Origin of the sequence: Psychrobacter sp. JCM 18900 (assembly GCF_904846625.1) — a bacterium.
In the GTDB taxonomy this organism is placed as follows: domain Bacteria; phylum Pseudomonadota; class Gammaproteobacteria; order Pseudomonadales; family Moraxellaceae; genus Psychrobacter.
Genome location: NZ_CAJHBL010000002.1, coordinates 288,358 through 519,043, shown reverse-complemented (window position 1 = coordinate 519,043; position 230,686 = coordinate 288,358). Strand labels below are relative to the sequence as shown.

At 42.9% G+C, this 230,686-nt stretch carries 180 protein-coding genes, 2 tRNA genes and 1 riboswitch (2 of these 183 running past the window's edge); of the genes, 77 read left to right on the top strand and 105 right to left on the bottom strand.

Features of this window, described 5'->3' with window-relative positions:
* Window positions 1–234, bottom strand: partial view of an aminopeptidase N gene (gene pepN, locus JMX96_RS05080; RefSeq protein ID WP_261863489.1) — the 5' end (the start) only. The gene continues 2,367 nt to the left of window position 1, outside the view; 234 of the gene's 2,601 nt are visible here — the first part of the coding sequence; its start codon is at window positions 232–234; its stop codon lies beyond the left edge, outside the window.
* 434 nt (window positions 235–668) lie between these two features.
* Here pepN and JMX96_RS05075 point away from each other — a divergent pair, with 434 nt between their 5' ends.
* From JMX96_RS05075 to JMX96_RS05065, 3 genes are all read left to right on the top strand, one after another.
* A complete protein-coding gene (locus JMX96_RS05075) occupies window positions 669–1,277 on the top strand; it encodes a DUF6231 family protein (protein WP_201567782.1) in 609 nt (202 codons plus the stop codon).
* Between the two features lie 141 nt (window positions 1,278–1,418).
* Window positions 1,419–1,937 (top strand): peptidoglycan-associated lipoprotein Pal, encoded by a 519-nt coding sequence (pal, locus tag JMX96_RS05070; RefSeq protein WP_191113710.1) that lies wholly within the window; start codon window positions 1,419–1,421, stop codon window positions 1,935–1,937.
* Window positions 1,938–2,156: 219 nt separating this feature from the next.
* Window positions 2,157–2,972, top strand: a complete 816-nt coding sequence (locus JMX96_RS05065) for a 4'-phosphopantetheinyl transferase family protein (RefSeq protein WP_201567780.1) — start codon at window positions 2,157–2,159, stop codon at window positions 2,970–2,972.
* Between the two features lie 136 nt (window positions 2,973–3,108).
* On the opposite strand, the gene JMX96_RS05060 is transcribed toward JMX96_RS05065, so the two are convergent.
* Window positions 3,109–3,981: a hypothetical protein gene (locus JMX96_RS05060; RefSeq protein ID WP_201567772.1), complete on the bottom strand. Its 873-nt coding sequence runs from the start codon at window positions 3,979–3,981 to the stop codon at window positions 3,109–3,111.
* Window positions 3,982–4,574: 593 nt separating this feature from the next.
* Here JMX96_RS05060 and JMX96_RS05055 point away from each other — a divergent pair.
* Window positions 4,575–5,333, top strand: a complete 759-nt coding sequence (locus tag JMX96_RS05055; protein WP_201567770.1) for an IclR family transcriptional regulator — start codon at window positions 4,575–4,577, stop codon at window positions 5,331–5,333.
* Between the two features lie 129 nt (window positions 5,334–5,462).
* Here JMX96_RS05055 and mmsB read toward each other — a convergent pair whose 3' ends face one another.
* From mmsB to JMX96_RS05015, 8 genes are all read right to left on the bottom strand, one after another.
* Window positions 5,463–6,383 (bottom strand): 3-hydroxyisobutyrate dehydrogenase, encoded by a 921-nt coding sequence (mmsB, locus tag JMX96_RS05050; protein WP_227676924.1) that lies wholly within the window; start codon window positions 6,381–6,383, stop codon window positions 5,463–5,465.
* A 131-nt stretch (window positions 6,384–6,514) separates the two neighbouring features.
* Window positions 6,515–7,762, bottom strand: coding sequence for an enoyl-CoA hydratase/isomerase family protein (locus JMX96_RS05045; RefSeq protein ID WP_201567760.1), 1,248 nt, complete (start codon window positions 7,760–7,762; stop codon window positions 6,515–6,517).
* Between the two features lie 55 nt (window positions 7,763–7,817).
* A complete protein-coding gene (locus JMX96_RS05040; RefSeq protein WP_201567758.1) occupies window positions 7,818–8,600 on the bottom strand; it encodes an enoyl-CoA hydratase in 783 nt (260 codons plus the stop codon).
* Between the two features lie 32 nt (window positions 8,601–8,632).
* The gene (locus JMX96_RS05035; RefSeq protein WP_201567756.1) at window positions 8,633–9,793 is read right to left on the bottom strand and encodes an acyl-CoA dehydrogenase family protein; all 1,161 of its coding nucleotides are present in this window, start codon (window positions 9,791–9,793) and stop codon (window positions 8,633–8,635) included.
* A 219-nt stretch (window positions 9,794–10,012) separates the two neighbouring features.
* Window positions 10,013–11,497 carry a CoA-acylating methylmalonate-semialdehyde dehydrogenase gene (locus JMX96_RS05030; protein ID WP_201567746.1) on the bottom strand — a complete coding sequence of 495 codons (1,485 nt, stop codon included), beginning with the start codon at window positions 11,495–11,497 and terminating at the stop codon, window positions 10,013–10,015.
* 344 nt (window positions 11,498–11,841) lie between these two features.
* The gene (locus JMX96_RS05025; protein WP_201567743.1) at window positions 11,842–13,863 is read right to left on the bottom strand and encodes a propionate--CoA ligase; all 2,022 of its coding nucleotides are present in this window, start codon (window positions 13,861–13,863) and stop codon (window positions 11,842–11,844) included.
* A 311-nt stretch (window positions 13,864–14,174) separates the two neighbouring features.
* On the bottom strand, window positions 14,175–15,845 hold the full coding sequence (locus tag JMX96_RS05020; protein WP_201567735.1) for a fatty acid--CoA ligase: 1,671 nt from the start codon (window positions 15,843–15,845) through the stop codon (window positions 14,175–14,177).
* 485 nt (window positions 15,846–16,330) lie between these two features.
* Window positions 16,331–17,521, bottom strand: a complete 1,191-nt coding sequence (locus JMX96_RS05015; protein WP_201568044.1) for an MFS transporter — start codon at window positions 17,519–17,521, stop codon at window positions 16,331–16,333.
* Window positions 17,522–18,057: 536 nt separating this feature from the next.
* Between JMX96_RS05015 and JMX96_RS05010 the strand changes: the two genes are divergently transcribed.
* The 3 genes from JMX96_RS05010 to JMX96_RS05000 all read left to right on the top strand — a co-directional run bounded on the left by JMX96_RS05010 (window position 18,058) and on the right by JMX96_RS05000 (window position 20,913).
* Complete coding sequence (locus tag JMX96_RS05010) at window positions 18,058–18,990, top strand: dienelactone hydrolase family protein (protein ID WP_201567733.1); 933 nt, start codon at window positions 18,058–18,060, stop codon at window positions 18,988–18,990.
* 309 nt (window positions 18,991–19,299) lie between these two features.
* Window positions 19,300–20,046: a hypothetical protein gene (locus JMX96_RS05005; protein WP_201567731.1), complete on the top strand. Its 747-nt coding sequence runs from the start codon at window positions 19,300–19,302 to the stop codon at window positions 20,044–20,046.
* Between the two features lie 120 nt (window positions 20,047–20,166).
* A complete protein-coding gene (locus JMX96_RS05000) occupies window positions 20,167–20,913 on the top strand; it encodes a hypothetical protein (protein ID WP_201567729.1) in 747 nt (248 codons plus the stop codon).
* Between the two features lie 125 nt (window positions 20,914–21,038).
* Here JMX96_RS05000 and JMX96_RS04995 read toward each other — a convergent pair whose 3' ends face one another.
* From JMX96_RS04995 to JMX96_RS04985, 3 genes are all read right to left on the bottom strand, one after another.
* A complete protein-coding gene (locus JMX96_RS04995) occupies window positions 21,039–21,554 on the bottom strand; it encodes an Rrf2 family transcriptional regulator (protein WP_201567727.1) in 516 nt (171 codons plus the stop codon).
* 175 nt (window positions 21,555–21,729) lie between these two features.
* A complete protein-coding gene (locus JMX96_RS04990) occupies window positions 21,730–22,167 on the bottom strand; it encodes a DUF3429 domain-containing protein (RefSeq protein WP_201567725.1) in 438 nt (145 codons plus the stop codon).
* Between the two features lie 69 nt (window positions 22,168–22,236).
* On the bottom strand, window positions 22,237–23,631 hold the full coding sequence (locus JMX96_RS04985; protein WP_201567723.1) for a DASH family cryptochrome: 1,395 nt from the start codon (window positions 23,629–23,631) through the stop codon (window positions 22,237–22,239).
* Window positions 23,632–23,844: 213 nt separating this feature from the next.
* On the opposite strand from JMX96_RS04985, the gene JMX96_RS04980 reads away from it, so the two are divergent.
* On the top strand, window positions 23,845–24,093 hold the full coding sequence (locus JMX96_RS04980) for a hypothetical protein (protein WP_057760515.1): 249 nt from the start codon (window positions 23,845–23,847) through the stop codon (window positions 24,091–24,093).
* Window positions 24,094–24,203: 110 nt separating this feature from the next.
* Here the strand turns inward: JMX96_RS04980 and JMX96_RS04975 are convergent, their stop codons facing one another.
* The gene (locus JMX96_RS04975; RefSeq protein ID WP_201567716.1) at window positions 24,204–25,682 is read right to left on the bottom strand and encodes an aldehyde dehydrogenase family protein; all 1,479 of its coding nucleotides are present in this window, start codon (window positions 25,680–25,682) and stop codon (window positions 24,204–24,206) included.
* A gap of 428 nt (window positions 25,683–26,110) precedes the next feature.
* Between JMX96_RS04975 and JMX96_RS04970 the strand changes: the two genes are divergently transcribed.
* The 7 genes from JMX96_RS04970 (at window position 26,111) to JMX96_RS04940 (ending at window position 34,505) form a co-directional block, all read left to right on the top strand.
* Window positions 26,111–26,710 (top strand): TetR/AcrR family transcriptional regulator, encoded by a 600-nt coding sequence (locus tag JMX96_RS04970; protein ID WP_057760518.1) that lies wholly within the window; start codon window positions 26,111–26,113, stop codon window positions 26,708–26,710.
* A gap of 369 nt (window positions 26,711–27,079) precedes the next feature.
* Window positions 27,080–28,291 (top strand): iron-containing alcohol dehydrogenase, encoded by a 1,212-nt coding sequence (locus tag JMX96_RS04965; protein WP_101205076.1) that lies wholly within the window; start codon window positions 27,080–27,082, stop codon window positions 28,289–28,291.
* A 166-nt stretch (window positions 28,292–28,457) separates the two neighbouring features.
* Window positions 28,458–29,507 (top strand): NADP-dependent oxidoreductase, encoded by a 1,050-nt coding sequence (locus JMX96_RS04960; protein WP_201567715.1) that lies wholly within the window; start codon window positions 28,458–28,460, stop codon window positions 29,505–29,507.
* A gap of 239 nt (window positions 29,508–29,746) precedes the next feature.
* Window positions 29,747–30,424 carry a type 1 glutamine amidotransferase domain-containing protein gene (locus JMX96_RS04955; protein ID WP_057760524.1) on the top strand — a complete coding sequence of 226 codons (678 nt, stop codon included), beginning with the start codon at window positions 29,747–29,749 and terminating at the stop codon, window positions 30,422–30,424.
* A 30-nt stretch (window positions 30,425–30,454) separates the two neighbouring features.
* Window positions 30,455–31,084 (top strand): glutathione S-transferase family protein, encoded by a 630-nt coding sequence (locus JMX96_RS04950; RefSeq protein WP_201567713.1) that lies wholly within the window; start codon window positions 30,455–30,457, stop codon window positions 31,082–31,084.
* Between the two features lie 384 nt (window positions 31,085–31,468).
* Window positions 31,469–33,157: an MFS transporter gene (locus JMX96_RS04945; protein ID WP_201567711.1), complete on the top strand. Its 1,689-nt coding sequence runs from the start codon at window positions 31,469–31,471 to the stop codon at window positions 33,155–33,157.
* Window positions 33,158–33,242: 85 nt separating this feature from the next.
* Window positions 33,243–34,505: an HlyD family secretion protein gene (locus JMX96_RS04940; protein ID WP_201567710.1), complete on the top strand. Its 1,263-nt coding sequence runs from the start codon at window positions 33,243–33,245 to the stop codon at window positions 34,503–34,505.
* A gap of 145 nt (window positions 34,506–34,650) precedes the next feature.
* Here JMX96_RS04940 and pdxH read toward each other — a convergent pair whose 3' ends face one another.
* The 5 genes from pdxH to cysS all read right to left on the bottom strand — a co-directional run bounded on the left by pdxH (window position 34,651) and on the right by cysS (window position 42,348).
* The gene (gene pdxH / locus JMX96_RS04935; protein ID WP_201568043.1) at window positions 34,651–35,313 is read right to left on the bottom strand and encodes a pyridoxamine 5'-phosphate oxidase; all 663 of its coding nucleotides are present in this window, start codon (window positions 35,311–35,313) and stop codon (window positions 34,651–34,653) included.
* 105 nt (window positions 35,314–35,418) lie between these two features.
* The gene (gene glmM / locus JMX96_RS04930) at window positions 35,419–36,786 is read right to left on the bottom strand and encodes a phosphoglucosamine mutase (RefSeq protein ID WP_201567709.1); all 1,368 of its coding nucleotides are present in this window, start codon (window positions 36,784–36,786) and stop codon (window positions 35,419–35,421) included.
* Window positions 36,787–36,998: 212 nt separating this feature from the next.
* The gene (guaB, locus tag JMX96_RS04925) at window positions 36,999–38,471 is read right to left on the bottom strand and encodes an IMP dehydrogenase (RefSeq protein WP_057760534.1); all 1,473 of its coding nucleotides are present in this window, start codon (window positions 38,469–38,471) and stop codon (window positions 36,999–37,001) included.
* 277 nt (window positions 38,472–38,748) lie between these two features.
* Entirely contained in the window at window positions 38,749–40,734 is a 1,986-nt protein-coding gene (locus JMX96_RS04920; RefSeq protein ID WP_227676921.1) for a mechanosensitive ion channel family protein, read from the bottom strand.
* A 153-nt stretch (window positions 40,735–40,887) separates the two neighbouring features.
* Entirely contained in the window at window positions 40,888–42,348 is a 1,461-nt protein-coding gene (gene cysS, locus JMX96_RS04915) for a cysteine--tRNA ligase (protein WP_201567707.1), read from the bottom strand.
* 231 nt (window positions 42,349–42,579) lie between these two features.
* Here cysS and JMX96_RS04910 point away from each other — a divergent pair, with 231 nt between their 5' ends.
* Entirely contained in the window at window positions 42,580–43,176 is a 597-nt protein-coding gene (locus JMX96_RS04910) for a cob(I)yrinic acid a,c-diamide adenosyltransferase (RefSeq protein WP_201567705.1), read from the top strand.
* Window positions 43,177–43,315: 139 nt separating this feature from the next.
* Here JMX96_RS04910 and JMX96_RS04905 read toward each other — a convergent pair whose 3' ends face one another.
* The gene (locus JMX96_RS04905) at window positions 43,316–44,254 is read right to left on the bottom strand and encodes a hypothetical protein (RefSeq protein WP_201567697.1); all 939 of its coding nucleotides are present in this window, start codon (window positions 44,252–44,254) and stop codon (window positions 43,316–43,318) included.
* A gap of 330 nt (window positions 44,255–44,584) precedes the next feature.
* Here JMX96_RS04905 and JMX96_RS04900 point away from each other — a divergent pair, with 330 nt between their 5' ends.
* The 7 genes from JMX96_RS04900 (at window position 44,585) to JMX96_RS04870 (ending at window position 53,931) form a co-directional block, all read left to right on the top strand.
* Entirely contained in the window at window positions 44,585–45,313 is a 729-nt protein-coding gene (locus tag JMX96_RS04900; protein ID WP_201567688.1) for a glycerophosphodiester phosphodiesterase, read from the top strand.
* 471 nt (window positions 45,314–45,784) lie between these two features.
* On the top strand, window positions 45,785–46,963 hold the full coding sequence (locus JMX96_RS04895) for an acyl-CoA desaturase (protein ID WP_201568041.1): 1,179 nt from the start codon (window positions 45,785–45,787) through the stop codon (window positions 46,961–46,963).
* Between the two features lie 335 nt (window positions 46,964–47,298).
* Complete coding sequence (locus JMX96_RS04890) at window positions 47,299–48,765, top strand: protein adenylyltransferase SelO (RefSeq protein ID WP_201567686.1); 1,467 nt, start codon at window positions 47,299–47,301, stop codon at window positions 48,763–48,765.
* Window positions 48,766–49,131: 366 nt separating this feature from the next.
* Window positions 49,132–51,450 (top strand): NADP-dependent malic enzyme, encoded by a 2,319-nt coding sequence (locus tag JMX96_RS04885; protein WP_201567684.1) that lies wholly within the window; start codon window positions 49,132–49,134, stop codon window positions 51,448–51,450.
* A gap of 277 nt (window positions 51,451–51,727) precedes the next feature.
* Window positions 51,728–52,909: a tRNA nucleotidyltransferase gene (locus JMX96_RS04880; RefSeq protein WP_201567682.1), complete on the top strand. Its 1,182-nt coding sequence runs from the start codon at window positions 51,728–51,730 to the stop codon at window positions 52,907–52,909.
* A gap of 37 nt (window positions 52,910–52,946) precedes the next feature.
* Window positions 52,947–53,759: a pteridine reductase gene (locus tag JMX96_RS04875; protein WP_201567680.1), complete on the top strand. Its 813-nt coding sequence runs from the start codon at window positions 52,947–52,949 to the stop codon at window positions 53,757–53,759.
* Between the two features lie 95 nt (window positions 53,760–53,854).
* A tRNA-Ile gene (locus JMX96_RS04870) sits at window positions 53,855–53,931 on the top strand.
* A 562-nt stretch (window positions 53,932–54,493) separates the two neighbouring features.
* Here the strand turns inward: JMX96_RS04870 and JMX96_RS04865 are convergent.
* From JMX96_RS04865 to JMX96_RS04840, 6 genes are all read right to left on the bottom strand, one after another.
* Window positions 54,494–55,078, bottom strand: a complete 585-nt coding sequence (locus JMX96_RS04865; RefSeq protein ID WP_201567679.1) for a hypothetical protein — start codon at window positions 55,076–55,078, stop codon at window positions 54,494–54,496.
* 145 nt (window positions 55,079–55,223) lie between these two features.
* Window positions 55,224–55,406 (bottom strand): hypothetical protein, encoded by a 183-nt coding sequence (locus JMX96_RS04860; protein WP_201567678.1) that lies wholly within the window; start codon window positions 55,404–55,406, stop codon window positions 55,224–55,226.
* A 228-nt stretch (window positions 55,407–55,634) separates the two neighbouring features.
* Window positions 55,635–55,907 carry a hypothetical protein gene (locus JMX96_RS04855; protein ID WP_201567677.1) on the bottom strand — a complete coding sequence of 91 codons (273 nt, stop codon included), beginning with the start codon at window positions 55,905–55,907 and terminating at the stop codon, window positions 55,635–55,637.
* A gap of 646 nt (window positions 55,908–56,553) precedes the next feature.
* A complete protein-coding gene (locus JMX96_RS04850) occupies window positions 56,554–58,005 on the bottom strand; it encodes an NAD-dependent succinate-semialdehyde dehydrogenase (RefSeq protein WP_201567676.1) in 1,452 nt (483 codons plus the stop codon).
* Window positions 58,006–58,031: 26 nt separating this feature from the next.
* Window positions 58,032–58,412, bottom strand: coding sequence for a carboxymuconolactone decarboxylase family protein (locus JMX96_RS04845; protein ID WP_102091459.1), 381 nt, complete (start codon window positions 58,410–58,412; stop codon window positions 58,032–58,034).
* Window positions 58,413–58,424: 12 nt separating this feature from the next.
* A complete protein-coding gene (locus tag JMX96_RS04840) occupies window positions 58,425–59,078 on the bottom strand; it encodes a GntR family transcriptional regulator (protein ID WP_201551457.1) in 654 nt (217 codons plus the stop codon).
* A 187-nt stretch (window positions 59,079–59,265) separates the two neighbouring features.
* On the opposite strand from JMX96_RS04840, the gene JMX96_RS04835 reads away from it, so the two are divergent.
* The 9 genes from JMX96_RS04835 (at window position 59,266) to JMX96_RS04795 (ending at window position 69,586) form a co-directional block, all read left to right on the top strand.
* Window positions 59,266–59,868, top strand: a complete 603-nt coding sequence (locus tag JMX96_RS04835) for an amino acid synthesis family protein (protein ID WP_201567675.1) — start codon at window positions 59,266–59,268, stop codon at window positions 59,866–59,868.
* A gap of 13 nt (window positions 59,869–59,881) precedes the next feature.
* The gene (locus JMX96_RS04830; RefSeq protein ID WP_201567673.1) at window positions 59,882–60,718 is read left to right on the top strand and encodes an alpha/beta fold hydrolase; all 837 of its coding nucleotides are present in this window, start codon (window positions 59,882–59,884) and stop codon (window positions 60,716–60,718) included.
* A 35-nt stretch (window positions 60,719–60,753) separates the two neighbouring features.
* On the top strand, window positions 60,754–61,665 hold the full coding sequence (locus tag JMX96_RS04825) for a flavin reductase (RefSeq protein WP_201567671.1): 912 nt from the start codon (window positions 60,754–60,756) through the stop codon (window positions 61,663–61,665).
* 65 nt (window positions 61,666–61,730) lie between these two features.
* Window positions 61,731–62,768, top strand: a complete 1,038-nt coding sequence (locus tag JMX96_RS04820) for an LLM class flavin-dependent oxidoreductase (protein WP_201567669.1) — start codon at window positions 61,731–61,733, stop codon at window positions 62,766–62,768.
* A 61-nt stretch (window positions 62,769–62,829) separates the two neighbouring features.
* Entirely contained in the window at window positions 62,830–64,317 is a 1,488-nt protein-coding gene (locus JMX96_RS04815) for an aldehyde dehydrogenase (protein ID WP_201567667.1), read from the top strand.
* 124 nt (window positions 64,318–64,441) lie between these two features.
* The gene (locus tag JMX96_RS04810) at window positions 64,442–65,863 is read left to right on the top strand and encodes a purine-cytosine permease family protein (RefSeq protein ID WP_201567666.1); all 1,422 of its coding nucleotides are present in this window, start codon (window positions 64,442–64,444) and stop codon (window positions 65,861–65,863) included.
* 51 nt (window positions 65,864–65,914) lie between these two features.
* Window positions 65,915–67,363: a C69 family dipeptidase gene (locus JMX96_RS04805; RefSeq protein ID WP_201567665.1), complete on the top strand. Its 1,449-nt coding sequence runs from the start codon at window positions 65,915–65,917 to the stop codon at window positions 67,361–67,363.
* 38 nt (window positions 67,364–67,401) lie between these two features.
* Window positions 67,402–69,138: a BCCT family transporter gene (locus JMX96_RS04800; RefSeq protein WP_201567664.1), complete on the top strand. Its 1,737-nt coding sequence runs from the start codon at window positions 67,402–67,404 to the stop codon at window positions 69,136–69,138.
* Between the two features lie 301 nt (window positions 69,139–69,439).
* On the top strand, window positions 69,440–69,586 hold the full coding sequence (locus JMX96_RS04795) for a hypothetical protein (protein WP_201567663.1): 147 nt from the start codon (window positions 69,440–69,442) through the stop codon (window positions 69,584–69,586).
* Window positions 69,587–70,026: 440 nt separating this feature from the next.
* Here JMX96_RS04795 and lldD read toward each other — a convergent pair whose 3' ends face one another.
* The 8 genes from lldD to JMX96_RS04755 all read right to left on the bottom strand — a co-directional run bounded on the left by lldD (window position 70,027) and on the right by JMX96_RS04755 (window position 78,067).
* The gene (gene lldD, locus JMX96_RS04790; RefSeq protein ID WP_201567662.1) at window positions 70,027–71,163 is read right to left on the bottom strand and encodes an FMN-dependent L-lactate dehydrogenase LldD; all 1,137 of its coding nucleotides are present in this window, start codon (window positions 71,161–71,163) and stop codon (window positions 70,027–70,029) included.
* A 248-nt stretch (window positions 71,164–71,411) separates the two neighbouring features.
* On the bottom strand, window positions 71,412–72,653 hold the full coding sequence (gene fucP / locus JMX96_RS04785) for an L-fucose:H+ symporter permease (RefSeq protein ID WP_201567661.1): 1,242 nt from the start codon (window positions 72,651–72,653) through the stop codon (window positions 71,412–71,414).
* Window positions 72,654–72,693: 40 nt separating this feature from the next.
* Window positions 72,694–73,029 carry an L-rhamnose mutarotase gene (locus tag JMX96_RS04780; protein WP_201567660.1) on the bottom strand — a complete coding sequence of 112 codons (336 nt, stop codon included), beginning with the start codon at window positions 73,027–73,029 and terminating at the stop codon, window positions 72,694–72,696.
* A gap of 58 nt (window positions 73,030–73,087) precedes the next feature.
* Complete coding sequence (locus JMX96_RS04775) at window positions 73,088–73,864, bottom strand: SDR family oxidoreductase (protein ID WP_201567659.1); 777 nt, start codon at window positions 73,862–73,864, stop codon at window positions 73,088–73,090.
* A 65-nt stretch (window positions 73,865–73,929) separates the two neighbouring features.
* On the bottom strand, window positions 73,930–74,754 hold the full coding sequence (locus JMX96_RS04770) for an amidohydrolase family protein (RefSeq protein WP_201567658.1): 825 nt from the start codon (window positions 74,752–74,754) through the stop codon (window positions 73,930–73,932).
* A gap of 186 nt (window positions 74,755–74,940) precedes the next feature.
* Window positions 74,941–76,227 carry an L-fuconate dehydratase gene (locus JMX96_RS04765; protein ID WP_201567657.1) on the bottom strand — a complete coding sequence of 429 codons (1,287 nt, stop codon included), beginning with the start codon at window positions 76,225–76,227 and terminating at the stop codon, window positions 74,941–74,943.
* 150 nt (window positions 76,228–76,377) lie between these two features.
* A complete protein-coding gene (locus JMX96_RS04760; protein ID WP_201567656.1) occupies window positions 76,378–77,220 on the bottom strand; it encodes a fumarylacetoacetate hydrolase family protein in 843 nt (280 codons plus the stop codon).
* A gap of 94 nt (window positions 77,221–77,314) precedes the next feature.
* Window positions 77,315–78,067 carry an SDR family oxidoreductase gene (locus JMX96_RS04755; RefSeq protein ID WP_201567655.1) on the bottom strand — a complete coding sequence of 251 codons (753 nt, stop codon included), beginning with the start codon at window positions 78,065–78,067 and terminating at the stop codon, window positions 77,315–77,317.
* Window positions 78,068–78,194: 127 nt separating this feature from the next.
* Between JMX96_RS04755 and JMX96_RS04750 the strand changes: the two genes are divergently transcribed.
* On the top strand, window positions 78,195–78,914 hold the full coding sequence (locus tag JMX96_RS04750) for a FadR/GntR family transcriptional regulator (RefSeq protein WP_201567654.1): 720 nt from the start codon (window positions 78,195–78,197) through the stop codon (window positions 78,912–78,914).
* A gap of 1,830 nt (window positions 78,915–80,744) precedes the next feature.
* Here the strand turns inward: JMX96_RS04750 and JMX96_RS04745 are convergent.
* The 14 genes from JMX96_RS04745 to JMX96_RS04680 all read right to left on the bottom strand — a co-directional run bounded on the left by JMX96_RS04745 (window position 80,745) and on the right by JMX96_RS04680 (window position 101,908).
* Window positions 80,745–81,356: a manganese efflux pump MntP family protein gene (locus JMX96_RS04745; RefSeq protein WP_265088978.1), complete on the bottom strand. Its 612-nt coding sequence runs from the start codon at window positions 81,354–81,356 to the stop codon at window positions 80,745–80,747.
* Window positions 81,328–81,495: riboswitch (yybP-ykoY riboswitch) on the bottom strand. It overlaps the preceding gene by 29 nt.
* 191 nt (window positions 81,496–81,686) lie before the next feature.
* Window positions 81,687–84,062, bottom strand: a complete 2,376-nt coding sequence (locus tag JMX96_RS04740) for a TonB-dependent receptor (RefSeq protein WP_201567653.1) — start codon at window positions 84,060–84,062, stop codon at window positions 81,687–81,689.
* 203 nt (window positions 84,063–84,265) lie between these two features.
* Complete coding sequence (locus JMX96_RS04735) at window positions 84,266–84,907, bottom strand: RraA family protein (protein ID WP_201567652.1); 642 nt, start codon at window positions 84,905–84,907, stop codon at window positions 84,266–84,268.
* 28 nt (window positions 84,908–84,935) lie between these two features.
* Window positions 84,936–87,065 (bottom strand): IucA/IucC family protein, encoded by a 2,130-nt coding sequence (locus JMX96_RS04730; protein ID WP_201567651.1) that lies wholly within the window; start codon window positions 87,063–87,065, stop codon window positions 84,936–84,938.
* 4 nt (window positions 87,066–87,069) lie between these two features.
* On the bottom strand, window positions 87,070–89,025 hold the full coding sequence (locus tag JMX96_RS04725; RefSeq protein ID WP_201567650.1) for an IucA/IucC family protein: 1,956 nt from the start codon (window positions 89,023–89,025) through the stop codon (window positions 87,070–87,072).
* A 120-nt stretch (window positions 89,026–89,145) separates the two neighbouring features.
* Window positions 89,146–90,630, bottom strand: a complete 1,485-nt coding sequence (locus tag JMX96_RS04720) for an MFS transporter (RefSeq protein ID WP_201567648.1) — start codon at window positions 90,628–90,630, stop codon at window positions 89,146–89,148.
* On the bottom strand, window positions 90,630–91,232 hold the full coding sequence (locus tag JMX96_RS04715) for a GNAT family N-acetyltransferase (protein ID WP_201567647.1): 603 nt from the start codon (window positions 91,230–91,232) through the stop codon (window positions 90,630–90,632). The genes JMX96_RS04720 and JMX96_RS04715 overlap by 1 nt, the downstream gene beginning before the upstream one ends.
* A gap of 78 nt (window positions 91,233–91,310) precedes the next feature.
* Entirely contained in the window at window positions 91,311–92,705 is a 1,395-nt protein-coding gene (locus JMX96_RS04710) for a lysine N(6)-hydroxylase/L-ornithine N(5)-oxygenase family protein (RefSeq protein WP_201567646.1), read from the bottom strand.
* 106 nt (window positions 92,706–92,811) lie between these two features.
* Window positions 92,812–94,641, bottom strand: coding sequence for an IucA/IucC family protein (locus tag JMX96_RS04705; RefSeq protein ID WP_201567645.1), 1,830 nt, complete (start codon window positions 94,639–94,641; stop codon window positions 92,812–92,814).
* A 1-nt stretch (window position 94,642) separates the two neighbouring features.
* The gene (locus JMX96_RS04700) at window positions 94,643–96,148 is read right to left on the bottom strand and encodes a pyridoxal phosphate-dependent decarboxylase family protein (RefSeq protein WP_201567644.1); all 1,506 of its coding nucleotides are present in this window, start codon (window positions 96,146–96,148) and stop codon (window positions 94,643–94,645) included.
* A 129-nt stretch (window positions 96,149–96,277) separates the two neighbouring features.
* A complete protein-coding gene (locus JMX96_RS04695; RefSeq protein WP_201567643.1) occupies window positions 96,278–97,627 on the bottom strand; it encodes a diaminobutyrate--2-oxoglutarate transaminase family protein in 1,350 nt (449 codons plus the stop codon).
* A gap of 317 nt (window positions 97,628–97,944) precedes the next feature.
* A complete protein-coding gene (fhuB, locus tag JMX96_RS04690; protein WP_201567642.1) occupies window positions 97,945–100,122 on the bottom strand; it encodes a Fe(3+)-hydroxamate ABC transporter permease FhuB in 2,178 nt (725 codons plus the stop codon).
* Entirely contained in the window at window positions 100,119–101,030 is a 912-nt protein-coding gene (locus JMX96_RS04685) for an ABC transporter substrate-binding protein (RefSeq protein WP_227676920.1), read from the bottom strand. Before JMX96_RS04685 ends, fhuB begins: the two co-directional genes overlap by 4 nt.
* Window positions 101,031–101,143: 113 nt before the next feature.
* Window positions 101,144–101,908: an ABC transporter ATP-binding protein gene (locus JMX96_RS04680; RefSeq protein ID WP_101205244.1), complete on the bottom strand. Its 765-nt coding sequence runs from the start codon at window positions 101,906–101,908 to the stop codon at window positions 101,144–101,146.
* A gap of 193 nt (window positions 101,909–102,101) precedes the next feature.
* Between JMX96_RS04680 and JMX96_RS04675 the strand changes: the two genes are divergently transcribed.
* Together JMX96_RS04675 and JMX96_RS04670 are read left to right on the top strand one after the other, a co-directional pair.
* Complete coding sequence (locus JMX96_RS04675; RefSeq protein ID WP_201567640.1) at window positions 102,102–103,397, top strand: siderophore-interacting protein; 1,296 nt, start codon at window positions 102,102–102,104, stop codon at window positions 103,395–103,397.
* A gap of 262 nt (window positions 103,398–103,659) precedes the next feature.
* Window positions 103,660–104,577: a haloalkane dehalogenase gene (locus JMX96_RS04670; RefSeq protein ID WP_201567639.1), complete on the top strand. Its 918-nt coding sequence runs from the start codon at window positions 103,660–103,662 to the stop codon at window positions 104,575–104,577.
* 215 nt (window positions 104,578–104,792) lie between these two features.
* Here the strand turns inward: JMX96_RS04670 and JMX96_RS04665 are convergent, their stop codons facing one another.
* Together JMX96_RS04665 and JMX96_RS04660 are read right to left on the bottom strand one after the other, a co-directional pair.
* Window positions 104,793–105,377 (bottom strand): TetR/AcrR family transcriptional regulator, encoded by a 585-nt coding sequence (locus JMX96_RS04665; protein WP_101205246.1) that lies wholly within the window; start codon window positions 105,375–105,377, stop codon window positions 104,793–104,795.
* A 139-nt stretch (window positions 105,378–105,516) separates the two neighbouring features.
* On the bottom strand, window positions 105,517–106,197 hold the full coding sequence (locus JMX96_RS04660) for a glutathione S-transferase family protein (RefSeq protein ID WP_201567638.1): 681 nt from the start codon (window positions 106,195–106,197) through the stop codon (window positions 105,517–105,519).
* 287 nt (window positions 106,198–106,484) lie between these two features.
* On the opposite strand from JMX96_RS04660, the gene JMX96_RS04655 reads away from it, so the two are divergent.
* From JMX96_RS04655 to JMX96_RS04625, 7 genes are all read left to right on the top strand, one after another.
* Complete coding sequence (locus JMX96_RS04655; protein WP_201567637.1) at window positions 106,485–106,775, top strand: putative quinol monooxygenase; 291 nt, start codon at window positions 106,485–106,487, stop codon at window positions 106,773–106,775.
* Window positions 106,776–107,167: 392 nt separating this feature from the next.
* Window positions 107,168–107,722: a carboxymuconolactone decarboxylase family protein gene (locus JMX96_RS04650; protein ID WP_201567636.1), complete on the top strand. Its 555-nt coding sequence runs from the start codon at window positions 107,168–107,170 to the stop codon at window positions 107,720–107,722.
* Window positions 107,723–107,832: 110 nt separating this feature from the next.
* Window positions 107,833–108,486: a DsbA family protein gene (locus JMX96_RS04645; RefSeq protein ID WP_201567635.1), complete on the top strand. Its 654-nt coding sequence runs from the start codon at window positions 107,833–107,835 to the stop codon at window positions 108,484–108,486.
* Window positions 108,487–108,556: 70 nt separating this feature from the next.
* Window positions 108,557–109,444 (top strand): glutathione-dependent disulfide-bond oxidoreductase, encoded by an 888-nt coding sequence (gene yghU / locus JMX96_RS04640; protein WP_101205251.1) that lies wholly within the window; start codon window positions 108,557–108,559, stop codon window positions 109,442–109,444.
* Window positions 109,445–109,803: 359 nt separating this feature from the next.
* Window positions 109,804–110,346 (top strand): peroxiredoxin-like family protein, encoded by a 543-nt coding sequence (locus tag JMX96_RS04635; RefSeq protein WP_101205252.1) that lies wholly within the window; start codon window positions 109,804–109,806, stop codon window positions 110,344–110,346.
* A gap of 532 nt (window positions 110,347–110,878) precedes the next feature.
* Entirely contained in the window at window positions 110,879–111,871 is a 993-nt protein-coding gene (locus tag JMX96_RS04630; RefSeq protein WP_201567634.1) for an acyltransferase, read from the top strand.
* Between the two features lie 87 nt (window positions 111,872–111,958).
* On the top strand, window positions 111,959–112,693 hold the full coding sequence (locus JMX96_RS04625; RefSeq protein ID WP_201567633.1) for a hypothetical protein: 735 nt from the start codon (window positions 111,959–111,961) through the stop codon (window positions 112,691–112,693).
* 114 nt (window positions 112,694–112,807) lie between these two features.
* On the opposite strand, the gene JMX96_RS04620 is transcribed toward JMX96_RS04625, so the two are convergent.
* The 6 genes from JMX96_RS04620 to JMX96_RS04595 form a co-directional block, all read right to left on the bottom strand.
* A complete protein-coding gene (locus JMX96_RS04620) occupies window positions 112,808–113,977 on the bottom strand; it encodes an HlyD family efflux transporter periplasmic adaptor subunit (RefSeq protein WP_057760587.1) in 1,170 nt (389 codons plus the stop codon).
* A 2-nt stretch (window positions 113,978–113,979) separates the two neighbouring features.
* Window positions 113,980–116,304, bottom strand: coding sequence for a type I secretion system permease/ATPase (locus JMX96_RS04615; RefSeq protein ID WP_201567631.1), 2,325 nt, complete (start codon window positions 116,302–116,304; stop codon window positions 113,980–113,982).
* Between the two features lie 74 nt (window positions 116,305–116,378).
* Window positions 116,379–117,917 (bottom strand): TolC family protein, encoded by a 1,539-nt coding sequence (locus JMX96_RS04610; protein ID WP_227676918.1) that lies wholly within the window; start codon window positions 117,915–117,917, stop codon window positions 116,379–116,381.
* A gap of 361 nt (window positions 117,918–118,278) precedes the next feature.
* The gene (locus tag JMX96_RS04605; protein ID WP_201567629.1) at window positions 118,279–124,302 is read right to left on the bottom strand and encodes a BapA/Bap/LapF family large adhesin; all 6,024 of its coding nucleotides are present in this window, start codon (window positions 124,300–124,302) and stop codon (window positions 118,279–118,281) included.
* 1,103 nt (window positions 124,303–125,405) lie between these two features.
* Window positions 125,406–126,089, bottom strand: coding sequence for a cupin domain-containing protein (locus JMX96_RS04600; RefSeq protein ID WP_201567627.1), 684 nt, complete (start codon window positions 126,087–126,089; stop codon window positions 125,406–125,408).
* A 92-nt stretch (window positions 126,090–126,181) separates the two neighbouring features.
* On the bottom strand, window positions 126,182–127,045 hold the full coding sequence (locus tag JMX96_RS04595; RefSeq protein WP_201567626.1) for a universal stress protein: 864 nt from the start codon (window positions 127,043–127,045) through the stop codon (window positions 126,182–126,184).
* A gap of 406 nt (window positions 127,046–127,451) precedes the next feature.
* On the opposite strand from JMX96_RS04595, the gene JMX96_RS04590 reads away from it, so the two are divergent.
* From JMX96_RS04590 to JMX96_RS04560, 7 genes are all read left to right on the top strand, one after another.
* Window positions 127,452–127,985, top strand: coding sequence for a DUF2058 domain-containing protein (locus JMX96_RS04590; protein WP_201567625.1), 534 nt, complete (start codon window positions 127,452–127,454; stop codon window positions 127,983–127,985).
* A 455-nt stretch (window positions 127,986–128,440) separates the two neighbouring features.
* Entirely contained in the window at window positions 128,441–128,845 is a 405-nt protein-coding gene (locus JMX96_RS04585) for a hypothetical protein (protein ID WP_201567624.1), read from the top strand.
* Window positions 128,846–129,193: 348 nt separating this feature from the next.
* A complete protein-coding gene (locus JMX96_RS04580) occupies window positions 129,194–131,242 on the top strand; it encodes an FAD-dependent oxidoreductase (RefSeq protein WP_265088977.1) in 2,049 nt (682 codons plus the stop codon).
* A gap of 182 nt (window positions 131,243–131,424) precedes the next feature.
* The gene (locus JMX96_RS04575) at window positions 131,425–132,723 is read left to right on the top strand and encodes an ABC transporter substrate-binding protein (protein WP_201567622.1); all 1,299 of its coding nucleotides are present in this window, start codon (window positions 131,425–131,427) and stop codon (window positions 132,721–132,723) included.
* A complete protein-coding gene (locus JMX96_RS04570) occupies window positions 132,720–134,483 on the top strand; it encodes an ABC transporter permease (RefSeq protein WP_201567621.1) in 1,764 nt (587 codons plus the stop codon). The genes JMX96_RS04575 and JMX96_RS04570 overlap by 4 nt, the downstream gene beginning before the upstream one ends.
* Before the next feature lie 125 nt (window positions 134,484–134,608).
* Window positions 134,609–135,241: an ATP-binding cassette domain-containing protein gene (locus JMX96_RS04565; protein WP_201567620.1), complete on the top strand. Its 633-nt coding sequence runs from the start codon at window positions 134,609–134,611 to the stop codon at window positions 135,239–135,241.
* 72 nt (window positions 135,242–135,313) lie between these two features.
* Window positions 135,314–135,940, top strand: coding sequence for a CDP-alcohol phosphatidyltransferase family protein (locus JMX96_RS04560; protein ID WP_201567618.1), 627 nt, complete (start codon window positions 135,314–135,316; stop codon window positions 135,938–135,940).
* A gap of 43 nt (window positions 135,941–135,983) precedes the next feature.
* Here JMX96_RS04560 and JMX96_RS04555 read toward each other — a convergent pair whose 3' ends face one another.
* The 9 genes from JMX96_RS04555 to speB form a co-directional block, all read right to left on the bottom strand.
* Window positions 135,984–136,595, bottom strand: coding sequence for a TetR/AcrR family transcriptional regulator (locus tag JMX96_RS04555; protein WP_201567616.1), 612 nt, complete (start codon window positions 136,593–136,595; stop codon window positions 135,984–135,986).
* 258 nt (window positions 136,596–136,853) lie between these two features.
* Window positions 136,854–138,365, bottom strand: a complete 1,512-nt coding sequence (locus tag JMX96_RS04550; RefSeq protein WP_227676917.1) for an aldehyde dehydrogenase family protein — start codon at window positions 138,363–138,365, stop codon at window positions 136,854–136,856.
* Between the two features lie 155 nt (window positions 138,366–138,520).
* Entirely contained in the window at window positions 138,521–139,927 is a 1,407-nt protein-coding gene (locus JMX96_RS04545; protein WP_201567615.1) for a YjiH family protein, read from the bottom strand.
* Window positions 139,908–141,755: a D-lactate dehydrogenase gene (gene dld, locus JMX96_RS04540; RefSeq protein ID WP_201567613.1), complete on the bottom strand. Its 1,848-nt coding sequence runs from the start codon at window positions 141,753–141,755 to the stop codon at window positions 139,908–139,910. The genes JMX96_RS04545 and dld overlap by 20 nt, the downstream gene beginning before the upstream one ends.
* A 270-nt stretch (window positions 141,756–142,025) precedes the next feature.
* Window positions 142,026–143,747, bottom strand: a complete 1,722-nt coding sequence (locus JMX96_RS04535; RefSeq protein WP_201567611.1) for a 5-guanidino-2-oxopentanoate decarboxylase — start codon at window positions 143,745–143,747, stop codon at window positions 142,026–142,028.
* Between the two features lie 92 nt (window positions 143,748–143,839).
* On the bottom strand, window positions 143,840–144,583 hold the full coding sequence (locus tag JMX96_RS04530) for an MBL fold metallo-hydrolase (protein WP_201567609.1): 744 nt from the start codon (window positions 144,581–144,583) through the stop codon (window positions 143,840–143,842).
* Window positions 144,580–145,353, bottom strand: a complete 774-nt coding sequence (locus tag JMX96_RS04525) for a carbon-nitrogen hydrolase family protein (protein WP_227676948.1) — start codon at window positions 145,351–145,353, stop codon at window positions 144,580–144,582. The genes JMX96_RS04530 and JMX96_RS04525 overlap by 4 nt, the downstream gene beginning before the upstream one ends.
* A 5-nt stretch (window positions 145,354–145,358) precedes the next feature.
* A complete protein-coding gene (locus JMX96_RS04520) occupies window positions 145,359–146,705 on the bottom strand; it encodes a purine-cytosine permease family protein (RefSeq protein WP_201567605.1) in 1,347 nt (448 codons plus the stop codon).
* Between the two features lie 139 nt (window positions 146,706–146,844).
* Complete coding sequence (speB, locus tag JMX96_RS04515) at window positions 146,845–147,813, bottom strand: agmatinase (RefSeq protein WP_057760617.1); 969 nt, start codon at window positions 147,811–147,813, stop codon at window positions 146,845–146,847.
* A 320-nt stretch (window positions 147,814–148,133) separates the two neighbouring features.
* On the opposite strand from speB, the gene JMX96_RS04510 reads away from it, so the two are divergent.
* On the top strand, window positions 148,134–149,054 hold the full coding sequence (locus JMX96_RS04510; RefSeq protein ID WP_201567603.1) for a LysR family transcriptional regulator: 921 nt from the start codon (window positions 148,134–148,136) through the stop codon (window positions 149,052–149,054).
* Window positions 149,055–149,201: 147 nt separating this feature from the next.
* On the opposite strand, the gene JMX96_RS04505 is transcribed toward JMX96_RS04510, so the two are convergent.
* The 3 genes from JMX96_RS04505 to JMX96_RS04495 form a co-directional block, all read right to left on the bottom strand.
* Window positions 149,202–150,992, bottom strand: a complete 1,791-nt coding sequence (locus tag JMX96_RS04505) for a potassium/proton antiporter (protein ID WP_201567601.1) — start codon at window positions 150,990–150,992, stop codon at window positions 149,202–149,204.
* A gap of 451 nt (window positions 150,993–151,443) precedes the next feature.
* Window positions 151,444–151,779, bottom strand: coding sequence for a GlpM family protein (locus tag JMX96_RS04500; protein ID WP_227522928.1), 336 nt, complete (start codon window positions 151,777–151,779; stop codon window positions 151,444–151,446).
* Window positions 151,780–151,969: 190 nt separating this feature from the next.
* Window positions 151,970–153,640: an alpha-keto acid decarboxylase family protein gene (locus JMX96_RS04495; RefSeq protein WP_201567600.1), complete on the bottom strand. Its 1,671-nt coding sequence runs from the start codon at window positions 153,638–153,640 to the stop codon at window positions 151,970–151,972.
* 260 nt (window positions 153,641–153,900) lie between these two features.
* Between JMX96_RS04495 and JMX96_RS04490 the strand changes: the two genes are divergently transcribed.
* A tRNA-Gly gene (locus JMX96_RS04490) sits at window positions 153,901–153,975 on the top strand.
* A 363-nt stretch (window positions 153,976–154,338) separates the two neighbouring features.
* On the opposite strand, the gene JMX96_RS04485 is transcribed toward JMX96_RS04490, so the two are convergent.
* Window positions 154,339–155,271 (bottom strand): LysR family transcriptional regulator, encoded by a 933-nt coding sequence (locus tag JMX96_RS04485; RefSeq protein WP_201567599.1) that lies wholly within the window; start codon window positions 155,269–155,271, stop codon window positions 154,339–154,341.
* Window positions 155,272–155,468: 197 nt separating this feature from the next.
* Here JMX96_RS04485 and JMX96_RS04480 point away from each other — a divergent pair, with 197 nt between their 5' ends.
* The 3 genes from JMX96_RS04480 to JMX96_RS04470 all read left to right on the top strand — a co-directional run bounded on the left by JMX96_RS04480 (window position 155,469) and on the right by JMX96_RS04470 (window position 158,662).
* Window positions 155,469–156,713, top strand: a complete 1,245-nt coding sequence (locus JMX96_RS04480; protein ID WP_201567598.1) for a dicarboxylate/amino acid:cation symporter — start codon at window positions 155,469–155,471, stop codon at window positions 156,711–156,713.
* Between the two features lie 121 nt (window positions 156,714–156,834).
* Window positions 156,835–158,121 carry an aminotransferase class V-fold PLP-dependent enzyme gene (locus JMX96_RS04475; protein ID WP_201567597.1) on the top strand — a complete coding sequence of 429 codons (1,287 nt, stop codon included), beginning with the start codon at window positions 156,835–156,837 and terminating at the stop codon, window positions 158,119–158,121.
* A 229-nt stretch (window positions 158,122–158,350) separates the two neighbouring features.
* Complete coding sequence (locus tag JMX96_RS04470; protein WP_201567596.1) at window positions 158,351–158,662, top strand: DUF1244 domain-containing protein; 312 nt, start codon at window positions 158,351–158,353, stop codon at window positions 158,660–158,662.
* A 75-nt stretch (window positions 158,663–158,737) separates the two neighbouring features.
* Here JMX96_RS04470 and JMX96_RS04465 read toward each other — a convergent pair whose 3' ends face one another.
* The 7 genes from JMX96_RS04465 to JMX96_RS04435 form a co-directional block, all read right to left on the bottom strand.
* Entirely contained in the window at window positions 158,738–159,181 is a 444-nt protein-coding gene (locus JMX96_RS04465; protein WP_201567595.1) for an SRPBCC family protein, read from the bottom strand.
* 81 nt (window positions 159,182–159,262) lie between these two features.
* Window positions 159,263–160,267: a 23S rRNA pseudouridine(2604) synthase RluF gene (rluF, locus tag JMX96_RS04460; protein ID WP_201567593.1), complete on the bottom strand. Its 1,005-nt coding sequence runs from the start codon at window positions 160,265–160,267 to the stop codon at window positions 159,263–159,265.
* Between the two features lie 312 nt (window positions 160,268–160,579).
* Entirely contained in the window at window positions 160,580–161,284 is a 705-nt protein-coding gene (locus JMX96_RS04455; protein WP_201567591.1) for a hypothetical protein, read from the bottom strand.
* Window positions 161,285–161,500: 216 nt separating this feature from the next.
* The gene (locus JMX96_RS04450) at window positions 161,501–162,640 is read right to left on the bottom strand and encodes a CaiB/BaiF CoA transferase family protein (protein ID WP_227676915.1); all 1,140 of its coding nucleotides are present in this window, start codon (window positions 162,638–162,640) and stop codon (window positions 161,501–161,503) included.
* Window positions 162,633–164,822 carry a 3-hydroxyacyl-CoA dehydrogenase NAD-binding domain-containing protein gene (locus JMX96_RS04445; RefSeq protein ID WP_227676914.1) on the bottom strand — a complete coding sequence of 730 codons (2,190 nt, stop codon included), beginning with the start codon at window positions 164,820–164,822 and terminating at the stop codon, window positions 162,633–162,635. Before JMX96_RS04445 ends, JMX96_RS04450 begins: the two co-directional genes overlap by 8 nt.
* A gap of 73 nt (window positions 164,823–164,895) precedes the next feature.
* Complete coding sequence (locus JMX96_RS04440) at window positions 164,896–166,104, bottom strand: acetyl-CoA C-acetyltransferase (protein ID WP_201567589.1); 1,209 nt, start codon at window positions 166,102–166,104, stop codon at window positions 164,896–164,898.
* Window positions 166,105–166,166: 62 nt separating this feature from the next.
* Window positions 166,167–167,318 carry an acyl-CoA dehydrogenase family protein gene (locus JMX96_RS04435; RefSeq protein WP_201567587.1) on the bottom strand — a complete coding sequence of 384 codons (1,152 nt, stop codon included), beginning with the start codon at window positions 167,316–167,318 and terminating at the stop codon, window positions 166,167–166,169.
* A gap of 378 nt (window positions 167,319–167,696) precedes the next feature.
* On the opposite strand from JMX96_RS04435, the gene JMX96_RS04430 reads away from it, so the two are divergent.
* Window positions 167,697–168,335 carry a TetR/AcrR family transcriptional regulator gene (locus JMX96_RS04430; protein WP_201567585.1) on the top strand — a complete coding sequence of 213 codons (639 nt, stop codon included), beginning with the start codon at window positions 167,697–167,699 and terminating at the stop codon, window positions 168,333–168,335.
* Window positions 168,336–168,522: 187 nt separating this feature from the next.
* Here JMX96_RS04430 and JMX96_RS04425 read toward each other — a convergent pair whose 3' ends face one another.
* From JMX96_RS04425 to JMX96_RS04405, 5 genes are all read right to left on the bottom strand, one after another.
* Complete coding sequence (locus tag JMX96_RS04425) at window positions 168,523–169,158, bottom strand: hypothetical protein (protein WP_201567583.1); 636 nt, start codon at window positions 169,156–169,158, stop codon at window positions 168,523–168,525.
* Between the two features lie 396 nt (window positions 169,159–169,554).
* A complete protein-coding gene (locus JMX96_RS04420; protein ID WP_201567581.1) occupies window positions 169,555–170,538 on the bottom strand; it encodes an MDR family oxidoreductase in 984 nt (327 codons plus the stop codon).
* 78 nt (window positions 170,539–170,616) lie between these two features.
* The gene (locus JMX96_RS04415; RefSeq protein WP_201567579.1) at window positions 170,617–171,249 is read right to left on the bottom strand and encodes a TetR/AcrR family transcriptional regulator; all 633 of its coding nucleotides are present in this window, start codon (window positions 171,247–171,249) and stop codon (window positions 170,617–170,619) included.
* Between the two features lie 97 nt (window positions 171,250–171,346).
* Window positions 171,347–171,931, bottom strand: a complete 585-nt coding sequence (locus JMX96_RS04410; RefSeq protein WP_201567577.1) for a YqiA/YcfP family alpha/beta fold hydrolase — start codon at window positions 171,929–171,931, stop codon at window positions 171,347–171,349.
* Between the two features lie 57 nt (window positions 171,932–171,988).
* Window positions 171,989–172,903, bottom strand: a complete 915-nt coding sequence (locus tag JMX96_RS04405; RefSeq protein ID WP_201567575.1) for a hypothetical protein — start codon at window positions 172,901–172,903, stop codon at window positions 171,989–171,991.
* A gap of 736 nt (window positions 172,904–173,639) precedes the next feature.
* On the opposite strand from JMX96_RS04405, the gene JMX96_RS04400 reads away from it, so the two are divergent.
* Window positions 173,640–174,839, top strand: a complete 1,200-nt coding sequence (locus JMX96_RS04400) for a sugar transporter (RefSeq protein WP_201567573.1) — start codon at window positions 173,640–173,642, stop codon at window positions 174,837–174,839.
* Between the two features lie 354 nt (window positions 174,840–175,193).
* Complete coding sequence (locus JMX96_RS04395; protein ID WP_201567571.1) at window positions 175,194–176,471, top strand: MFS transporter; 1,278 nt, start codon at window positions 175,194–175,196, stop codon at window positions 176,469–176,471.
* A 176-nt stretch (window positions 176,472–176,647) separates the two neighbouring features.
* On the opposite strand, the gene arfB is transcribed toward JMX96_RS04395, so the two are convergent.
* From arfB to JMX96_RS04365, 6 genes are all read right to left on the bottom strand, one after another.
* The gene (gene arfB / locus JMX96_RS04390) at window positions 176,648–177,061 is read right to left on the bottom strand and encodes an alternative ribosome rescue aminoacyl-tRNA hydrolase ArfB (RefSeq protein ID WP_201567569.1); all 414 of its coding nucleotides are present in this window, start codon (window positions 177,059–177,061) and stop codon (window positions 176,648–176,650) included.
* A gap of 357 nt (window positions 177,062–177,418) precedes the next feature.
* Window positions 177,419–178,201 (bottom strand): HpcH/HpaI aldolase/citrate lyase family protein, encoded by a 783-nt coding sequence (locus tag JMX96_RS04385; protein ID WP_413786731.1) that lies wholly within the window; start codon window positions 178,199–178,201, stop codon window positions 177,419–177,421.
* 297 nt (window positions 178,202–178,498) lie between these two features.
* Complete coding sequence (locus tag JMX96_RS04380) at window positions 178,499–179,263, bottom strand: SDR family oxidoreductase (protein ID WP_261863196.1); 765 nt, start codon at window positions 179,261–179,263, stop codon at window positions 178,499–178,501.
* A 184-nt stretch (window positions 179,264–179,447) separates the two neighbouring features.
* Complete coding sequence (locus tag JMX96_RS04375) at window positions 179,448–180,230, bottom strand: SDR family NAD(P)-dependent oxidoreductase (RefSeq protein ID WP_201567563.1); 783 nt, start codon at window positions 180,228–180,230, stop codon at window positions 179,448–179,450.
* Between the two features lie 3 nt (window positions 180,231–180,233).
* Window positions 180,234–181,241 (bottom strand): NADP-dependent oxidoreductase, encoded by a 1,008-nt coding sequence (locus JMX96_RS04370; protein ID WP_201567561.1) that lies wholly within the window; start codon window positions 181,239–181,241, stop codon window positions 180,234–180,236.
* A gap of 22 nt (window positions 181,242–181,263) precedes the next feature.
* Window positions 181,264–183,069, bottom strand: coding sequence for an acyl-CoA dehydrogenase (locus tag JMX96_RS04365; RefSeq protein ID WP_201567559.1), 1,806 nt, complete (start codon window positions 183,067–183,069; stop codon window positions 181,264–181,266).
* Between the two features lie 181 nt (window positions 183,070–183,250).
* Between JMX96_RS04365 and JMX96_RS04360 the strand changes: the two genes are divergently transcribed.
* Entirely contained in the window at window positions 183,251–184,273 is a 1,023-nt protein-coding gene (locus JMX96_RS04360) for a GlxA family transcriptional regulator (RefSeq protein ID WP_101205632.1), read from the top strand.
* 19 nt (window positions 184,274–184,292) lie between these two features.
* Here JMX96_RS04360 and JMX96_RS04355 read toward each other — a convergent pair whose 3' ends face one another.
* Entirely contained in the window at window positions 184,293–185,570 is a 1,278-nt protein-coding gene (locus JMX96_RS04355) for an LD-carboxypeptidase (RefSeq protein ID WP_201567557.1), read from the bottom strand.
* A gap of 203 nt (window positions 185,571–185,773) precedes the next feature.
* On the opposite strand from JMX96_RS04355, the gene JMX96_RS04350 reads away from it, so the two are divergent.
* Window positions 185,774–186,253, top strand: coding sequence for a YkvA family protein (locus JMX96_RS04350; RefSeq protein ID WP_201567549.1), 480 nt, complete (start codon window positions 185,774–185,776; stop codon window positions 186,251–186,253).
* Between the two features lie 109 nt (window positions 186,254–186,362).
* On the opposite strand, the gene JMX96_RS04345 is transcribed toward JMX96_RS04350, so the two are convergent.
* Together JMX96_RS04345 and JMX96_RS04340 are read right to left on the bottom strand one after the other, a co-directional pair.
* A complete protein-coding gene (locus JMX96_RS04345; RefSeq protein WP_201567547.1) occupies window positions 186,363–186,668 on the bottom strand; it encodes a hypothetical protein in 306 nt (101 codons plus the stop codon).
* A 116-nt stretch (window positions 186,669–186,784) separates the two neighbouring features.
* Window positions 186,785–187,330 (bottom strand): hypothetical protein, encoded by a 546-nt coding sequence (locus tag JMX96_RS04340; RefSeq protein WP_227676911.1) that lies wholly within the window; start codon window positions 187,328–187,330, stop codon window positions 186,785–186,787.
* A 349-nt stretch (window positions 187,331–187,679) separates the two neighbouring features.
* On the opposite strand from JMX96_RS04340, the gene dnaQ reads away from it, so the two are divergent.
* The 8 genes from dnaQ (at window position 187,680) to JMX96_RS04300 (ending at window position 196,950) form a co-directional block, all read left to right on the top strand.
* Window positions 187,680–189,320 carry a DNA polymerase III subunit epsilon gene (dnaQ, locus tag JMX96_RS04335; protein ID WP_201567545.1) on the top strand — a complete coding sequence of 547 codons (1,641 nt, stop codon included), beginning with the start codon at window positions 187,680–187,682 and terminating at the stop codon, window positions 189,318–189,320.
* 147 nt (window positions 189,321–189,467) lie between these two features.
* Window positions 189,468–191,150, top strand: a complete 1,683-nt coding sequence (locus tag JMX96_RS04330; protein ID WP_201567544.1) for a hypothetical protein — start codon at window positions 189,468–189,470, stop codon at window positions 191,148–191,150.
* 267 nt (window positions 191,151–191,417) lie between these two features.
* Window positions 191,418–192,356 carry an NAD(+) diphosphatase gene (gene nudC, locus JMX96_RS04325; RefSeq protein WP_201567539.1) on the top strand — a complete coding sequence of 313 codons (939 nt, stop codon included), beginning with the start codon at window positions 191,418–191,420 and terminating at the stop codon, window positions 192,354–192,356.
* A gap of 256 nt (window positions 192,357–192,612) precedes the next feature.
* Complete coding sequence (locus JMX96_RS04320; RefSeq protein ID WP_201567538.1) at window positions 192,613–193,458, top strand: RnfABCDGE type electron transport complex subunit B; 846 nt, start codon at window positions 192,613–192,615, stop codon at window positions 193,456–193,458.
* Window positions 193,459–193,578: 120 nt separating this feature from the next.
* On the top strand, window positions 193,579–194,274 hold the full coding sequence (gene nth / locus JMX96_RS04315) for an endonuclease III (RefSeq protein ID WP_057760685.1): 696 nt from the start codon (window positions 193,579–193,581) through the stop codon (window positions 194,272–194,274).
* Between the two features lie 489 nt (window positions 194,275–194,763).
* On the top strand, window positions 194,764–195,930 hold the full coding sequence (gene metK, locus JMX96_RS04310) for a methionine adenosyltransferase (protein ID WP_201567537.1): 1,167 nt from the start codon (window positions 194,764–194,766) through the stop codon (window positions 195,928–195,930).
* 74 nt (window positions 195,931–196,004) lie between these two features.
* A complete protein-coding gene (locus JMX96_RS04305) occupies window positions 196,005–196,361 on the top strand; it encodes a DUF3144 domain-containing protein (RefSeq protein ID WP_102078350.1) in 357 nt (118 codons plus the stop codon).
* A 340-nt stretch (window positions 196,362–196,701) separates the two neighbouring features.
* On the top strand, window positions 196,702–196,950 hold the full coding sequence (locus JMX96_RS04300; RefSeq protein ID WP_201567536.1) for a hypothetical protein: 249 nt from the start codon (window positions 196,702–196,704) through the stop codon (window positions 196,948–196,950).
* 127 nt (window positions 196,951–197,077) lie between these two features.
* On the opposite strand, the gene JMX96_RS04295 is transcribed toward JMX96_RS04300, so the two are convergent.
* From JMX96_RS04295 to JMX96_RS04235, 13 genes are all read right to left on the bottom strand, one after another.
* Window positions 197,078–198,730: a BCCT family transporter gene (locus JMX96_RS04295; protein ID WP_057760694.1), complete on the bottom strand. Its 1,653-nt coding sequence runs from the start codon at window positions 198,728–198,730 to the stop codon at window positions 197,078–197,080.
* Between the two features lie 242 nt (window positions 198,731–198,972).
* A complete protein-coding gene (locus JMX96_RS04290; protein ID WP_191113838.1) occupies window positions 198,973–200,625 on the bottom strand; it encodes a BCCT family transporter in 1,653 nt (550 codons plus the stop codon).
* Window positions 200,626–200,869: 244 nt separating this feature from the next.
* Entirely contained in the window at window positions 200,870–202,513 is a 1,644-nt protein-coding gene (locus JMX96_RS04285) for a BCCT family transporter (RefSeq protein ID WP_191113839.1), read from the bottom strand.
* Window positions 202,514–202,702: 189 nt separating this feature from the next.
* Window positions 202,703–203,959: a PQQ-dependent sugar dehydrogenase gene (locus tag JMX96_RS04280; protein ID WP_370587227.1), complete on the bottom strand. Its 1,257-nt coding sequence runs from the start codon at window positions 203,957–203,959 to the stop codon at window positions 202,703–202,705.
* Between the two features lie 228 nt (window positions 203,960–204,187).
* On the bottom strand, window positions 204,188–206,785 hold the full coding sequence (gene clpB / locus JMX96_RS04275; RefSeq protein ID WP_201567534.1) for an ATP-dependent chaperone ClpB: 2,598 nt from the start codon (window positions 206,783–206,785) through the stop codon (window positions 204,188–204,190).
* 309 nt (window positions 206,786–207,094) lie between these two features.
* Window positions 207,095–207,676, bottom strand: a complete 582-nt coding sequence (locus tag JMX96_RS04270) for a L,D-transpeptidase family protein (protein WP_201567533.1) — start codon at window positions 207,674–207,676, stop codon at window positions 207,095–207,097.
* 111 nt (window positions 207,677–207,787) lie between these two features.
* Window positions 207,788–208,579 (bottom strand): SDR family NAD(P)-dependent oxidoreductase, encoded by a 792-nt coding sequence (locus tag JMX96_RS04265; protein ID WP_201567531.1) that lies wholly within the window; start codon window positions 208,577–208,579, stop codon window positions 207,788–207,790.
* 72 nt (window positions 208,580–208,651) lie between these two features.
* A complete protein-coding gene (locus JMX96_RS04260; protein WP_201567529.1) occupies window positions 208,652–210,373 on the bottom strand; it encodes an AMP-binding protein in 1,722 nt (573 codons plus the stop codon).
* Between the two features lie 309 nt (window positions 210,374–210,682).
* On the bottom strand, window positions 210,683–211,813 hold the full coding sequence (locus tag JMX96_RS04255) for a DNA topoisomerase IB (protein ID WP_201567527.1): 1,131 nt from the start codon (window positions 211,811–211,813) through the stop codon (window positions 210,683–210,685).
* A 210-nt stretch (window positions 211,814–212,023) separates the two neighbouring features.
* A complete protein-coding gene (locus JMX96_RS04250) occupies window positions 212,024–212,308 on the bottom strand; it encodes a pyrimidine/purine nucleoside phosphorylase (RefSeq protein WP_201567525.1) in 285 nt (94 codons plus the stop codon).
* Window positions 212,309–212,352: 44 nt separating this feature from the next.
* Window positions 212,353–213,448, bottom strand: a protein-coding gene (prfB, locus tag JMX96_RS04245; RefSeq protein ID WP_102078362.1) for a peptide chain release factor 2 whose coding sequence is annotated in 2 segments (ribosomal slippage) — window positions 212,353–213,375 and window positions 213,377–213,448 — 1,095 coding nt in all. Because the reading frame shifts where the segments join, the coding sequence is not laid out codon by codon here.
* A gap of 125 nt (window positions 213,449–213,573) precedes the next feature.
* Window positions 213,574–214,275 carry an HAD family hydrolase gene (locus tag JMX96_RS04240; protein ID WP_201567523.1) on the bottom strand — a complete coding sequence of 234 codons (702 nt, stop codon included), beginning with the start codon at window positions 214,273–214,275 and terminating at the stop codon, window positions 213,574–213,576.
* 158 nt (window positions 214,276–214,433) lie between these two features.
* Window positions 214,434–214,970: a gamma carbonic anhydrase family protein gene (locus tag JMX96_RS04235; RefSeq protein ID WP_057760719.1), complete on the bottom strand. Its 537-nt coding sequence runs from the start codon at window positions 214,968–214,970 to the stop codon at window positions 214,434–214,436.
* Between the two features lie 502 nt (window positions 214,971–215,472).
* On the opposite strand from JMX96_RS04235, the gene carA reads away from it, so the two are divergent.
* From carA to JMX96_RS04190, 9 genes are all read left to right on the top strand, one after another.
* Window positions 215,473–216,705 carry a glutamine-hydrolyzing carbamoyl-phosphate synthase small subunit gene (gene carA, locus JMX96_RS04230; protein ID WP_201567521.1) on the top strand — a complete coding sequence of 411 codons (1,233 nt, stop codon included), beginning with the start codon at window positions 215,473–215,475 and terminating at the stop codon, window positions 216,703–216,705.
* The gene (locus tag JMX96_RS04225) at window positions 216,702–217,253 is read left to right on the top strand and encodes a hypothetical protein (protein WP_201567519.1); all 552 of its coding nucleotides are present in this window, start codon (window positions 216,702–216,704) and stop codon (window positions 217,251–217,253) included. Before carA ends, JMX96_RS04225 begins: the two co-directional genes overlap by 4 nt.
* Before the next feature lie 144 nt (window positions 217,254–217,397).
* Window positions 217,398–220,661 (top strand): carbamoyl-phosphate synthase large subunit, encoded by a 3,264-nt coding sequence (carB, locus tag JMX96_RS04220; RefSeq protein ID WP_102091162.1) that lies wholly within the window; start codon window positions 217,398–217,400, stop codon window positions 220,659–220,661.
* 330 nt (window positions 220,662–220,991) lie between these two features.
* On the top strand, window positions 220,992–221,468 hold the full coding sequence (gene greA, locus JMX96_RS04215; protein ID WP_201567517.1) for a transcription elongation factor GreA: 477 nt from the start codon (window positions 220,992–220,994) through the stop codon (window positions 221,466–221,468).
* Between the two features lie 475 nt (window positions 221,469–221,943).
* A complete protein-coding gene (locus tag JMX96_RS04210) occupies window positions 221,944–222,837 on the top strand; it encodes a hypothetical protein (protein WP_227676909.1) in 894 nt (297 codons plus the stop codon).
* A gap of 212 nt (window positions 222,838–223,049) precedes the next feature.
* On the top strand, window positions 223,050–223,625 hold the full coding sequence (locus JMX96_RS04205) for a hypothetical protein (protein ID WP_201567515.1): 576 nt from the start codon (window positions 223,050–223,052) through the stop codon (window positions 223,623–223,625).
* Between the two features lie 141 nt (window positions 223,626–223,766).
* A complete protein-coding gene (locus tag JMX96_RS04200; protein ID WP_057760729.1) occupies window positions 223,767–225,035 on the top strand; it encodes a putative DNA modification/repair radical SAM protein in 1,269 nt (422 codons plus the stop codon).
* Window positions 225,036–225,111: 76 nt separating this feature from the next.
* Window positions 225,112–225,984 carry a TIGR03915 family putative DNA repair protein gene (locus JMX96_RS04195; protein WP_201567513.1) on the top strand — a complete coding sequence of 291 codons (873 nt, stop codon included), beginning with the start codon at window positions 225,112–225,114 and terminating at the stop codon, window positions 225,982–225,984.
* Between the two features lie 150 nt (window positions 225,985–226,134).
* On the top strand, window positions 226,135–227,466 hold the full coding sequence (locus tag JMX96_RS04190; RefSeq protein ID WP_201567512.1) for a glycosyltransferase family 4 protein: 1,332 nt from the start codon (window positions 226,135–226,137) through the stop codon (window positions 227,464–227,466).
* Between the two features lie 122 nt (window positions 227,467–227,588).
* Here JMX96_RS04190 and JMX96_RS04185 read toward each other — a convergent pair whose 3' ends face one another.
* Window positions 227,589–228,341 (bottom strand): cupin domain-containing protein, encoded by a 753-nt coding sequence (locus JMX96_RS04185; RefSeq protein ID WP_201567511.1) that lies wholly within the window; start codon window positions 228,339–228,341, stop codon window positions 227,589–227,591.
* Window positions 228,316–229,056: a gamma-glutamyl-gamma-aminobutyrate hydrolase family protein gene (locus JMX96_RS04180; protein WP_201567510.1), complete on the bottom strand. Its 741-nt coding sequence runs from the start codon at window positions 229,054–229,056 to the stop codon at window positions 228,316–228,318. The genes JMX96_RS04185 and JMX96_RS04180 overlap by 26 nt, the downstream gene beginning before the upstream one ends.
* Window positions 229,057–229,522: 466 nt before the next feature.
* Between JMX96_RS04180 and JMX96_RS04175 the strand changes: the two genes are divergently transcribed.
* On the top strand, window positions 229,523–230,686 hold the 5' portion of the coding sequence (locus tag JMX96_RS04175; RefSeq protein WP_201567509.1) for a glutamine synthetase family protein. The gene runs 180 nt beyond the window's last position; only the first 1,164 of its 1,344 coding nucleotides appear in the window; it begins with the start codon at window positions 229,523–229,525; the stop codon falls past the right edge of the window.

The following is a 230,686-nucleotide window of genomic DNA, read 5'->3' as shown; positions in this document are numbered from 1 at the left end:
ATAATCCTCAGTGGTCAACGGCTTACCATTCATCGTAATCGTTAGCAGCTCTAATGATTCACCAAATAAGACAATATCCCCTGCCGTTTGACGTACCATCTCAAGCGTACTGTCTACCTGCGCATAGTCTTCGAACAGCTTAATATCTAAATGTACTGTCTCGACATCAAAACTTGGTTTCGTATAGTCTTTTAAGTTAATCTTACTTGGCGCATGTGGCGGCACATCTGGCATTTCAGGATTGATGATTTGTGCATCAGTTTCAACAGTAGACATATGGTGTCCTATTATTATCGGTGGTTTGGTTATAAGTTATTTTTACTAGGGGTTAATAATATAATAATGAGTAGTATCATTTCGCTATTTGCAAAAGGCAATAGTGTAAATAAAGGCTTTATCTCTAGGTTAACTAATCAGCTAAGCGCTTAATAAGCTAAGCACATACACAAAACTTTGCAATGATTAAGCTAGTTTTTATTACTAAATTGATTTTCTCATCAAGCTTATAGCTAGATTGACCTAAATCGCCAAATTTCAAGTATGTAGAATAAGATATCGTCGGTTCAATATGATTTAAATATGAAACATACGTTATCAATTGGATAATGTCGTTGAAAATGATTTAATAGTCATACTGATGACCAATCATTTAACTAACGGCTTATTATATGACAAAAAATACGGTGAAACGCGCAGACATTACCCTACCTTTGCTTATAGAGTATGTTGACGCGCTACTACCCTCACTGACGACTCAGACAGAACTATCACCTGAACATAGCAAAGATAATAGTGAAGCATTATGGGTAGCACATAACAATGCGGACTTATTAGCACTACAAGCCCAACTTGACGATACTACATCTACTAATGAGAACACTGAAGCGAGGCTGAACGCACAAAAATTATCAACGTTATCAGATCTTGCTAAACAACACGTACCCGATCGTTATGAGCTTGCTTGCTTTTGGCTACCCACCTTGTCAGAAGAGCTGACTCAACACTATGTGCCGCTACTCATGCGCTATCGTGACCTGTATGCCGCGCACTTGCTTATTGCATTGGACAGCTCGATAGATTTGAAACCTTATGGCTTTACGCCATTTGATATATTGAGTGAGCCATCTCTAAATATTGATGATATTCAATCTATTACCTCATCAACCGTTACTGCGACGCTTTGGCAATTTAATCTATATGACTACAAACAACTGCCAAATTGGCTCAATGCTGACTACTGGGCCAACCCTGAAAACTGGGGCAAGCACCGCTGGTAATACGCTCGATTTTATCTATCGTAATTTACAGTAAAAATACTTACATAAATTAACATTTAGTATATTATAGATAGAGATTGCCTAAGTTTTATCGGAAGCAGTTTAAAAAAACAAATTTAATTAAAATTTTAGGAGCTCGTCATGTCAATCAGTTTTTCTAAGATCGCTGTTCTTGCTGTGCTATCAAGCGCTGTTGCAATAACCACCGGTTGTGCTACCAAGCGTTCTACCTCAGAAGTTGTCGTTGCCCCACTAGGTATTCCAGGTGGACAAGTTGGCTACAATGGTGCGGTTATCGTTGATAACTCAAACGCTGTCATTACAGGCGCTGAGAATATTCAAGCAGTGGTCTACTTTGCCTTTGATAGCAGCGAAATTACTGCTCAATCAGCGAGCGTCCTTAACCAACACGTAAGCCTGCTAAATTCAAACCCAGCAGCGACTGTCGTTATCGCAGGTCACACTGATGAGCGCGGTAGCCGTGAATACAACATGGCACTAGGTGAGCGACGCGCACAAGCTGCTCGTAACTACCTTGCTGCTCAAGGTGTCACTGCAAACAACATCCGTGTCATTAGCTATGGCGAAGAGCGCCCTGCAGCAGCTGGCAACACAGAAGACGCGTATGCACAAAACCGTCGTGCTGAGCTGTCTTACTAAATTGTGATTTAGCGTTATTTATAGCGTTCGATAATTTAATAAAAGCCCAGCAAGAGTATATTGCTGGGCTTTTTGGATTTTTAGTAGGTTAATTAGATATAAACTATTTAAATATAGCAATTGAGATATAACTATCTACATCTCAAATACATTACGTTCAAACTTACACATTCTTATATATTCAATTCTATAATAATCGTTTTTGATGACTAGTAATATATGCCGACTTCCAACCTTACCCAGATACAGTACACTCAACTCGACACCACGACATGGTGTGTGACGGCTCAAGTGAGCGAGTCAGTGAGTCATTTAATCACTGGAAGCTTGTGGAACAAGTCATTATGGTTATCATCATGTAATACGCCATGTAAAGACATCATCAAGTTCAATAGCCTAAATTGGTACTATCAGGTGGCGACAGCAGCACCTAGACACTCAGTACCTGCTCTAGCGCGTAAACAACGTCAGCAGCAGAGGCAAGGCGTCAGGCAACTATTGCAAAAGCTGCTCAAAAAATTAGAAATAGATGACACCTTGGATGAGTCAAGCTTTCCCTATCGGCTCGTCAACAGTCAGCATTATGTATGCTTTAGCCATACAGGAGCTGGTAGCTCAAAGCAAACTACAGAATCGAATCAGACAAATTTTACGCGTTTACACAGTAAAATAGCGGTCGTTATTAGTTGTCAGCGCCCTGCTGGTATCGATATAGAGGCCAATAATATTGCATGGCATGTAGTCAAACGTTTCTATTCAAAGAGCGAGTTGGCTATTTTACAGGAGCTATCTACAGATCAGAGAGAACGCACTGCCAAACTGTTATGGCAAATAAAAGAAAGCTTTATCAAAGTGAACCAATATACATTAGCTCAAGGTTTGGGTATGGATTACTCTCACCTTATTCCTAGCTTGATTGAAAATAATAGAGAGATTAACGCTTCTTCTGTAATCACTGATATTAAGAACATAGATTACCAATCTATTTATCATATTGCCACGTTACAATCACAGCAGACTGTCATCGTTTTTTGAGCAGAGTTTTTTCAGTAAAGTTCAAACCTGATTTTTAGAATACCTTTTAATACTTTATTTTAGGCATAAAAAAACGACCCTAAAAAGGATCGTTTTTTTGTTTTCTACTAATGACAGTATTTAAACTGTGATTAGATTAGAAACGGTAAGTTGCACCAACTTTAACGATTGGCAACCACTCTAACCAGTCTTTATCTTCTAGCTCTTGCTCAGCAGCTTTGGCTACATCACTACCTTTAACAGTAGTAGTACCATTTACCGTAGTTGCTGTTACATCTGCATCTGCATTACTTGAAGTAACGGTAGCATCTGTTTTACCCATATAAGCTGCGCCAATTTCACCAAATAGACCGAAGTTATTTGTGATGTTTGGACGGAAGCCAACAGTCGCATAAGGAGCTAGTTTGTTACGATGCTCCATAGTACCTTGTAGGGTACCAGTTTCACTAGCGTTGTAATCAACGTTGTCGATTCTGAAGTTTGGTCCTTCAGAGTTAGCAGTTACATCAAAATCGTTGTCTGGAACGATGATACCAGCACCAACTGTGAACCAGTTACCAGTAGGACGTAATTGTACACCTAGGTATGGGTTACTAAAGTCAGCATCTACATCATAGTTTACGTCGTCTGCATCGAAATCACCGCCGAAAAGGTCAGCTACATCGCCACCTGCCCAACCAGCTTGCAATTCAGTTTTTTCGTTAAGTGACCAACCGATGTTCGCACCATAACCTAGAGTACCAACTTCAGCGCTAACTGATGCTGGGTTTACTACTTTATTGAAGAAGCCTTTAGTGCCACCAACAACAGCGCCAGTAGTGTTGCTTACTACACCAGCGTTAGCATCGTATGCATAAGAAGCAGGTTCTGCTTGATAAGCTACAGCGACTGGCTCAGCTTCATATGCAACTGCAGCATTGTCATCAACAACGATAACTGGATCAGCAGCTAATGCAGCAGTTGATGCTAGAACAGCAGCAGAGATTGCCGTCAATTTAATCAATTTCATAATTATTCTCCTAAAGTGTGAAATAAACCCGCCCATAAAAAACGATGATTGTGCTTTTGTTAAACCATCATTTTGTTGAGGTGATTAAAACAATTCTGACTTAAAAAGTCACCCCTACTGATGCTGTTTTTATTTGCCATTATGTAAAGATTGCATAGGTACTGTAATAATTGCTACACCAATCTGCAAAAATTCGCCTTTATGTTACATAACGTCCTTAAAGTAACCAAACAGCGTAAACATGAGACTTCGCTTGCTTAATGTTTATGTAAGGGTATTGCAAAACATGTCCACATAATTGTCTAGAACGCACTTTGAATCAATGACAGTTATATGGCTTAACCTTACAGAATAGTGTGCCTTGTGAGTTGACGTATCTATTGTTACTTACATGAGAAAATCTACGCTAACAAATAAAACGATATAAATGATCTCATATAACGCGACTAACGCTTGCCTCAAGCGAATATTATGCTAAATTAGTTGTTATAATAGATTTGTTATAGAACGTCAGTATTGTCACTATTTGTCTTATTTATGAAAACCTTGTGATGCTGCCTGGTCTATTTCTTTACTCCTAATGAGCCATATATATGCCTAAAGTATCGTCGATTACCCGTGTACTAGAAATCATCGAAGCAGTGTCCTATGCTTCAAAACCGCTTTCTCCACTCGAGCTTTCACAAGAGCTAGATATACCTAAACCAACCATTCATAGATTGATTCAAAACTTGGTTGATGATGGTTTTTTGACTGTTGATATTGGTGGCGGCATTATCCCTGGTAAGCGCGTACGTAATTTAAGCGTTGAGCTATGGCAACAACGACTGTTCTTTAACGAGCGACAGATGATTTTGCAAAAACTGGTTGATGAGCTTAAAGAAACTTGCGGTATTGGCATTCCCTATCATATGAATATGATCTATACCAACCGTGCTCAGACGACCTTGCCACTACAGATTTATCTTCCTGTCGGGGCAAAGTCACCTATGTGGTGTACAGCGACTGGCAAACTCTATCTAAGCCAACTATCTACAACTAGCCGTATGAAAATACTACAAGGGTTACCATTAGATAAGTTTACTAAGAATACGATTACTGATATCGATGTATTAAATGCCGAGCTTGATCGCATTGCTGATACTGGTATCGGCATCGACAATGAGGAGTTTATCTCTGAGATGGTCGCAGTCGCTGTACCTATCTTGGATAAAAAGCAACGCTATCTGGCTTCTCTCTATCTGCATGCACCAACCATACGGGTATCACTTGACGATCTGCTAGCTCATGTACCACGCCTACAAAAAGCAGCGCAAGACGTTCAAACGCTCGTCTACGATCTACAAAGCTAATACTATCTATTGCCCATTAAAAAAGGTCTACGCTATGATTTTAGCGTAGACCTTTTTCTTTTTAGCAAATGCATTCTCTTAATTAATGCCACCTACTAGTGATACGAAAAATTCTTAATATTAGTATGTTTAAGACAATAATGAGACATCATGACGTCCGATAATACTAGAAAAGTCTTTATCACCATTCTCTACAGCATGTGATGCGTATAGCTCTGTTGCTTTGGCACCCATTGGCGTGTCTACTTCAGTGTCTTGAGCTGTCTGCATCGCAAGGTTCAGATCTTTTTGCATCAATTTGCTCATAAAGCCGCCTTGATAGCCATTACTAGAAGGCACATTTTCCATGACTTTTGGATAAGGATTATAAACTTCTAGTGTCCAGTTACGCCCTGAGCTCTGTAGCATAATGTCTGATAGTACCTTGGGGTCTAAACCATTCTTGACGCCTAGATTAATTGCTTCTGCCGTTCCTGCCATCAGAATACCTAGCAGCATATTGTTGCAGATTTTTGCGACTTGTCCTGCGCCGTGCTCGCCAGCATGAAAGATATTTTTCCCCATCACAGCAAGTATTGGCTCAGCCTTAGCAAAAGCAGCAGCATCGCCACCGATGATAAAGGTCAAACTACCAGCAACTGCCCCACCTGTACCGCCAGAGACTGGTGCATCCAAGAAGTCTATACCAAGCTTATCTGCCGCCTCTGCTACTGTCCTTGCATCGGCTGCCGCAATCGTACTACTGTCAATCACAAGCGTGCCTTTTGGTAACTCTGCTAACAGACCATTAGAGCCACTATCACCCAAGTACACCGAATGTACATGCTGACCTGCAGGCAACATACTAATCACAACTTGAGCATTACTTGCAGCATCTTTAGGACTTTTTGCGACACTAGCCCCTGCTTGTGCTAGGCGCTGGGTTGCAACCTCAGACAAATCAAAGACAGATAGCGTGTAACCTGCCTTTAATAAGTTCTCTGCCATTGGCGCACCCATATTACCAAGCCCAATAAAGGCAATATTTGGTTTGCTAGGGTCATTATTCATTGTACTTATATCCTTTGTACCCATCTCATCACTCCTTGATGATTTATGATGTAACTATTGCTACATACTATTTAACAGTGTTTATTAGTGAATTTTGCTTATATTCTACTTGATAGAGTGCTTTTAGGCAGTTAGCGGACACTTTGACTAGCTAGTGCGTTATCACCCAACCAACCTTCTAAAGGGTGCTCGTTTTTAGAATAAGGATTTACAAAGTGTTCATCGATATACGCTTGTCCTTCTACACTTAGACAGTCTGCTAATGAACGCGACCATTTAGGATTTCTATCTTTATCAATCAATAGCGCCCGCACGCCTTCTTTAAAATCAGGATTGGCCGCACAATGTACTGCTACATTGGTCTCTAAATACAGGACTTGTTCGATCGATAGGTCAGCGACTTTGTGATACAGCGCATAGGTTAATGCGGCCGTTACTGGGCAACCATGACGATAGGTTGCGACTGCGCGCTGCGTCCAGCTGTCTGCTGCAAAGTCTTTATTGAGCTGCATGAGTGCTTCATCGCTTTGTAGCAACGCATCGATATCAGCCAGACCACCACTATTCATTAGTTGCTGAATAGGTTGCCAATATATTGCAAGCTTACTATCAGGCAGTTCGGCAATAGGTAGTTCAGCAAGTGCACGGCTAACAATACTATGCGCACTATTGTCATGGCACTTATTCGAACGGCTAGCGCTATCTACCGTTTGCCAATCGCTCTGTTTGAGGCGCTGCATGACAGCGTCATAATCATGGCTAGCAACGGCATACTCTGCCAGATTGGCCAATAGCGCATCGCTGCCATTGCACATCGCTCCCGTTAGTCCTAAGAACAACCCCACTTTGGCAGGCATACGTTGTAAAAACCAACTGCCTGAAGCATCAGGGAACAGTCCAATAGTAACCTCAGGCATGGCGAAACGTGTGCGCTCAGTGACCAGACGATGACTGCATCCTGCCATCAGCCCCATTCCGCCGCCCATGATGATACCATCGCCCCAAAGTATCAGTGGTTTCGGATAAAAGTGCATTTGACGATAGAGACAATACTCGTGACTAAAAAACTCAGTAGCATACGGGTTTGGCATTGGTGCACTGGTAGACATGCTGTCATAGAGCTTACGAATATCGCCGCCCGCACAGAACGCTTTATCCCCTGCACCTTTTAATACAAGCGCTACCACTTGCTCGTCCGCTTGCCACTGCTCTAACTGCGCTGAGAGCAATTGACACATATCAACGCTGAGTGCATTAAGTGATTTGGGTGTATTAAGTGTCATTACACCAATCAAATACCCGCAATCTGTCGACTCAGTATTAAATAACACAGGTGCTTCTTGTTTAGTATCGTTCGTCGCTGTCATAGCTGCTGTCATAAAAGTGACCTACAAAATTAAATAATAAAAATGGCTTAAGCGTTTTGACCGCTGTTTATTTGTTTTGCCAATTGGGTTGACGCTTTTCTAAAAAGGCCTGTACCCCTTCACGCTGATCTTTGGTATCAAACAACTTCACGAACGCTTCACGCTCATGGATAAGATTTTGCGCAGGCGGAGTGTCTCTAGCCGCTTGAATGAGTTGCTTGGAATAACTGACAGCAACGGGTGATTGCTTTGCGACTTTTTTTGCTAAGTCTTGAGCGATTTGCAAACCATCACCTTTGGGCGCGACCTCTTCAACCAAACCAATACGCAATGCCGTATCTGCATCAACCCGCTCACCGCACAGTATCATGCGTTTGGCCCAACCTTCCCCTACTAACATAGGCAAATTTTGTGTGCCGCCAGCACATGGCAACAATCCTACGCCTGTCTCTGGCAATGCCATCCGTGCGTGCGCTTCTGCAATACGGATATCACATGCGAGCGCACACTCAAGTCCGCCGCCCATCGCATAGCCATTGATAACTGCAATACTGACACCGCGATAGGCAGACAATGCTTCAAACGCCTCACCAAATGCAATCGCCATGCTGATGGCACGGCCTTTATCGCTGTCTGAGAAATTATTTAAATCTGCACCAGCTGAAAAGAACTTTTCGCCATCTCCATGCACGATTAATGCGTAAACATCATCGTTGGCATTGAGGTCGGTAATGAGCTGCTTAAGTGCATGTAGACTGTCCATCGTCCACGTATGTGCCGGTGGGTTATTCAACGTCAATGTTGCGGTATGGCCATCAATTGAGAGCTGTAGATTTGTATACTCTGTCATAAAACATCCTTGTTTCAGTAGATCCAGATAAATTAGCGCAGTTGACTTAACCCTTCATCTTGCAAGACCTGACGTGAAATAATCACTCGCATGATCTCATTGGTGCCTTCCAAGATTTGATGGACACGCAAGTCTCGCACATGGCGCTCAAGCGGATACTCATTTAGATAACCATAGCCGCCGTGCAACTGCAGAGCTTCATTGGCAACATCGAAACAAAGATCCGTAGATAAACGTTTTGCCATCGCGCAGTAGGTAGACGCTTGCCCATCGTTGTTATCGACTTTATCAGCTGCTAGATACAACATTTGCCGCGCGGCAATGGTCTGAGTCAACATATCAGCAAGTTTAAACTGTACCGATTGTAAGCTAGCAATCGGGCTACCAAATTGACTGCGCTCTTGCACGTAACTGGTTGCGGTCTCTAACGCCGCTTGTGCCGTACCTACCGCACAAATACCGATATTAATACGACCACCATCTAGTCCTTTCATCGCGATACGAAAGCCTTGGCCTTCCTCACCTATCAAGTTCTCTACTGGTACTTTGACATCTTTAAAGCTAATTGTCCGTGTCGGCTGTGCTTTCCAGCCCATTTTATGCTCGTTTTTGCCATATTCGATACCTGTACTATTGGCATCTACGACGAACGCTGACACGCCTTTTGGCCCTGCCGCGCCCGTACGCGCCATCACTACCAATACATCGGTTGAGCCTGCGCCAGAAATAAAGGTTTTTTCACCATTCAGTACATAATGATCGTCTTGCTTTTCCGCTTTGGTACGTAAGGAGGCTGCATCAGACCCTGCATTTGGTTCTGTTAGGCAATAGCTGCCAAGCCACTCACCACTGACCATATTGGGTAGATATTTTTTGCACAAAGTATCGCTGCCATATTCGCCAATCATCCATGCAGCCATGTTATGAATACTCATATACGCTGCTACAGCCGTATCGCCCCATGCAAGCTCTTCGAATACCATTGCTGAGTCAAGTCTTGGTAAGCCCAAGCCGTCATACTCTGGATTAGCATACAGTCCCAAAAAGCCAAGCTCACCAGATTTTTTAATTATATCGACTGGGAAATGCGAGTTGCGATCCCATTCAGCAGCATTTGGTTTGAGCTCTTTTTGCGCAAACTGACGAGCCGTTTGGCGAAAGGCGACTTGGTCATCGGTCAATGAAAAATCCATAGGGTCATCCTTGTTCTTATAGATCAAATAGAGGGCTTAAATCTCAGATAAACATTAATAAAAATACTAATAAAAAGGTTGGTCAGAGATTTTATAAGACATTAGCGCGACATGATAGCGGTATAACGATAATAAAATTGCGTTCAACATTACCGCAAGTCGCATTATCGTCATACCGAAAACACAAAATGTCATACTGATAAAACAATGAGCTGACGATTAAATTGAAATCGTTGTATTAACACCGCGGCTCGCTTCATCATCAAACCAACGCGCAGTCACTGTCTTTGTCTGAGTATAAAACTGGACGGCTTGCTTGCCATAAGGCCCTAGGTCACCAAGCTTACTACCACGTGAGCCTGAGAATGAGAACATTGGTAGGGGCACAGGTATTGGCAAGTTAATACCGATTTGACCTACTTGAATGTCTTGCTGGAATTTATGTGCAGCCGCCCCTGACTGAGTAAATATCGCTGTGCCATTGCCATGTGGGTTGGCATTCAGTAGTTCAATCGCTTCATCTAAGCTATTAGCACGCATGATACATAGTACTGGGCCAAAGATTTCTTGTTGATAAATTTGCATATCACTTGTGACATTATCAAAGATAGTCGGCCCAACGAAGTTACCCTTTTCGAACCCTTCAACGGTAATTCCGCGACCATCCAAAATTAAACTCGCGCCCTCTTCTACTCCAGTTCTAATCAAATGCTCAACACGGGCTTTTGCCGCAGGCGAAATCAGTGGACCCAAGTCTTTGTCATGCTTACCAGCTGAGACGACCAAACTTTCTGCTTTGGCTTTAATCTCATCAATCCACTCGCCAGCTGCGCCTACTAGTACGACGACCGATAGCGCCATACAGCGTTGACCCGCTGCACCAAATGCTGCGCCTGCTAGCTGATTGAGCGTTTGCTCTTTATTAGCATCAGGCAGGATAACGCCATGGTTTTTGGCACCCATCATGCACTGGGCACGCTTACCTGATTGACTGGCACGCTCATAGACGTGTTTGCCTACATGAGTAGAGCCCACAAAAGAGACGGCTTTGATATCTGGATGGTCACAAATTGCATCGACGGTTGCCTTGCCACCATGTACGACGTTTAGCACGCCTTCAGGTACGCCCGCTTCAATCGCTAGCTCTACCAGACGCATAGTCACCATCGGATCCTGTTCAGACGGTTTTAGGATAAATGTATTACCCGTAGCGATCGCCATTGGGAACATCCATAGCGGAATCATCGCTGGGAAGTTAAAGGGTGTGATACCAGCGCAAACGCCAAGTGGCTGCCAAATGCTATAAGTATCGACACCTGAGGCAACGTTTTCTACAAAATCGCCGATTTGCAGATTGGCAATACCAGCGGCATGTTCGACCACTTCTAGGCCACGGAACACATCACCACGCGCATCTGCAATCGTTTTGCCTTGCTCTGCGGTCAAGATTTCTGCCAGCTCATCCATATGATCACGAATCAGAGATTGATACTTTAAAAAGATACGCGCACGCGTGGTAATTGGCGTTTTTCGCCATGTCTCAAACGCTGTCTGTGCGGATGCGACCGCTTGGTTAATCTCATCATTGGTGGTTTGTGGCACTTTGGCGATGACTTCTTGCGTCGCTGGATCAGTAATATCAATCCATTCGTCGGTATTTGATTGTACGAACTGACCATTAATGAGCTGTTGAACGTGATGCATAAGATATCCTTATCTTTTTTGCGAGACTACCGTGTGACGGCACCTAGATATTTATTAGAAAAATAAAAGCGATGAGGGTTTGTCTATAAAACATTGTTAAAAATTGAATTTTAAAATGATTTATTTTGTATCGTTATTGACTATAACAATAAATCATTTTTATGGTCAAGCGCTTTATCAAAATTTTATCTAAGTTTATTTTGATGGCACGTGTTCCTATAAAAATTGTTTAAATAACAAAAACAAAAAAAGCCCATGATGACTCATGAGCTTTTTGAGATTAACCTGACTTTGATACGCGATGAACAACATCACTATTTTTGTATGAGGCTAATTTATACCAATCAATAGTCCTTCATCGCTTGCTTGATCGCATCAATGGCCGAAGGATTGTCAAGTGTTGACATATCTCCTGTTGGCTGGTTTTCCGCTAGCGCACGAATTGATCGACGTAGGATTTTACCCGAGCGAGTCTTTGGCAGTGCTTGCGGGAAGTAGATAGCAGCTGGTCGCGCGATGCCACCCAAAGATTTGACGACAGCGCCTATCACTTGTTGCTCGATACGGAAACGGTTTTCGGTAGTTTCAATTTGCGTCTGATCTTTTAGGACACAGAATGCAATAGGTAGCTCACCTTTTAGCTCGTCTTGAATACCCACTACGGCACACTCTGCCATCTCTGGATGCGTACTGATTGCCTCTTCAATCTCTTGCGTGCCTATACGATGTCCTGCAACGTTTATCACGTCATCGGTACGCCCTAAGATATAAAAATACCCTTCTTCGTCTGTCACTGCATAGTCCGAGGTTGAGTACTGCTGACCATTAAACAGACCAAAGTAGCTGCTGATAAAACGCTCGTCGTTACGCCATACCGTGGTGAGACAACCAGGCGGTAATGGTGCTTTAATTGCAAGCAATCCTTTTTCGCCAGCCTGACAAGGATCGCCCGTTTCCTCGTTGATGACATGTGCCTCATAGCCATACATCGGGTAACCAGGTGACCCCTGCTTGTGCGGCTTATGATTGAATTTTGGCGTATGGCTCAAGATTGGCCAACCAGATTCTGTTTGCCAATAGTGATCTAAAATTGGCACGCCTAGGTGCTGAGTCAACCAACTAGCCGTTGATTCATCAAGCGGTTCACCTGCCAAAAAGAACGATTTCACACTGGAGACATCGTAACGCGTCATCCAGCTTTCGTCTTGTTTTTTGAGCATGCGCACGCCTGTGGGTGCAGTGAACAAAATATTAACTTTGTTAGCTTCAACAATACGCCACCAAATACCAGGGTTTGGCATATGCGGCAAGCCCTCATACATAATACTGGTCATACCCGCCAGTAACGGCGCATAGATCGTATAAGAGTGCCCGACAGCCCAACCAATATCAGATATTGCCCAGAACGTCTCGCCAGCCTTGCCGTCATAGACATAATCTATCGACGTCGTCAACGCGACGGCATGACCACCCGTATCGCGCTGCACCCCTTTTGGTGTGCCAGTAGTACCAGAAGTATAAAGCAAATAGGACGGGGTGTTTGACTCAAGCCAAATTGGATCCACGACTGCATTGGCCTCACAGCTATGGCGACGCTCGGTCGCATAATCAACATCGATCGCTTTGGTTTCAAATGGCAATATGCCGCGATTGACCACCAGTACATGCTCTGGCTTGACAGTCGCTTGCTCGACGCCTTGATTGACTAGATTTTTATAATTGACGACCTTACCACCGCGTAGCCCTGCATCCACTGTGATGACCATTTTGGCCTCGGCATCATCCATACGGATAGCCAAGTTATGGGCGGCAAACCCACCAAATACGACTGAATGGACGGCACCAATACGCGCACACGCCAGCATGGCATAAGCTGCTTCTAATATCATTGGCATATAGATGATGACACGGTCACCCTTGCCAATACCGTGACGCTGTAGCACATCGGCGAAATAATTAACCTCTTTATACAAGTCATTATAAGTCAGGCGGCGCTTGGTATAGTCTGTATAAAACTCAACGTTATTGCCAAGGTCTTTAAACGAATCAACAACTGCTGGAAAGGTTTCTATCAATTCTTGATTAATTTCTGATGACACCCACACAAAAGCATCTTGCTCTGCACGGTCTGCCAGATGACGATCGACACAGTTATAACAAAGATTGGTCTCACCGCCGACAAACCATTTGGCAAAAGGCAGATTACTGTCATCTAGAATTTGCTCAGGCTCTTTATGCCAATAGATACGCTTCGCCTGCTCAGCCCAAAACTGCTCTCGATCCGTAATAGACTCATGATAAATATCAGCGAAGTTTGGCGTGTCTGTCGTTTGGGTAGAAACTGGGGATTGGGAATGGTCGCTCATAGTAGCTGTCCTTAGCATAAACGAGAAATGAGGCAATAGTATTTTATAGTTAAGGCACTCAATAAGTTATAACGGTATTCACCTCGCAACGCACTGTCTACGTGCAACTGGCTGATACCAACTCTAAAATGCTTCAACTATAAAAAACCATGTCTTAGTAAATACTGGTCATCCTTGCCAGAATTAAAAAACCGATACATATCGTATCGGTTTAAAATGTAGCAGAGCCTATCGGAAAGGTCAACTATTAAGCGTGTAATACGCGCTACATTTTGACGAATACAAATATTTGAACATTTAACTAATACTAATTATATCTCAGTTTGATTGGCATACATCTCACGCATGACTTTTTTGTCATGTTTACCAACGGAAGTTTTTGGTAGCTCATCAACGAATTTAAACTGGCTTGGCACACCATACTTAGGAATGATGCCGCGCTCTACCGCTTTTTCTGCAATCGCTTTGATATCATCAGCACTGGTATTTTGAGCATCAGGCTTTAATACCACCAACGCCAACGGACGCTCGCCCCATTGCTTATCACGCACCCCAATCACGGATACGTCGGCTACGGATGGATGCAATGACAAGATCGTCTCAATCTCTAGTGATGAAATCCACTCACCACCTGATTTGATCACATCTTTTAAGCGATCGGTGATTTTGATATAGCCATCAGGACGTATGTACGCGATATCTTGGGTATGCATATAGCCATTTTCCCATAACTCTTTGCCAGCGTCGTCGTTTTTAAGGTAACTTTGGGTCAACCAAGGTGCACGCAATACCAGCTCGCCTGTATTGTCTGGTCCAGTTCCTACTGACTTATTGCCTTCACCCCATACCTGAGCATCAACCATAAGCACTGGTTTACCTGTCATACAACGACGGGCAATGTCTTCTTCCTCTGTCATTTCAGGCTCATCGCGACTAAATCCCGTTAAACTAATAAGCGGCGCTGTCTCCGACATACCATAGCCTGTATAGACCTCAATGCCTTGTGCCATCGCCGTTTTTGCTAGACCTTCTGTCAGTCTTGAACCACCAATAATCATTTTTAGACCATTAAAGCTAGCGTCGCGATCTTGTGCTTCTTTGAGTACCATTTGCAAAATCGTTGGTACACAATGGGTGATACTGACCTTTTCATTGACAATTAAGTCCATCAAGGTATCAGGCGCATAGCGACCTGGATAGACTTGCTTTAGACCGACCATCGTTGCTGTAAACGGAAAACCCCATGCATGCACATGGAACATTGGCGTCATCGGCATATAGACATCACCATAGCTTACGCCTTGCTTATCAGGCAGCATACCCAAGGTTGCCGCTTCTGCTAACGTATGTAGAACTAACTGACGATGGCTAAAGAAAACCCCTTTTGGATCACCTGTCGTGCCTGACGTATAAAAGGTCGTCGCAATAGTGTTTTCATCAAAATCTGGGAAATCAAAGTTGCTATTGGCAGCTTCTAATAGTGCTTCATACTCGCCTGTGACACGGCTTTGATTGCTACCAAAGATGCCTTCAGCAGTGACACCATTGTCATCAAGCCAGATAATATGCTCAATACTTGAGTTCTCGAACTGATAGTCTTTAACCAATGGCGCAAACTCAGAGTTGAGCATGAGCACTTTAGGCTTGGCATGGTTGATGGTATAAAGGATTTTCTCAGGCGATAGACGGATATTGACGGTCTGTAAAACGTACTCTGACATTGGTACGGCAAAATAAGACTCAAGATAGCGATGACTGTCCCAATCCATTACGGCAACCACATCACCTGCATCAAGCTTTAAGTCTGCCAATACATTGGCCAAGCGATTGATACGCTCAAACAACTCTTTATAAGTCAGGCGCTTTTTGTCCGCATACACAATCTCTTGATCTTGCGATACCGTTTTTGCACGGCTTAATAATTGCTTGACCAGTAATGGATAATCGTAGGCAGATGGTGCACTGTGGTAAATGTTTGACATAGAACTGACTTCCTTGTTTGTCGTACTGATAAGGGATAAATAACAATAATAATAACAATCAAGTTAATAGCAGCATAAAATCTACTGCGCTAACCATTTTAATTTTTATAATGATAGGGTCTGTTGAACATTCAAATGTGGTGCTGGCAGTCACTATTTTTTAGACAATATGCAGTGCAATTTTTGACGCCTAGTCATTCTAGGTTAGACAATTTCGCCATATACTGGCAAAAAATAGTACTGCCCTGAAAGGCTGATGCTAAAATCACCCCAAACGTTGTTGCAAGCCTAGCTAAGGTCTCGACATTATCGTCGGCTTGCGCCTCGTTTGGTGCACCTTTAGCAATCAGCAGCCCTAATATTTTAATGTTCAACAGACCCTAGCATCGTTATTGATAGTAAGAAAAAAGTGACGCTGTGTAAAGTGGTCTTACATTAAGTATCATAAGATAGCTAACTAAACATATGCTACATCAGACAGCCAATCACTTTGCCCGTACTGTGGTTTTAATCATCCCAAAACTGGCTATTAATAACGCCAGTACCTGCACAAACAATAACAACCATACGGTAAGAGACCACTGCCCTCGCGCATAAGCTATGCCACCCAGCCATGCCCCTAGCGTACCGCCTGTATAGTAGCCCATATAATATAGACCCGATGCTAATGAGCGGCCTTTTTTCACATTGACCGCGATATAGCTGATAGTCGCTGACTGCGTAATAAATACACCTGACGACATAATAGCCAGTCCTATAATCACCCCCCATAATGGCGTGACCAAAGTTAATAATACTCCGACCATGGATACGACAATAGCCACCCGTACTGTACGCGCTGAGCCAAACCGACGTAGCAATGTCGTAGACAATGGCGTGATAATAACACCAAGCAAATATACCGCAAAAATATTGGCGAGCGCACCAGTACCAAGCTCATAAGGCTTATCTGCCAAATGTAAATTGATAAAAGTGAAACAGCCTACAAGGGAGAACAGCACGCAAGCGCCAAGCAGACAAGCTGTTACCACATAGCGATTGGTGACATGCTCACCCAGCGTCTGGATCGCTGAGCGAAAATTAGGATTGGCCACAAAATGACGAGACGACGGTAGCATCTTGCCAACCCATATTGCCCCCAATAGCGTCATCGCCGTCATCACATAGTAGCCATGACGCCAGCCAATCAGCTCATGCAAATGCCCCAACAAGAACCGACCCATAAAGCCACCAAGCACGCATCCTGACACATAAAAGGACATCAGCTCAGTCATCGCCCGTCCCTCAAACTCCTCACCGATATAGGCAATTGTCACCACCGTAATACCCGGTACAGACAATCCTTGCATGAAGCGCCAAATGCCGACCCATTCAATGCTCGAGCTCTGGGCAATAAGCGCTGTTGGTATCGCTAAAAACAATAAAGCACCAACGATAAAAGACTTGCGCCCGACCGCATCTGAGAGCATGCCTAGAAATGGTGACATAATCGCAATGGCTAACACAGTGGCACCAACGATCATGCCAGCCTGTACTTCGGTCGCAGCAAAGTCCACCATCATGACCGGTAGTACTGCCTGAATAGAATACACTTGCAAAAAAGCAAACATACCTATCAAACCAATTGTGAGCTTCAATATCCACGACGTTGAATGATTGGATGTGACTGGTGGCACAGCTGTTATATCTTGAATCTGATCTTTAGAATTATTCACAGGGGATCTGACTATATTGGTTATACCATGACTGCAAATAATAACCGTCACTGGCGTGGATGATAGAGATAAATAACGGTGATTTATGCTAAATGTATGAGCAAAAGCACCGTTATTAAACGATAAATGCTCATCATAATGACAAGCAAATTATGGTAGCACATTCATCAATATACTCAGGTTTAAAAGTGTTATTAACGCTTGATAGATTCTTTATTCGGGTTCAAGATTATCGTAGAAAAACTTGGCTAGGAATCACATTTCGACTTGAGACGGTGAAGACAGTTTTCGACTCGCAAGGTCAAGATCAACGTTACGTTTATCGCATATACAGGATAGTATGGTTAGATGCTATTGACGCATTTGCTACGCATTTAACTGCTTTAACGATTGATAACAATGACAGTTAACAATCACTACCTACGTCTATCTTTTCTAATCTGGAGACGTGCACGACCACACAACCTTTTAAAATACAATTTACTATGACAAAAAATATGATGCTTCCAAAACTTATGATCGCAATGAGTACATTGGTTTTCTCTACAATGGCTGTAGCAGAAATAACTGTATCCGAAACTAGCGTTAAAAGTCTCAGTCCAGTTGGATCAACACTCGACGCTACAAACTCACTAGCGGCAGTAGACTGTATAAAGGATGATACTATCACTGCTACTGAGCTCACTAAAACACGCGATAACGGTCCGTTTTCTATCAGTACCAAGCACGTGAGTCGCCAATCAGCCAATGGCTTCGCTGGCGGTACCATACATTATCCAACAGATGCTGCTAGCTGTGGTCTGCTAGGTGGCATCGCGGTGGTACCAGGTTACGTGTCTTATGAGTCTTCTATCAAATGGTGGGGACCGCGTTTGGCCTCTTGGGGATTTGTCGTTATTACTATTAATACTAGCTCCATTTACGATCACCCAGATAGCCGTGCTGAGCAATTGAGCGCAGCTCTCGATCATCTCCTCGCTGATGAAACAGTGGGTCATATGATAGATCAAAATCGTTTGGGCGCTATTGGCTGGTCAATGGGCGGCGGCGGTGCGCTACGACTGGCAACTGAGCGCAGTACGGTGCAAGCCATCATTGCACAAACGCCCTATCACGATACGAGCTATGGCGCGATGGATACGCCTGCTCTATTCATCGCTTGTGAAAATGACCGTATCGCCCCGAATAAAAAATATACCAATACTTTCTATCAAAAAGCTGACGGTCCAAAAATGAAGGTCGAGATTAACAACGGCAGTCATTTCTGTGCCAGCCATCGTTTTAACGAGAAACTATTAAGTAAGCCTGCTATTGCATGGATGCAGCGTTATATTAACGGTGACACACGTTTCGATAAATTCTTATGTGGCAATGAAAGCTACAAGGATAATCCTCGTATATCTGCCTATGATTACGAAGACTGTTTATAAGCTATTTTTAACCTAGTTACGAAAGGAAGAACAGCTTTCACTGCTGATGATGACATTTGAATAACAACACTTTTTTATTTTTACACATTTACATTGCTTCTATCTTTTTTCTTACAGACATTACTGTCATAAAAATTAATAATCATATAGTCAATCCTCTATAAATTGGATACGGTGTCAGGCCTGCTTAGTCTACAACTTGTAGTACTTTCACTCGCTTTCCTTGTATCCAAATTATATTGGACCGATTGTAGGGTGCTACAAACAAGTAAAATGATTGAATAAATGAACGATTAAGGAGCAATGTTGATGACTGATGAAATGTATGATTTAGGTGCAGGATTTTGGAGTATTCGAGGATCATTTATCAAAAACGGTATCCTTGATATCGGTGTCCAATGTGCGCTCATAAGACTATCATCAGAGCGATTTATCTTTTTAGATAGCTATACATTAACTGGTGATGTGCGTCAGCAAGTCATGGCATTGACCAATGATGGTCAAAATGTCGAAGCCGTCCTCAATATTCATCCATTTCATACAGTACACTGTGCTCAAATGGCAGAAGACTTTCCGCAAGCGACGTTTTATGGCAGTAGCCGACATCCAGAGCAAGTACCTGAAGTCAATTGGGTAAATGATTTGGTCGAAAGCGATGCCGTTGCTGCGCGTTACCCTGAACTCCAATTCTCTATACCTCAAGGCATCCATTACATCTCACCGGATGAAACGGTTCATGCCAGCTCCTTATTGGTCTATCATCCTGCTAGCCAGAGCATTTATGTCGATGATACCTTTGAGATACCCCCTTCCAAGTTATTGAACGCCGTGCAGCCTAACCTAGGTTTACACCCTACTACCAAAAAAGCGCTCACAGATGAGCCAAATGCAGCTAAGCACTATTGTGATTGGGCAGTAGAGCTGGCACACGAGTGGCGTGATGGTCGTCATTTTTGCGGTGCGCATTCGGGATTGGTGGTATTTGAAGAAGGTCAATTTGAATCAGCACTTATATCGGCGATTGATCTGGCTCGCCCTGAGCTTGAAAAAGCATAAAAGCGTGAACCTTTAGAAAACATACTACTAAAACAACTCGAAAGATGAAGCTTACAGTGAAAAAGTAGCTTCGTTTTATTTACATATTTTATTTCATTTACTAGATGAGGAAAATTATAAATGACTGATCACATTCATGATTTAGGTGCAGGATTTTGGAACATACGCGGAACATTCCGTCTCGGTGGCGTGTTAAATATCGGCACTCAATGCTCGCTGGTCAAGCTACCATCAGGAAAATTTATCTTTTTGGACAGTTACGCCCTAACGGGTGATGTTCGAGATGAGGTTATGGCATTGACCAATAATGGTCAAGATGTCGAAGCGGTGCTGAACGTACATCCGTTTCATACAGTCAGCTGTGCTCAAATGGCCAAAGACTTTCCGCAAGCGACATTTTATGGCAGTAGCCGTCATCATAAAAAAGTACCAGAAATCAACTGGGCAGATGATTTGGTAGAAAGTGACGTAGTCGCTGCACGCTATCCTGAACTTAAGTTTTCAATATCAGAGGGCATTTACTATATATCACCCAATGAGATGATTCATGCAGGTTCTTTATTGGCTTATCATCCTGCCAGCCAAAGCTTGCACGTAGATGATACTTTTATGAGTCCACCAACGAAGCTATTAGAAGCTGTATTGCCTGAGCTAATACTGCATCCTACGACCAAAAAAGCTCTGAAAAACGAGCCCAACGCTGGCGCGCAATACTGCGACTGGGCGACCAATTTGGCTCATGAATGGCGTGACGTTCGCAACTTCTGCGCTGCACATTCTTATCTTGTTCAGTTCAAAGAAGGCGGGTTTGAGAAAGCACTGGTGAAAGCCGTTAAGAAAGCACGTCCAAAACTAGAAAACGCCTAATTTCTCACACTTTAGACATATATTCTTAATAAACATAAAAATGGGTCGCTATTACTGTATTTACTAGTGTAGTGACCCATTTTTGTGAGCTGGTTATAATCATATCGAAACTATTATCGAAGCTGTTACCGAAACAGCAATGTCGCTAACTCATCTTCATTGTTCAGAATATCTGCCAACGTATAACGCTCAAGCACATTGAAAAATGCGGTGAGTGCTTCAAAAAACACGCTTTTAAGCTGACAGGCTGGACTAATCACGCAGCCTAGTGATTTATTCTTTTTTTCCTCAATGAATATCACTGGCAAATCCGTCTGATGAGCGCACTGCTCACTATCATTATGAGACACTGGTACGGCAAAGCACTCTACCAGATTAAAATCAGGCTCTATCTGTTTGATCAATACGCCCAAGTTGATATCCTTAGGCGCACGTGCCAAGCGTATGCCACCGTTTTTGCCACGCACACTTTCTATATAACCAAGCTGACCCAGCTGATGAATAATTTTGGTCAAATGACTTTTAGAAATACCATAGCTGTCAGCGATATCACTAATATTAGCTAGTAGCGACGGATCTGGTCTCACAGCTAAGTAAATTAACGAACGTAGCGCGTAGTCACTATAATTGGTCAGTCGCATGTACTTGCGCTCCTATTTTTATAAATTTTATATATTAAGCTCGACAAAGTAAGTCGCATTTTTGGTAATAACATTTAGAGATAGCATTTACGGAAATCTCTAAAATCAGCGTCCCAAGTATAAAAATAGAGAAATCAGGCTGGCTGTTCTTTAGCCATTATTTAGTTAATTTCACTTACAACTGTAATGCCGCGATGACTAACGATATGACCACTATCGCCGTGACATACTGCCTAACTTTAAAATATGTGTGACTGATAATCTGCGCTTGATGAAGGCTATAATCAATAACCAACAGACTTATAAACCCAATCACTAATAGCCAAATAAAACTGCTGGCTGATAAGATTAAAAACCCAAGCCAAAGGCCAAGCGCAATGACATTGCTATATAATGGAAGCCTAACTGCCCACTTATTGTCTTCAGCTAAATCTAAATGATTACCCCAATGCGCACCTGCCATAAATGAGCCAATCACTAGTCCATAAGCACTCAATACATCGAGTACTGAACCAAGCATAGGCACGGTAACAATGTCTATCATCAGCAAAAATGCACAGGCGACAAACGGAATAGCACCTGCAAAAGTTAAATAAGGACTGGGCTTTTTCATCGTTTAAACCTATCTTATGATTACTCTAATAATAGTTATCACCTGTCGAGTGGGCGTTTGCAACATACATTAATCGCTCTTTTGAGTGTTGCCTTGCCACTGACGAATAAACTCACCGTTTGGATCGTATTGCTGGGTTTGCTTGTCGAGATTAAACTGCCTGCATCCTCTTGGGTCAGCGCCTACGCCTGCCAGATATTGCCAATTGCCCCAATTACTGCCGACATCATAATCAACAAGATGTTGCTCAAAGTAAGCTGCCCCGTAACGCCAATCAAGGCCTAGCTCATGGATAAAGCAACTGGCAACCAGTTGTCGTCCGCGATTCGACATATAACCTGTCGCGTTCAGTTGGTTCATGCATGCGTTGACGATAGGATATGGTGTTGTACCATTTTTCCATTGTGCTAACAGACTCTCAATCAATTGAGTTGAAGGCGCGTGCTGAGCGATGCCCTTAAACCAAAATAACTTTTGCTGGTGGGTCACAGCATACCAGTAGAAATACTCACGCCACAGCAGTTCAAACCATATCCAGTAGGTAGAGTCATTTGCGATAATATCGCGCTCATAGCGACGCAGACGATTTAATACTGTGTTTACAGACAGTGAGCCGTTTGCAAGCCAAGCGGAGAACTTTGTGGAATGCGCCCACTCATCTAGTGCATTTCGGGTTGTTTTATAAGTGCTCGGCGCATCGGAATCAAAATAAGCATCTAAATGCTTGACACCATTTGACTCTCCACCTCTAAAACTGGATGACGGCTGCGATGGCTTATCAAGCTCTGCCTGATTAGACAACTGCGATTCAAAAAAGTACTCGTCCCTACTCTGCATATTGTCAGGCAATGGAGCAAGTGTTTCTGGCATTGGATAAATGACAATATCTTTTTCTGCATGCAGCAAATCATAATCGGTTTCGATTTGTTTACGAAATTGTGTAAAACTTTTGGGTAATCTCTCTAGCGGTAACTCGTCAAACAAAGTCGCTGTTGTATGTATATGCCACTGTATCTCTGGATATTTCGCCTGTAGAAGGTCATATACTTTGTTTTGATTATAATCTGCCGTCTGGCTGACGCAGATATCTGTTACTTGTTGCTGCGCTATTAGATCACTCAACTGAGTAAAGACGTCCAATACTTCTTCGTCTTTCTGTAAATACAGCAATCTATTACCCCGCTGCATCAATGACGCATTTAAATCAGCTAGGCTCTCATGCAAAAACTGCTGACGAGCTTGCCCCATACTGTCGTAATAATAAGCATCGTAATAGTCTTTATCGTCTAATATATCTGTCAAAGATGAAGCATAAACAAATAGCAGCCTTCCATCAGTGGAAATTTCAGATGCTTTCAATAAAGTGGCATTGTCCGCCACTCTTAAGTCATTATGAAATAGCACCAATGTGACATTTCTGTTCGCTGAGTTATTCTCTGAGTTGTTCGCTGCTTGATTTAGCATACCCTATCCTTCTGGCTGTTTAGAGCTTATCTATTATTTTTAATATTTAGTCTTTAATCTTGAAATATCATATACGATGTAAAACATACTTAGCATTCAACTATGATGCGAGCCTAACACTTGTAAGGCAATGCGCTCAGCCCCAGAAACCACTTATAAGCATTGACTCTCATGTGTCTGACTGCTTAAATGGCTTACCTCTAGGAGAACACCATGACTCAAAATAATACTACGACTGAAGAAAATAAATCAGATGAAAAGCGTAAACTTATCAATCGATTTCTGATGAGGTTGACAAAGGAACAGCCTCAAATGTATTACGCGACCACCTCTGAGATATCGCGAAGTATTCATACAATGATAAAAGAACACACCAATCGCCTGTCGGTAGAAGAACAAGCACTGGTAAGACGAATGACGATGGAAGAGATTGAAGGGTTACTTGGTTTTCATGCCAGATAAGAGATTGACCAGCTTCAAATACGTCATTATTAGTAAATTGCCAAATGACATACAAAAAAAGACCGCTATCAAAGCGGTCTTTTTTTTAGCTAGATTTTAATTTAGGACAATTAGAATGGATATTCACGTGGCTCATTTTGCATTGAGATCCAATGTGTTCTAGTAAACTCTTCTAGTACCCACTCACCGTTAAAGCGGCCGATACCTGAGTTTTTCTCACCACCGAATGGCGTATTGCTTTCATCATTGACCGAGATGTCATTGATATGGGTCATGCCAGCTCTGATACCGCGAGCGAAGCGCAGACCTTTTTGCATATCAGCAGTGAACACGGCACTAGACAGACCATACATAGAATCATTGGCGATCGATAGTGCATCGTCTTCATCTTTAGCACGGATGATACCGACCAGTGGTCCAAACACTTCATTACGTGATAGGTCCATTTCGCGAGTGACTTCTGTAAAGATGTGCGGTGGCACGACTTGACCTTCAATCTCGCCACTGAGTATCATTTTTGCGCCTTCTTCCTGCGCTTTAGCGATTTTTTCTTTGAGCGATTTAACTTGTTTTTCGTTGATGATTGGACCAACAGCGGTATCTTGCTTATTAGGATCACCGACGTTCAATGTTTTAACGTGTGCTAAGAAACGCTCTACGAAATCATCATATATCTCGTCTTCTACGATGACTCTGTTAATCGCGATACAGATTTGACCTTGATGTAAGAATTTACCAAAGGCAGCTGCTTTTACCGCTTGCTCGATATCAGCATCTTTTAGTACCACAAATGGACTGTTACCACCTAGCTCAAGCGCCACTTGTTTGATGTATTCGCCACCATTGGCCAGCTCACCGATATGTTTGCCCACTGAGGTCGAACCTGTGAACGACACTAAACTTGGCGCTTTGTGTTCAACGATTGCATCACCTATCTCACTACCTGAACCGACCACGACGTTTAATAGACCTTTTGGCAGACCCGCTTCTTCAAACACTTTTGCAAGTAACAGACCACCTGTCACTGGCGTATCACTAGCAGGCTTGAGTACCACCGCGTTACCAAGTGCTAAGGCAGGCGCGATAGAGCGCTGAGTTAAATGTAGTGGGAAGTTCCATGGGCTAATGACAGCGACAACGCCGATTGGCTCGCGATAAATGAAGTTTTCTTTACCAGGGGTATTCGATGGACGAATCTCACCATGTACACGATTAGGGAATGTCGCTGCTTCAAGGGTAATCGCGCGCGTCGCACCGAACTCGACCATGGCTTTGATACGGGTACTGCCCGACTCTTTGATTAGCCAATCGACGATTTCTTCTTGGCGCTGATCAAGTATGTTTACGACTTTATACAACACTGCAGAACGCTCTGCTGGCGTCTGCTTGGCCCACGCTTCTTGAGCTTGGGTCGCAGCATCATAGGCTTCGTTCAACTGATCCTTGGTCGCTTGCTGGATCTCTACCAGCGTATCACCGTTATATGGGTTGGTATTGGTGTTGGTGCTATCGTCTTTACCGGTTTGCCATTCACCAGCGATGAACTGCAAATGGAAGTCACTGTATGCACTCGTAGTATTGGTTGGCATAATCATCCTTATTTTTAATTTGTTATGTTAAGTATTGGTTTTCAATTATTAAAATAAAACTATGAAGTCGGCGATATCTTAATGAGAAAATATCTGGCAAGTAGTAAGTCTAAAATCGTTACCGAGCGATCAATCAATAGTTATCAATTAAAAAGAGCTCTAATGAAAAATGATCTTTAGCAATAAATACTAACGGTAACGGATAACAACAAAACCTACCTTGCTAGACGACTGGTCTAATGCTACCATAGCTACTAATAAAACAAGACTACTTTGTCAGTGAATATTGTTGATAAAACGTAACATATATAACTATATCCTATTACAATACGCCATCAACGTGACGTTCAAATGAACGCTAGCTGTTTTAACTGACTGTTTAATACATATGCTAATACAAGCGACTACTAAGGGAGACAATCCTGTTTATGTCTAATACAGACGCAACTACCCCAGATACCAAAGCTCATTTACTTGCTACTGGCTACCAATTAATTGCTAAAAAAGGTTTTACCGCTGTTGGTCTAAAGCAAATTTTAGATACAGCAGGTGTGCCAAAGGGCTCCTTCTACCACTACTTTGCTTCTAAAGAAGCCTTTGGTGAAGCCATTATCAATCATTATTTTAGTTTATATAAGACTCGGTTAGATGTCATCGATGCACAAGATGTCAGTGCGCAGCAAAAGCTATATGATTATTTTCAAAACTGGTATGACACGCAGCAGAACGGCTGTGACCATGAGAAGTGCTTGGTGGTTAAGCTCAGCGCAGAGGTAGCTGATATGTCAGAAACCATGCGTAAGGCACTCGATACTGGCTATCAGCAGACGACCATGTGGCTCGCCAAGCAGATCAAAGCTGGCTGGCTCGATGAGTCTGTCCCTCGTCACGATAACATCTCGGCTGAGAGTATGGCCAAGCGTTGGTATTTTGCATGGCTTGGCGCAAGCTTGATTGCAAAGATTAGCCAAACCAATACGCCTTTAGCAGAAATTTGGCAAATGACAACGACCCAAATGGGACGCTAATCGTTAACTGTTCGGATTTCTAGCGACTGCACCTCTAACGTAACCATTAAGGCACATTGAATATTTATAACGCTCATAGATAGTAGCTGTCAGTACTATGCTTGAGTATTCAGTGTGCTTCATTGCCTTCTATTTTCTGAACGAATTTCTTAAAGACATTTGCAGACGGCTTAGACAGTTATACAAGAGTTTTGTAAATATCACTAGACGACTGGTCTAATTGGTGTACAATGCGCACAAATATTAAGAATGAATGTCTATACGAGCGTTGCTTATCATTCATTGATTGATATCAGACAATATCTCATGTCAAAACAATTTAATTGAACCGTTTTTATTAAAAACTTTTTATTACTAATTAGGAATCTTATGAATAACTTCCAATACTACAACCCAGTCCGTATCGTTTTTGGTGAAGGTCAAATCGAACAATTATCAGATCTAGTCCCTACTGATGCGCGTGTACTTATTACTTATGGTGGTGGTTCAGCACAGCGTACTGGTACATTAGATGAAGTAAAAACAGCATTAGCGGCAAGCGGTAACCGTACTGTATTTGAGTTTGGTGGCATCGAAGCTAACCCAGAGTTCACCACACTACTTAAAGCCGCTGATATGGTTAATGAGCACAACATCGACTTCTTATTAGCAGTTGGCGGTGGTTCTGTGATTGACGGTAGTAAATTTGTCGCACTCGTTTCTTCATTGACTGAAGAAGACGGCACTGTCTCACGCGACCAAGCTTGGGATGCCTTAACTGGTTATTGCAAAAACATCGATTCTGCTGTCGACTTGGGCGCAGTATTGACTATCCCAGCAACAGGTTCTGAGATGAACTCAGGCGGCGTGATCAACTATAGTGAACGCCAAGCAAAACTACCGTTTGGTAACCCACTTGCCTTCCCTAAATTCTCAATTCTAGATCCAATCAAAACACTTACCTTGCCTGAGCGTCAGGTTATGAATGGTGTTGCTGATGCATTTGTTCATGTAATGGAACAGTATCTGACTTACCCAGTAAATGCGAAAGTACAAGATGCATTTGCTGAAAGCTTGCTTAAAATTCTTATCGATGAAGGTCTAGTTGTTAAGCAAGATCCAGAAAACCTAGAAACACGTAAGAACATTATGTGGACAGCGACCATGGCATTGAACGGTCTGATCGGTACTGGTGTACCACAAGACTGGACAACTCACATGGTTGGTCATGAGCTAACATCACTACACGCTATCGATCATGCACGTACGCTAACCATCGTATTGCCATCAGTGATGCGTGAGCTAAAAGAAAGCAAAAAAGAAAAACTGCTTCAGTATGCGCGTAACGTATGGAACATTACCGATACTGACCTAGACGACGATGCTATCATCGAAACTGCTATTGTTTACACTGAAAACTTCTTCCGCGAGCTTGGCTTGCCAGTTAGCCTAGAAGACGTTGACTTGACGGAATCAGCGATTGATCCAATTATCAAGCAACTTGAAGTGCATAACATGGTTAAGCTTGGTGAACATGGTACCAACGACTTAGAAGTATCACGTCGTATCTTGCAGCGCGCTGTAACTAGCAAAGCGTCTTAATAAGCGCTTTAGCAAGAACTGTTTAAAGAATTATAAGAAAAATCGCGACAGTAACAATAAGTACATATCGTTATGCTATTTATAGAGTAGCTATTCCATGCTGAGTAGCTACTACATTTACCACCACTATAATAATGACAATTAATAAATATAAAGGAGTCTTACAATGAGCTTCGACAAACAACAGAATCAACAAACAAACCGTCAAATCAAATTAGCGAGCCGTCCTAATGGCGAGCCAACTGCTGACAACTTTGACATGGCGACTAGCGACATTCCTACGCCAAAAGATAACGAGATGCTACTACGCACTGTATATCTATCACTAGATCCATATATGCGTGGGCGTATGAGCGATGCAAAAAGCTATGCAGACCCATTAGAAGTCGGTGACGTCATCATGGGTGGTACCGTTGCTCAAGTGGTCAAGTCAAATATCGATAGCTTCGCGGTAGGCGACTTAGTCGTATCAAACTCAGGCTGGCAGGACTACAGTGTCAGTGATGGCGAAGGCGTCCTCAAACTGGACAAAAACATGTCAAACCCTTCTTATGGTTTAGGCGTGTTAGGTATGCCAGGTTTCACTGGTTACATGGGGCTGACTGATATCGGTAAACCGCAGAAAGGCGAGACTTTAGTTGTGGCAGCAGCAACTGGACCGGTCGGTGCCACTGTCGGCCAAGTGGGCAATCAATATGGTCTGCGCACTGTCGGTGTGGCAGGTGGTAAAGAGAAATGTGACTTTGCGGTCAATGAGCTTGGCTTCGATATCTGTATCGATCACAAAGCTGACGACTTCGCTGAGCAATTAAAAGCAGCGTGTCCAGATGGTATCGACATCTACTATGAAAACGTTGGCGGTAAAGTATTTGATGCGGTAATGCCATTACTTAACGACCACGCACGTATTCCAGTATGTGGTCTGGTATCGCAGTACAACGCAACTGATTTACCGGATGGCAAAGATCGCCTAGGTATGTTGATGGGTCTTATCTTAAGCCAACGCTTAACTGTCAGAGGTTTCATTATCTTTGAAGAGTACGGCGACCACTTCCCCGAGTTCTTGGAAACCATGAGCAAATGGGTAGAGTCAGGCGAAGTGAAAACCAAAGAGCATATTACTGACGGTCTAGATAATGCCCCAGATGCATTTGTCAGTATGTTAAACGGTGATAACTTTGGTAAGACTGTAATCAAAGTATCTGACGTTAAATAGTTACTGGTTAAACATTGACTATTTAAGTAGCTACTGACAGTTAGCAATCGTTGTGAATAACTACTTAACAACATAAATTGCTAATATCACTACTGAAAGTTGCTTACAAAGCAGGAATAATGCTAACAGTCATTATTTGCATTTAGGCTAATTAAGTAAAAACGGCTAATGATGTAACGTAAAACTTATGACTGTTGGCTATATAGTTACTAACACATAAATAATAAACAAGGATAATTATGAACATTTTAATGGTACTAACTTCTCATGACCGTTTAGGCGATACTGGTAAGAAAACTGGCTTTTGGCTAGAAGAATTTGCTGCTCCTTACTACGCATTTCTTGACGCTGGCGTAAATGTAACTCTAGCTTCTCCAGCTGGCGGTCAACCACCACTAGATCCTAGTAGTGACACAGAAGACACGCAAACCAAAGATACCACTCGTTTTAAAGACGATAAAGACGCGCAAGAGCATTTGGCTAATACCAAAAAACTTGCTGATATGAACGCTGAAGATTTCGATTCAGTATTCTACCCAGGTGGCCATGGCCCATTGTGGGATTTGGCAGTAGATAAAAACTCTATCAATCTGATCGAGACTTTTGTTAAGCAAGACAAGCCTGTTGCTTTTGTTTGTCATTCTCCTGCAGCGCTTAAAAACGTTAAAGTCGATGGTGAGTACTTAGTAAAAGGCAAAACAGTGACTGGTTTCACGAACTCTGAAGAAGACGCAGTTGGCCTAACAGACGTAGTACCGTTCCTAGTAGAAGACGCATTGAAAGCCAATGGCGGTAACTACGAAAAAGCGGCTGATTGGGAATCGTTTGTCGTTGAAGATGGTTTACTAATCACAGGTCAAAACCCTGCATCATCAGAAGAAGCTGCTAAGCGTCTAATGGCGAAGCTGAAAGGTTAGTCAAACTCACTACGCAATAAGGTCGATACTATGATTCGCTTACATCATCTCAATCAATCACGCTCATTACGTACGCTATGGCTCTTGGAAGAGCTAGGCGTTCCTTATGAAGTCGTTGGTCATCAGCGCGATGCCAAGACTCATTTAGCACCAGATTCTCTAAAAGCTGTACATCCACTCGGTAAGTCTCCGGTTATCGAAATGGATGGACAAATTTATGCTGAGTCAGGTGCTATCACTGAGCTGTTGATTGAACGGTTTGCGCCAGAGCGTCTGCGCCCTGCTACAGGAAGCTCAGACTATGGTTACTATCTACAGTGGATTGATTTCGCAGAAAGCTCACTCATGTTGCCATTAATGCTTGAGTTATTTACTAACAAAGCAGGCATCAATGACAATGAGTTTTTAAACGGCTATATTGAGACAGAAAAAACCAGACTGTTTAAGTATCTGGATACCTCAGTTGAAGGTAAGTCGTTTATTGTGGGTGATAAGTTGAGCGGTGCTGACTTTATGCTATCATTCGATTTGATTATTCTTGCTAAGCGTCAGAAACTTGACGCCTATCCGCATATCAAACAGTATGCTGAAAAACTGGCTGGTCTTGATAGCTATCAGCGTGCGATGCAGCTAGAAGCAAAATATGATGAATCAATTTAGTATTTGGTATTAATTGATATTATCTATTAACTGACATGTTATATACTGACTGACCAATTTTTCGTTACATAAAGACAGCTCTGTATAGAGCTGTTTTTTATGCGTATAGCATTTTTTACCCGTTTTACGGTTCGTTAAATTGCATGAGACACTGCTATATCTTTATTCAGCAGCGCCAATGAGTTACGCGCTAATGACAAAAGCGTTATAAAGATTATGATAAAATACTCCCTACATTTCTTGGGTTATCTTTCCAGTTTGACCAGCATTTATATCAGTAACTCCGCTGTTTTTAAGCTATGAACATTCATCGTACTGACCTGATTTTGCGTCTGGAATCTGTTCTATGCCATTCTATTTCCTTATACAGATTATGGTACGTCCATGAGTAACGAATATCAATTTAAGCCCCACGAACAACCGATAATGGTGGGCTCTCCTGCCAATCCTGATCATCCTGCACGCCGCAAATTATTTTACTTACTGATCGGAATTTTCGTTGGTCTCACAGCCAGTTTCCAAAACGGTCTGCTTGTCGCAAATCTTACTCAAATTCAAGGTCAACTGGGCTTAACACCAGCCGAAGGTGGTTGGATATCTGTCAGCTACAATATGACCAATGCCTGTATCACCGTTCTGCTATACAAAATTCGCCAGCAGTTTGGTATGTCACTTTTTAGTAAAATCACTCTGTTCTTTTTATTAGCCGCCACGAGTTTACAGTGGCTGATCAGTAGTCATTTATTAGATACACCTAATATAGGAATTGAGCCTTATTACCTAGAAATTGTCGCCAGGGGACTTAGCGGTATGGTCGCAAGTGGCATGACCATCTTAGGGTTATTCTATTGTTTGCAAGGTATGCCAACCGTCAAGCGTACTAGTGGCTTAATATTGGGTTTTGGCTTGGTGCAGTTTGGTATTCCATTATCACGAATCATCTCGCCCTATCTCGCCATCGACGGTCAGCTTGAAAACTTATTTCTATTTCAATTTGGTTTGGCACTGATTTGTTTTGGACTGATTAATATATTGGAACTACCACCAGGCAATACCGAAAAAGTATTTGAAAAACTCGACTTTTTAAGCTTTGCTTTTTTTGCGAGCGGTTTGGCGGCACTGGCTGTAATTTTGGTGCAAGGTAGGATTTTATGGTGGACGACGCCTTGGCTCGTCTATCCCCTAATGATTGCCATTGTTGGAATTGGCGTCGCTTTATGGATTGAAACGCATCGCAAAAACCCGATGCTACAAGTTCGCTGGATGCGTAGTCGCAATATTATTGCCTTTATGATTACCGGCGCAGTCATGCGAATTTTGCTATCTGAGCAAAATGTCGGTGCTGCAGGCCTACTTGCCAATTTGGGTTATGGTAACGATCAGCTGGTTACTTTTTATGCTGTCATAATGGCTGCCAGTGTGCTGGCTTTGGTGATTAGTATTTTTAGTACCAATCCGATGGACTTGCGCCGTCCCGTTATTTTTGCAGTGGCATTGATTGCCTTAGGTTCTTGGATGGACGTTGGGGTCTCTATCAACTCCGCTCCCTATATGTTTTATATTAGCCAGTTTTTGATTGCATTTGCCGCAGTATACTTCATGGGCCCTTTGGTTTTTGAAGGGTTTTTGCGGGCTATTGCTAGTGGCCCTGCTTATATCATTAGTTTTTCGGTTATCTTTGGTATTTCCCAAACGGTTGGTGGATTGGCAGGTGCAGCGGCTATTCAGGCATTTACGACCATTCGTACACAAATGCATTATGCAGATATGGTCAGCTCACTGAATTTGGGTGATCCTACGTTCAGCGCTCAAATTGCTGGTACTCGTAGTGTATTGTCAAACCAAACGACGGACGCAGCGCAAGCGAATGTGGCCGCGATGAGCCAAGTTTTGCAAGGGATTCAACGCCAAGCAACTGTCTCCGCTTATAGCGACCTGTTCTTTTTGATGGCCAGTTTTGCTACTTTCGTTACAGCCATTTTATTAATCAACTATTTTTATAACCGTTACCACAAGCGCAATCCACTTGCTAAAGAGCTTGCCGTTATTGCAAAAATGCGTGAGTCAAAATAACTCAGTTTATTCTATTAATAATGTTTCACCCTGTTCGTTTATAGCCAGTCTATTTTAATATTTATTAAAAGTTTAGGAGCACGTCATGAGCCAAGAAAAACCAAATGAGCTTAATCAAACACCTCAGACGTCCACTGGCGCTCCAACAACAGACACACCTATAACGTCCAACATAGGTAAAGAAGAGTCTGCTACAACTTCTTCGCCATCAGTAACTAAGACAGTAGAAGGTGATGTAGAAAACAGTTCAGACAGCAATGAAACACCAATGCCGCCAAAAGAGCCAATCCCCGATACTACTGGTTGGTCGCCCAAGAAAAAATCCTATCTAAACTTAGGCTTATTAATTTTATTGATTGTCATTGGCGTGGCATTGATTTTGTATGCATGGAAGCTCCCACCATTTACCCCAACGGTACAGCAAACCAATAATGCTTTTGTCAAAGGTCAGACGACTATTATTAGCCCGCAGGTTTCTGGTTATGTCACCAAAGTAGCAGTGCAAGACTTCGCCAATGTAAAAGCGGGTGACTTACTCATAAAGATAGACGATCGAACGTTTCAGCAGCAGCTCGAACAAGCGCAAGCGAATACTGAGGTGGCGGTCACCAACCGCTCTACCAACGATCAAGACACACAAACCAGCCAAGCACAAATCGAAGCACGCAAAGCTGACTTATATAGTGCCAAAATCAACGTACAGAGCGCTCGTGAAGATGTAAACCGCTACCAAGGTTTGGATGCTATTGGTGCGGTATCAAAAGCAGAAGTTGCTCACATCAAGGCGCAATTGGCTCAAGCACAAGCAGGCGTACAGCAAGCAGAAGCCAATTTACAAGCCGCTCAAGAAAACCGTGAAAAGACTAGCGGCAGTCGCTCATCGCTGGACGCAAATATCAAAAATGCTGAAGCAGGCGTCAAGCAAGCGCAAATCAATCTAGACAATACTATCATCACTGCGCCTGAATCTGGCCAGCTAAGCCAAGTCAGTGTCAAAGAAGGTCAATACGTCAGCGCTGGTACGCAGCTTATGTATATCGTGCCAAAAGGCATTTGGATCATTGCAAACTTTAAGGAAACTCAAATAGCCAATATGGCAATCGGCGAGCCTGCGACCATTCATGTCGATGCGCTTGGCGGTGCCAAATTTACGGGGCACGTGAGTAATATCTCGCCAGCAACTGGTAGCGAGTTTAGTGCTGCTGCTGCCAACCCTGCGACAGGTAACTACATAAAAATCGCTCAACGTATTCCTGTACGCATTGACTTAGACCAAAACCAGCCTGAACTTGCACGCTTACGCCCTGGTATGTCAGTCTCAGTGGATGTCGATACCGATATTAAATGAGAGGTTGAATAAAAAAATAAATAGAGAATAATGCCAAACAAGGTAAATAGTATTTAACGTAAAAAAGCCACTTTAGACACCAAAGAAATTGGATTTAGAGTGGCTTTTTTATTTTTCTATAATCTATAGCTTCAAACTATAACAACTATGGTAATAAGCGTTTGGTTGTCCAGCCTGTACTGCCTTCACTGTCGTCGCCGCCACTCTGCATATACACAATTCGGTCATGCATTCGATTGGCGCGACCTTGCCAAAACTCAATACTTTCAATCGTAATCTCATACCCACCCCAAAACTCTGGCGTTGGTACAGTGGTATTGTCAGGGTGCTCTGCTTGAAGCTGTTCAAACGTTTGCTCCATGACTTCACGATTGGCCACTTCACCACTTTGCGGTTGACTGACCCAAGCGCCTACTTGACTATCATGGGGACGCTTTTGAAAGTAAGCAGCCGATTTATCAGCAGCAATTTTAGCGATACTACCGCTGATACGGACTTGTCGCTCGAGTTCATGCCAGAAGAATAACGCTTCAGCGTTAGGGTTCTCTGCAATATCCTGCCCTTTTGCGCTTTCATAATTGGTATAAAAAACAATACCTGTCTCAGTAATTTCGCGTAATAACACAATACGGACGCTAGGCTTATTGTCTGCGCCACATGTTGCCAAACTCATTGCATAAGGCTCTTGCACCTGTTGCGCTAACGCTTCACTCATCCAAGCTTTAAAAAGCTCGAATGGTGACGTTGGTACTGACTGTTGGTCAAGCTCGCCTTTCTCGTATGAGAGGCGTTGGTCGGTAAAGTCCATGCTCATAGCAGTTCCTTATTTGAAAACTATAATGTTGTTGTCTTAAATACCGGTCATTTAGATAACAGTCATTATCTTTAACACCAGTTATTGCTTCAAATACTATTAGCCTAGTACTGATTTTATAAGATCAGCTAAGTCATTAGCCATTACATCGCATTCTATTTCATCATCTGACTCTACCATCACACGAATCATAGGCTCTGTGCCCGACTGACGTATCAACAGACGCCCACGACCCTCTAGCGTTGCCTGTGCTTTGTCAAAAGCAGCAACCAACTCCTCATGTTTGAATGGATCTTGCATTTGAGATAAGCGTACATTGACTAGTTTTTGCGGTAACACTTCAAAACCTTCAACAAGCTCACTCAACGCACGCTCTCTAGCTTGCATCACTGCTAGTACTTGCAAACCAGCAATGATAGCATCCCCTGTACGACTTTTGTCTAAGCATAAAATATGACCAGATGGCTCACCGCCCAATATCCAGCCATTAGCTTCTAAATTCTGCATCACATAGCGATCACCCACTTTTGCACGGGTAAACTGGATATTTGCATCTTTCAGTGCCAACTCTAACCCCATGTTACTCATGAGCGTGCCGACAACACCTTCAGCTTTGGTTTTACCTTGGGTAGCAAGCACATATAAAATACCGTCTCCATCGACTAGCTTACCCGTCTCATCAACCATTACGATACGATCGCCATCACCATCTAGTGCAATACCGACATCTGCTTCATGCTCAAGCACGGCCTTTTGTAAGCTTTCAGGATGGGTAGAACCACATTCAGCATTGATATTGATACCGTCTGGCGTATTATTGATGGCAATCACGTTTGCTCCTAACTCGCGCATCACTCTAGGTGCTACGCTATAGCCCGCGCCATTGGCACAATCCACTACTACCGTCAGATGACTGAGGTCGTATTGATAAGGGAAGCTACCTTTGCAAAATTCAATATAGCGACCTTTCGCATCATCAATACGGTTGTTTTTGCCCAGATGTGCAGGATCAAGAATAGGCATTATGGCAACATCACTACCAACGTCGTTCATAATTGCCGTCAATTTATCATTGATTGCAGTTTGCATCTCATCACTTATCTTTTTGCCGTCGCCTGAGAAAAACTTGATGCCATTATCATAATAAGGATTGTGCGAGGCTGAGATAACCACGCCAGCATCTGCATTAAAGCTACGGGTTAAATGCGCAATCGCTGGGGTTGGCAATGGACCAAGCATATACACATCAACACCTGCTGCATTAAAACCTGCTTGTAATGCTCCCTCTATCACATAGCCTGACAGACGCGTATCTTTACCAATCACCACACTTGGCTTACGCGTAGGATTTTCATTTTTTTCTATGAGAACAAGCCCAGTGACATAGCCTAGTTTTAAGATAAAGTCCGGTGTAATTGGCAATTCACCAAATTTTCCGCGAATTCCATCAGTGCCAAAATAGCTCATTATGTGTTCCTCAAGTCAAAAAAATAAAAGGCCAAGCGTATACGCAGGCAATACTATTGTTGTAATAATCTGTTTCTGTATTTTACAAAAAAAACAGCCAACAATAACATAGCATTGTTGGCTGTTTGTATCTTAAGCTCGCTGCAGCCTTACGTCTCAGCTAACACTAATACGATGTAAATCTACAAAAGTGAAGCGTCTTACGGAACGATCTAGTTTACTCGATAGTTCGGTGCTTCTTTAGTGATTTGCACATCATGCACATGTGACTCTTTCATACCCGCTGAGGTTACTTTGATAAACTGCGGATTGGTACGCATATCTTCAATCGTGGCAGAACCAGTATAACCCATTGATGAACGTAAGCCACCAACCAACTGATTAACGATACCCGCAACTGGTCCTTTATAAGGAACACGGCCTTCGATACCTTCTGGTACTAGCTTCTCTACGCCGTCTTTTGCATCTTGGAAGTAGCGGTCTGAAGAACCGTTTGATCCTGACATCGCACCCAAACTACCCATACCGCGATAAGCTTTATAGTAGCGACCTTGGAACAGCTCAACTTCACCTGGTGCTTCTTCAGTACCAGCCATGAGTGAACCAACCATGATGCACGATGCACCAGCAGCGATTGCTTTTGCCATGTCACCTGAATAACGAATACCACCGTCAGCAATCAATGGAATGCTGTCTTTTAAAGCACTAGCAACATTATCAATGGCTGAGATTTGTGGTACACCGATACCTGCAATAATACGCGTGGTACAGATAGAACCAGGGCCGATACCTACTTTTACTGCATCAGCACCTGCGTCACGTAAAGCAATTGCAGCTTCACCTGTTGCGATGTTGCCACCGATTACTTGTACATGCGGATAGTTTTTCTTGATCCAAGATACTTTATCGATCACGCCTTTTGAGTGACCGTGCGCAGTATCAACGACGATAACGTCGACATCAGCGGCGATTAATGCTTCAACGCGTGCTTGCGTGTCTGCACCTGTACCAACAGCTGCGCCAACACGTAAGCGACCTTGCTCGTCTTTACACGCGTTTGGATTGTTTTCAGCTTTGGCAAAGTCATTAACAGTAATCAAACCACGTAGACGGAAGTTATCGTCAATAACGATGACTTTTTCGATGCGGTGCTCATGCAATAGTCTTTTGATATTCTCGTTGCTTTCACCTTCATGTACAGTTACTAGCTGCTCTTTAGGTGTCATAATCTGACTAACTGGCAACGATAAATTGGTCTCAAAACGCCAATCTCTATGAGTAACAATACCCACAACGTTATCTGTGCCTTTTTCGACCACAGGCACACCTGAGATATTGTTATCTTGCGTCAAACGCAGCAATTCACCAATCGTCATCTCTGGATGTACAGTGATAGGATCAACAACGGTACCCGCTTCAAATTTTTTGACACGGCGTACTTGGGTGGCCTGCTTTTCGATGTCCATGCTCTTATGCAAAATACCCATGCCACCAAGCTGTGCCATAGTGATAGCCATTTCAGACTCAGTCACAGTATCCATCGCCGCAGAGATTAGCGGAAGATTAAGTGTGATGTTTTTGGTCAAACGAGTAGACAGATCAGCAGTTTTTGGCAGAACTTCAGAATAGGCTGGTAATAATAAAACGTCATCAAAGGTTAAGGCTTCATCGACAATTCGCAACATACAGACCCCTAGTGGTGGTTATTTTGATGGGTAGGAGCTCAGGGTTAAGCGTATCAATCATTGCAGCTGCAAGCACAGTGCCGACTCATCGCCAACCACTCAGTTATCCTATAAAAATAACGCCACATTATAACAAATAAGCGCCTCGCTGACACACTATATTTGTCAGATTATTTTACACAAGTGCGTCTTTATCGATGTCAGTCATATCTCAAACCATTAATAGCTCCCTTTTGAAAACAATCCGGCTCGCAAGGCTCATCGCTATTCCCAATTTCTAGTCGTCTTTTGTTAACGTAAAACGCTCTGTAGGTAGATACTTGTTTTGCTGTGCATGCAAATAACCAAGCATTTGCTCCCGTATCTCACAGGCCAGTGTCCATGCCTCTATAGGCCCTACCGATGAAACAGCGCCGCGCAGTTGAATGGTATTCTCAGTCACGTCCACCACGTACATTTCAGGTTCTGTTTTATTATCCCAAAGCTTATTGTCCTTGACCATCGATATAAATGCCTCTCGGATAGCGTCGATATCTGCGCCATAATCAATATACAAAAACACAGGACAGGTCTGATGTACTTCCGTATGCGACCAGTTCTCCACTCGTTCAGTGATTAGCTCACGCATCGGCACGATCAAACGACGCTCATCCCATGTTTTTAACACGGCATACGTATAACGCAGGTCTTCGACCGTACTAAAATTACCATCCACTATCACACTATCACCAATCCGTACTGGCTGCGTCACTGCTACCTGTACACCAGCGATGATATTCCCCAATATTGGCTGTGCCGCAATACCGATAACCACACCTGCAATACCCGCTGAAGTCAGTAATGTCTTGCCAAGGCCTTCCATATTGGCGAATTCACTAAGACCTATCCAGAAACTTCCCAAAATCATCGCGAAAATAAACACACGACGGAATATCGATACATAAGTACGGCGACGACGTTCTTTATCAAAATGCTCTGCAGCTAGATTCTCAATCTGCATGTCTTGATAGCGATTGGCAAAAAAGTTAATGATACGAATGCCTAACCACATGGTACTAAATACCAGTCCAATCCAAATCAATGGACGAGTAGATGAGGCGACTGCATCTAAATAAGGAAAGCCACCAGAAACCAAGGTAAAAACGAGTGAAAAACTAATTGTGAAGGTTAATGGTACTGTCAGTTTGCTAACCAAATCTGCGACGCCGTTGGTACTGCCAACATACATGCTGTATTTTTCTTCATCGATATAATGATTGATGATTTTTGCAGTACCTTTACTCAGTAGCCAACCCATACCCATGGTTAATAAAAAGAACAATATCAGCGCTGAGAATTCCCATAGCGCAATCCCAAAAAACTTTAGCTTTAACCAAGTGGGCAAATAACGCTCAAACTCAGCTGGATGATACTGCTCATAGAGATTATCAATATTGCCTACTGTCTGCGCCGAAAACACCCAAACAGGGGCTTGATCCCCTACCCGCACTCGCTGCAAATAGATAGGGACACGGCGCTCGCGATAATCAACATAGCCAAGCTGAATAGAGCGTCTAGCAATACCCATGACACTGCTATTATTACCAAGCGGTGGTTCAATTAAGCCATCGGGGCGATCTGGCATATCGTCGAATACATAGAGCTCTTTTTCAGACAATAAGAAATCCAGTCGCTTTGTGAGATCAAGCGCACGGCTACGTTGACTTTTTTCATCAATCAAGTTCATGTTTAGCGCGTAAGCGGCCAAATCATACTGCTGCTTCATTAACGCTGATTGAAAAAACTCTAAGGCTGCAAGCGGCGTTTCTAAATTAGGTGGCTCAGATAACGGCGGCAACCCAGCATTTAGCTTATCGAGTATATAGTAGCTCTCACTATATTCTCCGGTCAGTGCCGTATCACCTTGTAGCCTGCCTGCCTGCTCTACTGCGTTACGCTCAGTAGGATCGAAGATCTCTTCAGTAATACCAGAAATACTGACACTTTCATCTTTAAGTGCATTGACTTGCTGTGCGGCATATTCAGTAAAACTATCAGGCTTACTAGGCGTTTGTTTTTCCGGCTCGCTCGTACTCTGTCCATTTTCACTATTTGCTGCATAAACAGGTGAATAGATGACACTTATAGCGACAATCAAAAAGCCCAACAATACTTGCAGCACATGACTTTTAAAACGACTTTTCTCTACATCTACTTGATGATTATCATCTGAGCGCAAAACGGCACAATGATTGTCCATAGGGTTGTGTTTAAGAGTATTCATGTTTTCAAAGCCATCAGTCTACAAAAGGAAAGTATAAAAAATATATCGGTGCTGCTTTAACCTAATTCAGTAAGCAAAAAAAAGCCAGCCTAAAGCTGACTTAATTTATTACGAGATTTGTAGCTATTTACCCTATAAACGGCAAAAATTATTTTAAGCGCGGCGCCATGTCGTGCCAGCACGGCTATCTTCGAGCTCAATACCAGCCTCTTTTAGTTGCTCACGTATCTCATCAGCACGAGCAAAGTTTTTGTTGGCTTTAGACTCTGCACGTTCGATGATTAAATTATCAATAACGGCATCCGTTAGACCATCTTCTGCCTGATCACCAGTCACTGCTTGCAAAAACTGCTGCACTGGCTGCTGTAAAATATTTAATACTTGCGCCAATGCTTTTAGTTGCTGGGCTAATTGCCATGCGGTATCGACGTCTTCCGCTTTGATTGCTTTATTGATATCACGTGCCAATCCGAATAAGACGCTGATAGCCGTCGAGCTATTAAAATCGTCATTCATCGCCTTGATGAAGTCTTGACCAACCGCGCTATTATAAGCTTCAGTCACTAAGTCTTCATTGATTACGATTGTTTGTCCTTTTTGCTGCTCAGCCAATTTTAGTGCATTATACAGTCTGCTTAGGCTATTATGCGCTTCATCTAATGCGCTATCAGAGAAGTTAACTTGGCTGCGGTAATGGCTCGATAATAAGAAAAAACGCACCGTTTCAGGTAAGTACTTCGCCATGACATCGCGAATGGTAAAAAAGTTGCCTAATGATTTAGACATTTTTTCGCCATCGACATTGATAAAACCAACATGCATCCAGTTGCGTGCATACTCACAACCAGTTGCTGCCTCAGACTGCGCGATTTCGTTTTCATGATGCGGGAACTGTAAGTCATGACCACCGCCATGAATATCAAAGGTGCTACCCAAGCACTTAGTCGACATCGCTGAACATTCAATATGCCAGCCTGGACGCCCTTGACCCCATGGCGATGCCCACTGCGGCTCGTCAGGTTTTGCCGCTTTCCATAGTACAAAGTCAAATGGATTGCGTTTATCATTCTCAACTTCGACTCGCGAACCTGCCTGCATATCGTCCAGATTGCGCTTAGATAATTTACCATAACCGTCAAAGCTATCAACAGCATAGTAGACGTCACCGTTGTCGCCTGCATACGCATAGTTGCCAGTGACTAACGTCTCAATCATATTCTGCATATCATCGATATGATCGGTCGCACGTGGCTCAGCATTTGGCATCTCACAACCAAGGGCTGTTGCGTCTTCATGCATCGCTTCAATAAAACGCTGCGTCAATGTACCAATCTCTTCACCGTTTTCAGCGGCACGGGCAATGATTTTATCATCGATATCAGTGATATTACGTACATAGTTCACGTCGTAACCCAAACGTACCAACCAACGAACGGCCATATCAAAACCGACCATCACTCGCGCATGACCAATATGACAATAGTCATAAACGGTCATGCCGCATACATACATACCAACCTGCCCTGATTTAAGTGGTACAAACTGACGTTTTCTGCCAGTCAATGAATCGTAAATGGCAAGTTGGGACATCGCATCTGCAAGTGGTGTGGTCATAGTAAAAAAGCCTTGTAACGTGAATAAAATAGAGAAATGGGAAATCTCAGCCGCCGTGTATGAATAAGCCATACCAACGACTGTAACTATAAATCCAGAAAATAAAAAATTCAGACCAAAAACGTCGTGATATAAAACGTAACCCATTATCTTAGCGAAAACAGGCGTAAAATACTACAATGAGCGTGCAACTAACGCTATTCAATCATAAAAACCGTTAAGGATGTAGAGATGGGCAATCGCTTAAGCAAAATATACACACGTACTGGAGATGACGGCAGCACTGGTATGGCTGATGGCAGCCGCCTTAGTAAAGCGGACGATCTATTTAGCGTCATGGGTGACATCGACGAACTCAATTCGCATGTTGGCTTGGTACGTGCGCAACTAAAGCACAATAAAGGGCAATCTATAGAGAAAGAGTTCTCTGAAGCCTTGGTCATCATTCAGCACTTGTTATTCAATATAGGCGGCGAGCTTGCTATGCCAGAGTATGAAGGGGTTAATGCCACTCATATTGAATGGTTAGAGCAGCAAATAGATATGATGAATGCCACATTGCTACCGCTAAAAGACTTTATTTTGCCGACAGGTTCTATATTGGTCAGTCAGTTACACGTGGCGCGTAGTGTGTGCCGCCGCGCTGAACGTCAAGCTGTGATATTGCAACAGCAGCGTCCACAAGCGATTCGTCGTACTGCTGTCAGCTTTATCAATCGCTTATCCGATTGGCTGTTTGTTGCTGCACGCTTTTGTACAGATCCAGAAAAAATCTCTGAGGTGTTGTGGGACAGTCAAGCCTTGAAAACGTTCACTGACAGTCAATAATACAAACTAAGTATTTAGCAATAAATACTTAAACACTTAAACACTAAAAACCCCGCGACATAATTGTTGCGGGGTTTTTATTATTGAGCGATAGCAATTCAGCTTACTAGAAATCGCTATCTCTTACTACAATGATAAATTAATAAGTCGCGCTGTTGTCTTCAATGATAACCATATCGATGGTTTCATCTTTAGGTACGGCTTTTGGCGTGGCAGGCTTACTAGGCTCAACAGCAGCTGCTTGAGTGTTTGCAGTCGAACTGCTCTGACTTTCAGCAGGCTTATTGATGGTTGGCGGCGGCGTAGGTTCAGTTGGACGAATTGGCTCAACTGGCGTTACAGTTCGTGGCTGACGGATTGGGGCTGTTTGAGTCGTATCGTTGTTCTGCGTTGCACGGCGCTCAGCAGCACGTTGGGCACGTTGCTCATCCATTGCAGTTTTAAATACAGAACCTGCCATTACATCTGCAACAACAGTAATCAAAGCAGGCTGACCCGCAATACGCGTACGCACTTGACCGCCTTGAGTCCCGACGATGTAAGTAAACGCGTCATCAACGAGCATATTGTTATTGATACGGATATTGTCTTGCGCTAAACGCGATTGTAGACTTGGCTGATTATTGGCCGCTTGTACCTGACTGGCTTGATACAAGTCTTCACTGGGTAGCGTCATGCTGACACTGGCTTGACAAGTGGTCATGCCGTTCTCATTGGCTTGTTGCAAGATGGCAGCGTTTTGGACATCAATGACAACGCCATTGGTTTTTTCGCTAACCACACCATTGGCTAAACTGATTTCAGCATCATTTGCATAGTTGGCAGCCAATGACTGTGCTTGTTGATTGAGCGTATTTTTTAGAGCTGACTTAAGGCGATCTTGCACCATAGGATCATCACAGCTGATCGCAGGTGCAACGCTATTTTCAGCGTCGACAGTCTCTTGTTCTGTTAGCTCTGCCTGCTCAGTAGTGTCTTCTTTATCTGAGCGATCACAGCCTGCAAGCGCCAAACCACATACCAATCCAATCCCAGCAACTTTATGCCACTTGCTCAAACTTATATTTGCTACGCTCATACTAACTCTACTCCCAATTTACAGGTTCGTACCGCCACTGACTGACAGTGTTCAACATTCAAATGCAACGCTAGCTGCTACAGATATGAAAACCACATCATTATACGGTGTTTAAATCAAATGGTCATTAGTGTATCCCATGGATATACAAATAGTGCCCCTCACTATGGAAAAAACCTGCGTTTGGTTGCAAAAACATAACAAACATTCGCAGATTTGGACTCTAAAAAGTCATATTTAAAAAAGTACGGATTGCATCGCAGTTTTTGTTAGACGTCATGGATATGACGCTATATGATTGGGCATAAAAATCATCGATAATTGGTGCATATGATAAATTTTAGAGATACGTTGTTATTAGGTCATCGAGGCGCACGCGGTGAGGCGTTAGAAAATACCTTTTCAGGCTTTCAATACTCTCAAGACCTCAAGTCAAGAGGCTTAGCAGGCGTAGAATTTGATATACAACTAAACGCTGACGGTCACTTAATCGTATTCCACGATGACGATCTAGAGCGTATGTGCGGTCGGCAATCACGTATTGACCAGTTAAAACTGACTGAGATTCAATGCCAGTTGCAGTTTGGTCAACCTATTATGACATTGGCAAGCATAGCACCTGCGCTTAGTGGGTTTAACGTTATTGAGCTTGAAATTAAGACGCATAGCCGTACCAACTACGCAGTATTGATTGCAGCGCTTCGGCAGGCATTTATTGATACACCTCTTGCCAGCTTACCAGTTGTATTGACGAGCTTCGATGTCGAGCTACACAACCGTTTGCAACGTCACAAACTATTATCTCATATGCCTCGCGGCTTGCTTATTCGTACGCCAGAAGCGTTGGCAAGCGCAACCAATACCGCATTGCAACTCGGTTGTATTCAACTGGGTATTCATTATCCGCTTTTGACCCAAGCTGTCATCAAGCATAGCCACCGTTACGGATTGCCAGTAAGTGCTTGGACGGTTAATGATATTCCCACCATTGAACAGCTCATAAAATGGGAAACCGATGTCATCATTACGGATTTTCCAAGTCATTTGCTGTTGCCTTAACTGACTTAACTGTACTTTTTTGATATTTAATCACTTTTTCGATAAACGCATTCTTTCCTACATATCTACCCTCATTGTTACACTTCTCCTTCATGTCTGATAAGTCACTCGTATTTTTGACCAATACATTCTATAATCCATACAAGTTATTGTTATTTAGCAATATTTTTATAGTGTATAAGTGTTCACTTTACACGCATTTTAAGGTACTATGGTGGCTTAAATTAATACCGTTAGGGATATTATATGATTGCAAAAAAAGCACTTGGCTTACCGCTTAAAGGCTTACGTTTCGCTATCAAATCTGGTGACACGCTTGTAAAAACCGCCAGCACTCAAGTAACGCGTTTTAAAACTCGTTTTGATGAGAAAAAAGCGCAAATGGCGCTTGATGAGCAGCCTGTTGCCAAACGCAATTATGCTAAAGCTTCTGAGCAAGCGGATCTTTCTGCGCAAGAGCAAAGCATTGATATGCGCGAGTTTGAATTTACCAAAGCACCGATCAACTGGATTCCGGCAACTATTTTGGTGGCGACGCCGATTGCTGCTGCTATCATTACGCCATGGTACTTGTTCACTCATGAAGTGAGCGCACCTGTTTGGGGTGTATTTGGTGCCTTTATGGTATGGACTGGTATCAGTATTACGGCAGGTTACCATCGTCTAATGGCGCATCGTGCTTATAAAGCGCATCCAATTGTCAGAAACTTTTTATTGCTTGGTTCTACCCTAGCGGTACAGGGTTCTGCGTTTGATTGGGTTTCTGGTCACCGTACTCACCATCGTCATGTAGATGATCGTTTGGATGATCCGTATTCAGCACAGCGTGGATTTTGGTTCAGTCATATTGGCTGGATGCTACGTAACTACCCTAGCGGCAAGTTCGACTACAAAAACATTCCTGATTTGACTAAAGATAGAGTCTTACAGATTCAGCATAAATACTACGGTCTATGGGTAGTTGCCATGAACGTTGGTATGGTTGCCGCTATCGGTTGGTTGCTTGGTGATGTTTGGGGTACGTTGGTTATCGCAGGCCTACTACGTTTGGTATTGACGCATCACTTTACGTTCTTTATCAACTCGTTCTGCCATATGTTTGGTACACGTCCTTATACAGATACCAACAGTGCTCGTGATAACTTCTTCTTGGCTATCTTTACGTGGGGTGAGGGTTATCATAACTATCATCACTTCTTCCAATACGACTATCGTAATGGCGTGAAATGGTGGCAATATGACCCAACCAAATGGTTAATCGCTGGTTTATCAAAACTTGGTTTGACTTCTGAGTTGCGTACCGTTGATGATACGACTATCAAGCATGCAGAAGTACAAATGCAGTTTAAGAAAGCTCAGCAGCAAATCGATACAGCAGCAGTAAGCGGCATTGATCTTCCTCATGCGATGAAGAGTTTCCAAGACCGTATTAAGTTTGAATATGATGCCTTTACGCAGACTGTTGAAGAATGGCAAGCACTAAAAGCAAAAACTATCGAGCTTAAGAAGACAGAGTTTGCTGATCGTTTGCATGAAGTTGATGATAAGTTAAAGCATGATTATGCCAAAATCGAACAGAAAATCCTTGAGCATAACAGCAATCTAAAAACCGCTTTCCGCTCTATTGGCGCGAATGAAAAAGCGGCTTAATTAACCTTTGATTTGTTTTATAATTTTGAAGCTTCTCCATCCCCCTATCCGTCCTAGATAGGGGGATTTTTTTGCTTATAATTTATTGCTTATGTCATTTTAGCTACTTCTAATGACCTTATTATCATAATAAATGGTCAAATACTTTGGCTGAACCATTGCTTTCTCTAATCCAAAAACAATAACCATCTCATCCATCATATTCAGTTAATTAAAGACCGATAATTTTGTTTTTTGGTCAGATATTACAAGAGACGGACAGAGTGCAACGATGCCATATGAGAGCTATGCTATAGTGACATTCTCACTTTTATATTTTAATGGAAACGGCCTGTATGCGTTATCAAAACACTTACGTCAACCTAGACACGCGCCTTTATCATGAGCAGCCACCGACGCCACTAGACAATCCTCGTGTCGGTCACTTCAACACTCAAGTTGCTCAGCAGTTAGGCTGGACAAACGACGAGGACCTGATGACCAATTGGGTTGAGATATTGGGCGGTCAATACGTGCCAGCTGACTTTAAACCATTATCGATGGCCTATGCCGGTCACCAATTTGGACAATGGGCTGGGCAATTGGGCGACGGACGCGGCTTGCTAATGGCGCAGGTACTCGATAATGATGGACAGCCACAAGACTTGCATCTTAAAGGTGCTGGTTTGACGCCCTACTCACGCATGGGTGATGGACGCGCAGTATTACGTAGTACTATTCGCGAGTACCTGTGCGGTCATGCATTGACCCAGCTTGGCATCCCTTCGTCTAACGCTTTGGGGTTTGTGGTATCTGATACGAGAGTGCGCCGTGAGCGTATCGAAGCAGGTGCAGCGTTGATGCGTGTGGCAGACAGTCATATTCGTCTCGGTCATGTCGAATGGATTGCCAGCTTTGCCCCTGATGTACTGGGTGAGTTCACCGACTATATGATTGACACTTATTATCCAGAATGCCGCGATAGCGAAACGCCTGTCTTGGCTTTCTTGACCGCAGTGGTCGAGCGTACGGCGCGTATGATTGCTGATTGGCAATTGATTGGCTTTGCTCATGGTGTGATGAACACTGATAACTTATCTATCACAGGCAGTACTTTAGACTTCGGGCCGTTTGGCTTTATGGAGCGCTTTAATCCTGCATGGATTAATAATCACTCAGACCATACGGGTCGCTATGCTTATCAGAATCAGCCTGCTATCGGGCATTGGAACCTAAACGTTTGGCTGCCACACTTTATGCGTCTAGAAGGCGTCACTCGTGAGACGCTTGCTGATTGCTTAGCACCTTATGAAGCAACCTTTATGCAGCACTATCAGCAAGGTCTGTGCCGCAAGCTTGGCCTACCGCATCAAAGAGAAAGCCTCAGTTTGGCCTTTGAATGGTTAACACTATTAGAAGACAATTTGCTCGATTATACCAATAGCTTCCGCGCCCTACTCGGTTTGGTCGCACCAGCAGATCATCCTTATGAGCAAAAGCTGCTGGCTACTATGACCACTGAATTAAGCGCTGATGCGCAGCAAGTATGGCAAGACTGGTCAACACGTTATCTGGCACAGATTGAGCAGCTGCCAATTGAGCAGGTAGTTAACGACATGCAGACAAATAACCCTATCTACGTCCTTCGTAATAGCATGGCGCAGCGAGCAATTACTGCCGCAGAGCAAGGCCAGTTTGAAGAAGTTGACCGGGTATTCCGTTTACTAGCCAACCCTTATAGCGTGCAAGATATTGCTAATGATTTAGATAGCAGTGCGCCCGCGCCTGATACACCGCAGATGCCTATTAGTTGCTCATCTTAGTAGTTGCTTGTCTTAGCACCTTTCAATTCTGTAATATTTTGAAACATTATGAAATTAAGGTTGATATCTAGACGCATTTTTTGGCATTATCAACGAGATAAATAACGAATATCATTTTATTATATTATTCGCATAATTCATTGTTGTTGACTAGGCAGTGAATTGGCAATAATGCTAGAATGAATATTTTAGCTAGTTTGCTTTTTTGACCTGATCTTTGATCGTCGACCATGATTCTAATGGTCGTGAGTCGTTTAACGTCTTTATACTTTTCAATTATTATCATTCAATGATTTTTGGAGGGTTGGACGTTGTTTTTTATCACCATTTAATTTATTCCAATTTATTCCAACCATGGCAATTATTATGAATGACGATACCACTTCGAATACGGATAACCTCAGTACAGAAAAAGAGCAGTTTGAACAAGCTGCCTTACATTACCATGAGTTTCCACGCCCAGGTAAAATTTCGGTAACCCCTACTAAGCAGCTGGCCAACCAACGTGATTTAGCACTCGCCTACTCTCCAGGCGTTGCTGTACCTTGTCTTGAGATCCAAAGAGATCCAAAACTTGCGTCTAAATACACGGCACGTAACAACCTAGTTGGTGTTATCACTAACGGTACTGCTGTATTGGGTCTGGGTAATATCGGTCCATTGGCATCGAAGCCAGTTATGGAAGGTAAAGGCGTTCTATTTAAGAAGTTCGCAGGTATCGACGTTTTTGATATTGAAATTGCTCAGAACGATCCAGATAAGTTCATCGAAGCGGTTGCCTCGCTTGAACCTACCTTTGGTGGTATCAACTTAGAAGATATCAAAGCACCAGAATGTTTCAAAATTGAGCGCGTACTACGTGAGCGCATGAACATTCCTGTGTTCCATGATGACCAACATGGGACGTCAATCATTGTTGCTGCAGCCATGCTAAATGCTTTGTTGATCACTGGCAAAAAAATCGAAGAGATTAAAATTGTCTGTTCAGGCGCAGGCGCAGCAGCCATTTCTTGCCTAGATATTATTTGCGCACTTGGCGTTAATAAGAACAACATTATTGTTTCAGATTCACGCGGTATCATCAGTACTAGCCGTGAAAACCTTGATGAAACCAAACAGCGTTATGCTCGTGATATCACGGCTACTTCTATCGAAGAAGTCATGGACGATGTCGATATGTTCCTAGGCCTATCAATGCCAGGCACACTATCAGAAGATATGGTTCGCCGTATGGCAAAAGACCCTATCGTCTTTGCACTTGCCAACCCAACACCTGAAATCATGCCAGAGTTGGCACATGCGGTACGTCCAGACGTCATCATGGCAACGGGTCGTTCAGACTATCCAAACCAAGTAAACAACGCGCTATGCTTCCCGTATATCTTCCGCGGTGCATTAGATGTTGGTGCAACCACTGTTAACGAAGAGATGAAAGTCGCTTGCGTAAAAGCAATCGCTGCGATGGCACACGTCGAAGCTACTCCAACTACCAGCGCTAGAAACATCGAAAAGATGCAGAGCTTTGGTCGTGACTACTTAATCCCTGGCCCTCTAGAACCAAACTTAATCATTGAGATCGCATCTGCTGTTGCCAAAGCAGCGATGGATTCAGGCGTTGCTACGCTACCGATCGATGATATGCAAGCCTATCGTCAGCGTCTGTCTGAGTTTGTTTATAACTCAGCGTTTGTGATGAAGCCAATCTTTGCTCGTGCTAAAGCTGATCCAAAGCGCATTGTGTACTGTGAAGGTGAAGACAACAACATCTTGCTTGCTGTACAAGTGGTCGTTGATGAGAAATTAGCGCAACCTATCTTGGTTGGTCGTCCGTCAGTTATCGAAGCCAATATTAAAAAACTGGGCCTACGTCTAAAAGCTGGCGAAAATATTACCATCGTCAACGTTGATGATGATCCTCGCTACAAAGACTACTGGCAGGGCTACTACGAGAAGAACAAACGCCGCGGTGTAAGCATTGAGCTTGCTCGTCGTGATGTTCGCCGTAAGACGACTTTGATTGGTTCTTTGCTAGTCGAAAACGGTGCGGCAGATGGTATGGTATGTGGTACATTTGGCCATTACCAATTGCATCTGAAATACGTTGAAAGCGTCATTGGCAAAAAACAAGGTATGAACGACTTCTATGCGATGAATGCAGTACTCATGCAAGATCGTAATATCTTTATTGCTGACACCTATGTCCATGAAGACCCAACGGCTGAACAATTGGCTGAAATGACTGTCTTGGCAACGGATCAATTACGTCGTTTTGGTATCACGCCACGCGTTGCGCTAGTGTCTCATTCTAACTTTGGTGCTTCAGATCGTGCCAGCGCTGTCAAAATGCGTAAGGTTCATGAGCTACTAACCAATATGAACGTCGACTTCGAATTTGAAGGCGAAATGCAAGGTGATGCCGCGCTTAACGAAAATATTCGTCTAAACGATATGCCATCAAGTCCATTGAAAGGTGCCGCGAACCTGCTTATCTTGCCAACACTCGATGCGTCGAATATTGCCTTCAACTTGCTTAAAACAGCAACTGGTAGTGCTTCTATTGGTCCTATCTTGTTAGGTACTAGCAAGCCGGTACACATTTTGACACCATCAGCGACTGCACGTGGTATCGTCAACATGACTGCACTGACAGTGACTGAAGCTCAAGACTTAGAAAGCGAAAAATAGTCATATATCATACACAGTATGAATGCACTATATCGGTTTAATATAATTTGGATACCAGGAAGCCGAGTGAAAGTACTACAAATAGTAGACTGAGCGAGGCTGACACCGGACCCAATTTATAGAGGACTTACTATATTAAGAAGGGCTCTGTCATCCATTGATAGAGCCCTTCTGCTATACTAAAACCAGTCAATGCAACTTATAGAGCATTGGCTGTTTTTTTGATTTATAAAAATTGAACTGATGATATAAAGCTCGATAATAACAAGAGGCTTCTATGCAAATTTACCTCGTAGGCGGTGCTGTACGCGATCGACTGCTCAAGCGTCCTATCAAGGACAAGGACTTTGTCGTCGTCGGCGCTACTGTTGCAGAAATGATTGATGCAGGGTTTCAACAAGTGGGCGCTGACTTTCCCGTGTTTTTGCATCCGACCACTCATGAAGAGTATGCATTGGCACGTACAGAGCGCAAGCAAGGCTCAGGCTACAAAGGTTTTAGCGTACATGCCAGTCCTGATGTTAGTCTAGAGGATGATTTGCGCCGTCGTGACTTAACCATCAACGCGATGGCAATCGAAGTTACCAGCTTAACCGATGATACCCCGATTAATGGACAGGTCATCGACTACTATGGCGGACTACAAGACTTAAAAGACAAGACATTACGTCATGTGTCCAGTGCTTTTAATGAAGACCCATTACGTGTACTTCGAACAGTGCGCTTCTATAGCCGTTACTACGATTTGGGATTTACCATCGCGGATGACACTTTAACTCTGATGCGTCAATTGGTCGATACAGGAGAGCTTGCTCATTTAAGTGCTGAGCGTATCTGGCAAGAGTCGAGCCGTGCGACTATGCAACTATCACCGCAAGTCTATTGGCAAAAACTGTTTGAAATTGGTGCCCTCACAGAGTATTTCGCGCCTTTGCATCATGCTTGGGACAATGCTCATATACGAGAAACGGTGCAGACGGCGCTGTATTTCGCAGGGCAAATGCAGCTTAATTTGTCACAGCGTTGGGCACTGCTAATGAGCAGCCTTAATCCATCTCTATTTACCTCAGAGCCTACAGACGAAAATGTTAACGCAGCAGCTAATCTAAAAGAAATTAATAACATAGGTAATATAGCCAAAGTACCAAAAGCACATACCCAATTTGCCAACTTATTCGTGCAACAAGCAGAGAAAATAAGTGCTATAAATAGTCTTAGTGCTGCTGAAAAAATCGATCTAATCCAAGCCTGCGGTGCGCATAAGGAGCCTGACAAACTATCTCAACTGCTAGTGTGCAGTCATGTGTTACAGCTAGCAACACAGCATCGCCAAATGATGTTAGCACTAAACAGCTTTCACGCCATCGGTATGACTGACATTGCGCCAGACCTTAAAGGCCCCGCTATTGGTGCGGCCTTACGCCAAAGCAGGATTGAACGCTTGCAAGCGCAACAATGATATAGACAAGCACCTTATAGAAAAAAGTAGTATTGCTATGAACCAAGAAGTTAATGCCTACCAAGCAGAAAATATAAGTAGCCAAGCGCCAGTGATGCTTGTCACAGGTAGTGCTAGGCGCATTGGGGCTGCTATTGTTAAAAAAGCTCATAGGCAGGGTTATCGCGTCATCATTCATTGTCACCGTAGTGAACAAGACGCTAATGACTTAGCTGACTATCTGAACGATATCCGTGCCAATAGTGCAAAAGTTATCGTTGCTAATTTAACGATAGTCAACGATGGGGCGGCTTTAGACAGCTTCGTTAAAAATATCGTAGAGGCGTTTGGTCAGCTTGATGTATTGGTGCATAATGCTTCGCGATTTTATCCTAGCCCACTCGGTAGTATCAATCATGCACAGTGGGATGAGTTGCTTTTAACCAATGCCAAGGCCCCTTTATTACTAAGCCAAGCCCTATTACCTTATCTAAAGCAACAACAAGGCTGTATTATCAGTTTGTTGGATATACACGCGCATGATAGACCGTTTAACAACTATACTGTCTACAACATGGCAAAGGCTGCGCATCGAATGATGGTACAGTCGCTAGCGTTAGAGATGGCGCCAGAAGTGCGGGTCAATGGGGTGGCACCTGGGGTCAATATTTTACCTGACCCTACTAGCGACCAAGCTATTGATAACGAGCAACAACAAAGTATCATCGATGCTATCCCTCTGCGGCGTATAGGCCAACCTGATGAGATTGCTCATAGCGTACTGTATCTTGTGCAGGCAAATTATGTCACAGGAGAGATCATCACCGTGGATGGAGGTCGTAGTCTAACCATAGCTGGTGGTCACCTGTAATACAAAAATATGGCTCAATAAAAAATATCTCAATTACTGCCTATCTTTTACTTGAAAAATTAAAAAAATCAGGTATCATTGTGCGTCTAACGTTAGGGCCCATAGCTCAGTTGGTTAGAGCAGAGGACTCATAATCCTTTGGTCGTAGGTTCAAGTCCTACTGGGCCCACCATATATTAAATCAGGCTTGTTCGCAGCGATGCGGCAAGCCTTTTTTTATGGGGTTTTGCGAGATTTACGAATATCTTGGTATGTGGCGAACTATATAGAAAGTTGGTATATAATAAATAACGAAATGATTTACTCTTATCTATAATCATAGATCAAGTAAACTCTACTGCTCAGATGACAATATCAGCGTTTTCTTGGGTATGCTATTACCAACTTCAATAAAACACAGAACCGTGTATTCAACGCAATCTAACACATGAAAGTGCTGCTAAACGCCTTCTGACATGACTCAGCTGAATTTTTAATATTTTGCGGAATACTCAGGTGGCTTTGCGAAAATTGGGGTTTGATATTGCACAGTTAGTGTCTATCGTAGTGATTACGATTAAAACTGATAGCTGTAGCTTTCAGTTGTTAGAGTATATTTAGATTAATTTTACTTACTCAGGTTGAGCCACGTTTACTCCTAAAATCTTCCTTGTTTTCTTCGTACCTATTAAAAAAGGAGCACGAAAACGTAATTTCTTCGTACTCCTTTTTATTTTTAAAACTATAAGATCAATTTATAACCCCAAATAACACATTACCGAACGACTATTACTATCAAACTCACCCCCTCGAGAGATGTCTAGATCATCTCTCGTGGTTTTAAAAATTGGCTTTAGTTCCATAAAGTTACTATTTTTGAAATATAATGATTTGTAGACATAGTCAGACTCTGGCCGATTAAATAGCTCTAAGCGTGATAAATCATACCCACGATAAGTTGCATTGTTGAAATTCACGTAGTAGTGGATGCCCTCATCATCTTGGACTACTGATATGTCTTTGATAACATTAGTCAGTAAAGCAGGTAAATTTTGACGATAATCAGGTTTAACATATGGTGTATAATCGCCATTCTCCTGATAGCGCTTGCCCATAAAACTCTCTTCAAAAGCATTGAAAGCTTGCTGTCTCTTACTCTCTTCAGTACCCGGAGTATAAGCCACCTCATTAAATCCGCAACTATTTTCAAACCATTTAAGCAATCCGACTAGATCTAGTTTTTCAGTAGGTGGTGGCGATGTTTTGTTGACCTTAGATGCATTTAGATTTGGCATTGTCGAGCTAGTCGTCGTCTGCAAATCATCCATAAACGTATTCATATCACTGCAGCCTATTAACACCGTGCTCACTATAAGTGTCAACGTCATAGCCCTGACGGGTATACTAGATATCTTTTTTAATATCATCAGTAGAAATCCTTTTAGCTGTTATTTATAAGTTCTCAAATAGTATGGCGATTAATATTTATTTTAAGCCAATCTTATAATAGCTCCAGGGCTGCTGCTGCAGATCATAACTTTTTATAGCTTTTAGCTTAAAGTCTTTACGATTATATTCAGGGGAATCACTATTAAGCTTAGCATCTAGCTTATCCATAATTGAGTAGTAGTTATTTTGATTAAGACCACCAATGAGCTTGGTACCCATGAACTTCAGGTACTCATTGTTGTAACCTTCTATCTCAAACTCAGTATAGTAATTGTCCTGAGATCTACTGATAACGAGGTTGTCTGCAAGCTCAAGACCGGAAGGACAGTTGAAACAACCGGGTAGAAATTTAATGCTATCTATATTAGCCTGATTGAGTATGTCTATAATTTTCGTAGACTCGGTGTTGTAGGTTACGCCGCTTGACGCGGTCTTAAATCTACACTTTTAGTTGTTCGGTTCGGCTCTAATACTATTAATTCTACCCTGACTATTGACTTCAACGTTTAACATACAGTCATAGGCTTCGCTATTACTATAGCCACCCCAGCTCTGCTTTTTAAGACCGAGCTTATATTGACTACTTAAAGCTTTAACATCTTTACCTAAAGAGCTTGGCGATAAAAATTGATTATATTCTGCAGCTATAGTTGTCGTGCTCATGCTCATACTCATACTTAATCCCAAAGCAGTACTCAAAGCGATAATTTTACGGTTCATCAAATACTCTCCAAATTTAGTTATTTACCAATTTTAGTTTGGTAATATATTATAGTCATTATTAGTTTAATAATGCACCAAATATTGCCATCCATTTATCGGACTCTGCTTTATTTGCAGCAAAAATTTAGCTGCGAGCTCTGAAGGTGTTGACTATATTAAATGGCTGCTTAAACAGGACAATATTGACCCTTATTTAGCTCAAGCATGCCAGCAAGCATTAGAATCGGTATAAATACATTGATGTAGTGGGTTCTATAGTCGAGCTATACTGAAAATTGAGATTGATACTAGAAATAGTTAACACTAAAGTAGATCAAGTTCTTATTAAAACTATAACTTATTAGGTAGTAAATCCTTCAATATTGTGGTTTTTAAAATATCCTCAATATCTGCATATGCCATGGATCAATCTTACTCTGAAAAATCGAAAAAGCTCTACATGCTATTAGTTATATAGTATAGAGAGCTGGGGTATGAGACTTACTTTTCCTAGGTGACGCTATTAATATCGGGGTTTGAAACAGTAAAAAAGGCTGCTAGCACTATGTTATGCATAGTGTTAGCAGCCTTTTTTTATTTAGTATTTTACTTAGATGATCTGCTGAATATCGAGACTTGAATAGTACTTTACTTTAATCTAGTTTTAATTAATATCTAAACAAATATACTTAGTCTCAACATACTCTTCGATACCATACTTTGAGCCCTCACGTCCCAAGCCGGATTCTTTGATACCCCCAAACGGTGCCAACTCTGTCGTCAGCATCCCAGTATTGACTCCGACCATACCCACTTCGAGTGCTTCAGCAATACGCCATACACGCCCGATATCTCGGCTATAGAAATAACCTGCCAAACCATATTCAGTACGATTTGCGAGAGCAACACCCTCTTCATCTGTCTCGAATTTAAAAATTGGCGCAATAGGACCGAAAATTTCTTCATCTGCGACGCGCATATCGTTGTTGACGTCGGTCAAAATAGTTGGCTCAAAAAAATTACTACCAGCCTCAACTCTTTGACCACCACATAATACAGTTGCTCCTTTACTTTTCGCATCAGCAACCAGCGCCTCCGCATTATCTGCTGCAGACTGAGAAATCAAAGGTCCTTGTGTTATTCCTTCTTCTAAACCGTTACCAATTTTTATATCTCGTACTTGCTCTGCTAGTTTTTTGGTAAATTCATCATAAACACCGGCCTGTACAAAAAGACGATTGGCACATACACATGTTTGACCGCTATTACGATACTTGCTCATCATTGCGCCTATCACAGCAGCATCTATATCTGCATCATCAAAAACGATGAAAGGTGCATTACCTCCCAATTCTAATGACATCTTTTTGACAGTATCAGCACACTGTTTCATTAGAATTTTCCCCACCCGCGTGGACCCAGTAAAGCTGATTTTCTTAACTAAAGCGTTTGTCGTCATCTCCTCTCCGATCGCTATCGGATCACCTGTGACTACGCTATATATACCGTCAGGAACACCAGCTTTCTGAGCAAGATAAGCCATTGCTAACGCAGAATAAGGCGTTTCCATTGCAGGCTTGACAATCATCGGGCATCCCGCTGCTAGCGCAGGACCTGCTTTGCGGCTGATCATAGAGTGCGGAAAATTCCATGGGGTAATAGCTGCAGTGACGCCAACAGGTTGTTTAATCACGACTAAACGCTTATCTGGCATGTGCCCAGGGATAAAATCACCGTAGATACGTTTCGCTTCTTCAGCAAACCATTCTAAGTAATCCAGCCCGCTTTGTATTTCACCTTTTGCTTCAGCGATGGGTTTACCCTGTTCATGGGTCATTAAGACAGCCAAGTCTTCCATATTTTCAGCAATCAGCGTGTGCCAACGACGCAAAATACTACTACGTTCCTTACCTGTTTTTTTCGACCAAGTTGATTGAGCAATATCTGCAGCTTCAATGGCGCGTCGAGTCTCGTCACTTCCCATCATTGGTACAGTACCAATCAGCTCTCCCGTTGCAGGATTCAGTACTTCATGGGTTTCTTGATTATCAGCATCACACCACACGCCATCGATAAAGGCTTGTTGTCTAAACAACGCATTATTCTTTAATTGCATTTCTCACTCCAACTGGTTTTTTAGGACTACAACAGTCCGCGTGTGGTCAGCACTTCACGGGCAATTCGAAAGCACTCTACACCTTGTGGTACACCGCAATAAATCGCAATAGCATGTATAGCAGCGCGTATCTCTTCAACAGAACAACCGTTATTAATTGCTCCATTTAGATGCAACTCCCATTCATGCATTTTCCCCAAGGCAGCAATCATGGTTAAATTCATTAATGAACGGGTTTTGGCATCAATCGTCTCATCGCCCCATCCAAATCCCCAGCACCATTCGGTCATGGCTTCTTGAAATGGACGGTTAAAATCGTCAGCAGCTTGTAGGTTTTTCTCGACGTACTCAGCACCCAAAGTGGCTTTGCGTTGAGTAAGCCCCAATTCAAATCGTTGTTTGTCCATTACTACCCCCTCTTACTGTTTATTAAGATGCAACCCCATATGGCAGGCTTCATCAATGTGTTTTCGACAAGCTTCGATTGCCGACTTACTGTCACCTTTGGCAATACTATTAACGATATCTTGCAAGTTATTGGGACCTTTAGCAGCACGCTCTTGTGTAGATAAAGTCATAAAACGCAAACGACCAATACGTCCATTCAATCTCTCCGTTAACTCCCATGCGACCGTCATACCAGCCGTCACGAATAAATGCTCGTAAAATGAATAAGAATGCGCAAGCGCCTCCACCACATCTCCTGCATGTAAGTTTTCTCGAATCTGGACTAAGTGGTTTTGTAACTTATCTACTAGCTCAGGTGTCACTTGCTCAGCACAATAGCGAACTGCTTCGCTCTCTAGCATCGTACGTAAATGGTAAATTTGGCGAATCTCATCACTTTCTAAAACAGCAACTGAAGATCCTCCCGCAGAAAACGTCACTAAGTGCTCACTTTCTAAATGTCTTATACATTCACGTACAACAGTCCGGCTGACACCCAACTGCTCACAGATAGTGCGCTCAACCAAACGCTTACCTGGTTCAAGCTGTCCAATCATGATCGCTAAGCGTAGCTGTTCTAATGTTGTCTCTTTCAACGTTTTTGGTTTTTCCACTTTCTCTAACATACGACCTCTATTTTGTAAGATGTAAATGCAGAGTATAACGACTGTGAAGCAAAAAAACAGTACGCTTTAATATAGTATTACGGCATACCATAATATTTTTTTTCAAAAAAAGCTAGTAATTAATTTAATACCGTATTATGGTATACCAATGTTGTTAAAGATTATTCATCACTGTAGGGGACCAATAATGCTAAAACCAGAAATCAGAAAAATCGTAACTTTTGAGGAAGAAACGTTTATTGAAGGATTCAAGGCCGCTGATACACCGCTTAGAATGTTTGCTGTTGCGGCGGTGATTACTAACCCGTGGGCAGGACGTTATGTCGAAGATCTAAAACCTGAGATTCAAGCCTTCGGTCCTGTATTAGGTAAGCTAATGACCGATAAGATCATCGCTCTAGCTGGCGGTGCAGACAAAATACAAGCGTATGGCAAAGCGGCTGTCGTTGGACTTAATGGTGAAATCGAACACGCCTCAGGCCTGATTCATACGCTGCGTTTTGGCAATTTTTATCGTGAAGCTTTATCTGCCAGTAGTTATTTATCGTTTACTAACATGCGTGGCGGTGCAAACTCCCCCATTATGGTGCCGTTGATGGATAAAGATGATGTCGGTCGACGTTCACATTATCTGACCATTCAATTCGCCATTCCAGATGCCCCTCGTGATGATGAGGTAATCATCGTCTTAGGAGGTGCTACTGGTGGCCGTCCGCATCATCGTATTGGTGATCGTTATCAAGACTTAGAAGATTTGGGCCGCGATCTAGATAATCCAGCAGCCGTATAGGGAGTAGATATTAATGAAGTGGTCACGTAAAACATCCAACGGAATCGCTTATCATTACAGTGTAAATGCCAGTGATAGCGTTAATGAAAAATCCACCCCAATTGTTTTTATCCATGGTGTGGGCTTACGAGCAGAGAGTTGGTACCAACAGCTGTCTGTATTTACTAAACACTATCATTGTTATGCGATTGATATGCCAGGACATGGGGAGAGCGATTTATTATCCAACCCTGTCCTGACGTTGGAAGACTTTTCTGATGTGCTAACAACATTCATTAATAATGTTGTGGGTCAACCAGCCATCATTGTTGGTCACTCATTAGGCGCGATGATGGCGTTACAGACTGCCGTATCGTCTCCCAAAGTAGTACTCGGTATCGCGGCATTGAATGCGATTTATAATCGTCCAGATGAGGCGGCTCAAAATGTACAAGCTAGAGCCGAATCACTCATCAATGATCTCAATCAAAATGTCACTGAGCAACCAATAGCCAGATGGTTCGATGGCAATCCTAAATACCGCTCAGAGGCAGAGCTATGTCAAAAATGGTTAGATAATGGCAGTCGCTTAGGATATGCACGAGCCTATCAGATGTTTGCACATTTACGTGGTATTACAGAAGCGGACTTGCGACCCATTACAGTACCTGCGTTATTTCTAACAGGCGAACTGGATGTTAACTCTAAGCCCGAAATGTCACTGGCAATGGCAAATATATTACCCAATGCTGATGCCGTTATCGTACCCGAAGCCCGTCATATGACTCAAATGACACATTCGAATACGGTTAACGCTGCATTGGCAACATTTTTTACTCAATGTGACTCACACAATATGACGCTTGCTTAATCTAAAAGCACGCCTATTTTTAAAAAGAGGTTCTCATGAAGCAACTTGATCCTAAAACCCTACGCAAAGCCTTTGGTAGCTATATGACTGGCGTTACTGTGATAACTGCGATGTCCAATGAAGGCAAACCTGTTGGCTTCACTGCTAACTCCTTTACATCAGTATCACTGGATCCACCACTTCTACTAGTATGCCCAGCAAAATCGTTATCTAGCTTCGATGTATTCGCTAATTGTGAACATTTTGCTGTCAATATTTTGAGCGAAGATCAACAGAACATCTCGAACATCTTTGCGGGCTCAAAAGACGAGCGCTTTAGTCAAATTGAGTGGCATAAAGATGAATACGGCAATCCAATTATAAAAGGTGCCTTGACACATTTTTCTTGTAAAACAGACCGTAATCTCGACGCTGGTGATCATCACCTCTTGATTGGTGAAGTGCTTGATTTTTCATCTCGTGAAGGATATGGCTTGGGCTACGCGTCTGGAGGTTATTTCAGCTTAGCACTAGAGCGTGAAGCCGCAGAAATCAGTACCCAAGAAAAACATGTCAATGTGGGTGTGATTATAGAGCACAATGGAAAAATCCTACTCAGTCAAAAGGATGGCAAAGCAACCTTGCCTAGTACGACTACCGATGACAATACCAATGCCGTTAGCACGATCCAACAGTTTTTAGCAGACAGTAATATTGACGTTCAGTTGGGCGCTGTCTTCTCTATTTATGAGAATACTAAAACAAATACCAATTACATTTTTTATCGAGCTACCGCTCAATCGGCTGACCCTAAAGGGCTAGGTGAATATATCTCAATCGATAGTATTTCCGAACAGCATTTTATTACACCGGCCATGAGTTCGATGATGACACGCTACGCAACTGAAAATAAAAATGGGTTGTACGGTGTATATGTCGGTCAAGAAGAACACGGCAATGTTCATTAAACTTTATATTTATCGTCAATACTAAGTTAAAAGTCACACTAAAAAATAAACAAAGGAATTGTGTTATGAAGTTTTCTTTATTTTTACATATGGAAAGAATTGATGAATCACAGAGCTATCAACAGCTCCATAACGATTTTATCGAGCTAGCAAAAATGGCTGACCAAGGTGGAATGCATGCCATCTGGACTGGTGAACACCATGGTATGGATTTTACCATTGCTCCTAATCCGTTTTTAAACCTAGTTGATCTGGCTCATCACACTAAAAATGTGCGACTGGGTACAGGTACAGTCATTGCGCCATTTTGGCATCCTATCAAACTTGCTGGTGAAGCAGCAATGACTGATATTCTCACCAAAGGAAGATTGGATCTGGGAATTGCTCGCGGCGCCTATAATTTCGAATACGAACGTTTAATGCCTGGTATGGATGCAATGGAAGCTGGCGGGCGTATGCGTGAGCTGGTTCCTGCTGTACAGCAATTGTGGAAAGGCGACTATACCCATGATGGAAAATATACCCAATTCCCATCGACAACTTCAGCGCCAAAACCTTTACAAAAAGGTGGCGTACCAATGTGGATTGCAGCACGTGACCCTCACAGCCACAACTTTGCGGTAGAAAATGGTTGTAACGTTCAAGTCACTCCACTGTGGCAAGGGATGACAGAGATTCAAAATCTAATGACTGCTTTTAACAATGCCAAAGCTGAACACGGCGAAGGTAAAAACCCGAAAATCATGCTTTTGCAACATGCTTATGTTGGTAGTGATGCGAATGACGTTGCTGAAGCGGCCAAATGTATCAGCCGTTTCTACTGCTATTTTGGCGCGTGGTTCAAAAACGAACGTCCTATTCGTCAAGGACTGCTTGAGCCATTGAGCGAAGAAGAAATGGCAAAAATCGACATGTATGCTCCTGAAAAAATGTTAGAAAACATGCCTATTGGCACATCTGATCAGGTCATCGAAAAACTCAAAGTATATGAAGGATTGGGTTATGACGAGTTTGCATTTTGGATTGACTCTAGTATGACTTTCGAGCAGAAACAGGCATCCTTGCGCCGTTTTATTGATGACGTCATGCCAGCATTTGCATAACCATACTTAGTTTCTAGTAAATGATAAACAGATAACCCAATAAGAAATTTGGAGAACCACCATGGCCAAACCTCATTATCAACTCTATATCAATGGCGAGTGGTGCGAAGGGAGCACCAACCAAGTCCTAGACAGCTATAACCCTGCGACGAATGAAGCATGGGCAACTTTTGCCTGTGCTAGCCCTGCTGACGTCGAACGCGCTGTCGATGGTGCCAAGGCTGCTTTGAGCAACCCTGAATGGGCTAAGATGACTGCCACTCAACGCGGAAAATTACTGTATCAATTAGCAGATCTAATCGAGCAAAACGCCGAAAAACTAGGAAGAATTGAAACGACAGACAGTGGCAAACTGGCTCACGAAACTGTGGCTCAAACTCGTTATGTCAGCGATTATTATCGTTACTTTGCAGGGCTAGCCGACAAAGTAGAAGGCGCTACACTACCAATTGATAAGTCAGATATGCACGTTTTTACTACACGTGAACCTATTGGCGTAGTAGCTGCTGTTGTTCCATGGAATGCGCAAATGTTTTTAACAGCGACTAAGCTAGGACCAGCGCTAGCAGCAGGTTGCACTATCATTTTGAAGGCTTCTGAAATAGCGCCCTGCCCTATGTTTGCTTTTGCAGAGCTCGTGGAAGAAGCAGGCTTCCCTAAAGGTGTCGTATCTGTAATCACAGGTGATGCTGAAAACTGTGCCATTCCACTTACTAGCCATCCCGACGTAGATAAAATTGCATTTACTGGTGGGCCCGATGCAGCAAGACATGTAGTCAGAAACTCTGCCAATAGCTTTGCAGTTACTAGCTTAGAGTTAGGTGGTAAATCGCCAATTATCGTCTTTGATGATGCTGACTTAGAAAGTGCGGCCAACGGTCTAATTGCTGGAAACTTTGGTGCTTCTGGACAGTCTTGTGTGGCGGGTTCTCGCGGGTTTGTTCATCGCTCTATCCTGCCTGAAATTATCAGACGTGTAGAAGAAAAAGCGAAAAATATTGTCATCGGCAATCCTCTTGATACCAGTACTCACGTAGGTCCTTTATGTACTAAAGCTCAAGTCGATCGTATTAAAGATACTCTTCAGAAGGCAGTTTCACAAGGCGCTACCATTCGTTTCGGTGGTCAGCCTCCTACCGACCCTGCTTTAGCTAGCGGCAATTACTTTACTCCTACCTTAGTCGAATGTCCTCATACTGATATCGAAACCCAAAGCGTTGAGATGTTTGGACCTGTAATGTCTTTGGTGGCTTTCGACACTGAAGACGAAGTCATTGCTATGGCAAATGACAGCGTCTATGGCTTAGGCTCTGGTGTATTTACTCAAAACTTAGCGAGAGCTCACCGTGTCTCACAACAGATTCGTTCAGGTATTTGCTGGGTAAACACCTATCGAGCTATCTCTCCTACAGCACCCTTCGGTGGCTACAATCAGTCTGGTTATGGCCGTGAAGCTGGTAGCGAATCTGTACTTCAATATACTCGTACAAAAACGACATGGATCAATATCTCAGCGGAGCCGATGGCCAATCCTTTTATCATGAGGTAATGAATAAATGTCATTAGAGGACTTTGTTTTGAAGAGAATGTTATAGCTATTTGTCTGATCTTTGCTAAAAAAATCTTCCATGATTTTAGATCTACCTTAAATAAGATATGAAAAGGAATTTACAGTGGAAAATACCAATGATACTCAACAAAACAAAGTTCGCGATTATGCGATTGATGAATATGTACCCTTAGACGCAAGATACTATGGTGGCAAGGAGATGATGTCCACATGGATCTGCGCAAACGCGAATCCTACTACTTGGTATATGGGCACCATCATGGGTGCTTTGGGTTTGAGTGGAGTCATTATTGCCTCTTTAATAGGTAATCCGATCGTTTATATTATTCTAGCCTTAGTGGGATTCATGGGCTATAAAATAGCGTCAACTAACATGGGTTTGTGCCGAGTACCTTTTGGCATCAAAGGTAGTAAATTACCGTCCGTTCTTAATGCGTTACAATTCGTTGGTTGGTGTGGTGTAAATACTTATATTGCAGCCACAGCGTTATCTACGATAATCACCTCCTTTACTGGCGGCGATATTTACTCCGCGGGTAATATTATTATCTCTGTTCTTCTAATTCTATTTGTTTCAACTGCTACCGCTGTATACGGGGCTAAATATATCTCCAAAGCGCAAATGATAGCTGTCGTTTGTCTAGTAGTGTTAAGTGTTTGGATATCATACAAAGTCTTTACCTTAGTTTCTTTTGCTGATCTATGGAATTGGTCATTAGCAGACAACCCAAAGAACACTACTTGGTCCTTAACCATGGGTGGTGGTCTAGATATTGTCTTGGCTAATGGCTTTGCATGGGTCATGTGTATCGCTGATTATACTCGCTATACGACTAGCAAAAGAGCAGCTACAGTTTGGCCAATGCTTGGTGCAGCATTTGGTATGCTCTGGTTTCTTATTGTTGGTGCCGCTGGTGCAATCGCCGTTGCCGTTATGAACAATGGTTTGTTTGACCCATACTCTGCAGATTTAGCTTATATTACTGGCACATTGGGCATGGGCATGGTAGCAAACATATTAATTGTCATCTCTACCGTTGCCGTTAATATGATCAATATATATTCGGGTGGCTTTTCAACTGCCAATATTATCGAAAAATTACCAGCCAAAATCTCAATGATTAGCGTGGGTGTGTTAGCTGCTCTCATTGGATTCTCTCCTCTAATACTAGGCTCCTTCCTAGATACTTTCCAAGTCTTTCTCATTTTCCTAGGCGCATTTTTTCCAGCTTGCATCGCTATTATGTTGGTTGATTACTATCTAATGCGTAAGCAAAACTATGACATTACTAAATTCAACGACAAAACTGGACCGTACTGGTACGGCAATGGCATCAATATCATGGCTATTATCTCTTGGTTTATAGGTGCAGGGTCATACTTCGTTGCTCCGAATATCTCTTTTGTCAGTAATACTATAGGTAGTGTGTTCTTTAGTTTCTTAGTGACTTGTATTGTTTATTACCTTCTAGGTAGAGGTGCAGCAAACAAGAGTGCAGCTAGCACTCAGAACGTTTCAGTCTGAATCTGAGATATGAATATTGAGAGATATACAGCATAAAAAGGAGTAATAACCATGTGTTTCTCGGTCATAGCAGGGCGTAATACCACCACAACTGGCTGCGTGATTATGGGTGTAAACAATGATTGGCCAGGTAGTCCAGGTCAAGTCCATCACAAACCTCATAAATCGTATGGCAGTGAAGATACTTTTCTCACCGTAAAGGGTATAGAAATACCACAATTGCCAGAGACATTTGCCTACACATATACAGTTTGTGACTATGAGACAGGTACTCGGCATCTTTCATGGGCTGATGGTATGAACGAAAATCAGGTTGCAGTAGGCATGACAGGTGTCTATAACTTTCACAACAACCAACAAGATACAGACATCTTAGAAGCTGATGATCTATCAATTTTAATTTTAGAAAGAGGTAAAACGGCTAGGCAATCTATTGAAATGATTGGTGAACTAATCGATCAATACGGCTACACCGTATCTTCTATAGAAGGCGGTTCTGGTGCCGTTACCATAGCAGTAGCCGACCCCAATGAAGGATTCTTCTTAGAGGTTGTTCCAGGTGGGCTATGGGTAGCAAGAAAGGTAAATAATGATGAAGTTGAATGCCGCCCTAACTGTTTTGGTACACAAGAGATTGATTTTCTAGACGATGATACATTCATGTATTCATCACATCTGCGCTCATATGCTCTAGCGAGCGACCTATATCATGAAGGCGACACTTTTAATTTTTCCAAAATTTTTGGTCAAGGACCGATTGTTTCGGAGGCCTTCGGTGGTACAGATAAGGATGTAAACAGACTGAGAAGATATAACTGTGTACATAGATTATGTGAGTTAAAACATAATCCTAGTTTATACATTTATAAAGGCAAGCCTAGTAAAAAAATATCTATTTTAAATATGATGGATATTTTGCGCGATACCTTTGAAGGAACTGAATATGACTTATCCAAATACCAAGAAGCAGGGATGGCTCGCAACCCTCTTTGGATGGAGGTAAGCCACAGTATTGGACAGAGTGGGACCGTCTTTTCCATGGTCTTTGAATTTAAAGGCAATAAGCGCTTTTCTGAAGCTGATGAAATGCAAGAAGGGTGTATGTGGATAGCACCTGCAGCTAGTAAGTTAAGTTGCTTCGTCCCTTTTTATATAGTGACAAGTGACATACCTCACCCTTATCAAATAGCAAACACTGGTGATTATGACTTAGATTCAGCTTGGTGGGCATTTCAAGAAGTCGGGCAACTTTGTTACCGAAATTATGACGCTATAGCCAACAAATTAGTAAAGCCTGAGTTCAGCAAGTTGCAACAAACATTTTTCTCTGAACAGTTGGCTTTGAATAATAACTTGGCGACTTTAGATAAAGATAAATGTATTGACGAGTTAGCTAATTTCACTCATGACAGTGCTACAAAAGCCTATAAAGAAGCATTGAGACTAGGAAAATATATAAAGGGTAAGTATCTGAGCAATACCATCGTTGAATGGCTATAAATTAATAATTCATTGCATTTAGTTTTAAGGAAGAAACTATGCCTATTCGTCCCCCATTGACAGAGTTAAATATAAAAACTCATGACAAAGGTTTCTACAAAGGTTTTAACCGTATTGTCACCATAACATCGAAGGTTTTGGTGACATTAGTTGTTATCTGGATTTTAAGCGACATTGATCGTTCCGGTGCGATTCTGGATAATATGAAAAATTGGTCTTATACCAATCTCAATAGCTACTATACGTATTCTATCGCTTTTTATATATTTGTTTGCCTGACCGCTATTTTATGGCCATCGTTTGGACGCACTAAACTTGGCTCCGACCCTAATGGGAAACCTGAATTTTCAAATTTTTCATGGTTTTCCATGATTTTTGGGGCAGGTATTGGTATTGGTGTACTCACCTATAGTGCTGCCGAACCTATTTGGCATTTGGCAAACAATCCCGACACTATTATGTCCAAAGAAATAATCATGTCAGCGTTGAATGCTAATGGTCTCAAGCTACCTCAAGGTGCTGATGTATTCAATTTTTATCAAGACCAAGTGGCGGCCAGTACTTTAACTGCTATCGATGGCGTGGTATTACCCAAAACTGAGTCAGCACTAGACGCAGCCTTTCGCTACTCTTTTCTTCACTGGGGTATCAGTGCTTGGGCAACTTATTGCTTAGTCGGTATTTGTTTGGCGTATTTCAGTTATTCTCGTGGATTACCATTAACCATGCGCTCAGCATTAACACCTTTATTTGGTAGACACTTAGAAGGGTTATTGGGTCATATCATTGATATATCTGCAGTAATTGCCACGATATTTGGTATTGCACAAACGATTGGTATTGGCTTAAGTTCTTTTGCTTCTGGGCTATACAGTATTACTGGTATTACTTGGCTAGTGACCAACACTAATACCCCTGAGCCAACCACCGGAGCATTGTTACTATCGTTATTTGTGGTCATGTGCCTAGCGATGATTTCTGCTTTGTCAGGTGTTGGACGCGGCGTCAAATGGCTAAGTAATATCAATATGGTATTGTCATTTTCCCTTTTAGCTTTTTTCTTGATTTTTGGGGCCTCTATGTTCGCCCTAGAAATGCTGGGCAAAGGTATCTTTACCTACGTCTTGCACTTACCTGCCATGGTACTTACTGTCTGGGATCCCAATACTGAATTGGGTAGCTGGCAAACCAGTTGGTCTATTTTTTACTGGGCATGGTGGATTGCTTTTGCACCATTCGTTGGTATGTTTTTAGCACGTATTTCCAAAAACCGTACCATTCGTGAATTTGGATTGATTGGTATCGTAGCGCCTAGTCTGACACTGTTTGTCTGGTTCTCTTTCATTGGTGGTACTGGCATCGATTTAGAATTAAGTGGTATTGCTGGTGGCAAAATATTTGAGTCAGGGTTAACCGCTCAGCTATTCGAGATTATTGGCTTTATGTTAGAGCCAACGATGGCAAAAATATTATCAGCGATGGTGGTGGTATTGCTATTAACCTATTTGGTTACTTCTGCTGACTCTGCTCTGCTAGTTGTCAATATGCTAAATGCTGGAGGTGAGGTCGAAGTTGAAAATGGCCAAAAACACATCATCGTGTGGGGTCTTGCTCTAGCTTCCGTTATTGCAGCATTGTTATTAGCTGGTGGATTGAGTGCTATTACCTCGGCTATGATTATTGCCGCAATACCCTTTTCACTCATCATTATTTTGATGGCAATTAGCTTATTGAAAGCTCTTATTTTAGATAATATAAGATCAAGAGAAAAATGATTAGTGTGCATGTAAAGCATCACCTGTGTCAGAACTCTTATAATTAGACTGGTATTTCATAAAGGCTCTGTCTTTGTAAGAAATCAAAATCTTGCTGTATCTACGTAACTGATATGCTACCTATCTTATTGCGTAGACAAAAAATCACTCTAGCTTAAATAGCTAGAGTGATTTTTTTGGTTTGAGAAACTACTTTCTAAAGAAGTAAGTTCTATACAAATTGATCTTCTAATACTGTATAAAGCAATTACATATTTATGAGTATTCTTATTTTTCGGGGAAATTACCCTTCCACCGAGATGTGGCACGTGCTCAAGCAAAGAAAATGCATGCTGCCATTGCTGATATTTACTTCACTGAACTAGTGCTTGGTAGTCTGATTACTCTAGCTAACAATCAAGGTTATGTTATCACTGGTTTGGATAACTTATATAATTTAGACAAATAGCACATGTACCCATACATTTAAGTTTTAGTAAATATAAGAGCAAGGCTATCGCAGACTTAGCTACAAGCTCTGAAGGTACTGGTTATATTAAATGGGTGCTTAAACATGACGGTGTTGACCCTTATTTGGCTCAAGCATGCCAGCAAGTGTTAGAGTCGGTGCAAATACACTAATATAGTCAATTTTGTAGTCGACCTATGCTAAAAATTGAGATTGATACTAGAAATAGTTATCGCTAAAGTACATCAAGTTCTTATTAAAACTATAACTTATTAGGTAGTAAGTCCTTCAATATTGCGGTACTTAAAATATCATCAATATCTACAGATACCATAGATCAATTTTACTCTGACAAATCGGAAAATCCCTACATGCTAATATTTATACAGCATGTAGGGCTTAGATATGAGGTTTCATTTTCTTAGACAATGCTTTTAATATCAGGGTTTTACCAGACAGTTTGAATTAATATCAGTAATCTTTTTGGCGCCAGTCAAAGTCATCGCGACGCGCATCTCTTTATCTATCAGATCTAGCAAGTTACTTACCCCTGCACCGCCACCCACCGCTAAAGCATATATAAATGCGCGCCCTAGCATACAAATATCGGCCCCTAAAGCCAACATTCGCACAATATCTAAGCCATTGCGTATACCAGAGTCTGCTAAAATTTTAATCTCTCCTTTCACCGCATCGGCAATAGAAGGCAGTGCCCGCGCACTTGATAAAACACCATCTAACTGTCGCCCACCATGATTAGATACAACTATGCCATCTGCCCCAAAACGTACTGCGTCTTTAGCATCTTCTGGATCCAAAATACCTTTGATGACCATCGGCCCATCCCAGTATTCTCGAATCCAATCTAAATCTTTCCAAGAAATAGAAGGATCAAAATTATTACCCAGCCAGCCTATATAATCTTCTAACCCTGTAGGCTTACCTAAATAAGTAGAAATATTTCCCAGATCATGCGGACGGCCATTTAGTCCTACGTCCCACGCCCATTGGGGATGCGTCATAGACTGTAAGTAACGGCGCATAGCTGCGTTTTTACCACTCATACCAGAGTGTGCATCGCGGTAGCGTGCCCCTGGTACTGGCATATCTACTGTGAAGACCAGTGTCGAACATCCTGCAGCTTTGGCACGCTCTAGGGCATTTTGCATAAAGCCTCGGTCTTTCAATACATAAAGCTGAAACCACATCGGACGGTTGATTTTAGGCGCCACCTCCTCAATCGGACAAACAGAAACCGTCGACATTGTAAACGGAATGCCTTTTTTATCGGCTGCCATAGCGGCCTGTACTTCTCCGCGGCGCGCATACATGCCTGTCAGACCCACGGGTGATAATGCTACTGGCATAGACAGGGTTTCATTAAATAACTGCGTCTCTAAGCTCAGTTGTGACATATCATTCAGTACACGTTGCCTAAGGGCAATCTGTGATAAATCTTCAGTATTACGTTTTAAGGTATGTTCATCATAAGCACCGCCATCTATATAATGAAACAAGAATGGTGGCAGTCGGCGCTTGGCAGCAGCTCTGTAGTCATTTGCAGATGAAATAATCATACGTTTGCCCTTTTGTATTCTATTCAATGTCTAGATAATATTCTTGAAACTCAAATTGTGAGATATATTTTTGCACGAATAGTTTTAATTTAATAAACCATAAAGCCAATGCACACTAAAACTGATATATGGTGCAAATCACTAGTATAAATGACTGATTAGAAGTCGTAATAGACTCACAGCAGCTATAACTTTACACCAGTGATTCTGCAGCAAATATAGAGTGGCTTGTCTATCTATATACAGCCTTAATGAGCTACCGATTCCGCTTTGACTAATGCTGTATTTTTATAGCTGAAGGCATAAGCTAACACTATAATGAAACAAACTAATGGCAAGACATAAGCAATATGAGTCCCAAAATGATCCGCCATTTTACCCATGAAGTATGGCATCACCGCACCACCAACAATCGCCATAATCATAAACGAGCTGCCAATCTTAGTTTTGGATCCTAGATTCTTCACGCCCATTGCAAAAATAGTTGGGAACATGCTCGACATAAAGAAGAAGATGGCAATGGCAGCAATGACAGCAATATAGGCAGCGCCTGAAAGGATCACCGCGCAAAGTACTATGTTAATAATAGCGTAGATCATCAACAGTTTGTTTGCCGCAATCTTAGACATCAATGCCGTGCTCACGAAGCGGCCAATCAAAAACGCTAGCATCGCGATCGATAGGAAGTAAGCACCTTGCTGGCTCGAACTGTCTGGCCACGTTTCTACCATTAGGTTAATAAAAAACGCTCCCACCCCAACTTGGGCGGCTACATAGAAAAACAAGGTGATAACACCGTATTTAAATTCGCTATGAGACCACATTGAGACGTTATCTTTTTGCGCATTAACGGCATCGAGCTTTTCTTCATTTTCAAGTAAATCAGGTAGTTTAGCTTTGGCAAATAAGGCAATCAATACCACGACCACCAACGCGATACCTACATAGGTATAGGTTACCGCTGTAAAATCGCCTGAAGCGGCTGAACCGCCCTCGCTGAAAAAGAATAGCCCACCAATTAATGGACCAAAAAACTGGCCAAGGCCGTTAAATGATTGGGATAAGTTTAAACGCTGTTCTGCGGTTGCCGGATCACCCAGTGCCGAGGCATACGGATTGGCAGCTGTTTCTAGACAGCCTAATCCTAATGCCAATACAAATAAAGCAAATAGAAAAAAACCGAAGGTTAACTGCATGGCTGCCGGTACAAACAGCAAAGCCCCAACGGCATATAAGGACAGGCCTAAAATAATACCAGCTTTATAGCCCATCTTATTGATAAACAAGCCTGCAGGTAAGGCAATGACAAAATAAGCGCCAAAATAGGCGGCCTGAATTAAGCCTGATTGCGCTTTAGTAATGTGTAATGCCTCTTGAAAATGCTTATTTAAAACATCGACTAAACCATATGAAAGCCCCCACATAAAAAACAGTGTAGTGACCAATATAAAACCTAATCGGAATTGTGGTTCCGTTATTTTCGCTTTCATGTATTACATCCTTGTAAAGAGCTACGTCCTTGTTTTTAATTCATGGGTTTAAATCAAATATTTTTGTCATTTCTACCCATTTTTCATCTGCCGCAGAGCTTGGCAATGATTGCTGAAATTGAGACATCAAGGTCTCCCATTCCACATTCTTCGGCTCAGACAGCGCAATCTCATTGGCTACGGCGGGATCATAATCGTCGCGAGTATCCATGATCATAAAAAGCCGACTTTCTATTTGCCAAATTTGCATATCTAGCACACCACGCTGCTTAATATTGGTAGCAATTTCAGGCCAGATGTTTTGGTGAAAGTGCTGATACTGCTTTATTTTTTCCACATCCTTGATGAGATCAAGCGCTAAACAATAGCGTTTCATTTAAGCTCTCCTGCTTAAGATCTTCTAGCGAGATTGGCTTGTTCCCAAGCCTATTTAATTAAGTCAATGCTCGGTCTAAGTGGGTATAACCGCCATCTACGAATAGTAATTGACCGGTGGTATGCGATGACCGTACTGACAATAAAAATACAGTGGTGTCTGCGATTTCTTGATCGGTAGTCATGCGATGGCCAAAAGGAATATTTTTGGTGATTTGATCCAGTTTTTCTTGTGGATTGTCAAAGCTATCAATCCAACGCTGATAAAGCGGCGTCATGACTTCTGCTGGTAGAACGGCATTCACACGCACACCATCATTGCGATACTGCGCCGCCCACTCTCGAGTTAGCGCCAAACGACCCCCGTTAGATGCTGCATAACCACTGGTATGGCCTTGACCAGTTACCGCCACTTTAGAGCCGATATTTACGATGCTGCCTTTACTGTCTTTGAGATGAGCAATGCAGTAATGCGCCATAATAAAGTAGTGAATTAGATTTTTATCTAGCGACTGTTTAAAAGCTTCTACACCATCTTCCAAGCCCACATTGTCATTGACACCAGCGTTGTTCACTAAGCCGTCAAGGCGACCATACTTCTCAACCACGGACGCCACTTCTCGCTTGCACGCCTCTTCATGCTGCAAATCCAGCTTATGAAAGGAGTAAACAGCTTGCTGTTCCTCTAACGCTTCGATAAATGCCGGTTTCAAGTCTGAACGTCCAAAAATAGCCACTACAGCCCCTTCTTGCGCCAATGACAAACTGATAGCGCCGCCAATACCTGCGCCACCACCCGTCACGATAAATACTTTATTCTTTAGTTTTAAATCCATTTAAACGTACTCCTGATTTTTTTGATGTTAATGTCTCGAATTCACCTGAGCTTACTTATATATTTTTACAACTTGTACAGGCGCTGAGCGGTACCACTCTCGACTTGTAGACGCTCTGAGTCACTCCACTGCTGCGACCATTGTTGCCAAAAATCCATCAACTGCGTATAAGAATGCGTGGCATAAGACACTGGCCAGTCTGAACCCCAAACCAAGCGCTCTGGACCAAACAGCTCTAACGCCATATCGAGATGGGCTTGGAAATCTTCTGCCTTACAGTTGGGACCACCTTCAGTGACTAAACCAGAGATTTTTAGATTGACATGTTTTAATGGTACAAGGCGTTGCATCATTTTAATCCAACACTCAAAACCTGCTTTGCTATACATTTGCGGTTTTGCTAGATGATCGACCACTAGTTCATGACGGTCATGCCGCTGGCAAAATTGTACGGCTGCATCGAGATCTTTTTGATGGATTAGGACACCGTATAACAATTCTGCCTGCTGAATTTTTTCAACGCCTGCGTTAAACCCTTTATGATGGGTTATGTACGCACTGGGATTTTTTTCGTCCTGTAGCATATGGCGAAAGCCTTTCATCTTTGGATTGCGCTTAAATACCTCCAACTGCCTATCGGCATCCTGTTCAAAATCAAACCAACCAACGATCCCTTTGATCAACTCATGTTGCTGGGCAAGGTCATTGAGGTAGTCATTTTCTGCTGCGCATGGTCTTGCTTGCACTGCGATAATACCGTCTATATTATCGGTAAGTTGAGGGCATAAATCCTTTGGCAGCATATCCTTTGCAATGGGCGCTAAATCCCCCTTAATCCAAGGAAAATCATCCGGAGAATACTGCCAAAAATGTAAATGACTATCGATCACTTAACGCTCCTTGTTAATGGCTTTTTATACATTTTCTAATCGCGCTTGAGCAACCATAATATAGTCATTCCAAAAAAGCCTAACTATAATTTTTGCCGCAATTCTTCAATGGTGGCTTGTGTATTCAGTCATCTTTTGACATAAATAGCTTTAAGTCCTATTAAAACGGCTAGACCTGTTTTTTACTCACGCCTTTTCCTTGCGGAATAAATACTGTTGAATGGAAGCCGGCTTCATTTCAATTGAGAAACCTGGCATCTGTGGTGGCATATAAGCAGCGTTTTCAATGACACATGGCTCAACGAAATGCTCATGCAAATGATCGACAAATTCTGTGACTCGGTCATCTTTCTTGGCAGAGAACCATAGATAATCAATCATGGATAAATGCTGAACATATTCGCATAAGCCTACGCCACCGGCATGTGGACATACTTTCAAATCATATTTTGCGGCCATTAATAACACGGCCAGCACTTCATTAATACCACCCATACGGCAGGCATCAATCTGCACTACATCGATGGCTTCGCGCATAATGAACTGCTTAAACATAATGCGGTTTTGACACATCTCTCCTGTGGCCACTTCAATAGGAGCAATGGCTTGACGGATAGCACGGTGGGCTTCTACATCATCTGGAGAAGTGGGCTCTTCAATAAACCAGGGCTTGGCAAATGCTAATTCCTGCATCCAGTCAATGGCTTCTTGACGTTCCCAAATTTGATTGGCATCGACCATCAAATGGCGGTCTGGACCCATAATTTCACGAGCAATACTCACGCGGCGGATATCTTCTGCCACATCACGACCGACTTTCAACTTAATGTAATTAAAACCTTCGTCTATCGCTTCCTGACACAGGCGAGCTAGCTTTTCATCGCTATAGCCTAACCAGCCTGCGGAAGTTGTATAACAGGGATAGCCTTCTTGCAGCAGCGTTTGCTCACGCTGATCTTTAGAGGCTTCATTCCCTTTTAGTAGTATCAGCGCCTCTTCCGGGGTAATGCAGTCGGTGATATAACTGAAGTCAATACAATTCACCACTTGTTCAGGGGTCATGTCAGCTACCAGCTTCCATACCGGCTTACCTTCATTTTTCGCCCATAAGTCCCAAATGGCATTAACCACCGCGCCTGTTGCTAAATGCATTGCGCCCTTGTCAGGACCGATCCAACGCAATTGGCTGTCTGATGTCAAATGACGCCACATTAAGGCTGGGTTTTGTTTAATTTCGTCGATATCTAAGCCCACGACCAAATGACGCATCGCTTCGATAGCCGTGCAGCAAATTTCATTGCCACGGCCAATAGTGAAAGTGAGGCCATGACCAGACAGTGCTGCATCGTCTGTTTTTAAAATGACATAAGCGGCAGAATAATCCGGATCAGGATTCATGGCATCCGAGCCGTCTAGGTGTTGTGAGGTGGGGAATCTGATGTCTAAGACTTCTAGGTCTGTAATTTTAAGCATGATAAAAATCCATTTTTAACGTTATTTTTGGCGATTAGCATCGATAATTAGCATCGATAAGTCATATTTTTTGCAAACAGAGCCTCCCTCCTGCATCGATTACCATGCAAGTGAAAGATAGGAGGCTAGATTTAAATTACGGAATGATAGTTATTGGGCAGCAATCACGTTTTGATGCTGCTCGCCCAACCCTTCAATACCGAGACGCATCACTTGTCCCGGCTTAAGATAAACGGGTGGAGTCTGCCCCAGACCTACGCCTGGCGGAGTGCCTGTCGAAATCACATCACCGGCTTGTAGGCACATGAATTGGCTGAGATAGCTAACGATGGTTGGGACATCAAAAATCATAGTATTGGTATTACCGTCTTGATAACGATGACCATCTACTTCTAACCATATTTTTAAATTATGAGGATTTTCTATTTCATCTTTGGTCACTAACCAAGGACCGGTTGGACCAAAAGTATTACACCCTTTGCCTTTATCCCAAGTACCTGTGCCTTCTAGCTGAAAAGCTCGTTCAGAAACATCGTTAATTACACAATAACCCGCTACGTAGTCCATAGCTTGGTCTTTACCGATATAACTACCGTCTTTACCAATTACAATACCAAGCTCAACTTCCCAATCGGTTTTGAGCGAGTTACGCGGAATCTCGATATCATCGTTTGGTCCAACCACTGCGCTAGTCCATTTATTAAATACAACTGGCTCATCTGGTACTTCTGCACCCGTTTCAGCCGCATGATCCGAATAATTCAGGCCGATGCAGATAAATTTACCAATATTATTAACACATGCTCCTATACGTACTTCTGCGTCTACTTTCGGCAGTGAACTTAGATCTAAAGCGCGGATTCTATCCAGCTCAGTTGCTAGTACTGGACCATGAATATCGTTGACCACTGCAGATAGATCACGAATATTTCCATCCTGATCCAGAATACCTGGTTTTTCCTGTCCCTTTACACCGAATCTTAAAAGTTTCATTGCTAACTCCTTGAGAATCTAATATTTATTAAATGGCTGTGATAGCTTATTCTCTCTGCTATCGACTTAATTCGTTATTTCGTCGAATACGCTTTTAATTCGACCAACCACCGTCAATCATATTGATAGTGCCTGTGGTAAATGCAGATTCATCACTAGCCAAGAACAGCGCCAAAGCAGCAATCTCTTCTGCTTTGCCTACCCGGCCCATGGGTTGACGCGCCACAAACTGTTGGTACACTTCGTCCACAGTTTTATTTTGCTCTTTTGCTTGCGCTTCAATACGTTGATGTAAAGATGGGGAGTCGACTGTACCGGGGCAAATGGCATTGCAACGAATGCCTTGCAGAATGTAGTCGGCAGCGATGGATTTGGTCATACCCAAAACAGCCGCTTTGGTTACGCTATAGGAAAAGCGATTGGGTACGCCTTTTATACTCGAGGCTGCAGAAGACATATTGATTATTGAAGCATTGCCTTTTTTGAGCATCGACGGTAGAAACGCGGAAATCATGTAATACATCGAGTCCACATTAATCTTAAAGGCGCGTTCCCACTGTTCTTGGTCGCATTCTAAAATTGAACCCGCAGGTACCCAGCCCGCACAGTTGAATAACACATCCACTTCTTGATATTTTTTTGCGAACTCAAATATTTGCTCTGTATTGGTGACGTCTAGATATTCAATTGTAACGTTGTCAGACTGGGCTTTAAGCTCATTAAGCAGTTCTTGGTTAATATCTGTAGCAATCACATGTGCACCCTCGCGCGCAAATGCTAATGCAGTGGCTTTACCGATACCTTGAGCAGCTGCTGTGATGACACAAGTTTTATTTATTAATCTCATTTTTCTTCCCTGATTTTTACTTTATAATGAACTAATTTTGAAATTGAGCAGACCAATACCTGGTCCAACCAATTTACGATGTTTTCGCTTAATTGGCAAGACCAATTTTTAATTTAAGTTGAAATTTATGCATAAGCCTCGGATTTATCAACATATATTCAATGAGATCCAAAATGATATCAAAGCTGGAATCTATGAGATCGGCTCTAAGCTTCCACCTGAAAGGGACTTAGCACTACAATTAGGTGTTAGCCGTACCTCAGTTCGAGAAGCTATGATTGCTTTAGAAGTCAATGGAATTGTTGAGGTAAAACTAGGAAGTGGTGTATATGTCATCGATGATCATCAAGATGCCGCCAATCCACAAACAGGATTTAACACAACCGTGCATCCGCTATTACTTCCATATTTACAAGAAGATGCAGTGATTACGCCCTTCGAAATATTGGAAGCGCGACTGCTGATTGAGCCTCATTTGGCAGAATTGGCCGCTAAAAACCGCACAGAGGAACAGTTAGAAAGTATTAAGGAAGCCTTCTTGATGAATGTTCGAGACAATTTGGAGCATTCTACTGAGCATATTGGTGACCGTTTATTTCATATCCGTATTGCTGAATCTAGCCAAAATGATGCTTTCGCTTTTTTTCTCAGTTTCTTACTCAGTAAACACTATACGGAATTTTTCAGCCGGCTCCGCAGTCTTTATACTCCCGAAGATATGCCACTACGCTCACAGTTAGAGCATCAAGAAATTATGACTGCCATTCAAAATCAGGATGCTCAATCAGCACACGATGCGATGAAGAAACATCTGCAGAATGTAATACATATATTCGAAGATTCTTAATGAACTGCCACGACAATATCTAAAGTTTTTTATTGGAGTCAGACTGCTTTTCCTGATGGAATTAAATCCTCTCAATACTGCGTTGCAAACTCAAATGGTGCTCCATAGCTAATTAAATTACTTAGACGCTTTTTATTGAACCACTCCACCTATCCAAGCGTGGCTAATTCAATATCTCGAAGCAATAAGCTTCCTAACAGGCTGGCTCGTTAATAAAACATTAAACTTATAAATCTGATAGGACTAATTAGTCGAAAATTGAAGAAACACAATTATAAGCTCTACAAAGCGACAGAATGATTCAATATTTTCCTTAATGAGATCGAAAAAGCAATTAACTTGGTTATTGAGGAGGATATTAAAAACTATCGAATGGATGGTGTGGCTGGCAAGGTGGTTCTGAAGTAATGATCTCTTGCAGCATTAACTTATATCCATATGTTTAAAAGTTATCAGATGTGATTACCTATAATATTACGGATCTATAAGTAGCATTTATAGACATAATGATTATCAACCAGAATATGAAAATACTATAGTGATAATTCATCTAAGCCTGTTTATATAAAATTAACACTACAGATTGCTAATCATAAGATTTGTCAGATGGCTTTGTAAAAATTGGGGTTTGATGAGTTCCATCACGTATCAGCAGGTGAATCGAACCGCTTGGGTGCATACTAGATTGCATTATGACGCAGACTAGCGCACATATTGTGGCGGTGACTGGCTCATAACCGCTAAGCTAGATGAATCATGTTCGTATACAAATGACAATGTTTACCGCTCTTGACTGATATTCAAGACACATGCTGTCTTTAACTAAGTTTAGCGCTATAGAGAAATCACTCTATAGGCTGGCTTGAGATTTGTCAGATGCCAACTACCTAATTAGTGCGGTTATAAGAATATTAATATCATAAATCCATATACGGTATGACTGATTTTTATAGAAGTAAGAAAGGTTGCCAAAACTATATTGTGCATAGTGTTAGCAACTTTTCTTTAATTGGTATTTTGCTTAGATGATGTGCTTAATATTGGGGTTTGAAAATAGAGCTACTGCTATTCGTGAATTGAATATTCAAACCTTTCCTTCGGAAGTTGATAAGTCGATCTGACCCCTGCCAAAATCCGTAAAAATACTTGAGGGACTTTAATTTGAAAGTCCAACTACATGTGGACTTTTTTCATACATTGAACGGAAGATATATCCTTTATTGCTAATCACTTAAAAGTTTTATTTGTAGACCCTTACTTTTCGAAAAACTGCTAACACTATTAATTTTGATACTATTTTGATACTTTGAATTTATTGATAGATATATCTACTTGTTGACAGATATGTTTATATTACAATCTAAACCCTTATATCAACTGACTTACAACCGGAAATTACAGCTATTTATCGCTATATATTGTGTATTGTTGTTGTAAAAACAAGGACTCATAATCCTTTGGTCATAGGTTCAAGTCCTACTGGGCCCACCACATTTAAGTATTAATAAAAAGACCTTCAAGAGATTGAAGGTCTTTTTTATTGTCTACTGTTTTTTTAGTAAATAACAACCATGTGTATAAGCATAGATATAGGCACTTTATTCAAGCCTCTTCGCTGACAACGGATAATTATTAATAGTTTTATAGTGCTGATTTTTTTCAGACCTCTTGCGAGCCGCTACAGCGTAATGTACTAGTTTTAGACCCAAAAAGCCTAACTATTAATATAGATAGGCTTTTCTTAGGTAAACAGGTTTTCTACATCTGAAAGTCAATAATAAATTTATACACGCAATGACCATCTGTTCGTAGTAGGCAGTTTGTATATAATCATTGAAGATGGCTTAATAAAATCCATACACCGATAGCAATTAGCATCACACCACCAAATATTTCAGCTCTATGACCGATTAGGGAGCCCAATACTTTTCCTAACATCACCCCTAGCGTGACCATTACTGTAGTGGCCAAGCCAATAAGACCTGCCGCCAGTAAAATATTAACCTTTACAAATGCTAGGCTCACACCGACAGCCATGGCATCGATGCTGGTACCAAATGCAGTCAAAGCAAGTTTGAAAAAAGAATGTCTCGACGGTGCTTCTGCCGTTTCATCACTTGGCTTCATTCCCTCATACAGCATGTGCAGACCGAGCGCAAAAAGTATGACAAACGCGACCCAGTGGTCCCATGCCTCAATAAAAGACGCATCTATAAAGGATGTGGCAGAGTGACCAATTAACCAACCAATAATAGGCGTGATCGCTTCCATGGTGCCAAAAATAACACCCATTCTGAAAGCTTCGGTAAAACGAGGGTTTTTGAGACTTGCGCCTTTACTGATTGCCACAGAAAAGGCATCCGTAGACATAGAAAGCGTAAGTAATAGAAGTGCGATAGGATTCATGTGATTTTCTCTGGTCGAGTATAGAGTCCACGACATAGCCACACCCCCGACCTGCAGTGTAGATATATCGATGGTCTCGCCAACCGAGAGGTGTTCGCACCATGGCATGTGGCCAAGTATGTTGATACGAACGCTTTCGCAGTACGAAAGCAGGCTACTCCCCAAAGAGAGATTAGATTAGCATTGATACGCTATAAGTCAATCATAAAATGCCAAAAAATAATTTTTGCACCTGATAAAGCGTAAAGTTGGAAACATTAACAAATACTCTTGGAGCAGATGAATGATTTAGATAGTTATGAACATAAGAAAACCCTTTACTCTAAATTTACATAGCCTGAAGGGTTTTTTAATGTATGGCGCTTTTTAGTAATCGACGGTATAGCTTAAGCCATAAGTCGTGCCTGATGCAGGTAAGCGGTTTAAATCACCAAATGTGGTTTGATGATAGACCGTTAGATAGTCTTTATTAAGCAAGTTATAAACGCCATAGTCTACTCGGCCGACTGGCATATTTACTTGCCCTAATACATCAAGGGTCATATAACCAGTGACAGGTAAGGCACTAGAGTCAGGGTCTTGTTGTTGGTCTTTAAAGGCTTTATCATCGCCACCGATTGCCAATGCTTGTAGACGAATATTGCTGCCTTCATCGAAGTTATACTGAGCAAATGCGGTACCTTTTAGCGGTGTTAGACGTACTGCATCGAGCTCCAACCAATCGCCATCTTTGTCATACTGACCACGAGTGTACGCCACACTACCGCCTACTTGCCATTTATCACTAATGTCATGACTAAGTGACCCTTCCACGCCATAAACGCGCTCATCGGTATCGACAACTTCTACGGTATAGCTGTCAGTAAAGCGCACGACTTTGTCTGATTCGTTATAGAATCCACTCAAGCGTGCTGCGGTATCGCCATGTTTGCCTTGCCAGCCAAACTCGTAGTTATTGGTTGTAATCGGTTGCACATTGTCTGAGTTAACCACAAAACCTGCACGCACATCACGCAGCGCACGCTGGATATCCGCTGTGGTGAACCCTTGTGAAAAATTAGCAAAGATTTGGTCATTTGGTGTCAATTGATAACTAGTACCGAGATTAAACAAGGTTTTGTCGTGATCTGTGCTGCCTTTTTCTACGTCGCCTGCTTGATAGTCAATGCCATAAGCTGCACTTGTCCCACTGATAGCAGGGCTATTAAAATACTCTTCAAGCAGCTGCTCATAGATGGGCGTAAAGGTATCAGTCTCAGATTTTAGCTTTTGATAACGCACACCAGCGCTAGTATGCCACTTGTCGGTTAGATCTACATCTGCATTGACAAAAGCGCCCCATTTATCGATGGTGGTATCTGGTCCACCATTGTAGGTAAGCCCATTGGTTTGGGCGGTCAAGCCATTACTAGCAAGAAACGTATTTAGGTCTTGACCGTAGTAAGTTTGCTCGCTGTTTTCGCGTTCGAAATCAGCGCCGTAGCTAAACAGTGTCTTTTTACCCGCGATTTCACTATCTGTTTGCATAGCAGCACGCAAACCCATGACTTCGATATCCGCTTCTGACTGAGTCACAAATACGGCGGCATTTTTAAGCTTTTTCAGCGTGGCTTTGTCAGTAAGGCCATTCGCCTGCCATACTTCAGCTGCTTGGCTTCCTGCACTTTTGGCAGAAGGATAAAAACGGCCTTTTTCGTCACGATAATAACCAGTAACACTCAGATTTGAGCCTGCAATATCATCATTATTATAGTTTAGGTTGACTGATGTCTTAGTCGTATAAGGCTCGTTTTTTACATTCGCGCCATCAATAGCTTTTAGAGAGGGTGTCTCGCCAAATAATACGCCTAAACCCTTACCATAGTCTGGGCCATAGTCGGTGTCCTGCTCATCTTTATAATAAGTCGCTGCGAGATCAAGACGTTGGCTATCCGTTAGCTCTATACCTAAGCTACCATTCACACTTAGTGATTCGGTATCTTGTTGATCCGTTTGGTTGGCGTCTGGGCTGATACGATCGCCATGACTATCAAACTTGCCGCCTTTGCTATCATAGTCGACATCTAAACGCCCATAAACCCGCTCGCCACCATATCCTAAAGTTTGCCCAACGTGATAACCCAATGAATCTGAGTCAAAATCTCGGCTGCTACTGATGCCGACTCTGGTCTGTCTGATCGGGCCATAACCCACGAGAGATTTTGTCACAAGGTTGATAAGACCACCTGCCGCGCCAGCACCATAGATACTGGTAGCACCCGAGAGCACTTCTACCCGCTCAAGCTGCGCAGGATCAATACTGTTTAGCTCGCGTGATAGGCTACGTGAGCTGCTCAACGGCACACCATTCAACAAAAACTGCACAGGGCGGCCATGCATGGTGGTGCCGTAGTTACTAGTTGAGCCGCTACTCGCCCCCAAGCTCGGAACCAGCTGTGCCAATATGTCGCCAGTGGTACGGTCACCCGTGGCTTGCATCTGAATCTCGTTTTCAGTAATCACTTGCGTGACGGCTGGCATCTCACTGATTTTTTGCGCCAGCGCAGTCCCCGTTCTGGCTTGTGCAGTGACGTTTATGGCGTCTAAAGTCACATTGGGCGTCTCAGTTGATGCTGCACTCGACGCCAGCTCTGCTGAAGTATCTTCAGCCACAGATGCCGTATTATCATTGGTTTGTGCATATAACTGCTGGCTAATACAGAGGGTTAGAACGGATAGAGCAACTTGATGATGGCTTTTCATAATTATTTCACTTAGGTTATTTCACTTAGTTGGGTAGTCAAATAGTGGTATGCGTTATATTTAGCTAATAATACTGTGTGTACTAACTTTGTGAATCGCATTCTAAATGATAATCGTTTTTATTTCTAGGTGTATTTACAATAATGTAAGTTTATCTTCTCATGGTATTAGGGTGTATCCTCATCTCAAAATAGCGACACGCCCTAGCTCTCAAACAACTTATCTAGCTGATTATTACGATACGCCTCAAAAAATATCTGAAACTTCACCTCATCTTCTTTGTGCTTTTTTTGGCAATCTGGTAATAGCTGCTGCGCGACATCAACAGGCAGTATAAACACGCCATCATTATCCATCATAGCGATATCGCCTGAACGGATCATCGTTGTCTGCTCACCAAAGCGATAGGCAATATCGGATGCTAGCGTGCCTTGTATGTGATCGCTTTTAAAGGTGGTCACAGCACTGATACCTTGTGCAAATACAGGAAATCCCAATTGTTGAATCTGTAGCGAATCAGTCGCCTGTCCAATAACAATGACCGCAGACAGTTTCTCGTAGATAGCGGCGCAAGTGCGTAGTGCTCCCCAACATGCTTTCACGCCCAATATCTGAGCATCAATACATAACACATCATTTGGCGCTGCTTGAATCAATGCCTGATTGATCACATCCGTGTTGTCCGAGGTTAGTTGCACCGTCAACACTCGGCCGACTATAGTAGCCGTGCATGAATTCAGTGCTTTGATATCTGGTAAATACCCCTTTTCCGTCAGATGACCAATGGTAGAGGTACCTATCTCTTTATAACTGTTTATAAGGTCGCGAATATCAATATCATTCATTATGTTCTCATTATGGTATTTCATAATTTTACCCACTATTCTTGACACGCTTGAATGGATTGATTGTTTTACTTTCTCCGGCGGGCATACTGCCATGAGGATCAGAGCCACGGGCAATCACAGGCAATAGCAATGTCTTATGCGGGTAATGTGAACTGTTCAATAGCTCATTACGAATAACCTGACGCTGATCGTCATCAAAATCGATAGTAACCAAGGATTCCTCGATACTTATCATTGCCTTGTGCCACAGCGTATCTTCATTAATATGATAGTGCTCAACCAATGACTCGATAATCGCTCGGATGTTAACTAATAACCCTAGCGACTGTAGATAGAATATCAGTGCTTGCGGCGTCTCTCGATATAGACGGTTTTTAAAATCTGGTGGGCTTAAATACTCAGGATCTGCTATTTGATGACGTGCCAGCCATGGTAGATGGATACGTACGGAGTCATGGTCACGCAATAATAGACTGGTAAAACGATTGTCTTTTAATACGATAACAATATTTTGCCCGTGCATCTCAGGCGCAAACCCTAGGCGTAGACAGCGCAGCATCGTCCCCAAAAATACATCACAAAGATTCTTAAAGCACGCTATGACAGCAAGTTTTTTATTCTGTAGCGCGCCTTCGATGCTATCTTGAGCACTGTTTTGGCTACTATTCTGGGTAGTACTATGAATACCCTCCTGAACAATCCCGTCAAAAATATGATGGCTAACACCTTGCTTGTAGACCAACATACCCAAGCTTGCCATGGGTAACAGTTGAATCGCATCGTCACACAGATCTGCTGGTAATTGGCGTAGCATCGCGCCTAAATGCGTGGGTTTTTCTTGATAAAAATAGGGATTGATAGCGCTTTTATCATGCAAATGAGACGGAGACATATAGCCCCACCATAGGCGCTCATCCCATAACCGTAGCTGTGCTGATAGTACAGGGTCTAACGTTCTTGCCTGCATCAATATGGCTTGGTTTTTTTCACTATTGATCAGCTTGAGGGCTGGCAAGTAGCGCTTTGAGTTTAGTGCGTATACACCTATAGGCAGCTTAATGCTATTTGGCGTATCAGCATCAATTAACATACTGCGCATGGATGAGCTGGCATAAGTGATAAGCGCTTCAAAAGTCAGGGCGACAACTGTGCCACTGGCAAGATCGTCGGCATACATGTCATCAACCACATGAATCATTTGCCAAGGGTGTACGGGCATCGCAATGTGCGTGTCTGCAATACCTTTGTCATCTAGCTCTCGCATCAAACTCTGCTGCTGCGTAGTATCCAAAAGATAAGACGCTGGATTTTGTATTGTCATGTCTTTAACATGCTCTGCCACCATGACATGGCTTTTGGCGATGGCGACCCATACCAGCTTGATAGGCTGATTAAACTCTGCCATATAACATTGGTATTCTGTTGCCGTAAATCCTAACTTACCTTTTGCCAGTGGATGAAACGGACGATCCATCAGTGATGCCCACTGCTCCGCTGCAATCAAGGTTTGATGCCAATGCGGATACTGACAAACTGCCGTTGTGATATTTGCCAGTGATGACTGTTGCTGCGCTATAAATGAAACCTCTAAGCTCTCTTTTAGCTTTAAGACACCAACGTCAGATAAGCTGGCACTATTCATCATTAATAAAAAGATATCTAACAACTGCTGTGCTGAGCTTACTGGCTCTAGCAGAGCGCTGTTCACATGATGGCTATTATTAAGGATGCTCTTAAGATTGCTGTTAAGACTGGCATTGACGTTATGTATGACAGGCAGACAAGATTTAGACAGTCGCCACGGTGACGCGTAAGCAGGCTCGACCAGTAGTAATAACTGTCTATCTTGGTCAACTTGCATCACCATTAACGTGTTGTCTTGGTCAAAAAAATCTTGATACTGCTGTGGTAGCGACTCTAAAAATTGAGACTCTAAAAATTGATGCGCGTATTGAGCTTGAGTCGTCTGATGGTTTTCTAAATACTCAGCGGTGGTTGTTACCTGAATATAGCGCTTTTCCACCCACTGCTCTAATAGAAAGCACTCTACCAAATGGCTAATCGAAGACCATTGTATGGCCTCGATATCTGGTTCAGGATTTACATTAAGGTGGTTGTTTTGCACAGAATTTTGCACAGGAAATAATGTATGCATCGTCTTACCCCTGACTTTTAAACAATGGGTTGTTGATATATTTAATTGGGAATGCTTTATCTCCGAATAATCGGCGCTTAGCCAATGACTCAATGCGCGTTTGTTCAGCGAATACATCAAACAAGTCAAACCGTATTTGATGCTCTGGATGAGAGGTTTGGTAGTCAGTCACGCAGTCAGCAACCTGTTGCCAAAACGCCACTTCAGCATAGTTATGATGCGTCTGCATAAAAATCGCAATATCTGACAACGCCACAAAAAACAAGCAAGCAACCGTCATATCCCGAATGCCATCGGTATCTTCGGTCTCGATGAATGAGCCTCTATTTAAGGCTGCATGTGCAGGTGGCAAGCTATAAAAATTTGGACGCAAGTGTTGTTGGGTTAAGTGCTCAGGTGAATAGCGAACCCCGTCATGCAAGTCTTTTAACAAGACTTTTATGGGATAGCCGTTTTCATGTACCAAGACGATGTTTTGCGCATGGCACTCTAATGCCACACCATAACCAAACAGGATATGTAATAAAGGGGTGACAGTGACCTTAATTAACTGCGCAATCCATGTTTCTACGCCATATTTATCAAGCCAAGGTGCTATTAAATGCGAGCCATCAGCATTGATATAACTGACACCATTTAGCGGAAATGCGGTTTGACCTTTTGATAGATACTGGTTCACGTTTTCTCGCCAAATAGCAGCTAGCCCGCCATACATATTTGGATGCTGGTAGCCACGTGTGCGTAGCGCCTCATGGTCTAGACTAACGCCAACGGTCTCACCTAAAAACGCAATGGGTAATGCTTGGGCAGTCTTGTCATCTGCAATCAGTTGATTTAACCAAGTGGTGACAACAGCCGCATTCATCACGGTATGCTTTGCTAGTATTCGCGTGCTTGAGGTATTAATCAGATGCATACTCAGCTTTAAGTAAGCTTTATTATTACTAACGTCAGTATCACCATTTACATTGTCATCAGCATTACCAAGCATCGTCAGTGAGCGAATAGACTGCTGAGCGCGGTACTGATGACCTGCACTACCTAAGTAGATAACTTCTTGCGTGGCAAGCAGTGGCTGTAATACTTGAATTAAGGTGTTTTGCCATTGCCAAGGATGCGCAGGTATTAAGCAATAATTATTAGCCGTCTCGTCTACTTCATGACTAGCCGTACCTTCGTTTGGCTCGTTTATGATTGCAAGCACTTCTGTGAGTTTGGCATTAAGTGCATCGAATTCATCAGCACCCACATAATCTTTCACCCATTCATTTATATCGATACCAGTAGTGGTATTGCTCACCAGTAGCTCTTTTTTGACCGCCAACCACACTACGTCGATGTTCTGATCAAATTCCGGCCCATAGTTATAGTTGTCTTGTAAATCAAAACCGATACGAGACTTAAAACACGGGTGATAAGGATGCCCTGCCGTCAAATAGCCTTCGAGTTGCTCATAAGTGAGCGTATCAATAGGCATAGGTATATTAGAAGCCAGTATCTGAGACTGTGTTTCGTTCACTAAGGTATGGCGCAGCTCTTTGATAAAACTGTCTTTGAGTTCTGCACCCTCAATGTTGAGCAAGATATCACTGATTACATGTTCAAGAATGGCGTCTTGGGCAACACCATTAACCACTCGCTGCACATTTAACTCATTTAAGCGGATGATGTCAAAACTATAATGAATATGGCCTTGCGCGGTATAACTGATATCATCACCTGCTTTGATAACAAAATTCAGCAGCGTCTCGTTACTAGCACTGTCATTAGCGTTGTTCGCACTTTTAGATTCAAAATCAATGATATTTTCATATAGTAATGCTTGTAGCAATTGCTTGATCACCCGTTGCTCAGCGCGTGCTATGATTTTAGAATTAACAGGTGCTTGCCACGGTTTAGTTGCATAAGTGACATTTGCACTATTATTATTTTTGGTAGAGTTTGTTAGATGATTGGACATAGATATAAGCTTCCTGTCTGAAAATTGAATCAAGTAAAAGTATGAATTTAGATGCGTGTAAAGCGAATGATAATTATTTACGTTAATAAGTTAAAGTAAACCCCGATACGGGGTGTTTGTTTATGGGGATCGTGGTAATTTGCACGCTGAAGGAATCGTGAATAATAAAATCACCGCGATGACCACCAGTATTTCTTGGATCGCGCTTGCCATGCCGTCACTACTACCTGCTGCTAATAACTGCGCACTTCGACTGCCTATATAAAGGGTCGACAGCGTGATAAATATGGTAGAGATAATTCGGCGACTGATGTTATTAAGTGCAGCTCCCTCAGTGACAGAGTCTTTTGGTAAGCTGCTAAATCCAACGGTCGTGGTTGGTAGGTATGCTAGACCCACTCCGATACCTCGCATACTCATAATCAACATTAATAGCCAAAGCGTGGGCTGATACAAGCACCATGCCAGCATCAAAGTAGATAGCGCACTAATCGCAATTCCTACGATACCAATCCCTCTGGCACCTTGCTTATCTACCATCTTGCCAGCGTAATGGGTGGTGACACTGGCTACAAGCGTCGCGACCATCAGGACAATGCCTGTCCATAAAGCACTCTCGCCCATCACATCTTGTATCAACACGGGTAATAGTAAGAGACACAGCATCAAACCGACTGTTTGAGTAATGCTAATGATATTACTGTGCAAATAGGTTTTATTGTTAAATAAGCGCACGTTTAATAATGGATATTTCTGCCGCCGCTCATATGCCCACCAAGCCATCGCGGACAGTAAAAATCCGACAGACAATAAACCTAAAGTGGCTATCTTTAATAAGCCATCACTGCTTAGTAGCCGGCCAGTGAAGTCTATCTTCAGCGTGCTCAGCCAAACCATCATCGCAAGCAGCCAAATAAGCAAACTGACAAACCCGATGGTATCGAAAGGGCTTTTTTTATCATGTGAGCGTATGTCAGGTATCAATCGCCACACCAACGCCATGACCGCTGCACTGAGTGGCAAGGTAATGGCAAACAGTGTCCACCACGCAAACTGCTCAACCAAGTAAGCACCGACCAAAGGGCCAAACGCCAACGACATCATAATAACAATGCCCCATAGTGCCATTACTCTACCGTGCTGCTGCTGCGGATAGATCTGATATAGCATACCAATAGACAGCGGGATAATCAGACCGCCACTCAGTCCTTGTATGGCTCTGGCAAAGATGACAAAGCTCATGCTAGACGCCAGCATGCCAATGACTGAGCCCAGCATAAATCCAAAAATTGCCGCCAAATAAACATGCTTAAAAGGAAACTTTTTGTTTAAGTAGCCACTCAGCATCAGCCCCACACTCATGGCTAAAACATAAGCATTTAACACCCAGCCGCCCATCACGATATCGACATCAAACACCGACATAAAAACAGGAATGGCTGGGTTAAGCGCACTATTACTAAAGCTGACAACCGTACCGCCGAGCAGTAGTGTCAGTAACACCTGCTGTACTTGTTTGTTGCTCAAGCCATCACTACTACTCTGAGAGGCTTCGTTTATAGGAGAGTCATTTGTAGAGGCTTTATTTATAGGGGCGTTGCTCATTAAGCAACGGCACCATAAAAGCTGAGATAACCTCTAGATTCTAGAAACTCATCGCGATTGCAAAAATACAATGAGGCGGTTTTTTCTGGCATCTCAATCAGACGTTGCACTCTATAAGCGAAGCTATCAGCAATCCATTGATATACCTCAACCTTACTATCCGGCTCGACTACGATTTTTTTGGCCTCAGTATGCTCAAATATAAACTTGCTGATCATCATGCCTGTTGGCTTGAGATAGCCTTTGCCAACCACCGCTGGATCGCCAAGCAAAATATGCCAGCCCATGTCCGTCTCTTTGGCTTTGTAATACTGAGACAACCGGTCACGAGCCGTTTCATAAATCTCTGTATAGCCAATCGGCTTATCATCACAAAGTATAAGGTAGAGACGCTGATGATCGTCGGCTAGCATTTTTTCAAAATGTGTTTTTAGCTGCGGCATCGGGAGATGTAGCTGCCACTGATCGACCACATGCTCAGCATGCATCCATTTATACAGCAATGGCATATCATCTGGGTATTTGACAGGTCTCAACGCAAACGTCTTTTGATAAGCTTCAATGCTAAACGTATCGGGTAGGTTTTGGGTGATAGTCGGCATGACTGACTCCTGATTGTTATACAGTTATATTGTTATGTGATTAATAGGATTTTTATGAAATACAAGTCTTATAAAACATTACGCGCCAAAATTTTGAAACACTTTTAAGGCATCGGTATCGTAAGTCTGTTCACCCGTTAATTGATTGACGATACACCCTGCTCGATAAGCCCCCAACCCCAAGTCTGGTGCGCCAACGCCATGGGTATGCACTTCCTGGTTTTGTACAAAAATTTTGCCATCAGTCGCATTATCTTTTTGATCTGTTAGCACATACTTCAGTGCATAGTCTCTATCAATGACTGGCTGATCAAACGCATCATGCGCGATGGCAGGCAGTATCGTTTTTAAACACGCAGGCAGACCGTAACGATAGCCTGTACCAGCAATCACACAGTCATACTCAGCAGTAAAATCTTGATTCTGTTCACGCTGTCTACCTACCAGTTTTATGGTGTCTGTCGGTTCTGGATCTTCTAGCATTGTTATCAGAGTAGCCTCAACCACTTCACAGTTGGATAGCAACGTCGAATACAAATCTTGATTAGTAATACTGCGCTCATAGAGGCGGTGGTAAATATCGCGTATGGTCTCAAAGCCCATGCCTTTATAGAGCAGGTCTTGCTTGGCAGTAACTTGTGGCTTGGTTGCTGAGTCTAAATGATAAAAGTAATCTGTATAAGCCGGGCTAAAATGCTCTAAACCTAATGGCGAGTACTCCATGGGGAAAAATCCTGCCGAGCGCGTCATCCAATCTAGCTGAAACTTAGGGTCATCATTAGTACTATCATCGCCATCAAACTGCTGATCAAACAGCGTTCGATACACCTCTGCTGAGGACTGCCCAGATCCCAACACCAATATTTTGGTCAGCTTGTTGTCGGTCTTGGTGCTATTCAGATCAAGGCTACTAGCATTGAGGCTGTCCAAATCAAAATTATCTGCAAAATGGGCGGTATGCATACAGCGGTTAGGCGCTTGTTTGGCAATGTCTTGCAACGATGGTGGTAGCGTGGCCTGTGTGCCCGTTCCTATGACCAGATTTTTAGCATGATAGGTGTTTTGTGTGCCTTGTTCAGAGACTGTCACTACAAATCCATCATTGGTATCGTCAAATGCCACGTCGATCACTGCTGCATCAAAATTCAGACTATCCAACTGCCCTGCTACCCATTGGCAATAGTGGTTGTACTCTTTACGATAAATTTTAAACTCTTCTAAAAAGTAAAACTTGAGCAATCGGTGCTGAGTATGCAAATAATTCAAAAAAGAATACGGACTGGTTGGGTCTATCAATGTCACCAAGTCTGCCATAAAAGGCACTTGTAGTGTGGTGTTTGGCAATATCATGCCTTTATGCCAATTAAACTCAGCCTTTTGCTCAAAAAACTTGGCGGTTACGTCGGTCTTTGTCAGTAATGCCGCCAAACTTAGATTAAACGGCCCTACGCCAATACCAATAATGTCTAACACGGTCGCCCCTTAGTGATTTGGTGGTAGTGATTTGATAGTCACGTTAATTCTGATGCTAGTTCTTGTTGAACCCTAACTTTTATCTTTGCCGTCTCAATATGACGTGCTATGTCATCATAGGGTTTGGGATATCGACATAAATAGACTGGGTCTCAACAGGTGCGGTTAGCTCATCGAGCGCATAGAGTCTGGTGAGTAGATTGCCCTTGAACGGCAATGTAGGGCTACGCAACAACAAGTCAAATAACGAACGATGTGGGTATTGTTGCTCTAACGCCATTAGACATTCTTTAAACGTCGTGATTAATGTCTCCTCACTCACAAGCTGAGTACGAGCAATAGCAGTGATAAGACCAAATATACTGTTGCCAACTAAATAATAGGCAAAGCGTGAGTCGGCAAAGTCTTCTGGAATGACACACTCTCCTTCGCTAATAAGCTCGGGATAAGCGTCAATGAGTGGCGTGGCGTACTCCGCAATATAGCCAAAGCCTTGATTGTCTCTGGCCCAAAATTTAGTAGGATAGCCGTCTTTTAGCTCAATCAGACTGTTTTGCTGATGTACCTCAAACCCAATACCATGCTGATAATACATATGAACCAGCGGTATAAAACCAACTTGCAAATAAGTGTCAAACCATTGGATAGCCACCTGTTCTAAAGGCTCACCTGTCTGTTTATGGATAGACTTAAACAATGTCTCTAAACGGTTCGTAAGACGAGTTGGATGGTCTTGGCTTAAGCTGGCAAGATTGGTGACTTGCGTATCCTCTGTAAAAGGGTTGTCACGTAAGATGCAAATAGTCTCATCAATGATTTTGCCGTCGACACGTAAGGCAATCCAAGCAGGATCATTCAATACCGCAATCGTAGGGTACTCGGTTTTGAGCTGAGTACCATAGTCGCTACGCCAGATTCGGCAGGCATGCATCCCGCGTTTACATTCTTTGGGCAGGTTAATCCGCACCGAATTGGTAATCGCCACAGACAACGACAGTTTAAACATCCAAGGTGCATCAAAGGCCGCTAGCGTGCGTACTGATGTGGTTGGATGCAAATACCAACCGAGCTCGCCCAAGTCAAACAATTGGCCTTGTTCTAGCAGCTTTTGATACCACGGCTGCTGCTGCAAAAACCTTGCTTGCCAAGGGTGCAATGGCAACAGCTTATAGTCAGCATGCTCATCCACAAGTTGCTGTTGATAGCCACTCATATCAGCTTGTAGCTTTGATTTGAGCGCTGTGGTAATACTCTCGCCATCTACGAATTCTTCTGTAATGCAGCTGGGATGCACTAGCCAATAATGCAGCTGGGTTTTGCTACTGGTCTCGGGCGCATACTTCGCCCATTCGGTACCATAAAAACCAGAACGGCCTTTGGGTGTAGGATGCATGGCATGACCGTAAATAAGGTTTTGTTCGGTCTGAATAAAATCTTGCTGATAGTCAACGATGTCATCAATCTCATCATTGCGATGCTCTAAAATAATCTGTAGCCCCTCATAACTCTCAATCCAGCGCTTTAATACGCCATTGGCATCTAGCGTCGCTTTGTCTTTATAACGATGCACGATGTCTTCAATCATCAAAGACGCTAGGCTCATAGCAGAGGATTTTATCCATCGGCTGTTTTGCAAAGGGTCGTCCAGTTGCGTGTCTAATGTTGAGTCTGATCGTATGCTTACCTGCTTATTCAATATAAGCGGCGTGCCCGCCAAACGATGCTGACCCAATTGGCTCACTCTGTCGACAGGAACGACCATTACCGTGTTCGAAGGCAATAGCATTAGCACTAATAGAGGCTTGTTTTGTGAGGCCTGCTTCTGTATATCATCTTGCTGTTCTACGGCAATAATATCGCCGCGCCCAGTCTCAAAACAGTAAGCATTAATTAGATTTTGTAGTGTAAGTCGATCAAGCGTTTTATGCTGCATCATGTTATTTCTTCCCATCAACGTTCAGGTTGTCAGAATTGAGTCGGTTAAAACCAGCAATAGCCATCTGCTCAATGATGTCTGCAATATCATTGATTTGGGTATTGGGATTTAGAATAGTGAATTTAAGGCAAAGGCGCTGCTCAAACTGGGTGGTGGCCACATTGGCGATGTTATTGACCAATAATGCTTGTACAATGTGGCGATTGAGCTGTGCGAGTTGCTCATCAGATAGCGCGGTATCTTTGGGTATAAAGTAAAACAAAACACTGCTGATAATAGGCTCATGTACCAGTACAAAATTTTCATTTGTATCAATCAGCTGTGCCGCTTGCTTAGCAGTATCTAGACAGCTATCAATCAAGGCTGCATAGTCATCCGTTCCCAGTAAGTCCAGCGCCATCCACAGTTTCAAGGCATCGAAACGGCGTGTGGTCTGTAAAGAGTACGTCACCAAGTTTGGGATATTGTCCTGTTCGTCATCAGCAGAGTTTAGATACTCGCTATGATAGCGAATGCTCTCGAAATTCCGATTGTCTCGTAAGAGAAAAGCACCACAGCTAATCGGCAAGAAGAAATGCTTGTGAAAGTCCAAGGTGATAGAGTCAGCTTGATTCAGACCCTCAATCAAGTGTCGATAGCGCTGTGATAATAGCAATGCCCCGCCCCATGCTGCATCGACATGTAGCCATATCTGTGCATCATGGCAAATTTTTCCGATAGCCATTAGAGGATCAATCGCACCCAAGTCGGTGGTGCCAGCCGTTGCGATGATGGCCATCACATTGTCAGCACCCAGCTTATCTATCTGATGTTGTAAGTCAGACATCAGCATGGCACCTGATGTATCAGTCGCTACTTTAATGACAGATTTTTGACCTAGACCTAGTAGCGCCGCATTTTTTTCAATAGAAAAGTGCGCTTGGTCTGAGCATAGAATACTGCCGCTAGACTGACCCACCAGGCCGTCCTTTTGCACATCAACGCCCTTAGCTTTATAGAATTGATTGCGTGCTAGCAATAAACCCATCAGGTTACTTTGCGTACCGCCACTGGTAAAGACACCACCAGCGTTACTGCCTGTTTGTTCATCAAAGAGGGCACCAGAGATGTCATCAAACTGACAACGTTGACATAACCAATTGATTAAGTCTTTTTCGATATAGGTCGCGGCTGGGCTTTGGTTCCACGAGTCCATACTTTGGTTAGTGGCCGCTATAATCATCTCGGCAACCTGTCCGATGACTAACGTCGGCGGATGCAAATGAGCTAAGCAATTCGCATTGGCCGTCGACACACAACTGGGTAAAAACTTACTTTGAATATCAGCGAGTATCGTGTCGATGTCTCGGCCTTTCTCACGGATGCTAAAGGCATTGGTTGCTTGCACTTGTTGCGGTGTGCCGCCCAAATACACGTTATTATCGTCTAGCCACTGTTTGATGACAGCGCTGGTTTTTTGCATATGCGTGACATATTGCTCACTGGTTTGCTGATTTAATAAATGCAAAATATCCTCACCCGTCCTATTCCACGATTGTATAAATCGAAAATAAGTGACTTATTATTAGAGTCGTTATTAGAATTGTTATCAGAGTTTTTTTATAAATGTGTGAATCATGCTAAAGCGCTGGCAAGACTATTGATTGTCTTCTAGCGCCATATCAAGCTTCTGCAAGACTTGCTGCAGCTCATCTTTAGTTATATTGAGTGGCGGCAATAATCGCAGTACTGTGCCACCGCGCCCGCCCTTTTCAATCACCAATCCATGCTTAAAACACGCTTGTTGGATTTTGGCAGCCACATCGCTGTCTGCTGGATAGCTACCATCATTTTGCTTAGGTAGGCTGGGATTGACGATTTCTATGCCAATCATGAGACCACGCCCTCTGACTTGGCCCATTTTTGGATAGCGCTGTTGGCGTATCTTTAGCTGCGCCATAAACCACGCGCCTATTTCTAAAACATAGTCAGCAACGTTGTTGTCTTTTAAGTAATTGAGGGTAGCAAGGCCAGTCGCCATGGCTAATTGATTGCCTCTAAACGTGCCAGAATGATTGCCCGCCTGCCATACATCGTATTGTTTTTTGATACCCAGTACCGCAAGTGGCAGACCACCACCGATTGCTTTTGACATCACAATCATGTCGGGATCAATATCCGCATATTGATAAGCGAACCAACGTCCGGTACGGCAAAACCCCGTTTGTACTTCATCGATAATCAGCATGATGCCTAGCTCTTTTGTCACTCGGCGCACATGCTTCAGCCACTCTATCGGCGCAGGGTTGACACCGCCTTCTCCTTGTATGACTTCCAAAATGACCGCGGCTGGTTTCACCACGCCACTCTCTACATCTTTTAGGAAGTTTTCAAAATAGCGCATATGGGCGTGGATGCTTTGCTCAAAAGGCAAGCCAAACGCGCAGCGATACATATTGGGATAAGGCAAGAACTGTACCGAGCTCATCAGACCTTCGATGCCTTGTTTAGGTGCCAAGTTTCCTGTCACCGCCAGCGCGCCATGCGTCATGCCATGATAGCCACCGCTAAAGCTAACCACACCTGAACGACCAGTGACTTGTTTGGCCAGTTTGATAGCGGCTTCTACCGCATCAGCACCCGTCGGGCCACAAAACTGCAAGCAATACTCATCGCTATTGGTTGCAAGCAGTTTATACATGAACTCGCTGAATTTATCTTTTAACGGTGTGGTGATATCCAATGTATGCATCGGTAGATTGCTGTCTAATAGCGCTTTGATGCTTTCTATGACTACGGGATGATTGTGCCCAAGTGCCAGCGTGCCAGCACCAGATAGGCAATCGATATACTTATTACCCTCTACATCGGTAATCCAAGCGCCTTTAGCTGATTGAATCGCAAAAGGTAGCTTACGTGGATAACTACGAACCTTCGATTCAAATTTTTCTTGACGATGTAAGTAGCATTCGTTATCAAGTGGTTCGTCTAAGAGGATCGTGTCCATAGCTTCAGCCTTGTTATTGTCAGTCGTCTTGGGTAAACATTCAAAAGTAAATTTTGACACTTACTTCTTAAAACACTGTTTTCTTATATTGAATGATAATATAAATGATAATCATTATCTTTAATGCGGTGTAGTATCTACTACCTATGATTTGCTGTCAACCCAATTTATTGGTTTTTCGAGAGGTAAAAATAATAAAGAAAAGTGTTTGGGTGACCATCACAGACCGTCGACCGCTCAGTAACACACAGCCAATGAGCACAGACAGTTCTAAAACCATCTATGCTCGTTTGCTAGTAGCTATCTAAAGACAGCGGCTATCTATTTACTGAGGCTGGCACCTTACGAATGAGCCATAAAAAGTAGCCACCACCAATAATGGCAGCAATCGTACCCGCCGGTAGCTCATAAGGGAAAATAACATAACGACCAATCCAATCTGCTATTACCATCACGCTTGCCCCTAAAAGTGCAGCTAATGGCAATTGTCGTTCAAGCTTGACGGCACCGAGTGAAGTAGCCAAATGTGGCACCATCAAACCAATAAAGCTCAATGGACCAACGGCAAGCGTACTGGCCGTACTAAGCGCTGCCACTAATGCCAATAACGACAAAGTCACTGGAGTAACCGCCACACCTAGATTACGCGCCACACCTGTACCTAGTCCAAGAACGCGCAAAGGCTTAATCAGCAGTAAACTGAGTGAAAATAAGATAGATGCAATACCAATGAGATACCATACCGTACTGGGCTGCGCGCTATAAGTCGTCCCTGACAGCCAGCTGAGCATCGCTTCTAGACGCGGATCTCCTGAGAGCTTGACCATATGCATCACCCCATCCATCATGGCGGCAATGCCTATACCTACTAACAATAAATAACCTGAGCTGACCCTACGTGCTAGCCAAATAATCAATAGCAGCACGGCCATCGCCCCCGACAGCCCTGAAACCAGCAACGTCCCTGCTCCCGCAGATAGCCCTAAACTTGGCAGTAATAAAAACCCTAAAATGACCCCAAGTGCGGCACCCGAACTGACACCCAATACCTCAGGACTGGCCATGGGGTTACGCGTTAAAGTTTGCAGTAGCACGCCTGCAACTGCCAACATCAAACCTGTGGCCGCAGCGCTCAAACTACGAGGCAAGCGGTACTGCTGTGTGAGCGCCCAGTCCGTACTAAGCCCCCAACCATTGATATCTTGTACAAACAGACAAGCAAGCAGGATAAGGGCGAGCACCCCAACACCCCATCGCCAAAATGCAATGGATGTATGCTTACCCGCAAACATAGGCGTCACTGTCTCTATCCGCTCGCGACGCTGACGCAAAATCAGCCAAATAATCAACGGTGCACCCAAGATACCTGTCATGGCACCAGCTGGAATCTGCATATCCAGTATCGGCTCAAGCAGTAACGCGACATTACTGGTCAACAATAACAGCAGCGCTCCCAACCCAAAGGCTGCGGCCAAACGCTTACCAATAGAAGAAATGCCCAGTGCATTGACCAAGCTTGCTGCACCAAGACCAATAAAACCAATCAAGCCAACTTCACTAATTACTAAAGCCGTCACGACTGCGACCACCAATATAACAAGTGCACGAATCCCATTAATAGGCACACCCAGACGTTTTGCTTGGGTGTCATCTAGACTCATCAGCGTTAATGGCTTTAGTAATGTAAGACATACAACCGCCATCAAAATAACAGTGATGACTAGCGCGATACTGGTATGCCAGCTGTTTTGTGCCAAAAACCCAGCCGCCCATGACAGCATTCCATTACTACGCTCAGCAAAAAATAGCACTAGTACATTGGCTACGGCCGCCAGCAAAATATTGACCACCAAACCGGCCAATATCAAAATCAATGGATTAAATCGACTGGGTGCTGATAAGGCAAATACCAGACCCATACTAATGATAGCCCCTACAAAGGCCACGTAAATTCCGCCATAAATAGCTAAGCTTGGCAAAAATAACGTGACGATGAGCATGGCCAACTGTGCACCCACGCCCACACCTAGCGTCGTATCTGATGCTAGTGGGTTTTTTACCAATTGCTGTAATAAAATACTGACCACGCCTAATAGCCCGCCAGCCAACAACGCCACTACGCTGGTTGCCACTATATGTAGCTGTATCGCCATACTGGCAATATCTAATTGCGAGCTTGGTATCAACAAATCACGAAGTGGGAGCGTCCACTGCTGATCTATCAGTACCCAACTACTCCATAACGACAAAGCCGCTAGTCCGATGAGCATGGCCCACAGTCGCCAAGACAAATTGGCAAATAAAGAAGTCTGTGGTTTGGGTTGGTTCGGTGGCTGATTCAGTGGTGATGACTGTTTCAATGACGTTGATGAGGGTTTTGGAACTATTGCTGCTTGAGAGGCTGATGTCATCGTATGAGCACTGTCGTTATGAGAACTGTCGGTGTGGTTATTGATATTATTGCTTTTGTTGTGAGTGTCTACATTGGCGCTCATAGTACTTCCCCGCCTTTTAATGAAACGTCTGACAAGTTATTTGCTAGGCTAACCAATGATGACATCCCACCATAAATCCATACTGGTGGTAGCTCGCCCACACAGCGGGTATTACCATAACCCAGGCGCTGCCAAATTAAGCTGTCATCAATTTCAGCTCTAGTGATTGGGCTCAGCGGGTCGATAATTAATAGACAAGTCTCATCATCTAATTGCGCCAAATCTCCCATCCGTATCGGCACAAATCCCCAATTATTGCCTTTGCCCAATACCACAAGCTCTCTATCCATCTGCTCTAGCGCAGGCTGAAATAGGCTGTTCGCCACATACATACGCATGTTATTGGCATCCGCAAACTGTACCACTGCGAATTTCTTGGCTTTTGGATAACGCTCCTTGAATTGCTGGCTGGCCAGCTGTATGTCTTTCTGACTTTGTACAATATAGTCCTCAGCCATCTTTGGGTTATCGATCAGTACGCCAAGCTCCCGCGTCGGTTCCGTATAGTCAGCCCACGTTGCCGTCTCTCCTTTGGCAGCAAACATCACAGACTCCGCAGGGACATCGCCATATAAATTGCGTGCATGCTCATAAAAATAATTATCTATGACCATATCGACAGGCAGTTGAGCGATTAGCTCAGCGTTGGGCTGATAGCGGATGCCTAAGTCTGTTATCGATGTTGGCAGTTTGGGGCTTCCCACCCATCTGTCCCAAACCCTGACATCACCTGTCGCAATTGGTGCATGCCCCATCGCTGTCAAAGTCGCTGCATTACCCCAGTCAGGAGAAACGATATTCATTCTACCGCTGTGACTGTTTTCTACTTCTGAGGTAGTGGATGTTTGACTATTACAGGCGGTCAATACCAAGCACAATGTGAGGGCGAACCATTTCAATGTTGTCATTACTGATACTGACGTCACTATTGGACGTTTCGATAATTTATCTGTATAAAAAACGGGAGGCATAGAAGCGTATCTTTGTAGGCGAATTAAAAAGAAAGAGCAGAAACCAGACGTTAAGCGACTGCGACAGGCTGTCCAGTAATAGGATGACTGAGTAGCTGCATATCGACATTAAAGATATCGTGTAGCACGGTAGGTTGCATGGTACTGGCGATATCGCCGTTGTGACATATTTGACCATTTTTCAGCGCGATGACTCGATCGGCATATTGCGCGGCCAGATTAATATCATGGATAATAATCACTACGCTTAAGCCTTGCTCATCCACCAAACGACGAATGAGCTGAATGACCTCGATTTGATAATGCATATCAAGCGCAGCAAGTGGCTCATCGAGCAATAAGTAACGGGTATCCTGTGCCAGACACATCGCAAGCCACGCACGAGCGCGCTCACCACCTGATAGCGTGGCAGTAATTCGATCAGCAAACGCTTCGGTTTGAGTCACTTTTAATGCTTGCGCGACTTTGTCTTTATCTATTTGAGTTGGCTTTTGTAGCCATTTTTGATGTGGATAGCGCCCTAGCATGACCAGCTCACGCACCGTGAATCCAGCAGCTTCTGGCAATTGCTGTGGCAGATATGCCATTTGCCGCGCTAACTCCTTACTGCCGTAGTCATTGATACTGTGCTCATCTAATGTGACATTGCCGCTACTACTTGCCATCTCACCTGCTAGCGCTTTGATCAGGGTCGACTTGCCAGACCCATTATGCCCAACCAGAGCCACCAGCTGATTGGTATCAATCTCACAAGTCACGTTGTCTAATAGAGTATTTCCTTGACGGCTGATAGTCAGCTGGTTTGCACGTAGCATATAAGCACTCATTGTTGATAAAAATAATATGTCATAAAAATGATGGTTCATCGACCATCGGTTGTAGACCAATTTTTGACGATCAAACCACAATAAAAATTGATTTTACTCGTAAATGATAACAAAAACAATTATCATTAACCATAAACTCATTCACTTTAATTTCAACGCTCTGTTGATTGCGAGTATTTATATGACCAACCTTCTTTTAGCTACTACAGAAAACACTGATAACCAAAACAGCCAATACACTTCCCTAAACGATCCTGAAATAGCAAGTGTGGTCGCTCATATTAATGAGGAGCACCTCGACGAACTGCTTGGATTTTTGAGTGCATTTACCTCATTATCTACCGCCGAATCGGATCTGGTCGATGCCCAAATAACTGATATTTATGCTGAAGGTATTGCCATACAGGCTTGTCCAAAAGGCGTAGAGAATCAATCAACTGACGCTCAAAATAACTCGCTTCATAACCAGACTTTCTTTATCGCTTTTGCTGCACCTATCTCCCAGCTTGATGATTTGCAAGCCCAATATATCTTGCTAAAACAAAGAGCAGATAAAAAGCTAGGCAAAAAAACAATCAAACTGACCAAGCAAGTATTTGATGTGCAAAGTAGTTATAGAGTCAGCAAAAATATGCTGCGCCTTGAATTGAGCATGCCGTCATTAAATAGTGATACGCCATTAAATAATACCGCTCAGTTAAGTAATGTTAAGGGCGTCACAAGCTCGACGTCAGTACCTACCAACGAAGCGGGTTACGCTTACTTGTTTGATTTAGAACACAATGCAATGACCAACGCATTGATGACTGACAGCACTGATGACAATAAAGCTAATGGCAACAAAGCTGATGACAGTGCAAAGGAAAACATACGCCCTGCACGTCCTCACTGCTATTACACTTTGAGAAAAGCATGGCAAGCTGATGATGGAATACGAGCATGGGTCGATGTTTTTTTACATGGGGATACATCAGGCGGCAACTGGGCAGCAGCACTCCAAGCAGGCGAGACCGTTGTCACAAAACGAGAGTTTCCAGAAAAGGTAGAGCACTTACGAGACGGTCAAGCGGTACTGATTGTCGATGAGACATCAATGCCAACGGCAGCACGACTGCTAGAGCTATGGAACAATCCTACGCCACCATTAGTCGTTTGTGTGACGCAAGATGCAGGCGATCAAAGTTATTTTGATAATGTAAAAATGCGCAGTGGCCTTGATTGCGATACTGAAAGCCGCGAGGATAACCACTTTACCGTACTGCCTATAGTAACCAATCAACCAAACTCGGGAGCAGAGTTAGCCACGCTAATTGACAGTAAATTAGGCGATTATTTGACTGACAATCCTCTACAGATTGATAAAGTCTGGGGAGCGCTAGAAGCGAATACTGCCAAAGCATTGCGTCCATTGCTGAAAGATCGACTTGGGCTAAGTCGCGCAGATGTTGTGGTAAAGGTCTACTGGCGTCACGATTAGTTTAGCCTTATAAAATGAAACTCAAAACCTATCCTATATATAGTGGATGCTACTGGCGCATCCACTATTAATGTTTGCAGCAACGAATGCATGTAGGGTATAGTTTTCATTTTGAACGTTTAATCAATATAAACTATAGTTAGATAGCCTTATCACTAGCATTACCAGTGATAGTCGAGTAGCACTTAGAGACTCACCTCTAATAGACTATCTAACACCAGTGCCAGAATGCACTGTTATTTTTCTAAACCAAGGATGATATATGAAAAAACTTAGGACGCCTGATTCGTATTTTGCTAACTTGCAAGATTACGATTTTGAACCGAACTATTTGATGGTCGATGATACAGAAGGTGGCGAGCTACGCGTACACTACCTTGATGAAGGTCCAAGCGACGCCGACCCTATCTTGTTATTACATGGTGAGCCTTCTTGGTCTTACCTGTACCGCAAAGTCATTCCAATACTAACAGCAGCAGGACACCGCGTTATCGCGCCAGACCTTCCTGGGTTTGGACGTTCAGACAAACCTGCATCACGTACTGACTACACTTATCAGCGCCATGTCGATTGGATGCAATCGGTGCTTGATCAATTGGATTTAAAAAATATTACGCTGTTTTGTCAAGATTGGGGCGGCTTGATCGGCCTACGTTTAGTAGCAGCGCATCCTGATAAATTTGAGCGCGTCGCAGCAGGCAATACGATGCTACCGACTGGGGATCACGATCCTGGTGAAGGTTTTCGCAAGTGGCAGAAGTTCTCTCAGGAGACGCCGCAGTTCAATGTAGCAGGCACCATCAAAAGCGGTACCACAACAACATTGTCTCAAGCCGTACTGGATGCTTACGATGCACCCTTCCCTGATGAGTCCTATAAAGAAGGCGCCAGACAGTTTCCTATCCTAGTGCCCACGACACCAGATGATCCTGCTTCAGAAAACAACCGTGCAGCTTGGGGCGTGCTAAGCAAATGGAACAAGCCATTTATCACACTGTTTAGTGATTCCGACCCCGTAACTGGTGGCGGCGATCGCATCATGCAAAAGCTAATTCCGGGTACCAAAGGTCAAAATCATACGACTATCACTAATGGCGGTCATTTCCTGCAAGAAGACCAAGGCGAAACGTTGGCTGAGCTTCTGCTGAAGTTCATCAATGACAATCCGAAAGCACAGTAATAGATAACAGAAAACCCTGATTGCTAATGTACTAGCAATCAGGGTTTTTAGTAATACTATAATGATTGGTCAACGACAAAATGCGCGAGCTGTCAAAACCAAATCATTAGCATTTAATCAAATTGTATTTTATTAAGTAGTGTCTTATAAAACAGCACCTTATAAAAAGCAACGGCGTGATCGACGCTAAAAAATCCGCTTTTTATACAACTTTACTATACGATATTTTTAAAAATATCATCGATATACTTCTCTACTGCATCATTGTCGTTAGTGACCTGCGCATAAGTCCTGAGACCTATAATTTGAATTTGGAAATAACGCGCCAGCTCAACTGGGTCTTTTTCTGCGCTAATCTCACCGCTATCAATGGCTTGTCCAAAGAGCACAGCAAATGACGCCTCTATACCTTCTAAGATATTCGTTGCATGTGCGAGCAAATCTGGACTATCGTTTTGAGTAAGCTCAGCGACTGTCTTGACGATCATGCACATACCACTAGGCGCAGTAGCACTATTACAGACAATCACCGTATGGATAAAATGTTTTAAGCCATCTAACACTGTGTCTTTTTGCTCAATACAGTCGGCCAATCTCTTGGCACCATCTGCAGCATAGCGATTCAGTGACTCTGTAAATAGTTTATCTTTACTACCAAAAGCTGCATAAATACTACCTGGATGCATATTCACCACATCTTGCAAATTGCGCATTGATGTCGCGTGATAGCCTTTCTCCCAATAGAGATTTTTTGCTTTTTCGATCACATCCTCACGATTGAACTTTATCGGAGCACTCATAATTTTCACCTTAATATCTCTGCCTTAAAATCTATTTTAAGGCAAAGTTTGTAGAATCAACCTTAGTTACTGGTTTTAATCACTTTTTATATTATAAGACTTATTAAGTCTCTTTGCTTCGATTAACTATTTTTATCGATTAACTGTTTTTATCAAAGTTCTGCGGATAAAGCGCGCGTGCAGCAACGTCATCAAACTCAGTTTTGAAATCAATACCTTTAGGAATGTCACGGGTTTTTTGTACCGCTGGACGAGCATTAATACTATCAAACCAGCGCTTTAGATTCGGATAGTTATCCAAGCCGTCTTCGCCTAGCACGACAGTCGCCTTATCAATCCAGCCCCAAGTAGAAATATCAGCGATTGAGTAACTATCACCAACCATATATTCACGGCCTTCTAGATGCGTATCTAGCACTTCATAATGACGCTCGGCCTCACGAAGGTAGCGATTAATCGCATACGGGATTTTCTCTGGCGCTTTATGTCTAAAGTGAACAGATTGACCAGAAAAAGGGCCCAATCCAGATGCCACAAACATTAGCCACGACAGCATCTCGCTACGATCTTCTGGTTGTCCTGCCAGCTTGCCTGTTTTTTCAGAAAGATACATCAAGATTGCCGTAGAATCAAACACGCGTTTGCCGTCATCTTCTAGGGCAGGTGTTTTGCCATTTGGGTTGATAGCACGGTATTCAGATGTATGCTGCTCACCTTTTAGGGTATCTACTGCAACAAGTTCATAAGGCAGCCCAGTTTCTTCAAGAAATAATGCTACTTTCATTGGGTTTGGCGTTTGATGAAAATAAAATTTAAGCATAACTTTATCCTATTATATGAAGACAGTCGTCTGATGACTATCAAATCTAATGACTATACTAATGACTATAAAAGCTGTAATGAGATAACAAAAATAGACGTCGAAATTTGAAGCACATTTTTATTGTCTGATATACACTATAACCACAAATGAACGGTCGTTCAAGTAATGTTATATATTGATATAATAAACACAGTGTCGATATAACTCTGTTCTTATATAGACTTTTTTACTAACAGTCACCCTCAAAACTCATCTAACCATCACACCAATTCAAAGGATTAGAAATGACTACATTGACCGTCATCGCCCATATAACAGCAAAGGACGATAGCATCACTCTCGTAAAAGCTGAGCTCGAAAAACTCATACCAGCTACCCGCAGTGAAGAAGGCTGTATTCGTTATGATTTGTTCCAAGATAATGAAAAACCCTCTCACTTTATGTTTCATGAAAGCTGGGCCACCCGCGAGCTATGGCAAATCCATATGGAAAACCAACATCTAAAAGACTTCTCTGCCGCAACAGAAGGCGCAGTTGAATCATTCGTGCTGCATGAGATGACAGAAGTTAATTAATTTTGTTTCACTCAATCATTTCAATAAGCTTTGTCCGTAATACTAGGGAAAATAACGTTATTAACGCTAACAATCACTTTTTTACCGTTATTTTCTCTTATTACTTACACAGTGTTACCTTCTTAAGATACTGATATTAATAGAATAATATGAATTAATCAGAGGAATGTAATTGATCCATTACAATTTACTTGAACGATTACTCAAATAATTATTGAGCGATTGCTCAATATCATTTATAGTAGTCTCTATTGACTCGCTTACTAAGCAAAGTTGCTAATTTTGAGTAACTACTCAAGCCAATAATTAAATGTAAATCAGCGACTGCTTTTAAGCGAGCATGAAAACTCTAAAACACACTAAATCTCAAACCTATTATTAGGAATTATGTTATGACCGAATTTACTCTACACGATAAAGACACAGCCCCAGCAGAAAGCAAAGACTTACTTGATTCTTCTATCAAAGCATTTGGCATGGTACCTAACCTACACGCCGTGATGGCTGAAGCGCCTGGCTTGCTAGAAGGCTACCAACAGCTACATCAACTGTTTTTAGACAGTAGCTTTGATGATGAAGAAACGACTGTTGTATGGCAAACTATCAATGTTGAACATGCTTGCCATTACTGTGTACCTGCGCATACTGGTATCGCTAAAAGCATGAAAGTAGATGACGCTATCACGGATGCATTACGTGATGAGACGCCACTACCAACTGCACGTCTAGAAGCACTACGTGACTTTACACTTTCTGTCGTACGTAATCGTGGTAACGTTGATGACAGCGCGGTTCAAGCATTTTTAGATGCTGGCTACACTAAGCGTCAGATTCTTGAGGTTATTCTTGGTGCTGCTCAAAAAGTCATGAGCAACTACACGAACCACCTAGCTAATACCCCAGTCGACAAACCATTCCAGAAATTTGAATGGCACAAAGCTGACTAATACGTTTTTCGTCTAACGCTGACACAGTCCATTTGATGTTTTCATACTGTTGTTCGAAACATCTTCGGGCAGCAGTTTTTCATTTTAATTTATCGCTAATGAGAGATCTTATGGAACAGGCAAAAAAACCCTTACAAATAGATATCGTGTCAGACGTTGTATGCCCTTGGTGCGCTATCGGCTATAGTCAACTGGCCGAGGCACTAAAACAAACCAACACGCCTCACGAGATTCATTGGCATCCATTTGAGTTAAATCCTAATACGCCGCACGAAGGACGAAACTATCGTGAGCATATTATGGAGAAGTACGGTACGACTGCTGAGGACGTTAAAGAGAGTCGAGCTAGAATGACAGCAGCAGGTGCAGAAGCTGGATTTAATTTTCAGTTTACCGATGATTTTCGTACTTACAATACTTTTAATGCGCATCAGTTACTGCATTGGGCTGATCAGAAAGGACGTATGCACGACCTAAAACAAGCATTGTTCGTTGCGCATTTCGTTGATAATAAAAACGTGGCTGATAGTACCGTACTGGCAGACGTCGCAGCAGATATTGGGCTCGATCGTGTTGAGGCGCTTGCCGTTATCGCAGATCAACGCTTTGCCAATGTGATACGTGAAGCCGTACAGCATTCAAAGCAGCAAGGTGTTCAAAGCGTACCATCCGTTATCTTTAATGGTCGGCATCTGGTGAGCGGCGCACAAGGTGTAGAAAACTACAAAAACATCTTAAAGCAACTAGCAGACATGCCAGAATAAAAACAATAAACTGGATCTGATTTACCAATTACACCCTACTGAGCACAGTATATAAAAAGGTATCATCATTATGTCAAACACTAATCATTACGAGCCACCTAGCGTCTGGACATGGGATGCAGAAAGCGGCGGTAAGTGGGCAAGCGTCAACCGCCCTATCGCTGGCCCAACGCATGAAGCAGAACTACCTCGCGGCAAACATCCGTTGCAGATCTACTCAATGGGCACCCCTAACGGCCAAAAAGTCACCATTATGGTCGAAGAGTTGTTGGCGTTAGGTGTGACAGAAGCTGAGTACGACGCGCACCTGATTCAAATTGGTGAAGGCGGACAGTTCTCATCAGGTTTCGTTGAGCTAAATCCAAACTCAAAAATTCCTGTGCTTTTAGATACAGAGACTGGTAGTCGTGTGTTTGAGAGTGGCGCTATTTTATTTTATCTGGCCGAAAAATTCGGAAAACTACTGCCTAAAGATGCAGCAGCACGCACTGAAGTGATGAATTGGCTCTTCTGGTTACAAGGCTCTGCTCCTTACTTGGGTGGCGGTTTTGGACATTTCTACTTTTATGCACCAGAAAAGTTTGAGTACCCTATCAATCGATTTACGATGGAAGTAAAACGCCAATTAGATGTACTAGAACGTGAGCTTGCAGAAAATCGCTATCTAGGTGGCGATGAGTATACGATTGCAGATATCGCCACTTGGCCTTGGTATGGCAACTTAATACTAGGCGAAGCATATAATGCAGGAGAGTTTTTACAAGTTGAGAGCTATCCAAATGTGCGTCGCTGGGCAACTGAGATTTTAGAACGTCCTGCTGTGCAACGTGGTCGCAAGGTGAATCGCACTTGGGGTGAACCTGCTGAGCAATTACACGAACGTCATGATGCTTCAGATTTTGAGTTAAAAACTCAAGATAAATTAGACGCTCAGACAACTGAAGAAGCAAAAAAATAGACGCTTCGTCTATGACTTACTAGGGCGTGTCCTCAATTCAATCGATAGTCATCTAAATGGGTTAAAAATGGCTAAATCTTGCCAAACGGCGTCAAATAGCTGACTAATATCTCGATATTATCTGCGCTATTTTTCTTGTTTGACTGCAATTTATCTCATTTTTATCACCATTTTTAAAATGAGGACACGCCCTAGCTTACCTAAGTAGTCTTATTAATCGATTTTAAAGGTAATGTTAACTTTTCCTATTACTACTTGGGACTACTGTAAACATCCAATACTTTTGCACTTAAGACTGCTAATGTAAGGCTGTTAAATACCAACCAACCATAAAAATACTATTAAAAAGGATAAGAACTATGTCAACAGATTATGCTCAAAAAATTCAAGCCGGCACAACGTTTCCTGAAATGGAAGTACAAGTATTAAACGGTGAAATGACTTCATTAGGCAAACCCGAAAACGGTCATGACTGGAAACTGGTCGTTGTGTACCGTGGTAAGCACTGCCCAATTTGCACAAAATACTTAAATACCTTAGAGACAGTAAAACAATCTTTCTATGACGTCGGCGTCGATATCATCGCAGTATCTGCAGATAGCAAAGAGCAGTTAGAAGGTCATCTAGATCAAATAGATGTCAGCTTCCCTATGGCTTATGGTTTGACTATCGAGCAGATGAACACGCTAGGTCTATACATCTCTGACCCACGTTCAGAAAAAGAAACTGATCATCCTTTCGCTGAGCCTGCTGTGTTCGTTATCAATGCTGAAGGAAAAGTGCATATCGTTGATATCTCGAACGCACCATTCTCTAGACCAGATCTTGAAGCCTTGGCAAACGGTTTGGCTTTTGTTAGAAATCCAGAAAACAACTACCCTATCCGTGGTATGCACGGTTAATTGATATAGTAGATATAGAGTGTTGATTCACTCGATTATTTAGCTGATCAATATCTAACCAGTTAAATTATAGAGGGCGTATCGAGATAATTCTTGATACGCCCTTTTTTTGTTTATTGATAACTTAACTGCTATCAAACGCAGTCGCTTCATCTCTAAGTTCATTAGTATTTGCTCAGTACTAATGTTTGAGTAGTAAGGTCAATCTATAAAAAGAGGTTCTAAACGAAACTCATAGACTAGCCAACATATAAGAGCTATATTTGAGCTCGAAATATCAACTACAACCACTTTCCCTTTTAAGTAATCTCTATTTCTTCTTTTATCGATTTATTTTTATAGATAAAACAGACTGTTTTTATGGTTTGATTTGTCTTTCGTTTCGGCTAAATCTTGATACGATTGTACGTTCTGATTTATAAATGCTGTTTATTATTTGTTGTTAACACTCGTACACTGAGATTGATTTCTGCTAAAATCATGCAGCAACATTATCAATATCTCATCATAGGTATGAGTAAAAGGATTCGATATGCGATTGAAATCAATCGTTCAAAAACTACATGAACGCGCTCCAAAATTGGGCAAAGCTGCCTCACTGACGACAGCAACCAGCGTTATCACTTTTAATAGTATGTTAGCTGGTTTACCTGTATGGGTAATGGGTGCTACCAAGGCTATTACGGGTGCTGCCATCGCTGACAAAGCCGTTATCGATGTGACGAACTATTGGATCAATAGTAACAATGCATTGATCGATAACGTATTACCGCGCAAAGACTGGCGCATTAACTTACCTGATGATGTGCATACCAACGGTAAGTATCTACTGGTGAGCAATCATCAGTCATGGGTTGATACCAGTATCGTGCAATATATTAGCGAAAAACGTTTACCATTGACGCGCTTTTTTACCAAGTTTGAGCTCATATACATCCCTGTCATTGGTCAGGCTTTCTACTTTCTCGACTTTCCTATGATGCGTCGACATTCCAAAGAAGCCATAGCCAAAAACCCTGCTCTAAAGGGTAAGGATATCGAAGAAGCGAAACGAGCGTGTGCGTTGCTCAAGGACAAGCCTTTTACGCTATTGAACTATCTAGAAGGGACTCGCTTTACCCCTAGCAAACACGATAAGCAAGAATCCCCATATACGCATTTACTTAAACCACGCGCTGGCGGGTTATCACTGGCTATGAGTGCCTTAGGGGAAGAGATCGATGGGATTTTGGACATGACGATTGTCTACCCAGACGGTGTACCCACTTATAGCGATCTATGGAAAGGCAATATCAAACGTCTAGGCGTCGATGTGCGACATATTGAGATACCCGAAGATCTGTTTACTGCGATCAAAAACGGCGGTTACGAAACAGATGAAGCGATAAAAGCGCAAATGTTTGATTGGGTAGAGCAAATATGGCATCAAAAGGATCAACTTATCACAGAAATGCTGGCTGACTTTGAGAGCAATGACTCTGGAAATAGAGACTCTGAAATTAAAGATAATATTAAACAGGCTTAGCCTATTCTCTCTACCAACAATCCTAATTACTTGATAACCTCAAGGTGTGTCGCACGTGTACTAATATGATAAAGGTAAAGCCATATAATGATGAAGTTCCTCGAAAAATGGTTTTGGGCGTTGTGCCTTGCAGTATTAGTACATGTTGGGGTTTTCTTTGTTTTCTATCTCAACACTCATCAGACGGATTCAGTAGAAGTAGCTGATAGCCAAACGAACACGACTGAACCTGCTCTTATCAACAATGTAGATCTACCTGAAAAAGTCTATACCACTACTGTCACCAGCACTAAGACATCTAATGACACTAACGACAATATAGAAGACACGGTCAATAAAAAATCTGAGATTGGTAATGAGCCTGAAGCATCTCAGCTAACAAGTAGTGATGAGCAAACAGCCAACGTGGAAAGCAGAAAAGCACCCACTTCTTCAACTGCCAATAACATCGATAATAAGCCCAAAAAACCAGCTTCTACATCGATAGAATCACCTCAAGCAAACAAAACTCCTCCGCAAAAGGACAGGACACCAAATGCTCAAACAGTTAGCAATACCCAGTCTATAGTTGCGAACACTGATGATAAATTAGAAGAAATTAAAAACAATGCAAGCTTGCTGGATATAGACGTCCCTGCTCAAAAAAGTAATGTCAAAATAGATAAAGACTATCTTTCAGCAAAATCTGAAGTGGAAGCAATAAATGATCAATTGAGTGCGGCTATCAACGAAGTTAAAAAGCGCAATCAGCAGAAAATTGATGAGCAACAACAGTTAAGAAAAGAGACGACTAGCCAAAGACTTCCTGAAAATTCTAACTAAGAATATAAGAGTGATAAGCAGTAGCACAATTAGACTCAATACCTCTATATAAAAAAACCCAGCGATTAACTGGGGTTTTTATTATCTTATCAATAAATACTCAATATTAAACTGTTAGCGCTCACCCAAACCTTCTGATAAGGTTTTAGTAATTGGCTTAGTCAAATAAGACAATACCGTACGCTCCATCGCTTTAATATCGACAGAAGCTGTCATACCAGGTTTGATGACAATCTCATCACCGCGCCCCTTAAACTCAGCACCATTAATCACAATTAATACACGGTAGTAAGGCTCTTCGCCTTTAGGTGTTTGCTCCATTAGCGTATCTGGACTGATATAGTTGACTGTCCCTTTCATGGCTCCAAAGATAGAGTAATCATAAGCATCGAGCTTAACCGTCGCTTCTTGACCTTCTTTGACATAAGCAATATCAGCAGGACTGACCTTGGCATCTATAACCAAGTCACTACTGGTCGGTAGAATCTGCATGATGACCTCGCCGGGCTTGACGACACCGCCAATAGTGGTCACATTGATGTTTTTAATTTTACCTTCTGTGGGAGCCATCAAACGTTTCTCTTCAAGTACTTGCGCCCGATCTCGCAATTGCTCAAGCTCTGTATCTAACTCTTCTTGAGCCTTGGTCATTTCAGCCTGTGCTTCTTCAAAGTACTTATTGCGCTTGTTATTAATCTGCGCTTCGATATCAGCAACTTGACGACTGAGCTTGATAACATCAGCCTGACTCACATCGCCATACTTTAATAAAGGCTCGTTCATACGCAACTCTTGACGTGCCAGCACTAGCATTTTTTCAAGGGAAGATACTTCTTCATTGATGGCTTGACGACGTCTGTTATATAGCGCCCTTTGGTTTTGCACGTACTCAGGATAGTCCTGTACCCCTTTAGGAAATACCAACGGTTTTTCAAAAATTTCAGCATTTAGTCTTGCTAGCTTAGCAGTCAATGCAGCTGTTTTAGAAGCAGAATTATCAACAGCCGCTTTAGCACGTTCTTCCTCCAACACTACCAATAACTGACCTGCCTTAACCTCTTCACCTTCTGTGACAGCCAACTGAGTCAATACGCCGCCTTCTGACGCTTGGATTTCTTGCGTTCGAGCACTGGCGATTACCGTTGCTTGCGCACGGGTCACTTGGTCAATCTTGGCAAATGAGGCCCAGACAATTAAAGTGACGATCCCGATTAATGCTATCCAAATACTCAACCTTGAACGATTAACCTGTGGTTTAGTGGGTGTGTACTTATACTCTGACATGCCTACTTCCCTTGATCGTCTGTTGAATGTTGAGCACTGATGGGTTTTACACTGATATTTCTAACTCTAGAGGTAGCAGGCTTATTTTCGTCGGCACCTTCTTTTGACGGTTGATTAGCTTTGTTAACTATTTTACCTTTTTGCTGCACGGTGGTTTTATTTTTTGCTTGATCGTTTTTTCTGAGCTCATCAAGTACAGCTTGTTTTGGACCATCGATAATAATACGCTGGTTATCCATAATGATTAGCCGATCTACCAAGTCTAGCAATGCTGTCTTGTGGGTAGATACAATAAACGTTTGCCCTTGCGTCAACTCCTGACGTAGCACTTGTAGGCAGCGCTGCTCTTGTCGGTTATCCATAGAAGCTGTTGGTTCATCTAGCAAAAACACATCAGGTTTGGTCAATAATAAACGGGTAAATGCTACCAGTTGCTTTTGTCCGCCCGATAGTCCTTTACCGCCTTCACTGATCGGTAGGTCAAGACCACTTGAATGACTAGATACTAAGTTGATTAGCCCTGTCCTGTTTAAAGTCTCTTGAAGGACATCATCATTGGGCGCTGCCATACCGATTAATAGGTTCTCACGCAGGGTTCCTTGGAACAATCGATGATCTTGTTGCAGATAACCCAAGCGCTCACTAAGTGTCTCACGGCTGATCTGATGTATATCAAGTCCGTCTAACAACACGCGCCCTTCCGTTGGTGCATACAGTCCTGCTAGCACCTTAAGCAAGGTAGATTTACCTGAGCCAATAGGCCCAAGTATCGCTATACGCTCTCCTGGTTTAATCGATAGTTGCGGAACCGTAATGGCTGGTCGATCGTTGCCTTGGTAATTGAACGACAATCCATCGCACTGATACGCGCCTTTTATATGCGTAGGCGATAATGGATATGCAACGCCTTGGTTGTCTTGCTCTAGTGCAAACAGACTCTCGATATTCATTTTGGCGGCTTTGGCATGAGCATACTGTACTAGCAGATTGGGTATCGCCATAACAGGCGCCAACACTCTACCACCAAGTATCGAGCAGGCAATCAGTCCGCCCATTGTCATATCACCTTGCATAACGACAAATGACCCGACTATCACGATACCAACGTAGCTTACTTGCTGTAGCATCTGCGTAAAATACGTTAAGTTGTCATTGGCATGCTTCATATCCAAGTCGTTTTTGATGGTGACATCCATCACGTCCAACCAACGCGAGAGAAACTTCCAGCTGCCTGCCCCAGCTTTTATTGTCTCGACGCCTTCCACAGCTTCTACTAACAGACCTGTCTTATAATAAGAAGCAGTCGCGCCCTCTGATGCAATGGCATCGATGCGTTTGCGTGCAATTAGCCCCATCGTAATTGCAATTACTGCCGCTATTACTGGCACAACAGCGACTAATGGTGAGCCAATAAAAGCCACTAAGCTGATAAAAATAATGGTCATGGGCAAATCGACTAAACCAAAAAGCGTGCTCGCCGTAAAAAAGCTACGTACCTGCTCATAACCACGTAATTGTGCTGCCATAGAGCCAACTGACCCCGGCATTTGGTCGATACGTACTTTGAGTAGACGTTGGAATACTTCTCGAGATAGATACTGGTCTAGACCGACGACGACCTTATCCATGATTCTTGAGCGAGAAAATTTCATAAACGCTTCAAACATGATCACTAAGAAGACGCCACTGGCTAAAATGATTAGCGTGTATTCACTACGCGTTGGTATGACACGGTCATAAACCTGCATAGAAAACAGAGAAACGGCTAATGCCAGCATGTTAATCAGAAAAGTGGCGATAACGGCTTCAGCTAAAATACCTTTATAATTACCCAAATCAGACTTTAATAGATCAGAAAATGAGGCCTTTCGCTGCTTAATATGATCTTCTTTTAGACGAATACGCATGACCAAAGTCAATTCTTCGGTACGCGTATGTACCTGCTGGTTTGCTTGTCTAAAGTTCCAGCTTTTTTGCGGCGTTTGGCTATCAATCACACCCCAACCTAAATCCGTTCGATACGCTAGTAAGGGCAAAAAAGCGGCATCAGGGTGCTCTAGTATTTCTGGTGTATCGGTTATGCCAATGCCTTGTAATACTGCAATGACACCGCCTAACTCATGAATACTTTGACCTTGTCTGTCCGACTGCTCACTATGACGTTTGACGACATCATGGAGCCGTATATTGTCTACTGGATAGCCTTGCTGTCCGAGTAAATGCTTAATCGCATCAGTCAGCGTTTCGGTCAGATCAACCTGCTCTGAGTGTTGCAGCTCATGGTGGTCAACAGACTGAGACGGTGTCTTTTGTAATTGTGCACTCATATTAATCGCTTATTTAATATTTTAGATGGTTGCGTATGTAGGATAATTTACGCCTATTTATATGACTTTCTGATTTACTTATTTGTCATATTCTCTTGATCAGTTATCGGCGTAATACTGTAATCATCATTTAACATGAGATACTCACCATTGTTCAAGCTTTGCTCTGCCGTCTCGGGCAGCTTAATATCGATATATTCTTCTGCTGCGTTGTTTCCATAACCGAAATGACTGCTAGCGCTGTTTCTGTCTTGCTTATTGAGCCATTGCTTGACAGAGTTGGCTGGGCTAAACAAAGTCACTGGGTCACGATTATGAGAGAACTGCTGCCACTGCATAATGCCAAAATCTACTTGTAGTCTATAAAATGCACCCAACATTTCTGAGCGAGTTTGTACCAGCTGGACTTGATAATCGTTATGCTCACGGACAGCGTTTAGTACTTCAAGCCATGACTTGCGTCCTGCGATGAATTGCCGGCGATAAGAGCTGACCACAATTTGTGCCCCTGCTACAGCAGCGACCAACGAGGTTTCTCGGTCTTTGGCACTGACAAACTGCTGATACTGTACTTGAATGTTTTCGATAACATTACGGCGTGCAGCTTCTTGGTTTTGCACTAGGCTGTTGACCTCTGCCTGTGAAGCTCGTGCTAGCGCAAAATTGGAAAATCCAGCACCTGGTGCATAGCTCAACCCTACAGAGAACTTACCATCGTTTTCGTTATCCTCATGATAGTAAGCATGCTCATATTGGGCATAGATGGTTGGGTAACGAGCGGCTTGCTGTGATTCGACACCTTGCTTAGCGGATTCAATTTGGAAGTGCTCTTTTACAACGGTAGGATTGTAAAATCCAGCTCTATCAAATGCCATTCTTTCAAAGTCAACGGATTGCTGCTTGGCTTGATTTACCAACACCTTAAGATTCGGTATGCTCGTGACACTCATCTGAGACAATGGTTGACCAATGATTTGTTCTAGCCTAGCAGCGGCGATACGTTGCTGCTCAACTGCCGCTTGATAAGATGTTTGCTCTTGTAGGATGCGGTTAGTCACCAGATCAAGCTCAATACGAGCCGATACACCTTGACCAACGCGTCGCTGCATCATGGCTTCAAAATCATTCAGCTCTTTTAAATTCTCCACATGGACGCTTTGTGTAGCGACGGCTTGGATATAGCTTTGCCAAGCATCAATCGTTGTTTTGGCCACTAGGTTTTGCTGCTCGTAGATATACTCTACAGCAGCTTTATCATCGAATATGGCTTGATTGACATCTGCGGTGAGCTTACCCCCTGTCCATAGGGGCTGGCGAATGGTCACCTCTGAGACGAAATCATTGTCTCTATCGTAACCTGAGCTTACGCTTGGCGTTGGTAAAAGGTTTAATTTGGCCGCATTAATTCCTTCGGTAGTTGCTTGTTGACTCGCTCGAGCCGACCCTACTAAAGGATGCGTTTGAATTGCCTGCGCCACTAGGCTATTGATTTGGAAATCTGCTACTACTGCGTGTGAAGTCATGGTAAAACATATACCAGTCGCCAAAGCGGTCATAAAATGGCGCACTGAAATACTACGAAGTGACTGCTTACGATTTGACGAATTTTTCATATTATTTTTCAGTGATCAGCTCTATGAATGTTTTTTGAATAAATGTTGATCTTTTATGCACTAAACCTTACTAAAACTTACCTTATAAGGCAATAAGATAATAATTTAAATAAAGTCTAATGTACTCTACGGAGTAGAATTGTGCATAACGGAAGTTTATTTAGTCATCGTCATTGGCATAACACTGAATAAAAAACTTCTTGAGTAAACTGCTACCCTAAAAGGACGGGCAACTCACGATAGAAACACCCATAAAATCTATTTTTTCATTGATCTCATATTTAAAATTAATTAAGTGAATAGTGCGAAAAACGCCTCCGTTTTGGAAGCGTTTTCTATATTAAAAGATAATCAGACAATATTAGATGACAGTAATATCAGTATCGATATAAATTTGCGTAGCAGCATTACTATCTAATTGCCACACATTATATACTTGACCATTAGTATCTGTGACATCAGTTCCTGAATCTATCCAAACTGAAGGACTATTAGCACCATCTGTGTCGCTAAGATCAGCACCGACACCACCTAAATCTACTGTGTCATCGCTATTTCCTTTCACGTAAATAGGATCAGAGGTTCCTGAGTTGGCTATATCTGCTGCTTGAACTAACAGTGCATTGGCGCCAGTACCGCCAATATCGAGCACTTCCGTTTGGAAGATATCAGATAGACTTAGCGTCTGACCTGCTCCAGTTAGATTGATAGCATCTACTCCATCACCTAGATTGATGAGCGACACATCAGAGATATTATAAGCAATATCAACGACGTCATCACCGTTCGTTCCAATTAAGTTGACTCTGCCACCAGCTTCCGCTCCCCAGTTAATACTACCCAATAGATCATCAAGATCGTTCGCATCTACTTCCAACATCGCTTCAAACTCAGCGTTACCATTACGATCTACCATGAGTGTTCCACTCTCGTATTTCAGGTAGTCACCGATATTACCTAGCGTTTGGTTACCGTCCAGTAAGCCAGTAATATCAATCTGATCGCCCTGTTGAGCACTGAAGTCGCTCCAAGTATCAACACCGTTGTTGCCATTGCCACCATTTATACCATTTAAGTTATCAAAGACTAAGGTATCAGCTCCTGTGCCCATAACAAAGCTGTCATTTGCAGCAGAGCTAACTGCAATATCAGCAAACTCAGAAGCAGTGATACCTTTACCAACATTGAGCTCTAGGGTAGCGGTTTCTTTATCGCCAGTCACAGAAGTCGTCTCGTAGGTAAAGCGTTCAATTCCAAAACTTTCGCCGTTTGGTAAGTAGCTATAGCTACCATTTTTATTAACTGTCAAGGTGCCATACAAGCCTTCGATATCAATCGATTCTGCACCTTGATTTGGATCACTAACGAATACAGACTTACCATCCACTTTTAGCGTACTAATATTGTCCCGCCCTTGATCATTGTCATTACCATCAATCAAGGAACCAGTAACAGCAGAGACCACTGTAGATGTATAATCTTCTGAATGAATAACTGTGGCATTAAAATCTATACTCTGCAGGCTACCTCTGCTAGTAGTGATCGTAAGCACATAATCACCTGCTGGCAAATCAGGTAATGAAGAACTCAATGATGCATTTGTCGTTCCACCTTCTACTGACTCAGTAAAGAGCTCGTTAGTTGTAGTATTCAATAAAGTATATGTAATAGTTATCTTAGAACCAAGAGCATTAAGGGAACTTGCGGTCGCTTCCACCTCAACAGGAGCAGCGGCATCATGTTCAGCAACTGTGAATGTTTTAGAATAAGGGTTATTAATACTAGTAAATAAACCATCCTCTTCTTCATACTTAATTGTCGAGATGACATTACTTTCTTGCACTGTGACGTTATTGAAATCATCAACCGCAGTATGAGTGCTGATTTTGATATTCAATGTGTCAACAGCGACCAGACCATTTGCATCTTTAGTCACTAGATTGAAAGATTCTACTTCTCCATAAGGCGGCACCCAGTCAGGACCTGCATCAGTAGGTTTTGCGACAGTATAATCGTAGGTGCCATCAATATTAATTGTTAAGCTGCCATACTCACCTTGTACCACCGTGGCTCCATTTGACTCCATTATCTGATCGTCCACTTTTAGTAATACAATCCCTGTATCTTCAGTTGCATCTTTGCCAGCGATCGAACCCTCAAAGGTAGATGGGTTATCATAGTCAGAGAGTTTATCGGAAGTAATTGCCAAGTTAGTGCCCTCAATTACACTTAGGCCATCACCAGCAATCAGTACTGCTCTATACTCACCTTCGCCGAACTGTAATTCTAACGATCCATTACCCTGCCCAAGAACAGGAAGATTTAAGGGACCAACGGCTGTAAACCAATTATCTTCTAAATGCACTTGGACAAAATTACCTGTTGACTCATCCTGTCTATAGACAGCCAGATCGTAATCAACATCTACTCCAACCAAACTAAAGCCATCACCTCTAAAAGTTAATTCACGTACTTGGTTATCACCCACAGCGAATTGCATGACACCCGAACCACTTAAAGCAGCTGCATCAAGAATTGGCCCTAGTATTCCTATATTAGCAATACTAAACCCTGATGCATCGACGATCGTAGAATCTGTCGTATCAAAGACAACGCTTGGCACAATATCTACTACAAGGCTCTCATCTATTTTAACTTGATTATCAACCGGTAAGATATTCAATTGAATAGTAAGATCTGCAGAAGAGCTATTACCATCAGGTGATGTCACAGTATAGGTAAAGCTATCCTCGCTGCCATACGGACCACGGAAACTGCTATCCACTTCATACTCATAACTGCCATCAGAGAATATTGTCAGCGTACCGTATTCTCCTTGAATAGTCTCCTCACCTTCTACGAGCGGCTTTTCACCATTGACCGACGTAATTGAGGTAACCGTCGCATTCGTCGGTAGTTCATCATAACCAAAGCTTGCATCGACATCGTCTAGCACATTCCCTGTAATAGAGCCGCTGACCGCTGTTGCTTGAGAATAGTCCAAAACAGTATCAGAGAGAAAGTTTAAGGTGTAATTAGTGAGCGCAGAGACACCTTCACCACTAGACATAACAAACAGCCACTCTCCTTCATCCAAGCTAAAATCAGTCTCTTGAGATGCGCCGCCTAATAAGTAAGATACTACCCAGTCTTCTTTTACTTCCTGTAACTCCCATTCATTTGTAGACTCATTCAATTTGTACAAGCTCAAATCTATGGTACTCAGAACTTGAACTCCAAGTGCTGCACCTTGAACTCTAACTTCTCGTACTTGATCTTCACCTACTTCAAGTATCACTGAGTTGGCAATAACATCATCAAGCACACCTGCATTTAATACTGGGCCTAAACCTACATTAACCACGGTAAAACCAGTTTTATTCAGATCACTTGGTGTCAGATTCTCAGTTTCTAAAGGTGTAGCTGTTAGTTGGAAGTCAACGAAATTATCAGCCGCTGCAATGATTTCGTTAGTGTCTACCGTGAAGTCAATTGACTCACTTGTCACACTACTATTACCCGCCACATCAGTCACGACGGCAGTCACACTATAATCGCCATCGGCAGTGATGCCATCTTCTTCAGTATTTGGAATGGTGACTACGGCAAAGCCATTGGTACTATTACTAGCGATATCAGCAGGGGTCAATTCATAATCAACGGTGATAGTACTGTTGTCAGGCAATGTTACTGTTAATGTCACGGTGTCGCCTGCAACTGTACCCGTTGGTAAGGTGACTTGAGTTTGAACGCCATCTGCAAGTTCTGACGCACTTACTCCACCAGCTTCGTCAGCGGAAAGGGCCACGATAGGTGCCACTTGATCTGCATCGTCTTGTTGGCCAGGGGCGATGGTGTCTACCGTGAAGTCAATTGACTCACTTGTCACACTACTATTACCCGCCACATCAGTCACGACGGCAGTCACACTATAATCGCCATCGGCAGTGATGCCATCTTCTTCAGTATTTGGAATGGTGACTACGGCAAAGCCATTGGTACTATTACTAGCGATATCAGCAGGGGTCAATTCATAATCAACGGTGATAGTACTGTTGTCAGGCAATGTTACTGTTAATGTCACGGTGTCGCCTGCAACTGTACCCGTTGGTAAGGTGACTTGAGTTTGAACGCCATCTGCAAGTTCTGACGCACTTACTCCACCAGCTTCGTCAGCGGAAAGGGCCACGATAGGTGCCACTTGATCTGCATCGTCTTGTTGGCCAGGGGCGATGGTGTCTACCGTTATGGTCGTCACAGAAGATGCGTCACTCACGTTACCGGCGGCATCTGTGATGGTATAGCTGATAGCATAGGTGTCATCAGCAAGCGGTGTGTTTGGTGTTAGGGTATTCCCCACTAAGGTGGCTGGTACGACCACGCCATCAACCAACAATGTCGGTGTGCCGTTGGCCAATTCACTATCTGGTATGACCACGCCTGGGGTGTTGTCGTTGGTGATGCCTTGATTTGCAATGGTTTCTGCAGGGTCAAGCGGATCACCATTGCCGTCTACGTTGTCGGTGATGACAGGTGCTGCAAGCGGTGTGTCAGGCGCCGTGGTGTCTCGAACAGCATTGGCTGTTACAGTAGGGGAAACATTACCAGCCGTATCTTCGATTTTGACAGAAACCTCTAATGCGGCTCCTTCTTCTGGTGCGGGTATTTCAACCCCAACATTACCAGCTTCAATATCGTCATTAGTTAAAACTTTTTCGACACCGTTGACGATCACGGTATAACCAACACTCGAACTCTCTGGCAAGTCAACAATAACATCTACCTGGTTACCCGCTATCTCATCAGCCGTGATAAAGGTATCTCCGTTACCGATAGCTACACCATCTGGTGCTTCAGGCGCATCATCTGTATCTCGAGTTGCACTAACTGTAACAGCCGTAGACTTGTTTCCAGCTACGTCTGTGATACTGGCAGTGACTTGCAGAGATTGACCTTCTAATGGAGCATCAATAGTTACAGTTGCCGTACTGTTTGCGATGTCATTATTAGTTAGTTGCTGATCAACACCATTGACAGTAACAGTGTCACCTACAGAAGCATTATCTGGCAAACCAATAGAGATAGTGACTTGACTATCTCTAATCTCATCAGCGGTGATCAAAGCGTCACCATTGCCGATAGCAATATTTGGAGCACCAGGTGGAGCCGTGTCTACCGTGAAGTTAACTGATTCACTTGTCATACTACTATTACCTGCCACATCGGTCACGACGGCTGTCACACTATAATCACCATCGGCAGTTATGCCATCTTCTATATTATTTTGAATGGTGACAATGGCCACACCGTTACCAATACTTGCATCAAGATCATCTTCAGTCACTTCATAGTCGACAGTGATCGGAACTCCGCCATCAGGAGTGACGGTCAGCGTCACAGTGTCGCCTGCCACAGTACCTAGCGGCAAGGTGACATTAACTTGAACACCATTTTCAAATTCTGACGCACTTACTCCACCAGCTTCGTCATCAGAAAGGGCTACAACAGGCGCCACTGGATCAGCATCTTCTTGTTCTCCAGGGGCGATAGTGTCAACAATACCAACTGTTTCCGACAGCTCGTCTGACTCATTACCAGCTGCATCTGTGATACTTGCCGTTACGTCAAGCGCTTCACCTTCTGCTGGTGCGTTGATTTTAACAGTTACGTTTTTATTCTCGATGTCATCATTAGTCAATTTTTGCTTGATACCATTAACAGTAATAATGTCTCCAACAGATGCATTATCAGGTAAACCGATAATTACATCTACTTTGCCATTGTCATCGATCTCAGCAGCATTAATAAAGGCATCGTCATTACCAACATAAATATCAGTTGGTGCATCAGGCGCGGTGGTGTCTACTGGTGCGCTATCGTTATCATCACCGCCCCCTCCCCCTAAAGCCGCTGCCGCCACACCAACACCTGCTAGACCCAACAACCATGGTAAAGCCGCAAAACCTTCAGCTTCTGTGGCCCCAACCCACCAAGGGCTTATTTGTGAATCTCCAGCTAATGATTGACTTTGAGCTTCACCCATTTGTAGTTCAGTGACATAGTCTGTCACGTCACCTGTATCGGGAAGATAGTAGTAATAGCTACCATCTTCAGCAATACCTATTAATGCACTATCTGCATTATCATAAAACCCCTCAATAATGAGGTCTGGACCCTGTCCATCATTTTCAAAAGAAATATGAAGGTTTTTATCTACTCTTTTAGTAACAACATTATTTGGTGCACGATTAACGGTTGTATCAAGCAGCTCGTAATTAGTTCTATTAACAGCTTTAATCACTGTAGGCGTTTCATCTTTTAAGACCACTGTATGCTCAGCAACTGTCTCAACTTTATTATTAACTTTCACAATTATAGTATTCATAAAACCATCCTTGATTGACTAATTTTGACCAAATATAAACATAGCTGTTTGATAAAATATTAATATTTCATAAGGCGATAATGAAAAACACTTCTAAATCATTTTTTCCAAAGAACTTTGGTTAAATGCACTTGTAAAAATATATTTATATATAAAGCTAACTATTCTCTATCTTTTACTAAAACTTAACTGAAATCCTGACTAAACAGCCAGCTTTCTCACAGTCTTCTACAAACCTTTCATTAAAAAAACTTTACTATATATTTTACTATTTAAAATAACTTAACAAACTATTTATATTTAATAAAACGAATATAAAAACAAAATATTTTTCAACTCATGATAGTAACGTAAGAGAAATATTAATCTTTCTTAGCGACGCACTCTATCAACAAATATCCAATTTAAAAATAGTTTAGAGAACTTTTGTTACTTATTATTAGACTTTGTAAATATTAGTTTTTCGTTAGAAAATACTTGTATGCTTTTCATAGTAAGCTTCGGATATATTTTGTGCTATTACTTTTATAATAATACGCTAGGCTTACAGGTCAACATAGTTTCTTTATTAAATTGTAAACAATATTCGATTTTACAAATATAGCCTGCTTTTTAGAAGGGACATAATTCCTGAATCAACCTGTATAGACACGTTTCAGTAGTTAACGTCGTAGATAACGAGTAGGTTCGACAAGAGAAAAAAACCATAATAAATATTTTTTATAAATTAAGATTATGTAATAAATAGATAGCAAGGAAATAAATAATATTCATTCTCATTGCTTATAAAAACAAATAGAATTTTTGATGGTAAAAAGACAATATTAGCCAAAAGCGCTGTTTAAAAGCATTCTATTTAATTGCTTAGGCTAATTTTCTATAAGAAGATACTTGGAAGGTTGTTATTTTTTGAAGGTAGATGAAAAAAGATGATACTTGGTATCTTTTTTTGATTTGGTATCTTTTTTTGATAAGGCTCACACAAAAGTGAGTATTGCTTATAATATATTAATTTTATGAAGTGATAATTTGGTACGTCATGATTAAGAATTAGAAGTACCAAATTATTTTTATATTTTGTCTATACAATTAATAAGTGCTATTTAAGTTTCTTCAATGTCTAAACCGATGACATGGTTAAGATGGCCAGTTTTTAAGTATATGGTTGCATCCTCCACCCCTGCCTTTATTTGTACATTTGCATCTATCGGTAGGCGTATCCAACTATCCTGCTGATATACCTGTCCACCCTCTATTAGCTCACCTGCTACAACTAATATTTCTGCACCGCCATGAACTGTCTCAGTGAATAGCAACTCGCCTGCATCGATACGCTGTAGACTAACGCGCTCCACCCCATCGGAAAAAAGCGGGCAGACAGTACGGTTGCCTTGTTGCTGCCAATTAGCATCATTATAAGTGTCGATAGCCACGTGCTGCGTTTCGTCAGACGACATTTGCCTCAATTTAACGAAAATAACAGCACCTTCATCACTATAAGGCCGATGACCTGAAGACGGTGGATTACGTAAATACCAACCTGCTGGGTAATGAGTGTCATCTGCAGAAAAAGTGCCTGATAATACTAAAATCTCTTCGCCGCCTGGATGCATATGATGCGGAAAGTAAGAGTTTGGCGCATAACGTACAAGACTGGTAGCGCGAGCCTTCTCTGCGCCCACACGATCAAGCATGACACGCTCCACACCATTTTGTGGTGACTTAATCCATTGATGTGCTTCGGGGGCCAGTGAAGCACGTTGTGAAAAATCTGCATTAATTAGCATAAAATATTCCAAAGATATTAAACAATTAGGGCGTACCCACAATATAAAACTGAGGACACGCCCTAGACGATAAACACAAATATATGACGTTATTACCGCACTAGAATGACCGGCGATAACGTGCTAGCGATAATTTCTGTCGTTGTACTTCCGAGAAACAGTTGCTGCCATTTCGAATGTCCGTACGCACCCACCACCATAATGTCGACATTGTTCTCTACCTGAAACTTTAACAATCCATCCACCGCATCAGAAGCATATAAGTGATGTGCTTCAACGACAAACCCTGCATCTTCTAACTGTGCAGCGGCGGCGCTCATACTTTGTTTGGCGGCGTCGTTATGATTGCCCACCATCACGATGTGACCTTTTAAACCTTTTAATAGTGGACTTTTTGACACCATTCGTGCCGCTTTAATAGAGGTCTTACTACCATCAAAGGCAATCATATAGGAGCTTGGCTCTTCAAATTTTTCTGAGCAAATCAATATAGGAATATCTGACCCACGAGCGACCGTCTCAATCTGACTACCAATATTAATCCGACTGTTCTTATGATCCTCTCCGCGGCGTCCCATCACAATCGCACGATTTTCTTCTTTGAAATGCTCAATGCTAGGAAGCAACTTGCCATGACGTTGATAAACGCGAACATTGACATCAGCGAAACTGCTTTGAATATGGCTTTTTGCATCTTGTACCAACGCATTGCTATAGCTGTTGACGACTTTTGCTCTTTGTTCATCTAGTTGGGACAGCTCTTCTAATAAAAACTGACGACTATTTATGCCTATAGCACCTGATAAATCCCGTCTGGTCGATGCTGGTATGTCACTGACATGCAACAACCCAACAGGTACGTTTAGTTTACTGGCATACCACGCTGCATAGTCACAAACCGATTCAGTCACTGCCGAGCCGTCAATACAGGCCAAAATGTGCTGTGATGTTGTCATAATCTGTCCTTAAATTTAATTATTTAATCCTATACAGCTTGTTAGTTCTGACCAAGCTATGCTCTTTGGCTTATGTACTCTGATTCATTCTCTTTGGCTTATGTATTCTGACTGAGGTATGTTTCATTTACCTTATAATAGTTACCCTTTCAAAAATTATCTTATTAAGTAAATTTACCCCTTCATTTGATAATAACCAATTTACACAGCTTCATCCAGCGATGTGTGCGACCCTTTTGCAATAATTGCAATTTGTTACTGACAGCATCGTGCATGGCTCACCGCAGACTGATATCTAGCTATATATAAAGTCTTATCATCGTCTGACCACATGCGCTAGCAAAGTTTGCTACAATGTATTTTTTAGCATTTATGATTTCGGTATCGTTATTTAGGTGATTGGATTATGGCAAAAAATGCCCTACAGGCTCAATTATTAAAGGCTGGCTTGGTTGATAGCAAAAAGGCCAAGAAGATCAGCAAGCAAACGCAACATGCCAAGCGTACTGGTGACTCAGAAAGCGTCGAAGCCAAGAAAGCGCTGGCAGAGGCGCAAGCTCAAAAGCTAGAAAAGGATCAAAAGCTTAATCAAGAGAAACAACGCATATTGGAAGTGAAAGCATTAAAGGCCAATATTTTCCAAATGATTAAGCAGCATCAAATTACTGAGACAGCAGGTGAGGTTAGCTATCAGTTTGTCGATGAATCCAAAGTAAAGAAAATCGCTATCACTCAGAAACTGTACGATCAAATAGTGGCTGGTCACGTGGTTATCGCACGCTTGGAAGAAAGCTACGCGCTACTGCCTCGCCCATTAGCTGACCGTATCGATTCAAAAATGGAAGGCTTTATGGTTGTGTCCAACGACACTGCTGAAGAAGCATTGGCAGAAGACGATCCGTATGCCGCTTATGTGATTCCAGATGACTTGATGTGGTAAGGCATTATTTTACTGCTGTTGGCTTTACTATAGTGTTATAAGCATCCCCTCAAAAGCCCTTTATAGGATTTACGTTCTATAAAGGGCTTTTTGCGTTTATACGGGTTATGCAAATCTTTATAGCGCAAGATAAACGTTAAATGTGTCGATAGACTCAATCAAACGTACACAAATCGGGCTTCTTTAACCTAACATTGCTGGTTTGGTTAAAGAAAGTAACCCAACCCTATAATTGCTAGAATATGGATATAATCAACTTGAACAGTTATTCAATAACTACTACAATGCGTTTTTAGTACATTTTGTGGTAATACTTTGTTTATTTTTGAGTAATTGCTCAATATTGTTCATATTTTACCTATGTTTGTTACCTGATAGTTCGGTGCCATCGTGCCCGTTTTATTTGCTTAATTTGTTCCAATTCACTTTTACTTTTTCTCAAAAAGAGATAATTCATGCCAAAACATTTGCCACTCTCACTATTGTTTCTTCGCCTTGGTATTTTCATCGTGTTCTTCTTTTGGACACTCGACAAATTCGTAAATCCTGAGCATGCCGCCAATGTATTTGCTAAATTCTACGCTTTAGAAAATTTAGGCATCACTATTGTTTACCTGATTGGTAGCTTACAAATCATTCTTATCTTCTCGTTTGTCATGGGTCTATTCAAAAAGTGGACATACGGCATTATCTTATTACTACACGCCGCTTCTACTTTTGCATCTTTTGGTCTTTACCTAACACCTTTTGATAACTTATTGTTCTTTGCTGCATGGCCAATGCTGGCAGCCTGTCTAGTGCTGTTCTTAATGAGAGACTATGACACCCTAACATTGGGTAAAAATACGTCTCCAGTATAAATGTCAGCGGCAGTGCTTATTGCTACAGTAGTATAAACATCAGACAACAAGACATAATTTATATACTATTAAGACTGCCGACTTAAATTTTTTATCGTAGTTAGGCGATTCAGACAATTCGATTTGATCGCCACGTTACTTAAATATAGTTACTTAAGTTTAGTTATTCAGATGATGAGCATTCTACAGTTTGAGTAATAACTACGATTTTAGCCTTCGCTCCCTTATTTGGCCGGACTTTTCATGATTAAAAGAATATTTTTAATACTATTAATATTGATATTAGCGGCAAGCTTTTTTTACTTTGACCTAAATCAATTATTGACGCTTGATGGCTTAAAAGGGTCGATGGCGCAATTTAATGAATACAAAGCGCAGTCACCGCTATTGATTATCGGTGGGTTTTTCTTACTATATGTCGTCGTTACTGCCCTCTCCTTACCAGGCGCTGCGATTTTAACGCTAGCCGCTGGTGCACTATTTGGTTTGGTTCAGGGCTTACTCGTTGCCTCATTTGCATCGAGTATTGGTGCTACTATTGCCTTCTTGGCATCGCGTTATCTACTGCGTGATACCATCAAACAGCGCTTTCCTGAGCGGTTGGCAGCTATTGATGCAGGCGTCGAAAAAGAAGGTGGGTTTTATTTATTTACCTTACGTCTGGTACCCATATTTCCATTCTTTTTGATTAACCTATTGATGGGTGTGACGTCTATTAAAACATGGACTTACTACTGGGTCAGTCAAATCGGCATGCTGGCTGGGACGTTTGTCTTCGTCAATGCAGGGACACAGCTGGCACAGATAGACAGCTTATCGGGTATTTTATCTTTCAACTTAATTGTCTCGTTTGCGTTATTAGGTTTCTTCCCATTAATAGCAAAAGGAGTGTTGAACATGTTTAAAAAACGCCGTGTTTATAAAAACCACACCAAACCTAAAAAGTTCGATCGCAATATGATTGTGATTGGCGCAGGCGCTGGCGGATTGGTTACAAGCTACATTGCCGCAGCAGTCAAAGCGAAAGTCACACTGATTGAAGCAGGTGAAATGGGCGGTGATTGTCTCAATTATGGCTGTGTACCTAGTAAGGCCATCATTAAGAGCGCAAAAATCGCTGACCAAATTCGTCATGGGGAAAACTACGGTCTAGAGAACACCGTACCGCAGTTTTCATTCAAAAAAGTGATGGCACGCGTACAGCAAGTAGTGGCTGATATCGCACCGCACGATAGTGTTGAGCGTTATACCAATCTGGGCGTCGATGTGGTCAAAGGCTATGCTAAATTAGTTGACCCGTGGACAGTAGAAATCCAGCTAAATGACGGCGGCATGCAGACCCTAACAGCGCGCACCATCGTTATCGCCACTGGCGCTCGCCCATTTGTACCACCGCTGCCAGGTATAGAAGAAACTGGCTATGTAACCAGTGACACGCTGTGGACGAAGTTTTCTGAGCTAGAAGAAGCCCCTAAGAAGCTAGTAGTACTAGGCGGTGGTCCAATCGGTAGCGAGCTTGCGCAAAGCTTTGCTCGATTGGGTTCTAATGTGACGCAAATTGAGATGAGCGATCGCATTATGGGTAAAGAAGACCTTGAAGTGTCTACCTTTGCTCATCAGTCGCTCACTGAAAGCGGTGTCAATATTTTGACCTCGCATCAAGCGATGCGCTGCGAGATGCGTGATGGCAAAAAATACATTATCGTCAAACACAATGAAACAGAAATCGATATCGAGTATGATGAGCTACTTTGTGCCGTTGGTCGTAGCGCACGCCTTGAAGGTTATGGTTTAGAGGCGCTAGGTATCGAAACCAATCGTACTATCGTGACCAATGAATATCTCGAGACGTTATATCCCAATATCTTTGCTGCAGGCGATATTGTCGGTCCATACCAGTTTACTCATGTCGCTGCCCATCAGGGTTGGTACGCTGCAGTCAATGGCTTATTTGGCAATCTGAAGAAGTTTAAAGTAGATTATCGCGTCATTCCTTGGGTTACGTTTATCGACCCAGAAGTCGCTCGTGTCGGTATCAACGAGCAAGAAGCCATCGATAAAGGCATCGATTACGAGATTACTCGTTTTGAGTTTGAAGAGCTGGATCGCGCCATTACAGATAGCGCGGCTAAAGGCTTTATCAAAGTCATCACACCAAAAGGTAAAGACAAAATACTGGGCGTTACGGTGGTGTCTGAACATGCAGGCGACCTAATCGCAGAGTTTGTACTGGCCATGAAACATGGTCTGGGTCTCAATAAGATTTTGGGCACCATTCATAGCTACCCTACTTGGGCAGAAGGCAACAAATACGCCGCTGGTGAGTGGAAACGTGCTCATGCGCCTGAGACCGTATTAAGCTGGTTAGAGAAATACCATACTTGGCGTCGCGGTTAGTTAATAGCAGCGAATTAAGAGCAGTTTGCTGATTAATGTCATTAAATGACGCGACTGGTAGGAAAGTTCTAAAAGACTCCAATAAAGCTGGTTTAGATTTTGTGATATCTGTTTGGTTTGACATGGCAGACTATGAAATCTTTACCAGCTTTACTAACATTTAAATCATAACGGAAACTTGAATGCGCGTTATTACCGCTTTACCGATGCTCAAACGTCTTACGCGATATAGCACCTACGCTATGGTGATGAGCATTTGTATTGGTATATCAGCAAGCACAGCATCGCCAACTACTGCCAATATTAACCAAGACTTGTCACCTTGGCAGCAGATAGAAGCCCAAGGCAGCAACCAAGATGTTTACTTTTATGCATGGGGCGGTGATCCGCAAATTAACGCCTATCTACAATGGGTCGCCGATCAAGTCGATGATAAATATAATATCAACTTAGTCCATGTCAAATTGAGCGATACCAGCGAAGCAGTCAGTCGTGTACTGGCAGAAAAATCTGCTCATAATGACGATCAAGGCAGTGTTGATTTGGTCTGGATTAATGGTGCTAACTTTGCCACCATGAGTGAGAGCTCATTACTACTCAAGCAATGGGCAAACAAGCTGCCCAATTTTGCGTTGACTGATCCGGACAATAATCCAACCGTAAACTTTGACTTTGGTGTGCCGACCAACGGTATGGAAGCACCATGGGGACAAGCCTCTCTGACGTTTTATTACGACAGCCTATCGACCAGTAAACCGCCAACAACGCTAACTGAACTGACCACTTGGACAGCACAAAACCCTGGCCGTTTTAGCTACCCAAAACCACCTGATTTTTTGGGTATGAGTTTCTTAAAATACGTCTTAGTCATGTTGCATGAGCAACAAGACGCTCAAACGGGTAAGAACACTAGCGCACAGCTCAACTTGCCTGCCACTGAAGAAAACACCGCGCTCGTATTAGATCCGCTATGGGCGTTTTTGGATGGCTTTCATCCAACCTTATGGCGTAATGGCGAGCAGTTCGTGCAGACAGGCGCGCAGATGCGGCGCTTGGTCGATGATACGGAGCTGAGTCTCGCGTTTACCTTTTCGGCACCAGAGGTTCCTGCAGCCGTACAGCGTTATGACTTACCCCAGAGCATTCGCAGCTATGCCATGAGTGATGGCAGCTTAAGCAATACTCATTTTGTTGCTATCCCTTATAACGCTAGCCATCCTCAGGCGGCACAATTAGTAGCCAATTTTTTGATGAGTCCAGAAGCCCAAGCAAAAAAACAAACCCCTTCGGTATGGGGTGACAAAACCGTATTGGTTCAATCTACACTTAGCCCTGCACAACAAGCATTATTCAAAACCAAGCAGCCCCATCCAAGCGCCCTGCCCTTTGATAGTGTCAAACGCACGGTAAGCGAGCCGCATCCAAGTTGGGTAGAGGCCATCCAGCAAGGCTGGCAAGCACGTTATGGGGTGAGTCCATGAGCCAAGGTTTTGATAAAATCACGAAAAAAGGTGATAGCCCTAGACCTATTACGCTTGAGAAAAAAGACCTGTTTACGCGTATCGTGTCTTTTAGCCCCAAACTCTTAATTCTCATATTAATATTACCCGTACTCTGTGGCCTCATCTGTGTACTGTTGCCTGCCCTAAGCTGGCTTCCTGCCCTAGAAAAAACGACCTTGAATCTGCAAGGGTTTATAGACCTGTGGCAAACGCCTGGCATCACGCATATGGCTGCGTTAAGTCTCGCTACAGGACTTATCAGCACCTTACTTGCTTTTGTCATTGCCCTGATGATATTGGCCGCGTTTTTTAACAGTGTTTGGTTGCAGCGTATTGAGCACTTACTAAGCCCTATCTTGGTCATTCCTCATGCAGCCGCAGCCATTGCCGTTGGGTTTTTGATTGCGCCGTCAGGCATGTTTGCACGGCTCATCTCCCCGTGGCTAACTGGTTGGGAGATGGCACCCGATGGTATGTTTCCGCATGATCCATACGGTATCAGTATCATCTTGGGCTTAACCTTAAAAGAGCTGCCGTTTTTATTATTAATGGCACTGGGCGCGCTTGCTCAGCCTGAGCTTGGTAAAAAACTGCTTCAACAATATACTGTTGCGCTCAATTTAGGTTATTACCCAATTACTGCTTTTTTTAAGGCGGTCTTGCCCCTGTTATACCCTTTTCTGCGTTTACCGATTTTGGCCGTATTGGCGTATGCCAGTGCAAGTGTCGAGATGCCATTGATACTGGGCCCTAACACACCACCAACGCTTGCCGTCTCTATCATACAATGGTTCAACGATGTTGACCTGACATTACGTATCAAAGCATCAGCAGGCGCCTTATTACAACTCGTACTGACAGCAGGTTTAGTCGCCTTTTGGCTAGGCGGCGAAAAAATTATCAAGGCAATATTTAATGTTTCGTCAGTCAATGGCAAACGTCATTATGCAGATACTATTTGGCAAAAAGTCACCGCCATACTTACCGTAGGCGTGATTGGCTTTATGCTACTGTCACTATCTGGCCTTGTGTTATGGGCATTTGCAGGATTTTGGCGGTTTCCGGCGATGCTACCAGAGCAATTTGTGCTATTACACTTTCAAAGTGCTTTTACCCAGATGAGCACACCATTGGTCAACACGCTTAGCATTGGTGCCGTTAGTACTGCCTTTGCTGTTTTTCTGACGTTGCTATGCTTGGAAGCTGAGCAACTGAGTGATAAACCACTGTCGCACTTCACCAGTTTTATTATTTACTTACCGCTCTTGGTGCCAAGTATCGCGTTTTTATTTGGCTTGGTATGGTTACAGCAGTTGGCCAATCATCAATCAGAATTTTTTAACGTGGCATTCGCCCATCTTTTATTCGTGCTACCGTACGTGTTTTTATCATTGGCCAGTAGCTACCGACGCTTAGACTCACGTTTCGCTCATGTGGCCGCTAGCCTTGGCGCTGCACCCATCAAGGTATTTTTCCAAATAAAGCTGCCGCAGCTATTTGCCCCTATTTTGATTGCCATTGCTCTCGGTCTAGCGATCAGCTTTGGTCAGTATTTGCCAACCCTATTGGCAGGTGGCGGACGTATTGCTACTATCACAACAGAAGCGGTGACACTGGCAAATGGAGCCAGTAGGCGTACCAGTGCCGTTTATGCCATCATGCAAATGGCGCTACCGCTCATCGGTTTTATAGTGGCTTGGGTGCTACCCAAATACTTCTTTAGAAGTGGTGCGCGGTAGCAAGCTGCTCATGAATAAGAACAGTTGTGAAAAGTATCAGCTATCGAAAACAGCCGTTATGAAAAAACTAGCTGCTAAAAATACTAAAATAATTAGTCATAGAAAACGCAAATAAAGGGTTCCTGATGCCATCATCTCTACAGATAAAAGACTTACAGCTGTTTCGTCAAAACGAGCAGCTATTGAGTATCAATGAGCACATCGCTGGTGGCGACATCCTAACCGTGATGGGCCCTTCTGGTAGTGGCAAGTCCAGCTTACTAAACTGGCTAACAGGTACTTTAGCGAATGACTTCACCGCGACGGGTACTGTCTGGTTAAACGATGAGAACGTGACTCACCTGCCTGCCCATTTGCGCCGTATTGGTGTTCTGTATCAAGACGCACTGCTGTTTTCGCACCTATCAGTGGCGGGCAATATTGCTTTTGCCATGCCAAAAGGAAACAAAAAACAGCGAGTTGAAAAAATAGCGCAGTCTTTAGCTCAAGTAGGATTAGAAGGGATGGGAGATCGTCATCCTGATAACCTATCAGGTGGTCAACAAGCACGTGTCGCCCTACTACGCACGCTGCTAAGTGAGCCCAAAGCAATACTACTTGATGAGCCCTTTAGCAAACTTGATACTCAATTGAGGATGGATACGCGGCAATTGGTATTCGATCAGATTCGTACTCATAAGTTGCCTGCTATTATGGTCACGCACGACCAAAGTGACGCTGAAGCAGCCAATGGCAAAGTTATTTATGTAGGACAATAGTTTTGGACATCAGAGTCAAATATCAACGCTAAATACCCAAGCAAAATAAGCAAAATATAAAAGGCAGCTCGCATGTTAGACAAGTTCATTACGCCCGTTATCAAGCCGCTGCTAACCCCAATAGTAGCGACATTGCATAAGCTCGGCATCACAGCTGATCAGCTTACGGTAGCTGGATTCTTGGTTGGTATGTTGGCACTACCACTCCTCACGTTTGAGCTATGGTATGGCGCGCTAGCAGCGATTATATTGAATCGTATCTTTGATGGGCTGGATGGCGCAATGGCACGCTACGCAAAGCAAAGCTCAAGCGCAGGCGGCTACTTAGATATCACCCTCGATTTTTTGTTTTATGCTGCTGTGCCACTAGGGTTTATTTTGGCCAACCCTGCACAAAACGCTATTGCAGGCGCGTTGTTATTAGCAGCATTTATTGGGACAGGTTCGAGCTTTTTGGCGTTTGCGATTTCTGCGGAAAAGTTTCAATTAGACAAGCCGCAGTTTAAATATAAGAGCTTTTATTATCTCAACGGCCTCACCGAAGGCACTGAGACCATTGCTCTGTTTATTGCTTTCTGTATTTGGCCGCAGCATTTTGTGCTACTTGCTGGTATCTTTGCTACTGCCTGCGCTATTACTATTTTTACTCGTATACATGGTGGGTATCATACCCTCAAGCAGCTCGAATCTACCAAGTAAACGTCTGAAGATATACACTATATTGAAACCCAGCAATGAACCTCTAAGCATTTACTGAATCATCTATTCGCAGTGCTTCTATAGATAAGGCCATATCTTCAGCAAGGGCGTGTACCGTCGAGCTCTCTATGTCACGCTGTGCAAAGGCACGCAGTCCCATGACTTCTGCCTGTAAGCGGCGACCAAGTCGAACCGCATCCAGCTGACTATCCATCTCACCGACATTCTGCGCTTCTTTAAAGCATTCTATAAATCGCGTCTCCATACCTGCCAGCAGCATTTCCACCTTGGTTAACGCTGTTTGTTCACGCGCACCAAGCTCTAGTAAGCTCTTGACCAACATACAGGCTCGGCTCGGTAATGCTTTGTCACGAATCCCGCCAAGCTGACGTATATAAGCGGCAAGGCCTAGTAAAGGCGTTTCATGATGGCTCAATACTCGCTCAAGCTCGGTCAAACCTAGACGTGCATAGTATTCTAGTGCTTCTTGAAACAGGCCTTCTTTATTACCGAAAGCGGCATAGATACTGCCTGGGCGCATATCGAGCGCTTGCTCTATGTCTTTTAGAGACGTGGCATGAAAGCCCTTTTGCCAAAAAAGCTGTAGCGCACGCTCCAAGGCGTCATGACGGTTATAAAGTGCGGTGCGTGACATAATGTGCCCCATTTAAAAAGCCGTGACCTCATATAAAAATGGGCACGGCTATAAAACTTGAATGATTGCTCAATTTTATCCTGAATGGGTGCGACAGTAAAGTTAATATAAGAAACGGTCTGGTAAACAAACGTAATGTTAGAACGCGACCTAGCTGACCTAGCTATCAACAATCACTCTACAATAATTCAATAGCCATGCTGATAGCTAGGAAATAGCCACTCTATAGTGGCTAGTGACAATCTAATCGAAATCCAATTAATCGGTCAGTAATACGTGTTTGCTCTTCTGATAAGCGGACAAGCCATCACCGCCCAACTCACGGCCAATACCGCTTTGCTTAAATCCGCCCCAGCCTGCTTCTGGCAGTACGATTTGTTGCTCGTTAATCCAGATATGCCCAGCTTTGATTTGTAGTGCCATCTCAAGCGCAGCAGTCTCATCGGCGCTCACGATGGTTGCTGCTAGAGCAAACTTGCTATCATTGGCTAGGCGAATAGCCTCTGCATCGTTAGTAAAGGTTGTACTGACTAATACAGGGCCGAACACTTCTTCCATCCATAATTGACTGGTCGCTGGCACATTTGTATAGACAGTTGGCGCTACAAAATAACCAGATACTTCTAATAACTCACCACCGGTTAAGCAGTCCAGATTTTCAGCTGTCGCAACATCAAAAAATTTCTTAACTTGGTTCAGCTGCTGCTCGCTCACCAATGGACCCATTTGCGTCTCTGTCGCAAAACCATCACCAATCTGCAGACTTTCCGTTTTGACTTTTAATGTGTCAAACAGCTGCTCAGCGATATCTTGATGGACAACCAAACGCGACGTGGCCGAGCATATCTGACCGGCATTGGTAAATATACCGCCAATGATTAAATCACAAGCGTAGTCAATATCAGCATCTGCACAGACCACAATAGCAGACTTACCACCCAACTCTAGGCTAATGTCTTTGATGCCTTTTGCTGCTTGAACCATCACCTTTTCGCCGACTACATTACTACCAGTAAACGATACTTTGTCAATCAGCGGATGGCTGGTCATAGCAGTGCCCACTTCAGCAGCACCCGGTAAAATATTGACTACCCCTTTTGGCAAACCTATCTCAGATAAGATATTACCTAGCATAAGCTCTGGTAATAGTGTCACCTCAGACGGTTTCAATAGCACGGTACAGCCTGCCGCTAGCGCAGGTGCCAACTTCCAAGAGGTCGTCACCATTGGGAAATTCCAAGGGGTAATCAGCGCACAAATACCTACTGGCGAGTATGTTTTTAACAATCGAATACCCGACTCAAGCGTTGAGACCTTAGACCACGTTGCCTGCTCTGTGATGAGATTGGCATAATAACGATAGCAAGCGATAGCATCACCGACGTCTATCTTTGCTTCCTCAATTGGCTTACCGTTGTTTAATACAGACAGTCCAACCAACTTATCGAATTGCTGTTCCATAGAGTCTGCAATCGCATTTAAATAGCGGGCACGCTCACTTACACTAGCCTGTGACCAGCCAGCAAGGGCTTCATCAGCTGCTTCGACTGCCTGCTCTACATGAGCACTGGTACATAAGCGAGTCGTTGCGATCACCTCGCCTGAATTTGGATCATACAATGCTTGGATATTTGAATGATTAGAATCAGTCACAGATGCTTCAATCGTAACCCAGTCACCATTGATATAAGCGGCATTTAATACAACTTCGTTTTGAGCCGTTTGTATGGCAGTTTCTCTGGTTAAGTCTGTAGAGTTCAGCATTTCCATAATGGTCAATCGCCTTATATTTTTGATCAAATTGTCTTTATGTGCGTAACGTCCGTAACGTAATTGGCTAAATGGTCGGTTTAACTGACTACAGAAAAACCGATCATTTTCATATTATCGTCAGGCTAGATGCCTTGTGAATACTAGACACGCCACTAATACAGTAGATGCGCCACTGATGTAATCACTACCAAGCTGATAAGCGTACGAAGTATAAAGATTAAAAATAGCTCTAATACATTTAGCTTAATATTTGACTTCAAAATCAGCGCACCTACTTCAGACATGTAGATAATCTGAGTAATTGAAGCAGCACCAACGATGAATCGTGTCATCTCACTTTCAATGCTTTTACCGACCAATGCTGGCAAGTACATATCTGCAAAGCCCATAATCATGGCCGGGCCAGCTTTGGCCGCTTCTGGAATCTGTAACCATTCAAGTACTGGCACTAACGGTGTCGCAATCCAATTAAAGACAGGCGTGTACTCTGCTAAACCAAGACCAATCGTACCGATAGCGAACGTTACTGGAATCAATCCCAAATAGATATCAAACAGATTATGTACACTGCGTTTGAACACTTTACCTAAGCTAGGCATAGAATGCGCGCGAGTGACGGCACGATTGACCGCCCACTGGTACGTTGTATATTCAGCAGGAATGCCTTCATCTAGCATGCTTTTGCCAGAATGATACGTATCAGGCTTGAGAGACAATGGCGGTATACGTGGCATGATAATCGCAGCGATAAAACCAGTTAGCGCAATGGTCAGATAAAAGAAGACAAAGTTATTGTCTACGCCGATGGTTTTGGCAACCACATAGGTAAAGGCGATAGAAGTGACTGAAAATGTGGTCGCGATAATGGCGGCTTCGCGCTGGCTGTAGAAGCTTTTGTCATACTCTTGCATAGTGACTAGCAGGCCGATAGACGCTGCGCCAAACCAAGAAGACATTGCATCGACAGCAGAACGACCAGGCAGTTTAAAAAGCTTGATAAATACTTTACTGGCTAAAGTACCCAAAAACTCCATCAAACCGAAATCAGTCAAAAATGGTAGCGATAAAATGGCAAAGAAGAACAACGGAATCAAAACAGGAATCAAATCTTCAAAAATGACACCGCCCGTATTGCGATTGGTAATAAACTCAGGGCCAACTTGTAGAAAAATCATCCAAACAAATGCCATTCCTAAAAACCGGATAGCAAGCCAAAACCACTCAACATCAAAGAGTTTTTTAGCAAGCGAACCTTCATTCAGATTTGGCTTTAACGCTTTGACTGCCAGCGCACCAAAAAAAGATATCGTCACGAGCGCCATCGTGATATAGGTCACAAAACCACCTAATGCGGTTTGTAGCGTATCGGTCAATACACCCAGTAAAATCGTGACTTTACCATCCCACTCGAACGGTATGATAAATAACGCAATACCTAACGCTGAAAATAACAAAAACTTCCACATTGCCGCACGCCACTGTCCTGCTTTTGGCGTTTCCGGATCGACCGTATTATTCCCTAAAATCGGCTGCTGCGACTTATCCATGTAACTCGTCATTTAATTTCTCCTTAATGGGCGATGATTGCCAGTTTTTCCATTTTTCTGTCTGACCAATACCTGGGTTGAGCGAATTGGTTGGGTCCAGTTTTTTATAAAAATAATGTAGTTCCGTTTTTGCAGGGTATACGTGCCCCACATTGTGCTCAGCAGGATACTCAATATGACGTTGGTCATAAAATGCCAGCAGCTCATCCTTGAATTGCTTGGCATTGGTCATTGGTTTCAATAAATAGTCTTGGTGCATGACATGGCAAAAAAAATGCCCCAAATAAAAGGTTTTGCTGACTTGTCTTTTTAAGTAATTAGGTAACGCTTCATCCCAATCTACGGCATTTCTAGGTAAGGCAATATCCGTCGATAGCAGCTCACCAAACTTATCTTGATTTAAATTGTGATAACGAGACATGGCAGCGGTCGCGGCACTGCGAAATACCAATAATGCTTGCGATTCAAGCTCTGTACATATATGCAACGCACCTTGATACTGCTGCATATGGTTTTGCAAAAATGCCTGCGCAGCAGCGATATTGTTGCCGTCGTTTTTATTGGAATCTTTATTAATACCTTTATCAAAGCTTTTATTAATGCCATTATCAAAGTCGCTATCAAAACCATCTGCGACTTTAATAATCAAATGGTAGTTATATGAGAGTGCCTGCGTAGTCAAAGTGGCTGGTAATGACGTTGGCATAAACCTAGATGATAGTTGCAGTATCCGATCTGGCAGCGTCTTTGGGAGATGCCATTTATCCAGATAGTAGCCAATATTTGCTTGTAGACGATACAGCATCCCTATCTTGCTGGCAGGGAGCTTACGCATACTCAAGCAAGTGTCTCGGCCATAGTGCATGGTAATGTCGTTATAGTCTTTATGCATATACTCAGCCGACACAGGCAATTTCAACTCGCTTTTTAACCATTTTTTTCTGAGTGTGGTCAAGGTATCAGCGTCGTTGGTCGAGATATAAAACGTTTGCTCGTTTTTAGGCTTGGCAAAGGTCGCTACCCTCACCGCAAATACAATGACCTTGCCAGCTGAACCAGATGCTTCATACAGACCGTTGGGATCATTGTTAAATCTAGCAGGTGTCCCTGCCTCACAATCACGGACTTTGTGTTGATAATGATGGTTGGTGCAGGCGTTACTGTTGCTCGTTCTATTCGAGACCTTATTAAACGTGCCAGCTTGCAGGTTCTCTAGCATTTCCTCTGGCTGAGTACCTAAATCCAGTCCTAGATGATTGACTAATTCAAACGCTCCTGATGCATTGCGTCTAGCAAATAACGCCATCTCAGTATAAGCAGGACCGCGCTGCACCAACATGCCGCCTGAGCTGTTGCAAATACCACCTATCACCGATGCGCCAACACAACTAGAGCCCAATACTGAATGCGGCTCACGACTCAATGGCGTAAGGGTAGACTCTAATTGCTGAAGGGTGGCAGCGGGCAAAGCGATCAGCTCTGCTGCATCGTTGAGTAAATGCACACCGGCTAGTAACTGCATAGAAATGACGATTAGCGGTCGATCATAATCTCCATTCGGCGTTGAGCCACCCGTCAGACCTGTATTGGCCGCTTGCGCAATAATAATCACGTCAGCGGCTGCACAGATATTAATGACGCGCCATAGTGCCACAAGAGAGTGCGGTATCACAACTGCTACGGTAGCGTCTGTGATAGCCTCAATCGCACCTTGCACATAAGACTGCTGTTGGCTAGGTTTTGTTAGCACATTGGTCGTACCAACAATCGCTGCTAAATCCGTTAATAAACTCGGTATCTGCTCGTGTCTATCGTCTGACAATTTTTTAGCATTTGGCATGATAGACGTTCTTCCTTGAATGACTAGGGTGTGTCCTCATTTCACAAGTGGAGATAAAAATGAGATAAATTGCCGTTAAACGAGAAAAATAGCGTCGATAATATCGAGATATTGACCAGCTATTTGACGATGTTTGGCAAAATTTAGCCATTTTTAGCCCATTTAGAGGACACTCGTTTGAATTGAGGACATGCCCTAGCCTTTCGTATATTTACGTCAGCACGGTTGATACCAATACTGTTACGCTCATGACCATTAAAATAAACACCACTAATTAAAATAAGTCACTGTCGCAGCCATTTCTTTTAGAAAATCATCAGTCTCATCAATCTCATAAATGATCGGCTGTTTACCTTTCGTGTCTGTCTTTAATGCATCTAGCAGTTGCTGTTTGTCAGTGATTCTACGATAGCCAGCCCCAAACCCTGCCGCTAATGGCTCAAAATTTGGCGTTTTAATACTGACGCCAATTAGTGGTAAACCACCCTCTTCCATGTAACGACGAATCTCACCGTAGCCTTGGTTGTTCCATAATAAGACAATCAATGGTAGCTCAAGCTCGGCGGCGCAGATGAGCTCAGCAATCGTAAATTGAATACCGCCATCACCCATCAGGCTGACGACAGGCAAGTTTGAGCCAATCATGGCTCCGATAGCGGCAGGCAAACCATAGCCTAATGTGCCAAAACCCGTCGATGAGTTAAACCATTTACGCGTCGCCAAGGCTTCAAGACCAAGGTTACCGCTATAGACAGGCTGCGTTGAATCACCAACGAAAATGACGTCTTCCACTTCATCTCTGATCAGCTTTAGTAAGGCATTTTGACCTGAAAAGTCTGTCGTTACATCTTTCAAGATGGCCTGCTTTGCCTCATTGACACGTGACAGTGCTTGATGATCGAATGTCTGATTTTCTAGGCGGCTGCATAAACCACTAATCGCCATTTGTGCGTCGGACAGTACCGCGATATCTGCTCTAAATGGACGCTGCAATTGCTGGGCATCACAGTCGATACGTACCAGCGTGCCGTTGATTTTGAACTCGCCATTAAAGAACACATCATAGTCAGTCTCCCCAAGCTCAGTCCCAATCGCTAATACCCAATCCGCCTCGGTAATCACGGCTCGGCCTGCGTCTAACGACTGGTTACTACCCAAACTTAATGGATGACCAGGTGGCAGCAAACCTTTGGCATTAATTGTCAAAAACGTTGGCGCATCTATCAGCTCTGCCAATCGCTGTGCATCGTGATCGACATCGACGCAGCCGCCCCCATAAAGTATTACAGGATTTTTTGCGGTTTGTAATGACTTTACGATTAGGTCTAACTGCGTAGGATTCGGCAATGGTCTTGTGACCTGTGGTAGGCTCAAATTATTTGTACCAGCTTCGCTATTTGCTATAGCAGTTAACTTAGGCGGTTTAGCAACATGGCTAGCATCAGCGGTGATAATGTCGATAGGCAGCTGAATATGTACAGGGCCAGGACGTGCACCGTTAAACAAAGCAAAAGCTTCTGCAATCACTTTCGGTAGCGACTCAGGTTGCCAAATGGTCTTACTCGTGAGTGCCACCTTACTGACCATGCCTTGCTGATCATGCAATTCATGCAAATGCCCTTCGCCACTACCCGTGTCTTTGACTTTGTTGACGCTAGAAATCACTAGCATCGGTATCGAATCAGCCAATGCCTGTGCCATCGCCGTCATGATATTGGTCATACCAGGGCCAGTGATAATAAAACACACCCCAATTTTACCAGAGGCACGATAGTAGCCGTCCGCCATAAACCCAGCGCCTTGTTCATGACGCGGTGTCACATGACGAATATTGGTATTAGGTAGACCGCGATACAGCTCTACCGTGTGCACACCAGGGATACCAAAAACGGTCTCTACACCATAATACTCTAGCCACTGCACCAATAGCTCACCACAGGTCAATGATAATGTGTCAGACAAAGAAGAAGGCGTTTGCGTCAATTGGGTCATGGGTCAGTCATCCTGAAAAATATAATTAGTATTAAGTTAAAATTTTTATATTGGCTAATGGTTTATTTTTAATCGTTATTGAGTGCTATTCATTACAAGTCATGGTGCCGTAACCAATCATCAATCATGATGTTTAAGCGTTTACCTGAAAAGCTAGGGAAATGACCACCATGAACGACTCGCACCGGCAGTGCATTTAAGCGGCGCATGCTTTTAGCGTAGTCAGACATATTGCTGTGCCACGTATCTTCAATTAATGGGCCATCATAGATAAGGTCACCAGAAATCAGCGTTTCGCTAGCAGCTTCCCACAAGGCGATACCACCTGGAGAATGACCCGGCGTATGAATTACTTCAAATTGACGATTGCCCAAATCAATCACGTCACCATCTTCAAGCTGCATAATTTTCGCTGGTGCAGCAATTTTATAGCCGCAATGGGCATAAGGTTCAGGCGGTAGCGCGTCAAACATCTCATCGTTAACAAACATATCTGCCAAAGTACGAGCATTGTCTGGCTCAGCTAAGATGTGTGCTTCAGCAGAATGGACATGACAGCAGTCAAACTCATTTGCTGCGCCAATATGGTCAAAATGGGTGTGACTGGCTACACCAACGATATCGCGATCAGCGAGCAAAGCGACATGGCGGCGCAATGGTACAGCACCTAACCCAAAATCTACTAATAAATCGCGTTCGCTACCCCGTACGTGCCACAAATTACAGCGGAAAAACGGCTTAATCCATGGCTCATCAATAAGTGTGATTCCGTCACTGAACGTAGTGGTTCGATACCAGTTTTCTGGCTTGATTCGAGGTAATGACTGCTCACTCATAAGTCAGCTCCATCACGAATCTGTAGATCTTTGAGATAGTCTTGGTGCGTGCGACTCTCATCAATACGGGCAAGATCGATATCTATTATCATCGTGCCAGCGGTCAAACCAAGCCTTCCGATTACCTCGCCATCGGGACCAGCGACGATGCTATTACCACAGTAATGAAGGATGTCTTCTACGCCTGAGCGGTTGATACAAGCAACAAAGCATTGATTGTCCATGGCACGAGCGCGAATTTGCAGTACTTGACGCTCTGCATTTGGCAGCATATTTGCTGTAGGTGACAGGATGACCTCTGCGCCTGCTTGAGCTAGCTCTCGTGCCACCTCTGGAAACTCATTATCGTAGCAAATCATTAAACCTAACTTGCCAAATCTAGTATCAACCACGCAGGACTTTTTACCTGCTGTAAAGAACTCGTTTTCACGATCCCATAAATGACGCTTATTATAAGTCGCAAGGTGTTGCCCATTCTCATCTAGCAGTATGGCAGAGTTGCTTAACTCACCATTAGACTGGCGCTCAGCGAGACCAAATAGTAGATGCAAGTTATATTTATTAGCAAGCCTAGCTGCTTCAGTGACAATTGGACCATCGATAGTTTGCGCTAAGCGATCAAGACGCTCAAAGATGTTGTAGCCTGTGAATGCAAGCTCTGGCAACGCGAGCAGATCTACTTTTGCCTCTACTGCTAGGCGACAAAGCGACTCTAAAGCTTCTAGATTGGCCGTCGCTTCAGCCAGTAAAGGACTGGTTTGAGCAATCATCAATTTCACAATGATGGCTCCTTTTGAGCTGAAGTGACAACGCTACTAGGGCGAGTGAACAGAGTCGCACCTAACCAGTAAAGTCCACCAGTAATGATAAAGACAGGTAATGAAGCACCGAAAGATGGAGGCGCTATCAAAGTCCAGTATGCGGCAAGCGCTGCACCGATTAGATATGCTGCGATAGCAATCTTTGCAGTAGGACGTCCTAATTGTTTAGTAGAATCAAGCAGCTTTGCGGTGTAGCCTTCTTGGCCAACAAGATAATAATCGACAATCATGACTGAAAATGCTGGGATAAATAGTGCACCTACGATCAATAAGAAGTTTTGGAACTGGTCTAAAATGCCTGGTATCAGCGCCCCAAAGATAGTGACCAGGCCAATGATAAGTGCAGGTTTCCAAAAGCTCATGTTAGGAGCGATGTTCATGCAGGATAGCGTTGCGCTATAGACTGCCATTACATTGGTTGTCATGACTGAAAAGAAGATAACTAGCGCAGCTGGCAAACCAAAACCAAAGTCAGCAAGCAGACGAGTCGGATCGTAAGTCTGTTCCATACCGCTTAAGATAGAAAGCCCTGATATCGTCGCACCCAAACCCATCGCAACGATAGCCGCCATGATGTAGCCAAAGTAAGTACCCCATACGGCAATCTTTGAAGTCTTACAGTTACGGTTGTAATCAGCTGCTGAAGACATCCAAGAAAACGCAGTGGCAATGACGATATCAAACGCGATACCTAACGTAATACCATTACGTGATTCAACTGGCATCTCAAACAGGGTCGATACATCATAATGTTGATTAAGTTGATAGAGCACGACAACCGTAAGACCTGCCATGGCTAGTGCCGCCCAACGTTCGACAAGCTCAATACCGAGGTGACCACGTAGCACAATCAGTACCACGACTGTCTCACACAAGATCACAAACAGTGGTAGGTTGCTATAACCTGTGGTCGCTTCAATCGCGTAGTTCAGACTCATGCCAGCGAGCAGCGCCTGAATACAGCTCCACGCAATGAGCACACCCATGTTTACCAGTGAAATCAACTGGCTACCAAGTGGTCCATAAGCTCTACGTGTCAGAGCCATCGATGGTAGGCCGGTACGCTGGCCCATCAAACCAACCAAAAGCAGTGGAATTGCACCGATTAAAGAACCAATGAGTACGGTCGTAATAGCAGTGGTAAATCGTAGATCTGGTACCAACAACATTCCAGTTAAGATGGTCGTGACTACGATATTGGCACCAAACCACAGCGCAAACGTACCAATTGAACCCAAACTGTGTCCAGCTTCATTTGGAGAAAGGGTATCTTGACCAAAAAATGAAGAAGGTTTACTCATTAGCGTCTTCCTTAACCGAGTTATATTAATACCAGTAGTTATACTGGTGCCGATAAAGCTACTTTATGCTCCACATCTCACCCATAAGAGACTGTCAATAACCCATTCCTTTTATGGTTATCATATTGAGACATAACGATTAGTAAACCGCTTTAACCTTGTCGTCATAGCGTACGCCCGGCAGGATGCATAGCATCTCGAACAATAAGTTCGCCGCCAATACCGAGGTATTACCAAATGGATCATACGGTGGTGATACTTCAACTAAGTCCCCACCTACCACGTCTAGACCGCGCATACCGCGAATGATTTCGATACCTTGAGTAGAGGTCAGGCCACCGATTTCAGCAGTGCCTGTACCTGGGGCAAACGCAGGATCAATACCGTCGATATCGAAGCTCAAATAGACAGGACCATCTCCTAGCTTTTCGCGTACTTCAGCCATGAGCGGGGTTAGTGACTTATACCAGCACTCTTCAGCAGGTACCACACGGAATCCTTGCTCAGTTGACCAGTCAAACTCTTCAGCACTGTAGCCTGTACCACGTAGACCAATCTGTACCACACGATTGCCATCGATGAGGTTTTCTTCAACAGCGCGGCGGAACGGCGTACCATGCGCGATTTTTTCGCCAAACATATCATCATTGATATCAGCATGGGCATCGATGTGCACCATACCGACAGGGCCGTGTTTTTTGGCAAGTGCGCGCAAGATAGGCAGTGCAATGGTATGGTCGCCGCCTAATGTTAAAGGGATCGCACCGTGTTTGACGATTTTATCGGTATAGAATTTTTCGATGATATCAACGCTTTTTAGCAGGTTGAATGTATTGATAGGCACATCGCCGATGTCAGCGACTTGTAATGACTCAAAAGGTGCAGCGCGAGTGGCCACATTGTAGGGACGAATCATTCTTGACTCATCACGAATCTGTCTAGGACCCAATCTTGCACCGCTACGGTTGGATGCACCAATGTCTAAAGGTACGCCAACGAACGCCACATCTAACCCTTCAGCATCGGCTTGAGTTGGCAGACGCATCATAGAAGCGAAACCGCCAAATCTTGGCATATCATTGCCGCTTAATGGTTGATTGAATGTCATAAGTTACTTCCTTGTTCTATTTGGTTTAAGTACACAATTTGCTACATGCCATTGACAATACATAAATATAAGAGCATGAACCATGGTAAAATTCAGAAGCAAACTTCTATTTTTTCGTAGTAAACGAAATTTACATATTATTATCAGAAGTTTTGACAAGCAGAATGTTTTGTTAGGTAACCTTAAAACCTTGATAAAATTAGCTTTTACTTTTTATTTCTTAGTAGATGGTACGAATACATATAGAAAAGTAAGGATTATGAAAATTACTCAATCCTTATCCATTACTATTTAATTAATTTGATATAGGGTGGCGATTGATGCTAGATGAGTTGATAAAAATAGATATAAAAACACTACGTAGCTTTATGGCGATCGTGGAGTGTCAGGGCGTGACAGCCGCTCAGTCACGCTTAAATGTTACTACTTCTGTGATCAGTGGACATTTGACGCATTTAGAAGACCGCTTAGGAATGACGCTGTGCCATCGTGGTCGTGCAGGGTTTAAGCTGACAGAGGACGGCGCAGCAGTGTATGAGGCTTGTTTGAGCTTTACCGAGGCCGTTGCCAGCTTTCAACATCAGTTGCACTATATCCGTCAGTTAGATTCTGTGCGTGGTGGTCACATCAGACTGTGTTTAATCGATCAGATGCCGACGCTTTTTTATGATGCGCTGCGTCAGTGTTTGGCTGCTAGCTACCGTGACAATCCATTAATACACTTTTCGATTGACGTGCAAAGTCCTGAGAGCATGATAGAAAAACTCCTCGGTAACGAGAGTGATATTGGTGTGGGATACTTTGGTAGCTTTCCACCGCTATTGACCTTTCAACCTGCTTTTATCGAAACACAAGTGGTCTGCTGCGGGCGTGAGCATCGCTCATTTCATGAGCCTGACAAGCTAACATTTGAGGAATTAGAGCAAGACCATCATTGGGTGAAACGAGGCTATATTACTGATGTCAGCATCAATCATATTCGTCCAAAGATACTGAGCGCAACTACCTATCAGATGGAAGCCACCGCGCAGCTTATCCTAGCAGGTCACCATGTGGGTTATTTGCCACGCGATCTAGCAATGCGCTACGAAGAGATGGGGCTGATGAAAATATTACTGCCTGATGAGGCAAGTTACGAGGTGAAGCATCACTGGGCATACAGAGAGAATCTGCACAAGCATGTGGCAGATTTTTTGAATAAAATGATAAATTTGTTGTCAGAGAATTATTCCAAGGCCTAATTTATCAGCAAAACTGGCTCCTTTTATTTTAACTGCTTTCTATTTTCAAGCTATTAGTAGCTAGTGAGTCGTTTCTAACTGAATACTTTTAATAGCTAATTGCCTTACTATTTTGATCATTAGCTATTAAAAAGTTTTGATGAAATTTTAGGCGGTTGCTACTTGGTCTTGATACTTTAGACCAATGGTTCTTAGCTTCCCTTTGTCATCGACTTCCTTAATAACCAATGACCATTCATCGCTTATCACAACAGTATCGCCCGACACTGGCGCAGTACCTAAGTGTGATTTCACGTACTCGGCCACCGTCTGCTCCCACATGTTTTTTGCGCTGTCTTCATCAGACGTTTTGAGTGTTTTTACCAGAGTCTCAGACGCCATAATTCCTGTAAAAAACGGCAAGTCTCCAAGCTTAACACTCGGTGATAGCAACCAATCGCCATAGAAATCATCGATAGCTTTGCGATCTAATGTTGTGTCATTAAAAATCTTGGCGATTTTGCTCGCGTGATTACCTCTCATGGCATACCAGACACTGTCGCCGAATTTTAGCTTTGTATTGTCATCGACTACTACGATTTGCTGATTACGGACTAGCGCAAAGACACTGATTTCATCTGGATTGATGCCTTTGGAGATACCCATAGGATGACGCCCAATGGCAAATGCACCTGATTTTGCCTCAAACTCATACAGCGTGATACTGGCCTTATCCGATACCCAAACCTCATGCTCTTCTTTGGGATCTTTGTTGGTTGGAATACGTACCTTAAACAGATTGGCCATCGTCGGGATGGTTGTGCCTTGCAAAATCAACGACAGAACCACGACACCAAAGGCAATATCAAACAGCATAAAGGCGTTATCTATACCAGCCATGACGGGTAAAATTGCCAAGGTAATAGGCACTGCACCGCGCAAGCCAACCCAAGAGATAAACCCAATCTCTCTGTCTTTAAATTTGAATGGTTTTACGCTGGTATAGACGGCAATGGGACGCGCCACAAAGATCATAAAGAGCGCGATCGCCACCGAATAATGCCAGACATTGAGGACGTTTGATGGAGTGACCAATAGCCCTAATACCACAAATAGCACGGCCTGAGACAGCCAAGCAAAGCTGTCCATCACTCGCATGACATGCTCTGTTGAACGTACCTTATGGTTGCCGATTAGCACGCCAGTGAGGTATACCGCCAAAAATCCACTGCCGCCAATGAGATTGGTCGCGGCGAACACAGCCAAACCAGCAGAGAGGATTAAAATGGCGTACATGCCTTCTGCTAAATGCACCTTGGGCAATAATCGGGATAAGAAATAACCGAACAATAAGCCCATACCTAGCCCAAAGCTCAGCTGCTGTAGCAATAAAACTAAAAAGCCAAATACTGTCTGACCATCAGGATCAACATTTAAGGCAATCAAACCAGTGACTAATAAAATAGCCAAGGGATCGTTGGCACCAGACTCAAGTTCAAGCGTTGCTTGTACACGGTCGTTAAGCTTGACGCCACCATTACGTAATAAAGAAAATACCGCTGCTGCATCGGTCGAACCCACAATCGCTGCCATCAGCAAACCAAAGCGCCAATCGACATCGAGCAGCCAAGTGACAAATACCCCTAACACCATGACCGTGACTAATACGCCCCATGTAGCCAGCGTAATCGCAGGTTTTAGACCCACTCGGAACGATTTAAAGGACGTACGTAAACCACCATCTAGCAAGATACAAGCTAAGGCTGCCTGCCCAACGAAATTGGCTAGCGCATATTGAGAGAACTCAATACCCAATATACCCTGCTCGCCTGCCAACATACCCACTATCAAAAACAGCAATAACAATGGTACGCCCAAGCGCGCCGATAATGTACTCGCCATGATGCTGGCAAAAATTAATACTGCGCCTACGAGATACAGGATATTTAAGGTATCCATTTTTTTTGAGCCCTATTTTTTATTATTAAGAATAGTAATTGATTGCGATGGGGTTTTCGTTATCTTGCTGTTAGTAGATATTACACCAGTGAGCCTATCATAAGCGGCCATTATTCAAAATATGAATGACAATTATTTGTAATGATATTAGCATCACCATCAGAACTAGCAGCCAATACTAGGGCGTGTCTTCATTTCAAAAATGGTGATAAAAATGAGATAAATTGCCGTCAAACAAGAAAAATAGCGCAGATAATATCGGGATATTAACCAGCTATTTGACGATGTTTGGCAAGATTTAGCCATTTTTAGCCCATTTAGATGACTATCGGGTGAATTGAAGACACGCCCTAGATCAATAAAAAATCCTTCAATAAAAAACGCTCAGATATTAAGGTGAAGCCTATAAAATATCATTGCTGTGCTAAAAGAGTTTACGTCTTAATATTACTTAACCTTGAATGTATTGCCATGTCAGTACCAGAATCGCAGCCGCAACCGTCCAAGCGACCACACCTAGCATTAGTGCTTTGTATAAACTCATATAACTGATGCTAAAAAACACCACAAAGGTATAAATTAAATGCGGTATGACACCAAGCATACTGAATATCAGCGCGACCTTTAAATCAGCAGGACTGCGCTCAGTACCAACGATAAAGTGACTGATTAACGTAAAGGTGGGGAATAGTGGCGCAAGTGCCGCCAAATAGAAAAATCGGGTTTGGGCGAACATTTGAATCGCCAGTACCATCAAGGCGCCGATAAGCATTTTTAACCAAATCACGACGGGTCCATCTCCTGTTGACTATCAAGGCTGAACGTAGCCCAATCCGCCATGATACTAAAGTCTGCAAACTGACATAAGAGCAATCGCTGATTAATTAATCCGTATGATAAAAAAATGCAAAAACCCCATCTAGCTAAGTTGCTAAATGGGGCTATTCACTTCTATTAAGTAAGCTTCTACGAATTGCTTAATCCTTTTTTGGCTTTAATGCCGCGCTGATGTCTGCCAGCAATGGCGGAATATCATGCTTGTCTGCGATCACCTCAATCATTATAAGCTTATCGGTAGTCGCAGCAGCTTTGTCGAAAGCAGATTTTAGCTCGCCCACCGTCTCTGCTTTGAGTAATAGGCTATTCGCATCTGTCGCGCCAAACGCTCGCGGCATGATTTGCCAATCGCATTTAGGAATATCATTATAGTATTGGTTTTCGCCATGAATCGCGCGCTCTACCGTATAGCCGTCATTGTTGATTAAGACGATCACAGGATTGATGCGCTCTTGAATCATGACCGCTAGCTCTTGGATCGTTAGCAATGCTGAACCATCCCCAATCAATAAAACACTGCGTTTATCTGGCGATGCGATTGCGGCGCCCAAGCTGGCAGGCAACGTGTAACCAATTGACCCCCACATCGGCTGCCCATATGACGTCACCCCTTCTGGCAGACGCACATCACTGATACCAAAATAAGCCGTCCCTTGTTCAGAAAACACCAAGTTATTGTGATCTAAGCGGCCAGCGATAATGTGCCATAGGTCATCTTGGCGGATAGCCTCACTGTCTTTACCTTTTTGTTCGTGTGGCTTAACTTCTTCACAGAAAGGTTTTGGCACGATATTAATGCCAGAGGTCATCACTTCATGTAAGGCTTGCAACGCATCTTTTAGCGCAATCGGTGCAAAGTTCTTACCACTGATAGAAGCACGCTCATAATGCAAGTCTACGACCACATCTTCATTGATATCTTGACTAAACCCTGCGGTAGTAGTGTCAGTATATTGCACCCCTACTTTAATAAGGCATTCGCAGTTTTCTACCGCATCTTTGACAATTGGACGCGAAGCAACACCCGCATAAGTGCCTGCCCAACGATCACTATTTTCATCAAGCAGCGTCTTGCCCCAAGATAGCGTGGTATAAGGAATATCGGTATCAGCGATCAATGCTTTGAGCTGTGGCTGTAACCCCAAACGATGCACCATCAAATCTGCCATTAGTGTCGTGGTCTTGTTTGGCAAAAACTCGGTTAGTGCTTGCTTAAAATCTGATAATGCCGCTTGGCTAGTAATGTCTTCTTGGCTATCGATCAACTTGGTCGTTGGTGGGTAGATAGGCTGACGCGCGACGTCTGGTGATAATAGTAAGTAACCTGGGCGATGCTTTTTAAGTATTAAGCGAATCACTCTATCAATTTCTGAGGCAGCGTTCTCAGGGGTGAGCTGCGCTCGTGCCACCGTTACAGGCTCGACCATCTTAATAAAATGATTGAATACACCATCACCAAGCGAATGATGAATACGGCGCTTTGAGTCTTGTAGCGCTGTGCTTGGTGCACCGACGATATGCAATACCGGTGCGTACTCAGCAAAAGAACCTGCGGTCGCGTTAATCGCTGACAGCTCGCCTACACCAAAGGTCGTCACCATAGCGGCAAACCCACGCTCGCGTGCATAGCCATCGGCAGCATAGCCAGCATTTAGCTCATTGGTATTACCCACCCAGCGTAGCTTGTCAGAGGCTAGAACGTTATCCAAAAAAGTTAAGTTAAAATCACCAGGTACGCCAAATATCTCAGATGCACCCGCTTCTGCGACACGATCAAACAAATAATCAGCGATGGTATATTGTTGACTCATTTTTTATCCTTATGACTTATCTTTGTAAGTATTGATAATTGTGAATGTGATTACGATTAAATTATAAAGTGCGTCCCAGCTTATTTATGTACTACAAAGCTTTTGGAATACATATTATAATAAACCGTTATAACATATATCCATGGCCAGAAGACATGCCTATTTTAATAACTTTAATTTTTTTCGTCATAGGTGTTGACACCTAAAAAAAACTGCGTATAATACGCCTTCATCAACTGACGATAGTTAATTGATAATTAGCGGGAATAGCTCAGTGGTAGAGCATAACCTTGCCAAGGTTGGGGTCGAGAGTTCGAATCTCTTTTCCCGCTCCAAATATGGCTTGAAAGAGCACTAAAATCCTCACTTCTTAAATAAGAAGTGAGGATTTTTTTTGCCTGATTTTCGGTGCTTTTAGAGAAATTCTCGAAATATCTTTTTGAATATAGTTAAGTCTAACTACTCAAACAAAAATCCCGTTTTCATGACGGTGCCCATTTGGTGCCCAAACTGTGCCCTGCCCTAAAACCTCATGTATATAACAGACCATACTTTGGCTATTAAGCATAATGTGATGAATGTAAAACTCCTATAACTTCTCTCAAATACAGTTTGAGTTTAGTGGGCTAATAAATTGCGCTCGAAAGAGATACTATTAAGATTTTATATAAGATTGTGATTTTTTAACATTCAACCTCTTACTGCACACTATTAATGAAAGCATCTGTCTTCATATAATCTTCTAGGGCCGTTGTAAACCTTTCAATGGCTTTCAATCTACTTGACTTAGGGTAGCGATTCGTCACTTGATAACAAGTATATTCGGGTGCAAGTACACTAAGCTCAGATATTTTAACAGGGTGGATTCTTTCAAACACACGTGCAATCCAAACAGGGACAATAGCCCATTTTTCTTCAAAGTCAAAAACAGTGAATAATAATGAAACCGTATCAACACTAGAATACTCATTCTGATTTTTTTCCCACCAAAAATTATGCCATATATGGTATTCAGAAACACTTGAAAAAAGAATTTCATCAGCTGTATCTAAATCATGCGGGTGAACCAATCTAGCATATTTTGAGAAGATGGAAGAAATAACAACGCCTCTAGATTTAAATAAAGGTTTAGATATAGCATTTGGATATTTTAATGAATTAAGTGTGAAGCCGATATCGATATCGTTATTCTCAATGAGGTCATAAATAGTTTTGCTCCAGTGAGAACTCACATTTAAAGTAATCCCATTGCTACTTTCACTAGCTTTCTTATCATCTGTATTATTGTTATTAATCAATTCTTTATATAGATTTGAAAACACACAAGTATTCAAGCTATCAATACTAGCTACACTTAAGTTCATTTTAGACTCTTGTAATGCCCATATTTTCGTTTCCCGCCATAACGCTTTCCAACGCATTGCTATTTCAACAAACTCCTCTCCCTTTTGTGTCAAGGTGACTAGTTTTTCACCACGTCCACGTATGAATAACTCACAGTCAAGATGTTCCTCTAGAGCGCGCAAACGATGACTAACTGCCGATTGAGAGATGAACAGATTTTTACTCGCTAAAGATAAGTTCTTTGTTTCTGTAATCATCAAAAATGTTTCTATTTGCTCAGTCTTCATTAGATTACCTTATGTTTATATATTAATAGTTTGAATATATCTAACCGCTTTAATTCATTATTATAATATTAACTGTAATGGTAGATTTAGGGGTGGATAAATTTTGTACCAATAGTTGCAACATTGTTCCTACAGCATTAACTAGCCTTGCAGCAGGTTAGAACCTCACATGAACGTAACACATAGGAAGTGTCATTATGCGAAAAAAAAAGATGCAACTAAGTACTAAAGTGTTCATTGGATTTGCCATAGGTATAGCCGCAGGCATCTTCTTTAAAGAGCAAGCGCTGATCGCAAAGCCCATTGGAGATCTGTTCTTAAACCTAATCAAGATGATAGTTGTACCACTCGTGGCTTTCTCAATAGCAAGTGGAATCTCCAATATGGGAGACATACAGAAGTTAAAACGGGTGGGTAGTAAAACGTTACTATTTTATGTCGTAACCACTTTGTTATCAGGAGTCATTGGACTTATTGTTGCAAATTTATTGATGCCTGGACAAGGTTTTGAGATGAATATTATTTCAACAGATCCAGTGGCAGTAAAAGAGATGGCTAGTGTTTCTGAAACTCTGCTAAGCATGGTACCGACTAACCCTATTCAAGCGCTCGCTGAGGGTAATTTGATGCAAATTATTATCTTCTCTTCCTTTTTTGGTATTGGGATGACAATACTAGGCAAACAAAGCGAGCCCTTCAAGAAGGTTGTTGATAGTGGAACGGAAATAATGCTTAAGGTTACTGACATTATTATGGGGTTTTCTCCTTATGGTGTTGCTGCACTAATCGCTGCCTCAGTTGGTGAGTATGGCTTGGAGATATTTGGACCGTTGGCTAAATTTATTTTGGCTGATTATGTAGCGATGATCTGCGTTGTTCTATTCTTATATATCTTCCTATTAAAGTTCGTAGCTAAAGTGAGCTTAAAAGAATTTTTCAAACATATCCCTGCCGTTTGGGCTATCACGGCAAGCACAACAAGCAGTTCAGGCTCTCTTCCCGTCACTATGAAAGTCGCAGAAGAAAAATTTGGTGTGACAAAGGAGCTAGCAGGTTTTTCTCTTCCTCTGGGCGCAACGATTAATATGAATGGCGCAGCCGTTTATTTCGCCGTTGGGACTATGTTTGTTGCTCAGATATATGGCATTGAAATGACACTCTTTCAACAATTTATGACCATCACTATGGCAACGCTAATAGCCATTGGTTCACCGGGGATCCCAGGTGGTGGCATTGTGATGATGGTTATTCTATTGGACTCAATTGGGTTACCTGCTGATATTATCGGCCTAATTGCGGCAATCTACAGAATAATTGATATGGGACATACCACACTCAACGTAACAGGCGACATGGTTTCAACGCTTTGTATTGCCAGAATAGAAAACTTATTTGAAGACGAGATTGAACCCAATCAAGAAGTAAAATTAGCCAAAACATAACTCTCTTACATTAAAAAATAGAGCTAAAACTATTAAACAAAGCAGAGAATATGGTGTTGTGACTTTATTACCTGCTTTGCTTGCGTACTCTTAATTTTAAAAAAATAATAGGATAATCGTCATGAAATACAATATTGAACAAGGTGAGCTTTTCAGTGAGTCCTTGAGTGAGATGATTAAAGACAAATTTTATCACGTGGATATCGACCCAATTAATAAAACAAAAAGGCTTTTCTTTGATAACTCAGGTGGCTCGTTTAGATTAAAAGCGGCCAGTAATATTTTTAAAGAATTAGATGAATTGCCAGACTGTCCAGAGCATGGCAATACAACTGCGAAATGGCTGATGGATATCCAAGAAGAAGGGTATCGTTCCATAGAAACCATCTTAAATATTGATAAAGGCAGTATCGTTACATCGCTCACTGCCTCTATGGTCATGTTTGATATAGTCAGAACTGTGATGGAGAATATACCTGGCAGTAATGTGGTGACGACTTTGTTAGAACACCCTTCGGCTTATGACGCAATGGCTTCTTATGCCAAAGCGACAGGGAAAGAGTTAAGAGTGGCTAAGACTAACCCTGTGACGGGTGGCGTCGATGTTGAGGATGTGATCAAACTGATTGACCAAGATACGTGTTTATTAAGCTTTATGTATGCATCAAATGTGTCTGGTGCCTTGTTAGATGAAGCCAAAATAGTGGCCGAAGCAAGAAAGATTAAACCTGATCTGTATATTGTGGCTGATGCAGTACAACATGCACCACATGGGATTATCGATGTGAGCAAAGTTCCCGTTGACGGGATTAATTTTGCGCCTTATAAGTTTTTTGGTCCACGTGGTTTTGGAGTTGGTTATGTGTCAGAGCGATTGGCGAAATTACCACACAATAAGTTAATTGCGAAACCACACGATTATTGGCAACTTGGTAGCCCTGCCCCAGCACATTTTGCAGCAGTCACTGAAGTCGTCAATTACGTGTGTTGGTTAGGAGAGCAGTTCATTACTTCAACGAAAAGAAGAGATCTTTTTGTAGAAGGTATGACCCGTATCAAATTGCATGAAAGAGCTTTAATGCACGCAATGTTAGAAGGCACTAAAAATGTACAAGGGTTAAGGCATATAGACGGCGTAAATGTCTATTTAGATTGCAAAGACTTAACCCAAAAAGACTTTATTATGGCGATTGGTTTTGACAATTTAGAATATAAAAAAGCGGTAGATCATTATGAAGCAGCAGGGGTCGTCACTTTCGAACGTTTACTATCAAGCCCTTACTCATCAAGAATGTTGGAATCATTTGGTTTGAAAGGTTCAATTCGTGTATCACCTATCCACTGCCATAATCTACAAGATATAGAAAAATTTTTAGAAGTCACCAAAACACTTTGTCAGATGCAGTAATTTAACTTAGCTTAAAGGCTTTCAATAATTCCGACATATAACAATTTTGACTACCTAGAATGAGGTGATATTGTTCACCTCATTCTATTTAAAATATAGCTAATACAACGAGTTTGCCAAGTTTTCTTGTATACCTTTTTTAATATAGAACGACATAGGTTGCGCAATATTTATATCGTTAGTATCATTTCAGTTTTGAAATGACTCAATTACAATTAGGAAAAACCTTATGGCAAAATTAGAATCAAACATCGAATTAGAAGCCGCGGCATTTCGTCGCTTATTAGCTCATTTAGACGAGCGTAAAGATGTACAAAATATTGAGCTAATGAACCTTGCTGACTTTTGTCGTAACTGTTTATCCAAATGGTATAAAGCGGCTGGTGAAGAGCGTGGTATTGACATCGACTACGAGGATGCGCGCGAACTTGTTTATGGTATGCCTTATGCTGAGTGGAAAGAAAAATATCAACAGAAAGCAACGCCAGAGCAGTTAGCGCGTTTTAACGAGATTGAAGCTGCTAAGAATAAAACGGATTAAAACTGATAGTGATGGCTCAAATAAAATAAGCCACCACTAGAGAGTGATATCAAAAAATCCAACATTGCCGCTAGATTAGCGGCTTTCTATAGATTTGAGTATGCTACTAAACCCTATGGTTCCTTGTTTCTGCATTTGACGGTCAAATAGGCGACCGACTAATGGCAATGGTACCGTCAATCGACCTTCAGATACCCAAGTCACGTGTGTGGTGCCATCGCCCAAGTCTTTTAAGTCAATGATACCTTTATCATGTTGCATTTTGATAGGTTTAGATTTTTTGATTTGGTATTGCATATGAGTAGGACGCTCAAACGCCGTAATCCGCTCCCAGAACTTAACGGGTCCCGTTTGAATGCTACGTAAAGCTCCAACGCCATTGCGTTCCTCGTCACCTTCATTCACCAACTTAGCCACTCCCACCGCTTTAAATGAGCCATAACTGGCATGGTCACTCAGTGCTTCAAACACCTCATCAATCGGTTTTTTGACAATGCGCTCTACTTTTATTTTAAACATAATATGATCTCATTAAGATTAAAGTTATTTAGCTTACGGCTATTTCAGCAATAAATATAGCCGTCACATTGTGAAAAATTATTACCGTGAAGAGCCTCTACCTTTCGAAGGACGCCTGCCATTGGTAGCAGGTTTACCATTTCCCCCAGACCTACCATTACTGCCTGACGGCTTACCACGACCAGTAGGACGTCCATCCCTACCTTTAGAACCTGCTGGTTTTCTAGCATCATCTTTGGCGTATTTGTTACGCCCCTTTGCTGCCCCTGCTGATTTTGTAGATGGTTTTGACTTTGATGAAGCATCCGTACGTGGTTTCTTTCGTGGCGCATTGCGAGATTTCTTGCCCGCATGATTGTCTTGCGAAGAAGAATCTTCTACAGATTTAAGTAACACGGACAGCTCATTTGGCGTTAAGTCTCGCCAGTCACCAACGGGAAGACCTTTGAGACTTACATTCATAATCCGCGTACGTTCAAGCTTGACGACTTCGTAGCCAAAGTGCTCACACATACGGCGAATTTGACGATTCAAGCCTTGAACGAGCGTGATGTTAAAGACATTAGGCGCCACTTTAGTCACTGGGCATTTTTTGGTCATCTTGCCAAGCATCGGCACACCGCCCGCCAAACCTTCGATAACACTATCAGTTAACGGCTTATTTACCGTAACTAGATACTCTTTTTCATGGTTATTACCAGCACGTAATACCTTATTGACTAAATCACCATTATTAGTCAAAAAGATCAAACCTTGAGAATCTTTGTCCAAACGGCCAATCGGAAAAATACGTAAACTATGTCGTACAAAATCGACAATATTGTTTTTCTCAGAACTTTCCGTGGTGCTCACAATGCCCACTGGCTTATTTAATGCAATAAAAATAAAATCATCAGGCTCTCGTGGCTCAATAAGCTGCCCGTTGACTTTTACCGCATCTCCAGCAACCACTTGATCACCTACTGACGCACGTTTGCCATTGATGTATACATTACCTTGTTCAATAAAGCGGTCAGCGTCTCGCCTAGAGCAAATACCACTTTCGCTGATGTATTTATTTAAACGAGTCGAGGAAGCGTTGAACATAAAGCACCGTTTTACCTGATAAGAAGCATTTTTTGCTAAGAAAAAAGCCTAAATTGAATGGATCAACAATAACGAAATAGCTCACATTATATAGGAAATCGACTGACCCTTTGAGGGGAGACGGGTAAAAACCTAGAAATGTATAGCGTCATATAATTTTGGATGATGTCGAAAGAACTTATTTATGAGGTTGGGAATTTAAAAAGCCTCACCATTCATCATACGAGCAGTGAGGCTTTTTTCTAGTTTTTCAGCTATATAATTTTTCAAATCTATTCTTTTGCTGATTACTCTACTAACTTATCTTCCACACTACTCAGCATCATCCAACAGTTTATTAAGCTCGTCCACCATGGGATCATCAATGATACTGCCTTCTACATAGCTGATTATCTCATCTACAGTCGTCAGATCCATTTCACGAATACCTAAACTGGCTAGTTGCGCATTAATCGATTCTAAGCTGTCATTATCTTCAGTATCATCTAATAAATCCTCTTCAAATCTACCTCTGACAAACCAGTACATTTTTTCTAGTACGGTTTCTTTTTTGGTCAAAGTAGAATAACCGTCGCCATAAATGAATAGGTTGAAATGATAAGGTATTTCTACATCATTGATAAAAAATGTACGTTGGCACTCTAATGTATAGGCCTGAATCTCTTTGTTTTCAGCGCTTTCATCACCTTTGTTGTCTTCATCATATTCAATCGCCTCTTCTATCAACTCACCTAATATCTGATAGTCGCCGACTTTGATTTTGTGATTATAAATGATAGCAGAGTCTGCGATTGCATCAAAAATAATGGCACTGACATCTAAGGTATGATTATCGATATCATAGAATGCTTTTAACGCTGGCAAAAACTCGGTCAGCTCTTCTTCAGGCACTTGAATGAGAAACTGCTGCTCGTATATTTTAATCATATCTTCAGGAGCATAGGTATTAGCAGTATTGGTCTCGTTTCTACCTGTTGGCTGCAAAGGTAAAAAATTATACGGGTTATGTTTGGTCATTCAGAACTGCCTTTTTGCTTAAGTTAAATTTATTAAATGTCTGTGTTGCTCAATCTCTAAGAGCCTTTGAACGCGCTACTATTTTTTAATACCGTAAGGCTTTAGGATTTATGGGCGTATTGTCTCTTATTCAGACAATTTTAGATAGACAGTTATAAATATACAAGTTCAATCATTCTAGTTTAGACAGGCAGTCAGAATAATACAGACTAATTATTAATTCACTTGCTGCCATCCTGATGTTGCATGATGTTTATCTTGATGTGCAAATAAAGGGTGAGCTTTAGCTTCATGTAGACTCAACACAGGGGTCACACAGACATCCGTTACTGAAAATACAAGTTGCCAATACTCAAGCGTTTGACTGGCAAATTTTTCCGCGATTGTGTTGGTCGCGGCCTCACTCTCAGGTCTATTGGGCATGATACCAAGTTGCCAGTGTATTTCTTCAAGCGACGGTAGCTCCAATACCTCACATAGCCCTTGCCAAAATTTCAGCTCCAAGGAACCAACCGCCATATGACGCTGATCAGCGGTTTGGTACAGTCGATAGCATGGTAATGCACCGCCCAAAAAGTCATGTTGCGGCAGTAGAGTGTCGTTTAAGCCATGTCCTGAAAGGCTATTAATCAGTTTGCCTGTGACCTTTGGCATGACCATATGATTGTACAAACTGTGCGTCATGCTAATAGCAATGTGTCGTCCCCTACCCGTACGCTGCGCGGCAAATACGGCAGCCAACAGTGCTATCACTGCTGTATCACTACCACCTGCCAAATCCGCAAACTGGATATTAGGCATAGCCTGCTCACCCTGCGCTGTTTTTAGCTGATCTAGTACACCGCTCATAGCCATAAAATTAATATCATGACCGGCTTTGTTGGCCCAGTCATGATTCACTTCAGAACCACCTGTTGAGTCAGCATCTTCTAAATAAGTACCTTCTTTTGTGTAATTGCCTGCTACGCCATAGCCAGTGATTGACACTATTACTAGCTTTGGATTGATGGCATGCAGGGTTTTAGCATCTAGCCCCATTTCTGCCAAGACACCTGGGCGAAAGCTATCCAGCATCACATCAGCTTCTTTAAGATGTGCTTTTATAGCTTCAATCGCTTTGGGATCATGAAAGTCATGCTTTTCGGTCTTCTTACCGTGGTTTAGAGCTACGAAGAGCTCACCAAATACCCGAGCAGGATCGCCTTGTTTGGGCTCGATTTTAAGGACGTCCGCGCCCAAATCCGCAAGCAAACGCGTGGCAAAAGGCCCAGGTAGGTTACGAGTCAGATCTAACACTTGCAACCCTTGTAGACAGTCCGCCATTTGATCATGATTTGATACATGCATGTCAGTCATCGGAGAACGCCTCGCCTTTGGCTGCCATATCTAGCAAGATTTGAGCAGGCTCAAAACGTTCACCATATTTCGCAGCCAGCTCACGGCTACGCTCAACAAACGCACTCACGCCCATTGCATTGATAAACTGTAGCGTACCGCCATGCTGCGGTGCAAACCCCCAACCAAAGATAGACCCTATATTGGTATCGGCCACTGAGCGCACGACATTTTCCTCATAGCATTTAGCAGATTCATTGGCTTGAATAAACATCAGGCGATCAACCAAATCTTGCTGCGATGGTTGCTCTGACTTTGGTGGGTATAAATTTACCAACTCAGGCCATAGATATTTATCACCCTCTGTTGGATAGTCATAGAACCCTTTGCCATTTTTCTTACCTTCGCGTCCATGCTCATTAACCAATGTTTTTAGTATGTCATAAGAAGGCCGCACTACGATTGGCTTACCTTCGGCTGCCATATCAAGCTGCTGCTGTTCGCTGACATGCAATGCGAGGCTCAACGACACTTCATCTTGCAATGCTAGCGGCGGCATCGGCATACCTGTTTTTAGTCCGGCGACTTCGATGCTACGCGGATGCACACCCTCTCCTAGCATCGCAATACCCTCTGAAACATAGGTGCCAAATACCCGCGAAGTATAAAAGCCATGACTATCATTGACGACGATAGGCGTTTTACCTATTTGTACAACATAGTCGAAAGCTTTGGCCAATGTTGCATCGTCGGTTTGCTCGCCCATGATAATCTCAACGAGCGGCATCTTGTCTACTGGCGAGAAAAAATGCAGACCGATAAACTGGTTTGGTCGCGTGCTGGCTTTTGCCAATCCTGTAATTGGTAGTGTTGAGGTGTTAGAAGCATAGACGGCCGTGTTTGTAATCACTGCTTCACTTTGCTGGGTACACTTGGCTTTAATTTCTCGGTTTTCAAATACCGCTTCGATAATAAGATCGCAATCTGCCAAATTATCGTAAGAAACGGTTGGCGTAATGCGTTCTAGGAGGGCTTGTTTTTTCTCTTCGGTAGCGCGCTTTCGGCTAATGGCTTTATCCAAAATACTAGCAGAATACGCTTTGCCTTTTTCTGCATTGGCAATTTCTGTGTCCAATAAGACAACGTCTATACCTACTTTGGCAGTGACATAAGCAATGCCAGCGCCCATCATGCCAGCGCCCAAGATACCGACCTTTTTAATTTGGGTTCGCTCAAACCCTTGGGGCCTAGACTGACCTTTCTTGATACTATTCAGCTGCGTCCATAAGGTGTTAATCATGTTTTTAGATTCAGTAGACATCACGCAAGCGGCAAAATAACGCGACTCAATTTCAAGCCCTGTATCGATATCCACGAGGCATCCTTCAAACACACAAGACATAATGTGAGTAATCGCTGGATAGTTGCCATGTGATTTTTGATTGGCCATGGCTGGGGCGATAGAGAATATAGGAACCACCTTTGGATGCTTACTATCGCCGCCAGGAATTTTAAAACCTTTCTTATCCCATGGCTGCTGCGCGCTTGGATTACTTTGAATCCAGTCTTTTGCTTGCTTCAGCATATCTGCTCGATCAGTAGCGGTCGCATCAATAAGTCCAATGTCTTTTGCCGCAGCTGGTCGTAATTCTTTGCCCTGAGTCATCAGCTCCAGTGCTACCTGAATACCGACCAATCGAGGCAAACGCTGAGTACCGCCGCCGCCAGGTAGCAAGCCCAGTTTCACCTCAGGCAAACCAAGCTTGGTCTTGGGCGTGTCAATGGCAATACGATAATGACATGCCAGTGCAAGCTCTAAACCGCCGCCTAGTGCGGTTCCTGTCATAGCAGCGACCACAGGCTTACCTGAGGTCTCAAGCTTGCGCAAACTTCCCTTTAATTCTTCGGTCAGTGAAAATGCTTGCTCGGCTGTCTTTATCTGGTTCAATTGATCAATATCTGCGCCAACCACAAAGGTTTCTTTGGCCGATGTGAGAATCAAGCCTGTGGCTGCATCATCATTGATGAAACTATCGACTATCGTGGCGAACGACTCCGTAAAGCCATCACCGATGACATTCATTTTGCGTTTGCTTTGGCCAATCGTGACGGTGACGATACCGTCGTCATCACGCTGGGCAGAGAAGTTTTCTAATTCATTAATGGCTGTTACGCTATCTGCTGTCTGGTTATTTGTCATCATTTTTATCCCTTAAATGATTCTTTGTATATTGCGTTTTAGTCTAATTGGTTTTTTAGTCTATTCTAGAAAAAAGTTAAACACGCTCGATAATGGTAGCAATTCCCATACCCCCGCCCACACATAGCGTAATCATAGCGGTCTGTAAGTCGCGGCGTTCTAACTCATCAAGGACAGTCGTCATCAGCATCGCGCCTGTTGCGCCAAGCGGATGACCCATAGCGATTGCACCACCATTGACATTGACAATATCAAGCGAGATGCCGAAATCATCAGCAGTATTCATCGGGACAGCAGCGAATGCCTCGTTAATTTCCCAAAGGTCTATATCAGAAGCTTGCATACCCGCTTTATCGAGGGATTTTTGGCAAGCTGGTGTCGGACCTGTCAGCATAATGGCAGGTTCTGAACCAACAACTGAGGCCATTGTGATTTTGGCGCGTGGTTTTAGCCCTGCTTTTTGACCAGCCGCTGCACTACCAACCAAACAAATGGCAGCCCCATCAACAATGCCTGAAGAGTTACCCGCATGATGCACGTGATTGACGGTTTCAATTGTGGTGTATCTGTCCAAGATAACGCTATCAAAGCCCATTTTGCCTGGCATAATAAAAGAAGGTTTTAGGCTAGCTAAGGTCTCGACATTGGTATTAGGTCGGATGGTTTCGTCTTTATCCAATAGCATCATGCCATTGATATCGGTGACAGGGACAACAGACTTATCGTAATAGCCCTTCTCCCAAGCCTGCGCAGCGCGGTGATGCGACTCAGTGGCAAAGGCATCGACATCACTACGACTAAAGCCTTTGAGCGTTGCGATGGTATCTGCACCCACTCCTTGTGGCACGAAATGCGTCGCTTCATTGACACGCGGATCCATGTACCAAGCACCGCCATCAGAGCCCATCGGTACACGGCTCATAGACTCAACGCCACCCGCCACGACCATGTCTTCCATACCTGACATGACTTTGGCCGCAGCTAAATTGATAGATTCTAGACCAGAGGCACAAAAACGAGATAAGGTAAGACCTGCCACACTCTGTGCCCAGCCAGCATCGATAGCAGCAATGCGGGCGATATCAGAGCCTTGCTCACCCACTGGTGTCACGCAGCCAAGTACCACATCATCGACCAAACTGGTATCCAAGTTGTGACGCTGTTGCATCTCCTTTAATAAAGTGCGCGTCAGCCAAATCGGTGATGCCTGATACAACGAACCGTCCTTTTTGCCTTTGCCACGTGGCGTGCGGATCGCATCATAAATATAAGCAGTCTCAGTCATAAAAAATCCTTTTTTTATTTTTTAAACAAACAATAATTATCGTAGTCTTATAATATAAGCGTCTACATAAATCGTGAAGCTAGCTCTTTCATAATCTCATTGGTACCGCCATAGATTTTTTGTACGCGCGCATCGGCATATAGACGAGCGATAGGATACTCTGTCATATAACCATAGCCACCAAACAGCTGCACGCATTCGTCGATGACTTCGCACTGTTTTTCGGTGACCCAGTATTTAATTAATGAAGCATGCGGTACAGACAGCTTACCATCTAACATCGCATCGACTGCTGCATCACACATGGTACTGGCAGCAAGATAATCAGCATAGCATTCCGCCATCTTAAAGCGCGTATTTTGAAACTTCCAAATAGGTTTGCCAAAGGCTTCACGGCCTTTTACGTAGTCTAGCGTTAGATTGATAGCAAGCTTCATCGAGCCGACCCCTGATAGCGCAATGATTAAACGCTCACGTGGCAGCTCTTGCATCATTTGGATAAAGCCCATGCCTTCTACCGTACCCAACAGGTTGGTTTGCGGCACACGTACATTGCTAAAGAACAACTCTGAGGTATCTTGCGACGTCAGACCAATCTTGTCGAGATTACGTCCGCGCTCAAACCCTTCTACTTTATCCGTTTCGACAATGATAAGTGAGACACCTTGCGCACCTTTTTCGCGGTCTGTTTTGCATGCTAATAAGATAAGATTGGCATGCTGACCATTAGTAATAAAGGTCTTAGAGCCATTGATAATGTAGTCATCACCGTCTTTTACCGCATAGGTTTTGATGTTTTGTAGGTCGGAGCCAGTACCAGGCTCGGTCATGGCGATAGCGCCGATATATTCGCCCGTTGCCATTCTTGGTAGCCACGCTTGTTTTTGTTCTTCAGTACCATGGTCTAAAATATAAGGCGCGACAATGCCTGAATGCACCATACCGCCAAATCCCGATTGATTGGCTTCGGTCTGTGCGTAGATAAGCGCGGCTTCGTGACCGAAATCGCCGCCGCCGCCGCCATACTCAGCTGGTATCGCCGCACACAAAAACCCCATCTCGCCTGCCTCTTCCCAAGCAGCGCGATCAATCATGCCATTTTTGCGCCACTGCTCATCTTTAGGATCCCAAGATTGAAACATTTTTAAGGCGCTGTCATACACCATCTGATGCTCTTCGGTCATCCAGTTTGGGGTAAATTTTTCGATACTCATGGTGTCTATCCTTGACAAGGTGGAGTGAATAACAACTATATAGTCAAGTCTATATAAATCCGCTACATCGTCATCCTCGCTAAGCATACTAATGTATAACTTGCACTCGGTTTCCTTGTATCGAAATTATATTAAACTGACTATATCTAAGCCATTTTTTAAATTATGGTAATTTATATTACCGTTGTAGATATACGATAAATTCTTTGTATTTATTAATATACAAGTCTTATAATAGGCTACGAAAAACTACTTCGCAATCAATTAAATAAAAATAGTAATCTACATTACTTATTGATTTAATCATGTTAAATTATCGAGCAAATCATTTAACTGGTAGGACGTATCAAATAGCCAATACTTTAAGAAGCGATAAATATGAAAACCTTTAGTCAGTCAGATAGCCTCACGCAAACTCGATCTCTAGCGCCCCTATCCGATATGCGGCCCGCAACTTTGGATAAAATTGAGCAAGCTGTTCGTAAAGTCTTTGCAGGATTTGACGCTAATGAGGTGACGATGGCGCAGATTGCAAAGTCTGCAAACGTCTCTTTGCAAACACTCTACAAGTATTTTGGAGATAAGCAGACGCTGTTTTATACCATTATGGATATTGTGCTCGGCAGATTAGCGGCTCGGATTATGGATCATCTGCAAGGGATTGATAGCGTACAAGATCGTCTACGTAAGACACTGTGGGTCTGCTTTGATTTTGTAGACTCGCACCCAGATGCGGTGATGGTGCTGTCTTCGGTCTCTGCCTCACGGATACGTAATATCGCAATCTATGAAAACAAAGAGTTAATTGGCGCGTTTTTGGCGGTATTAGAAGATGGACAAAATCGTGGGGTGCTCAATGACACTGTCCCACTACACATACTCTTCGATGTGTTTATGGGGTTTATCAGTCGCCTTGGCTTAATGCATACCATTCGCCAAACAGAAACACCGTTAAATGCAGAATTCGATGCGCTATTTGTGATTTTATGGCGGGCCATCTCTAAACCTGACGCTTGAAACCTGACGCTTAAAATGAATTTTATAAAACTGATATTTAGCAGTGTTTGACTCTTAGAATAAAACATAACGTAAAAAACCAAAAAGCCCCACGATAAAGTGAGGCATTTTTATATTTTTTTTCGGTCAATGTGATTATTTAATCAATGTAATTAAAAGCTCACGCTACTTATACACTCAAAAAAATTTAGATACTGCTAGATTTTGGCAATCCATACTCTGCATGGTCGACCACATGGCTGTTTTTTTCAATGGTCAGCCGATAGCCTTTGATGATACCGTCGTATGGCAAACTGCCCTCATACTGCTGATAATGCTCGCAGATGCTGTCTTGAATCGCTGATTTACGTGCAGCATCGTCTAATTTGGCAAAACCGCTAGGTAAATGCACTTGGGCAAAACGTGAAGCCGCGCCACGAGACATCCAATTATCAGCACTCGTAAATGTAAAATCTACTTCCGCTCGTAAGCTATATCTGGGTAGCGTATTAGAGCAATTCGCTAAGTCGTATTTAATTTGAGCAATATCTTCTGCGAATGGCTGATACGGTATCTCAAGCACGGCAAACAATTTTGCCAAAAACTCATCAGCGGTAAAGTGTTTGTCCATATAGCTACCATCAAGCCCAAGGTATTTGCTCGACAGTACATGGCGCAGGCGGTCATAGGCAGGTATGGTATGTTTAAGAGGATAGCCCATTTGCTTGACGATATCTTGCGGGCGCAGCTCAAGCGACTCTATTTGATTGATAATATATTGCGCTAGAGAATGGCGTGGGTGATAACGACGGGTATATTTAGATGGATTAGCAATGTGGCTCATGATATTGAACACCTTAGACTCCTGTAACTCCGACGAAAAAGTATGATATACGCCCAAATAGGCAAAAAATCAGGCACAAATGAGGTTGTCGGAGTACAGGCTCATGCGCTTTACCAGAGTTGTTTTATATCGTGCTGGAAGTTGCAAGGTTTGTCATGCCGCCATTAGACTATTGTCATGGTCGGCAATAACAAAACTGTTAAACCCACGATAGATCGTTCAATGATGATAGCACATCAGATGACAAAAAATAAATACCGATATTTGTGACCATTTGTGAATAATTCTTTTTCACTTTGCGCATTCAATCTTAGACGTTTCGATGAACCACTTATTCATGTGCTAACACGAGGTTCAACACCGAAACTTTAATGTTGAAGTATTAACGCTTAACGCTTAACGATTGACATCAACGACTATTCGACCACGAACCTTACCATCCAATAACTCGCTTGCTGTCGGAATGACTTCGCTTAGACCAACCTCTCTGGTGATTGCATCCAATTGCGTCATATCCAAGGTTGTGCTCAAACGCTGCCATGCTTCTACACGCTCATCATAAGGTCGCGTCACGCTATTAATACCAAGCAAACTGACACCGCGTAAAATAAATGGCGCAACAGTAGCAGGGAAATCCATGCCTTGAGCCAATCCACAAGTAGCGACTAAACCATCTTCACACGTGCTAGCACAAACGTTGGCCAGCGTATGACTACCAACAGAATCAATTGCGGCAGCCCATTTCTCCTTACCAAGTGCGCGTCCCGGACTACTCAGTTCAGCACGGTCAATGATCGTCGTTGCACCGAGGCTCTTTAAGTATTCGGTTTCTTCCAGACGTCCCGTAGACGCCGTGACAGAGTAACCTTGGTTTGCTAAAAGTGCGATGGCAAAGCTACCAACACCGCCATTAGCACCCGTCACCAATACTTCACCGCGCTCTGGTGTGAGTCCATGACGCTCTAATGCGATTAGACAAAGCATCGCAGTATATCCTGCTGTACCAATTGCCATCGCCTGACGTTCAGTCATCGACTCAGGGAGCGGGATAAGCCAGTCACCGTTTAATCGTGCTTTCTGTGATAGACCGCCCCAATATTTCTCACCCACGCTCCAACCATTTAACAACACCTTGTCGCCAGCTTTGTAGCGGGGATGGCTGCTTGTTTCGACGGTACCCGCTAAATCAATCCCTGGAACCATGGGGAATGTGCGTACTACAGGACTACGACCCGTGATGGCCAATCCATCTTTATAGTTGAGCGTGCTATATGCCACACGAACTGTGACATCGCCTTCTGGCAATTGTGTATCCTGTATCTCTGTCAAATTAGACTGATAAACACCATCATTTTTTTCAATTAATATTGCATTAAACATAGTAGCTCCTATTTAGACCAATCGTCTATAAATGAGTAAAAAAATTTAGACCGGTCGTCTAAAAATATAAATAAAAAATTACTTCTGTATTCCTGCTACAAAACCTCGGAAAAAAGTATCTAATGGACTGACATCTTGCGTCAACTTAGCACGCAAAACCGCACCTTCCCAACCAATCCAAAAGAAAGCAGCCAGCTCATCACAATCACTATTCGAAGGTATTTGTCCCTGTTGTACTGCCAGACGCAAGCAAACCGCTAAACGCTCCTGCCAATCAAGCAATATGTTTTCTAACTCACAACGAAAACTGTCAGGCAACACGATAATCTCTTGACCCAAGTTGCCTACCAAACAGCCGCGTCGAAATTCGTGCTTGATCATTCCCGACTTAGCATCTTCAACGAAATCACTGATACGCTGCATAGCAGACACTTGCTCATTCAGAAAACAATAATCTAGCTTGCGAGCGAAATACAACGCGTACTGCCGTAATACTTCCTGTCCAAATGCTTCTTTGTTTTTGAAGTAATTGTAGAAAGAGCCTTTAGGCACATTGATACGTTTGAGTATGGCATCGATACCAGTGGTCGCAAAGCCTTGCTCTGTTAGCATCTCCATCCCAGATCTTAAAAGAGCTTCACGAGTATCCGTAAACTCTCTTTCGACATTGGGTGGACGCCCTCGACGGGCTTTTGGTTTAGTAATCGTCATGCATGAATATTATGACCGATAGTCTTTAATGTCAATCAATTATTTTTAGCAGTCTATCTATCCATCAGTCGCAACAGTTTTTTGATTGTCCTCGCTATCAGTCTTCACCATGATACGTCGCCTCATCCATCCAAACGATAGGGTCTTCGCACAGATGAGTTACGTGATACCAGATATCACTACTACGAGCGATACGGTGATGACCGCTTTCAAAGTAATCAACTTCCCAGCTGTCAGGCAGATTAACTAAGGTTCGTCTAGCGACCGCTACGTCTAAGCTTTCATCGTCGACTTCTACCATAACTCGTACCATCTCGGTATTGGTTGTGGGAAAAGACAGCTTCATATCAACTACGTCAGGGATACGGTCAGCCAACACCTCACTTGGGTAGATACAAGGCGCAATCAACAGTGCGCGCAAGCTGTATTTATAGGAAAAATGATTGGCAAACCAACCACCAAGCGAATGCCCTGCCAATACCACTCGAGGATACTGTGTCATTTTCTCACGAATCAATGCATCGTAAATCTCAAATATTTCTGCAAAATTTTCTCTATAATTGACCGTTTGACAGTATTTTGGCTCACGCGTGATACAAGTATATTTACTGGTCTCATGACTTGAATCAAGACCATGAAAAAACAGTAAAAACGTATCGTTGTTTTCAATAGGAAACATCATAAGGTTCTCCTTTTTTGATTATTATTTAGGCTTATTCACGATAAATTGGCTTATAAATTAAACCGATTTTTGGCTAGCAACCTGCGCTTGATACAAGCTTAAAAGCTCCTCACAAGCCTGCATTGAGGTATTTTTTGCAAAACCTTCGTTAAACCAAAAATCATAAACCGCTTGGACAATGGCTTTCACCGCTTCTGCATTTTCTGGCTTTTGTTCTGTTAGTTTCATCGCAATGTCTTGCGCTTGTATATCCGACTCGCTATAGGGCGCGCTCCAGCCCACGCCATAACGATAGAGCACATCATTGATTGCCAATATGAATATGGCGTTTGATATGCCAAATGAACCGATAAGCCTGTCAAGCATTGCACAGCGCTCTTCATAAATACTGACCTCTATCGGCATATCAGCCCGCTCAGACAGACAGTCACAACTCACCATGTGCGAGGGCTTACTAAAATCATCCCACAGCAACGGATTAGTTCCGCGAATCTCGCCCTTTTCCACTACATTAAATTGCCAAATCGCATAATGAGTATCTGGCCCCTTATAGGGCACATGTACGAACCACTGCATCATCACATCACTGTCATACATAATATGAGTACTACCAATCCGCACGCCCTGCTTAGGCAGTACATCCTGATACACACTATCCATATCATCACTATAGAGCGTCACTTTACGTAAGTTTTCATCACTGGTATCGCCTAGCTTTGCTCTGGCTTCAGTTATGCTTCGATAGGGTTTAAAGGGTGCTACCCATCTGAGTGTCTCATCGGTATTGTTCACGAAGTAAATGTCATCTTCATAACTGTCTATAGAAACCGTTTCGAGGTAAAACAATGGCTGTTTTCGTACTCGATCTCTCTCATCATTTGCTAATGCCGTTATACCAGATAGCTTTGAGCCACCCGACCATTGCATATTGTCTAACCGCTTTTGTTCAAACTGATACGTTAATCTCGTCATATTTATATCCTTATTATTTTGATTTTAGTTTGCATGTCGCTTCATTTTTATTGTCTGGTCTGAATGCTTATTTCAAGCCAGCCGAATCTATTCGCCATTGTTTAAATGACGTCATTATCTATAAAGTTAAGTAAATTAATCGACTTGGTAAGGTAGTAGCCTTTAATTCTGATAGGCTTTTTAGCCACAGTTTTTCGCTGTTACGTTGCTAATATTTTTGCAACGCCAACGAGCTTTTTTCTGCTAGGTTTTTTGTTTATTAATAAATATGGTTTTTTGGGTTTGTACAGGCGTAGAAGTTTAGGATTAAACGTAAATAACACTACTAGAAAGACTTCGCTAAAATAGCGTTTCAAAAACTTAGTTAAGAAGTGAAGCGTTGCGCTCCGAGGGTTAACTAGTTTTTATCTCATGTCATTTTGCCTGACTTAATAACTATAGTATAAGCTCACATAAAAATAAAGCTGTTTAAAACCTTCTACGACAACTGGTGTCGCTCCTTTTTAAATGAATTGTAGTTTAGTCATTAGCAAGTATCCCAACGCATTAAATATGATTAACGATAGTTTCATATTATTCAAGTATCCTCAATAAACGTCCAATTAACAATCCTTATCAAAAAACACCTTTCACGATTGGCTTGGGCTTGTTATCTTGCCCCGCAAACCTTGTATTCTAATTAAGCTTACCCCACTTTGACCTATCATACGTAGTATTTACATCTGTATTGGATTTTATGACACATAACAATGAGGCCAGCTCAAAAGCTCGCCGAACTCAGTATTTTCAAGTATTTTTGATGGGCGTTAGTGCCTTTATTATGAACACCACAGAATTTGTCCCTGTGGCGCTGTTGAGCGACATTGCTCAAGACTTTTCTATTACGACGGCAGAGACTGGCTGGATGTTAACACTCTATGCTTGGATTGTCGCTGCGATGTCATTGCCACTAATGCTATTGACCAGTCAATTTGAGCGCAAGCGCTTGCTCTTGGGTCTTTTTGCCGTATTTATTGCCAGTCACGTACTTTCCGTATTTGCATGGAGCTTTGACGTGCTACTCATTAGTCGAGTTGGAATTGCGTTATCGCATGCGATATTTTGGTCGATCACAGCTGCAATCGCGATACGCGTCGCACCTGAAGGCAAAAAAGCCATGGCGCTTAGCGTACTAGCAACGGGTACGTCGTTAGCAATGGTACTGGGTGTGCCGCTAGGACGCTTAATTGGGCAATGGTTTGGTTGGCGAGCGACATTTGGCGGTATTGGCGTCATTGCCTTAATTGTATTTATTCTACAAGCGAGACTCTTACCAACGCTACCTAGTATGTTTGAGGGGTCTTTTAGAAAGATTCCAGAACTCCTTAAAAATCCCCTATTAGTCTGTCTATACCTGCTTATCTTATTGGTCTTTACAGCGCACTACACAGCTTATTCTTATATAGAACCATTCATGCGCCAAGTCGGTAATATCAGTGAAAACGCTGCGACTTTTGTACTGTTATTATTCGGTGCAGCTGGAATTGTAGGCAGTGTTATTTTCAGTCGGTGGGGTGATCGGTTCAATACCAGATTGATGCTGATATCGACCATACTGATGCTCGTGTCTATGCTTGCACTATTGCTAGCAGTGGCCTCTGTATGGGCGCTCAGCTTTATCGCCTTGCTTTGGGGCGCGGCACTCATGCTACTGATTATCTCGATGCAAGCCAAAGTCATCATGGTCGATGTCAATGCGCAAGACATGCTGATGTCGATGTTTTCAGGTATTATTAATTTGGGGATTGGTACGGGTGCACTATTCGGTGGTTATGCCGTGACGCATCTTTCACTATCTAGCGTAGGATACACAGGTGCGGCTATCGCAGTTGTGGCATTACTCTTAATGCTATTTATGATCAAACGCTTTCCTGAGTTGAGTAAGCGACTTGGCTAGCTAATAAACTGATATTAGATAGTATCCAAAAAACAGCAGACAGTAAGTAACCGTCAGAAAATAACAAGCAGAATGCCAGCCATCTAAATGGGCTGGCATTTTTTGTTATGGTCTATGAAAGCATTACGAGGATTGCTTATATACTCATTGAACGAACGTTCAGGTGCAGTTATACTAATTTTATTGGACATAAGTATACTTAGGCTATCAGTATATGTAATAAAAGCCTGATAGAGATTAAGCACAAAAGGATGAGTGTGAAATGGATACTATTCAAAACAAGGAAGTCATTACATACAATTTAAATTTAGTGACGATATATATTGCGAATTTTCAACTTGTTGGAGATTCGTGATGCCTGATGGAATGATGCAACAAGACAATCCAGATCAAGGAAACCAAGATAACACTGCGCCTCTTAGATTGGGTAAATTGCATTATGCTTGGATCGTTGCCGTTACAGGCTCTGTAGCAATGTTCTGCGGACTTGGGTTAGGACGATTCGCATTTGGCATGTTACTGCCGTCCATGTCGGCTTCTTTAGGGTTAAATTATACTCAAAGTGGAATCTTGGGATTCACTAACCTGATAGGATATCTGGTTGCAGTGCTTCTAAGCCCTTTTATTCTACCTCGGCTGGGTACTCGAACGACTGCGACGGCAAGCCTCCTCCTCATTGCTGTCTCTATGTTCGGTATGGCTTTTACCACCAGTTTTCCAATACTTTGCGCGCTCTATGTGTTGACAGGCATTGGTAGCGGCGGCGTGGTCTTACCAATGATGAGCGTCATGTCGCATTGGTTTTTTCCTTCACACCGCGGGCTCGCTCTAGGATTGGTCATGGCGGGACCCGGCTTTGGTATCATTTTATCAGGCTTTGTCGTACCCAAACTCTTACCCATCTCTACTCTACTGTCTTGGCAAACAGGTTGGCTAATTTTTGCCGTGATTAATATTGCGGTGGCTTGGCTCACCTTTACTTTGATTCGCAATCATCCAGACGATGTCAGCCAAAGCCCTTTTGGGCGCGCACCTACGTTACCTGTTAAAAATAAGAAAAAACTAGAACGCAGCAATATTAAGCTGCTTGTACATTTAGGTGTCATCTTTGCTATTTATGGCGCCACCTATATGGTTTACGTCACCTTCATCGTGACCAGTATGGTTGGCTCGTATCAATTAAGTGAAGCGGCTGCTGGTGGTGTTTGGGCATGGATTGGACTGCTTAGCATGTTCTCAGGCATGTTGTTTGGCTGGATTTCTGACCATATTGGTAGACGCCTTGGTCTGGCGCTGGCTTTTTTCTTCCTTGCCATCGCTTATCTGTTGGTCGGACTTACTGATTGGAGTTTAGGGCTGTATTTGTCCATTATCTTGTTTGGTTTAGTGGTGTGGAGTGTGCCTGTCATTATGGCAGCTTCGGCGGGCGATTATTTCGGTCCTGCAGCGGCGGCAAGTGCACTCGCAGCGCTGACTTTTGCATTTTCAGGTGGGCAAGCTCTTGGGCCAGTGGCCGCAGGTTATCTCGCAGAAATCACTGGGGACTTTAGTATCAGTTATATGATATCTGGTATCGCAGCTTTTGTAGCGATTGGGCTTGCCCTATTATTGCGTCCACAAAAACAAGCTTAATTTCAGTCTCTATAATATTGATACTGCTAGCTATACTTTACTCTTGCAGCCAGTGACATCTGTATACGCATTTGGCCTGATTATCTTATTATGGATTACTGCGTTGATACTATTTATGATTGGGCAGTTTTCCAAGTTGAGTAGCTAGATGACTAAACTATTAACCAAATGACTCTCTAAAAATCTACTTTACCGCGCAAAGCCTTTGTCTTACCGCGCTGGGTCTTTTTATCCACCCGTTTACGTTTGGCATTTCTGCTTGGCTTGGTCGGCCTTCTCGTTTTATTAACGTAAGTGGCTTTGGCAATAAAACTTTGCAAACGTTCAAGCGCATCTATTTTATTTCGCTCTTGCGTACGAAACTGCTGCGCCTTGATAATCAGCACGCCTTCCTTTGTTATTCGGCTATCTTTGCTATTTAGCAGTCGCTGCTTGTACTCATCACTCAGACTTGAGTTGTTAATATTAAAACGCAGGTGAATGGCAGAAGATACTTTGTTGACATTCTGCCCACCTGCGCCTTGCGCTCGTATGGCGCTGATCTCTACCTCATTATCATTGAGACTGATATTATTATTAATGAAAATCATAGTTTGCTTTTATCGAATGTGAATGGATATGGTTTATGACAAAGCATTATATAGTCAACCCTCTATAAATTAGGTACGGTGTCAGTCTCGCTTAGTATACTGCTTGTAATACTCTCACTCGGCTTTCTAGGGCGTGTCCTCATTTTAAGAATGGGGATAAAAATGAGATAAATCGCAGTCAAACAAGGAAAGTAGCGCAGATAATATCGAGATATTAGTCAGCTATTTGACGCCATTTGGCAAGATTTAGCCATTTTTAACCCATTTAGATAACTATCGATTGAATTGAGGACATGCCCTAGTATCCAAATTATATTGAACCGACTACTTATATTTAACTAAACATGGCTTAGTCTGTTACTTTACCAACAGTTGACGACTGCGCTCAATCACTGGCGCATCTACCATCTCGCCATCTATTTTGAATACTGCCTGCCCGCTCCGCTCATATTCTTCAATCACACGCTGTGCGAATAACAGGGCCTCATCTGTTGGTTGTAGTGCTTGCTGGACGACAGCCACTTGCTTGGGGTGAATACACAGCATCCCTGACATGCCCATCTGTGACCATAAATTTACTCGCGCGCTTAACCCTACTTCATCATTGCAATCAGAGTAGACCGTATCAATCGGTGGCGACAACTGATGTACTTTTGACGTCAGAATTAATTGATAGCGTATTTGATTGGCAACGATATCGGCGGCAGGTGTGCTTACTTGTACCCGCAAATCATTGCACAAATCCAAAAATCCATAACTAAACGCGGCCAACCCGACTGCTTTTGCCATACTATCAATTTGATACAATCCCATCGCACTCTCAATCAAGGCAATCACAGCTAAATTGGTGAGCTGATATACGCTCTCAATGTCGGCGACTTGCTCAGCTTTGGCCAATAACAAGCCAGCCAAATTGGACATTTTCTGACAGAGCACTATGTCTTTAAAGAACTCTTTGCTACCTGCCTTATTAATACGTAGCCAAATTGGCTGATAATCTGCACTATTATAATATTGTTGTAATGCTTCGCGGGCGTCTGCTTTATCTTCTAGAGCCACTGCATCCTCTAAATCGACAATAACAGCATCTGCGCCACTAGCAAATGCTTTCGCCACTCTATCGATGCGAGTCGCGGGCACAAACAGCCATATTTTATTTTGAGAAATTATATTTATTTTATTGTTGATAACTGAATCCATGCGTGACCCCATTATATTGTCCAAGTAGCTATTAGCACATTTATTATGCCACTATACAGCTGATGCTCATTTAAAATTAGCAATTTATTCGATAGTGCAAAACCAAGATTACTTAGACATTCCATTAAAAAATAAATCAAAAAAACCGCATGAAAATTAATCTCATGCGGTTCTTGAGTCTAATGCAGTTTTAAACAATTACTTTCTTATCTAACCTATGTCTTATAGATTATCTAATTAAGCCAGCATACCACCATCGACCACAATCGTTGCGCCTGTGGTATAACTTGAGGCATCAGATACTAGATACAATACGGTACCAGCCATTTCATCAGGCTCAGCCACACGTCCTAGAGGAATTGAGTGTAGCGCCATTTTTAAGACTTTATCGTTGGTAGTCAAAGCCGAGGCAAACTTAGTATCTGTCAAACCTGGCAATAGCGCATTGACACGGATATTAAGTGGGCCACATTCTTTAGCAAAGGCTTTGGTCATGCTGATGACTGCCGCTTTGGTAATTGAGTAGATACCTTGCTTATCTCCTGCTACTAAACCGTTGACCGAGGCAGTATTCAAGATGACGCCACCACCTTGCTCTTTCATCATTTTGCCAGCGGCCGTCGACATAAAGAAGTAACCGCGGATATTAACTTCAACGGTCTTATCAAAAGCTGCTAAATCTGTATCTAAGATATGGCCATAGTAAGGGTTGGCTGCTGCGTTATTGACTAAAATATCAATTTGGCCAAACTCGCTTTTGACATGCTCAAAAATTGCGTCAATTTGCGCCATCTCACCTACATGACAAGCAAAGGCGCTGGCTTTGTGACCATCAGCGACGATGCTATCAGCGACTGCTTGGCAGGCATCAATTTTACGGCTAGAGACAATCACATGCGCGCCTCGTGATGCCAATAAACGAGCAATAGATTCGCCAATACCGCGGCTAGCACCAGTTACTAGAGCAACCTTACCGGTTAAATCAAATAAATCTTTCATCATTATTCCTTATATTTTTATAAACTTCATATTTTCGATAATTTTTGAGCGCTGAACTCATATATCTAAAACATGTATCTAAAACGTGTATCTAAAATCAGATAACTAAACGCAGATAATCGCTGTCAAAACTAACAGCGATTATCGAGCACTAATCAACTGAACAAAGAGCGCTCAACGATCACAGTTACGCTAGCATACCACCATCGAGTGTAAAGGCATGACCATTCATAAAGCTACTTTCATCGCTGGCAAGCCACGCAATAGCACTAGAGATTTCACTGACGTTTCCTAGGCGGCGCAGTGGACTGGCCTTTATCGTTGCTTGCTGCGTACGCTCATCCATCGTTGCCATAGTATTGCGAACCATTGGCGTATCAATGAAGCTTGGGCATACCGCGTTAAAACGAATATTGGCACGAGCATACTCATGGGCAGCAGATTTGGTCAGACCCATGACCCCATGTTTGGCTGCACTGTAGGCTGAGATCATAGGCGCTGAACGCAGACCTGCAATAGATGCGACGTTGATCACATGACCACCGCCATTAGGTATCATACAATTGACTGCAGCACGCATACAGTGCCAAACACCTTTTAAATTCACTGCGATATTGCGATCAAAGTCATCATCACTTAGCTCATGCATTGGTGACGGCTTGTGGTCAATACCAGCGTTGTTTACCACAACATCTAAGCCGCCAAGCGCTTCTACTGCAAAGTCGAACAACGCACGTACTTCATCACCACTGGTCACGTCTACTTTTTTGAAGACAATACTGTTGCCAGCGTCTTGACCTTGCTTGGCAACCGCTTCTCCCATTTCTTCTGCCATATCACCGATCACGACTTTTGCGCCGCGACTGGCTAGCAATAATGCGCTCGCTGCGCCGATGCCTGATGCACCGCCCGTGATTAAAATTCGTTTACCCGTTATATCTGATGCAATTCCGTTTGTATTCAGTGTCATGATCTATCCCTCTACCTTAAGTACTAGTTTGCCGAAGTTTTCACCTTTAAAGAGCATCATCAAAGTATCTGGGAACGTCTCGATACCTTCAACGATATGGTCTTTCACTTTCATATCACCTGACTGAATCCAGCCAGCGATATCTTTCATGGCGACTGGATATTCTTTGATATTATCAAATACCACGATGCCTTCCATGCGAGCACGATTGACCAATAATGATAAATAGTTCGATGGGCCTTTGACTTCTGTGGTGTTGTTATACTGACTGATCGCACCGCAAATGACGATACGCGCATGTAGATTAATCTGAGTAAGGACGTCATTTAAGATATCACCGCCTACGTTGTCAAAGTACACATCGACGCCGTCTGGGCAGGTTTTCTTTAGTGCTTTTTTCACATCTTCGTTTTTGTAATCAATCGTCGCATCAAACCCAAGCTCATCGACCAAGAACTTGCATTTCTCAGCGCCGCCTGCGATACCAACGACTCGGCAGCCTTTAATTTTGGCAATTTGACCAACCAAGCTACCAACGGCACCAGCAGCGCCAGAGACGACCACGGTCTCGCCAGCTTTTGGCTGACCCGTTTTTAGGAGACCAAAATACCCTGTCATACCTGGCATACCGAGGACGCCTAAGTAGTAAGACAGCGGCGCTAGATTTGGGTCAACTTTATGTAGACCTGTGCCATCACTGACCGCATACGACTGTACGCCGTCGTGACCTGCGACATAGTCACCTACTGCAAATTTTTCATGTTTACTTTCTATCACTTCGCCCACAGTGCCAGCACGCATGACCTCACCAATCTGTACCGGTGCAATATAAGATTTGGCATCGTTCAACCAACCACGCATCGCCGGATCGATAGAGATGTATTCAACCTTAATCAGTAGCTGACCATCGGTGATAGTCGGTATTTCTGTCTCGGTATAATCCCAAGTTCCAGCGCTTGGCTCGCCTACTGGTCTTGCTTTTAGGCGCCATTGTTTGTTTATCGTTGTCATGTCTCTTTCCTTAGAGTTGTCCTTAGAACCAGTCCGCTTGCATATCAGTGCAAACCGAGTTGGTGTTGGTTAATAATTCGATGTCGCGTTTAACTAATGGTAGTTCCCAATCAATGAAGTATTTAGCCGCTTGTATCTTGCCTTTGTAGAAGTTTTGCTGCTCGACATCTTGCGTCGTACTTAGTAGCTGCTCGGCTTTACTGGCTTGGCGAATCCAAATCCAGCTCAGTACAATTGAGGCAAAAATATTCATTAGTGCTTGAGCATTACCGGTAAGCGTCAGTGCTTCTTCTGTCTGCAACACTTTACCCAAATGCACGAGCACTTCATGCAACTGACCCATATAAGGCATCAGTTTACCTGCAAGTTGCGCGCTCTCAGGCGTAGTGATGCTTTCTAAATCTTTTGTAATTTCACGTTTTAGGATTTGAATGCCTAACCCACCTTTTTGCCATAACTTACGGAATGACAAATCTAGTGCCTGCACACCGTTTGTGCCTTCATGGATAGGATTTAGACGATTATCACGCCAAAACTGCTCAGCCTGATATTCACGCGTATAGCCTGCGCCGCCCAATACCTGAATACCTAAGTCATTGGCTTTTGGGCCATACTCAGATGGCCATGCTTTTAGCACTGGCGTTAGCAAATCTAATAGTTCGGTTAGCTCATTTTTTAGTGTTTCGTCTTCACAGGTATTGATACGGTCAATTAGGTTTGAACCATATAGACATAATGAGATGCCGCCTTCAGAATAAGCTTTTTGCGCTAATAGCATGCGCTTTACATCACCATGCTGAATAATAGCCGTTGCATCATCTTCAGGCTTATTGTTTGGCGCAATGCGACCTTGTGTACGGTCTTTGGCATAATCTAGCGAATACTGATAGCCGCGATAACCAATCATAGAAGCACCAAAACCGACAGCGATACGTGCTTCATTCATCATCTTGAACATATAGCGCAAGCCAAAATGCTCTTCGCCGATCAAATAACCATGACAATCACCTTCATCGCCGAAGCTCAATGCTGTAGAAGTCGCACCTCTATAACCAAGCTTATGAATCAGTCCGGTGAGATGTACATCGTTACGCTCGCCAACAGATAAGTCATCGTTCAAGCGATATTTAGGCACGGCAAATAAAGAGATACCTTTAACACCGCCTGGACCACCTGGTACTTTTGCTAATACCAAATGTACAATATTATCAGACAGCTCATGGTCACCTGCTGAGATATAAATTTTGCTGCCTTTGACTCGATACGAGCCATCGTCTTGTTTTACCGCAATGGTTTTGATATCAGCAAGCGACGAACCTGCGTGCGGCTCGGTCAATGCCATGGTGCCGGTGAACTCGCCTGTCAGCATGCGCGGCATAAAGGCTGCTTTGATATCATCGCTAGCAAAATGCGAGATAACGTTGATTGCCGCAGTGGTCAGAAATGGATAGGCAGTCGTTGATGGATTGGCTGCCATAAAGTAGCCTGCCACAGCAGTCATAACCGTCTCAGGTAACTGCATGCCACCATCTTCAAAACTATAACGACCTGCGATAAACCCAGACTCGCGGAACGCATCAAAAGCGACTTTTACATCGTTTATCATGCTGACTTTTTTACCATCGAACTGCGGCTCATTCTTATCTGCAATATGGTTGTGCGGTAAAAATAAATCTGTCGCAATCTTATTTGCCGTCTCTAATACAGCATCAAATGTCTCGCGGCTATGTTCTGAGAACTTTGCGTGCTCAGTGAGTGATTCTGTGCCTAGTACATCATACAATTGGAAAGGTAATTCAAAATCGTTTAGGAGGGTATCTGCGGCCATAGTATTCTCATTAACTGATTAAATGTGGTTATCAATTGATATTAGTCTAATTTGATACCTGTCCGTATTGTCATTTATGACATAATTATGGTCAAATAAGACATAAACAGAGTGTCTAACTGGTTAAAATCAACCAAATAATGGCTATTTTGGTAAGCACAGCAAAGGAAACGAGTGACTTATGCCCTATTTCAAACCTTTTAAAATGATTATTCTTGGCTTCGATGGTGTACTTGGCAGTGTCCTCTCTGGTGCATTGGACTTGTTTTCATTCACAGGGGTCAGCTGGCAGCGGTTCTCGAATGAGTCTGTAGAGCCACGATTTAATGTGCAGATCGCAAGCTTAGGTGGTGGCGATATCAGGTGTAGCAATCGGTTAATCATGCAAGCCCACTGCGATATTCGAGATGTGACAGAGTGCGATTTATTGCTCGTGCCCACCATTGGCGATTCTATTGATAAGGTATTAAAGCAAAATAGTGAGCTGCTGCCACACCTAGTACGGCTTGCGAATACCAAGGCCGATATAGCAAGCAATTGTAGCGGAGCATTTTTTTTGGCAAAGGCAGGATTATTAGATCATAAGATAGCCACCACACATTGGGGCTATGCCAATAAGTTTAAGGCAGATTTTCCATTGGTGGACTTACAAGAAAATCAGTTTGTGACCCATTCAAGAAGCGAGTCAACAAACCAGTCGGGCAATATATTTTGTGCAGCTGGCGGCAGCGCCTTTTATGATTTGGGGCTATTATTGATAGAAAGGTACTGCGGACGTGAGATTTCTACGCAGGTAGCAAAAACCCAAATTATTGATAGCAAAAGAGGCAGTCAAAATAGCTATACCAATGTGACCCTGCACAAGCCGCATTCCGACCATTTGATTAAACAAGTCCAAGAATATATCGAAGAAAACTTTCAACATTCTTTACAGGTCAGTAGTTTAGCCGCTATGGTAAATATTACCCCGCGCACTTTAAACAGGCGCTTCCAGTCCTGCGTGGCAATGCGACCGATCGAGTATATTCAGGCCGTCAGAATTGAACAAGCCAAACGCTTACTTGAGTTGGGCGATGTATCAATAAAGTCGCTTGCCGATCAAGTGGGCTATGATGATATCTCTTCATTCACGCGCTTGTTCAAACGCGCGACAGAGCTAACGCCTAAAGAGTACCAAGATAAGTTTTCGCGGTTGGCTATTTAAAAAGGACAGTGATTAGCGTTTAAGCAGTCTGCCACAAGCCTTCTACTTGGATAGCATCAGCTTTAATAGTTGGGTAATCGGAGAATGCCAACTGATAGCCACCATCAGTATTAGGTATAAGCTGGCAAGTCGATCCCAGCGGAAAGCTGTATTTTTTGCCGATATGACCAAAAGGCATACCACTATATATCGGCAACCCTGTCAATTCATGCAGCTGACGAATGACTGTGGCGACATCATAACGTTTGTCATAGCTGTCCTCGCCCGTACCAGACAATGCTCCAAATACAATCGCTTGCTGCCCTTTGAACACACCTGCGAGATATAAGTCATATAACATGCGCTCAATACGATACGCTTGCTCGCCAACATCTTCTAAAAACACAATGCCGCCATCGATACGCGGTAAATACTCACTACCTGCCAGCGACGATACGACACTTAAGTTGCCACCCCAAATCGTACCAGTTAATGATTTTGGCTCAGCACTTGTCAAAATACTAGGTAAACTAGGACTGGTTAAGGTAGCCTTTTGTATGCTGATAGTTAGATTGGGGTTAGTTAACACTTCAACAAACTGCTGACAGCTGACTTTATCGGGCGCGGTTTTGCCAAACTCGCTATAGAGCATTGGCGCGGCAAGCGAACTCATTGACCCTTTTGCTAATAGCGCACATTGGATAGCCGTTACATCACTAAAGCCTGCGAGTATCGTGCCGCGCTCCTTCATAATCCGTCCTAGCGTCGCCCAATCCACCATAGGCAATATGCGCATGGCACCGTAACCACCGCGCACACCTAACAGCAGCTTTGGCGCGGCTATTGCCCCAGTGGCAAGATTTTGAAAATCGCTAGCACGCTGTGAGTCCGTTCCCGCAAAGCGTAAGTACTGACGATTGGTAATAGCAGGATTCTCTACTTTAAACCCCGCACAAGCCACGCGATCTAATGCCAACTGATTACGCTCATCACTACCACCAACGTTGGAGCTGGCAAAAAGTCGCGTCTCAATCGTAGGCGTGATACAACCTGCCTGCGTCAGTGATTCCTGTGATGTTTGTGCTAATGAGCTATTACCCAATAACGAAGTTGGCAGATCATCCTTGGTCAGCTGCGCACTATGATCAGACTCGATAGGACTGGCTGCAAGCGCTTGAGAAATACTTTGGCTCGCTAGTACTGCTGTGCCTGCACTCACACCGATTCGGCGTAGAAACTGCCGACGGTTTAGCCCAGATGTTGTTTCAGTTGCATGACTATTTCCATCATCTGTCCGTGACTGACGCTTAATCCCCATATCTTGCTGCTACCTTATCGCTTTTATCTTTATGACTTGTGTTTTTAGACCTTGTGGCAGCATATTGTAGACGCTTTTCTGACACTGATGGTTGCCTAATCTTTACCGATATTTACTTTTTCGCTACTGAGACACACAATATAGGTCGACTAGATTTGTTACTGTAAATACAAATTCATCGCAAAAAACAAAGGGTAATAATTATGTTCAATAAAAAAACCGATAAAAACAAGTCACTTGACTCTAATTTGGAATACTTGCTAGGCAAAGAAGACAAGCTGAAAGAAAAGTTAGAAGATAGCGGTTATCTTGAGCCGTTTAGTGATGATTTAATGCTATTTATGAGTCTTGTCAAAGACTATTATAAAGGTGACTACCGTAAAATTCCTTTTAAGACAATCTCAGCTGGCGTTATCGGTGCGCTCTATGTGCTAAATCCAATTGACCTCATTCCTGATTCTATTCCGTTTATCGGCCATATCGATGATGCATTAGTACTTAAATTTTGTTTAAAGCAAGCCAGAAAAGATCTGCAAAAATACAAAGAATGGAAGCAGGAACAATCAGCTACTAAGGATAAGTTAGAAGCTAACAACGACACTAGTAAGACTGATAACGATAAAACTAGTAGTGATGAGCAAGATAGCGACGAGACTGGTACTAATCTGAAGAAAGCCTCATAAATATTAATACTTTCAACTATTAAAAAACTGCACTATCGAAAAAGCCACGACCACGAATTAATATTTCGGTCGTGGCTTTTGTTATTTTCAACTCATTCAATACTGTATTTTAATCAGGCACTTCATAATTAGCTTTTTCTGGATTAAGACCAAACGAGTAAACGAAGGTCGCAACGAGACTATTGACAATAACGAAAGGTAAATCAATGGCAGCATGACCAAGCGCATAGCGACCAAGCAACCACGAGACGATCAACATGATAATAAAAAATGCACCCAAATATGCCAAAATTGCAGGATGTTTCAGATTATAAGGCTGTTCAGGTGTCGGTTGTTTGTCTAATACATACGTCCTTACCGCCCAACCAGCTGCATAAGAGAACCCGCCTAACACCACGTAACTGAAAAAATTCATATTGCTTGACTCTAATGGTATGACTGTTTATAACAAAATACTGTCTATGCAAGTATCATCGACCAACAATAATATTTATAGTCGATACTTATTTAAATACTATCATCAACGCTTATTTAAATACTGTCGTCGACATTGTCGATAATAAGATTGGCATGTGGATTGGCTAAAATATCAGTATTCACCTCATCACACTCCACACGGTAGATCGTGTTGGCACCTCGGTAAATATACGACAAGTACTCACTGTCTAAGAGCGGATCAATATTTGCATAGGCTGGTTTGACGTGCGCCAGTACAAGCACTCGATCAGGACGACCAATAACCGCATCGACATTGTCTGGATCGATAGAGAAGAACTGCGGTATGTCGCTATTTTCAATCACTTCTAACGGCTCTGGAGTATCCCAGACGCGCTTAGCAGTGACGGGTTCTTTCATCTGCATTACCCAAGTGTCGTCTTGCTGGCTGACCTTTATCTGAGCAGGCTCATCTTGACTCACTGTATAACAACCCTCAAAGACAGACAGATCGGACGCGACTTCGGTATCTGCTTGAGGGCTAGTATCATTACAAGCGCTCAGAAAAATCGCGCTGCTGGCAGTCACACTGAGCATCAAATACGTCAGTCTCTTATTCAATAAATTCGAGCGTAAGGACATAATGGGGTTATCCTGCAATCATGCATTAAAAACTTTTATTAAGTGTACTATTGTCAAAAAACCATCAAATAGCAGATACGAAAAATGCGCTTGGGCATCTTGGTAGCAAAGGCAGCTCTATAACTAAAAACTAGAGCCTTTCAGAGAGCTTCGCTATTTTAACAGAAAACCAAGACGTTACTATTATGTTATAAGTTACCGTAAGGGTTTTATGACTTTGTGCGTCACGACTGTCCATATTTATGATAGATTTGCTATACTCACAACGTCATCATCATCGTTCGAATAGCGTAAACGAGATGCTCTAGTACTACCCTATGCTTACCACTTATCAGGTCCATACTCTTTTATGTCAGACAACCGTAATTCAATGCCAAACACTCATAAAGACAACGCGATTGATCCATTGGCTGCTAAAACAAATGCCACTGTGGCCTATACTGATGGTGCTTGCAAAGGCAATCCTGGTGCTGGCGGCTGGGGCGCACATCTTATATTTAGTGATGGCGGCACGCAAGATTTATACGGCGGCGACAAAGAAACCACCAATAACCGTATGGAGCTAATGGGTGCGATACAAGCCCTGACCCATAGCCCGCACGAGCATACTCTTGAGATTTGGACTGACTCCAGTTATGTCCAAAAAGGCATCACTGAATGGATTGAAGGTTGGAAGAAAAAAGGCTGGAAAACTGCCAGTAAAAAGCCAGTCGCCAATCAAGACCTATGGCAACAATTGGATAAGCTCTGCCAACAGCGTGATGTTAGCTGGCATTGGGTCAAGGGTCACGCTGGACATGCTGGTAATGAAAAAGCAGATGAGCTGGCAAACTTAGGTGTCACCTCAAACAGCGGCCATTCAGCTATAGTCAGTAAAGCAGATACGGCTAAAAAAAAAGACCACATAGCGACTGATATTGATACTGACACTAACATTGATACCTTGCAAAAATCATCTAGCGCTGATTGGCTAAGTTTTGACCCATTGGGTCTAGATATGATGGACGATGAGTTTGATGAAGAGCTCTTAGAACCTGAGCCGCTAAAGGAAGATAGTCAGAGTACAGCTAACACTCTTAAGATGAATAAAAACATTGCTATAGAATCTAACAACCATCAAGACAATACATCCAACCCGACGAGTACCAAAGCTATGCCAGATATTCAAACGCACCTAGATGATACCGTCGACAATGATATGTTGCCAAGTGTAGAATCTGGCGCCCCTAAGTTCGATGGGGATACTAGCCGTGCCAACCCATATTTCAAGCCGCTACTACCAAAGCCGATACATCGCCATGAAGCAGATCGCCAGCTTATCATGGATACAGAAACCACAGGGCTTGATGCACTAAAAGGCGACCGTATTATTGAGGTCGGTATTGTGGAGCTGGTCGGACGTAAGTTTACTGGTGAAAAGCTGCACGTTTATATCAATCCGCAGCGTGGCATGGATGATGAAGTCATTCGTATTCATGGTATCTCTGAAGCATTTTTGACTGACAAACCGACCTTTGATCAAGTGGCTCAGTCTTTGTATGACTTTATGGATGGCGCTGAGATTATCGCTCATAACGCTACTTTTGATATGAACTTCTTAAATATGGAGTTTGCAAAAGTTGGTCTGAATGACTTTGCTAATCGAGTGCAAGTAACCGATTCACTGGCGATGGCCAAGCAGCAATATCCTGGGCAAAAAAACACGCTAGATGCCCTTGTGCGTCGCCTAGATGTTGGTAAGCAGGACCGTACTTTTCACGGGGCATTGCTTGACTCAGAGATTTTAGCTGAAGTTTATTTGGCGATGACTGGTGGACAGGTCACGCTTGCCATCGAAGAAGATACAGATACCGATGGCGGACAAACCGCTCATGCAAGTTTCGCCAATTTAGCAAATTTATTGCTGGCATCAACGGCGGATGAAGCTGCTGACCAAAGCTGGTATGCCGCTTTGGCAGAAGATTATCCTGCCCTAAAAGCTAGCATGTAATTGTCGTTCGAATTTTTATTGAACCGACATTTGTATAATTTAGTCTTGATTATTGTGATAGAAAGCGTTAAAACATCACTAGCTAATACTTTCTAAATCAAATTTATAATATTGCTATTCTCATCAGTACATTATGGAAAAATACTTATGGACCAGTCTGCGCAAATGAAGCTAACCGCCCCAACGCTTAGTGTTACTGATTTTAACCTACCATCACTCCATTTACTGCATGATGAGGTTATAGCAACGCTTAAAGACACTGAGATTCATCTAGGTGAGTTCAACGATGATAGTAGTCAGGCACCTTTGTTGTCAGACTCTATCGAAGTGCTAAAGCAGCTGTCTTGTATTTTTAAACTAATTTCTTTGGTCGGTGCAGAAGCATTGAATGATGCCATTGTTGGTGGTCTACAGAGACTTTATGACAATGGTGATAACAACGATACTGATTTGATCATGGATCTATCAGAAGCCATCATGACTTTAGATCGTTATGTCGAGTTTGTCCTCTTGACTGAATCGGTAGAGCCTACTCTACTGATACCTGTCATTAACAAGCTTAATGCGCATAGTCAAAAAGCTCCTATTACAGCAGACTATTTTTCTGAATTTGGTAGCAGTAGTGTCATCATCGCCAATCCTGAACAAAACTTTGAATCTCTAAGCGCACTTAATCTAGACACAGAGCTGCTGACCAACGCGTATCGTAGTGGCCTTGCGGTTGCACTACTCAATCAAGATGGCAAAATTGACTCTGCGGATCAGCAAAAGCTGGATGCTATGAGTGCAGCCTGTGCATTAATCGCTTCCAATACTGATAGTTTGTTTTGGCAAGCGGCGACTGCCGCCGTGACTGATATCGCAGCAGTATTACCATTAAACCTAAGTCAAAAGCACACACTTATCTATTTAGAGCAGCAATTTCAAAGCTATTTACCAGTCATGGATACCCGCTTTGCAGATTTAGTGAGCTTTGCCTGTCAACGTGATAACGAGCAAGCGCAGCAATTACGTGAACAGTATGCAAATAATCATTTAGAAGGTGCTCAGCTAGAACAAATGAAGCGCTTTTTATTCGGTCCTAACCGCGAACTTACCGATACGTTAAACACAATTATTCAACATCAGATCAATAACATTAAAGAACACGTCGACAGTTATGCACGTGGCGATTCAATTAATCCTATTGACATGCAGACAGCGCAGATTATTAAAGAGCTGACCGAACTGAGTTCGGCATTACGTTTATTAGGTCTGTCCAACGCAGCCAATAGTCTTAGCGAAGCAGCAGAAGCTGTGAGCCATTGGCAAGCGCCTTCTCCTGAAGATTTTGATCATTTGCTACTAGCGCTAATGCATGCAGAGAACGCCACCATTGCTATGGCAGAGATGCATACACCAGGGGCAATCTATCTGCCACTGAATAACCCGCATATCTCATTGCATCAGCTTAACACGGCCAATGATACCTTGATACAAGAAAGCCGAACTGCTATTGCTAGTGCCGAGCAAGCCATTAATGATTATTTGGCGGAGCCTGAGCGTGACATGCTCAATATCCAAAATATTCCTGGGATGATGCGTCAAGTAGCAGGTGCAGTACGCTTTTTACAGTTGGCCACACCTGCCAGCATGCTGAGTCAGCTAGCTAACTATATCGAACAACGTATCGAAGGCGGACGACGTATCGAAGACAGTACGTTAGCCTGCATCGCTGATGTTATCATGGCGGTCGATCATCACTTAGATGGTTTTGAGAATAATCGCCCTGTCAGCAAGCAAGCGCTTGATGTTGGTCAACAGAGCTTGAGCCATCTACTTGCTGCTTAACTTTTCTCATTGTCATGTCATGGTCATTATCTCTTAGCTATGACATCTCATTTACGTATAGATAATTCAAGATAATGTAGGTACAAGTCAGGCATGTGAAAGCGCTACAGTCATTAGGTTAAACTAGTCTAGTCATTAGGCTGAACCAGCCTGACAACATATATGGATATCTGGGTATCTGATTTATATAGAATGAATGATACTTTACTCTAAAACAGTCTGTGTCTACGTCGATGCGGACTTACTTTATAATGTTTGGAATTTTATATGGCCCATGCTTTTGTATTAAGTGATGACAGTATCTTATGCCGTCAAATGCCAGATGGTTGGTGGCCTTTGCAAGTTCAGCTATCGCCCGATAGTAATGACTTAAGCGAGCAAGCTTATCAGGTTGGTCACGTAACGCTGCACGAGAGCCTAGCACCAAATCATTGGTTATCAGACGATAGCACTAGCAACGATGCAGATGATACGGTTGATGCCAATATGGCTCATAGCTTTACTGCCCAAGCGACGAGCGCCATGACTTATGACTATGCAGTTGCTCATAACGTAACGCTACCAATTATTGCTGAAAGCAGTAGTAACACTTTTGTTCCTTATCGAAAGCTGATGACTCATTTGCCAGTCGCCTTGTCAGATCAGATTAGCCAAGCAATACAATTATTAAGCTGGCAAGCAGATACGCAGTTTTGTAGTCGCTGTGCTAGCCCTACCGTACATGCTGACCAAGGCGAACGTGCCATGGTTTGTCCAGTATGTCGATTGCGCCAATACCCTCGCGTACAACCGTGCGTCATCACTGCTATTACTCGGCCAAATCCAGTGACAGGTGAGATGCAAATCTTATTGGCTCACCATCATCGTCATGGACAGCAGAACCTGCCGCCAATGTATGGTTTGATCGCAGGGTTTGTAGAAGTTGGAGAGAGTCTGGAGTATGCGGTAGTACGTGAAGTCGCAGAAGAGGTCAATATCAGCGTAACAGATATCCGCTATGTGAGCAGTCAGCCATGGCCATTTCCCTCTAACTTAATGCTTGGTTTTCGTGCATCGTATGACAGTGGCGATATTATCTTGCAAGAAGATGAGTTAGCACATGCTGATTTCTTTGATTTCTCAAACCTACCCAGAATTCCGCCAAAGGGTAGTATCGCTCGCGATTTGATTGACCAAGTGGCTAAAGAACAAAATATAGATTTATAATCAGTCCTTATTACAAATACCACATTACGCTACAGTATTGTATTTTCAATCTCATCTCTTTAAAATCGCTGCTCCTGTGATAAGCGTTTTACTTTAAACTTTATTTTTTAATAAGTAACACGCTAACCTGAGCAGTAAAACGCTGACAGAGCAGATGCTCTTATAGATACTGTTTTACAAAGACCGCTTTCTCAACCTTTTATCTCTATTTATACTAATACCAATTCTAACGACTGGTATTAAGGTCCTTAATTAAATGCAAAGTAGCACCAATATACGCTTAGTTAATCTACCTATCTTATTCGATGCATTGCACATTGATACCTTGCCCGCTGACATACAGGCACAAATTGCACGTGTAGATGCTTGTTTGCCACAGACGCAGTGCGGGCTATGTGAGCATCCAGATGGTTGCCTGCCATATGCCGCTGCGATTGTATTAGATGGTGAGCCGTACAATAAATGTGTGCCCGGTGGTCAGCCAGTCACCAATGCGATTGCTCAGACTCTCGATATAGATACTCCTGACACTACGCTTATGGCAGTGCCTTCACAGTGGCCAATAGATGCCATCTCTGAACGTCCGACCGAGGTTCGTGCGGTTATCCGTGAAGATGACTGTATCGGCTGCACCAAATGCATCCCTGCTTGCCCAGTCGATGCTATCGTTGGTACTGGTAAGCATATGCATACGATTTTTACAGATTTGTGCACGGGTTGCGAGCTATGTATCGCGCCCTGCCCTGTTGATTGTATTGACTTAGTTACGATTGAGCGAGAAATATCTGAGCCTGAGCGAATAGCAGAGCAAGAAGATTTGAGACAACGCTACCATACCCATTTGAAACGTGTCACAGAACAGCTTGCCGATACGAGCAATAGTAGACCTGTCGTTAGTATGGTAGAGGCTAAGCTCAATAATGCAGCAAGCCAGTCTCTAAACATCAGTGAGTCGCAAGCGAAAAATACCATTGCGGCTGCCAAGCTCCGTACCAAAATCAAAAAACTGGAAAAGCAACTGAGTGTGCGTGCAAACGATAAGAAACAAGCAGAACTCGAATCCTTACAAGCCGAGCTTGAGTCATTGCAAGTAGCGTTATAACGGTAATAGCTGATTACGCAACTAATGCGTTAATAAATTGATACTTTAATCATTAACATGAATGCTAGCGCTAGCATATAATTTGGCACCATCATTCATCAAAATAATAGTCAAAATGCCATGAGTAAAACGGTCAAACATAAAACAGCTGACACGCCGCCCTCTAGACGAATGCCCAATCGTGACGTGCGTCCATTCTTTGAAAAACTGGCAGCGACTATTGATGAACCTGTCACCGAACTCAATTATGACAGTAATTTTGAGTTACTTATCGCGGTAATTTTGTCCGCACAAGCGACTGATGTCAGTGTCAATATTGCTACCAAGCAATTGTACCCAGTAGCTAACACACCTGAGGCAATACTGGCACTAGGCGAAGACGGTCTCAAATCCTATATCAAAAACATTGGTCTATATAATGCCAAAGCAAAAAACGTCATCAAAACCTGCCGTGATTTGATTGAGAAATTTGATAGTACTGTTCCTGATAACCGCAAAGATTTAGAATCACTGGCAGGCGTGGGCCGTAAAACTGCCAATGTCGTGTTGAATACGGCCTTTGGCCAGCCGACCATGGCCGTTGACACGCATATCTTTCGGGTGGGAAATCGTACTGGGCTTGCTACTGGCAAAACCGTACTCATCGTCGAAAAAAAGCTGGTCGAGCGCATCCCAGAAGACTTCATCGTAGACGCCCATCATTATCTTATCTTACACGGCCGCTATACCTGTCAGGCTCGTACACCCAAATGCGGCGCTTGCCCTGTCTATGAAGAATGTATGTTTAAAGATAAAGCTGCATTTTTAGAGTTGTAACGTATTGTTCATTTCAAGCAGATGCTACCGCTAGCTAATTGCTCAGCTAGCTAAACCGCTATCCAGTAACCACCTTTGATTGCAGTGAACTGCTTGTTGAGCATTTCTTATAGTAGAGCAAGTGTTGCTCACTAGAGTTTTATAACGTTTCAAGGTAGAATAACCCTATTTTGCGTTAAGAGATTTTGGCCATTACCCTGCTTCTGATAAGGCAATCTGCACATTAGCGTTGTCTATTAGGGCAAGTACTGACCCAACTCGTTACCGCCAAGACCATATCAGAGCGAGGCAGTATCATTTTATATATTGATTGAATGATAGTCCGCTCACCCTTTGGTCATATTTATCAGCAAATATTTTAGTCAAAACCGATTTTAAATTAAGAAATACCGATTATCTGCCGCGTAAATGCGTGGTCAAAATTAATTAGAGCAGCACCCAGATGTGCTGCTTTTCCTACCCTTATTGATTCAATTAAGCGATCCCATTATGCGTGAATACAACTTATTTACCTCAGAATCTGTGAGCGAAGGCCATCCTGACAAAATGGCTGACCAAATATCAGACGCTATCCTTGACGCTATCTTACGTGAAGATCTGCACGCACGTGTGGCATGCGAAACCTTAGTAAAAACAGGCGCAGTCATACTTGCAGGTGAAATCACTACAACCGCAAATATCGATTTAGAGCGTCTGGTGCGTGACACTGTAAATGGCATCGGCTATCACCATTCAGATTTAGGCTTTGATGGCGAGACTTGTGCAGTCATCAACATGCTAGGCAAACAATCTCCTGAAATCGCGCAAGGCGTCGATCGTAGCGACCCTGAAGAGCAAGGTGCAGGCGACCAAGGCTTAATGTTTGGTTATGCCAGTAATGAAACCGAAGTATTGATGCCAGCGCCTATCGAGTATGCCCATCGTTTGATGGAGCGTCAGTCGGAGCTGCGCCGCGCAGGCGAGCTACCTTGGTTACGTCCAGATGCCAAAGCGCAGGTAACCTTGAAGTATAACGGCAATCGTCCTGTCGCTATCGATGCTGTTGTATTATCAACACAGCATGATCCAAGCATCTCGCAGTCAGATCTACAAGAAGCGGTGATGGAATCTATCATCAAGCAAGTGCTACCAGCTGACTTATTGCACGCTGGCACACGCTATCATATCAACCCAACTGGTAAGTTTGTGATTGGTGGTCCTGTTGGTGATGCTGGTCTGACTGGTCGTAAAATTATTGTTGACACTTACGGCGGCATGGCACGTCATGGTGGCGGTGCGTTCAGTGGTAAAGATCCTTCAAAAGTAGATCGCAGTGCTGCTTACGCGGTACGTTATGTTGCCAAAAACATCGTAGCAGCAGGTCTTGCTGAGCGCTGTGAAGTACAGGTCAGCTATGCAATTGGTGTCGCTGAGCCTACTTCTATCTCTGTTAATACCTTTGGTACTAGCAAAATCAGTAACGATGAGATCATTCGCTTGATTCGTACGCACTTTGACCTACGTCCTTACGGCATTACCCGTATGTTGAACTTACTACAACCAATGTATCAGCAGACTGCTACCTTTGGACACTTTGGTCGTCCAGGTTCAGAGACTGCCTTTACGTGGGAAAAAACAGACAAAGCTGATATCTTAAAAGCAGACGCTGGTTTATAAGAGTCACTACTTTAAAACGTTTACAAACCATTTTTATACTAAAAACTACTGACACTTATTATTAGGAGTTGCTTATGTCTCAAGACAATATTCAAGACCAAAATGCTGATGCTAACATCGAAATCACCCCTGAAATGCAGGCATTCTATCAACGTGCTGATGCTATCATTGGTATCGCAAACAGCCAGCTAGGCCCTGAAGCACATTCAGGTCAAGTAGGTGCTTCTTTATTGTATGCTGCAGCACGCTATAGCGCGTCAGTTGCCTCCATCGGATTCGTCAAAGGCGATGATTTCGCCAAAGAAAAAGACGATATTGTCGAGTTTTATGTCAAACAGTATCGCCAAATGCTGAGCGATAACTTAACGGATTATGCTCAAAACTTTGACAAGTACGTGCAGCTAAATCAAGACGACAAACCAGCTGAATAAGTAAATCTCGTCAGTTTAGATGTCTTTGATTTAGACATACTGTCGTAAAATCAGTATTTGATGGCAGAAAACAAAACCCCAAACTCAATTGAGCTTGGGGTTTTTGTATGGTGTTTAAGTAGATAGCTACTGACAAATGAGCTACCATAAATGCTTAAGCGTTTAGCCTCAGTAAGCAAATCCATCAACGATAACAGGACGCTATCGAATATTATTAATAAGGACATTTCTTATGAAACAAACTCTATCTACTCGTCTATTTTCTACAATTAATCAATCTTCGTTCAAACCATCATCACTTATATTGATATTAGTTCTAGCTTTAACAGGCTGTAGCTCTATGTCTGATATCAGAACATCTGGTCAAACACCTACCCCATCCAGTCCTGATATCAGTCAGCAATTTGAAGGTGCTCTTACTCAATGTCCGCCCGCTAACCCTGCCAACAATATCTGTACGGCACAATATGAACCCGTCTGTGTAAAGACGAAAGTTGGATCAGTTGTTAGCTACCGAACGGCTAGTAATGCCTGCTCAGCCTGTAATATTCCTGAAGCTATCGGTTATACAAAAGGCGAATGTAGCTAATCTATAAAATGGTTGTATCGAGATCTACTGTACTGAAATCTGCTGTATTAAAAATATTGAACATCCATAAAAATACCCAGCCTATATAAGCTGGGTATTTTTGTAGCTAGAAGATACACTCTAAAGTTTAAGCATCTTTCTCAAGTGCTGGTGGGCCTTTTAGTAACTCTTCATCACGGAATTCATTGGCCGAGTTGTGCTCTGCCGACTCTTCTGTGGTGAACCATTGCTGATTACGATACAGTATCAAACGATCTCGACTGAGACCGCGCAATAGAGAGTACATCATCACGACGATCACAATAGCAAAAGGAAATCCTGAGACAATTGATGCCGCTTGTAGTGCACTCAAACCACCTGCTGCCAATAATACAGCAGCGATAACACCTTCAGAACCTGCCCAAAATAAGCGCTGAATCTTTGGTGGATTGGTATCACCACCTGAAGTCAGCATATCGATGACAAAGCTCGCGGAATCCGATGAGGTAACAAACCATAGGACAATCATCACCACGATGAGCAAGTTGACCGCACCCGTTAATGGGTAAGACTCCATCAATTTAAAGATAGCGCTACCTGTATCGGCTTTGACCGCTTCGATCAGACCTGGGCTAACTATGTTAGGGTCTGCTGCTGCCACCAGCTCCATATTTACCGCAGAACCACCAAAAGCAGTAAACCACAAGAAAAGTATCGTGATAGGAATTAACAGTACGCCTAATATAAACTCACGGATGGTACGGCCACGAGAGATACGTGCAACGAATACCCCAACGAATGGTGACCAACTAATCCACCATGCCCAATAGAAAATCGTCCAAGAGGCTTGCCAGTTTTCTTCGCCTCTATAAGACTCTGTCCACAAACCTAATGGCACGATTTGATGCAAATAGTTGCCGATGTTTTCTACGAAGCTATTAAAAATAAACTGCGTAGGCCCAAAGATAATCACAAAACTTAGCAATATCACAGTGAACAATATATTGGTATCACTTAGACGCTTGATGCCTTTATCCAATCCCATAAACAGAGATAACCCTGCTAGCATGGTGATAAGGCCAATCAAAATAATCTGCACCGTAATATTATTGGGTATACCAAATAACGTCTCGAGGCCTGAGTTAATCTGCAAGACACCAAGACCTAACGTGGTCACTACCCCAAACATCGTACCAAATACGGCAAGCGTATCTACCGTATGCCCCCAACCGCCATAGATTTTTTTACCCAATATTGGATAAAGTGTCGAACGGATAGCCAGTGGTAAACCTACTCGATAATGAAAATAAGCAAGCGATAGCGCAACCATGCCATATAGCGCCCATACATGTAGACCATAATGTAGGAACGAGATATTCATCGCTTGCTTGGCAGCGGCAACTGTCTCCGCCTCGCCTAATGGTGGTGCCATGAAATGATACAGCGGCTCAGCGGTGCCCCAATAAAGCAGCCCAATACCGATACCGGCTGAAAACAACATGCCAATCCACGAAACCATATTGTACTCTGGTCTCTCATTCTGATGACCGAGTCTGATATCGCCGTAGCGGCTAAATATCATATATATACTCATGACCAATGTTAAATTGACCACGACAATAAAGAACCAGCCAAAGCGTAAAGAGACAAATGCTTTTGCTTGGTTAAATACCACTTCTGCCTGTTCATTGAATAAGGCGCCAAAAATAATGAACGCCAGTATCAAGATTGCTGAAGTCAAAAATACAGGTTTACTTACCCGCGGAAAAGGGCCTAATCGGCCAACTTTTACATGATCCATAGGTATATCCCCAAAAAAGTGCGTAACCATACCAAGGTATGAACGAATTATCAAATATAACACCTTGTAAATACTGCCGAATGTATAGAAATGGTAGTAACATTTCAGTAATAATTTTCAACAATCCGAATCTACCCTGAATAAATCTAAGTATCTTCTCCCAATAAAGAAGCCCCAACTTAAAAATAAATTGGGGCTTCTTCTATTAAAAGCTTAAGTAGCTGTCTTACTTTTATCTGCTTTTAGTCACCTTTTACAATTTTAGGTGGCCCTTTTAGTAGGTGCTCGTCAGCAAATTCATCTGCCGAGTTATGATCTGCTGATTCTTCAGTAATATAATGCTGCTGTGCTCTATATAGTATCAGTCGATCGCGGCTCAAACCACGCAGTAGCGCATACATCATGGCAAATATAACCAAGGCAAATGGCAATCCTGCTACAATAGCGGCTGCTTGTAACGCGCTCAATCCACCAGCAGCCAACAAAACAGCAGCAATGACGCCTTCAGTGCTTGCCCAAAATAAACGTTGAATCTTTGGCGGATTAGTATCACCACCTGCGGTCAGCATATCAATGACAAAACTTGCTGAATCTGAAGAGGTCACGAACCACAAGACAATCATAATCACAATCATAAATGTGATGGGTTGCGCCAATGGATAGTACTCAACCAATTTAAAAATGGCACTACCAAAATCTGTTTGTACCGCCTCAACCAGTCCAGGACTAACCAACGCTGGATCAATAGCAGCGAGAAGCTCCATATGGATAGCAACGCCGCCGAAAGTTGAAAACCAAAAGAACAATATGGTCATAGGGATAAGTAATACCCCAAGTACGAACTCTCTAATCGTACGACCACGGCTGATACGAGCAATAAACACGCCGACAAATGGTGCCCAACTTACCCACCATGCCCAATAAAATATCGTCCATGCTGACTGCCAGTTTGCCTCACCTTCATAAGACTCTCCCCACAGACCTAATGGCACAACCACTGAAAGATAGTTGCCGATATTTTCTAGGAAGCTATCAAAAATGAAAAGTGTCGGCCCTAAGACGACCATAAAACCAAGCAGAATAGCCGTTAAGCCGATGTTCACATCGCTTAGACGCTTGATACCCTTATCCAAGCCCATCATGACAGAACAGGCGGCTAAAGCAGTAACAAAAGCAATTAGAGCGATTTGTATTGTGAGATTATTAGGAATACCAAATAATTTCTCAAGCCCTGAATTAATTTGCATAACGCCAAGACCGAGTGACGTCACCACACCAAACATCGTACCGAATACGGCTAAGATATCAACGGCATGACCCCACGAGCCATATATCTTTTTACCCAATATAGGATAAAGGGTTGAACGAATCGATAGTGGTAAGCCACGGCGAAAATGGAAATAGGCTAAAGATAGCGCTACAATCGCGTACAATGCCCAAGCATGTAAGCCCCAATGTAAAAAGGTAATATTCATCGCTTGCTTGGCGGCTTCTATTGTTTCCTTTTCACCGAGTGGCGGTGCCATAAAGTGATATAAGGGCTCTGCTGTACCCCAGTAGACAAGTCCAATACCGATACCAGCAGAGAACAGCATGCCGATCCACGAAAATAGACTGTACTGTGGTGTCTCAGTTTGAGCACCAAGGCGAATATCGCCATAACGGCTCATAGACAAATAAACACAAAGTCCTAAGGCCACATTAACGAGAATAATGAAAAACCAACCAAATTTATCGGTAATAAAGCCTTGTAAAAAACTGAACAACGTACCGGCAGATTCAGTAAAAAAGACGCCAAGAATAATAAATGTAATAATAAGTAATGCTGAAGTTAAAAAGACAGGTTTACTTACCCGAGGGAAAGGGCCTAACCTGCCAACTTTTACATGATCCATAGGTATATCCCCAAAAAAGAGCGTAACCATACCAAGGTATGAACGAATCACTAAATATAACACCATGTAAATACTACCGAATGTATAGAAATCGTAGTAACATTACAGCAATAATATTTCAACAGTCTGAATTTTTCCTGAATAAATATAAATACCTTTACCCAATAAAGAAGCCCCAATTTAAAAATAAATTGGGGCTTCTTCTATCAAAAGCTTAAGTAGCTGTTTTGATGCTATCTACTTCTTAGTCACCTTTAACAATCTTAGGCGGCCCTTTTAGTAGATGCTCATCGACGAACTCATTCGCTGAGTTATGGTCTGCTGATTCATCCGTAATAAAGCCTTGCTGCGCTCTGTATAGAATCAGACGATCGCGACTCAAACCACGTAGTAGCGCATACATCATGACAAAGACAACCAAGGCAAATGGTAGTCCCGCTACGATCGCTGCCGCCTGTAAAGCAGACAGTCCACCAGCCGCTAGCAAAATAGCAGCGATAACACCTTCTGTCGTCGCCCAAAATAAGCGTTGGATTTTCGGTGGGTTGGTATCGCCACCAGCAGTCAACATATCGATGACAAAGCTAGCAGAATCTGACGAGGTCACAAACCATAGCATAATCATGACGACAATTAGTAGCGTAATCGGTTTTGCCAATGGGTAGTACTCAACCAGTTTAAAGATGGCACTACCAGAATCCGCTTGTACTGCTTCTACCAATCCTGGGCTAACACCTGACACAGCAGAAGCAAGCTCCATATGAACAGCAACGCCGCCAAAGGTGGTAAACCAGAAGAACAAAATCAGCATTGGAATCAGTAGTACACCAAGCGTAAATTCACGAATCGTACGACCACGAGAGATACGGGCAATAAAGATACCAACGAATGGTGCCCAGCTAACCCACCATGCCCAATAAAATATCGTCCAACTACTCTGCCAATCTGTCCCGCTATAAGACTCACCCCATGTACCTAGAGGTACGATTACAGTCAGATAGTTGCCGATGTTTTCGATAAAGCTATCAAAGATAAATAGCGTTGGTCCTAAGATGACCATAAACGCTAATAAGACGATAGTGAAACCAATATTGATATCACTTAAACGCTTAATACCTTTATCCAAACCCATCAAGACTGAAGCTGCTGCTAGCGCTGTGATGAAAGCGATCAAGCCAAACTGTACGGTAAGACTGTTAGGCGTACCAAACAGCTTTTCGAGTCCAGAGTTGATCTGCATAACCCCAAGCCCAAGCGAGGTAACCACACCAAACATCGTACCAAACACAGCCAAAATATCGACCGTGTGTCCCCAACGACCATAGATCTTTTTACCAAGTAAAGGATACAAAGTAGATCGAATCGATAATGGCAGGCCACGACGGAAATGAAAATACGCTAAAGATAGCGCTACAATCGTATAAATCGCCCAAGCATGTAGACCCCAATGCATAAACGAGATATTCATCGCTTGCTTGGCGGCTTCTACTGTCTCTGCATCGCCCATTGGTGGTGCCATAAAGTGATATAGCGGCTCTGCTGTACCCCAATAAACTAGACCAATACCAATACCTGCAGAAAATAGCATACCAATCCAAGAGAACAGATTGTACTGCGGTCGTTCTGTTTGGTTGCCTAGTCGAATGTCACCATAGCGACTCATTGCCAAGTAGATACAAAGCGCGAGCGCGGTATTAACTAGAATAATGAATAGCCAACCAAACTTATCGGTAATAAAGTTTTGTAAAAAACTAAAAACAGCCCCTGCTGTTTCGGTGAAAAACGCACCGAAAATAATAAAGCCAACAATCAGCAGTGACGATGTAATAAACACAGGTTTACTTACCCGCGGAAAAGGTCCTAATCTGCCTACTTTTACTTCTTCCATGTGCAAGTCTCAAATTTCAAGGAACGTTACCTTAACAAAATAGGTCTTAACTATCAATCTATTACAAAATAAAACTTGATAAAACTATTAATTTACTCTAAAAGAATTTGATAGTTTTATTAAAATAATTAAATATATAGGTAGGTAAATACGTCTTTAATTCGATGTTTTTTCAATATTGTTTCGATGTTATTTGGGCAATAATCTGAGTAATTGTGCATCATTACCGTCTTCAAGTGTCCACACTTGCCCGTCTACTGCTAGCACACTGCGGACACGCTCGCCCATGTCATAGCGATAACGCTCAGCGGCGGTATTGTCTTTACTTATGCCCACTACGATAAGCGCTTTAGATGACAAGCCACTGATAAGCGCATTGCCTTGCCAGCTAGGAAAGTCATTATGAGTACCAGCCGCATAGATGCTCATAGCAGATGGTGAAATGACAGGTGTCCAAGTAATTTTAGGTGTCGCAAACTCTGGCTTTGTGTCATGGTCAGGAATATCTAAACCTGAATAGTTGCGTCCATTGGATACCACTGGCCAGCCATAATTGTTACCCTTCTCAATGATATTAAATTCATCCCCGCCTTTTGGTCCCATTTCGTGCGCCCACAGCTGCCCGCTATCGTCAAATGCCATACCAAGCACATTGCGATGTCCGATGGTCCAAAACTGTTTGGCCAACTCATTATCAGTAAACGGATTGTCTGTCGGGGTGTTACCATCAGGACTCAACCGTATTATCTTACCCAAATTACCATTCATGTCTTGTGCTGGATCTTTATCTTGACGCTCGCCTGAGCTGATATATAGATAGCGCCCATCAGGCGAAAACAGCAGACGATGACTATAATGCCCCTGCCCTGTGACTTTCGGAGACTGTTGCCAGATAGGCATGATATCTTGCAACGTAGGTGTGGCTGTCTCTAATCCTGAGAGTGTCGCTTTGATAACTTTAGCGCCAAATTTATTGCTATCACTTCCTGTTCCTGCTTCCGCGTAGCTAAGATAAACGGTATTGGACGTCACAAAATCTGGAGCCACGATGATATCTCCTAAGCCGCCTTGACCACCGTAAGCGACTGTAGGCACGCCTTCGACTTTGGTCTTATTACCCGTCGCTGTATCTACGATAAATAGCTCACCTGTTTTTTGTGTTACTAGTAATTTTGGCGCTTCGTTATCTGCAATGGGTAACGCTGTCATAGTCCAAGGCTCATCAAAGGTGGCGATTGCTTTAGTCGTAAAAACAGGCTTGCTAGTCTTTGTTTGTGTGGCGGTTTGTGTGGCGGTTTGAGCATTGCTATCTGAAGTGGAAACTTCTTTAGATTCTGTTGCAGTGCTTTTGTTATTGCTAAGACTTACTGCTGAAGGGTTGGAGCACGCAGCGGTGCTAAACAGCAATGCTGCAATGATTAGTGGCGAGGTTAAAGGTATATTTATACGTTCAATATGGGCTGTCATCGTTCTGTTTCTCCATTTAGTTGATACTGATACTATTAGTCTTTGATTTAGTTATAGCATAGTCCTGAGACTTAAGAGATATTGAAATGGTAAAAAAACAGTAACGTAAAACGTGCCTTATAAATAAAAACCCCTTACCTACGATTGTAGATAAAGGGTTTGTTTTAAGCGTAAAGTTAGATCATAAAGACGTTAAGGATAAACTGATTAGCTCATTCTAAGCTTATCAAAAGTTAGTTTGTCATCGGCACCTACATCGACTTTAATAATATCACCAGCGACAAAATCACCTGCCAATAGCTTCAATGACAATGGGTTTTCGATCTCTTGTTGAATGGCACGCTTCAAAGGACGAGCACCATAAACAGGGTCATAACCCACGGCAACCAATTTATTCATCGCATCTACTGATAGCTCAATATCCATCTCACGCTCTTGGATACGCTGACGTAATCGATCCAATTGAATATCCGCAATACCTGCCATCTGCGACATACCAAGCGGATGGAAGACTACGATTTCGTCAATACGGTTGACGAACTCTGGACGGAAATGCTGCCCAACAGAATCCATTACTTCCGCTTTGATATCCTCGTAGCTTTCACCAACCATCTCTTGAATTTTATGCGAACCCAAGTTACTGGTCATGATGATAACAGTGTTCTTGAAATCTACCACCCGACCTTGCGAATCGGTTAATCGACCATCGTCCAATACTTGCAGCAAGATGTTGAACACATCAGGATGCGCCTTTTCTACTTCATCGAACAATATGACGCTATATGGCTTACGGCGTACCGCTTCAGTCAACGTACCGCCTTCTTCATAACCGACGTACCCTGGAGGTGCTCCTACCAAACGACTGACACTGTGTTTTTCCATATACTCACTCATGTCGATACGTACAATCGCATCTTCAGAGTCAAACAAGAAGTTTGCTAGTGATTTGGTCAGCTCGGTTTTACCAACACCAGTAGGTCCTAAGAATAAGAATGAACCAGATGGACGGTTGGGATCAGATAAGCCTGCACGGCTACGACGTACCGCATTGGCCACCGATTCGACTGCTTCGTTTTGACCAATGACGCGCTCATGGAGCTTTTCTTCCATTGCGATCATCTTGTCACGCTCGCCTTGCATCATTTTGCTGACTGGAATACCAGTCGCGGCTGCCACCACTTCGGCGATTTCATTGTCGGTGACTTTATTACGTAGCAATTTGACACCGCTACCTTCACCTGTCTGCTCTTTTTGCTCAGCCAAATCAGACTCATGAATACGACGTTCTAACTGTGGAATGGTTTCGTATTGCAGCTTACTCATGGTCTCATAATCGCCTTCGCGGCTGGCTTTGTCATAGGCGATACGGGCTTTATCTAGCTCGTCTTTTAGCTGTTGACTGCCTTTGACCAGTGCCTTCTCTGCCTGCCAAACCTCATTGAGATCAGCATACTCTTTTTCCAATTCTGCTATTTGGGCATCGAGCACTTTACGCTCGGCTTGCGCGCCAGCATCTTCTTCATTTTTGAGTACTTCACGCTGCATTTTCAGCTGAATCAAACGGCTATCAAGCTTACCTAATGATTCAGGCTTACTGTCCATCTCCATCCGCAGACGACTGGCCGCTTCATCAATTAAATCAATTGCCTTATCTGGTAGCTTACGATCGGTGATATAGCGGTGACTCATGCGCGCAGCAGCGATAATGGCACTGTCTTGAATATCGACGCCGTGATGCAGCTCGTAACGCTCTTTTAGACCCCGTAATATCGCAATGGTATCTTCGACCGTTGGCTCATCGACCAGCACTTTTTGGAAACGACGCTCAAGTGCGGCATCTTTTTCGATGTACTTGCGGTATTCATCAAGCGTCGTCGCTCCGACACAATGCAGTTCACCGCGTGCCAATGCAGGTTTTAGCATATTACCCGCATCCATTGCACCTTCAGATTTACCCGCACCAACCATTGTATGCAGCTCATCGATGAATAGGATGACATTGCCTTCTTGCTTGGCCAAGTCGCTCAATACGCTTTTGAGGCGCTCTTCGAACTCACCGCGAAATTTCGCTCCCGCAATAAGCGCACCTAAATCCAATGACAACACTTCTTTACTGCGTAGCCCTTCTGGTACGTCACCATTGATAATTTTTTGTGCCAAACCTTCGACGATAGCTGTTTTACCAACGCCCGGCTCACCGATGAGTACAGGGTTATTCTTGGTACGGCGTGATAGCACCTGAATGGTACGGCGAATCTCTTCATCACGGCCAATCACTGGATCTAGCTTGCCAAGCTCTGCTTGTTCAGTCAGGTTGATCGTGTACTTATTGAGTGCGTCACGTTGATCTTCTGCGTTTTGGTTATTCACTGTATCATCACCACGCAATTGCTCAATTACCGCTTTTAGTTTGCTTGCCGTCACGCCAGCACTTTCAAATATCTTTTTGGTTTCGCCCTGCTCAGCGAGTGCTAACATCACCCATTCCGTCGCGATAAAATCATCGCCTTCTTTTTGCGCCTGACGATCTGCCAAGTTCAAGATTTTGACCGAGTTTGGGTTTAGGTTAACGTCACCTGTTGGCTCCGAAATGGTCGCCTGGTTATCTAGAGCTTTAGCAACGCCATTTTTTAGCGCTGGAATAGAAGCACCTGCTTGTTGGCATATCGATAAATTAGACTCATCTTGTAACAACACGGCAAGTAAATGCACAGGATCGATACCTGTATGATCGCGACCTAACGCTAGGCTTTGTGCTTCTTGAATGGCGGACTGCAGTTTTTGAGTAAACTTCTCAAATCTCATGTCTATATCCTTTTATAATTGGTATTCTCAGTAGCACCTCTAAGGATTATCTTAGTCTAGTGCCCACTGTTATCTGTCACTTATATAAGGTATATATACACCTATTTCAAGATGATTGCCAAATAAAACCTTACTTAAAACAATGATATTTATTATTAACAATATTTAAATGAGCTATTAACAACAGTTAAAGGTAGTTAGTAGATAAGTTACGCCATTTTATTAGTGCAAATGAAAGATAAATCTCCATTAAATACGGTAATGAATAATATACCTACTTAGTATAAATTAGATAATAATCCGACTATTCTACTCCACGATTTCGATAGGAGTACCAAGTATCACCGCTGCCATAATTTCATCCATCTCATCATTGGCAACAGCGATACAGCCATCTGTCCAATCACGTCGTTGATTAAACAATGCCAAAGACCCAAAGCCATTCATTTGCCCATGAATCATGATATCGCCACCTGGATTGACCCCCAATGACTTTGCTCGTGCCTTGTCCTCATCATTGGGATAGCTAATATGAATAGAGCGATGCGCAATAGAGTTCTCATTTTTATAATCTAAGGTATAAACTCCAACGGGCGTACGCTGGTCGCCTTCTTGTTGCTTGTGACCTGATGGACTGTCCCCTAGCACAATACGATACGACCTAATAACTTTACTATTGCTCATCAATTTTAAGATACGGTCTGATTTATCGACAAAGACTCGATCAATAATTATATAAGGAGGAATGGGAGTTTCTGGTTTTGAGGTGCTTTTGGCATAAGCAATGGCGCTGGTGCTAACAATGGCAGCAAGACTAAGACCAATAATAATGGGCAACCAAGGCGTACGCTGCGCTTTTGAGGAGTAAGATTTTTTATAAAAAAATGGCATAGACTCTGATTCCCATAATTAATTTTTTGTCATTAATCATATGTATCAAAGCACTATGCCAGATTCTGTAGATACGTTTTGTGCAAAAGTGATGAATCACTCGCTAGACTGTTACACCATGCGAATCGCACCATCTAAGCGAATAACTTCACCATTTAGATAAGCATTATCGATGATATGAGTGACCAATTTGGCAAACTCATTGGGAGCGCCTAAACGTTTAGGATATGGCACACCTGCTTCCAGCTGCTCGCGGGCTTTTTCTGGGATAGATTCCATCATCGGTGTAGCAAAGACACCTGGTGCGATGGTCATTACGCGAATACCATGACGTGCTAGCTCGCGAGCAAGTGGCAAGGTTAGACCAACCACGCCTGCTTTAGACGATGAATAGCTGGCTTGACCTACTTGTCCGTCAAAGGCTGCGATAGAGGCTGTATTAATGATAATGCCTTGATCTACATTCTTCTCTACATGGTTACCTGCAGTACCATCACTCGCTATGCGCTTGGCAATGCTAGCAGCGACCAAACGAGCGACGTTAAATGAACCGACTAAATTGATATTGACCCCGCGGCTAAATGCCTCAAGGTCTGCCGGATTGTTATCGCGATCCAGCAGCTTTTGTACCACTACAATACCCGCACAGTTGATTGAACCTTGTAGGCCACCGAAAGCTGACTCTGCCATTTCAACTGCTGCTTGCACTTCATCACCATTAGTGATATCACAGCGTACAAAGCGCGCACTATCACCTAACTCGGCGACCAGAGCTTGTCCAGCCGTTTCATTTAAATCAGCGATAACGACGTTGCCACCTTGACCCACAATCGCCCGAGCCACTGACTCTCCCAAACCTGATGCACCACCTGTAACCAAAAAGCTGTTTTCTTTAACTTGCATGATTATTCCTTTAAATTTTTACTTTTTATTAGATATTTTTCTATTAAATTTATGGACGCTTTACCAAATTATTTATGCGGCAGACAGACTACGCAGTAAAAAGCGTTGAATCTTGCCACTCGGCGTTTTCGGCAGTTCTGTCACAAACTCGACCTCACGTGGATACGCATGAGTAGATAGGCGTTTGCGTACCAGCTCTTGGATTTCTTTGGCGATTTGCTCACTGCCTTCGATACCATCTTTTAGTACCACATAAGACTTAATAGTGTGACCGCGCACTTCGTCTGGCACGCCTACTGCCGCAGACTCTGCCACTGCTTCATGCTCTAAGACAGTATTTTCGACATCAGTAGGCCCTACGCGGTAACCTGCGGTAATAATAATGTCATCATCACGGCCTGAGAACCAGTAGCTGCCGTCACTATGACGCTCGACCACGTCGCCTGTCAAATAGTAGTCATCTACAAAGGCTTGTTTTTCATTCCAACTATAACCACGGAAATAAAACGCAGGTGACTGACTGACTACGACTGCAAGCTGCCCTTGCTCACCATCCGGTAGCACATTCATGTCATCATCTAGTACGACTAGCGTATGACCTGGGAGCGCCATACCCATCGAGCCAACAGGACATTCATGTGTCAGTGCATGATGTGCACAGCAAGTCATGCCAGTCTCTGTTTGCCCATATTGGTCTTTGACTTGGCACGCCAGATAGGTTTCAACCCAGTTGACCACTTCAGTGTTCAGTGTCTCTCCTGCCGAGTTGGCACAGCGTAAAGCGAGTTGGGTGCTGTTGTCTTCAAGATCATCGTCATTGTCGTCTTTATTATCAAATACGCCGCTAGACTTCATCATTCGAAATGCGGTTGGTGAAGAGGCCAAATTGGTAATCTTATGACGTACCATAAACTCACGGGTATTAGTCGCGTCAAATCCTGCTTCATTAAAATAAGTCGTGATACCCAATAGCAGAGGCCCTGTGATGGCATAGTACAAGCCATACGCCCAGCCTGGATCTGCCATGTTCCAATATTGATCATCTTTGCGTAAGTCAATGGCATAACGCATATATAGGTAAAAAGCAGGTAACGCCGCCAATGGAACGCTGACGCCTTTTGATTTACCGACTGTACCAGAGGTGAACATTTGCAAGAATGGCGCATCCGTATCGAGGATCACTGGTTCGATCGTTTGCGACTGTGCTGCCATAGACTGAATATAGTGATCGTCACCCCATGTCTGAGCATCCTCTATACTGCCGACTAATACCATTTTGGTTTGCTCAGCCAAATCTTCAAACTTGCTGCGATTTTCTAAGTTAGTAAAAACGACTTTGGTATCAGCTTTGTCCATCCGATATTTGATTGAATCATAGCCAAAAGCGGTAAATAGCGGCTGATATACCGCGCCGATGCGCCATGTTGCCAATACAACAGTGAGCAGCTCTGGCGTACGCGGTAGCATCGTCGCTACCTTATCTCCCGCTTTTACCCCATACGACTGTAGCAGGTTAGCGATTTGAGCACTCGCTTTGTCAAGCTCACCAAAAGTCATGCGCGTTATATTGCCTGCGGTGTCTTCATGTACTAGAGCAGCATTGTCAGCGCAGCCATCACGTACATGACGACCACAGCAAGCCATATAAGCATTTAGACGATCGTCCACCTGCTCGCCAAATATTTCTGACAGCAGTGTATTCATATCAAAATTATTATAGTAATCGATATAGTTTCTTGGTGTGACGGTAGTATCTGTATCAATATTCGTAGGAGTTTGAGAGGCGGTGTTCATAAGCTAATCCTTTAGCAATAGCAGGTAACTGGCAAAATGGTATTTATGATTGAAAAAACGGTCACATCCTATAGACCGTTTCATAGGTTCATATTTATCATGCTCTATTAGTAACGCATTTCTACGTTTATTTCAATACATAACGTATCATTTTTATTTTATAGAAGTAGAGATAATCTATAACTAATTATCATTAATTCGCTATAAGTCCGCGAAGACACCTACAATCAATAGCCAAAGTACTGCCACATACTTTCGATTTCCTATTAAAGAATTAACACCTCAATATTATTATCTAAAACCTCACACCTAAACATCAGCTCTTAAAAACCCTAACAATGCTTTCTCTTCACAGCTTTGGTATTTCTTAGTTCGTCCACGGCGTGCTTGTTTGTAAGTCTCAAAAAACTGCCCTGCCAAAAAGCGCTCAATGACAATGGGATGAATATAAGAAGCACGGCAGACGGTTGGTGTGTTGCCTAGCTCTGCTGCCACGCTTTTTACCATATCAGTGACTAACTGCTGTCGCTCAGCGCTTTCTGGCGCACTGGCAAGTATGCTAGCGCCTGCCGTCGTTTGTAGCTCATCATATAGATAGCTTGCCGCGAGTACACTGGCCATCCATGTGCGAAAATCCTTTGCGCTGTATAGTTTACTTTCACAGTCCATGCCGCACGTATGCATCCGCAAGTAGTCGTTGATATCACTACTGTCGACGACTTGCTTATGTCCGTTGTCATCTAGATATTTGAATATCTGATAACCTGGCAGCTCAGAACAGGCTTGCACGATATCTATTAAACGTTCATCTTGCAGCTCAATGTGGTGTTCTTTTGCACTTTTTCCGACAAAATCAAACGCCAGTCCATTGTCGGTTTCACTGACATGCTTGCTGCGTAGCGTACTCAGACCATAGCTTTTATTTTGCTTGGCGTAGCGGCTGTTACCGATACGAATCAAAGTGGTCTCTAGCAATTTAACAACGGCAGCGAGTACGTTGGTGCGTGACAATGACTCTGCTTCCAAATCCACCTCCACCTGTGCGCGTAAATTAGGCAGCGCCTCTGCAAACCCTATCATCGCATCAAATTTTGCTTGGTCACGGATATTGTTCCATGACGGATGATACAAGTATTGTTTGCGCGATTTTTCGTCTCGCCCTGTTGATTGCAGATGGCCCCTTTCGTCTTGGCATATCCACACCTCTGACCACATGGGCGGTATCACCAATGCATCAAAACGCTGACGCAATGCTTTGTCTTTGACCGTGTTGCCCGTTGCATCACGATAAGTAAAGCCGCGACCCCAACGTCTACGCTCGTAGCCTGGCTCATTATCACTCACATAACGTAAATTAGCACGGCGTGCGAGATGCTCGTAATCATGACGCACGTCTTTGGTCATTGTTTGCTGGCTTGCCTTTACTGTTGCCTTTGTCATAAACCTGTATACCTTTGAGAGTTCATGGTTTTAGCATAATTAATGACGGTAGTTTTTGCTGTTTATTTGGCACAGACAAAGTGTAATGCTGTGTAAAACATGGTTTTCAGGATAGTAGCTTAAAATTCATTTGAAATATGACACACAAAAAAAGCCAAGCATAAAATACTTGGCTTTTTTTGTTTTTATACTACTTCAATTTAAAAGTAATTATTTACCGTACAGACATAAATAAGCCGTTTCGACATCAACTTTTACTTGAAATTTTTGGTTGGCTTCAACGGTAAATTGCTCGCCAGCGTTAAACGTTTGCCACTCATCACTCTCTGGTAGTTTGACGGTCAATGCGCCACTTACCACACTCATGGTTTCAAATTCGCTGGTGCCAAACTCATACTCACCAATTTCCATGACGCCGACAGTCGCAGGCTTAGTAGCCGTTTGAAAAGCAATAGAGGTCACTTTATCATCAAAATAATTATTAACGCTTGGCATAATTTTCCTTAATTAAATATTGATTATTACTTTAAAACGGCCTTTTACAATCCTGCTTTTAGACTGGCTTCGATAAACTGATCGAGGTCGCCATCTAGCACAGCACCAGTGTTAAAGGTTTCAACACCGGTACGCAAGTCTTTGATACGTGAGTCATCGAGCACATACGAGCGAATTTGACTGCCCCAGCCAACATCAGACTTACCATCTTCGACTGCTTGCTGTGATTCCATACGTTTTTGCATCTCTAACTCATACAGCTTAGCACGTAGCATCTTCATCGCGGTGGCTTTGTTACCATGTTGACTACGCTCATTCTGACAGGTCACTACCACGCCCGACGGCTCATGGGTAATACGTACCGCAGAATCTGTCGTATTTACGTGCTGACCACCTGCCCCAGATGAGCGATAGGTATCGATACGCAAATCCGCAGGATTGATATCAATCTCGACGTTGTCGTCAATCTCAGGCGAGACAAACACCGCAGCAAACGACGTATGACGACCATTATTACTATCAAATGGTGACTTACGTACCAAACGGTGAACGCCAATTTCGGTACGTAACCAACCAAACGCATAATCGCCTTTGATCTCGATGGTTGCCGACTTAATACCAGCTACGCTACCAGATGACACTTCAATCACATCTACTTTGAAGCCATGAGCTTCTGCCCAGCGCGTGTACATACGCAGCAGCATTTCAGCCCAATCTTGCGCTTCAGTACCGCCACTGCCTGACTGAATATCCAAGTAGCAGTTATTTGGATCCATCTCCCCGCTAAACATCCGACGGAACTCTAGGTCAGCAACACGTTTCTCAGCGCTATCTAGCTCGCTCTGCACATCGGCTAGCAATGACTCATCTTCTGCTTCGACTGCCAACTCTAGCATGGCAGACGCATCTTCTAATGTCGTCTCAAGTGACACTACCACATCGATGACACCATCAAGGTGACTTTTTTCTTTATTAATTTTGGTCGCGCGCTCTGGATCGTTCCATAGCTCAGGGTTTTCTAACTCCAAATTGACTTCTTCTAAGCGTTCTTGCTTACCATCGAAGTCAAAGATACCTCCGCAAGTCCTGCCCACGCTCTGATAAATCTTTAATTTGTTCTTGATACGGATTGATTTCCATAAATATTCCTGTTTTTCTAATAAAAATAAATAACGAATACGGCGCTATTTTAAATGAGATTGATACTAAATGGTTCGCTAATTATCACTATTGATAATGTTGCTACTATTACTAGATTAAATAATCTAGATCGACCAATCTTCTACTGCCCAGCGATGCGCCAAAGCATGCGCATGTAACGCATCATCAGGTGATACGCAAACGGCCACATCAGCCCATTCGAGTAACGGAATATCATTTTTAGAATCTGAATATGCGTACGTCTTTTCAAAGGTAATACCAGAGGCTTGCTGTTTATTTAGCCATTTATCCAAATGGTATATCTTGCCCGCTTGAAAGTTTGGTCTGTCAATTAGCTTACCTGTATAGCGATTGTCTTTGATCTCTAATGGCGTTGCCAATACATTGGCAGCTTCAATACCAAACCGCTTGGCAATGGCGGATACTACAAAATCATTGGTCGCAGAAATAATCACCACATCGTGTCCTTGCTCAATATGCTGGCACAACGCTTCCATTGCTTTTGGGCGAATATGTGGCTCGATTTCGCTTTTGATATAGTCTTCTCTTAGCTCATCAAGTCTATCAAGCGGCAGACTACTCAAAAACTGCGCGACGAATTTATTGTATTCTGTCGCGTCTAACGTACCTTCGATGTAGTCATTATAAAATTTCTGGTTGGCAGTGCGGTACTGCGCCTCATCGACAAGGTCATGCTTTACGATATACTCGCCCCAGAGATAATCGCTATCGACATCAAGTAATGTGTGATCTAAATCAAATAATGCCAGTTGTTTTTGTTGTGTTTGTGCTTGATTTGCCTGCATGGTGAGACCTTATCGTTGGTTGCGAAAAAATATGAATCGTTTAATAAAATTGGGTACAGTTATCTATTTAGGCTGACCGTATTAATTGAACAGTCTATCAATGAAATAAGTATGCGCCCTACCGTCTATCTATTTAAACTTAGCTCGTTTATTTACCTTTAATCAGGCATCGCTATTTCTGTTAAGCCTGTTTTAAATTTCTGACAACGCTCAGCATAATGTAGCGCTGACATTTTTAGCATGGCTGCTTGCTCATCTGTTAGCGTCTTGACCACTTTTGCAGGCGCACCCATCACTAGCGAGTTATCTGGAATAACCTGACCTTCAGTAATCAAGGCTTTCGCCCCTATCAGACAGTTTTTACCGATTTTGACATTGTTAAGTACCACAGCGCCAATGCCAATCAAGCTGTTATCACCGACTTCACAGCCATGTAGCATAGCCAGATGACCGATAGTCACGTAATTACCGATAGTAACTTTGATGCCTGCATCAGTATGAATCACACTGTTTTCTTGCACATTACTATAGTCACCGATATGGATACGATCGTTGTCACCGCGTATCACTGCACCGAACCAAATATTAGCTTGATGGCCTAAATATACATCACCCATCACTTGCGCCGAGTCTGCTACCCAACCGTTAAATGGTGCGGCAAACTCTGGGGTTTTGTCTAAATACTGATAAATCATAACGACTCCTTGTCATCTTCATTATTGTTATAACAAACGATCATAAAAACTGGGACTAGCGCTGCGCTGTCCATTGTGGCAAAGCCAACTGCGAAAATCCAGCGCTATTAATACACGCTTGATGTCGAATTCGATAAAAGAGAAAGTAGCTAGTATTCGCTTAGGCTATTTTATAAAGTCAATATCTTTATAAAGTCCTCATTATTAGCCATGAAATGACTAATAATCCAGTAAATCGGCTAGCTATAACCGTCTATTTTGTATATAATACGCAAAATCTGTGCCTAAGCGAGCGGACATGATGCAAGTTACCTATTCACTATCTAGTGGGTTTTGTAGTTTTCATCAATAATGTCTTCTCGCTTTTTTGTGGAAAATTTTTGTGTATCGCCCTTTTTTTACCTTTATATGACAACAGTCAAATGCCGTAAATAAAAGGATACGGAGCAATTTTAGACCAACAAAACATGATGGCACTCACCAATAACAGCGGAGGCAATCCTTGAATTCATCGGCAGAAATACAAGCAATTTTGGCACTAGCAGACGGTACAATCTTTCGCGGTGTCAGTATCGGCAGCCTAGGTCATCGTATTGGTGAAGTGGTATTTAACACAGCCATGACAGGGTATCAAGAAATCCTAACCGATCCAAGTTATGCCCGCCAGCTGGTGACTTTGACTTACCCTCATATCGGTAATACAGGCACCAATAGCGAGGACACAGAATCCGGCAATGGCCACAAAGTATGGGCAGACGGTCTGATCATCCGTGATGCCACCATGGCAACTTCTAACTTCCGCAACTCAGAGTCACTTAGCGACTATTTACAGCGTAATGAGACAGTTGCTATCGCTGAGATTGATACGCGTCAGCTAACACGTCTATTACGTGATAAAGGTGCACAGAACGGCTGTATCATGACTGCCTCAAACGGCGAGACTATCAGCAGCGACGATGAGCAAAAAGCGATTGAGTTAGCAAAAGGCTTTGCAGGCCTAAAGGGCATGGACTTGGCAAAAGAATGCTGCACTAAAGAGAATTTCGAATGGACAGCAGGTACGTGGGATTTATCAGACACCCTACTCAACCGTGATATCCCTGGTAGTCATGATAGCGGTACTGGCGGCTTCTTTAAGCAACTTGGCACTCACATCGATTCTAAATACAACGTCGTCGCTTATGACTTCGGTAGCAAAACCAACATCCTACGCATGCTCGTTGACCGCGGTTGTCACGTAACAGTCGTACCAGCACAGACGCCTATCGCTGATGTGCTAGCAATGAACCCAGATGGCATCTTCTTATCAAACGGCCCTGGTGACCCTGCAGCTTGTGATTACGCTATCGATGCGGTACGTCACATCATTGAGCAAACTGACGTGCCAACGTTTGGCATCTGCTTAGGCCATCAGCTGATTGGTCTGGCTAGCGGTGCAAATACCATCAAGATGAAAACAGGCCATCATGGTGCCAACCATCCAGTACAAGATTTGGCGACTGGCACGGTTATGATTACCAGTCAGAATCATGGTTTTGCGGTTGATGAAGACACGCTACCTGACAACGTTAAATCTACCCATCGCTCATTATTTGATGGTACTAACCAAGGTATCGAGCTGACCAACAAGCCTGTATTTAGCTTCCAAGGTCACCCAGAGGCCAGCCCTGGCCCACATGACTGCGCGCCATTGTTTGATAAGTTTGCGGATATGATGGCGAAGGCTAAGGCGTGAACTTTTTCTCTAGTTTTTTAAGTGAGAAAAATGATACCAAGTTAGAAAATGCTTTATCAGATCATAAAGCGTTTTCTAAAAAAATGAGTGATGAGAACAAGCAAAAATTTAAGAAATCATGGAACATTTTTCTAGAAGACTTTCAGACTCAATACTTACGAAAACTATTAAAGCTATCTGCTAAACAACGTTGGTACTTTGCATTCATTCTTTTAGATGATTTTAATATAAACCTTCCATTTGATTTATTAAAAGATATTGTTTCTGATATTCCAGGAATACATGACAGCACTCTGGACTCAGACATTATTAAAATAATGTTGGAGGATATAGAAATAGCAAGGTATGAATACGGCTTTACTATTAGTGAACTAGGAGAGTTTGCTGAGCTTTTAGCTAAAAACGCTGAGTTATCCCTAGAACAGTCTTCTGACGTCCTTAAACATGTATTAGAAATCGGATTGTCTAACTATTCATACTCATTGGATGAATTTAAAGAGTTCTTAACTTGTTTAGATAGGGCTTTTGAAAAAATTAACGTTAAGTGAAACAGATGCTATTTTCTTAGATAAAACATACTTCTAATGGCATTCACGATCATTAAGCCCGAATTTTTCTATTATTTTTAACTTTTGCTAATAATATAAAACATCTTAAAATCCCAACCCGCCAAAATAGGACTTAAAAATATTATGCCAAAACGTACCGACATAAAAAGCATTCTTATCATTGGCGCAGGCCCTATCGTCATCGGCCAAGCATGTGAGTTTGACTATTCAGGCGCACAGGCGTGTAAAGCACTAAAAGAAGAAGGCTACCGCGTCATCTTGGTCAACTCAAACCCTGCGACCATCATGACCGACCCTGTCATGGCTGACGCGACCTATATCGAGCCGATTACTTGGCAAACCGTTGAGCAAATTATTGCCAAAGAGCGTCCAGATGCAATCTTGCCAACGATGGGCGGACAGACAGCACTAAACTGTGCGCTAGAGCTAGATAAGCACGGCGTATTGACCAAGTATAACTGCGAGTTAATTGGCGCGACCAAAGACTCAATCGAGATGGCAGAAGACCGCAACTTATTTGATAAAGCCATGAAGCGTATCGGCCTTGAGTGTCCTCGCGCTGAAACCGCTGAAACCATGGAAGAAGCCTTTGCGACTCAAGAAAAAATGGGCTATCCGTGTATCATTCGTCCATCATTCACCATGGGCGGTTCAGGCGGCGGTATCGCTTATAACCGCGATGAGTTCATTGAAATCTGTGAGCGCGGTTTTGACTTGTCTCCGAACCATCAGCTACTCATCGATGAATCATTGATTGGTTGGAAAGAGTACGAGATGGAAGTGGTTCGTGACAAAAACGACAACTGCATCATCATTTGTGCCATCGAAAATTTTGACCCAATGGGTGTCCATACAGGCGACTCAATCACCGTCGCACCAGCACAAACCCTGACCGACAAAGAATACCAAATCATGCGTAATGCGTCATTAGCAGTACTGCGTGAAATCGGTGTTGAAACAGGCGGCTCAAACGTCCAGTTCGGTATCAACCCTGATACAGGTCGTATGGTCGTCATCGAGATGAACCCACGTGTATCACGTTCGTCTGCCCTAGCCTCAAAAGCCACTGGCTTCCCGATTGCCAAAATCGCAGCGAAACTGGCCATTGGTTACACGCTAGACGAATTGCAAAACGATATCACTGGTGGCAAAACGCCAGCCAGCTTTGAGCCTGCGCTTGATTATGTCGTCACCAAGATACCTCGTTTTAACTTCGAAAAATTCCCGCAAGCGGACAATATCCTATCGACTCAGATGAAATCGGTCGGTGAAGTGATGGCGATTGGTCGTAACTTCCAAGAGTCGATGCAAAAAGCATTGCGCGGCATGGAAACAGGTGCGGATGGCTTTGATGAGCAAATTGACTTATCAAAAGTCAGTGCTGAGAAGGCTCGTAGCGAGATCATCAACCGCCTAACCATTCCAACACCTGAGCGTATCTACTACGTTGCTGATGCATTCCGCGTCGGTATGAGTGTCGATGAAGTGTTTAACTTTACCAAGATTGACCCATGGTTCTTGGTACAGATAGAAGACATCGTCAAAACAGAAGCTACCGTAAAATCACTTGGTTTTGGTGGATTGAACGAGAAAAATTTACGTAGCTTTAAACGTAAAGGCTTATCAGATTTGCGTTTGGCTAAATTGCTTGGTATCTCACAAAAGCAACTACGCAAGAAGCGCTGGGATTTGAACGTCTATCCAGTCTATAAACGTGTCGATACCTGTGCCGCAGAGTTTGCTACTAGCACGGCCTATATGTACTCGACGTACGATAGCGAATGTGAAGCAAACCCAACAGACAAAAAGAAAATCATGGTTATCGGTGGCGGTCCTAATCGTATCGGCCAAGGTATTGAATTTGATTACTGCTGTGTGCATGCAGCGCTTGCCATGCGTGAAGATGGTTACGAGACCATCATGGTCAACTGTAACCCTGAAACGGTTTCAACCGATTATGACACCTCAGACCGTCTATACTTTGAGCCAATCACGTTAGAGGACGTGCTAGAGATCGTTCGTATCGAAAACCCTGATGGCGTGATCGTACAGTTCGGTGGTCAAACGCCGTTGAAACTTGCTCGTGCACTAGAGTCAGCAGGCGTTAAAATCATCGGTACTAGCCCAGATGCAATCGACCGTGCCGAAGACCGTGAGCGCTTCCAGCATATGATTCAGCAGCTAAACCTAGTACAGCCATCAAACGCTCTAGCGACCAGCTTAGAAGACGGCTTGGTTAAAGCAAAAGATGTAGGCTATCCATTGGTTGTACGTCCATCTTATGTATTAGGTGGCCGCGCGATGGAAATCGTCTACAACGAAGATGAGCTAAGACATTACCTACGTACTGCGGTACAAGCATCGAACGAAGCACCTGTCCTACTAGATCGCTTCTTAGATGATGCTATCGAAGTCGACGTAGACTGTGTATGTGATGGCACTGATGTCGTCATCGGCGGTATCATGCAGCATATCGAACAGGCTGGTGTCCACTCAGGTGACTCAGCATGTTCACTGCCACCATACTCACTGTCTAAAGAGTTATGTGACGTGATGCGCGCGCAAACGGTCGCTATGGCAAAAGAGCTAGGCGTTATCGGTCTAATGAACGTACAGTTCGCGGTAAAAGGCGAAACGGTATACATTTTAGAAGTGAACCCACGTGCTGCACGTACAGTACCGTTCGTCTCTAAGTGTATCGGTACTTCGTTAGCACAGGTTGCTGCTCGCTGTATGGCTGGTACTTCGCTTAAAGACCAAGGTTTTACCACTGAAATTGTCCCAGCATTCTATGCGGTCAAAGAAGCGGTATTCCCATTCGCTAAGTTCCCGGGCGTTGACCCAATCTTGAGTCCTGAGATGAAATCAACGGGCGAAGTTATGGGCGTAGGCAAAACCTTTGGCGAAGCATTCTACAAGGCCATTATCGGTAGTAATGAGCGTCTGCCAGGTCTACCGACTGAAGGCGAGACAAAAACCGTCTTTATCTCAGTTCGTGACAGCGACAAAGCCCAAATCGCTCCGATTGCTCGTCAGCTTGCAGACTTTGGCTTTAAGATTGTCTCGACCACTGGCACGCAAAAAGTACTGAGCGACGCTGGTATCGAAAGTCAGCAAATCAACAAGGTCACTGAAGGTCGTCCGCATATCGTTGATGCCTTGAAAAATGGCAAAATCGACCTTATCATCAATACAACTGAAGGTAAGCAAGCTCAAGAGGATTCGTTCTCTATTCGCCGTAGTGCGCTACAGGGCAAAGTATTCTACGTCACCACGTTAGGTGCCGCTGATGCCGTCTGCAAATCTTACGCGATTGACTTACCGTTTGATGTCTATAAGTTACAAGATTTGCATGAGCAAGCAAAGTCTATTGACGTGGCTGAATAATTTCAGTAGATTAAGCATAACCGTTAGGCTTGCCTAAAAGCTCACTCAAGTATCGTTGTTTGCTTTAAATATAGCCAACCATGCTTGAGGAACGATACCTTTACCGTGATAGACCTAAAAAGCATAGTGGCTAAATTGCGACTATGCTTTTTATTACGTAAGCTTAAGTGCGCCTATGCTTGAATTGAGGTGAAATACACTCATAAATGATAGCCAACTTATTCATTACATCGTCTTAATTATCACTCTTTTATATTTTATATCCATTGCAACAACACTGACACCATCTCATTATGAGGTGGTGTGGTGTTATTGGTTTAAGGAAAAAACATGCAACGTTACCCAATGACTCCGCAAGGACATGCGGCTCTAGAAGCCGAATTAAAACAGCTAAAAAGTGTCGACCGTCCACGCATCACAGCATCGATTGCTGAAGCACGCGAACACGGCGATTTGAAAGAAAACGCTGAATACCATGCTGCCCGTGAGCAGCAAGGTTTTTGTGAAGCACGTATTCGTGACATCGAAGCCAAACTCGGTGGCGCTCAAATCATCGATCCTTCGACACTGCCAAAAGAAGGCCGTATTGTATTTGGTGTTAGCGTCGTGATCGAAAACATGGACACCGAAGAAGAAAAACAGTACAAAATTGTCGGCGACGATGAAGCTGACTTTAAAGCTGGCAAAATCTCAGTCAACTCACCAATCGCTCGTGGTTTGATTGGTAAATTCGAAGGTGACGAAGTACGCATCGAAACGCCAAAAGGCGTGGTTGAATATGAAGTTATGAAAGTTATATACGACTAACTAATAGCTACACTGCGTTCTAATCTATAAATTTGATGTTCTCAAAGATAGACAGTTTGAGAAATGACTTTTAGATAGTAGCCTCTATGACAATGATTGCGACTGACTACTTAGCCGTTCAATTTCATAGATGAAAGCTGTACTACACATAGATAGCATTTATACCATTTCGGTTACACAATGCTGCTTTTATCCATGATTTGTTTTGGCGCATAATTATTTGAGTTTGAGTGCACAACAGCTTTAGTATTCAGTTTATTCAATAAGAAATAGTTAAGATTGAATAGCTTTTATACAAGTGAGTATTGCGGCGCTTTTACTAAAAATAATGATGGTCTGATCGCACACATAGGCTAATATCAGCACTACTACCCTCGTTATTTGGCATATTTTTTGGTGTCATTTAGCGGGGGTTTTGTTTATCTAGGCATTATCTATTGTTGTATTACTTACTATTATTTTTGAGGAGTCTTTTATGATTACGAACGATGGTTTTCAAGCATTAACTACTAAAACGACTATGGCAAAAAATGCAGCTATGTCTGCAATGCTAACAGGTATCATGTTGGCCGCATCATCGGCCAATGCGGCCCCTGAGATTGCTATTAGCTCATCTGCGAGCGGTAGCACCACGGTGGTCGAGCAATACTCTGATGGCAAAACTGCTACGATTACTGCGACGCCAAACGGTATCACCATGCAAGACGGCATGCCGTACGCGGTAACTCAGGTGACCACTGTGCCACGCTATGTCGTGCGTCAGTCTCCTGTTGTCCAAGGTACAACGACCGTTACTAGCGTACCAGTGACTAACTCTATTACCAATAAAGTCACTAAAGTAGATGTGATTACCACGCCTGCTAGCAGCGTGACGCAAGTACTACCTGTCGCAACCAATGTCACCCCGCCAGTGATTATGCAGCAGCCAGTGACCAATCAAGTAACGACAACGACGACAACTTTGGATACGTTGCAACTGACTCCTACCTTTAGTACGCCTGGCGTGGTCAATGCCAACACCAAAGTCATGAAAATTCTAAAAAATGCTGATGGACGTGAAGTTGCCGTTCCTGCCAATCATATTGCCCCAGGCGATGTGATCGAGTATCACACCACTTATACAAACACCACAGCACAGCCAGTTAATGACATCAACGCAATGATCTCATTGCCAAGTGGCGTCCAGTTAGTCTCGTTGAATAGTCCTCTGCCGACGCTTGCTACCACTGGCGGAGACAGCTATCAAACCATTCAGCAGGTTGGCAATACGGTGGTTGTCCAAGAAAACTACTCTGGTCTGAAATGGAACTTGGTGAACTTTGATGCCAATGCAGCCAAAACCGTGGTAATACGTGCCAAGGTTCAATAAACATTAAACTGTCGCGCATTATTATTTGACAGCTATCGAAATATGTAAAAGGTCTTGTGGACTAGCTATATAGTCCACAAGACCTTTTTTTTGGAAAATAGCCAACTTATTGTGATATAAATAAACGTTTATTCATCTGAAAAATGAGCCTTATACTTGTATCGGCTATACCACGTTATTATTAAGCTCTACATCACTAAGGAAGATGAATAATGAGCATCCTGTCCATTAGAATACTTCTATTCATCCTTGTTTTTATCGGAATATTTATTGTATTTAAAGCGATAAAATTGTTTAGCAATGCATTTAATGGCATCATATTATTGACGCTACCATATAACGATAATGCAGGTAGTTTCACTGTCTCAAAATCAGGCATTTATGCAATCTGGCACAAGGGCCCTCTCTTCAAAAAAACGCCGCTGACCCAGTTTAGACCACATATTCTCAATACCGCTACTGATAAAGAAATTAAGCTTAATCGCTCAATACTGTCCCCGCGCTCAAGCAATTTTGATACTGGAAGAATGGAACTTTTTACTTTTAAGGCGGAAGCGGGTCACTACGAATTAAAGTTAGTACCAGGTTCAAGTACCTCAAGATTTCAAGCAATGATAGGAGGCGCCATACCGTTAGCAGATATTGATTTAAGCCAATACTCTATTGAGATTCAAAAAAGCCAATCACAGATATTCACGATACTAGCCATTCCTCTCTTGTTACTCGGTATTGTAGGTATCGTTGGCGGTTTTATTATTGGATTGTTAGCTGAAAAAATCTTTATATAAATTCAAATCATAGCCAAAAATTCATATTTTTGTGACGACAACCGTTGTCGCATATCATTTCAACTTCACCTATAAATACAATGACTTAGCGATAATTTTGGTAAAATAGTCTCTCAATAATTAATTGGTAAAACGCGACTTATGGCAAACATCAATTATGAAAGATTACAGGGCAAACTCAATATCTTGGCTGATGCTGCCAAGTATGATGTCTCTTGCTCATCTTCCGCTGGTACGCGAAAAAACCAAGGCGGCGGACTAGGCGATGCCTCAGCAACAGGTATCTGTCACAGCTACACCGAAGATGGTCGCTGCGTCAGCCTGTTAAAGATTCTTTTGACCAATCACTGCATTTACGACTGTGCTTATTGCACCTCGCGTAAGAGCAATGACACGCCGCGTGCTGCGTTTAGTGTCGAAGAAGTCGTCGACTTAACCATGCAGTTTTACCGCCGTAACTATATCGAAGGGTTATTTCTCAGTTCTGGTATTTTTAAAAGTGGCGACTATACAATGGAGCGACTGGTAGAAGTCGCCAAACTCTTGCGTACGCGTGAGCGTTTCAACGGGTATATTCATCTAAAGACCATACCCGGCGCCTCAAAAGAACTGCTGCTAGAAGCAGGGTTGTATGCGGATCGTTTGAGCGTCAATATCGAGATTCCGACCAAATCAGGGTTGGCTTTGCTTGCGCCAGAGAAATCACATGACCAATTAAAAGCACCGATGGAAACGGTAAAAGAAGAAATCATTACTATTCGTGAAAGCCGTAAGACTCATAAAAAAGCGCCTAAGTTCACGCCAGCAGGTCAGACCAGCCAAATGATCGTGGGTGCCAGTAACGAGACTGACTTGCAGGTGATTCAGCTGTCGAGTCACTTCTACAAAACGTATGATCTCAAACGGGTCTATTACTCGGGTTATGTACCTATGCTCTCTGACAATCGTTTGCCTGCGATTGGAACGCCTGTACCGATGGTACGAGAGAATCGTCTGTATCAGGCAGATTGGTTAATGCGCTTTTATGGTTTTGGCGCGCATGAGATTGTGGAGCCGGAGTCACCATTTTTAGATTTGGACTGCGATCCAAAACTGGCTTGGGCAATACGCCATCGCGAGCATTTCCCAGTCAATATCCAGACAGCGACTTATGAGATGATCGTGCGTATCCCAGGTATCGGTACAAAGACTGCTAAGAAAATCGTCAAAGCACGTAAGTTCAATCAATTAACGCTATACCATCTAAAAAAGATGGGCGCTGCGGTCAACCGTGCTAAATACTTCATCGCGACCACTGGCAAAAACGAACACCTTGCTCATTTAACGCGCGATAATTTCCGTCAATATGTATTGGCTCAAACGCAGACCAAGTTTAATGATCAGCGTACTGGGCAGTTGGCTTTATTTTAGAATGGCTCTAGATAGTGTGCGCTAGAGAAGGTTGCCATCTGGCTACTGTATTTATGATAGAAATGTAGGATAAAACATGTCAGCACTTATGCAAAATGACTCTTACGCTGTCGGTCAATTGACGCCTAGCATTGTACTGTATGAGCCTAGCTTTGAAGGTTGGCTGAGTGCCGTGTTTTATGTCTATGTCAATCGCCTACAAAACGATATGTCACTGAAACTAACCGCGCAAGATTGCTATGTACCATCACTCATCGCTCAGGCGACTAGCGTGGTAACTGATGAGGATAAAGCCGAGCGCGTGTTGGTCAAATTAAATACCTTATTGGGTCGTTCAGGCATGCGAAATATCTTATGGGGGTTCTTATCAGAGAAAGACGATATCGGCACGACATTGTTTCGTGTGGTCAAATATGCCATCGACTACCCTAGCCGTCAGATTATGCAAGATCTTGGTAATTTGGACGTGCTTGAGCTGGTGCAGACAGTCAAATCTGTCGGCCGTGAGAAACATCGCATGGAAGCGTTTGTACGTTTTGAGCATACGACTGATGATATTTATTTTGCACGTGTAGAGCCTGATTTTAATGTATTACCATTGATTGGAGAGCACTTTCGGCAGCGCTATCAGGATCAGCACTGGGCAATCTATGATCTAACGCGAGGCTATGGCATCTATTATGATAAAAGTAATAGTACGCCATCACGTCCAGCAAAGCTGCAAACCATCACCGACCTCGATGATGCGGTACTACGCAATCCTGCTAGCATCCACAGTCCTGATGAGCAGCGCTATCAAAAGTTCTGGCAAGGTTACTTTACTAACGTCAATATCAAAGAGCGCAAAAACCCTAAGCTGCATAAGCAATATCTCCCGCAGCGTTACTGGAAATACTTGAGTGAAAAACAAGTACTGCCCAATGCTGAGCATTTACAGAAACGACGCTAACGGCTTTTGGTGTTTATTAATCCCCGTCTTACGCTTATATAGTCTAAAAACTACCTATCTGACCTCATCTTTTTATCTTGATGGTTGAGTTTTAATCGCTTTTAACTGACAATAGCAAATTGATATTACTAACCGGTGACCAACGCTATTATGAAAGTTATGCGCTTACTGTCGTCTCTAAAGCATGATGAATCCGAGCGCGGCATTTTTCATCTTGGGCGAGCATTGGTCAAAAATGAGCATACCTCTATCATTGTCTCGAGTGCCGATGAAGACAATGACTTGGTTAGACGTCTCAAGCGCGATGGCAATATCTACCATCAGCTACACGTGAATAAAAAGTCTTGGCTATCGCTATTGCAAGTCTCTGCCCTACGGCATTTGATAGAAAAGTACGAGCCTGATGTCATTCATGTACATTCGCGTACCCCTGCATGGATATTGCATTTGGCACTGCGCCGCGCACGTGTCAGACGTTTTCCCAAACTGGTCTCGACCATGTATGGGTTTTATCCTATTAATAAGTACTCTCAAGCCCTACTCAACGTTGATACGATAATCACCGTATCTGATAGTGTCACTCAATACTTAAAAAAAGGACTGCGCATCGAAGACGTAGATCCTAAAGTCATCACGCGTATCTATCGTGGTATCGACACTCGCCGCTACCCCTATCGTCATAATCCTTCGGTTTATTGGTTACGTCATACCTTTGCTGAATACCCTGAGCTTGAGCACAAAAAATGGCTCGTATTCCCAACCGTCATCGGTAATGAGTACGGGCAAGAGTGGCTGATAGATATCTTGGGTAACCTGCAAGAGCAATTCCCAAATATTCACGTCATTATTATGGATGAAGACTATAAAGACGGCGATGTCGCTCATGAAGATTTTCGCCAACGCACAAACAGCTTGGGACTGGCGGAGCGCATTACCTATGTGGGTAGCAAGCGTAATGATATGCGGGAATGGCTATCGGCGGCCAACATTGTCATGGCACTTGCTAATGAGCCCGAGTCAATCGGTATCAATGCCCTACAAGCCATACATCTAGGTACGCCAGTCATTGGTTGGGATCAAGCAGCCTTTAGCGAGATTTTACAACCACTCTACCCGCAAGGACTGGTAAAAAAATATAATGCCAACGCGCTTTGTAAAGCGGTTAGAAATCAGCTGGAGAGTGTGACGCGTCCTGAAATGACCAACAAATTTACCATGCGTGAAATGATTGAAAAGACGCTTGAGGTATATCAAGGCTTACATGATACGGCGCTTGCCAAAGAACAAGCAGAAGCAGATGCTATCGCAGTTCGACGCATCAAACGCAGTCTAAAAAAAGCATCTAAACCCGCCCTAAATGTCGCTGTAAAAAACATCGAACCTGTTGCTAAAAATCCAAAAATAAAGCTGACTAAAGAAAAATCGAAGACAACGGATAATGTCGATAGGGTAGAAACAACTGAAGATAATCATCAACCATAAACTAAGCGTTTTATTCGTTACGTAATTTTTTAATTAAAAAAAGGCTACTTCTAAAATGGAAGTAGCCTTTTCTGTTCAATCATCATTGGGCAATATCAAACCTAACGAAATTTAGCTTAGGTTTAATAAGTCGTCGGTGTATGGGCGCTTACGATACGGGTGATGCTATCGGTAGGATTAATAAAAGTATGCGGCTGAATGGTATCAATCACATAGCTATCACCTTGATTTAGTAAATAGGTACTGTCTTCGATACGGATAATAATCTTACCCTCGATGACCGTACCAATCTCCTCGCCTTCGTGAGCGATTTTTTCTTCTGTTGAGCTATTTGGCTGATAGGTCTCTATTAAGAACCCTAAGTTTCTTGTCCTGCTACAGTTATAAACCTGCTTTAGCGACACTTTGCTATTGGGTTCATTAAGCTCTAATAGATCCTTTGGCGTTACAATCACTCTAGCCTTTGGCTCTTTCCACTCGTCACTAAAAAACGTAGTCAGATCAGAACCCAACACTGTCAAAATCGCCTTTAACGTATTGACCGCTGGACTGACCTTATTGCGCTCAATTGAGCTGATAGACGTGTTCGTCAATCCTGACAGCTTTGCCAATTTACGTTGCGAGTAACCTTTTGCTAGACGCAGCTGGTTAATCTTTTTGCCAATGTCTTCTTTCAACGATTCATCTGCTTCAGAAGTAGACGCTGTTTCAGAATCATTCAATTCATCATCATCGATATCATCTATTTCAGTATCAACATCAGCTACATCTTTGTCATCGACACTATCAACATCGTTCTCAATGTTATCACTATCAGTGACAGCAGTTTCTGCCTTACTTTTAGTTGTGCTACTCGGTTTGTGGTTCTCTGGCATGGTGAATAAATTCCGTGAATAGAAATTTGGAAAAGCTATCTTGCGCATAATTTAACTCAGGATGCCATTGTACACCAATCATAAATGGATGTTGTAACAAGCTGATAGCCTCCACCAGACCATCAGGCGCTAACGCTTCTACAAATAAACGCTCGCCTACCTCACTGATGGCTTGTTTGTGCAATGAGTTGACGTGCCACTTTTCACCAAATGCTGCCAGCCTTCCTTGAGGTTGAATGATGACGTCATGTATGGGCTGATACTGCACTTCAAGCGGCTGGGTATTGTCTTCTAAATGCTGCTCATAGAACCCATCGATATCACGCCAATCAGGATATAGCGTGCCACCAAAATGAACATTCATCTCTTGCAAGCCTCGGCAAACTGCAAACAGCGGAATGTTTTTTTCGTCTGCATAAGCCAATAACTTGAAGCTCAGCTCATCACGGCCTAGGTCTTGTTTGGCTTCGGTATGTGTCGCGCCATAACGAGTTGGGGCAACATTGCTATAACTACCGGTCAATAAAATTCCATCTGCTATTTCGAGCAGCGCATCGAAGTTTTCACTATCGGCAGTTGTGTTTGGCAGCAGTATAGGATTGCCACCGTAAAAGTTTACTGCATCGATATATTTTTGATATACCGCCTGTGCTGGCTGTCCGTCAACCATCTTATGACAAGACACAATAGCAATAATAGGTCTGGAATTTTTCATATCATTTTCCCTCGTTGTAACAACTAGACCCAAGCTGCCTATGTTGTCTAATCCCTTATTTAGCTAAAATTTAACACAACGCCTCGTAAAATGTAAACTATAAACTTCATTAATATCGATATTTATACTAAAAACCCGAATTCGAGCTATTTTAAGATAATTTTAAATAAAAATTGACAATTATAGTTTTCATCCATATATTAAAAGTCAGCAGCAATGATAACCAACAGAATTTAACTTTTAGACTGAATAAAAACGCCTAAGAGCACAGCCTATAAGTCACTAATATCATTGATAAAAAATTTAGCAGTAGTACAAATACCTCATATTCAACCCGTCATTTATCAAATACTTATTTATTAAGTGTTCGTTATAAATGCCACTAGCATAGAGTTTAGACACCACAGCCAAAACGTAGTAGCAGTAACAAACCCAGTAATTCTACAAATTCATAGGAAGAACAGACATGATGACAACCAATGGAATGGTCAAATCTGCAAACAGCACAGAGTACGTCTATGTTGCCGCAGGAGATATCAATGGCTTACTTCGTGGTAAGCGCATCCCTTTTGATCAAATGGAAAAAGCAGAAAACGGTGCAATCCGATTACCTCTGTCAATCTTAGGTGTCGATATATGGGGCGCTGATGTCATCGAGTCTTCGCAGTGCAATGGTGATATCGATGCCATTGCCCGTCCAACTGGTCGTGCTGCTTATCCGCTTCTCAATACCAGCGCCCCTTCATCGCTACTACCGATTTGGCTATATACCGAAGACAATGAGCCTTACTACGGTGATGCCCGCCACGTTTTGGACCACATTAGCAAAAAGTTCAAAGCACTGGGACTGACGCCAGTGATGGCAACGGAGCTAGAGTTTTATTTGGTTGACTATACCGAGGGAGAGACACCTAAGCCACCTATCCGCCCCAAGAGCGGTCTAAGACTAAATAAAACATCCATCTTAAGTATCAATGACCTATTACAATTCGATGAATTTTTAGACGAAGTCTACGCGCAGTGTGAAAAGCTCGATATCCCTGTGGATGCGGCACTGGCTGAAAATGGTTGTGGTCAGTTTGAAATCAATTTATTACACGTAGATGACCCATTAAAAGCCGCTGACGACGCGATTTTGTTTAAACAAGTGGTCAAAGCCGTGGCAGCTCGTCGCAAGCTTACCGCCACCTTTATGGCAAAACCTTTTGGCCTACAGTCTGGCAATGGCTTTCATGTGCATTGCAGCTTATTAGATAAAGATGGCAACAACGTCTTCGATGATGGATCAGATGAAGGCTCAGATATGTTGCGTCATGCCGTGGCTGGCCTACTAAAGACCATGTCAGATTGCACCTTATTGTTTGCACCGCATGTCAACTCTTACCGCCGCTTTACTCCCGGTACATTGGCCCCAAACAACGTGTCATGGGGTTATGAGAACCGCACCGCAGCTGTACGTATCCCTGGCGGTGACACCAGAGCACGCCGTATCGAACATCGGGTGTCTGGCGCAGATGCCAACCCTTATCTAGTTTGTAGCGCAGTACTGGCGGGTATGCTGTATGGTATCGAAAACAAGCTTGAAGCACCTGAGCCGATTAACAGCATTACTTATGATGCAGCAGAACTA

Excerpts from the sequence above, each read along its gene's own strand:
- JMX96_RS04895 (WP_201568041.1), top strand. The coding sequence starts at position 45,785 with ATGCGCGAGTTTGAATTTACCAAAGCACCGATCAACTGGATTCCGGCA.
- JMX96_RS04755 (WP_201567655.1), bottom strand. The coding sequence starts at position 78,067 with ATGAGATTAATAAATAAAACTTGTGTCATCACAGCAGCTGCTCAAGGT.
- JMX96_RS04850 (WP_201567676.1), bottom strand. The coding sequence starts at position 58,005 with ATGCAATTAAAGAATAATGCGTTGTTTAGACAACAAGCCTTTATCGAT.
- JMX96_RS04495 (WP_201567600.1), bottom strand. The coding sequence starts at position 153,640 with ATGAGTCAACAATATACCATCGCTGATTATTTGTTTGATCGTGTCGCA.
- JMX96_RS04875 (WP_201567680.1), top strand. The coding sequence starts at position 52,947 with ATGAACCAAGAAGTTAATGCCTACCAAGCAGAAAATATAAGTAGCCAA.
- JMX96_RS04240 (WP_201567523.1), bottom strand. The coding sequence starts at position 214,275 with ATGCAGGCAAATCAAGCACAAACACAACAAAAACAACTGGCATTATTT.
- JMX96_RS04415 (WP_201567579.1), bottom strand. The coding sequence starts at position 171,249 with ATGACGATTACTAAACCAAAAGCCCGTCGAGGGCGTCCACCCAATGTC.
- JMX96_RS04855 (WP_201567677.1), bottom strand. The coding sequence starts at position 55,907 with ATGAACCGTAAAATTATCGCTTTGAGTACTGCTTTGGGATTAAGTATG.
- JMX96_RS04835 (WP_201567675.1), top strand. The coding sequence starts at position 59,266 with ATGCTAAAACCAGAAATCAGAAAAATCGTAACTTTTGAGGAAGAAACG.
- JMX96_RS04510 (WP_201567603.1), top strand. The coding sequence starts at position 148,134 with ATGCTAGATGAGTTGATAAAAATAGATATAAAAACACTACGTAGCTTT.
- JMX96_RS04965 (WP_101205076.1), top strand. The coding sequence starts at position 27,080 with ATGAATAACTTCCAATACTACAACCCAGTCCGTATCGTTTTTGGTGAA.
- JMX96_RS04620 (WP_057760587.1), bottom strand. The coding sequence starts at position 113,977 with ATGTCAGAGTATAAGTACACACCCACTAAACCACAGGTTAATCGTTCA.
- JMX96_RS04340 (WP_227676911.1), bottom strand. The coding sequence starts at position 187,330 with ATGTCCTTACGCTCGAATTTATTGAATAAGAGACTGACGTATTTGATG.
- JMX96_RS04605 (WP_201567629.1), bottom strand. The coding sequence starts at position 124,302 with ATGAATACTATAATTGTGAAAGTTAATAATAAAGTTGAGACAGTTGCT.
- JMX96_RS04975 (WP_201567716.1), bottom strand. The coding sequence starts at position 25,682 with ATGCCAACCAATACTACGAGTGCATACAGTGACTTCCATTTGCAGTTC.
- JMX96_RS04420 (WP_201567581.1), bottom strand. The coding sequence starts at position 170,538 with ATGTTTAATGCAATATTAATTGAAAAAAATGATGGTGTTTATCAGTCT.
- JMX96_RS04830 (WP_201567673.1), top strand. The coding sequence starts at position 59,882 with ATGAAGTGGTCACGTAAAACATCCAACGGAATCGCTTATCATTACAGT.
- JMX96_RS04520 (WP_201567605.1), bottom strand. The coding sequence starts at position 146,705 with ATGAGTAAACCTTCTTCATTTTTTGGTCAAGATACCCTTTCTCCAAAT.
- cysS (WP_201567707.1), bottom strand. The coding sequence starts at position 42,348 with ATGACCACACCACTTGCAGATGCGATGTCCCAACTTGCCATTTACGAT.
- dnaQ (WP_201567545.1), top strand. The coding sequence starts at position 187,680 with ATGTCAGACAACCGTAATTCAATGCCAAACACTCATAAAGACAACGCG.
- fucP (WP_201567661.1), bottom strand. The coding sequence starts at position 72,653 with ATGAAAGCGAAAATAACGGAACCACAATTCCGATTAGGTTTTATATTG.
- JMX96_RS04530 (WP_201567609.1), bottom strand. The coding sequence starts at position 144,583 with ATGAGTGAGCAGTCATTACCTCGAATCAAGCCAGAAAACTGGTATCGA.
- JMX96_RS04195 (WP_201567513.1), top strand. The coding sequence starts at position 225,112 with ATGTCAGCACTTATGCAAAATGACTCTTACGCTGTCGGTCAATTGACG.
- JMX96_RS04655 (WP_201567637.1), top strand. The coding sequence starts at position 106,485 with ATGACTACATTGACCGTCATCGCCCATATAACAGCAAAGGACGATAGC.
- rluF (WP_201567593.1), bottom strand. The coding sequence starts at position 160,267 with ATGTTCAACGCTTCCTCGACTCGTTTAAATAAATACATCAGCGAAAGT.
- JMX96_RS04680 (WP_101205244.1), bottom strand. The coding sequence starts at position 101,908 with ATGCTACGTGCAAACCAGCTGACTATCAGCCGTCAAGGAAATACTCTA.
- clpB (WP_201567534.1), bottom strand. The coding sequence starts at position 206,785 with ATGAGATTTGAGAAGTTTACTCAAAAACTGCAGTCCGCCATTCAAGAA.
- JMX96_RS04355 (WP_201567557.1), bottom strand. The coding sequence starts at position 185,570 with ATGGGGATTAAGCGTCAGTCACGGACAGATGATGGAAATAGTCATGCA.
- JMX96_RS04805 (WP_201567665.1), top strand. The coding sequence starts at position 65,915 with ATGTGTTTCTCGGTCATAGCAGGGCGTAATACCACCACAACTGGCTGC.
- guaB (WP_057760534.1), bottom strand. The coding sequence starts at position 38,471 with ATGTTGCGAATTGTCGATGAAGCCTTAACCTTTGATGACGTTTTATTA.
- JMX96_RS05025 (WP_201567743.1), bottom strand. The coding sequence starts at position 13,863 with ATGAGCGACCATTCCCAATCCCCAGTTTCTACCCAAACGACAGACACG.
- carB (WP_102091162.1), top strand. The coding sequence starts at position 217,398 with ATGCCAAAACGTACCGACATAAAAAGCATTCTTATCATTGGCGCAGGC.
- JMX96_RS04940 (WP_201567710.1), top strand. The coding sequence starts at position 33,243 with ATGAGCCAAGAAAAACCAAATGAGCTTAATCAAACACCTCAGACGTCC.
- JMX96_RS04645 (WP_201567635.1), top strand. The coding sequence starts at position 107,833 with ATGGAACAGGCAAAAAAACCCTTACAAATAGATATCGTGTCAGACGTT.
- JMX96_RS04505 (WP_201567601.1), bottom strand. The coding sequence starts at position 150,992 with ATGGATACCTTAAATATCCTGTATCTCGTAGGCGCAGTATTAATTTTT.
- JMX96_RS04630 (WP_201567634.1), top strand. The coding sequence starts at position 110,879 with ATGCGATTGAAATCAATCGTTCAAAAACTACATGAACGCGCTCCAAAA.
- JMX96_RS04190 (WP_201567512.1), top strand. The coding sequence starts at position 226,135 with ATGAAAGTTATGCGCTTACTGTCGTCTCTAAAGCATGATGAATCCGAG.
- JMX96_RS04270 (WP_201567533.1), bottom strand. The coding sequence starts at position 207,676 with ATGCCATTTTTTTATAAAAAATCTTACTCCTCAAAAGCGCAGCGTACG.
- JMX96_RS04255 (WP_201567527.1), bottom strand. The coding sequence starts at position 211,813 with ATGACAAAGGCAACAGTAAAGGCAAGCCAGCAAACAATGACCAAAGAC.
- JMX96_RS04900 (WP_201567688.1), top strand. The coding sequence starts at position 44,585 with ATGATAAATTTTAGAGATACGTTGTTATTAGGTCATCGAGGCGCACGC.
- JMX96_RS04800 (WP_201567664.1), top strand. The coding sequence starts at position 67,402 with ATGCCTATTCGTCCCCCATTGACAGAGTTAAATATAAAAACTCATGAC.
- JMX96_RS04765 (WP_201567657.1), bottom strand. The coding sequence starts at position 76,227 with ATGCTTAAAATTACAGACCTAGAAGTCTTAGACATCAGATTCCCCACC.
- lldD (WP_201567662.1), bottom strand. The coding sequence starts at position 71,163 with ATGATTATTTCATCTGCAAATGACTACAGAGCTGCTGCCAAGCGCCGA.
- JMX96_RS05065 (WP_201567780.1), top strand. The coding sequence starts at position 2,157 with ATGCCGACTTCCAACCTTACCCAGATACAGTACACTCAACTCGACACC.
- JMX96_RS04705 (WP_201567645.1), bottom strand. The coding sequence starts at position 94,641 with ATGATGCAGCATAAAACGCTTGATCGACTTACACTACAAAATCTAATT.
- JMX96_RS04920 (WP_227676921.1), bottom strand. The coding sequence starts at position 40,734 with ATGAATACTCTTAAACACAACCCTATGGACAATCATTGTGCCGTTTTG.
- JMX96_RS04905 (WP_201567697.1), bottom strand. The coding sequence starts at position 44,254 with ATGAGCGTAGCAAATATAAGTTTGAGCAAGTGGCATAAAGTTGCTGGG.
- JMX96_RS04910 (WP_201567705.1), top strand. The coding sequence starts at position 42,580 with ATGGGCAATCGCTTAAGCAAAATATACACACGTACTGGAGATGACGGC.
- JMX96_RS04535 (WP_201567611.1), bottom strand. The coding sequence starts at position 143,747 with ATGACCCAATTGACGCAAACGCCTTCTTCTTTGTCTGACACATTATCA.
- yghU (WP_101205251.1), top strand. The coding sequence starts at position 108,557 with ATGTCAAACACTAATCATTACGAGCCACCTAGCGTCTGGACATGGGAT.
- JMX96_RS04265 (WP_201567531.1), bottom strand. The coding sequence starts at position 208,579 with ATGCAAGTTAAAGAAAACAGCTTTTTGGTTACAGGTGGTGCATCAGGT.
- JMX96_RS04715 (WP_201567647.1), bottom strand. The coding sequence starts at position 91,232 with ATGCCGACTATCACCCAAAACCTACCCGATACGTTTAGCATTGAAGCT.
- JMX96_RS04660 (WP_201567638.1), bottom strand. The coding sequence starts at position 106,197 with ATGCTTAAATTTTATTTTCATCAAACGCCAAACCCAATGAAAGTAGCA.
- mmsB (WP_227676924.1), bottom strand. The coding sequence starts at position 6,383 with ATGAATAATGACCCTAGCAAACCAAATATTGCCTTTATTGGGCTTGGT.
- JMX96_RS04845 (WP_102091459.1), bottom strand. The coding sequence starts at position 58,412 with ATGGACAAACAACGATTTGAATTGGGGCTTACTCAACGCAAAGCCACT.
- JMX96_RS04650 (WP_201567636.1), top strand. The coding sequence starts at position 107,168 with ATGACCGAATTTACTCTACACGATAAAGACACAGCCCCAGCAGAAAGC.
- JMX96_RS04550 (WP_227676917.1), bottom strand. The coding sequence starts at position 138,365 with ATGGAAATGCTGAACTCTACAGACTTAACCAGAGAAACTGCCATACAA.
- JMX96_RS04480 (WP_201567598.1), top strand. The coding sequence starts at position 155,469 with ATGCGAAAAAAAAAGATGCAACTAAGTACTAAAGTGTTCATTGGATTT.
- pal (WP_191113710.1), top strand. The coding sequence starts at position 1,419 with ATGTCAATCAGTTTTTCTAAGATCGCTGTTCTTGCTGTGCTATCAAGC.
- JMX96_RS04885 (WP_201567684.1), top strand. The coding sequence starts at position 49,132 with ATGAATGACGATACCACTTCGAATACGGATAACCTCAGTACAGAAAAA.
- JMX96_RS04760 (WP_201567656.1), bottom strand. The coding sequence starts at position 77,220 with ATGAAACTTTTAAGATTCGGTGTAAAGGGACAGGAAAAACCAGGTATT.
- JMX96_RS04405 (WP_201567575.1), bottom strand. The coding sequence starts at position 172,903 with ATGACGAGATTAACGTATCAGTTTGAACAAAAGCGGTTAGACAATATG.
- JMX96_RS04610 (WP_227676918.1), bottom strand. The coding sequence starts at position 117,917 with ATGAAAAATTCGTCAAATCGTAAGCAGTCACTTCGTAGTATTTCAGTG.
- JMX96_RS04625 (WP_201567633.1), top strand. The coding sequence starts at position 111,959 with ATGATGAAGTTCCTCGAAAAATGGTTTTGGGCGTTGTGCCTTGCAGTA.
- JMX96_RS05045 (WP_201567760.1), bottom strand. The coding sequence starts at position 7,762 with ATGACAGCAGCTATGACAGCGACGAACGATACTAAACAAGAAGCACCT.
- JMX96_RS04990 (WP_201567725.1), bottom strand. The coding sequence starts at position 22,167 with ATGAAAAAGCCCAGTCCTTATTTAACTTTTGCAGGTGCTATTCCGTTT.
- JMX96_RS04410 (WP_201567577.1), bottom strand. The coding sequence starts at position 171,931 with ATGATGTTTCCTATTGAAAACAACGATACGTTTTTACTGTTTTTTCAT.
- JMX96_RS04980 (WP_057760515.1), top strand. The coding sequence starts at position 23,845 with ATGACTCAAAATAATACTACGACTGAAGAAAATAAATCAGATGAAAAG.
- JMX96_RS04475 (WP_201567597.1), top strand. The coding sequence starts at position 156,835 with ATGAAATACAATATTGAACAAGGTGAGCTTTTCAGTGAGTCCTTGAGT.
- JMX96_RS05020 (WP_201567735.1), bottom strand. The coding sequence starts at position 15,845 with ATGTCAAACATTTACCACAGTGCACCATCTGCCTACGATTATCCATTA.
- JMX96_RS05035 (WP_201567756.1), bottom strand. The coding sequence starts at position 9,793 with ATGGATTTTTCATTGACCGATGACCAAGTCGCCTTTCGCCAAACGGCT.
- JMX96_RS04570 (WP_201567621.1), top strand. The coding sequence starts at position 132,720 with ATGAGCCAAGGTTTTGATAAAATCACGAAAAAAGGTGATAGCCCTAGA.
- JMX96_RS04820 (WP_201567669.1), top strand. The coding sequence starts at position 61,731 with ATGAAGTTTTCTTTATTTTTACATATGGAAAGAATTGATGAATCACAG.
- JMX96_RS04450 (WP_227676915.1), bottom strand. The coding sequence starts at position 162,640 with ATGACTGACATGCATGTATCAAATCATGATCAAATGGCGGACTGTCTA.
- metK (WP_201567537.1), top strand. The coding sequence starts at position 194,764 with ATGCGTGAATACAACTTATTTACCTCAGAATCTGTGAGCGAAGGCCAT.
- JMX96_RS04375 (WP_201567563.1), bottom strand. The coding sequence starts at position 180,230 with ATGACACTGAATACAAACGGAATTGCATCAGATATAACGGGTAAACGA.
- JMX96_RS04380 (WP_261863196.1), bottom strand. The coding sequence starts at position 179,263 with ATGATGAAAGATTTATTTGATTTAACCGGTAAGGTTGCTCTAGTAACT.
- JMX96_RS04960 (WP_201567715.1), top strand. The coding sequence starts at position 28,458 with ATGAGCTTCGACAAACAACAGAATCAACAAACAAACCGTCAAATCAAA.
- JMX96_RS04345 (WP_201567547.1), bottom strand. The coding sequence starts at position 186,668 with ATGAATTTTTTCAGTTACGTGGTGTTAGGCGGGTTCTCTTATGCAGCT.
- JMX96_RS04260 (WP_201567529.1), bottom strand. The coding sequence starts at position 210,373 with ATGAACACCGCCTCTCAAACTCCTACGAATATTGATACAGATACTACC.
- speB (WP_057760617.1), bottom strand. The coding sequence starts at position 147,813 with ATGACATTCAATCAACCATTAAGCGGCAATGATATGCCAAGATTTGGC.
- greA (WP_201567517.1), top strand. The coding sequence starts at position 220,992 with ATGCAACGTTACCCAATGACTCCGCAAGGACATGCGGCTCTAGAAGCC.
- JMX96_RS04840 (WP_201551457.1), bottom strand. The coding sequence starts at position 59,078 with ATGTTAGAGAAAGTGGAAAAACCAAAAACGTTGAAAGAGACAACATTA.
- dld (WP_201567613.1), bottom strand. The coding sequence starts at position 141,755 with ATGCCAAATGCTAAAAAATTGTCAGACGATAGACACGAGCAGATACCG.
- JMX96_RS04665 (WP_101205246.1), bottom strand. The coding sequence starts at position 105,377 with ATGAGTGCTCCGATAAAGTTCAATCGTGAGGATGTGATCGAAAAAGCA.
- JMX96_RS04600 (WP_201567627.1), bottom strand. The coding sequence starts at position 126,089 with ATGCTAATTAATGCAGATTTTTCACAACGTGCTTCACTGGCCCCCGAA.
- JMX96_RS04300 (WP_201567536.1), top strand. The coding sequence starts at position 196,702 with ATGTCTGATATCAGAACATCTGGTCAAACACCTACCCCATCCAGTCCT.
- JMX96_RS04395 (WP_201567571.1), top strand. The coding sequence starts at position 175,194 with ATGCCTGATGGAATGATGCAACAAGACAATCCAGATCAAGGAAACCAA.
- JMX96_RS04585 (WP_201567624.1), top strand. The coding sequence starts at position 128,441 with ATGCCAAAACATTTGCCACTCTCACTATTGTTTCTTCGCCTTGGTATT.
- JMX96_RS04320 (WP_201567538.1), top strand. The coding sequence starts at position 192,613 with ATGCAAAGTAGCACCAATATACGCTTAGTTAATCTACCTATCTTATTC.
- JMX96_RS05075 (WP_201567782.1), top strand. The coding sequence starts at position 669 with ATGACAAAAAATACGGTGAAACGCGCAGACATTACCCTACCTTTGCTT.
- JMX96_RS04815 (WP_201567667.1), top strand. The coding sequence starts at position 62,830 with ATGGCCAAACCTCATTATCAACTCTATATCAATGGCGAGTGGTGCGAA.
- JMX96_RS04555 (WP_201567616.1), bottom strand. The coding sequence starts at position 136,595 with ATGTCACGCACCGCACTTTATAACCGTCATGACGCCTTGGAGCGTGCG.
- fhuB (WP_201567642.1), bottom strand. The coding sequence starts at position 100,122 with ATGAGCGCCAATGTAGACACTCACAACAAAAGCAATAATATCAATAAC.
- JMX96_RS04780 (WP_201567660.1), bottom strand. The coding sequence starts at position 73,029 with ATGAAACGCTATTGTTTAGCGCTTGATCTCATCAAGGATGTGGAAAAA.
- JMX96_RS04525 (WP_227676948.1), bottom strand. The coding sequence starts at position 145,353 with ATGATTGCTCAAACCAGTCCTTTACTGGCTGAAGCGACGGCCAATCTA.
- JMX96_RS04210 (WP_227676909.1), top strand. The coding sequence starts at position 221,944 with ATGATTACGAACGATGGTTTTCAAGCATTAACTACTAAAACGACTATG.
- JMX96_RS04465 (WP_201567595.1), bottom strand. The coding sequence starts at position 159,181 with ATGTTTAAAATAAAAGTAGAGCGCATTGTCAAAAAACCGATTGATGAG.
- JMX96_RS04400 (WP_201567573.1), top strand. The coding sequence starts at position 173,640 with ATGACACATAACAATGAGGCCAGCTCAAAAGCTCGCCGAACTCAGTAT.
- JMX96_RS04205 (WP_201567515.1), top strand. The coding sequence starts at position 223,050 with ATGAGCATCCTGTCCATTAGAATACTTCTATTCATCCTTGTTTTTATC.
- JMX96_RS04250 (WP_201567525.1), bottom strand. The coding sequence starts at position 212,308 with ATGCCAAGCGTTAATAATTATTTTGATGATAAAGTGACCTCTATTGCT.
- JMX96_RS04955 (WP_057760524.1), top strand. The coding sequence starts at position 29,747 with ATGAACATTTTAATGGTACTAACTTCTCATGACCGTTTAGGCGATACT.
- JMX96_RS04425 (WP_201567583.1), bottom strand. The coding sequence starts at position 169,158 with ATGAGCCACATTGCTAATCCATCTAAATATACCCGTCGTTATCACCCA.
- JMX96_RS04360 (WP_101205632.1), top strand. The coding sequence starts at position 183,251 with ATGCCCTATTTCAAACCTTTTAAAATGATTATTCTTGGCTTCGATGGT.
- JMX96_RS04235 (WP_057760719.1), bottom strand. The coding sequence starts at position 214,970 with ATGATTTATCAGTATTTAGACAAAACCCCAGAGTTTGCCGCACCATTT.
- JMX96_RS04575 (WP_201567622.1), top strand. The coding sequence starts at position 131,425 with ATGCGCGTTATTACCGCTTTACCGATGCTCAAACGTCTTACGCGATAT.
- JMX96_RS04470 (WP_201567596.1), top strand. The coding sequence starts at position 158,351 with ATGGCAAAATTAGAATCAAACATCGAATTAGAAGCCGCGGCATTTCGT.
- JMX96_RS04890 (WP_201567686.1), top strand. The coding sequence starts at position 47,299 with ATGCGTTATCAAAACACTTACGTCAACCTAGACACGCGCCTTTATCAT.
- JMX96_RS05060 (WP_201567772.1), bottom strand. The coding sequence starts at position 3,981 with ATGAAATTGATTAAATTGACGGCAATCTCTGCTGCTGTTCTAGCATCA.
- JMX96_RS04445 (WP_227676914.1), bottom strand. The coding sequence starts at position 164,822 with ATGATGACAAATAACCAGACAGCAGATAGCGTAACAGCCATTAATGAA.
- JMX96_RS04735 (WP_201567652.1), bottom strand. The coding sequence starts at position 84,907 with ATGAATGATATTGATATTCGCGACCTTATAAACAGTTATAAAGAGATA.
- JMX96_RS05030 (WP_201567746.1), bottom strand. The coding sequence starts at position 11,497 with ATGCATCACGTTCAACAGCTCATTAATGGTCAGTTCGTACAATCAAAT.
- JMX96_RS04370 (WP_201567561.1), bottom strand. The coding sequence starts at position 181,241 with ATGACAACGATAAACAAACAATGGCGCCTAAAAGCAAGACCAGTAGGC.
- JMX96_RS04330 (WP_201567544.1), top strand. The coding sequence starts at position 189,468 with ATGGACCAGTCTGCGCAAATGAAGCTAACCGCCCCAACGCTTAGTGTT.
- JMX96_RS04365 (WP_201567559.1), bottom strand. The coding sequence starts at position 183,069 with ATGGCCGCAGATACCCTCCTAAACGATTTTGAATTACCTTTCCAATTG.
- JMX96_RS04595 (WP_201567626.1), bottom strand. The coding sequence starts at position 127,045 with ATGACAACATCACAGCACATTTTGGCCTGTATTGACGGCTCGGCAGTG.
- JMX96_RS04305 (WP_102078350.1), top strand. The coding sequence starts at position 196,005 with ATGTCTCAAGACAATATTCAAGACCAAAATGCTGATGCTAACATCGAA.
- JMX96_RS04880 (WP_201567682.1), top strand. The coding sequence starts at position 51,728 with ATGCAAATTTACCTCGTAGGCGGTGCTGTACGCGATCGACTGCTCAAG.
- pdxH (WP_201568043.1), bottom strand. The coding sequence starts at position 35,313 with ATGGACTTTACCGACCAACGCCTCTCATACGAGAAAGGCGAGCTTGAC.
- JMX96_RS04565 (WP_201567620.1), top strand. The coding sequence starts at position 134,609 with ATGCCATCATCTCTACAGATAAAAGACTTACAGCTGTTTCGTCAAAAC.
- JMX96_RS04945 (WP_201567711.1), top strand. The coding sequence starts at position 31,469 with ATGAGTAACGAATATCAATTTAAGCCCCACGAACAACCGATAATGGTG.
- JMX96_RS04675 (WP_201567640.1), top strand. The coding sequence starts at position 102,102 with ATGACCAACCTTCTTTTAGCTACTACAGAAAACACTGATAACCAAAAC.
- JMX96_RS04970 (WP_057760518.1), top strand. The coding sequence starts at position 26,111 with ATGTCTAATACAGACGCAACTACCCCAGATACCAAAGCTCATTTACTT.
- glmM (WP_201567709.1), bottom strand. The coding sequence starts at position 36,786 with ATGAGCTATTTTGGCACTGATGGAATTCGCGGAAAATTTGGTGAATTG.
- JMX96_RS05040 (WP_201567758.1), bottom strand. The coding sequence starts at position 8,600 with ATGACAGAGTATACAAATCTACAGCTCTCAATTGATGGCCATACCGCA.
- JMX96_RS04670 (WP_201567639.1), top strand. The coding sequence starts at position 103,660 with ATGAAAAAACTTAGGACGCCTGATTCGTATTTTGCTAACTTGCAAGAT.
- JMX96_RS04750 (WP_201567654.1), top strand. The coding sequence starts at position 78,195 with ATGCATAAGCCTCGGATTTATCAACATATATTCAATGAGATCCAAAAT.
- JMX96_RS04730 (WP_201567651.1), bottom strand. The coding sequence starts at position 87,065 with ATGCATACATTATTTCCTGTGCAAAATTCTGTGCAAAACAACCACCTT.
- JMX96_RS04200 (WP_057760729.1), top strand. The coding sequence starts at position 223,767 with ATGGCAAACATCAATTATGAAAGATTACAGGGCAAACTCAATATCTTG.
- JMX96_RS04295 (WP_057760694.1), bottom strand. The coding sequence starts at position 198,730 with ATGGATCATGTAAAAGTTGGCCGATTAGGCCCTTTTCCGCGGGTAAGT.
- JMX96_RS05055 (WP_201567770.1), top strand. The coding sequence starts at position 4,575 with ATGCCTAAAGTATCGTCGATTACCCGTGTACTAGAAATCATCGAAGCA.
- JMX96_RS04590 (WP_201567625.1), top strand. The coding sequence starts at position 127,452 with ATGGCAAAAAATGCCCTACAGGCTCAATTATTAAAGGCTGGCTTGGTT.
- JMX96_RS04560 (WP_201567618.1), top strand. The coding sequence starts at position 135,314 with ATGTTAGACAAGTTCATTACGCCCGTTATCAAGCCGCTGCTAACCCCA.
- JMX96_RS04435 (WP_201567587.1), bottom strand. The coding sequence starts at position 167,318 with ATGAGTATCGAAAAATTTACCCCAAACTGGATGACCGAAGAGCATCAG.
- JMX96_RS05005 (WP_201567731.1), top strand. The coding sequence starts at position 19,300 with ATGACTGATGAAATGTATGATTTAGGTGCAGGATTTTGGAGTATTCGA.
- JMX96_RS04740 (WP_201567653.1), bottom strand. The coding sequence starts at position 84,062 with ATGAAAAGCCATCATCAAGTTGCTCTATCCGTTCTAACCCTCTGTATT.
- nudC (WP_201567539.1), top strand. The coding sequence starts at position 191,418 with ATGGCCCATGCTTTTGTATTAAGTGATGACAGTATCTTATGCCGTCAA.
- arfB (WP_201567569.1), bottom strand. The coding sequence starts at position 177,061 with ATGATTTTCATTAATAATAATATCAGTCTCAATGATAATGAGGTAGAG.
- JMX96_RS05000 (WP_201567729.1), top strand. The coding sequence starts at position 20,167 with ATGACTGATCACATTCATGATTTAGGTGCAGGATTTTGGAACATACGC.
- JMX96_RS04285 (WP_191113839.1), bottom strand. The coding sequence starts at position 202,513 with ATGGAAGAAGTAAAAGTAGGCAGATTAGGACCTTTTCCGCGGGTAAGT.
- JMX96_RS04185 (WP_201567511.1), bottom strand. The coding sequence starts at position 228,341 with ATGCCAGAGAACCACAAACCGAGTAGCACAACTAAAAGTAAGGCAGAA.
- JMX96_RS04865 (WP_201567679.1), bottom strand. The coding sequence starts at position 55,078 with ATGAATACGTTTATGGATGATTTGCAGACGACGACTAGCTCGACAATG.
- JMX96_RS04430 (WP_201567585.1), top strand. The coding sequence starts at position 167,697 with ATGAAAACCTTTAGTCAGTCAGATAGCCTCACGCAAACTCGATCTCTA.
- nth (WP_057760685.1), top strand. The coding sequence starts at position 193,579 with ATGAGTAAAACGGTCAAACATAAAACAGCTGACACGCCGCCCTCTAGA.
- JMX96_RS04985 (WP_201567723.1), bottom strand. The coding sequence starts at position 23,631 with ATGCTAAATCAAGCAGCGAACAACTCAGAGAATAACTCAGCGAACAGA.
- JMX96_RS04825 (WP_201567671.1), top strand. The coding sequence starts at position 60,754 with ATGAAGCAACTTGATCCTAAAACCCTACGCAAAGCCTTTGGTAGCTAT.
- JMX96_RS04455 (WP_201567591.1), bottom strand. The coding sequence starts at position 161,284 with ATGACCAAACATAACCCGTATAATTTTTTACCTTTGCAGCCAACAGGT.
- JMX96_RS04580 (WP_265088977.1), top strand. The coding sequence starts at position 129,194 with ATGGCGCAATTTAATGAATACAAAGCGCAGTCACCGCTATTGATTATC.
- JMX96_RS04745 (WP_265088978.1), bottom strand. The coding sequence starts at position 81,356 with ATGTCGTGGACTCTATACTCGACCAGAGAAAATCACATGAATCCTATC.
- JMX96_RS04725 (WP_201567650.1), bottom strand. The coding sequence starts at position 89,025 with ATGTCCAATCATCTAACAAACTCTACCAAAAATAATAATAGTGCAAAT.
- JMX96_RS04485 (WP_201567599.1), bottom strand. The coding sequence starts at position 155,271 with ATGAAGACTGAGCAAATAGAAACATTTTTGATGATTACAGAAACAAAG.
- JMX96_RS04350 (WP_201567549.1), top strand. The coding sequence starts at position 185,774 with ATGTTCAATAAAAAAACCGATAAAAACAAGTCACTTGACTCTAATTTG.
- JMX96_RS04950 (WP_201567713.1), top strand. The coding sequence starts at position 30,455 with ATGATTCGCTTACATCATCTCAATCAATCACGCTCATTACGTACGCTA.
- JMX96_RS04720 (WP_201567648.1), bottom strand. The coding sequence starts at position 90,630 with ATGAGCAACGCCCCTATAAATAAAGCCTCTACAAATGACTCTCCTATA.
- JMX96_RS04995 (WP_201567727.1), bottom strand. The coding sequence starts at position 21,554 with ATGCGACTGACCAATTATAGTGACTACGCGCTACGTTCGTTAATTTAC.
- JMX96_RS04180 (WP_201567510.1), bottom strand. The coding sequence starts at position 229,056 with ATGAAAAATTCCAGACCTATTATTGCTATTGTGTCTTGTCATAAGATG.
- JMX96_RS04615 (WP_201567631.1), bottom strand. The coding sequence starts at position 116,304 with ATGAGTGCACAATTACAAAAGACACCGTCTCAGTCTGTTGACCACCAT.
- JMX96_RS04635 (WP_101205252.1), top strand. The coding sequence starts at position 109,804 with ATGTCAACAGATTATGCTCAAAAAATTCAAGCCGGCACAACGTTTCCT.
- JMX96_RS04440 (WP_201567589.1), bottom strand. The coding sequence starts at position 166,104 with ATGACTGAGACTGCTTATATTTATGATGCGATCCGCACGCCACGTGGC.
- JMX96_RS04685 (WP_227676920.1), bottom strand. The coding sequence starts at position 101,030 with ATGACAACATTGAAATGGTTCGCCCTCACATTGTGCTTGGTATTGACC.
- JMX96_RS05010 (WP_201567733.1), top strand. The coding sequence starts at position 18,058 with ATGATGCTTCCAAAACTTATGATCGCAATGAGTACATTGGTTTTCTCT.
- JMX96_RS04860 (WP_201567678.1), bottom strand. The coding sequence starts at position 55,406 with ATGGGTACCAAGCTCATTGGTGGTCTTAATCAAAATAACTACTACTCA.
- JMX96_RS04290 (WP_191113838.1), bottom strand. The coding sequence starts at position 200,625 with ATGGATCATGTAAAAGTTGGCAGGTTAGGCCCTTTCCCTCGGGTAAGT.
- JMX96_RS04545 (WP_201567615.1), bottom strand. The coding sequence starts at position 139,927 with ATGACGAGTTACATGGATAAGTCGCAGCAGCCGATTTTAGGGAATAAT.
- JMX96_RS04695 (WP_201567643.1), bottom strand. The coding sequence starts at position 97,627 with ATGGACACGATCCTCTTAGACGAACCACTTGATAACGAATGCTACTTA.
- JMX96_RS04775 (WP_201567659.1), bottom strand. The coding sequence starts at position 73,864 with ATGGATTTAAAACTAAAGAATAAAGTATTTATCGTGACGGGTGGTGGC.